At 63.7% G+C, this 224,722-nt stretch carries 215 protein-coding genes and 3 pseudogenes (1 of these 218 cut by a window edge); 108 read left to right on the forward strand and 110 right to left on the reverse strand.

Going from position 1 to position 224,722, the window contains the following annotated elements; genetic code table 11:
- Positions 1-273: 273 nt before the first annotated feature.
- The 7 genes and pseudogenes from NLY42_RS11870 to NLY42_RS11900 all read left to right on the forward strand — a co-directional run.
- Positions 274-1,386 (forward strand): ABC transporter ATP-binding protein, encoded by a 1,113-nt coding sequence (locus NLY42_RS11870; RefSeq protein ID WP_027048959.1) that lies wholly within the window; start codon positions 274-276, stop codon positions 1,384-1,386.
- A 46-nt stretch (positions 1,387-1,432) separates the two neighbouring features.
- Positions 1,433-2,866 carry an ABC transporter substrate-binding protein gene (locus NLY42_RS11875; protein WP_023728574.1) on the forward strand — a complete coding sequence of 478 codons (1,434 nt, stop codon included), beginning with the start codon at positions 1,433-1,435 and terminating at the stop codon, positions 2,864-2,866.
- 80 nt (positions 2,867-2,946) lie between these two features.
- Positions 2,947-4,008: a carbohydrate ABC transporter permease gene (locus NLY42_RS11880; RefSeq protein ID WP_023835039.1), complete on the forward strand. Its 1,062-nt coding sequence runs from the start codon at positions 2,947-2,949 to the stop codon at positions 4,006-4,008.
- A gap of 3 nt (positions 4,009-4,011) precedes the next feature.
- Positions 4,012-4,950, forward strand: coding sequence for a carbohydrate ABC transporter permease (locus NLY42_RS11885; RefSeq protein ID WP_023728572.1), 939 nt, complete (start codon positions 4,012-4,014; stop codon positions 4,948-4,950).
- A 1-nt stretch (position 4,951) separates the two neighbouring features.
- The gene (locus NLY42_RS11890) at positions 4,952-6,040 is read left to right on the forward strand and encodes an ABC transporter ATP-binding protein (RefSeq protein WP_023733630.1); all 1,089 of its coding nucleotides are present in this window, start codon (positions 4,952-4,954) and stop codon (positions 6,038-6,040) included.
- Complete coding sequence (locus tag NLY42_RS11895) at positions 6,037-6,477, forward strand: hypothetical protein (RefSeq protein ID WP_023728570.1); 441 nt, start codon at positions 6,037-6,039, stop codon at positions 6,475-6,477. Before NLY42_RS11890 ends, NLY42_RS11895 begins: the two co-directional genes overlap by 4 nt.
- 116 nt (positions 6,478-6,593) lie before the next feature.
- Positions 6,594-7,349, forward strand: a pseudogene (locus NLY42_RS11900) (ABC transporter ATP-binding protein); the annotation flags it as partial.
- Positions 7,350-7,376: 27 nt separating this feature from the next.
- Here the strand turns inward: NLY42_RS11900 and NLY42_RS11905 are convergent.
- On the reverse strand, positions 7,377-7,787 hold the full coding sequence (locus NLY42_RS11905; protein ID WP_027048960.1) for a DUF4437 domain-containing protein: 411 nt from the start codon (positions 7,785-7,787) through the stop codon (positions 7,377-7,379).
- A gap of 222 nt (positions 7,788-8,009) precedes the next feature.
- Positions 8,010-8,351 (reverse strand): annotated as a pseudogene (locus NLY42_RS11910) (GFA family protein); the annotation flags it as partial.
- A gap of 116 nt (positions 8,352-8,467) precedes the next feature.
- On the opposite strand from NLY42_RS11910, the gene NLY42_RS11915 reads away from it, so the two are divergent.
- Positions 8,468-9,763, forward strand: a complete 1,296-nt coding sequence (locus NLY42_RS11915; protein WP_023737510.1) for an amidase — start codon at positions 8,468-8,470, stop codon at positions 9,761-9,763.
- Positions 9,764-9,785: 22 nt separating this feature from the next.
- Here the strand turns inward: NLY42_RS11915 and NLY42_RS11920 are convergent, their stop codons facing one another.
- The 5 genes from NLY42_RS11920 to NLY42_RS11940 form a co-directional block, all read right to left on the reverse strand.
- Positions 9,786-10,163 (reverse strand): hypothetical protein, encoded by a 378-nt coding sequence (locus NLY42_RS11920; protein ID WP_023692018.1) that lies wholly within the window; start codon positions 10,161-10,163, stop codon positions 9,786-9,788.
- A 3-nt stretch (positions 10,164-10,166) separates the two neighbouring features.
- Entirely contained in the window at positions 10,167-11,147 is a 981-nt protein-coding gene (locus tag NLY42_RS11925) for an NAD(P)-dependent oxidoreductase (protein ID WP_023686626.1), read from the reverse strand.
- A gap of 80 nt (positions 11,148-11,227) precedes the next feature.
- The gene (locus NLY42_RS11930; RefSeq protein WP_023683008.1) at positions 11,228-11,944 is read right to left on the reverse strand and encodes a FadR/GntR family transcriptional regulator; all 717 of its coding nucleotides are present in this window, start codon (positions 11,942-11,944) and stop codon (positions 11,228-11,230) included.
- 2 nt (positions 11,945-11,946) lie between these two features.
- Entirely contained in the window at positions 11,947-13,116 is a 1,170-nt protein-coding gene (locus NLY42_RS11935; protein WP_023700157.1) for a mandelate racemase/muconate lactonizing enzyme family protein, read from the reverse strand.
- Between the two features lie 9 nt (positions 13,117-13,125).
- Positions 13,126-14,013 (reverse strand): sugar phosphate isomerase/epimerase family protein, encoded by an 888-nt coding sequence (locus NLY42_RS11940; protein ID WP_023669836.1) that lies wholly within the window; start codon positions 14,011-14,013, stop codon positions 13,126-13,128.
- Between the two features lie 399 nt (positions 14,014-14,412).
- Between NLY42_RS11940 and NLY42_RS11945 the strand changes: the two genes are divergently transcribed.
- The 3 genes from NLY42_RS11945 to NLY42_RS11955 all read left to right on the forward strand — a co-directional run bounded on the left by NLY42_RS11945 (position 14,413) and on the right by NLY42_RS11955 (position 17,651).
- The gene (locus tag NLY42_RS11945) at positions 14,413-15,468 is read left to right on the forward strand and encodes a sugar phosphate isomerase/epimerase family protein (RefSeq protein WP_023754226.1); all 1,056 of its coding nucleotides are present in this window, start codon (positions 14,413-14,415) and stop codon (positions 15,466-15,468) included.
- An 18-nt stretch (positions 15,469-15,486) separates the two neighbouring features.
- Positions 15,487-16,674, forward strand: coding sequence for a Gfo/Idh/MocA family protein (locus NLY42_RS11950; protein WP_023683012.1), 1,188 nt, complete (start codon positions 15,487-15,489; stop codon positions 16,672-16,674).
- A gap of 125 nt (positions 16,675-16,799) precedes the next feature.
- Complete coding sequence (locus NLY42_RS11955; RefSeq protein WP_023754227.1) at positions 16,800-17,651, forward strand: sugar phosphate isomerase/epimerase family protein; 852 nt, start codon at positions 16,800-16,802, stop codon at positions 17,649-17,651.
- A gap of 80 nt (positions 17,652-17,731) precedes the next feature.
- Here the strand turns inward: NLY42_RS11955 and phnE (NLY42_RS11960) are convergent, their stop codons facing one another.
- The 11 genes from phnE (NLY42_RS11960) to phnG all read right to left on the reverse strand — a co-directional run bounded on the left by phnE (NLY42_RS11960) (position 17,732) and on the right by phnG (position 27,828).
- Positions 17,732-19,099: a phosphonate ABC transporter, permease protein PhnE gene (gene phnE, locus NLY42_RS11960; protein WP_023669832.1), complete on the reverse strand. Its 1,368-nt coding sequence runs from the start codon at positions 19,097-19,099 to the stop codon at positions 17,732-17,734.
- Positions 19,100-20,056, reverse strand: a complete 957-nt coding sequence (gene phnE / locus NLY42_RS11965; RefSeq protein WP_023669831.1) for a phosphonate ABC transporter, permease protein PhnE — start codon at positions 20,054-20,056, stop codon at positions 19,100-19,102. It abuts the gene before it with no gap.
- A gap of 56 nt (positions 20,057-20,112) precedes the next feature.
- Positions 20,113-21,021 carry a phosphonate ABC transporter substrate-binding protein gene (gene phnD, locus NLY42_RS11970; protein ID WP_023669830.1) on the reverse strand — a complete coding sequence of 303 codons (909 nt, stop codon included), beginning with the start codon at positions 21,019-21,021 and terminating at the stop codon, positions 20,113-20,115.
- 147 nt (positions 21,022-21,168) lie between these two features.
- Complete coding sequence (phnC, locus tag NLY42_RS11975; RefSeq protein WP_023754228.1) at positions 21,169-22,026, reverse strand: phosphonate ABC transporter ATP-binding protein; 858 nt, start codon at positions 22,024-22,026, stop codon at positions 21,169-21,171.
- A gap of 130 nt (positions 22,027-22,156) precedes the next feature.
- Positions 22,157-22,774 carry a DapH/DapD/GlmU-related protein gene (locus tag NLY42_RS11980; protein WP_023754229.1) on the reverse strand — a complete coding sequence of 206 codons (618 nt, stop codon included), beginning with the start codon at positions 22,772-22,774 and terminating at the stop codon, positions 22,157-22,159.
- The gene (gene phnL, locus NLY42_RS11985; RefSeq protein ID WP_023754230.1) at positions 22,771-23,478 is read right to left on the reverse strand and encodes a phosphonate C-P lyase system protein PhnL; all 708 of its coding nucleotides are present in this window, start codon (positions 23,476-23,478) and stop codon (positions 22,771-22,773) included. Before phnL ends, NLY42_RS11980 begins: the two co-directional genes overlap by 4 nt.
- A 208-nt stretch (positions 23,479-23,686) precedes the next feature.
- Complete coding sequence (phnK, locus tag NLY42_RS11990) at positions 23,687-24,463, reverse strand: phosphonate C-P lyase system protein PhnK (RefSeq protein WP_023754231.1); 777 nt, start codon at positions 24,461-24,463, stop codon at positions 23,687-23,689.
- Positions 24,460-25,359: an alpha-D-ribose 1-methylphosphonate 5-phosphate C-P-lyase PhnJ gene (locus tag NLY42_RS11995; RefSeq protein WP_023726432.1), complete on the reverse strand. Its 900-nt coding sequence runs from the start codon at positions 25,357-25,359 to the stop codon at positions 24,460-24,462. Before NLY42_RS11995 ends, phnK begins: the two co-directional genes overlap by 4 nt.
- A gap of 283 nt (positions 25,360-25,642) precedes the next feature.
- Positions 25,643-26,755 carry a carbon-phosphorus lyase complex subunit gene (locus NLY42_RS12000; RefSeq protein ID WP_023669823.1) on the reverse strand — a complete coding sequence of 371 codons (1,113 nt, stop codon included), beginning with the start codon at positions 26,753-26,755 and terminating at the stop codon, positions 25,643-25,645.
- Complete coding sequence (gene phnH, locus NLY42_RS12005) at positions 26,756-27,367, reverse strand: phosphonate C-P lyase system protein PhnH (protein WP_023754232.1); 612 nt, start codon at positions 27,365-27,367, stop codon at positions 26,756-26,758.
- Positions 27,367-27,828 (reverse strand): phosphonate C-P lyase system protein PhnG, encoded by a 462-nt coding sequence (gene phnG, locus NLY42_RS12010; protein ID WP_023754233.1) that lies wholly within the window; start codon positions 27,826-27,828, stop codon positions 27,367-27,369. The genes phnH and phnG overlap by 1 nt, the downstream gene beginning before the upstream one ends.
- Before the next feature lie 118 nt (positions 27,829-27,946).
- On the opposite strand from phnG, the gene phnF reads away from it, so the two are divergent.
- On the forward strand, positions 27,947-28,696 hold the full coding sequence (phnF, locus tag NLY42_RS12015; protein ID WP_286489154.1) for a phosphonate metabolism transcriptional regulator PhnF: 750 nt from the start codon (positions 27,947-27,949) through the stop codon (positions 28,694-28,696).
- Between the two features lie 272 nt (positions 28,697-28,968).
- On the opposite strand, the gene NLY42_RS12020 is transcribed toward phnF, so the two are convergent.
- The 7 genes from NLY42_RS12020 to NLY42_RS12050 form a co-directional block, all read right to left on the reverse strand.
- A complete protein-coding gene (locus tag NLY42_RS12020; RefSeq protein ID WP_023754235.1) occupies positions 28,969-29,988 on the reverse strand; it encodes a zinc-binding alcohol dehydrogenase family protein in 1,020 nt (339 codons plus the stop codon).
- 70 nt (positions 29,989-30,058) lie between these two features.
- Positions 30,059-31,024, reverse strand: coding sequence for an ABC transporter permease (locus NLY42_RS12025; protein WP_023683015.1), 966 nt, complete (start codon positions 31,022-31,024; stop codon positions 30,059-30,061).
- A 23-nt stretch (positions 31,025-31,047) separates the two neighbouring features.
- A complete protein-coding gene (locus tag NLY42_RS12030; protein ID WP_023835034.1) occupies positions 31,048-32,571 on the reverse strand; it encodes a sugar ABC transporter ATP-binding protein in 1,524 nt (507 codons plus the stop codon).
- 147 nt (positions 32,572-32,718) lie between these two features.
- Complete coding sequence (locus tag NLY42_RS12035) at positions 32,719-33,711, reverse strand: ABC transporter substrate-binding protein (RefSeq protein WP_023728566.1); 993 nt, start codon at positions 33,709-33,711, stop codon at positions 32,719-32,721.
- A 12-nt stretch (positions 33,712-33,723) separates the two neighbouring features.
- Positions 33,724-33,939, reverse strand: a complete 216-nt coding sequence (locus NLY42_RS12040; RefSeq protein ID WP_023728565.1) for a hypothetical protein — start codon at positions 33,937-33,939, stop codon at positions 33,724-33,726.
- Positions 33,940-34,012: 73 nt separating this feature from the next.
- Entirely contained in the window at positions 34,013-35,011 is a 999-nt protein-coding gene (locus NLY42_RS12045; protein WP_286489156.1) for an aldo/keto reductase, read from the reverse strand.
- Between the two features lie 53 nt (positions 35,012-35,064).
- Positions 35,065-36,570, reverse strand: coding sequence for a UxaA family hydrolase (locus NLY42_RS12050; RefSeq protein ID WP_023754237.1), 1,506 nt, complete (start codon positions 36,568-36,570; stop codon positions 35,065-35,067).
- Between the two features lie 256 nt (positions 36,571-36,826).
- Here NLY42_RS12050 and NLY42_RS12055 point away from each other — a divergent pair, with 256 nt between their 5' ends.
- The 5 genes from NLY42_RS12055 (at position 36,827) to NLY42_RS12075 (ending at position 41,082) form a co-directional block, all read left to right on the forward strand.
- Entirely contained in the window at positions 36,827-37,726 is a 900-nt protein-coding gene (locus NLY42_RS12055; protein WP_023735133.1) for a GntR family transcriptional regulator, read from the forward strand.
- Between the two features lie 118 nt (positions 37,727-37,844).
- On the forward strand, positions 37,845-38,201 hold the full coding sequence (locus NLY42_RS12060) for a DUF2946 family protein (protein WP_023735132.1): 357 nt from the start codon (positions 37,845-37,847) through the stop codon (positions 38,199-38,201).
- Positions 38,202-38,305: 104 nt separating this feature from the next.
- Positions 38,306-38,845: a copper chaperone PCu(A)C gene (locus NLY42_RS12065; protein WP_023700139.1), complete on the forward strand. Its 540-nt coding sequence runs from the start codon at positions 38,306-38,308 to the stop codon at positions 38,843-38,845.
- Between the two features lie 39 nt (positions 38,846-38,884).
- Positions 38,885-39,403, forward strand: coding sequence for a YcnI family copper-binding membrane protein (locus tag NLY42_RS12070; protein ID WP_023700138.1), 519 nt, complete (start codon positions 38,885-38,887; stop codon positions 39,401-39,403).
- A gap of 53 nt (positions 39,404-39,456) precedes the next feature.
- Complete coding sequence (locus NLY42_RS12075) at positions 39,457-41,082, forward strand: copper resistance CopC/CopD family protein (protein ID WP_023754238.1); 1,626 nt, start codon at positions 39,457-39,459, stop codon at positions 41,080-41,082.
- A 25-nt stretch (positions 41,083-41,107) separates the two neighbouring features.
- Here NLY42_RS12075 and NLY42_RS12080 read toward each other — a convergent pair whose 3' ends face one another.
- A complete protein-coding gene (locus tag NLY42_RS12080) occupies positions 41,108-41,545 on the reverse strand; it encodes a VOC family protein (protein WP_023692002.1) in 438 nt (145 codons plus the stop codon).
- 206 nt (positions 41,546-41,751) lie between these two features.
- On the opposite strand from NLY42_RS12080, the gene gnd reads away from it, so the two are divergent.
- Positions 41,752-43,179 carry an NADP-dependent phosphogluconate dehydrogenase gene (gene gnd, locus NLY42_RS12085; RefSeq protein WP_023692001.1) on the forward strand — a complete coding sequence of 476 codons (1,428 nt, stop codon included), beginning with the start codon at positions 41,752-41,754 and terminating at the stop codon, positions 43,177-43,179.
- Between the two features lie 33 nt (positions 43,180-43,212).
- Here gnd and NLY42_RS12090 read toward each other — a convergent pair whose 3' ends face one another.
- A complete protein-coding gene (locus NLY42_RS12090) occupies positions 43,213-44,256 on the reverse strand; it encodes a LacI family transcriptional regulator (RefSeq protein WP_023683027.1) in 1,044 nt (347 codons plus the stop codon).
- Between the two features lie 392 nt (positions 44,257-44,648).
- On the opposite strand from NLY42_RS12090, the gene NLY42_RS12095 reads away from it, so the two are divergent.
- From NLY42_RS12095 to mgrA, 7 genes are all read left to right on the forward strand, one after another.
- Positions 44,649-45,887 (forward strand): ABC transporter substrate-binding protein, encoded by a 1,239-nt coding sequence (locus NLY42_RS12095; protein WP_023683028.1) that lies wholly within the window; start codon positions 44,649-44,651, stop codon positions 45,885-45,887.
- A gap of 81 nt (positions 45,888-45,968) precedes the next feature.
- Entirely contained in the window at positions 45,969-46,862 is an 894-nt protein-coding gene (locus NLY42_RS12100; RefSeq protein ID WP_023683029.1) for a carbohydrate ABC transporter permease, read from the forward strand.
- A complete protein-coding gene (locus tag NLY42_RS12105; protein ID WP_023669802.1) occupies positions 46,855-47,790 on the forward strand; it encodes a carbohydrate ABC transporter permease in 936 nt (311 codons plus the stop codon). The genes NLY42_RS12100 and NLY42_RS12105 overlap by 8 nt, the downstream gene beginning before the upstream one ends.
- Positions 47,791-47,795: 5 nt before the next feature.
- Positions 47,796-48,896, forward strand: coding sequence for an ABC transporter ATP-binding protein (locus NLY42_RS12110; protein WP_023686606.1), 1,101 nt, complete (start codon positions 47,796-47,798; stop codon positions 48,894-48,896).
- Positions 48,897-48,995: 99 nt separating this feature from the next.
- The gene (locus tag NLY42_RS12115) at positions 48,996-49,742 is read left to right on the forward strand and encodes a sugar phosphate isomerase/epimerase family protein (RefSeq protein ID WP_023669800.1); all 747 of its coding nucleotides are present in this window, start codon (positions 48,996-48,998) and stop codon (positions 49,740-49,742) included.
- A gap of 11 nt (positions 49,743-49,753) precedes the next feature.
- On the forward strand, positions 49,754-50,896 hold the full coding sequence (locus NLY42_RS12120) for a Gfo/Idh/MocA family protein (RefSeq protein ID WP_023754239.1): 1,143 nt from the start codon (positions 49,754-49,756) through the stop codon (positions 50,894-50,896).
- Between the two features lie 57 nt (positions 50,897-50,953).
- Positions 50,954-52,000: an L-glyceraldehyde 3-phosphate reductase gene (gene mgrA, locus NLY42_RS12125; RefSeq protein WP_023754240.1), complete on the forward strand. Its 1,047-nt coding sequence runs from the start codon at positions 50,954-50,956 to the stop codon at positions 51,998-52,000.
- 80 nt (positions 52,001-52,080) lie between these two features.
- Here mgrA and NLY42_RS12130 read toward each other — a convergent pair whose 3' ends face one another.
- Entirely contained in the window at positions 52,081-53,172 is a 1,092-nt protein-coding gene (locus NLY42_RS12130; protein ID WP_023754241.1) for a S1 family serine peptidase, read from the reverse strand.
- Between the two features lie 401 nt (positions 53,173-53,573).
- Here NLY42_RS12130 and NLY42_RS12135 point away from each other — a divergent pair, with 401 nt between their 5' ends.
- Both NLY42_RS12135 and NLY42_RS12140 read left to right on the forward strand, forming a co-directional pair.
- A complete protein-coding gene (locus NLY42_RS12135) occupies positions 53,574-54,653 on the forward strand; it encodes a trypsin-like serine peptidase (protein WP_023754242.1) in 1,080 nt (359 codons plus the stop codon).
- Between the two features lie 188 nt (positions 54,654-54,841).
- The gene (locus NLY42_RS12140; protein WP_245261351.1) at positions 54,842-56,644 is read left to right on the forward strand and encodes an MORN repeat-containing protein; all 1,803 of its coding nucleotides are present in this window, start codon (positions 54,842-54,844) and stop codon (positions 56,642-56,644) included.
- Positions 56,645-56,673: 29 nt separating this feature from the next.
- Here NLY42_RS12140 and amrB read toward each other — a convergent pair whose 3' ends face one another.
- The 5 genes from amrB to NLY42_RS12165 all read right to left on the reverse strand — a co-directional run bounded on the left by amrB (position 56,674) and on the right by NLY42_RS12165 (position 64,989).
- Positions 56,674-58,392 carry an AmmeMemoRadiSam system protein B gene (gene amrB, locus NLY42_RS12145; protein WP_023754244.1) on the reverse strand — a complete coding sequence of 573 codons (1,719 nt, stop codon included), beginning with the start codon at positions 58,390-58,392 and terminating at the stop codon, positions 56,674-56,676.
- Positions 58,393-58,541: 149 nt separating this feature from the next.
- Complete coding sequence (locus NLY42_RS12150) at positions 58,542-61,565, reverse strand: caspase family protein (protein ID WP_031196898.1); 3,024 nt, start codon at positions 61,563-61,565, stop codon at positions 58,542-58,544.
- A gap of 12 nt (positions 61,566-61,577) precedes the next feature.
- Positions 61,578-62,291 (reverse strand): DUF4760 domain-containing protein, encoded by a 714-nt coding sequence (locus NLY42_RS12155; protein WP_023700125.1) that lies wholly within the window; start codon positions 62,289-62,291, stop codon positions 61,578-61,580.
- Complete coding sequence (locus NLY42_RS12160; RefSeq protein ID WP_245261352.1) at positions 62,288-62,668, reverse strand: hypothetical protein; 381 nt, start codon at positions 62,666-62,668, stop codon at positions 62,288-62,290. The genes NLY42_RS12155 and NLY42_RS12160 overlap by 4 nt, the downstream gene beginning before the upstream one ends.
- Positions 62,669-62,769: 101 nt before the next feature.
- The gene (locus tag NLY42_RS12165) at positions 62,770-64,989 is read right to left on the reverse strand and encodes a caspase family protein (RefSeq protein ID WP_023704223.1); all 2,220 of its coding nucleotides are present in this window, start codon (positions 64,987-64,989) and stop codon (positions 62,770-62,772) included.
- A gap of 295 nt (positions 64,990-65,284) precedes the next feature.
- Here NLY42_RS12165 and NLY42_RS12170 point away from each other — a divergent pair, with 295 nt between their 5' ends.
- Complete coding sequence (locus NLY42_RS12170) at positions 65,285-65,689, forward strand: Fur family transcriptional regulator (RefSeq protein ID WP_023669789.1); 405 nt, start codon at positions 65,285-65,287, stop codon at positions 65,687-65,689.
- Positions 65,690-65,697: 8 nt separating this feature from the next.
- On the opposite strand, the gene NLY42_RS12175 is transcribed toward NLY42_RS12170, so the two are convergent.
- Both NLY42_RS12175 and polA read right to left on the reverse strand, forming a co-directional pair.
- Positions 65,698-66,186, reverse strand: coding sequence for a macro domain-containing protein (locus tag NLY42_RS12175; RefSeq protein WP_023754247.1), 489 nt, complete (start codon positions 66,184-66,186; stop codon positions 65,698-65,700).
- 7 nt (positions 66,187-66,193) lie between these two features.
- On the reverse strand, positions 66,194-69,121 hold the full coding sequence (polA, locus tag NLY42_RS12180; RefSeq protein ID WP_023754248.1) for a DNA polymerase I: 2,928 nt from the start codon (positions 69,119-69,121) through the stop codon (positions 66,194-66,196).
- Positions 69,122-69,565: 444 nt separating this feature from the next.
- Here polA and NLY42_RS12185 point away from each other — a divergent pair, with 444 nt between their 5' ends.
- The 7 genes from NLY42_RS12185 (at position 69,566) to NLY42_RS12215 (ending at position 75,885) form a co-directional block, all read left to right on the forward strand.
- A complete protein-coding gene (locus NLY42_RS12185) occupies positions 69,566-70,951 on the forward strand; it encodes a M20/M25/M40 family metallo-hydrolase (RefSeq protein ID WP_023754249.1) in 1,386 nt (461 codons plus the stop codon).
- 77 nt (positions 70,952-71,028) lie between these two features.
- Positions 71,029-71,649, forward strand: coding sequence for a ribonuclease D (locus tag NLY42_RS12190; RefSeq protein ID WP_031202705.1), 621 nt, complete (start codon positions 71,029-71,031; stop codon positions 71,647-71,649).
- Positions 71,650-71,729: 80 nt separating this feature from the next.
- Positions 71,730-71,936, forward strand: a complete 207-nt coding sequence (locus NLY42_RS12195) for a hypothetical protein (RefSeq protein WP_023683046.1) — start codon at positions 71,730-71,732, stop codon at positions 71,934-71,936.
- A gap of 105 nt (positions 71,937-72,041) precedes the next feature.
- The gene (locus NLY42_RS12200) at positions 72,042-72,296 is read left to right on the forward strand and encodes a GlsB/YeaQ/YmgE family stress response membrane protein (RefSeq protein WP_023704219.1); all 255 of its coding nucleotides are present in this window, start codon (positions 72,042-72,044) and stop codon (positions 72,294-72,296) included.
- A gap of 78 nt (positions 72,297-72,374) precedes the next feature.
- The gene (locus NLY42_RS12205; protein WP_023686592.1) at positions 72,375-72,521 is read left to right on the forward strand and encodes a hypothetical protein; all 147 of its coding nucleotides are present in this window, start codon (positions 72,375-72,377) and stop codon (positions 72,519-72,521) included.
- Between the two features lie 204 nt (positions 72,522-72,725).
- Positions 72,726-75,002, forward strand: a complete 2,277-nt coding sequence (locus NLY42_RS12210) for a transglycosylase domain-containing protein (protein WP_023754251.1) — start codon at positions 72,726-72,728, stop codon at positions 75,000-75,002.
- Positions 75,003-75,132: 130 nt separating this feature from the next.
- Positions 75,133-75,885 carry an SDR family NAD(P)-dependent oxidoreductase gene (locus NLY42_RS12215; protein ID WP_023669777.1) on the forward strand — a complete coding sequence of 251 codons (753 nt, stop codon included), beginning with the start codon at positions 75,133-75,135 and terminating at the stop codon, positions 75,883-75,885.
- A 15-nt stretch (positions 75,886-75,900) separates the two neighbouring features.
- On the opposite strand, the gene NLY42_RS12220 is transcribed toward NLY42_RS12215, so the two are convergent.
- Positions 75,901-76,821 (reverse strand): zinc-binding dehydrogenase, encoded by a 921-nt coding sequence (locus NLY42_RS12220; protein ID WP_023712327.1) that lies wholly within the window; start codon positions 76,819-76,821, stop codon positions 75,901-75,903.
- 111 nt (positions 76,822-76,932) lie between these two features.
- Here NLY42_RS12220 and NLY42_RS12225 point away from each other — a divergent pair, with 111 nt between their 5' ends.
- Positions 76,933-77,742, forward strand: a complete 810-nt coding sequence (locus NLY42_RS12225) for an AraC family transcriptional regulator (protein ID WP_023754252.1) — start codon at positions 76,933-76,935, stop codon at positions 77,740-77,742.
- A 21-nt stretch (positions 77,743-77,763) separates the two neighbouring features.
- Here NLY42_RS12225 and NLY42_RS12230 read toward each other — a convergent pair whose 3' ends face one another.
- Both NLY42_RS12230 and NLY42_RS12235 read right to left on the reverse strand, forming a co-directional pair.
- Positions 77,764-79,554, reverse strand: a complete 1,791-nt coding sequence (locus tag NLY42_RS12230; RefSeq protein ID WP_023754253.1) for a cation:proton antiporter domain-containing protein — start codon at positions 79,552-79,554, stop codon at positions 77,764-77,766.
- 184 nt (positions 79,555-79,738) lie between these two features.
- Positions 79,739-80,191 carry a baeRF12 domain-containing protein gene (locus NLY42_RS12235; protein WP_023686586.1) on the reverse strand — a complete coding sequence of 151 codons (453 nt, stop codon included), beginning with the start codon at positions 80,189-80,191 and terminating at the stop codon, positions 79,739-79,741.
- Positions 80,192-80,609: 418 nt separating this feature from the next.
- Here NLY42_RS12235 and cysG point away from each other — a divergent pair, with 418 nt between their 5' ends.
- From cysG to NLY42_RS12260, 5 genes are all read left to right on the forward strand, one after another.
- Positions 80,610-82,061, forward strand: a complete 1,452-nt coding sequence (gene cysG / locus NLY42_RS12240; RefSeq protein ID WP_023754254.1) for a siroheme synthase CysG — start codon at positions 80,610-80,612, stop codon at positions 82,059-82,061.
- Positions 82,058-82,351: a DUF2849 domain-containing protein gene (locus NLY42_RS12245; RefSeq protein ID WP_023754255.1), complete on the forward strand. Its 294-nt coding sequence runs from the start codon at positions 82,058-82,060 to the stop codon at positions 82,349-82,351. The genes cysG and NLY42_RS12245 overlap by 4 nt, the downstream gene beginning before the upstream one ends.
- A gap of 35 nt (positions 82,352-82,386) precedes the next feature.
- Positions 82,387-84,057, forward strand: a complete 1,671-nt coding sequence (locus tag NLY42_RS12250) for a nitrite/sulfite reductase (RefSeq protein ID WP_023726455.1) — start codon at positions 82,387-82,389, stop codon at positions 84,055-84,057.
- Positions 84,032-84,796, forward strand: a complete 765-nt coding sequence (locus NLY42_RS12255; protein ID WP_023754256.1) for a phosphoadenylyl-sulfate reductase — start codon at positions 84,032-84,034, stop codon at positions 84,794-84,796. The genes NLY42_RS12250 and NLY42_RS12255 overlap by 26 nt, the downstream gene beginning before the upstream one ends.
- Before the next feature lie 117 nt (positions 84,797-84,913).
- On the forward strand, positions 84,914-85,447 hold the full coding sequence (locus NLY42_RS12260) for a DUF934 domain-containing protein (protein WP_023754257.1): 534 nt from the start codon (positions 84,914-84,916) through the stop codon (positions 85,445-85,447).
- 319 nt (positions 85,448-85,766) lie between these two features.
- On the opposite strand, the gene NLY42_RS12265 is transcribed toward NLY42_RS12260, so the two are convergent.
- Together NLY42_RS12265 and NLY42_RS12270 are read right to left on the reverse strand one after the other, a co-directional pair.
- Positions 85,767-86,789: a fatty acid desaturase gene (locus NLY42_RS12265; RefSeq protein WP_023691976.1), complete on the reverse strand. Its 1,023-nt coding sequence runs from the start codon at positions 86,787-86,789 to the stop codon at positions 85,767-85,769.
- 84 nt (positions 86,790-86,873) lie between these two features.
- Positions 86,874-87,074 (reverse strand): hypothetical protein, encoded by a 201-nt coding sequence (locus NLY42_RS12270; protein WP_023669766.1) that lies wholly within the window; start codon positions 87,072-87,074, stop codon positions 86,874-86,876.
- Positions 87,075-87,333: 259 nt separating this feature from the next.
- On the opposite strand from NLY42_RS12270, the gene grpE reads away from it, so the two are divergent.
- Both grpE and NLY42_RS12280 read left to right on the forward strand, forming a co-directional pair.
- Positions 87,334-87,963: a nucleotide exchange factor GrpE gene (gene grpE / locus NLY42_RS12275; protein WP_023691975.1), complete on the forward strand. Its 630-nt coding sequence runs from the start codon at positions 87,334-87,336 to the stop codon at positions 87,961-87,963.
- A gap of 146 nt (positions 87,964-88,109) precedes the next feature.
- A complete protein-coding gene (locus NLY42_RS12280; protein WP_023683056.1) occupies positions 88,110-88,742 on the forward strand; it encodes a trimeric intracellular cation channel family protein in 633 nt (210 codons plus the stop codon).
- Positions 88,743-88,835: 93 nt separating this feature from the next.
- Here NLY42_RS12280 and olsB read toward each other — a convergent pair whose 3' ends face one another.
- The 6 genes from olsB to NLY42_RS12310 form a co-directional block, all read right to left on the reverse strand.
- A complete protein-coding gene (olsB, locus tag NLY42_RS12285; RefSeq protein WP_023683057.1) occupies positions 88,836-89,711 on the reverse strand; it encodes a l-ornithine N(alpha)-acyltransferase in 876 nt (291 codons plus the stop codon).
- A gap of 277 nt (positions 89,712-89,988) precedes the next feature.
- Entirely contained in the window at positions 89,989-92,277 is a 2,289-nt protein-coding gene (locus tag NLY42_RS12290; RefSeq protein ID WP_023754258.1) for a response regulator, read from the reverse strand.
- A 141-nt stretch (positions 92,278-92,418) separates the two neighbouring features.
- Positions 92,419-93,408, reverse strand: coding sequence for an acrylyl-CoA reductase (NADPH) (gene acuI / locus NLY42_RS12295; RefSeq protein WP_023754259.1), 990 nt, complete (start codon positions 93,406-93,408; stop codon positions 92,419-92,421).
- A gap of 105 nt (positions 93,409-93,513) precedes the next feature.
- Positions 93,514-94,002, reverse strand: a complete 489-nt coding sequence (lspA, locus tag NLY42_RS12300; RefSeq protein ID WP_023754260.1) for a signal peptidase II — start codon at positions 94,000-94,002, stop codon at positions 93,514-93,516.
- Positions 93,999-94,856 (reverse strand): TrmH family RNA methyltransferase, encoded by an 858-nt coding sequence (locus NLY42_RS12305; RefSeq protein WP_023754261.1) that lies wholly within the window; start codon positions 94,854-94,856, stop codon positions 93,999-94,001. The genes lspA and NLY42_RS12305 overlap by 4 nt, the downstream gene beginning before the upstream one ends.
- A 34-nt stretch (positions 94,857-94,890) precedes the next feature.
- Complete coding sequence (locus NLY42_RS12310; RefSeq protein ID WP_023754262.1) at positions 94,891-95,973, reverse strand: RsmD family RNA methyltransferase; 1,083 nt, start codon at positions 95,971-95,973, stop codon at positions 94,891-94,893.
- 127 nt (positions 95,974-96,100) lie between these two features.
- Here NLY42_RS12310 and NLY42_RS12315 point away from each other — a divergent pair, with 127 nt between their 5' ends.
- The 4 genes from NLY42_RS12315 to NLY42_RS12330 all read left to right on the forward strand — a co-directional run bounded on the left by NLY42_RS12315 (position 96,101) and on the right by NLY42_RS12330 (position 98,272).
- Positions 96,101-96,799 carry a helix-turn-helix transcriptional regulator gene (locus NLY42_RS12315; protein ID WP_023754263.1) on the forward strand — a complete coding sequence of 233 codons (699 nt, stop codon included), beginning with the start codon at positions 96,101-96,103 and terminating at the stop codon, positions 96,797-96,799.
- 91 nt (positions 96,800-96,890) lie between these two features.
- The gene (locus tag NLY42_RS12320) at positions 96,891-97,301 is read left to right on the forward strand and encodes a VOC family protein (RefSeq protein ID WP_023754264.1); all 411 of its coding nucleotides are present in this window, start codon (positions 96,891-96,893) and stop codon (positions 97,299-97,301) included.
- On the forward strand, positions 97,298-97,729 hold the full coding sequence (locus tag NLY42_RS12325; protein WP_023714121.1) for an EVE domain-containing protein: 432 nt from the start codon (positions 97,298-97,300) through the stop codon (positions 97,727-97,729). Before NLY42_RS12320 ends, NLY42_RS12325 begins: the two co-directional genes overlap by 4 nt.
- 120 nt (positions 97,730-97,849) lie before the next feature.
- A complete protein-coding gene (locus tag NLY42_RS12330) occupies positions 97,850-98,272 on the forward strand; it encodes a VOC family protein (protein ID WP_023714120.1) in 423 nt (140 codons plus the stop codon).
- Here the strand turns inward: NLY42_RS12330 and lhpI are convergent.
- From lhpI to sppA, 4 genes are all read right to left on the reverse strand, one after another.
- Entirely contained in the window at positions 98,262-99,227 is a 966-nt protein-coding gene (gene lhpI / locus NLY42_RS12335) for a bifunctional Delta(1)-pyrroline-2-carboxylate/Delta(1)-piperideine-2-carboxylate reductase (protein ID WP_023714119.1), read from the reverse strand. The genes NLY42_RS12330 and lhpI overlap by 11 nt on opposite strands.
- A gap of 31 nt (positions 99,228-99,258) precedes the next feature.
- Positions 99,259-99,603, reverse strand: a complete 345-nt coding sequence (locus NLY42_RS12340) for a lipopolysaccharide assembly protein LapA domain-containing protein (RefSeq protein ID WP_023714118.1) — start codon at positions 99,601-99,603, stop codon at positions 99,259-99,261.
- 52 nt (positions 99,604-99,655) lie between these two features.
- Positions 99,656-99,940 (reverse strand): integration host factor subunit beta, encoded by a 285-nt coding sequence (locus tag NLY42_RS12345; RefSeq protein WP_006200394.1) that lies wholly within the window; start codon positions 99,938-99,940, stop codon positions 99,656-99,658.
- Positions 99,941-100,020: 80 nt separating this feature from the next.
- Positions 100,021-100,977, reverse strand: a complete 957-nt coding sequence (gene sppA, locus NLY42_RS12350; protein ID WP_023747044.1) for a signal peptide peptidase SppA — start codon at positions 100,975-100,977, stop codon at positions 100,021-100,023.
- Between the two features lie 295 nt (positions 100,978-101,272).
- On the opposite strand from sppA, the gene lptC reads away from it, so the two are divergent.
- From lptC to ptsN, 6 genes are all read left to right on the forward strand, one after another.
- A complete protein-coding gene (lptC, locus tag NLY42_RS12355; RefSeq protein WP_023751409.1) occupies positions 101,273-101,986 on the forward strand; it encodes an LPS export ABC transporter periplasmic protein LptC in 714 nt (237 codons plus the stop codon).
- Entirely contained in the window at positions 101,973-102,557 is a 585-nt protein-coding gene (locus NLY42_RS12360; RefSeq protein WP_023683069.1) for an LptA/OstA family protein, read from the forward strand. Before lptC ends, NLY42_RS12360 begins: the two co-directional genes overlap by 14 nt.
- Entirely contained in the window at positions 102,554-103,372 is an 819-nt protein-coding gene (lptB, locus tag NLY42_RS12365) for an LPS export ABC transporter ATP-binding protein (protein ID WP_023754265.1), read from the forward strand. Before NLY42_RS12360 ends, lptB begins: the two co-directional genes overlap by 4 nt.
- A 213-nt stretch (positions 103,373-103,585) precedes the next feature.
- A complete protein-coding gene (gene rpoN, locus NLY42_RS12370; RefSeq protein WP_023683070.1) occupies positions 103,586-105,112 on the forward strand; it encodes an RNA polymerase factor sigma-54 in 1,527 nt (508 codons plus the stop codon).
- 398 nt (positions 105,113-105,510) lie between these two features.
- Complete coding sequence (hpf, locus tag NLY42_RS12375) at positions 105,511-106,095, forward strand: ribosome hibernation-promoting factor, HPF/YfiA family (protein WP_023683071.1); 585 nt, start codon at positions 105,511-105,513, stop codon at positions 106,093-106,095.
- 108 nt (positions 106,096-106,203) lie between these two features.
- Positions 106,204-106,668, forward strand: a complete 465-nt coding sequence (ptsN, locus tag NLY42_RS12380) for a PTS IIA-like nitrogen regulatory protein PtsN (protein WP_023669743.1) — start codon at positions 106,204-106,206, stop codon at positions 106,666-106,668.
- A gap of 71 nt (positions 106,669-106,739) precedes the next feature.
- Here the strand turns inward: ptsN and NLY42_RS12385 are convergent, their stop codons facing one another.
- The gene (locus NLY42_RS12385; protein ID WP_023683072.1) at positions 106,740-106,997 is read right to left on the reverse strand and encodes a BQ00720 family protein; all 258 of its coding nucleotides are present in this window, start codon (positions 106,995-106,997) and stop codon (positions 106,740-106,742) included.
- 64 nt (positions 106,998-107,061) lie between these two features.
- Positions 107,062-107,487, reverse strand: coding sequence for an Hsp20 family protein (locus tag NLY42_RS12390; RefSeq protein WP_023669741.1), 426 nt, complete (start codon positions 107,485-107,487; stop codon positions 107,062-107,064).
- Between the two features lie 144 nt (positions 107,488-107,631).
- Here NLY42_RS12390 and NLY42_RS12395 point away from each other — a divergent pair, with 144 nt between their 5' ends.
- Positions 107,632-108,573: a nucleoside hydrolase gene (locus NLY42_RS12395; RefSeq protein ID WP_023712340.1), complete on the forward strand. Its 942-nt coding sequence runs from the start codon at positions 107,632-107,634 to the stop codon at positions 108,571-108,573.
- Between the two features lie 209 nt (positions 108,574-108,782).
- Here the strand turns inward: NLY42_RS12395 and NLY42_RS12400 are convergent, their stop codons facing one another.
- The 5 genes from NLY42_RS12400 to NLY42_RS12420 form a co-directional block, all read right to left on the reverse strand.
- Positions 108,783-109,052 (reverse strand): hypothetical protein, encoded by a 270-nt coding sequence (locus NLY42_RS12400; RefSeq protein ID WP_245263515.1) that lies wholly within the window; start codon positions 109,050-109,052, stop codon positions 108,783-108,785.
- Between the two features lie 147 nt (positions 109,053-109,199).
- Positions 109,200-109,814: a LysE family translocator gene (locus tag NLY42_RS12405; RefSeq protein WP_023669737.1), complete on the reverse strand. Its 615-nt coding sequence runs from the start codon at positions 109,812-109,814 to the stop codon at positions 109,200-109,202.
- 97 nt (positions 109,815-109,911) lie between these two features.
- Positions 109,912-111,372, reverse strand: coding sequence for an amidase (locus NLY42_RS12410; protein ID WP_031244705.1), 1,461 nt, complete (start codon positions 111,370-111,372; stop codon positions 109,912-109,914).
- Complete coding sequence (locus NLY42_RS12415; protein WP_023714115.1) at positions 111,369-112,277, reverse strand: ribokinase; 909 nt, start codon at positions 112,275-112,277, stop codon at positions 111,369-111,371. Before NLY42_RS12415 ends, NLY42_RS12410 begins: the two co-directional genes overlap by 4 nt.
- A 141-nt stretch (positions 112,278-112,418) precedes the next feature.
- Positions 112,419-113,324, reverse strand: a complete 906-nt coding sequence (locus NLY42_RS12420; RefSeq protein WP_031244703.1) for a methylated-DNA--[protein]-cysteine S-methyltransferase — start codon at positions 113,322-113,324, stop codon at positions 112,419-112,421.
- 115 nt (positions 113,325-113,439) lie between these two features.
- Here NLY42_RS12420 and NLY42_RS12425 point away from each other — a divergent pair, with 115 nt between their 5' ends.
- A complete protein-coding gene (locus tag NLY42_RS12425; RefSeq protein ID WP_023754269.1) occupies positions 113,440-114,255 on the forward strand; it encodes a class I SAM-dependent methyltransferase in 816 nt (271 codons plus the stop codon).
- 10 nt (positions 114,256-114,265) lie between these two features.
- Here NLY42_RS12425 and NLY42_RS12430 read toward each other — a convergent pair whose 3' ends face one another.
- Complete coding sequence (locus tag NLY42_RS12430; RefSeq protein ID WP_023669732.1) at positions 114,266-114,760, reverse strand: DUF2244 domain-containing protein; 495 nt, start codon at positions 114,758-114,760, stop codon at positions 114,266-114,268.
- A gap of 22 nt (positions 114,761-114,782) precedes the next feature.
- Here NLY42_RS12430 and nth point away from each other — a divergent pair, with 22 nt between their 5' ends.
- Positions 114,783-115,616: an endonuclease III gene (nth, locus tag NLY42_RS12435; protein WP_023683078.1), complete on the forward strand. Its 834-nt coding sequence runs from the start codon at positions 114,783-114,785 to the stop codon at positions 115,614-115,616.
- Here the strand turns inward: nth and NLY42_RS12440 are convergent.
- The 4 genes from NLY42_RS12440 to NLY42_RS12455 form a co-directional block, all read right to left on the reverse strand.
- Positions 115,576-117,084 carry a tripartite tricarboxylate transporter permease gene (locus NLY42_RS12440; RefSeq protein ID WP_023683079.1) on the reverse strand — a complete coding sequence of 503 codons (1,509 nt, stop codon included), beginning with the start codon at positions 117,082-117,084 and terminating at the stop codon, positions 115,576-115,578. The two genes, nth and NLY42_RS12440, sit on opposite strands and share 41 nt — an antisense overlap.
- Positions 117,085-117,093: 9 nt before the next feature.
- The gene (locus NLY42_RS12445; protein WP_023735113.1) at positions 117,094-117,567 is read right to left on the reverse strand and encodes a tripartite tricarboxylate transporter TctB family protein; all 474 of its coding nucleotides are present in this window, start codon (positions 117,565-117,567) and stop codon (positions 117,094-117,096) included.
- Positions 117,568-117,665: 98 nt separating this feature from the next.
- Positions 117,666-118,643: a tripartite tricarboxylate transporter substrate-binding protein gene (locus NLY42_RS12450; protein ID WP_023683081.1), complete on the reverse strand. Its 978-nt coding sequence runs from the start codon at positions 118,641-118,643 to the stop codon at positions 117,666-117,668.
- A gap of 179 nt (positions 118,644-118,822) precedes the next feature.
- Positions 118,823-119,278, reverse strand: a complete 456-nt coding sequence (locus NLY42_RS12455; protein ID WP_023735112.1) for a DUF2214 family protein — start codon at positions 119,276-119,278, stop codon at positions 118,823-118,825.
- Between the two features lie 141 nt (positions 119,279-119,419).
- Between NLY42_RS12455 and NLY42_RS12460 the strand changes: the two genes are divergently transcribed.
- The 3 genes from NLY42_RS12460 (at position 119,420) to NLY42_RS12470 (ending at position 121,553) form a co-directional block, all read left to right on the forward strand.
- Entirely contained in the window at positions 119,420-119,650 is a 231-nt protein-coding gene (locus NLY42_RS12460; RefSeq protein ID WP_023683083.1) for a YdeI/OmpD-associated family protein, read from the forward strand.
- A gap of 142 nt (positions 119,651-119,792) precedes the next feature.
- Positions 119,793-120,332 carry a GNAT family N-acetyltransferase gene (locus NLY42_RS12465; protein ID WP_023683084.1) on the forward strand — a complete coding sequence of 180 codons (540 nt, stop codon included), beginning with the start codon at positions 119,793-119,795 and terminating at the stop codon, positions 120,330-120,332.
- A gap of 120 nt (positions 120,333-120,452) precedes the next feature.
- Entirely contained in the window at positions 120,453-121,553 is a 1,101-nt protein-coding gene (locus NLY42_RS12470) for an OmpA family protein (RefSeq protein WP_023754270.1), read from the forward strand.
- Here the strand turns inward: NLY42_RS12470 and NLY42_RS12475 are convergent.
- Positions 121,540-122,313 carry an IclR family transcriptional regulator gene (locus tag NLY42_RS12475; protein WP_023683085.1) on the reverse strand — a complete coding sequence of 258 codons (774 nt, stop codon included), beginning with the start codon at positions 122,311-122,313 and terminating at the stop codon, positions 121,540-121,542. The two genes, NLY42_RS12470 and NLY42_RS12475, sit on opposite strands and share 14 nt — an antisense overlap.
- Before the next feature lie 206 nt (positions 122,314-122,519).
- On the opposite strand from NLY42_RS12475, the gene NLY42_RS12480 reads away from it, so the two are divergent.
- The 5 genes from NLY42_RS12480 (at position 122,520) to NLY42_RS12500 (ending at position 127,744) form a co-directional block, all read left to right on the forward strand.
- A complete protein-coding gene (locus tag NLY42_RS12480) occupies positions 122,520-123,497 on the forward strand; it encodes a Bug family tripartite tricarboxylate transporter substrate binding protein (RefSeq protein WP_023726470.1) in 978 nt (325 codons plus the stop codon).
- 125 nt (positions 123,498-123,622) lie between these two features.
- Positions 123,623-124,159: a tripartite tricarboxylate transporter TctB family protein gene (locus NLY42_RS12485; RefSeq protein ID WP_023683087.1), complete on the forward strand. Its 537-nt coding sequence runs from the start codon at positions 123,623-123,625 to the stop codon at positions 124,157-124,159.
- 4 nt (positions 124,160-124,163) lie between these two features.
- Entirely contained in the window at positions 124,164-125,687 is a 1,524-nt protein-coding gene (locus NLY42_RS12490; protein WP_023686551.1) for a tripartite tricarboxylate transporter permease, read from the forward strand.
- 15 nt (positions 125,688-125,702) lie between these two features.
- Entirely contained in the window at positions 125,703-126,881 is a 1,179-nt protein-coding gene (locus tag NLY42_RS12495) for a CaiB/BaiF CoA transferase family protein (protein ID WP_031244701.1), read from the forward strand.
- A gap of 59 nt (positions 126,882-126,940) precedes the next feature.
- Positions 126,941-127,744 carry a citryl-CoA lyase gene (locus NLY42_RS12500; RefSeq protein ID WP_245260201.1) on the forward strand — a complete coding sequence of 268 codons (804 nt, stop codon included), beginning with the start codon at positions 126,941-126,943 and terminating at the stop codon, positions 127,742-127,744.
- A 6-nt stretch (positions 127,745-127,750) separates the two neighbouring features.
- Here NLY42_RS12500 and NLY42_RS12505 read toward each other — a convergent pair whose 3' ends face one another.
- A complete protein-coding gene (locus NLY42_RS12505; RefSeq protein WP_023669717.1) occupies positions 127,751-128,227 on the reverse strand; it encodes an NUDIX hydrolase in 477 nt (158 codons plus the stop codon).
- Between the two features lie 120 nt (positions 128,228-128,347).
- Positions 128,348-128,650 carry a hypothetical protein gene (locus tag NLY42_RS12510; RefSeq protein ID WP_023683090.1) on the reverse strand — a complete coding sequence of 101 codons (303 nt, stop codon included), beginning with the start codon at positions 128,648-128,650 and terminating at the stop codon, positions 128,348-128,350.
- A 218-nt stretch (positions 128,651-128,868) separates the two neighbouring features.
- Here NLY42_RS12510 and NLY42_RS12515 point away from each other — a divergent pair, with 218 nt between their 5' ends.
- On the forward strand, positions 128,869-129,459 hold the full coding sequence (locus tag NLY42_RS12515) for an invasion associated locus B family protein (protein WP_023669715.1): 591 nt from the start codon (positions 128,869-128,871) through the stop codon (positions 129,457-129,459).
- Positions 129,460-129,474: 15 nt separating this feature from the next.
- On the opposite strand, the gene NLY42_RS12520 is transcribed toward NLY42_RS12515, so the two are convergent.
- From NLY42_RS12520 to NLY42_RS12545, 6 genes are all read right to left on the reverse strand, one after another.
- Entirely contained in the window at positions 129,475-130,167 is a 693-nt protein-coding gene (locus NLY42_RS12520; protein ID WP_023699131.1) for a response regulator transcription factor, read from the reverse strand.
- On the reverse strand, positions 130,164-132,896 hold the full coding sequence (locus tag NLY42_RS12525; RefSeq protein WP_286489163.1) for a DUF4118 domain-containing protein: 2,733 nt from the start codon (positions 132,894-132,896) through the stop codon (positions 130,164-130,166). Before NLY42_RS12525 ends, NLY42_RS12520 begins: the two co-directional genes overlap by 4 nt.
- Before the next feature lie 67 nt (positions 132,897-132,963).
- Positions 132,964-133,530, reverse strand: a complete 567-nt coding sequence (kdpC, locus tag NLY42_RS12530; protein WP_023735106.1) for a potassium-transporting ATPase subunit KdpC — start codon at positions 133,528-133,530, stop codon at positions 132,964-132,966.
- A gap of 12 nt (positions 133,531-133,542) precedes the next feature.
- Positions 133,543-135,636, reverse strand: coding sequence for a potassium-transporting ATPase subunit KdpB (gene kdpB / locus NLY42_RS12535; protein ID WP_023754272.1), 2,094 nt, complete (start codon positions 135,634-135,636; stop codon positions 133,543-133,545).
- A 232-nt stretch (positions 135,637-135,868) separates the two neighbouring features.
- A complete protein-coding gene (gene kdpA, locus NLY42_RS12540; protein ID WP_023756465.1) occupies positions 135,869-137,572 on the reverse strand; it encodes a potassium-transporting ATPase subunit KdpA in 1,704 nt (567 codons plus the stop codon).
- 18 nt (positions 137,573-137,590) lie between these two features.
- Positions 137,591-137,680 carry a K(+)-transporting ATPase subunit F gene (locus tag NLY42_RS12545; RefSeq protein ID WP_023669708.1) on the reverse strand — a complete coding sequence of 30 codons (90 nt, stop codon included), beginning with the start codon at positions 137,678-137,680 and terminating at the stop codon, positions 137,591-137,593.
- 402 nt (positions 137,681-138,082) lie between these two features.
- Between NLY42_RS12545 and NLY42_RS12550 the strand changes: the two genes are divergently transcribed.
- Positions 138,083-139,873: a flavin-containing monooxygenase gene (locus tag NLY42_RS12550; RefSeq protein WP_023704186.1), complete on the forward strand. Its 1,791-nt coding sequence runs from the start codon at positions 138,083-138,085 to the stop codon at positions 139,871-139,873.
- Between the two features lie 153 nt (positions 139,874-140,026).
- Here the strand turns inward: NLY42_RS12550 and NLY42_RS12555 are convergent, their stop codons facing one another.
- A complete protein-coding gene (locus tag NLY42_RS12555) occupies positions 140,027-141,253 on the reverse strand; it encodes an amidohydrolase/deacetylase family metallohydrolase (protein WP_023754273.1) in 1,227 nt (408 codons plus the stop codon).
- A 90-nt stretch (positions 141,254-141,343) separates the two neighbouring features.
- Positions 141,344-141,724 carry a RidA family protein gene (locus NLY42_RS12560; RefSeq protein WP_023754274.1) on the reverse strand — a complete coding sequence of 127 codons (381 nt, stop codon included), beginning with the start codon at positions 141,722-141,724 and terminating at the stop codon, positions 141,344-141,346.
- 175 nt (positions 141,725-141,899) lie between these two features.
- On the opposite strand from NLY42_RS12560, the gene NLY42_RS12565 reads away from it, so the two are divergent.
- Entirely contained in the window at positions 141,900-142,385 is a 486-nt protein-coding gene (locus NLY42_RS12565) for a hypothetical protein (RefSeq protein ID WP_023698654.1), read from the forward strand.
- Positions 142,386-142,517: 132 nt separating this feature from the next.
- On the opposite strand, the gene NLY42_RS12570 is transcribed toward NLY42_RS12565, so the two are convergent.
- Positions 142,518-142,748 (reverse strand): hypothetical protein, encoded by a 231-nt coding sequence (locus tag NLY42_RS12570; RefSeq protein WP_023669703.1) that lies wholly within the window; start codon positions 142,746-142,748, stop codon positions 142,518-142,520.
- Positions 142,749-142,894: 146 nt separating this feature from the next.
- On the opposite strand from NLY42_RS12570, the gene NLY42_RS12575 reads away from it, so the two are divergent.
- From NLY42_RS12575 to NLY42_RS12585, 3 genes are all read left to right on the forward strand, one after another.
- Positions 142,895-143,536 carry a glutathione S-transferase family protein gene (locus NLY42_RS12575; protein WP_023754275.1) on the forward strand — a complete coding sequence of 214 codons (642 nt, stop codon included), beginning with the start codon at positions 142,895-142,897 and terminating at the stop codon, positions 143,534-143,536.
- A 137-nt stretch (positions 143,537-143,673) separates the two neighbouring features.
- Positions 143,674-145,176 carry a helicase HerA domain-containing protein gene (locus NLY42_RS12580; RefSeq protein WP_023691930.1) on the forward strand — a complete coding sequence of 501 codons (1,503 nt, stop codon included), beginning with the start codon at positions 143,674-143,676 and terminating at the stop codon, positions 145,174-145,176.
- Between the two features lie 128 nt (positions 145,177-145,304).
- Positions 145,305-146,270: a hypothetical protein gene (locus NLY42_RS12585; RefSeq protein ID WP_023726477.1), complete on the forward strand. Its 966-nt coding sequence runs from the start codon at positions 145,305-145,307 to the stop codon at positions 146,268-146,270.
- 70 nt (positions 146,271-146,340) lie between these two features.
- Here NLY42_RS12585 and NLY42_RS12590 read toward each other — a convergent pair whose 3' ends face one another.
- On the reverse strand, positions 146,341-146,784 hold the full coding sequence (locus tag NLY42_RS12590; RefSeq protein WP_023698649.1) for an SRPBCC family protein: 444 nt from the start codon (positions 146,782-146,784) through the stop codon (positions 146,341-146,343).
- Positions 146,785-147,199: 415 nt separating this feature from the next.
- Here NLY42_RS12590 and eglC point away from each other — a divergent pair, with 415 nt between their 5' ends.
- From eglC to NLY42_RS12605, 3 genes are read left to right on the forward strand one after another with little or no spacing between them, the layout of a single operon-like run.
- A complete protein-coding gene (gene eglC / locus NLY42_RS12595) occupies positions 147,200-148,624 on the forward strand; it encodes an endo-1,3-1,4-beta-glycanase EglC (protein WP_023698648.1) in 1,425 nt (474 codons plus the stop codon).
- Positions 148,625-150,385 carry a type I secretion system permease/ATPase gene (locus NLY42_RS12600; protein ID WP_023698647.1) on the forward strand — a complete coding sequence of 587 codons (1,761 nt, stop codon included), beginning with the start codon at positions 148,625-148,627 and terminating at the stop codon, positions 150,383-150,385. It abuts the gene before it with no gap.
- A gap of 3 nt (positions 150,386-150,388) precedes the next feature.
- Complete coding sequence (locus tag NLY42_RS12605) at positions 150,389-151,708, forward strand: HlyD family type I secretion periplasmic adaptor subunit (RefSeq protein ID WP_023756464.1); 1,320 nt, start codon at positions 150,389-150,391, stop codon at positions 151,706-151,708.
- Here the strand turns inward: NLY42_RS12605 and NLY42_RS12610 are convergent.
- The 3 genes from NLY42_RS12610 to NLY42_RS12620 all read right to left on the reverse strand — a co-directional run bounded on the left by NLY42_RS12610 (position 151,695) and on the right by NLY42_RS12620 (position 153,351).
- Positions 151,695-151,955: a type II toxin-antitoxin system RelE/ParE family toxin gene (locus NLY42_RS12610; protein ID WP_050591092.1), complete on the reverse strand. Its 261-nt coding sequence runs from the start codon at positions 151,953-151,955 to the stop codon at positions 151,695-151,697. The genes NLY42_RS12605 and NLY42_RS12610 overlap by 14 nt on opposite strands.
- Positions 151,956-152,005: 50 nt before the next feature.
- Positions 152,006-152,287, reverse strand: a complete 282-nt coding sequence (locus NLY42_RS12615) for a type II toxin-antitoxin system ParD family antitoxin (RefSeq protein WP_023669694.1) — start codon at positions 152,285-152,287, stop codon at positions 152,006-152,008.
- Positions 152,288-152,355: 68 nt separating this feature from the next.
- Entirely contained in the window at positions 152,356-153,351 is a 996-nt protein-coding gene (locus NLY42_RS12620) for a GlxA family transcriptional regulator (RefSeq protein ID WP_023754276.1), read from the reverse strand.
- Between the two features lie 277 nt (positions 153,352-153,628).
- Here NLY42_RS12620 and NLY42_RS12625 point away from each other — a divergent pair, with 277 nt between their 5' ends.
- From NLY42_RS12625 to NLY42_RS12635, 3 genes are all read left to right on the forward strand, one after another.
- Entirely contained in the window at positions 153,629-154,777 is a 1,149-nt protein-coding gene (locus NLY42_RS12625; RefSeq protein WP_023754278.1) for an amidohydrolase, read from the forward strand.
- An 89-nt stretch (positions 154,778-154,866) separates the two neighbouring features.
- A complete protein-coding gene (locus NLY42_RS12630; protein ID WP_023683111.1) occupies positions 154,867-155,226 on the forward strand; it encodes a hypothetical protein in 360 nt (119 codons plus the stop codon).
- A gap of 445 nt (positions 155,227-155,671) precedes the next feature.
- Positions 155,672-156,112, forward strand: coding sequence for a lipid-binding SYLF domain-containing protein (locus tag NLY42_RS12635; RefSeq protein WP_023754279.1), 441 nt, complete (start codon positions 155,672-155,674; stop codon positions 156,110-156,112).
- 293 nt (positions 156,113-156,405) lie between these two features.
- On the opposite strand, the gene NLY42_RS12640 is transcribed toward NLY42_RS12635, so the two are convergent.
- From NLY42_RS12640 to NLY42_RS12675, 8 genes are all read right to left on the reverse strand, one after another.
- Entirely contained in the window at positions 156,406-157,386 is a 981-nt protein-coding gene (locus tag NLY42_RS12640; protein WP_023754280.1) for an ABC transporter permease, read from the reverse strand.
- A 235-nt stretch (positions 157,387-157,621) separates the two neighbouring features.
- On the reverse strand, positions 157,622-158,593 hold the full coding sequence (locus tag NLY42_RS12645) for an ABC transporter permease (protein WP_023754281.1): 972 nt from the start codon (positions 158,591-158,593) through the stop codon (positions 157,622-157,624).
- The gene (locus tag NLY42_RS12650; RefSeq protein ID WP_023754282.1) at positions 158,590-160,140 is read right to left on the reverse strand and encodes a sugar ABC transporter ATP-binding protein; all 1,551 of its coding nucleotides are present in this window, start codon (positions 160,138-160,140) and stop codon (positions 158,590-158,592) included. Before NLY42_RS12650 ends, NLY42_RS12645 begins: the two co-directional genes overlap by 4 nt.
- A gap of 276 nt (positions 160,141-160,416) precedes the next feature.
- The gene (locus NLY42_RS12655; protein ID WP_023733564.1) at positions 160,417-161,451 is read right to left on the reverse strand and encodes an ABC transporter substrate-binding protein; all 1,035 of its coding nucleotides are present in this window, start codon (positions 161,449-161,451) and stop codon (positions 160,417-160,419) included.
- Positions 161,452-161,529: 78 nt separating this feature from the next.
- Positions 161,530-162,444: a sugar phosphate isomerase/epimerase family protein gene (locus NLY42_RS12660; RefSeq protein ID WP_023754283.1), complete on the reverse strand. Its 915-nt coding sequence runs from the start codon at positions 162,442-162,444 to the stop codon at positions 161,530-161,532.
- Positions 162,445-162,465: 21 nt separating this feature from the next.
- A complete protein-coding gene (locus NLY42_RS12665; RefSeq protein ID WP_023714098.1) occupies positions 162,466-164,001 on the reverse strand; it encodes a mannitol dehydrogenase family protein in 1,536 nt (511 codons plus the stop codon).
- The gene (locus NLY42_RS12670) at positions 163,998-164,780 is read right to left on the reverse strand and encodes an SDR family oxidoreductase (RefSeq protein WP_023691914.1); all 783 of its coding nucleotides are present in this window, start codon (positions 164,778-164,780) and stop codon (positions 163,998-164,000) included. The genes NLY42_RS12665 and NLY42_RS12670 overlap by 4 nt, the downstream gene beginning before the upstream one ends.
- A 79-nt stretch (positions 164,781-164,859) precedes the next feature.
- Positions 164,860-165,747 carry a MurR/RpiR family transcriptional regulator gene (locus tag NLY42_RS12675; protein ID WP_023756463.1) on the reverse strand — a complete coding sequence of 296 codons (888 nt, stop codon included), beginning with the start codon at positions 165,745-165,747 and terminating at the stop codon, positions 164,860-164,862.
- Between the two features lie 289 nt (positions 165,748-166,036).
- Between NLY42_RS12675 and NLY42_RS12680 the strand changes: the two genes are divergently transcribed.
- Positions 166,037-167,221 carry a Gfo/Idh/MocA family protein gene (locus NLY42_RS12680; protein WP_023754285.1) on the forward strand — a complete coding sequence of 395 codons (1,185 nt, stop codon included), beginning with the start codon at positions 166,037-166,039 and terminating at the stop codon, positions 167,219-167,221.
- A 6-nt stretch (positions 167,222-167,227) separates the two neighbouring features.
- Here the strand turns inward: NLY42_RS12680 and NLY42_RS12685 are convergent, their stop codons facing one another.
- From NLY42_RS12685 to NLY42_RS12695, 3 genes are read right to left on the reverse strand one after another with little or no spacing between them, the layout of a single operon-like run.
- Complete coding sequence (locus NLY42_RS12685) at positions 167,228-168,091, reverse strand: carbohydrate ABC transporter permease (RefSeq protein ID WP_023754286.1); 864 nt, start codon at positions 168,089-168,091, stop codon at positions 167,228-167,230.
- The gene (locus NLY42_RS12690) at positions 168,088-168,978 is read right to left on the reverse strand and encodes a carbohydrate ABC transporter permease (protein ID WP_023698623.1); all 891 of its coding nucleotides are present in this window, start codon (positions 168,976-168,978) and stop codon (positions 168,088-168,090) included. Before NLY42_RS12690 ends, NLY42_RS12685 begins: the two co-directional genes overlap by 4 nt.
- Positions 168,978-170,270, reverse strand: coding sequence for an ABC transporter substrate-binding protein (locus tag NLY42_RS12695; RefSeq protein WP_023754287.1), 1,293 nt, complete (start codon positions 170,268-170,270; stop codon positions 168,978-168,980). The genes NLY42_RS12690 and NLY42_RS12695 overlap by 1 nt, the downstream gene beginning before the upstream one ends.
- 316 nt (positions 170,271-170,586) lie before the next feature.
- Here NLY42_RS12695 and NLY42_RS12700 point away from each other — a divergent pair, with 316 nt between their 5' ends.
- The 7 genes from NLY42_RS12700 to NLY42_RS12730 are packed head-to-tail and all read left to right on the forward strand — an operon-like array spanning position 170,587 to position 176,902.
- On the forward strand, positions 170,587-171,861 hold the full coding sequence (locus NLY42_RS12700) for an extracellular solute-binding protein (protein ID WP_023754288.1): 1,275 nt from the start codon (positions 170,587-170,589) through the stop codon (positions 171,859-171,861).
- A gap of 49 nt (positions 171,862-171,910) precedes the next feature.
- Entirely contained in the window at positions 171,911-172,843 is a 933-nt protein-coding gene (locus NLY42_RS12705) for a carbohydrate ABC transporter permease (RefSeq protein WP_031201325.1), read from the forward strand.
- Positions 172,840-173,697, forward strand: coding sequence for a carbohydrate ABC transporter permease (locus NLY42_RS12710; protein ID WP_023754290.1), 858 nt, complete (start codon positions 172,840-172,842; stop codon positions 173,695-173,697). Before NLY42_RS12705 ends, NLY42_RS12710 begins: the two co-directional genes overlap by 4 nt.
- Positions 173,694-174,434 (forward strand): PIG-L deacetylase family protein, encoded by a 741-nt coding sequence (locus tag NLY42_RS12715; protein ID WP_031244697.1) that lies wholly within the window; start codon positions 173,694-173,696, stop codon positions 174,432-174,434. Before NLY42_RS12710 ends, NLY42_RS12715 begins: the two co-directional genes overlap by 4 nt.
- Positions 174,431-175,306 carry an ROK family protein gene (locus tag NLY42_RS12720; protein WP_023754292.1) on the forward strand — a complete coding sequence of 292 codons (876 nt, stop codon included), beginning with the start codon at positions 174,431-174,433 and terminating at the stop codon, positions 175,304-175,306. Before NLY42_RS12715 ends, NLY42_RS12720 begins: the two co-directional genes overlap by 4 nt.
- Positions 175,303-176,073 (forward strand): GntR family transcriptional regulator, encoded by a 771-nt coding sequence (locus NLY42_RS12725; protein WP_023754293.1) that lies wholly within the window; start codon positions 175,303-175,305, stop codon positions 176,071-176,073. The genes NLY42_RS12720 and NLY42_RS12725 overlap by 4 nt, the downstream gene beginning before the upstream one ends.
- A 37-nt stretch (positions 176,074-176,110) precedes the next feature.
- The gene (locus tag NLY42_RS12730) at positions 176,111-176,902 is read left to right on the forward strand and encodes a sugar isomerase domain-containing protein (protein ID WP_023700933.1); all 792 of its coding nucleotides are present in this window, start codon (positions 176,111-176,113) and stop codon (positions 176,900-176,902) included.
- A gap of 60 nt (positions 176,903-176,962) precedes the next feature.
- Here the strand turns inward: NLY42_RS12730 and rsgA are convergent, their stop codons facing one another.
- A complete protein-coding gene (gene rsgA, locus NLY42_RS12735; protein WP_023754294.1) occupies positions 176,963-177,988 on the reverse strand; it encodes a ribosome small subunit-dependent GTPase A in 1,026 nt (341 codons plus the stop codon).
- Between the two features lie 174 nt (positions 177,989-178,162).
- On the opposite strand from rsgA, the gene NLY42_RS12740 reads away from it, so the two are divergent.
- Entirely contained in the window at positions 178,163-178,300 is a 138-nt protein-coding gene (locus NLY42_RS12740; protein ID WP_023754295.1) for an endonuclease/exonuclease/phosphatase family protein, read from the forward strand.
- Between the two features lie 399 nt (positions 178,301-178,699).
- Here NLY42_RS12740 and NLY42_RS12745 read toward each other — a convergent pair whose 3' ends face one another.
- Positions 178,700-180,355 carry a GMC family oxidoreductase gene (locus tag NLY42_RS12745; protein ID WP_023754296.1) on the reverse strand — a complete coding sequence of 552 codons (1,656 nt, stop codon included), beginning with the start codon at positions 180,353-180,355 and terminating at the stop codon, positions 178,700-178,702.
- A gap of 305 nt (positions 180,356-180,660) precedes the next feature.
- Between NLY42_RS12745 and NLY42_RS12750 the strand changes: the two genes are divergently transcribed.
- The 4 genes from NLY42_RS12750 to NLY42_RS12765 all read left to right on the forward strand — a co-directional run bounded on the left by NLY42_RS12750 (position 180,661) and on the right by NLY42_RS12765 (position 185,355).
- Positions 180,661-181,731, forward strand: a complete 1,071-nt coding sequence (locus NLY42_RS12750) for a sugar ABC transporter substrate-binding protein (RefSeq protein ID WP_023683136.1) — start codon at positions 180,661-180,663, stop codon at positions 181,729-181,731.
- A gap of 159 nt (positions 181,732-181,890) precedes the next feature.
- Positions 181,891-182,874 carry an ABC transporter permease gene (locus NLY42_RS12755; protein ID WP_023754297.1) on the forward strand — a complete coding sequence of 328 codons (984 nt, stop codon included), beginning with the start codon at positions 181,891-181,893 and terminating at the stop codon, positions 182,872-182,874.
- Between the two features lie 5 nt (positions 182,875-182,879).
- Positions 182,880-184,382: a sugar ABC transporter ATP-binding protein gene (locus NLY42_RS12760; RefSeq protein ID WP_023754298.1), complete on the forward strand. Its 1,503-nt coding sequence runs from the start codon at positions 182,880-182,882 to the stop codon at positions 184,380-184,382.
- A gap of 4 nt (positions 184,383-184,386) precedes the next feature.
- Positions 184,387-185,355 (forward strand): ABC transporter permease, encoded by a 969-nt coding sequence (locus NLY42_RS12765; RefSeq protein ID WP_023683139.1) that lies wholly within the window; start codon positions 184,387-184,389, stop codon positions 185,353-185,355.
- Positions 185,356-185,429: 74 nt separating this feature from the next.
- On the opposite strand, the gene gloA is transcribed toward NLY42_RS12765, so the two are convergent.
- A complete protein-coding gene (gloA, locus tag NLY42_RS12770; RefSeq protein WP_019856614.1) occupies positions 185,430-185,840 on the reverse strand; it encodes a lactoylglutathione lyase in 411 nt (136 codons plus the stop codon).
- A gap of 161 nt (positions 185,841-186,001) precedes the next feature.
- Between gloA and NLY42_RS12775 the strand changes: the two genes are divergently transcribed.
- Together NLY42_RS12775 and NLY42_RS12780 are read left to right on the forward strand one after the other, a co-directional pair.
- Complete coding sequence (locus NLY42_RS12775; RefSeq protein WP_023754299.1) at positions 186,002-187,444, forward strand: FAD-binding oxidoreductase; 1,443 nt, start codon at positions 186,002-186,004, stop codon at positions 187,442-187,444.
- A 3-nt stretch (positions 187,445-187,447) separates the two neighbouring features.
- Positions 187,448-188,242: a FadR/GntR family transcriptional regulator gene (locus NLY42_RS12780; RefSeq protein WP_023754300.1), complete on the forward strand. Its 795-nt coding sequence runs from the start codon at positions 187,448-187,450 to the stop codon at positions 188,240-188,242.
- Positions 188,243-188,561: 319 nt separating this feature from the next.
- Here NLY42_RS12780 and NLY42_RS12785 read toward each other — a convergent pair whose 3' ends face one another.
- A complete protein-coding gene (locus NLY42_RS12785) occupies positions 188,562-189,446 on the reverse strand; it encodes an AraC family transcriptional regulator (protein WP_031244693.1) in 885 nt (294 codons plus the stop codon).
- Positions 189,447-189,826: 380 nt separating this feature from the next.
- On the opposite strand from NLY42_RS12785, the gene NLY42_RS12790 reads away from it, so the two are divergent.
- The gene (locus tag NLY42_RS12790; RefSeq protein ID WP_023756462.1) at positions 189,827-189,970 is read left to right on the forward strand and encodes a hypothetical protein; all 144 of its coding nucleotides are present in this window, start codon (positions 189,827-189,829) and stop codon (positions 189,968-189,970) included.
- Positions 189,971-190,199: 229 nt separating this feature from the next.
- Here the strand turns inward: NLY42_RS12790 and NLY42_RS12795 are convergent, their stop codons facing one another.
- Entirely contained in the window at positions 190,200-191,102 is a 903-nt protein-coding gene (locus tag NLY42_RS12795) for an NAD(P)-dependent oxidoreductase (protein WP_023754303.1), read from the reverse strand.
- A gap of 104 nt (positions 191,103-191,206) precedes the next feature.
- Here NLY42_RS12795 and NLY42_RS12800 point away from each other — a divergent pair, with 104 nt between their 5' ends.
- From NLY42_RS12800 to NLY42_RS12810, 3 genes and pseudogenes are all read left to right on the forward strand, one after another.
- Positions 191,207-191,947 carry a FadR/GntR family transcriptional regulator gene (locus tag NLY42_RS12800; protein ID WP_023737587.1) on the forward strand — a complete coding sequence of 247 codons (741 nt, stop codon included), beginning with the start codon at positions 191,207-191,209 and terminating at the stop codon, positions 191,945-191,947.
- A gap of 244 nt (positions 191,948-192,191) precedes the next feature.
- Positions 192,192-193,177: pseudogene (locus NLY42_RS12805) on the forward strand (aldo/keto reductase).
- Positions 193,178-193,385: 208 nt separating this feature from the next.
- Entirely contained in the window at positions 193,386-194,534 is a 1,149-nt protein-coding gene (locus NLY42_RS12810) for an extracellular catalytic domain type 1 short-chain-length polyhydroxyalkanoate depolymerase (protein ID WP_023754304.1), read from the forward strand.
- 53 nt (positions 194,535-194,587) lie between these two features.
- Here the strand turns inward: NLY42_RS12810 and NLY42_RS12815 are convergent, their stop codons facing one another.
- The 4 genes from NLY42_RS12815 to NLY42_RS12830 all read right to left on the reverse strand — a co-directional run bounded on the left by NLY42_RS12815 (position 194,588) and on the right by NLY42_RS12830 (position 197,227).
- Positions 194,588-195,208 carry a hypothetical protein gene (locus tag NLY42_RS12815; RefSeq protein WP_023754305.1) on the reverse strand — a complete coding sequence of 207 codons (621 nt, stop codon included), beginning with the start codon at positions 195,206-195,208 and terminating at the stop codon, positions 194,588-194,590.
- Positions 195,209-195,389: 181 nt separating this feature from the next.
- Complete coding sequence (locus tag NLY42_RS12820; RefSeq protein WP_023704148.1) at positions 195,390-195,995, reverse strand: general stress protein; 606 nt, start codon at positions 195,993-195,995, stop codon at positions 195,390-195,392.
- Between the two features lie 31 nt (positions 195,996-196,026).
- On the reverse strand, positions 196,027-196,779 hold the full coding sequence (locus NLY42_RS12825; protein ID WP_023733543.1) for a DUF4142 domain-containing protein: 753 nt from the start codon (positions 196,777-196,779) through the stop codon (positions 196,027-196,029).
- Between the two features lie 259 nt (positions 196,780-197,038).
- Positions 197,039-197,227, reverse strand: coding sequence for a hypothetical protein (locus NLY42_RS12830; protein ID WP_023671089.1), 189 nt, complete (start codon positions 197,225-197,227; stop codon positions 197,039-197,041).
- A 130-nt stretch (positions 197,228-197,357) separates the two neighbouring features.
- Here NLY42_RS12830 and NLY42_RS12835 point away from each other — a divergent pair, with 130 nt between their 5' ends.
- The 7 genes from NLY42_RS12835 (at position 197,358) to NLY42_RS12865 (ending at position 201,649) form a co-directional block, all read left to right on the forward strand.
- Positions 197,358-197,744, forward strand: a complete 387-nt coding sequence (locus NLY42_RS12835; protein WP_023710871.1) for a hypothetical protein — start codon at positions 197,358-197,360, stop codon at positions 197,742-197,744.
- 144 nt (positions 197,745-197,888) lie between these two features.
- Positions 197,889-198,476 carry a TetR/AcrR family transcriptional regulator gene (locus NLY42_RS12840; protein WP_023710872.1) on the forward strand — a complete coding sequence of 196 codons (588 nt, stop codon included), beginning with the start codon at positions 197,889-197,891 and terminating at the stop codon, positions 198,474-198,476.
- A gap of 104 nt (positions 198,477-198,580) precedes the next feature.
- Positions 198,581-199,156: a DUF308 domain-containing protein gene (locus NLY42_RS12845; RefSeq protein ID WP_023700951.1), complete on the forward strand. Its 576-nt coding sequence runs from the start codon at positions 198,581-198,583 to the stop codon at positions 199,154-199,156.
- Positions 199,157-199,274: 118 nt separating this feature from the next.
- On the forward strand, positions 199,275-199,484 hold the full coding sequence (locus NLY42_RS12850; RefSeq protein WP_023671091.1) for a hypothetical protein: 210 nt from the start codon (positions 199,275-199,277) through the stop codon (positions 199,482-199,484).
- A gap of 59 nt (positions 199,485-199,543) precedes the next feature.
- Positions 199,544-199,813 carry a PilZ domain-containing protein gene (locus tag NLY42_RS12855; RefSeq protein WP_023726509.1) on the forward strand — a complete coding sequence of 90 codons (270 nt, stop codon included), beginning with the start codon at positions 199,544-199,546 and terminating at the stop codon, positions 199,811-199,813.
- Positions 199,814-199,983: 170 nt separating this feature from the next.
- The gene (locus tag NLY42_RS12860) at positions 199,984-200,532 is read left to right on the forward strand and encodes a dihydrofolate reductase family protein (RefSeq protein ID WP_023754306.1); all 549 of its coding nucleotides are present in this window, start codon (positions 199,984-199,986) and stop codon (positions 200,530-200,532) included.
- Positions 200,533-201,214: 682 nt separating this feature from the next.
- Entirely contained in the window at positions 201,215-201,649 is a 435-nt protein-coding gene (locus tag NLY42_RS12865) for a hypothetical protein (RefSeq protein WP_023671095.1), read from the forward strand.
- Between the two features lie 408 nt (positions 201,650-202,057).
- On the opposite strand, the gene NLY42_RS12870 is transcribed toward NLY42_RS12865, so the two are convergent.
- From NLY42_RS12870 to NLY42_RS12900, 7 genes are all read right to left on the reverse strand, one after another.
- A complete protein-coding gene (locus NLY42_RS12870; RefSeq protein ID WP_023751367.1) occupies positions 202,058-202,870 on the reverse strand; it encodes an SDR family NAD(P)-dependent oxidoreductase in 813 nt (270 codons plus the stop codon).
- Positions 202,867-203,862, reverse strand: coding sequence for a sugar phosphate isomerase/epimerase family protein (locus NLY42_RS12875; RefSeq protein ID WP_023751366.1), 996 nt, complete (start codon positions 203,860-203,862; stop codon positions 202,867-202,869). The genes NLY42_RS12870 and NLY42_RS12875 overlap by 4 nt, the downstream gene beginning before the upstream one ends.
- A 26-nt stretch (positions 203,863-203,888) precedes the next feature.
- The gene (locus NLY42_RS12880) at positions 203,889-204,656 is read right to left on the reverse strand and encodes an SDR family NAD(P)-dependent oxidoreductase (protein WP_023756461.1); all 768 of its coding nucleotides are present in this window, start codon (positions 204,654-204,656) and stop codon (positions 203,889-203,891) included.
- A 39-nt stretch (positions 204,657-204,695) separates the two neighbouring features.
- Positions 204,696-205,802, reverse strand: a complete 1,107-nt coding sequence (locus NLY42_RS12885) for an ABC transporter ATP-binding protein (RefSeq protein WP_023754309.1) — start codon at positions 205,800-205,802, stop codon at positions 204,696-204,698.
- Positions 205,803-205,827: 25 nt separating this feature from the next.
- Positions 205,828-206,733, reverse strand: coding sequence for a carbohydrate ABC transporter permease (locus tag NLY42_RS12890; protein WP_023754310.1), 906 nt, complete (start codon positions 206,731-206,733; stop codon positions 205,828-205,830).
- The gene (locus NLY42_RS12895) at positions 206,726-207,661 is read right to left on the reverse strand and encodes a carbohydrate ABC transporter permease (protein ID WP_023671101.1); all 936 of its coding nucleotides are present in this window, start codon (positions 207,659-207,661) and stop codon (positions 206,726-206,728) included. The genes NLY42_RS12890 and NLY42_RS12895 overlap by 8 nt, the downstream gene beginning before the upstream one ends.
- Positions 207,662-207,741: 80 nt before the next feature.
- Positions 207,742-209,007 (reverse strand): ABC transporter substrate-binding protein, encoded by a 1,266-nt coding sequence (locus NLY42_RS12900; RefSeq protein ID WP_023754311.1) that lies wholly within the window; start codon positions 209,005-209,007, stop codon positions 207,742-207,744.
- A gap of 211 nt (positions 209,008-209,218) precedes the next feature.
- On the opposite strand from NLY42_RS12900, the gene NLY42_RS12905 reads away from it, so the two are divergent.
- Positions 209,219-210,358: an ROK family transcriptional regulator gene (locus NLY42_RS12905; protein WP_198022186.1), complete on the forward strand. Its 1,140-nt coding sequence runs from the start codon at positions 209,219-209,221 to the stop codon at positions 210,356-210,358.
- Between the two features lie 29 nt (positions 210,359-210,387).
- Here the strand turns inward: NLY42_RS12905 and NLY42_RS12910 are convergent, their stop codons facing one another.
- Both NLY42_RS12910 and NLY42_RS12915 read right to left on the reverse strand, forming a co-directional pair.
- Positions 210,388-211,428 (reverse strand): aminopeptidase, encoded by a 1,041-nt coding sequence (locus NLY42_RS12910; protein ID WP_031244690.1) that lies wholly within the window; start codon positions 211,426-211,428, stop codon positions 210,388-210,390.
- A 238-nt stretch (positions 211,429-211,666) separates the two neighbouring features.
- On the reverse strand, positions 211,667-211,900 hold the full coding sequence (locus NLY42_RS12915) for a hypothetical protein (RefSeq protein WP_023686482.1): 234 nt from the start codon (positions 211,898-211,900) through the stop codon (positions 211,667-211,669).
- A gap of 186 nt (positions 211,901-212,086) precedes the next feature.
- Here NLY42_RS12915 and NLY42_RS12920 point away from each other — a divergent pair, with 186 nt between their 5' ends.
- Both NLY42_RS12920 and NLY42_RS12925 read left to right on the forward strand, forming a co-directional pair.
- Positions 212,087-214,087, forward strand: a complete 2,001-nt coding sequence (locus tag NLY42_RS12920) for an AI-2E family transporter (RefSeq protein ID WP_023686481.1) — start codon at positions 212,087-212,089, stop codon at positions 214,085-214,087.
- Between the two features lie 129 nt (positions 214,088-214,216).
- Positions 214,217-214,375: a hypothetical protein gene (locus NLY42_RS12925; protein ID WP_023671107.1), complete on the forward strand. Its 159-nt coding sequence runs from the start codon at positions 214,217-214,219 to the stop codon at positions 214,373-214,375.
- A 435-nt stretch (positions 214,376-214,810) separates the two neighbouring features.
- Here the strand turns inward: NLY42_RS12925 and NLY42_RS12930 are convergent, their stop codons facing one another.
- Complete coding sequence (locus NLY42_RS12930; protein WP_023671108.1) at positions 214,811-215,179, reverse strand: response regulator; 369 nt, start codon at positions 215,177-215,179, stop codon at positions 214,811-214,813.
- 155 nt (positions 215,180-215,334) lie between these two features.
- Between NLY42_RS12930 and NLY42_RS12935 the strand changes: the two genes are divergently transcribed.
- The 3 genes from NLY42_RS12935 (at position 215,335) to NLY42_RS12945 (ending at position 222,981) form a co-directional block, all read left to right on the forward strand.
- The gene (locus NLY42_RS12935) at positions 215,335-217,128 is read left to right on the forward strand and encodes a PAS domain S-box protein (RefSeq protein WP_023683170.1); all 1,794 of its coding nucleotides are present in this window, start codon (positions 215,335-215,337) and stop codon (positions 217,126-217,128) included.
- Between the two features lie 192 nt (positions 217,129-217,320).
- Positions 217,321-217,614, forward strand: coding sequence for a hypothetical protein (locus NLY42_RS12940; protein WP_023704064.1), 294 nt, complete (start codon positions 217,321-217,323; stop codon positions 217,612-217,614).
- A 318-nt stretch (positions 217,615-217,932) separates the two neighbouring features.
- Positions 217,933-222,981 (forward strand): autotransporter outer membrane beta-barrel domain-containing protein, encoded by a 5,049-nt coding sequence (locus NLY42_RS12945; protein WP_286489167.1) that lies wholly within the window; start codon positions 217,933-217,935, stop codon positions 222,979-222,981.
- Positions 222,982-223,142: 161 nt separating this feature from the next.
- Here NLY42_RS12945 and NLY42_RS12950 read toward each other — a convergent pair whose 3' ends face one another.
- Together NLY42_RS12950 and NLY42_RS12955 are read right to left on the reverse strand one after the other, a co-directional pair.
- Positions 223,143-224,375: a MalY/PatB family protein gene (locus NLY42_RS12950; protein WP_050591116.1), complete on the reverse strand. Its 1,233-nt coding sequence runs from the start codon at positions 224,373-224,375 to the stop codon at positions 223,143-223,145.
- A 49-nt stretch (positions 224,376-224,424) separates the two neighbouring features.
- Positions 224,425-224,722, reverse strand: partial view of an amino acid ABC transporter permease gene (locus NLY42_RS12955; RefSeq protein ID WP_031244332.1) — the 3' end only. 827 nt of this gene lie beyond the right edge of the window; 298 of the gene's 1,125 nt are visible here — the last part of the coding sequence; its start codon lies beyond the right edge, outside the window; the stop codon is at positions 224,425-224,427.

The following is a 224,722-nucleotide window of genomic DNA, read 5'->3' on the forward strand; positions in this document are numbered from 1 at the left end:
CCCACTATTGATGTTAACCGGGATGGCAGTGCCGAAACAAGGCTCTCCTATATCAACGAGTAGGAAAATTCAGGGAAAACAGTCGGATACATGAAAAATCCGGTTATACAAGGTCCGGTGGTGATCCAAGAAAGAGCTTGACGGCTATCCAAAATTGGTAATACCAGATCAGGAAAGAAAAGGCGGATCGAGAATGACAGCCGCAGTCCATTTCGGCAGGACGAGGAGAATCATACGGATGGCGCGTGTTCCGTCCGCACGAGGTGGCGCATCGTGACGCAGACGTCGCCTCGCGCCAGTGACGGCAAGGGGATTGCGCTGCGCCTCGATGGGCTCAGCAAGGCCTATGGATCCGTGCGCGCCATCAACGACCTGAGCTTCGCCGTCGACGAAGGCCGCTTCTTCGTACTCTTCGGGCCGAGCTCCGTTGGCAAGACGACGACGCTGCGCACTATCGCCGGCCTCGTCAAGGCCGACTCCGGCACGCTTGAGATCGGCGGCCGCGACATGGCCCATGCGCCGATCGCCGGCCGAGGCATCTCGATGGTCTTCCAGTCTTTCGCGCTTTACCCCCACCTCACGGTCTATGACAATCTCGCCTACCCGCTGCGCGAGGAGAAAGCCGCGCGCGCCGAGATTGACAAGCGGGTGAAAGAGACCGCCGAGATCCTGAAGCTGACACACCGCCTGAAGGCCAAGCCGGCAACCCTGTCCGGCGGAGAGCAGCAGCGCGTCGCGCTCGGCCGCTCCCTGATCCGCCGGCCAAAGATTCTTCTGCTCGATGAGCCGCTCACCAATCTCGACGCCAAGCTTCGGCACGAGACGCGCGCCGAGCTGAAGCGGCTGCACCGCCAGTTCGGCATGACCGTGATCTATGCCACGCCCGACGAGATCGAGGCTCTCTCGATGGGCGAGACGATCGCCGTCATGCGCGATGGGGGCATCGTCCAGATCGGCACGCCAGACGAGCTTTACGAGCAGCCGATCGATACCTATGTCGCCAGCAAGATCGGCTCGCCGCACATGAATCTGTTCACGGCCTCGGTGCGCGCCGACACCAGATCTTTCGACACGCCGCTCGGGACTCTGGTTCCGGCGACGGCGCCAAAGACTGCCGATGCCAACGAGGCCGCGCTGATCGGCATTCGCCCGAGCGACATTCGGCTCGCCGCCAAGGGCGAAGCCGGGGTTGCCTCGAAGGTGCATCTGGTCGAACCGCTCGGCGACATAACGATCGTCTCGGTCGAGGCCGGCGGCGAGATGTTGCGCATGGTGCTGCCGGAAGCGATCGCCGCCAGCATCAGGACCGGCGATTCGGCATCGATCGCCATCGATAACAGGAAAATCCACGTCTTCCGCGCCGCGAGCGGCCAGGCAATGACCTGACTCGAAAGGCGAGAAGCAATCCGGTTAACCAAGGGAGGAAACGCGAATGACGGCGATGACCAAACTGAAAGGGCTAGCGACAGCCGCAAGCTTCGCTGCCACACTACTGGTGGGAGGCGTGACCTATGCCTCTGCCGAAGAAGTGACGTTGACGATGGCGGTGCCGGATTGGCCCCCGACCCGCATTATGAAGAAGTTCTTCGACGAGCAGTACAAGCCGAAGTCTGGCAATACTGTGAAGCTCGATGTGGACTTCATTCCGTGGCCGGATTTCTACACCCGCGTCAACGCCTCGTTGACCTCGGGCGAAAAGAAGTACAACTTCATCGTGTCGGACTCGCAGTGGCTGGGCGCCTTCGTCGAAGGCGGCTACTTCCGCAAGATCAACGATCTCATCGATGCCGACCCGGAACTCAAGGCGACGATGGAGTCGATGCATCCCGCCGTGCTCAACGCCTACTCGACCTATCCCAACAGCACGCCGAACTACTACGGCTTCCCGCAGTTCCCGGACGTGCTGGTCACCTACGGCCGCAAGGACGTGCTCTGCAACAACGACGAGCAGGCCGCCTACAAGGCGAAGTACAATGAGAAGCTGCCCTGCACCGGCGAAGAAATCGACGCCATGGACTGGAACACGTTCGAGCATGTTGGCGAATTCTTCCAGCGCAAGAAGGGCGACAAGCTCGCCGGCCAGGTGCTGGATGACGATTTCTATGGCATCGCCTATCAGGCAGGCAAAGGCTACGACTTCTCGACGAGCTCGGTCCACACGTTCGTCTGGGAGCATGGCGGCGGCATCTGGGATGAAACCAAGGCCCCGACCGGACATGCCGAAGGCGTCGTAAACTCCCCGAAGTCCATCGAGGGCATGGAGCATTTCCTCAAATTGCTGAAGTTCATGCCGCCGGTGGTCAAGACCGGCACCATGGACATCTTCGTCTCGGACCAGTTGTTCCGTGAAGGCAAGGTGGCCATGAACATCGACTGGATCGGTCTCGCCGAAGCCTCGCTCGATCCCAAGACGTCGAAGGTTGCCGACAAGCTGGTGTTCGGATTGGCGCCAGGCCTGCGCGGTGCCGACGGCAAGGTGAATCGTACGTCACAGATCGGCGGACAGCCTTTCGTTCTCACCACCTGGACGACGCCTGAGCAAATCAAGGAAGCGGTTGGCTTCGTGAAGTGGTGGCTCTCGCCTGATATCCAGCACCAGTTCGCCGCCGGCGGCGGCCAGTCCGCGATCAAGTCGGTCTACAGCGATCCGAAGTATGTGACCTATCGTCCGTGGGACCGCGCCTGGGCGAACTCGCTCGACTGGCAGAAGGACATGTGGCACGTGCCGCAGTTCTTCGAACTGCTCACCCAGCAGCAGGACCAGTACGACCTAGCCATCACTGGCAAGCAGGACGCCAAGACCACCTTGGATAACATCGCCAAGTTCCAGGAGGACCTCCTGAAGAACGATGGTCTTATCCAGTAACCTTCCGACATAGCTGCGGGGAGCGGGCAAAAGCCGCTCCCCGTCATTGCCACTTCAGGCGCTCCATATTTCGGACTCCCATGACCGCTGTTTCAAGCACGCTGCTGACACCACGCCTTACCGCGGTTGTTGCCCACAACTGGAAACTCGCCATCGCTGTCGCTGTCGTCGTGTCGGCCATATCAATGGCGGGCTTGCCTGCGGCTGTCTCCTTCTGGGTGGTGGGCGCCGCGGTGGCGTTGGTCGCGGCCGCATTTACCGTCAACGCGTATCGCCGCCACTACTTCGGCGCCTTGCTGGTCGCTCCGGCAATCGCCGTTCTGTTTGTGATGAATATCTTCCCCCTGCTGTGGTCGCTGGGCCTTTCGTTCTTCGCCTACCAGGCAAACCAGCAGACGATCCGCTTCGTCGGACTCGGGAACTACATCCGGATCCTTACCAACGATCTCGCTGCTCACGCGACTTGGGGCGCGCTGATCAACACCGCCATGTTCGTCGTGTTCACCGTCTCCGCGCAGATGATCGTCGGCTTTCTGCTGGCCATCCTGTTCGCCAAGCAATTTCCGCTGCGCAAGTATTTGTTGATCCTGGTGCTGACACCGATGATGCTTTCGGTTGTCGCCTCTGGCGTGTTCTTCACCTACTACTATGACCCGACATTCGGGATTCTCAGCTACGTCATCAATTCCATCTCCGGCAACCAGTTCATCCTGATGAGCAACAAAGTCGGTGCCGTGGCGGGAATCGTTTTCGCCGACGCATGGATGTGGTCGCCCTTCGTCATGCTCCTTGTGCTGGCGGGCCTCGTCTCGGTGCCGAAATACCTTTACGAGGCCGCTGCCATCGACCGTATTTCCAGCTGGCGGCAATTCTGGATGATCACCTTCCCCTACATCCGCGGCCTTCTGATGTTGGCCCTTCTCTTCCGCACCATCGAGGCATTCAAGCTGGCGGATCTCGTCATCCTCCTCACCAAGGGCGGCAACGACACGCTGACGATCTCCTATCACTTGATCCGCATCGCCAACGAGCAGAACAAGACGAGTGAGGGCGCGTCGATCTCCTATCTGATGCTGTTCATGGTGATCGTTCTCACCAACCTCTACCTGTACCTCGCAAACCGCCGTACGCAGGGAGCCTAACCCGTGACCGAATCGATATTGGGAAAGCTCGGCTTCCGCAGGGCCAGCGGAGTAGACGAGGCCGGCTGGGGGCGGACGCTCGCCGTGGCCGTCGTCGCCTTTATCTATTTTCTGCCGGTGCTGTTCATCATATTCACCGCCTTCAAACCGCAGGGCGACGCGCTTCTGGTGCCTCCGACGCTGTCGCCCACGTCGCTGTTCGGCTTGATTCCGGATCATTTTGTGTTCAAGCCCACGCTCGAAAATTTTGGGTCCGTCTTTTCTCGCTCGATGACGTCGGGCGGTGCCCCGGAAGCGACAGGATTCGACCGTTATTTCTTCAACTCGATCTTCATCGCCTCGGCTTCGGTGCTGCTGGCGCTGGTCATCGGCACCCTGGCGGCCTTCGGCTTCTCGCGCTATCCGCTGAAAGGCAATGACACCTACCTGTTCATCATCCTGACCACGCGCATGCTGCCGGCGATTGTGGTGATCATTCCGGTGATCCTGATGTTCCGCGTAGTGGGCCTGTCGGGCTCGTATCTCGGCATCATCATGCTCTACACCGCCTTCAACTTGGCCTTCACCATCTGGATGATGAAGAGCTTCTTCGATGAATTGTCGCCAGACGTCGAGGATGCCGCCCGCCTCGACGGATCGTCCGGAATGCGGGTGTTCTTCAAGATTTGCCTGCCCCAGGTCATTGCCGGGCTCGCCGCCACGTTCGTGTTCGGCCTGATCCTCACCTGGAACGAGTTCCTCTTCGCCCTCTTGCTCTCGGGGCCTGACACGAGGACGGTCCCGGTCGCCATGAACCAGGCCGTGTCGTCGGGTGGACGCGGCACCGACTGGACTTTGCTTGCCGCCATCGAAACCCTGTTCCTCGTCCCAGTCTTCCTGGTCACCTTCTTCTTGCAAAACCATCTGTTGCGCGGTGTTACCTTCGGCACGGTGAAGCGCTGAGATGTCAACCATCGAACTCCGCAAAGTCACCAAGCGCTTCGGCTCCTTCACCGCGGTCAAGGACGTTGACCTGTCGGTGGCCGCCGGTGAGGTCGTCTGCCTTCTCGGCCCGTCCGGCTGTGGCAAGACGACGACCTTACGCGTCATCGCCGGGCTGGAAAGCGTCACTGACGGCGAGGTCGTCGTCGCCGGCAAGGTGATGAACAAACTGCCGCCCGAAAAGCGCGACATCGCCATGGTGTTCCAGTTCTACGCGCTCTACCCGTCGGCATCGATCGCCGAGAACATCGCCTTCCCGCTCTATCATGACGGCATTTCCGGGGCTGAGCGGACTGCCCGCGTCAACCGCGTCGCCGCGATCCTTCACTTGGAGCACGTTCTCGACCGGCTGCCGAACCAGATATCCGAGGGCGAAAAGCAGCGCGCCGCCATGGCCCGCGCCATCGTCCGCGACCCCAATTGCTTCCTCTTCGACGAGCCCTTGTCGCGTCTCGATGTCGAACTGCGCCAAACCATGCGTGGCCAGATCAAGGAAGTGCTGCAGGGCCTCTCCAAAGCGACCGTGATCGTGACCCATGACCAGCTCGAAGCGCTCACCATGGCCAACCGCATCGCCATCATGAAGGACGGCCTGATCGAGCAAGTCGGCTCACCGCACGAGGTATTTGCCAAGCCCGCCAATGCTTTCGTGGCGAGCTTCATCGGCACGCCGCAGATGAATCTTCTCGAGGCCGACCTCAAGGCCTTCGCCGATGGCACGGCGGACATGACCGTTGCCGGCATTAGTCTGGCGATCCGCACGGACGCGGCGGTCGCGCGCCTGCAGCCCGGCAAGGTGACGATCGGTGTCCGCCCCCGTGCTTTCACCGTGACCGATACGGGGGACCGTGGCACCATCTCCGCCAGAGCCGAGCTCATCGAGCCCATGGGCGCCGAAACCCTTATTCATGCCCGCACGGCGGCAGGCGCCGACATCCGCGTCGTGGTGACGAGAAGCCAGTGGGTCAAGGTCGGCGAGGCGCTGAATCTACGCCCCGATCCCAGGCAAACCCATGTCTTCGATGGCGCCGGAAAGGCGGTGCGGTCATGAGCGACAGTTCTTCCGGCATGAGCCGCGCCGGCGCGTTCCGCCTCGAGCTCTTCATCATTGGCCTCGGCGTCTTGGCGCTGGTGCTGATCTTTCAACCCTTTTCCATCGGCCTGTACGCGGTCGGCAGCGGTCTCGTGGTGCTTGCCGGGCTCATCAACAACCTGCTGCCGTTGGCCCAGCCGGGCGTCAAGGTGCGCAGTGTGGTGACCGTAGCGCTGGTCGTGGCGCTGGTCTTCTGCATTGCGCTGCTGGTATCGATCACGGCGGCGCATCTCTACGGCGTCTTCTTCCTCAATCCACCGGACCCCAACACTCTCGCCGGCAAGGCGCAGCTCGCCACGCCGCCTTTCTACAAGCAGGCTTTCGTGTGGGAAATCGCCGCCGCGGCGGTGATTCTCGCGCTGATCGTCACCGCTCTCAACAAGACAGCGCGATGATCAGCAGCTGACGCTATCCGGCAGGTCGCGCTCGCGCCCGTCCGCGACGGTCGGTGTGCGTCGCCCTCTCAACTCTCACGCTGTCATCCTCCGGCTTGACCGGAGGACCCGACGCCGAGATCAAGGATCGTGTCGACCGCGCCGCCAAAACACTCAGGATCGAACATCTGCTCGACCGCAAGACCGATCGTCTGTCCGGCGGCGAGATGCAGCGCGTTTCGATCGGCCGCGCCATCGTGCGCAAGCCGCGCGTGTTCCTGATGGACGAACCGCTGTCGGCGCTCGACGCCAAACTGCGCGAGGCGCTGCGCACGGAACTGAAGAACCTGCAGATCCAGCTTGGCGCCACCTTCCTGTTCGTCACCCACGACCAGATCAAGGCGATGTCGATGGGCGACAAGGTGGGCGTGCTCAACCATGGCCGCATCATCCAGACCGGCACGCCGCACGAGATCTATAACAATCCGCGCGATACCTATGTGGCCAGCTTCGTCGGCTCGCCGCCGATGAACCTGATCGATGGCAAGCTGGTCAACGGCCGCGCGGTGATGGCGCCGCTAAATTTCGAACTGCCTTTCTCTGGGGGTGCCAAGGCGGGCGGTGCGACCGACGGTCGCCCGCTCGTCTTCGGTATTCGACCTGAGGATGTGTATCTTGAAAGCGGTGCGCCGGTCGAGGCACGCGTCCACGATGTCGAGAACCATGGCGTGGAAAAGATCCTGACTCTGCGGGTCGGCGACACGACGCTGCGCGCCACGGTGCCGGCCAGAACCGATGTCCAGATCGAGCAGCCGGTGCGCTTTGCCTGGAATCAGGACAAGGTGGTGCTGTTCGACAAGGGCAGCGGCGTGAGCTTGCGGCACGCCAGCTAGTTGCGGTCGAACGACGGCGCCGCCTGACTATTTCTGGAAGTAGGTCTCGTAAGGCGTATCGTTGATCAGCAGGATCACGCACTCCGTCTCTGAGAGGCAGGCGTCGTCGTGCATCTCGTTGGCCTTCTGGGTCCAGTAGGATCCCGGCGGCAATTCGACCTTCGTCGCTTCGCCGCCGTCCATTTGCCAATGCGCCCACAGTCCCTTGATGACCACCGCGCGATAGTCGGCGGTGTGCGCATGAACCGGCGCGCGCCAGTTGCCGGGAACTTTCAGCAAGGTGCCCGCCGGGCCTTTGGCCCGGTCACCCCACAACGGGCCAAGGCGATGCGGCTGGTCTGGCACTTCGGCGACATAGGGGATCTTGTCGGCCGGGAGATAGCTGTCCTCGAGGGCAAAGGCGCGAGCGGGAAAGACGCAAGAAACGGCGAGCGCCAGAAACGCGCTGTCTTCGGCGGCCTGGTGGTCGACAATGCCGGTGTGGCCAGCGCCTTCGCCTATTGTGGCGCTGCGACCTTGCTGGCGGCGATCGTTGTGTTCGCGCGCGGCCCTAAGCGCGTCGAATAGCCGATAGCCATCCTTGGCTGAAGCAGCGGGCCCGAGAACTATCAAGGTTTTCGGGGCGTTGCTTTTGTGGTGAGAGGCCACCGTAGGGTAGACCGCGCGGCCGTCGAAGTCGAAGACCGGCAGGCCGGTGGGATCGAAATCGGCGACGCAGTTGAGGTTGATGTAGGCGCTGCGTTCGCTGCCCTGACTGACATCCTCGGCAAAGGGATGGATGCCGCAGGTGCGGCAGAAGCGATGCGCCATTGCATGATTGCCGAATGTGTAGGTGCCGAGATCGTCGCCCCACGCCAGCACCGTCAGGCTGTCATGCGGGATGGCGGCCAACAGCGCGCCCTTGCGCGAGCAGATCGAACAATTGCACCGCACGGCGCCGGTCAGCTGCGCCTTGAATTCGAACGCAACCTTGCCGCAGTGGCAGCTGCCTTTGTACAGCATCAGTCCCTTCCTATCGCTGGCAGGTGCAAAGGCACGCTGTCCGGGCTATTCCTTCCGCTGACCTAGCGGCCCATATGCCTTAAAGACGCTCCACCTTGACGGAATCCGACATCGACATGCAATCAATCCGCGATCGTCTCGAGATCATCCTGTCACGTCTTGCCAGTTGCGCGGCAGGCGAGAAGGTGTTCACCAAACTCTATGCCGAGGCGGCGCGCGCAGCGGCCGAGGCCACCGATGCGCGCAAGAAGGCCGGCGTATCGCTCGGGCCGCTTGACGGCACCATCGTGTCGATCAAGGATCTGTTCGATGTCGCCGGCGAGCCGACCACGGCCGGGTCGCTGATGCTGAGGGACACCGCGCCCCGTCGGCACGACGCTGCGGTCGTCAGCCGTCTGCGCCAGGCCGGCGCCGTCATCATCGGCAAGACCAACATGACCGAATTCGCCTTCACCGCTATCGGCGACAACATGCACTACGGCACACCGGGCAATGCCGCCGACACCAGCCGCATTCCAGGCGGTTCGTCGTCGGGCGCCGCCGTGTCCGTTGGCGAGGGGACGAGCGACATTTCCATCGGCTCCGACACCGGCGGTTCGGTGCGCATCCCGGCATCGCTGAACGGCGTCGTCGGTTTCAAGCCGACGGCGCGGCGCGTGCCGCTGACTGGTGCCTATCCCCTTTCCGCGACGCTGGATTCGATCGGGCCGCTGGCGCTGAGTGTTGCTGCGTGTGCCCTGGCTGACGCCGCGATGACGGGCGAGCAGATGCCGCAACTGCACCTGCCGTTAGCGCTTGCCGGGCTTCGTGTCGGCATTCCGCGCGGCCTGCTTTTCGAAGACACGGAAACGGAGATTGCCGCCGCGTTCGATCGCAGCCTTGCCGGGATCGAGCAGGCAGGCGCGTGGCTCACGGACATTTCGATCGACGACCTCATTGCCGATCTGCGCCTGGCCACCAAACGCGGCTCGATCGCGGCCATGGAAGGTTCTGAAATCCATGCCGACTGGCTGGCGACGGGCGCATCGGTGCCGGTCGATCCCCATGTCAGCGGGCTGCTGTCGCGGGCGGCGGCCATACCGACGCCGGTTTATATCAGGGCAATGCGTCGTCGCGCGGCACTGTGCATAGCCATGGACGAGCGGTTGGGTTCGGTCGATGTGCTAGCTCTGCCGACCACGCCGGTGACAGCGCCGACTATCGTTTCGATGGCCGAGGATACGGCTCTGCGTGAACGCACCGAAGGTCTGCTGCTGCGCAATACCCAGGTCGCCAACCAGTTCGACCTCTGCGCGATCTCGCTGCCGATGCCCGGCATGACGCTGCCGGCCGGACTGATGCTGGTGGCGCGCAATGGCCACGACCACCATCTGCTGCGCATCGCGGCTGAAGTCGAGCGGCTGCTCCGATAGGCAGCGAGCCGTAGGTCGGCAGTCAACGTGCCGCGCAGCGCTTGCGCTCGCTTTTCTTGGAGGAGCGTTCGATTTTGGTAACGACCAGCATCGGCGGATCGTTCGGCTGGCCGCGATGCTGGATCGATCCTCGGACGACGAGTTTTCCAGCATAAAGCTTGTCGGAGAGGTCAGGTGCCGATCTGTCCAGCGGCGGCAATTCCGTAGTGTTGAGCTCCACGCCTTTAACGACATTGCCGGTGGTCAGATCCAGCGCATTGCCTGACGGGCAGGGCGCCATCATGCAGACGATCCCATTGCTGCAATAGACATAATCGCTGCTTTGTGCCGCCGCGAGCGAAGGTAAGGCCACGATCGACGACACTGCGAGAACCAGAGATGCGAAGCGAAAACCGGACATGGTTCACGCGTCCGCCGGGAACCGTCTGCGGTAATGCTCGACCACGTCGGGATTGCGCAGATTGACAGGCAGCCGGTTGGCCAGCACCAGCAAGGTCTCGCCGGCCGCGCCCACGCCCATGCGCATCATCGATTGCTCGGTAATCCCCGCCATATGCGGGGTGACGATAACATTGTCGAAACCGAAATAGGGATGGTTTGCCGGCAGCGGCTGCGTGGCAAAGACGTCGAGTGCGGCGCCGCCGATCCGGTCTTGGCGCAAGGCCTCGATCAGCGCCTCGTCATCGATCACCGGCCCGCGCGAAATGTTGATCAAAAGCGCGTCCGGCTTCATGCGGGCGATGCGTTCGCGGCTGATCAGGCCGCGCGTTTCCGGCGTCAGCGGGCAGCAGAGCACGATGATGTCGCTCTGTTCGATCAGCGCATCGATCGACAGGAAGCCGATCCTGTCGGGTGCCGGCTGCATGCTGCGGGTCGTCGCCACGACGTCGAGGCCAAAGCCGTGCGCGGCGATATGGGCGACTGCCTGACCGATGGCGCCGAAGCCGATGATGCCGATGGTCTTGCCGGCAAGCTCGCTGGCATGGCTGGCGTGGTCGCGGCCGGCATTCCAGCCCTTGGCGCGCAAGTCGCGGTCGACCGAACGGAAGCGCCGAAGCAGGGCAAGGGCCGCGAACATCACATATTCAGCGACCGAACGCGCATTGACCGCCGGCACGTTGGCGACCAGCACGCCGGCCGCGGCCGCGGCCTCCATCGGCACCATGTCGAGCCCGGCGCCGTGGCGGACCGCGGCTCTGAGTTTCGTGGCGTTTTCGAACAGCGACGGCGGCAGCGGTGCGCGAACGATGATGACGTCGGCATGCTTCGCCTCGGCGGTCAGCGTTGCCGCATCGAGCGCTGAGGCGACGACGAGTTCACCGGCGCCCGCCAGCATTGCGGAGGCACGCGGATGCAGCGTGTGCGTCGACAGGATTCTGGGCATGGGGGCTCTCGTGTTTGTCGCAAGCGAAAGCGCTGCGCGCTTTCCCGGGAAAACCGTTTCACACTTTTCCTGGAATTGCTCTAGGCTTTCTCAAATGCCAGGCTTTGCGCTTGCGCCTCGCGGCCCTCGATGATCCCCTTCCAGTAGCTTTCCGCGCCTTGCAGGTGGGCGCTCATCAGCGCCTGGGCGAGATTGCCGTCGCGACGCAGCAGCGCCTCGTAGATCTGGATATGCTCGGCATGCGAGCGCACTGAGCGCTCGGGATCGTTGAAGTAGATCGGCAGCCGCTGCTCGCCCATCAGGTAATAGACGCTGCAGATATTGTGGAAGACGCCGTTCTTGGTCGCCCGCACGATTTCGAGGTGGAATTCGCGGTCTTCCTTGGCGAGGCCTTCGCCGGCGGCGATGCACTCCTCCGAGGCTTTCAGGATCTCCCGCAGGCGTTCGAAATTCTCTTCGGTGGCACGCGAACAGGCAAGTTCGGCGGCCTTGATCTCGTGGATCTTGCGCAGTTCGACGGTCTCGTAGATCTGCACCGGATCGAGCGGCAGGCCCGCGCGGGCGAAAAGAGCCAAGGCTTCTACACTGGCCTGCCTGGTGTCGACATAGATGCCGGATTTGGCGCGGCGCTCGACGATGCGCATGGCCTCCAGAATGGCCAGCGCCTCGCGGATCTGGCCGCGGCTGACACCGAAATGCTCCGCCAGCTCGCGCTCCGAGGGCGTGCGGCCGCTCTCCTTGTCCGAATGGGCGAACAGATAGGCGGCGAGTTCGGCGAGAAGGTTCTTTTCTTTCATCGTCAACCGCGTTGCGCGTGCGCCTCCAGGAACCGCTCCGAAATGGTGAATCCCAGACCCGGCTTTTCAGGGATCGCTATCATACCGTCCCTTGCTTCGACAGTCTCTTCGATAAGATCGTGGATCATGGGGTTGGCGCCGAGCGAATATTCGACGGTAAAACTGGCAGGCGAGGCCGCACAAACATGCAGGCCGGCGAAAAAGCATGGCGCGCCGGCCCACAGATGCGGGGCAAAGCGCAGATTGAAGGCACTGGCGATGGTGCCGATCTTCATCGCCTCGCTGATACCGCCGCAAAAGGCCGGATCCGGCTGGAAGATGTCGGCGGATTTCAGCACCGCGAGATCGCGGAAAGCGTAGCGCGTCGCTTCGCTTTCGCCGGTGGCGATCGGGATCGAGCCCGAGGCGCGCACCTCGGCCATACCAGCCTTGTCGTCGGCGATAACAGGCTCCTCGAACCAGGCGAGGTCGAGATCGCTGGCCAGGCTGATGAAGCGCTTGGCCTCGGCCACCGTATAGGTGCCGTGCGCGTCGACCATCAACTCGACGTCAGGACCGAGCGCCTGCCGTGCGGCGCGGACGCGGGCGGCGGAAATGTGCGGGGCGCCGTCCATGGCGCCGACGCGCATCTTCAGCGCCCTGAAGCCGCCTTTGGCGATGTAGGATTTGAGCTGCTCGCCGATAGCCTCGGCGGCAGCCCAGCCGCCGGAGGCGTAGGCCGGCATGCGGTCGAGCTTGCGGCCGCCGATGAGCCGCCACACCGGCTGTCCCAACGACTTCCCCAGAATATCCCAGAGCGCGATATCGACGGCGCTGATTGCCGCAATGCTCATGCCGCGCCGCGCCAGCTGCGGCATGGCATGGCCGGCGCGCGCGGCACTGTCATGGCGCACGCCGTTGTAGAGCATCTCCCAGATCATGCCGATGTCGGCGGGGTCGCGGCCGATCAGCTGCGGCCCGACCTCGTGATTCAGCATGTAGACCAGCGCACCATAGCTGCCGGCGCTGCCGGCGGCGTTCTTGCCCTCGCCCCAGCCGATCAGCCCGTCGTCAGTCTCAATGCGCAGGATGGCGGCGTCGAACGTCGTCACCTGGCCAAAGTCGCTGCGATGCTGCTTCGCGGCCTCAATCGGCACGCGGACCCACCACGCCTGGACCGTTTTGATGCGCATCCCGATCGGCTACTTGATCAGCGGCAGCAGCGTTTCGGCCGTGATGCGCATCTGGTCGGTGTAGAATTTCTCCGTCAGCACGCTGGAGCCGTGATCCTGGATGAACTTCAGCTGTTCGGGAGAAATGTCGACCGGATTCCGGTCGACCATGTCGGGATAGGGCGCGGCGGGTGTGCGGTCGACGGGCGCGACGAATTCGTTGGTCAGCGCGCCGTCATAGCCGACTTCCTTCAGCGTCTGCACGATCCGTGGCCAATCGATCTGGCCAAGGCCGGCGGCAAAGCGGTTGTTGTCGGCGACGTGGAAGTCGAACAGCCGTTTGCCGACCTGACGGATCGCGTCATGGACGTTAAATTCTTCCATATGGATGTGATAGGCGTCGAGGCAGACGCCGCATTCGGGGCTGACCGCATCGGCCAGGGCCAACGCCTGCGCGCCGCGGTTGAACAGATAGGTCTCGAAGCGGTTGAGCGGCTCGACCGCGATCTTGACGCCGACCTTCTTGGCATGGGTGAAGCATTCGCGGGTGGCGTCGACCACCCACTTCCATTCCTCTTCCTCGGTGCCGTCCGGCACCACTTTGCCGACGGTCGCGGGCACCAGCGTTATGATCTCGCCATCAAGTTCGCTGACCATGGTCAGCACGTCCTTGACGTACTGCACCGAGCGTTCGCGCTGGCCCTGGTCCCTGGCGGCAAGGTTGCGTTCGCCCAGCATCAGCGTCACCGACCCCCAGCAGCGGATGCCGTATTCTTTCAGCAGCGCGCGGGTCTCCTTGGTCTTGTATTGCTCGGGCTCGCCGGAAATCTCGATCGACTCGTAGCCGAATTTCTTGATGCGCTTCAGCGTCACCTCCAACGGTTCCGCGCGCATCCAGTTGTGCGTCGAAAGATGCATGGTCTATCCTTCCCAGAATTCGTCTGTGCCAGTTCGCCTGCGACGCGCCCCACAAGGCGCGTCGCGTGTTTCCTCCCCAAGGCGCTCCAGCGTTTTTGCGCAACTGGTTCGACCAATTGGGCCCTAATGGAGGTCTACAGCAATTTTTGTCGCGCGGCAAGAACCGCCGCCATGCGATATCGACATCTGTGTACCGTATTGATTATGCTGGTATATATCGCCAAAAATGGAATGCCCTGGCAGCTTTGCGCGTGAGTCAAATGGCTTGACCCATTTTCGGTATTTGGTAATACCAGAATGCCGATACGAGAATGCACATCACGAGAGACCAAAGAGGCTGGCCCTGCTTTCATCAGACGCTATGCTTGGTCCTTGGAAAAATGAATTGGGAGGATGCCGATGCCGTCGACAATGAAGGGTCCGGGGCTGTTTCTGGCGCAGTTCGCGGGGGATACCGCGCCGTTCAATTCGCTGGCCTCGATCACCAAATGGGCGGCCGGTCTCGGTTACAAGGGCGTGCAGATCCCGACCTGGGATGCACGCCTGTTCGACCTCAAAAAGGCGGCATCTTCCAAGACCTATTGCGACGAGGTGAAAGGCATCTGCGCGGATGCCGGCGTCGAGATCACCGAACTGTCGACGCATCTTCAAGGGCAGCTGGTGGCGGTGCACCCGGCCTATGATGCCCAGTTCGACGGCTTTGCACCGCCTGCGGTGCACAACAACCCCAAGGCCAGGCAGAAATGGGCGGTCGAACAGATGGAGTTCGGCGCCAAGGCCTCGAAGAATCTTGGCCTGAAAGCCTCGGTGACGTTTTCCGGCGCCTTAGCTTTCCCGTACCTCTATCCCTGGCCACAGCGGCCGGCCGGGCTGATCGAGGAGGCCTTCGCCGAGCTCGGCACACGCTGGAAGCCGATCCTGGACGTCTATGACGAAAACGGCGTCGATGTCGGCTACGAGATCCATCCTGGCGAGGACATCTTCGACGGCGCAACCTTCGAGATGTTCCTAGATGCGGTTGGCGGTCACAAGCGCTGCAACATCAACTACGACCCGTCGCATTTCCTTTTGCAGCAGCTCGACTATCTCGAATTCATCGACATCTATCACGAGCGGATCAAGGCCTTCCATGCCAAGGATGCCGAGTTCAATCCGACGGGGCGGCAAGGCGTCTATTCCGGCTATCAGAGCTGGACCAATCGCGCCGGCCGCTTCCGCTCGCTTGGCGACGGGCAGGTCGATTTCGGCGGCATCTTCTCCAAGCTTACCCAGTATGGCTACGATTCCTGGGCGGTGCTGGAATGGGAGTGTTGCCTCAAGCATCCGGAGGACGGCGCGGCCGAAGGCGCGCCCTTCATCCAGCACCACATTATCCGGGTGACGGAAAAGGCCTTTGATGATTTCGCCGGCGGCGCCACCGACAAGAAGATGCTGCGCGCCATGATGGGTATTTGAGACAAGCAGGAGAAAGACATGGTCGGCGCATCGAAGTCGGAAGCGGGGGGCGGCCCGATCCGCTATGGTATGGTCGGCGGCGGCCAAGGCGCCTTCATCGGTGCGGTGCACCGGATCGCGGCCCGCATGGACAATGATTTCGTGCTGGTGGCCGGCGCCCTGTCGGCCAATCCCGAGCGCGCCAAGGCTTCCGCCGCCGAACTCGGTCTCGACCCGGCGCGCAGCTACGCCTCCTATGCCGAGATGGCCAAGGCCGAGGCCAAGCGCCCGGACGGCATCGAGGCGGTGGCGATCGTCACCCCCAACAATGTGCACGTGCCGGCGGCCAAGGTCTTCCTCGAGGCGGGCATCCACGTCATCTGCGACAAGCCGCTGGCGACGACTTTGGCCGAGGCCAAGAAGCTCGCGGCCGTGGTTGAAAAGACCGGCAAGGTGTTCGTGCTGACGCACAATTACACTGCCTATCCGATGATCCGGCAGGCGCGCGAGATGGTGGCCAAGGGGCAGCTTGGCGACATCCGCATCGTTCAGTCCGAGTACCCGCAGGACTGGCTGACCGAGGATCTTGCCGCCACCGGCCAGAAGCAGGCGGCGTGGCGCTCCGACCCCAAGCAGGCGGGCGCGGGCGGCGCGCTCGGCGACATCGGCACGCATGCCTACAATCTGGCGCGCTTCGTCTCGGGTCTGGAACTCGATTCCCTGTCGGCCGATCTCGACGCTTTCGTGCCGGGGCGGCTGCTCGACGACAATGTCAATGTCATGCTGCGCTTCAAGCCGGTCGGCAAGGTGCATCCGGCCAAGGGCATGATCTGGGCGAGCCAGGTGGCGCCCGGCCACGAGAACGGGCTGAAGCTGCGCATCTATGGCTCGAAGGGCGGGCTGGAATGGGTGCAGGCCGATCCGAACTATCTCTGGTACACGCCGTTCGGCCAGCCCAAGCAGCTGCTCACCCGCAACGGCGCCGGCGCGCTGCCGGTTGCGGGACGCGTCAGCCGCGTTCCGTCTGGCCATCCGGAAGGCTATCTCGAAGGCTTCGCCAACATCTACCAGGAGGCGGCGCGGGCGATCCGCGCGGCACGCAAGAAGGGCGGCAAGCCGGGCAAGGACGTGGTGTTCCCGACCATCCAGGACGGCGTCGAAGGTATGGCGTTCATCGAGGCCTGCGTGAAGTCATCGAAGAAGAACGGGGCGTGGACGAAACTTTAGGGAGCGCCGGCGCCAAGTCTCTTCTCCCTTCGGGGAGAAGGTGGCCGCGAAGCGGCCGAATGAGGGCGCATGGTGCGAGGTGCGAAAGAAACCAGCGCGCGCCGTCAAACGGGGAGGGGCTGTCGATGAAAATCGGCATGTGCATGTTTTTGTGGACGACTTCCGTGTCTAAGAAACACGAGCCGTTGCTGCGCGACATCAAGGCGACCGGCTTCGACGGCGTCGAGATACCGATCTTCTCAGGCACGCCAGAGGACTACAAGAAGCTTGGCGATCTGCTCGACCGCAGCGGGTTGGAGCGCACGGCTGTTACGGCGATGGGCGACCCGGCGATGAATCTGATTTCGCCGGATGCCGCGACCCGCAAGGCCGGCATCGGCTACATGAAATGGGCGATCGATTGCGCCCAGGCGCTCGGCGCGAGTACGCTGAGCGGGCCGCTGCATTCGACGCTCGGCGCCTTCTCCGGCAGCGGGCCGACCGCTGCCGAGAAGAAGCGCTCGATCGCCTCGCAGCGCGCCATTGGCGATCATGCCGGCAAGCGGAACGTTACCATCGGGTTGGAGGCGCTCAACCGTTTCGAGTGCTATCTGCTGAACACGATGGCCGATCTGTCCGAGCACGTCGATGCCATCGACCGGCCGCACATCAAGGCGATGTACGACACCTTCCACGCCAATATCGAGGAAGCCGACCCGATCGGCGCCTACATGAAGCACCGGCGGAATGTCGTGCACATCCACATTTCGGAGAACGATCGCGGCGTGCCGGGGCGCGGGAACATTCCGTGGAAAGAGACTTTCGCGGCCATCCGCAAGAGCGGCTATGACGACTGGCTGACGATCGAGGCGTTTGGCAGGTCGCTGAAGGATCTGGCGGCGGCGACCAAGGTGTGGCGGGATTTTTCCGAGACGCCGGAAGCGGTTTATCGCGAGGGATACAGGCATATCAGGGATGGGTGGAAGCGGGCGGCTTAGCCGCGCCGCCCAAGGAGTGCTGCGTTCCTTCACACCCCCCACTGTCCGGCAGGACAGAGGGGGGTGCTGTCCCTCGCACGTCACCCCTCCTCGGCCTGCATCCTGTTGTAATCATGGATGGTCCGGCTGAGCCGGCGCCTCAGGAAATTCGAGATGTTGTCGAACACAAACACGACGAGCAGGATCAGCAGCACCATGTAGAAGACGTTGGCCCAGTTGGAATTGGTGCGCATGGCTTCCCAGAGTTTCAGGCCGATGCCGCCAGCGCCGACGGCGCCGATGATGGTGGCGCCTCTTGTGTTGGATTCCCACTGGTAGAGCGTCTGGCTGATGAAGACCGGGATCACTTCCGGCATGACCCCATAGCGCTGCACCAGCAGGCCGTTGGCGCCGGTCGACTTGATGCCCTCGCGCGGTTTGTCGTCGATGTTTTCCAGGCTTTCCGAATAGATTTTGCCGAGCGTGCCTATTTCGGTGAAGAAGATCGCGGCGCTGCCGGCGAGCGGTCCCGGGCCGAAGGCGCGGGTGAAGAACAGCGCCCAGATCAGCATGTCGACCGATCGCATGAAATCGAAGAAGCGCTTGAGCACCTGGCCGAACAATCCGCTCGGCGTGATGTTGCGGGCGGCGAAGAAGGCGAGCGGGAAGGCGACGAGGCCGCCGAGCAACGTGCCGAGAAAGGCCATGACGATGGTCTGCAGCAGTTTCGTCCAGACGTCGCCATGCTGCCACTGCGCATTGTTCCAGATGTTGTCGCCGGCGAGCGCGAGGTTCGAGGTGCCAGGCTTAAGTTCCGGTCCGGACCAGATCAGCGAGATCACTTCACTGGCCGATTTGCCGAAGAAGGGCGAGCGCGTGTCGAAGACGAAATTTGCCCAGCCGAGGAAGCGCTTGCGGACCTTGACGCGATCGACGGTGACGCGCACTTCGCCGACAAAGCCCATCCTGGCGACGATCTCGTCGTCATGCGCGGTGATCCAGCCAGGCACCGGACCTGTAATTACCGGCTTACCGCTGGTCAGCGCCACCGGCACCATCTCGCCATTGGCGACGATCGTCGCTTTGGTCTTGTCGAAGGTGACGGACCTGGCCGCGCCATCGATCAGGACGGTGAAGGTGCCATCCGCGTTCTTGACAACCCAGTCGGGATCTGGGTTCTCGCCGAGTGCTGAAAACCGCGGGTATTTCGGCGTGATTTCAGGCTGGTCGAGGCGGAATTCAGGCTGCAGATCGTAGCTGATCCATTGCGTCAGGAAGAGCGGCAGGCGCTCCCAATGCGAGTCGCGCATCACCTGCGGCAGGTTGAAAAACCACAAGGCGTAAACGAGGTAGAGCAGGATGCCGCCGAACAGGAACAGCGGCGCGAATCGCTTGTAGGCCGGCCGCCGAAAGATTTGCGGATAGCGTTCCTCGATCGACTGGACCTGATCAGTGGTCAAAGCGGTCATTTAAGCGCTCATCAGAAAAGCTTGCTCGCCGACCAGCTTGCGGCGCAGCCAGGCGGAGAACTGGTCGACGATGAAGATCGTCGTGAACAACAGCAGCACCAACGCCACCGTCTTGGCGCCGAAGCCGCGCGAGATCGACAGCTTCAATTCCTCGCCGATGCCGCCGCCGCCGACGGCGCCGATGATGGTCGACGCCCGCACGTTGATCTCGACGCGCAGCAATGTGTAGGACATGAAGTTGGGCAGTACCTGCGGCAGGTCGGCGAAGCGCACGCGCTCGAACCAGTTGCCGCCGACCGCCCTCAGGCCTTCCTCGGCGCGCATGTCGATGTTCTCGTTGATCTCGTAGAACAGCTTGCCCAGCGCGCCGATCGAATGCAGTCCGATGGCGATGATGGCGGCAATCGGGCCGGTAGAGACGATGGCCGCGAACAGCCCGGCAATGACGATCTCGGGAAAGGCGCGCAGCAATTCCATGAAGCGCTTGACGACGAGCCGCAGCGCCGGATGCGGCGTCAGGTTGCGCGCGGCGATGAAGGAAAACGGCACGGCGAAGATGAAGCCGATGAAGGTCGAGACCAGCGCCACGTTGAGTGTGGTCAGCATCAGCTCGAAATATTCGGGGATGTAGAAGCCGCCCCAGACATAGACGCGGCCGAGCGGGAAGTTGAACTCCTGGGTGCCGGTGTCATGCGGCGAGGCGATGTCGAACAGCGCCCGCCAGACGTCGTTCCAGTCCTTCGGGATCAGCCAGCTGAGGAAGTCGAATATATGCGGCAGCCGGTCCCAGAAGTGACCGGCATTGGCCTCGTCGGCGAACCACATGCTCGACAGCGTCGCCGCCAGCAGCAGGCCGATGCCGAGGATGGTATAAAGCCGCCGCAACGATATCTGGCGCTGCCAGGCGTTGGCTACCTGCAGGGTCGCGTTGGAGCGGGCTGTTGCTGAGATGGTCATGATCGGGACATGCAAAGAGGGCGGCGTTTTTCACGTCGCCCTTTCTGATTTTGCCGTCAGCCGCCGATGGCTGCCTTACGGGCTTCGACGATGACGTTGTAGAAGTCAGGCTTGACCGGGACGTAACCGGTGAAGTCGCCGCCTTCGACGCCTTCGAAACAGGCCTTGTCCTTCTTCGGCAGGTCGGTGAAGAAGGCGGCAAGCTTGGCGGTCATGTCGTCGCCGAGCGCGGTGCGCACGACCAGTGGGCCGTTCGGGATCAGGCCCGAGCGCCAGACTTCGACGAAGTCGTTGGGGTCGACGGCGCCCTTGGCGGTGACCTTGTGGAAGGTGCCGGAGGTGTAGCCGTTCTTGAAGTCGCCGATGCCGGAGGAATCGTCAACCGCAACGTCGACCTTGCCGTCGCGAACGGCGAGGATGTTGTTTTCATGGCCGCCATTGAACTGGGTCGAGGCGAAGTAGGCGTCGTTCGAGGCGCCGGTGTCCTTCGGGATCTGGGTCAGCGGGATCAGGTAGCCCGAGGTCGAGTCCGGATCGGCGTAGCCGAGCTTCTTGCCCTTGGCCGACTTGATGTCGGTAATGCCCGAAGACTTCAGCGCCAGGCCGATGGAATAATAGCCGGTGGCGCCGTCGGTCTGCTGGGTGGTGAGGATCGGGGTGACCGCCTTCGGGTCCTTGATGTAGACGCTGGCGTAGCCGGAAGCGCCGAGTTCGGCGAAGTCGAGCGTGCCGCCGAGCAGGCCCTGGATGACGCCGTCATAGTCGGCGGCGGGGAACAGCGAGACCTTTTCGAAGCCGAATTCGGTCTTCAGGTGATCGGCCAGGCACTGATAGTTGCGCAGGCGGTCGGTTTCGTTCTCTCCGCCGAGGATGCCGACGCGGAATTCCTTGAGGTCGGCCGCATGCGCGGCGCTGGTTGCCATGGCGAGCGCCGAAACGGCGCCGAATACCATCTTCCTGAACATTTGATGTCTCTCCTGTAAGTTCCGGCCCCGCGCCGGCAGCGTTCTTGATTTTTGCAAGTGCCCTTGACGCGGGCGGTCGATCAGTGCGGCTCAGTTTTGGTCCATGATCTTTTCCGAAAACCGGTATCCACTTTTCGGGATCATGGATCAGTACCCGGGGAATGCGGGCTCGAGCGGGCTGGCGGATGCGGCGGTCTTTTGCTTGTAGGCGATGCTGGTCGAGGTGATGGCCTCGGAGATATCGACGCCGTTGCCGTCGGCGCCATAGACCAGGCGCACGGCCTCGCGGTTGAGCGCTTCCGGCGGACCGTCGAAGACGATCTTGCCGGCTGCCATGCCGATGATGCGGTTGCAATAGGTGCGGGCGGTGTCCAGCGTGTGCAGATTGGTGACGACGGTGATGCCTTCGCGCAGGTTGATGTCCTGCAGCGAGTCCATCACCACCTTGGCGTTGAGCGGGTCGAGCGAAGCGATCGGCTCATCGGCGAGCAGCACCTTGGGCTGCTGCATCATGGCGCGGGCAATGGCGACGCGCTGCTGCTGGCCGCCAGACAGCGTGCCGGCTGGCTGCAGTGCGGTGCGGGCGATGTCGAGGCGCTCGAGTGCTGCAATCGCCTCGGCGCATTCGGCGCGGGTAAACATGCCGAGCAGGTTGGAAAAGGTCGAGCGATGATTGAGACGGCCGAGCAGCACATTGGTCAGCACATCGAGGCGCGGCACCAGGTTGAACTGCTGGAAGATCATGGCGCAGTCGCGCTGCCAGCGTCGCAGCGGCGAGCCACGCAGCCGCGAGACCTCGGCACCGTCAAAAAAAATCGATCCCTGGCTGGGGTCGATGAGACGGTTGATCATGCGAAGGAGGGTGGATTTGCCGGCGCCGGAACGACCGATGATGCCGACCATCTGGCCCTGCGGGATCGACAGGTCGATGGCGCTGACGGCGGTGTTCTTGCCAAATCGGCGCGAGACGCCGCGGATTTCGAGCGTGGCAGGGGTCGATAACATCGAAGAGTTCCAGACCTGAATTGATCGTCTGGTTCTCGCCTAGCGCAGCGACATGAACCTGCCATGTCATCACGATGTCAGTTTTGTTACGCTCCACAGCCGTGCGCCAAGTGGGGGTGATCGCACCCGATCAGGCGCCGTATTTCTCGAGGAACGCTTCTGCCTCGAGTACGCGAAAATCGTCGAGCGCGGCGCGCAGCCTGGCGTGGTCCCAGTCCCACCAGGCGAGCGCCTGGTAGCGTTCGGCCGTGCGGCGATCGAAACGCTCGCGGATCGGCTTGGCTGGCACGCCGCCAACGATGGTGTAGGGCGCGACATCCTTCGACACCACAGCGCCGGCGCCTACGGCAGCACCAGCGCCGACGGTGACGCCGGGCAGGATGGTCGAGCCGTGGCCGAGCCAGGTGTCGTGGCCGATGGAGACGCGTTTGGCGCGGCGCTGGGCGAAGAATTCTGTTTCGTGCTCGGCGTCGTCCCAATAGTCGGAGGCGCGATAGGTGAAGTGATGCAGCGTCGGCCGCCAGGTCGGGTGGTTTGTGGCGTTGATGCGCACGGCGGCGGCTATGTTGGAGAACTTGCCGATGGTCGCGCACCAGACGACGCAGTCCTGCATGATGTAGGAATAGTCGCCGAGGATGCTTTCGGACACGCGGCTGCGGTCGGCGATCTCTGTCCAGCGCCCCAATGTCGAGTTCTCGACCTGCGCCGTGGCGTGGACCAACGGCGCTTCCGATAGTTTCCTGCTCATGCAGCGATTTTTCCGGCGGCGAAAGAGGTCACGTCGATGATGCGATCGGCGACGGCTTCACGCACATCCGGGTCATGGAAGATGCCGAGCAAGGCGACACCGCCGGCCTTCTTGGCGGCGATCAACGCAACCACAACGTCGCGGTTTTTCGAATCGAGCGAAGCTGTCGGCTCGTCGAGCAGCAAGACCGGATGCTCGGTGATGAAGCCGCGCGCGATATTGACGCGCTGCTGCTCACCGCCCGAGAAAGTCGCCGGCGGCAGCGCCCAGAGCTTTTCCGGCAAATTGAGCTGCCCCAGCAAGGTGCGTGCTTTTTTCCGCGCGCTCTCGCGGTCCTCGCCGCGTTCGACCAGCGGCTCGGCGACCACGTCGAGCGCGGAGACGCGCGGCACGGTGCGCAGGAACTGGCTGACATAGCCGATCGTCTGGCGGCGCACGGAAAGCACCGTGCGCGGGTTGGCGATGGCGAGATCGATCAGGCCGCCCTCATGCTGAACGATGATCTGGCCTTCATCGACGGCATAATTGCCATAGAGCATTTTCAGGATCGAGCTTTTGCCGGCGCCGGAAGGCCCGCCGAGCACGGCGCATTCACCGGCCCGGATCGAGAATGAGACGCCGGCGACAACCGGCAATCTGATGCCGTCGCGCAGATGCATGGTGAAGCTTTTGGCGACGCCGGAAACAACGAGGGGCGTCGGCATCAGAAGGTTCTCCAATCGTTGTTCGTCCGCGGGCCAACACCCCCCTCTGCCTTGCCAGGCATCTCCCCCTCAAGGGGGGAGATTGGCTGTCGCGTTCGACTTCGCCATTCTTCTGCATCGTAGAAGGGGCGGGACATAAAAGCTGCTGATCTCCCCCCTTGAGGGGGAGATGGCCGGCAGGCCAGAGGGGGGTGCCTTGGCGCCATCTTCACACCTGTAGAATCGAGGAAACAAGCAATTGCGTGTAAGGCGCGCGGGGATCGTCGAGCACGCGATCCGTCAGGCCGCTTTCGACGACACGGCCGTCTTTCATCACCATAATACGCTGCGACAGAAGCCGGGCGACGGCGAGATCGTGGGTGACGACGATGGCCGCCAGGCCGAGATCGGTGACCAACCCGCGCAGCAAATCGAGCAGGCGCGCCTGCACCGAGACGTCGAGGCCGCCGGTCGGCTCGTCCATGAACACCAGCCTCGGTCCGGTGACGAGGTTGCGGGCGATTTGCAGGCGCTGGCGCATGCCGCCGGAAAAGGCGCGCGGCTCGTCGTCGATGCGGTCCTCGTCGATCTCGACGCGCGACAGCCAGTCGACGGCAGTGGCGCGGATCTTGCCGTAATGGCGGTCACCGACCGCCATTAGCCGCTCGCCGACATTGGCGCCGGCAGACACCGTCATGCGCAAGCCGTCGGCGGGGTTCTGATGAACAAAGCCCCAGTCGGTGCGCATCAGGAAGCGGCACTCGGCCTCGCTCATACGGTAGAGTTCGCGGAACTGGCCGTCGCGCATGCGGTAGCTGGCGGTGCCAGAAGATGGTAGCAGCCGCGTCGACAGGCAGTTGAGCAGCGTCGTCTTGCCGGAGCCGGATTCGCCGACGACGGCCAGAACCTCACCCGGCCACAGGTCGAAGGTGACATTCTCGCAGCCGACGCGCGAGCCGTAGAATTTGGACAGTTCGGAGACGCGCAGCAGTGGGTCGCCGGTCATTCTGCTGGCCTCATCTTTCCTGCGGTAACATGGCTTTCAGCCGCAAGGTGGCCGCGATGTCCTTCGGCGCGCCGCTTCTCGCAATGGTCGGTGTCGGAGCAGACGAACATGTGGTCGCCATGGTCGTCGAGGATGACCTCGTCGAGATAGACATTTTCCGCCGCGCACAGCGCACAGGGCAGGTCGAAGGTCTGGACCTCGAAGGGATGATCCTCGAAGTCGAGGCTGACGACATCGGTGAAGGGCGGCACGGCATAGATGCGCTTTTCGCGCCCGGCTCCGAACAGCTGCAGGGCCGGCGAACGGTGCATTTTGGGGTTGTCGAATTTCGGCGTCGGCGAGGGGTCCATGACATAGCGGCCCTCGACCTTGACCGGATAGGCATAGGTGGTGGCGATGCGGCCGTGTTTGGCAATGTCCTCGTAGAGCTTCACATGCATCAGGCCGTATTCCTCGAGCGCATGCATTTTGCGCGTTTCGGTTTCGCGCGGCTCGAGGAAGCGCAACGGCTCGGGTATCGGCACTTGGTAGACTAGAACTTGGCCGGCGCTCAGCGGGTGTTCCGGGACGCGGTGGCGGGTCTGGATGATGGTGGCGCTGGCGGTATCGGTCGTCACCGCGACGTTGGCTACCTTCTTGAAGAAGGCGCGGATCGAGACGGCATTGGTGGTGTCGTCGGCGCCCTGGTCGATGACTTTCAGCACATCGTCCGGCCCGATAATCGAGGCGGTGACCTGCACGCCGCCAGTGCCCCAGCCATAGGGCATCGGCATTTCGCGCGAAGCGAAGGGAACCTGATAGCCAGGGATGGCGATGCCCTTGAGGATCGCCCGGCGGATCATCCTTTTGGTCTGCTCGTCGAGATAGGCGAAGTTGTAGGTGGCGATGTCGGTCATGGCGATCAAATCCACTCCCTGCTATTGCATTGACGCCCAGAAAACGGAAATAAAGGCGAAGTCGAATGACTCAGACCGGTTGGATCCAGATTGCAATTCTGCTTCTGGCGTTTGTCTGCGTGGTCGGTTTTGTACCTCGGCGCTTGTTTCTGCCTGCTTCCAGAGATGGCGCGCATGTCACAGGCGGAAACGGCAGCTACGTCGGCGGGCATAGCAGCCATTCCCATGACGGCGGCAACGGGGGCGGCAACGGGGGTGGCGGCAATGGCGGGGGCGATTAGGCTCATTCGGCCGCCTCCCGCTTCTCTTCCACCTTTGCAGGGTTCTCTCGAGCTTCGTATTCGGCGCGCATGCGGCGCACCAAATCGAGCTCGGCCTGGAAGTCGACATAGTGCGGCAGCTTCAAATGCTCCACGAAGCCGGTCGCCTGAACATTGTCGGAGTGCGAGATGACGAACTCCTCGTCCTGCGCGGCGGCGACGACATCTTCGCCGAGTTCCGTTGCGCGCAGCGCGCGGTCGCACAGCGCCATGGCCATCGCCTTGCGCTCGCTTTGGCCGAAGACCAGTCCGTAGCCGCGGGTGAATTGCGGCGGCGCCTTGGCCGAGCCCTTGAACTGGTTGACCATCTGGCATTCGGTGACGCGGACCTTGCCGAGCAGCACGGCGAAGGGCAGTTCCGGCACGTCGAGTTCCAGCTCGACCTCGCCGATACGCACCTCGCCGACAAAGGGGTGGTTGCGGGCATAGCCGCGCTGGGTGGAATAGCCGAGCGCCAGCAGAAACCCTTCATCGCCGCGTGACAGCGCCTGCAGGCGGATGTCGCGCGCCATCGGAAACTCAAGCGGCTCGCGGGTGATGTCGCCGGGGACATGGTCCTGCGGCATGTCGCCATCCGGCTCAATCAGCCCTTCGCGGGCGAGGATCGTCGAAACGCGCGGCATGGCCTGCGTTTCCGTCTCGCGCTGGAGCGGTTCGGCGACATCGGCGCCGGCGGCGAGTTCCGGGTCGAGCAGGCGGTGGGTGTAGTCGAAGGTAGGCCCAAGCAGCTGGCCGCCGGGCAAATCCTTGTAGGTCGCCGACACGCGCCGCTCGACCAGCATGGCGCCGGTGTCGATGGCGTTGGTGTAGCCGAAGCGCGGCAGTGTGGTGCGGTAGGCGCGCACCAGGAAGATCGCCTCGATCATGTCGCCGCGCGCCTGGACTATGGCGAGCGCCGCCAGTTCCCGGTCGTAGAGCGATCCTTCGCTCATCACCCGGTCGACGCCGAGCGCCAGCTGTTCCACGATCTGGTCGAGGCGCAGCGCCGGCACCGAACGGTCGCCGCGACGGCGGTCCGCAAGCAGGCTGTGGGCATTGGCGATTGCGACTTCGCCGCCTTTTACCGCGACATACATTTATGCCTCCATCGTATTGATGCGCGTCGTGCGCGGCAGGCAGGCGATACCGTCGGGCGCCGCCAGGAGGATGTCGACGCCGCGCGGAAAGCGCTGGCTGTTCTGCTTCCACTGTTCGACGAAATGACGCGGCATCTGTGCCGGCGCGATCGCGGCAGAGACTTCGATGCCAGGACCTTCGAGCAACAGCGGCGCGCCCGAGACGAGATTGCTGACCTGCAGGATCAGTGTCGTCGAGCGGTCGGGATAGTCCTGCGTGCCTTGCGAAAAGCCGTCGAGAGCAGCCATCTCGGCCGGGTTGGCGATCAAGGCGAAATGCGCATCGGCCGGCGTGTTGGCAAGTGGCGCGCCGGTGTGGAAACCGAGCCAGGATTTGACTGCCGCGGACGCCTGCAAGGCAGGGTCGAGCCAGAGCGGGGTGTCGTTGTCGCATAGCGAAAGCGCGATGGCGCCGGCGGTTGCCGACAGCGGCGCCGGCGGCCGGGCGAAGGCCGGCAGAGGCTGCACGCTGCCCGGCCGCGCCATGGCGTCCATGATTGCGCGGAAGACGGTCTGGGCGTTGAACACCGGATCGGCGAAACCGCCGTCGATCGATTGAGCTGCGATGTCCATCAGTCTTCTCCGCGCACCATGGTGAAGAAATCCACTTTCGTTGCCGCCGTCTCGGCGCGGCGCTTTTCGCGCGCTTCGCCTTGGGCGGCACGCAGCGGCGCCACCAGCGCGGTTTCGACCGTCCTGCGCTGCGCCGGCTCCTGCCAGAGCGCGTCGGCGATTGCGGCCAGCCTGGCCTTCTTCCTGTCGCGGCCAAGCATGTAGCTGTGGCCGACCTGTCCGGAAGGGAGCCGAACTGTGGCGCGGGTGACCGTCGCTTCACCGACATTGAAGGGTGCGCCGCCGCCGCCGATGCGACCACGCACGGTGACCAGACCGGTTTCCGGGCCACGCAGAAGCTCGGCCTCGGAGGTCAGGCCGGCCTCGTTCCAGAGCCGGGCGATGTCGTCGCCGTTAGCCTGCGCCAGCGTTGCCATGACGTCTTTGCGCTCGGCCTGTTCCCGCGCTTCCTGTCCTCGCATTGGGTTACTCCCTGACCAAATAAAATTTGTCTAGTGATATAGACAACTATACAAATTATACCTATTATCTAACCCGTGTCCATGACGGGTGGATGACAGGGGCTGGAGCGGGGGGGAAATGGTGGCTCAAAAGAGCGCGAGCAGCATCGAACGCCGCAGTGGCGTCTCGCTCTGGCGGCAGATCGCCGACCAGATCCTGCATTCGATTGCGTCCGGCGATTTCGCCGAGAATGCCGCGCTGCCGCCGGAGATGGCGCTGGCCGAACGCTACGGCGTCAACCGCCACACGGTGCGCAGCGCCATATCGGCCCTGGTACAGGACGGTGTGCTGCGGGCCGAGCAGGGACGCGGCACTTTCGTGTTGTCGCGCAAGCGGCTGTCCTATCCGATCGGCGCGCGCACGCGTTTTTCGACGGGCCTGCAGGGACAGACTTCGGAACGGCATATCGTGCTGCTCACGTCCGTAGTTGAATCGGCCAGCCAGCGCGTCGCCGACGGCCTCGGCCTTGCCAGGGGCACCGAGGTGATCCGGCTGGAGACGCGCGGCGAAGCCGATGGACGGCCGGTGTCCCGCGCCGCCAGCTGGTACGAAGCAAAGAGCTTCGCCGGCATCGATGCCGTGATGGCGGAGACCGGTTCGATAACCGCCTCGCTCCGGCGTTTCGGCATCGACGATTATCTCCGGCAATCGACGGTTCTGTCGGCGCGTCACGCCGACGCCGCCGACCTTGCCGATCTCGATTTGCAGCCCGGCGCCATCGTGCTGGTGGCGGTCGCCGTCAACGTCACACCGGACGGCCAGCCGATCCAGTTCGCCGAAACGCGGTTTCCGGCGGAGCGGGTGGAGCTGAAGCTGTCGGCGCTGTAGGGAGCGTCGAGACTCATGCGATATCAGACCAACTCGGTCGCGCTCACTTGTCAGCGGCTTGACGTTTGAGGACCGCCTTCCCCCACTCCGTCTCGGCTTCGCCGAGCCACCTCTCCCCCCTCCGGAGGGAGAGGAAGGGAGCCCGCCTTGCCAAGCTCGCGCCTTTCCTCTCCCCCGTCGATCGGGGGAGAGGTGTCGAGCGAAGCTCGACGGAGTGGGGGTCGACCTGCGCAGGGCATGGTCAATTCCGGCCGGGTTCACCGCCTGCCATGTTAAGAACCCACCTCGATCACCGCCTTGATCAGCCCGGATTTCTCATGCGCCCATCTTGCGAGATCGCGCGGCGTTCCGGCCAGTGTCGTGCGGTGGGTGACAAGTTTCGCCAGCGGCACCGCGCCGTTGCGGATGGAGGCGGCGACGTGGTCGAAGTCGACTTTCAGCGCATTGCGGCTGCCGACCAGCGTCATTTCGCGCTTGTGGAATTCCGGGTCGGAAAAGACGATGTCGTCCTTGACGACACTGACCAGCACGAGCGTGCCACCATGCGCGACATGTGCGAAGGCCGACTGCACCGAGGCGGTGTTGCCGGTGGCGTCGAAGACGATGTCGAACCCTTCGCCGCCGGTTGCCTCGCGCACCAGTTCGGCTGCCGCTTTTTGTGAGCCGTCGAGCGTGGCGAAGCCAAGTTCGCCTTTTGCAAAATCCAGCCGCTCCGTGCTCATGTCGAGCAGGCTGACATCGAGCCCGGCGATGCGCGCAAATAGCGCTGCGCCAAGGCCGATCGGCCCGGCACCGATGACCAGGGTGCGGGCGCCTGGTTCGGCGCGGGCACGCCGCACGGCATGCGCGCCGATGGCGAGGAATTCCACCGCCGCCGCGTCGGCCAGAGATAGGCCGTTTGACGGATAAAGATTCTGCGCCGGCACCAGGATCTGCTCGGCCATGGCGCCGTCGCGATGCACGCCAAGCACTTCGATCCTGACGCAGCAATTCGGCTTGCCGTGCCGGCAGGCGATGCATTTTCCGCAAGAGAGATAGGGATTGATGATGACGGGCTCGCCCACGGCAAGGTCGACATCTTCGCCGGTCTCGACGACGGTGCCCGACACTTCGTGGCCCATGATGCGGGGATAGGCGAGGAACGGGTGCTTGCCTTCGAAGATGTGGTAGTCGGTGCCGCAGATGCCGACATGGCTGACGGCGACCAGCGCCCAGCCGGCAAGCGGCGCTCCTGGCGCCGGCCGGTCTTCCAGGACAAGCTCGCCGGGCGAGCGGCAGACAACAGCTTTCATTCGGCAATTCCAGTGTTCAAAAAGGCGCCGGTCCGTTGTTAAGCAGGCCGGCGCAGAAGGTCAGGGAGGATTACTTGCCGCGACGGCGCAGGCCGTCGAAATAGACGATGATGATGATCAACGCGCCGGTGATGATGCGCTGCCAGAACGAGTTGACGTTGAGCAGATTGGCGCCGTTGTTGATGGTGGCCAGGATGAAGGCGCCGAGCAGCGGGCCATGCACCGAGCCGACGGCGCCGAACAGCGAAGTGCCGCCGATCACCGATGAGGCGATCGCCTGCAACTCCCAACCTTCGGCCTGGGTCGGGTTGCCGATGCCGATGCGCGCCGCCAGCAGCACGCCGACGAAGGCCGCGCATAGGCCCGACAGCGTGTAGGCCATGTAGATGGTGCGCTGGACATTGACGCCCGAGAGGCGCGAGGCCTCGGCATTGGATCCCACAGAGAAGAGATAGCGGCCCCAGCGGCTGTGGTGCAGGAAGATGTAGGCCGGGATACCGACCAGGATCACCATCCAGAACAGATTGGGGATGCCGACAAAGGAACTGCGCGAGAACGCGGTGAAGCTGTCGCTGTTGATGTTGATCGAATTGCCGTTGGTCATCAACAGGCCGATGCCGCGCAACGAGGTCAGCGTCGCCAGCGTGATGATGAAGGGCGGCAGGCCCATCTTGACGATGCCGAAGCCATGGAACAGGCCGATGGCAACGCCGACCAGCAGCGTCACCAGAATGGCGACCCAGATCGGGAAGCCGGCATTGATCATCATGGCGACAATGACGGTGGCGAAGCCGACCACGGCGCCGACCGAGAGGTCGATGCCGCCGGTGATGATGACGAAGGTCTGGCCGACCGCCATGATGGCGATCATCGAGCCCTGCCGCAAAAGATTGGCGATGTTGTTGGAGGAGGCGAAGCTCGGCGTCGCCACCGACAGCACGATCCAGAGCAGAACCAGCAACGCCAGAAGCGTCAGCCCGAACAGGACGTTGTAGTTCCGTTTCGGTTTTTCGATCGCGACGGTTTCGATGCTCATGGTTCCTCCCGTTTCTTGTTTTGTCAGCCGATCGCCTGCGTCAGCACGTCTTCGTGGCTGGCGGCGCGAAAGCCATGGCTGGCGACCAGTTTGCCGCGCCGGAACACGTGCAGCGTATCGGCGAGCTCATAAACCTCGGGCAGATAGGACGAGATCAGGATGATGCCGGCGCCCTTGGACAACAGTTCCCCGAACAGGCGGTAGATCTCGGCCTTGGTGCCGACATCGACGCCGACGGTCGGCTCGTCGAAGATGAACAGCTTGGCGCCGTGCGCCAGCCATTTGCCGATGACGATCTTCTGCTGGTTGCCGCCGGACAGGCTGGAAGCCAGCGCGCCGCGTGTCGGCGTCTTGATGCGGAGGCCGGCGATCTGGCGATCGGCTTCAGCCTTTTCCTTCGTGTTCGAAATCAGCAGGTTGTTGGAGATGCGCTTGTAGATCGGCAAGTTGAGGTTGAGGCCGACCGGCAGGTTCAGGCACAGGCCCTGGTCGCGGCGGCTTTCTGGCGCCAGCGCCATGCCGAGCTTGATCGCGTCGTGCTCGGAATTGATGTGGACCGGCTTGCCTTGCCAAAGGACCTGTCCGGCCGACTTCTTGTGGCGGCCATAGAGCGTGGTGACGAACTCGCTCCGCCCGGCGCCGATCAGGCCATAGAGCCCGACGATCTCGCCGGCGCGCACCGTCATCGAGACGTCTTCGAAACCCTTGCCCGACAGGTTTTTCGCTTCAACGATCACGGCACCGGGGGTGAAATGCTCCTTGTGGTAGACTTGCTCGATCGAGCGGTTGATCATCATCTTGACCAGCTCGGCATCATTGGTCTCGGCAATGTTACGAGTGCCGACCAGTGTGCCGTCGCGCAGCACCGAGACGCGATCGGCGAGCTCGAACACCTCTTCCATGCGATGGCTGATGTAGATGATGGTGACGCCTTCGCCCTTGAGCCTGCGGATCAGCGTGAACAGCTGGTCGGCTTCCTTGCGGGTGAGATAGGCGGTCGGCTCGTCGAAGATGAGGAATTTGGTGCCGCGCACGGTGGCGCGGGCGGCGGCGATCAGCTGCTGCTGACCGATGGTGAGGTCACCCAGCATGACATGCGCCGGCAGGTCGAAGCCGAGACCGTCGATGATCTTCTGCGCTTCCTTGACCATGGCGCGCTGCTGCAGGATGCCGAAGCGCGAATTCTCCTCGCCGAGGAACATGTTGGCGGCGACGGTGAGATGGCGACAGAGCACGACCTCCTGATGCACGGCGTTGATGCCCAGCGCCATCGCCTCGTGCGGGGTTGCCAGCGCTGCCGGTTTGCCCTCCCAGATGACATCGCCGGAGGTGCGCGGCATGACGCCGGTCAGAAGCTTGATCAGGGTGGATTTGCCGGCGCCGTTCTCGCCGACGATGGCGTGGATCTCACCTGCCTTGAAGGCAAGGTGAACGGGCTTCAGCGCATGCGTGCCGGGATAGCGCTTTTCCAGCCCGTGCAGTTCGAGGATCGTCCTGCCGGGCGCTAGCGTTGGGGCCGGGTGCAGTTCCTGCGCCGTGGGCGTCATGACAATCCTCCCAGATTGGCCTTACGGTTGGCACGTCGCGATGCAGTCAAGCCGCATCGTCGAGGTGATTCAAGCCGGTGGATATTCAAGCTTGTATCCGGTGTTTCCGGGGCGCGAGGCCCCGGAAAGGATTTTTGCCTGACGGGCTCAGAGCTTCGGGTTGAGCAGGGCGTCGATCTTGGGGTCTTTCATGTTTGCCTTGGTCACCAGGTTGGCGCCGGTGTCGACATTGGCCTCGACCTTCTCGCCCTTCGAGGCGGCGAGCGCGGTCTTGATGCCGTCATAGCCCATCCGGTACGGATCCTGGACGACGAGCGCGGAAATGACGCCGTCATTGAGGAACTTGATCAGCTTCTCGTCGCTGTCGAAGCCGACCAGCGCCAGCTTACCGCCAAGGTTGTTCTCGGCGACAGCCTGACCGACGCCCTGCGCCATGATCAGGTTGGACGCGAAGATGCCCTTGAGGTTCGGGTTGGCGGTGATCAGGTCGGTGGCGATGTTGAGACCGGTCGTTGCCTGGCCGTCGGCATATTTGTCGGCGACGAGCTTGAGCCCCGGATATTTCGCGGCCAGCTGCTCGGTGAAGCCCTGCTTGCGCTGCTCCAGCGAACCGGCGCCCGGCGCGTTGGTGATCAGGGCGACGTCGCCCTCGATCTTGCCGCCATTGGCTTCGCCGATGGCTGCTGCAAGACCGTCAGCGGCGACGCGTCCGCCCTGCACATTGTCGGTGGTCAGGAACGAGGTGAAGGCCTTGGAATCGGCGCCGGAGTCGATGCCGATGACCTTGACCTTGCTGGCTGCTTCATCGATCGGCTTGCCGAGCGCCTTGAATTCGGTCGGCGCGATGACGATGGCGGCCGGGTTGCCGGCGACGGCATTCTCGAGGATCGAAACCTGGCCGTTGACGTCGGTTTCAGCCTGGGCGCCGAGTTCGGGTACGTTGACGCCGAGATCCTTGCCGGCCTTGCGGGCACCGGCCAGGACGATCTGCCAGTAGAAGGATGTGGTGTCCTTGACGATGATCGGAATGGTCACGTCCGCCGCCGAAGCGGGCGCCGTGTGCAGCGTGCCTGCAAGCATCGAGGCGGCAGCAAGTGCCACCAGTGAACGGCGGTTGAGAATGCTGGTCACGAATTTCATTAGGAATCCTCCCTAGATCGCCCGGTGAAGGTTGCGGAAGCTCCATTTGGATAGGCGCGGCCCAAACAGACCTTTATCAATAAAAAACAGTTGCCGCTTTTTGATAGTGCATCGGTCCGGCCGACGCAAGCGGTGTTTCATATCGGCCTGCGCATGGCTGGGCTGAGAAGCCTCCCTGCCGATCCTCAGTGCCACGTCCAGACGCTCCCGATCCTCCTTGATCATCATGGAATATTAATTCCACCGTCGAGTCAATATGGAATATTCATTCCTTCTTGAGAACCGTGATTGTGGCGTTTCGTCAGCCGAGCTCCTGCACGATGGTGTGGGGAGTGTAGCGGGCGAATTCCGCTTGCGGCACCTGGACGTCGAACAGGTCGAGGTTGCGCGTCAGGTTGGCAGGCTTGGCCGTTCCGGTCAGCACGCTGGCCACGACAGGCTCCTGCAGCGGAAACTGCAATGCAGCCGCCGCCAGCGGATATCCGCCCTCATCAGCGATTTTCTCCATCGCGCCGACACGCTCAAGTATGTCCTGCGTCGCCGGCAGATAGTCGAAATGCGCACCGTGCACCGGTCCGGTCGCCAGGATGCCGGAGTTGAAGACGCCGCCGATGATCAGGGAAGTCTGTCGCTCACGGCATAACGGCAGCAACTCGGCTTCAGCAGAGCGGTCGAGCAGCGAATAGCGGCTGGCCAGCAGGATGCAGTCGAGCGGTGCTTCGCGCAATACGTCGAGGCAGATCTGCACCTCGTTGACGCCGAGCCCATAGGCGGAAATCACGCCGGACGTTTTAAGCTCTTCCAGCGCCTTCAACCCGCCGTCCACCAGCTGGCGAAAGTGCAGCTTCGTCTTCTCGACGCCATGTGTGTAGGTGCCGATGTCGTGCACAAACAGGATGTCTATCCGGTTCAGCCCGAGCCGCGCATAGGAGAACTCGACCGAGCGCATGATGCCGTCATACGAGTAGTCGTAGTCGAGCGCGAAGGGCAGCGGGTCGACATAGGAATGATCGGGAACCTGGTCTTCCGGCACCGGGCGGAACAGCCGTCCGACCTTGGTCGACAGCACATAGGAATCCCGCGGCTTGTAGCGCAGGAAATCGCCGGTCCGCCGTTCCGACAGGCCGAAGCCATAGAAGGGCGCGGTGTCGAAATAGCGCAGGCCGGCATCCCAGGCTGTCTGCAGCGTCTCCATCGCCGCTTCGCGCGGACAGGCACGGTAGAGCCCGCCGATTGCCGCCCCGCCGAAGCTTATCTCGGTGACCTCGAGCGCAGTCGTGCCGATGCGGCGTTTGTCCATCCACAGCCTCCCCTTGTGAGCCGTCTTTGCAGCCCGTTTTTTTTCGTCGGTGGTTAGAGCGTCGCGCCGAGGTGCCACGGCACGAACTCGTTGTCGCCGTAGCCGAACGCCTCGCTCTTGGTCTTGCGGCCCGATGCCGTCTCGACGATGAGTTCGAAGAGTTCCCGGCCCATGCCGGCGATGGTCTTCTCACCCGAAGCGATGACGCCGCAATTGACGTCCATGTCCTCTTCCATCTGGTGGTACATGGTCGAGTTGGTGGCGACCTTGATCGACGGCGTGGGCCGGCAGCCGAAGCAGGAGCCGCGGCCGGTGGTGAAGACGATGATGTTGGCGCCGCCCGCCACCTGACCGGTCGCCGAGACCGGGTCGTAACCGGGCGTGTCCATGAACACCAGGCCACTGCCGGTGACCTTTTCGGCATAACCGAAGACGCCGTTGAGCGGAGTCTGGCCGCCTTTGGCCACGGCGCCCAGCGACTTTTCCAGGATGGTGGTCAGACCGCCGCGCTTGTTGCCGGGCGAGGGGTTGTTGTCGATCGAGGCGCCGTGCTTGGCGACATGGTCCTCCCACCATTTGACGAAACCGTCGAGCTTCTTGGCGATCTCCGGCGTTGCCGCGCGATAGGCGAGCAGATGTTCGGCGCCATAGATCTCCGTCGTCTCCGACAGGATGCCGATGCCGCCGACGCCGGCCAGGATGTCGACCGCCGCTCCCAGCGCGGGATTGGCGGTGATGCCCGACATGCCGTCGGAACCGCCGCATTGCAGGCCGACGACGATCTCCGAGACCGGGATCGGCTCGCGCTGATACTGGCCGACTTCCTCGGCGATTTCGGCGAGCACGCCCATCGCCTTTGCGACCGATTTGCGCGAACCGCCGGCGTCCTGGATGTTGAAATGGCGTTTTCCCGCCGCCGCACCCTTCTGGCCGTAAAGGGTGAGCTGGTTGACCTCGCAGCCGAGGCCGACCATCAACGCGCCGCCGAAATTCGGATGGCGGGTGTAACCGGCGAGCGTGCGGTGCAGTACCATCATGCCGTCGCCGGTGCCGCTCATGCCGCAGCCCTGGCCATGGACGATCGGGACGAAGCCGTCGATCCCCGGATATTTCGGCAGCAGCACGCGGTTGGCCTCGTCGGCGATGGCGTGGCAGACGGTGGCCGAGCAATTGACGCTGGCGATGATGCCGATGAAGTTGCGGGTGCCGGCACGGCCATCGGCGCGACGATAGCCCATGAATGTCCGGGCGCGGTCAGCTTCGGTGGCATGCTCCGCTTCGCTCGGCGGCACCACCGGCAGACGGCCGGACTCGAAGACCAGATTGTGCGAATGGACGTGGTCGCCGGGCGCGATGTCCTGGGTGGCGCGGCCGATGGCCTGGGCATACTTGACCACCGCCTCGCCGGCGGCGATAGGCTTGGTCGCCACCTTGTGGCCGGGCTCGATCAAGGCCGTGGCGAGGGCGCCGCCGGGCAGAGGGGTGCCGATCTCGATGCGGCCATTGGCGACCGCGACATTGTCGGCGGGGGACAGAAGAATGCTGTTCGAGGCGTTCACGGGCAGTTTCCTGGGTCTGTTCCTGGGGATGCGCGGATTGACACGCGTCTGTTTACATATAATGTCTTTTATCGTGAAAAAACATTTGTGCGTCAATTGTTTTTTCAGGAGGAGACCATGCGTCCGATGGACGCTTGGCTTGTGGGGACGGCGTCTTACACGCAGAGCGTTTTGCTTTGCCGGGTGAGCGCCAGGACATATGTGATATCGCGCTTCAAGCCAGCCACAGCAAGCGCCGGCGCGCAACGGGGCAGGGATGTCGAAGAGCAACAACGTCTACAAGGACGCTTACAACAGGGGTCTGCGGCTGCTCGATGAGACGCAGAGCCTGCCGTCGGAGCCGGAGCTGGGCACTTTGCTTGGCGTCAGCCGTACCACCGTGCGCACCATTCTGGCGCGCATGGAAGAGACCGGGCTGATCGCGTGGAACAAACGCAGCAAGACAGTGCTCAGGACGCCGAAGCCGGATGATTTCTTCCCCGAGGAGGAGACAGACACACTGGCCCAGATCATCGAGCGGTCGTTTATGCGCAGGTTGCTGGCCGGCGGTGCAGAGGCCGGCATGCAGATCAACGAGCTCGAACTGGCGCGCGAGATCGGCGTCGGGACCACCAGCGTGCGCGAGTTCCTGATCCGCTTCTCCCGCTTCGGCCTGATCGAGAAGCGGCGCAACAGCCACTGGGTGCTGAAAGGATTTACCCGTGCCTTTGCGCTCGAACTCACTGAAATCCGCGAGATGTTCGAGATACGCTCGGCGGCGGCCTTTGCCGCCTTGCCCGGGGATAGTCCGGTCTGGGCGGATCTCGACCGGCTGGAAGACGAGCACCGGCTTCTGGCCAGCGAAATCGCCATCCGCTTCAACGAATTCTCGGAGCTAGACGAGCGCTTCCACCGGCTGATCCACCGGGCGTCGCACAACCGCTTCATCGTCGATTTCTACGACGTCATCGCCATGATCTTTCACTACCACTACCAGTGGAACAAGGCGCAGGAGCGCGAGCGCAACGAAGTCGCGGTGAGCGAGCATCTCGCCTACATCGCGGCGCTGAAATCGCGCGATCTCGGCAAGGTCGACGCCGCCTGCCGCAAGCATCTGAAGTCGGCACGCCACACGCTGTTGACGTCGATCCCGGAAATCGGTCGGATTGCTTCTTAACGCGCCGCGTTGCCGCAGCGATGATTTGGCGATTTTCCGGCCGCGTGACGCATGCTAGGTATCCGCCGTTGCTGCGTGAAGAGGCAGATCCTTGAACTTCGGGCGTAAGAGATGGAGCATGATGGCCGCGTTTGTCGCGACCTGTGTGCTGCTGCTCCAGTCGACGCTCGGCGTGTTTGCCTTCGGCATTGCGCCGGATGCCTCGCAACTCGACGCTTTCGGCAATGTCATCTGCAGCCATGAGGGAGCGGTCAAGCTTCCCGGCGGCGATCCGCACCAGCAGCATATGCCGGCGTGCTGCATGCTCGGCTGCAGCATGGCCTCCGTCGCCTATGCGCCGCCGGCAGGCGTCGGCCTGGCGCCGGTCAGCCAGTCCTTGGAAACAGTCGCTTTTGCCCCGCCGGCAGTCAGGTATCCCGTCGTCACGCGCGAGCGCTCTCCGGCCAATCCGCGCGCGCCGCCGCTTGCGGGCTGAAAACCGCCGCTCGCTTTGCGTAACCTGCGCAGGCGATAATCATCCAATGACAAACACGTTCGCAGCCCGACAACGGCGCGACCTCATATTCATGGAGCCTACCCATGTCCCGTTTTCGTCATGCCGGCGCGTTGCACCGCAGCACCCGTTTATTCAGCACTATCGAGCAGCGTCTCGGCAGCGCCCTGTTCGCCTTTGCACTGTTGTTCGTCGGCTCCCATTCCGTCCTTGCGCATGAATTCAAGGCCGGTGACATCGAGATCGAGCATCCCTGGTCGCGCGCCACGCCGGCCGGCGCCAAGGTTGCCGGCGGCTATTTCACCATCGTCAACAAGGGCAGCGCGCCAGACCGGCTGCTATCGATTTCCTCCGACATTTCGGGCAAGGCCGAACTGCATGAAATGGGGGTGAAGGATGGCGTCATGACCATGCGCCCGGTCAGTGGTGGCCTGGATATCCCGGCGGGCGGCAAGGTCACGCTGGGTCCCGGCGCCTATCACGTGATGTTCATGGATCTGAAGCAGCCCCCTAAAGAAGGCCAGATGTTTGCCGCTACGCTGACTTTCGAGAGGGCCGGAACCGTGACCGTCGAGTTTGCCGTGCAAGCCATAGGCAGCGCGCCACCCCTGGAAGACAACGACTGACCAATTATTACCAATCAATTTTTTCGAGAGGGACCCATCATGAACAAGCATCATTTGCCGGCCGCTGCATTCCTCGTCCTGGGGACAAGTGCCGCCTTCGCCCATATCACGCTCGAAACACAGGAGGTTGCGGTCGGTTCGACCTACAAGGCCGTGCTGCGCGTGCCGCATGGCTGCGAAGGCAAGGCGACGATTGCCGTGCGCGTGCAGATCCCGGAAGGGGTGATCGGGGTGAAGCCGATGCCCAAGCCCGGCTGGACGCTGCAGGTCAAGAAAGGCAAGTACGAGAAATCCTACCAGCTCTATGGCGAAGCGGTGACCTCGGGCGTCAAGGAAGTCGACTGGAGCGGCGGCAGCCTGCCGGATGAATTTTATGACGAGTTCGTCTTCCGCGGCACGTTGGCCGCCGATCTGCCGGCCGGGCAAAAACTCTATTTTCCGGTGGTGCAGGAATGCGATGGCGCCACCACGCGTTGGATAGAGATTCCGGCGGCTGGTCAGGATGAGGATGCGCTGGAAGATCCGGCGCCCGGCCTCAACCTGCTGCCGAAGAAATGATGCATTGGCGGCGCGCTGCTTCGAAGCGGCGCGCCACTGTTTTGGTGGATGGCATGAACGTGGCCTGTTTTCAGCGGATAGAACGGACAGCCGGCAGGTGCTTCGGCCTGCTGGCCGCGATCCTGCTGCTTGCCGTCCTTGCCACGCCAAACCAGGCCTTTGCCCATGCGGCGCTGATCAAGGCCGAGCCTGCCGACGGCGCGGTTCTGGAGCGAGCGCCGACGCAATTTTCGCTGACCTTCAGCGAGCCTGTGTCGCCGCTGGTGCTGACCTTGGTGCGGCCCGACGGTACGCCTGTCGCTTTGACCTCGTTTCGGTTGAGCGACCAAACGGTTGAGATCGACAATCCACAAAAGCTCGGGCCGGGCACCCATGTCTTGAGCTGGCGGGTGATTTCCGCTGATGGCCATCCGGTCGGCGGCTCGGTGCTGTTTTCCGTTGGCGCGCCAAGTGCGGCGCCGGCGGTGGGGGAAGCTGTCGATATAGATTTGCGGTCAGCGATCTGGACCGGCAAGGTTCTTCTCTACATCGGGCTTTTCCTCGGCATTGGCGGCGCCTTCGCGCTGACATGGCTGGCGCAAGGCCAGCGCTCAGGCCAGCGCTTCGTCATTGCCGCCATCCTGTGCGGGCTGGTCGCAGCACCCCTGTCGCTCGGGTTCCAGGGGCTGGACGCGCTGGGCGCGCCACTCGCCCGGCTGGCGCAACCGGTGGTCTGGCGGACGGCGCTTGGCACCAGCTTCGGCTGGACGGTGCTGATTTCGCTGGCGGCGCTCGGGCTTGGCCTGCTGTCGTTGGTCGGATCGCGTGCTGGCGCCAGGCCGTTGGCGCTCGCCGGGCTGGCCGGTGTGGGTGCAGCCCTTGCCGCCAGCGGCCATGCCAGTGCAGCCGAACCGCAATGGCTGACGCGGCCTATGGTGTTCCTGCATGGCGCCGGCATCGCTTTCTGGGCTGGAGCATTGCTGCCGCTCGGCCTGGCGTTGAGCAGCCAATCGGTGGAAACCGGGGCGTTCCTGCGGCGGTTTTCGCGCGCGATCATGCCCGTGGTGGTAGTGCTTGCCGCCGCCGGTGTGGTGCTCGCCATCATCCAGGTGCAGACACCGGCGGCACTGGTCAACACCGCCTATGGCCGGCTGCTGCTGATCAAGCTGGCGCTGCTGGTGTTTCTGTTCACGCTGGCGGCGGTCAATCGATGGCGGCTCACCGCCTTGGCCGAGGCCGGAGCGACGGAAGTGCGGCGACGGCTTAGCCGCTCGATCTCAGTCGAAATGCTGATCGTGCTCCTGATCTTCGGCGTTGCCGCCGGCTGGCGCTTCACGCCGCCGCCACGGGCCCTGGCAATCGCCGCGGCACAACCGACGTCGACCCATATCCACACTATGAAGGCGATGGCCGACATCGACATCACGCCCGGCCATACCGGGGAGGTCACCGCCTCCATCGTCATCATGGATGGCGATTTCGGCCCGCTCGACGCCAAGGAAGTGACGCTGGTGCTGTCCAAGCCCGATTCGGGGATCGAGCCGATCAAGCGTCCGGCGACCAAGCCAGGCGACGGCACCTGGCGCGTCGATAATCTCGTCATTCCGATTCCAGGCCGCTGGACGGCGCGGCTCGATATTCTGGTTTCGGATTTCGAAGTGGTAAAGATCGAAGCGCCGATCGATATCCGCGCCGAGTGATATTCAGCCCGCCTGCGAAGGGCGCTCAGCCGAGTTCCTGGGCTAACCCGATGAGATGCCCTTCCGGCCCGCGGATGTAGCAGAGCCGATACACGTCCTGGTAACGGACGACTTCACCGGCCAGCTGCGCGCCACGCTTGCGGAGCCTTTCAAGCGTGTCGTCGATGTCGTCCACGGTAAACATGACGCGCAGGTAGCCCAGGGCATTGACCGGGGCGTTGCGGTGATCGGCGACGACCGTCGGCGTGAGGAAGCGGGAGAGCTCGAGCCGGCTATGGCCATCCGGTGTGCGCATCATGGCAATCTCGACGTGCTGATCGCCGAGCCCGGTGACACGTCCGGCCCACTCGCCTTCGATCGTCGCCCGCCCTTCCAGTTCGAGGCCGAGCTCGCGAAAGAAGGCAATCGTCTCGTCGAGGTCATCGACGACGATTCCGACATTGTCCATCCGTTTGACTGCCATAAGTTCAACCTAACGTCATATGTTCGATCGGCAAGGCGTCGCCTGGTCACCAACTGACCCTTCCTGACTCGGTCTGACACAACGCAGACGCAACACAATTCGGCGAGGCGGTTGACGTGGCGCGAAAGGCCCGTCAATCATCTCGCCGAAAAATGGGCATCCCGAAAAACGCGGCCTCAACAAAATCCGAAAGCAGGGAAGAAACGATGGAAAAAGCCGAAATAGGCCTGATCGGCCTTGGCACAATGGGCTCCAACCTCGCGCTCAACATTGCCGAGCACGGGCACCGCATCGCCGTCTTCAACCGCACCAAGGCGCGCACCGATGCCTTCCTCGAAGGCGCCGGTTCGCTCAGGGACATGGTGGTGCCCTGCTACAGCCTGGAGGAACTGGCAGCTGCGATCAAGCCGCCGCGCCCGGTCATCATCATGGTGCTGGCCGGCAAGCCGGTCGACGAACAGATCGAAGCGCTGCGCGGCGTGTTGTCTGACAACGATATCGTCATCGATGCCGGCAACGCCAATTTCCGCGATACGATGCGGCGCTTTTCGGAACTGTCGGGCTCAGGTCTCACCTTCATAGGCATGGGCGTATCCGGCGGCGAGGAAGGCGCGCGCCATGGACCGTCGATCATGGTCGGCGGCACCGAAGACTCCTGGAAGCGCGTCGAACGCGTGCTGACCGCGATCTCGGCTAAGTTCAAGGATGAACCGTGCGCTGCCTGGCTTGGCACAGACGGCGCCGGGCATTTCGTGAAAACCATCCACAACGGCATCGAATATGCCGACATGCAGATGATCGCCGAGATCTACGGCATCCTGCGTGACGGTCTCGGCATGGGGCCGAAGGAGATCGGCAAGGTCTTCGAGGACTGGAACAAGGGCCGGCTCGATTCGTATCTGATCGAGATCACCGCCAAGGTGCTGGCCGCCGACGATGCAAAGACCGGCAAGCCGGTGGTCGACATCATCCTCGACCGTGCCGGCCAGAAGGGCACCGGCAAATGGTCTGTCATCGAGGCGCAGCAGCTCGGCATTCCGGCGACGGCCATCGAGGCGGCGGTGGCGGCCCGCGTGCTGTCGTCGATCAAGGATGAGCGGCAGGCGGCCGAAAAAGCCTATGGCAATATCGGCGTCATCAAGATCTCCGGCGACAAGGCGGCACTTCTGAAAGACCTGGAGCTGGCGCTGCTCGCCGGCAAGATCGCCGCCTATGCACAAGGTTTCGCGGTGATGAGCGCCGCCTCGAAGGAGTTCAACTGGAACTTGCCGATGCCGACCATCGCCAAGATCTGGCGTGCCGGCTGTATCATCCGCTCGCAGATGCTCGACACCATGGCGGAAGCCTTCGGCTCGGGCGGCGCGTCCACCAACCTTTTGATGGCGCCGGCTTTCACCACCATGATGCAGGAGGCGCATCCGTCGCTCCGGCGCATCGTCGCAAGAGCGTCGGAGGCCGGTTCGCCCGTGCCGGCGCTGGCGTCGGCGCTTGCCTATTTCGACAGCTACCGCCAGGGCCGCGGCACCTCGAACCTGATCCAGGCGCAGCGCGATTTCTTCGGCGCGCATGGTTTCGAGCGCATCGGCGAGCAGGGGGCTTTCCATGGCCCATGGGGCAGCGGCGCTGCCGGCTAGGGTCAGGTGAGGCGGCCTCTCAGGTCGTGCCAGTCAGCCCTGATACGCGACGACGTCGCCTGGCTTGACCACAGTCTGCAAAGAGCCAGGTGCCGCGCCGCCTATCCAGCCCAGCACGGCGCGGGCAAGCTCGGTGCCGGCGAGGCGGAAGTCTTCGTTGACGATCAGCAACTCCCGGCGGAACAGATGCAGCAGTTCCGACGATTGCTTGGACACGACATCGACGTCGCGGCCGAGTTTCAGGCCGGCATCCTCGATGCCGGCGACGATGGCCAGCGTTGCTGCGGCGGCGCTGCTGACGAAACCGTCCGGCCTGACGTCGCGGCGCATCAACTGCGCGGTCCGCGTCCTGATCTGATCGATCGACTGGTCGATCGAAACAGCGTTGAACGGCACTTCGCTGGCGTCGACCTCGCTCAGTGCGTCGGCAAAGCCATTGACCGTGTGGTCGTAATAGGTGAGCCCGACCGGCGGCGCTACCAGCGCCAGCCGGCGCCGGCCGACGCTGGCCAGATGGCGCACCGCTTCGGCGGCGAAGGCGTAATTGTCGAAGTCGTGATAGGGGTGGACAAGCCCCATATCGGTGCGGCCATGCGTGGCAAAGGGTATGCCACGCTCCAGCATGTAGCGGGCGCGCGGATCGTTGGGCTGCGTGCGTGAGATGATGACGCCATCGGCCGAGCCGGACTCGACCAGATACTTTACCGGGTCCAGCGGATCCTGCGAGCGCGAGTAGGGCGTGACGATCAGGTGATAGGGTGTGTCGGCAATGACCTCCGAGACGCCGTAGATGATGTCCGAGACAAAGCTCATGATCTCGCGCTCGGTATTGAGCACGAGGCTGATAACATTGGTCTTGCCAGTCCGCAGGCGCACGCCGGCGCGGTTCGGCCGGTAGCCGATCTGCCTGGCGACGAGTTGAACCCGCCGCCTGGTCTCGGCGCCGATCTCGGGTGCATCCTTGAGCGCGCGCGAGACGGTGGTGACGCCGAGCCCGGTCATGAAGGCAAGCGTTTTCAGCGTCGGCCGCTCATGCGCCGACGCCTCGTCGTCCTTCTCCGTCTGGTCCCTGTCCATTCGTCCCGCCCCGTCAGGCGCATAGCAGCCGCCGGACCAGCCGACAATCGCTTCGATGACGATGTGGCACGGTTCTTCGCCGTCAGGCCTCAATATACTGAAACGTTACAGATTTCCACCATCGCAGCGCGTGGGTCTCTCAAGCCATGGTTTTGGCAGGGTTTTGGCGGCCAGAAACGTTGCGCGACAATCAGGTTCGAGACGGTTTTCTTGCGCTGCAGCATGATTTTGCAGCGCAGCACCCGGTTTTGCGCGCAGTTTGCCGGTTCGCACGCAACGAATTTGTTCGCGCCTCGAAAAAACATTCGAGCGCGTTTATCTCAGGGGTTGCACGCACCGCATAATTGCCGTATCGAAAATCTGTAACGTTTCAGATTCTGGGAGGAACCGAAATGCGCTATAGACTTTTGACCGCTGCCCTTGCCGCGACGGCCGCGCTTCAGCTTGCCGGCCCGGCGGCCGCCACCGACCTGGAAGTGACCCATTGGTGGACATCGGGCGGCGAGGCGGCGGCGGTTGCGGAATTCGCGAAGGCTTTTGACGCGACCGGCAATCATTGGGTCGACGGCGCCATTGCCGGATCCGGCGGCACGGCACGGCCGATCATGATCAGCCGCATCACCGGCGGCGATCCGATGGGCGCCACCCAGTTCAATCACGGCCGGCAGGCCGAAGAACTGGTGCAGGCCGGCTTGATGCGCGACCTCACCGATGTGGCCACCAAGGGCAAGTGGACGGAAATCGTGCGGCCGAAGAGCCTGCTCGACAGCTGCACCATCGACGGCAAGATCTATTGCGTGCCGGTCAACATCCACTCCTGGCAGTGGTTGTGGCTGTCGAACGAAGCCTTCGAGAAGGCCGGCGTGCCGCTGCCGAAGGACTGGAATGAATTCGTGGCGGCAGCGCCCGCCCTGGAAAAGGCGGGCATCATCCCGCTCGCTGTCGGCGGACAGGCCTGGCAATCTTCCGGCGCCTTCGACGTGCTGCTGGCGGCGGTCGGCGGCACCGACGCGTTCCTTAAGGTCTACAAGGACAAGGATGCCAAGTTCGCCGCCGGGCCCGAGATCGCCAAGGTCTTCAAGGCCGCCGACGATGCCCGCAAGATGGCGAAGAACACCAATGTGCAGGACTGGAACCAGGCAACCAATCTCGTCATCACCGGCAAGGCCGGTGGCCAGATCATGGGTGACTGGGCGCAAGGCGAGTTCCAGGTTGCCGGCAAGGTCGCCGGCAAGGACTATGCCTGCTTGCCGGGCCTCGGTCTGAACGAAGTGATCGCCACCGGCGGCGACGCCTTCTATTTCCCGCTGCTCAAGGATGCCGACAAGTCCAAGGCGCAGGAGGTGTTGGCAGAGACGCTGCTCGACCCTAAGACTCAGGTCGCCTTCAATCTCAAGAAGGGCTCGCTGCCGGTGCGTGGCGACGTCGATCTCAATGCGGCGAACGACTGCATGAAGAAGGGTCTGGCCATCCTCGCCAAGGGCGCCGTCATCCCGTGGACGGACCAACTGCTTTCGCAGGATACCCAGAAGCAGAAGGAAGATCTCTTCGCCGAATTCTTCGCCAAGCCGGACCTGACCATCGAAGACGCGCAGAAGCGCTTCGCCGACCTCATCGCTTCGGCAGACTGACGTTGGAGGCAATACACCTCGCTCCCGGCCTTGCGAAAGCAGGGCCGGGATCGCACCGCCCTTACCCAGCCGGCTGACGAGATGAGCAAGAGCGAACGCCCCAACCCGCTGTTCCGCAACATCAATGCGAAGGTCGCCTCGATCCCGATGATCCTCACCGCGTCGGTGGTTTTCGTCGGCGGCACCGTCTGGACGGTGTTCTATTCCTTTACCAATTCGAAGCTGCTGCCACGGCTGAATTTCGCCGGGCTCGACCAGTATTACCGGCTGTGGGCGACGCCGCGCTGGCTGATCTCAATCGAGAACCTTTTGATCTACGGCGCGATCTCGCTGGTGTTCTCACTGGTCATCGGCTTCCTGCTTGCAGCGCTTCTCGACCAGAAGATCCGTTTCGAGGACACGTTCCGCACCATCTTCCTCTATCCGTTCGCGCTTTCCTTCATCGTCACCGGCCTGGTCTGGCAGTGGCTGCTCAATCCGGATTTCGGCATCCAGCATGTGGTGCGGGACCTCGGCTGGACGAGCTTCAACTTCGACCCGCTCTACAATTCCAGCATCGTCATCTACGGCATTTCGATTGCGGCGCTGTGGCAAGGCACCGGGCTCATCATGTGCTTGATGCTGGCCGGCCTGCGCGGCATCGACGAGGACATCTGGAAGGCGGCGCGGGTAGACGGGATCCCGATGTGGAAGACCTATCTGTTCATCGTCATCCCGATGATGCGGCCGGTTTTCATCACCACGCTGGTCATCATCGCGTCGGGCATCGTCAAGGTCTACGACCTCGTTGTCGCCCAGACCAGCGGCGGCCCCGGAATCGCCTCCGAAGTGCCGGCCAAATATGTCTACGACTACATGTTCTTCGCACAGAATCTTGGCCAGGGCTTTGCCGCCTCGACCATGATGCTGCTCTCGGTGGTGATCGTCGTCGTGCCGTGGGCCTACCTTGAATTCGGAGGCAGGAAGCGTGGCTGACCCGGCCGTCCCTTTGCCCGCCAGCGCGGGTGCCGCCGAGCGCGAAGCCTCGGGGCCGCGCGGGCCGAAGCCGCGGCATGTCTTCTCGCGCCGCAACATCTTCCTCTATGGCACGCTGATCGTGGTGGCAGTCTACTATCTGCTGCCGCTCTATGTGATGGTGGTCACCTCGCTTAAGGGCATGCCCGAGATACGGATGGGCAATATCTTCTCGCCGCCGCTCGAAATCACGTTCGAACCGTGGGTGAAGGCGTGGGCGACCGCCTGCACCGGCCTCAATTGCGACGGGCTTTCGCGCGGCTTCTGGAATTCGGTGCGCATCACCGTGCCGTCGGTGCTGCTGTCGATCGCGATCGCCTCGGTGAACGGCTATGCGCTCGCCAACTGGCGCTTCAAGGGCGCCGACACATTCTTCGTCATCCTGATCGTCGGCGCCTTCATCCCCTATCAGGTGATGATCTATCCGATCGTCATCATCCTGCGCGAGATCGGACTCTACGGCAGCCTCAGCGGCCTGGTGATCGTCCATTCCATCTTCGGCATGCCGATCCTCACGCTTTTGTTCCGCAACTATTTTGCCTCGATGCCGGAAGAGCTGTTCAGGGCGGCACGGGTCGACGGCGCCGGCTTCTGGGGCATCTTCCTGCGGATCATGGCGCCGATGTCGCTGCCGATCTTCGTCGTCGCCATCATCCTGCAGGTGACCGGCATCTGGAACGACTTCCTGTTCGGCGTCGTCTACACCCGCCCCGACACCTATCCGATGACGGTGCAGCTCAACAACATCGTCAATTCGGTGCAAGGCGTGAAGGAGTACAACGTCAACATGGCCGCCACCATCCTGACCGGGCTCGTGCCGCTCATCGTCTACTTCATTTCCGGCAAGCTTTTCGTGCGCGGCATCGCCGCCGGTGCGGTGAAAGGGTGATGGCGATGACGGCAGCCAACGGCACCAGCGTTTCGATCCAGGACCTGTCCCTGAATTTCGGCTCTGTATCGGTGCTGCAGACCCTCAATCTCGAGGTCGCAGAGGGCGAGTTCATCGTGCTGCTCGGTCCCTCGGGCTGCGGCAAGTCGACCTTGCTCAACTGCATCGCCGGGCTGCTCGATATTTCCGAAGGCCGCATCTTCATCAAGGGCAAGAACGTCACCTGGGAAGAGCCCAAGGATCGCGGCATCGGCATGGTGTTCCAGTCCTATGCGCTTTATCCGCAAATGACGGTGGAGAAGAACCTGTCGTTCGGCCTGCGCGTTGCCGGCGTGCCCAGGGATGAGATCGCCAAGCGCATCGCACGCGCCGCCGAGATCCTGCAGATCGAGCCGCTTTTGCAGCGCAAGCCCGCGGCCTTGTCCGGCGGCCAACGCCAGCGCGTGGCGATCGGGCGGGCGCTGGTGCGCGACGTCGATGTCTTCCTGTTCGACGAGCCACTATCCAATCTCGACGCCAAGCTGCGCTCGGAACTGCGCGTCGAAATCAAGCTTCTGCATCGCAAGCTGCAGAACACCATGATCTACGTCACCCACGACCAGATCGAGGCGATGACGCTGGCCGACCGTATCGCGGTCATGCGCGGCGGCGTCATCCAGCAGCTCGACGCGCCGCAGACGATCTACAACCGGCCGGTCAACCGTTTTGTCGCGGGCTTCCTCGGCTCGCCGGCGATGAATTTCCTCGAAGGGGAGCTGGAAGCCGGTGCTGCTCCGGCGTTCAGGACCGACGGTGTTTCGGTGCCGCTCGACCGCTATACCTTTGACGGCACGGAGCGCCCGGCCGGCGCTTGCGTGCTGGGCATCCGGCCTGAACACATCGCTTTCGGTGACGCTGCAAAGTCGATGCCGTTTTCCGCCGGCGGTTCGGTCGAGATCGTTGAGCCGATGGGTTCCGACACGCTGGTGTGGACCAAGCTTGCCGGCCGCAACTTCTCCTTCCGCGTCGAAGCGGAACGGACGCTGCGCAGCGGCGATCCGATCCAGTTCGGTTTCGATCCGGCGCGCGCCTCGCTGTTCGACGCTGCGACCGGCAATCGCCTGTGACCCTCTAGAATCATCCGCAAACCATCCTCCCAAGAACGACCGAAACGATCCCCCGAAAACATCCCCAAGCCTTAACCACCCAAGAAACGGACAGAGACGATGAACTGGTCATTCCAACTCTACAGCGCCCGCAATTTCCAGCCGTGGGACGGCATCCTGAAAATGCTCGGCAAGCTCGGCTACAAGGAAGTCGAAGGTTTCGGCGGCGTCTATGACGACCCCACGGCGTTCCGCGCCGAACTCGACAAGAACGGGCTTTCGATGCCGACCGGACATTTCTCGATCGATGCGCTGGAGAATGATTTCGACGGGGTACGCAAAACAGCCGACGCACTCGGCATCACGCTCGTCATCTGTCCCTATCTGCTGGCCGAGCAGCGGCCGGCCGACGCTGCCGGCTGGCGCGGCTTTGGCGAGCGTCTGGCCAAGGTCGGCGAGACCGCAAAAAAAGCCGGCTACGGCTTTGCCTGGCACAACCATGATTTCGAGTTCAAGACACTCGCCGACGGCTCGGTGCCGCAGGATCACATCCTGTCGGCTGCGCCCGACATCGGCTGGGAGATGGACGTCGCCTGGGTAGTCCGCGGTGGCGTTGATCCGCTGCCGTGGATCGAAAAGCACGGCAAGCGCATCAGCGCCGTCCATGTCAAGGACATGGCCAAGTCAGGCGAAGGCCTTGACGAGGACGGCTGGGCGGATGTCGGCCACGGCACCATCGACTGGGCCGGCCTGATCAAGACACTTCGGGCGAAGAGCGCGGCCAAATATTACGTCATGGAACAGGACAACCCCAACGATATCGAGCGCTTCGCCAGCCGCTCGCTCGCATCCGTCAAGGCTTACTAGGAACAATCATCATGGCAAAGAAACTGGGTATCGGCGTCATCGGCTGCGGCAACATCTCGAAAGCGTATTTCTCGCTGGCGCCGCTGTTTCGCGGCATTGAGATGCGCGCCTGCGCCGACATCAACATGGACGCGGCCAAGGCACGGGCGAAGGAGTTCAAGCTGCGCGCCGAGACCGTCGAAGAACTGCTCAAGGATGACGAGATCGACATCGTCGTCAACCTCACCATCCCGGCGGTGCACTACGGGGTGTCGAAGCAGATCCTCGATGCCGGCAAGCACGTCTATTCGGAAAAGCCGTTCGTGCTGTCGGTCAAGGAAGGCCTCGACCTCAAGAGCCGGGCCGAGAAGAAAGGGCTGCGCATCGGTTCGGCTCCGGACACTTTCCTCGGCGGCGCGCACCAGCTGGTGCGCAACCTCATCGACACCGGCGCGCTCGGCAAGATCACCAGCGGCACATGTCATGTGATGGGCCACGGCATGGAGCACTGGCACCCCAATCCCGATTTCTTCTTCCAGCCGGGCGCCGGGCCGGTGCTCGACATCGGGCCCTACTACATCACCAACCTAATCCAGCTGATCGGGCCGGTGAAGCAGGTGGCGGCCTTCGCGACAACGCCTGCCAAGGAGCGCACGATCTCGTCGAAACCGCGCGCGGGCGAGAAAATCCCGGTCAACACGCCGACAACGATCCACGGCCTGCTGGAGTTCGAGAACGGCGCCGTGATCACGCTCAACACCAGCTGGGACGTCTGGGCGCATGGTCACGCGCCGATGGAACTCTATGGTGAGACGGGCACGGTGTTCGTGCCGGATCCGAATTTCTTCGGTGGCGACGTGCGCATAACCAAGGCGGCAAAACCGGTGAAGAAACTGCCGAAATGGCAGCATCCGTTCGGCGTGCCCAACGAAATGCACGGCCAGGGCATGATGGCCAACTACCGCACCGCAGGCCTTGCCGACATGGCGCTGGCGATCGCCGAGGGCCGGCCGCATCGTTGCTCGATGGAGCTCGCGCTGCATGCCGTCGACGTCATGACCGGCCTGTTGCGGTCGGGCGAGACCGGCAAGTTCGTCGCCATGCAGACCAGCTGCGAGCGGCCGGCTGCACTCGGCGTCAAGGACGCAAAAGAACTGTTGGCGAAGCAAAAATGAGGTAGAAGGGTGTCGGCGCGCTCGCGCCGACACCCATACAATCCAGGATCTGTACCCATGCGCTGGCAGCCGGCTGAACACCGCTATGAGAAAATGCTCTACAACAGATGTGGGCGATCCGGCCTGAAACTGCCGGCGATCTCGCTCGGCCTGTGGCACAATTTCGGCAACGACACGCCGCACAAGACCAAGCAGGCGATCGCGCGCAAGGCCTTCGATCTCGGCATCACCCATTTCGATCTCGCCAACAATTACGGTCCGCCGCCGGGCTCGGCCGAGATCGCCTTCGGCGAGATATTGCGCACCGACTTCGCCAGCTATCGGGACGAGCTGATCATCTCGACCAAGGCGGGCTATGAGATGTGGGCAGGGCCTTATGGCGAATGGGGCAGCCGCAAATATGTGCTGGCGAGCCTCGACCAGAGCCTGAAGCGGATGGGGCTCGACTATGTCGACATCTTCTATTCGCACCGCTTCGATCCGGATACGCCGCTTGAGGAAACGATGGGCGCTCTCGACCATGCGGTGCGTTCCGGCAAGGCGCTCTATGCCGGCATCTCGTCCTACAATTCGCAGCGCACGCGCGAGGCCGCCGACATATTGAAGCAGCTCGGTACGCCCTGCATCATCCATCAGCCGAGCTATTCGATGCTCAACCGCTGGGTCGAAGAGGACGGACTGCTCGATACGCTGGAAGGGCTCGGTGTCGGATCGATCGTGTTCTCGCCGCTGGCGCAAGGCATGCTGACCGACAAATATCTCGGCGGCATCCCCGAGGGTAGCCGCGCCAGCCAAGGCAAGTCGCTGCGGCCCGCCTTCATCAACGAAAAGACCATCGCTAACATCCAGGCGCTGAACGCGATCGCCGGCAAGCGTGGCCAGACGCTGGCGCAGATGGCGCTAGCCTGGGTGCTGCGCAAGGGCCGGGTCACCTCGGCGCTGATCGGCGCCAGCCGGCCCGAACAGGTCGAGGACTGCGTCGGCGCGCTCAAGGTGCTCGAGTTCAGCGATGCCGAGCTCGCCGAAATCGACACTTACGCACGCGACTCCGACGTCAATCTGTGGGCGGCGTCGGCCGAGCGCAAGGGACCGCCACGGAAGTAAGCGGAACAGCCGGCACCGGACATGAATCAAAACGGCGGGAAAGATCCCGCCGTTTTGCGCTTATCAAGCTTCGGGCCCGTTCAGGGCTTCTTGGCCGTGCCGAGACCGGCCTTGGGCGCCGCCGCGGCTGCCGGAGCCGGGGTCTTCATCTTGGCTTCGATCCAACCGGTGTAGTTAGCCAGCCGCGTGTAGATGCCGTAGGCATTCTTGTGGCCGCAAGCGGCGGTGCCGTCGGACGGACCTTCGCCCCAGGAGACGACGCCGACCTGGACCGGACCGCTGGCGCCGGTCATGAACAGCGGACCGCCGCTGTCGCCGTTGCAGGCGTCGCGTTCGCCGCTGTCGGTGCCGGCGCAGATCATGTTCTTGGTCAGCGGATCCGACATATCGGCGGCGATCGCATTGGCGGCGGCATCGATGCCCTTTTCCGAATAACGCATCCGGTGGGAGAGATCGCCAAGTGCCGCCTTCAGGTCATGCGCATAGATCGACTTGATGCCGCTGTTGCAGGCAGCGCTCGGCTCGAGATCGAGATCGGCCACCATCAGCGCGGTCGGGAAGGTGCCGTCCTGCATCTTGCCCCAGCCGATGACCGTGGTCTTGCCGCTGTCTGGCGTCGGCTCATTGGTGATCTTGATGACCGGCGCGTCGGCGGGCTCCGCCAGCCGGAGCAGGCCGAGATCATTGTCCAGCGTCTGTTCGCTGTAGCCCTCGTTGACGATGACCTCGACCACCTTGTAGCGCTTGCCTTCGGTAAGATCGGTGGCGCCGGTCAGCACGGTCACCGTATCGGGCGAAATCGGCCGGCCCTTGTCGTTGAGGCAGTGCGCCGCCGTCAGCACCCATTGCGGAGCAATCAGGCTGCCGCCGCAGAATTGCGCGTTCGGCTGCGAGGCCGGGCTGGGGTCCAGCCGGGCGCTGGTCAGCAGCGCCACCTGGAACGGATAGGCCCCTTTGTCGGCTTCCTTGCCGCCATAGACGCGGTCGGCCCCGTCGGGGCTCTCGGCCTTGGCCTTGTCCCGGGATTCGGCAACGCGCTGCATCGGCGAGACCGCCGCTTCCGGCCTGGCGGCGTCGTCGGCTGCATAGAGCGCGTTGACGGCGGGGAAAGCGGCCGCGATGCCCAGCAGCGATGCAGCGGCAAGCGGCCTGAACCGATGGATAATGTTCACCTTGAAACCCTCCTGAGATGAAAAATGCCGAGCCATGCCGCCATGACGCATAACCAACAGAATCGGTAGCGGTACCTCGATCGCCTTCTGCCAGAACGAACGACATCCGCGCGGTTATAAAACCGAAATACCACTTTTGCTAATCGTGCCCATCGGGCAGAGCCCACCCAAACCCTATAGCCCCCCACGGGCTACGTGGAAGCGATTTGTCATTGCCAATGTTGAATTATTTTAGGCAGTATATCGACGCGGGTGCGTTTGGCGGAGGGCTTTAACGAGGCCGCCCGGACCGATGATCCGATACGGGCGGGTAACCAAACTAATTTTTTAACTCCACCACGATCTCGACAATATTTCTGTATTTTGCTCCACTCCTTGCTGACTTTTGGGAGAGTCTCACCATGACGAAACTGACAACCACTATCATTGCGTCCGCACTGCTATCCACCGCACTGTGGACGGTGCCTGCCTTCGCCGCCGATCCCGGCTCAGCGAATGCCGGCAATGGCGAAAGCATGCGCGATCTCGGAACGGGCGACTACCAGCCCGGCCGTGCAAAGCCGATCGCGCCGCCGAAACTGACCGAAGATGAAGCCAGCCGGGCAGCGCCGCTGACCGACGAGGGCACGGCGGTCAAATCCTATGGCATCGTCGGACGTTCCGCCGATGGCAAGGACATCAAGATCGATGCAGGCGAGACGCTGAAGGACCTTGTCATCAAGGAATTGAACGCGCCCGCCAACACACCGAACGCCGACAAGACCGGATTGACGGGCGGCGACGAAGCCGGCCGCCAGGTGTTCGGGGCCGACGATCGCGAGCAGATCAAGAACACCAAGACCTACCCGTTCACCGCGATCGGGTATATCGAAGGCAAAGCCAAGAGCGGTTACGGCAGCTGCTCGGGAACCCTGATCGGTCCGCGCACGGTGCTCACCGCCGCGCATTGCCTCTACAGCAATGAAGACAAGGCTTGGCTCGACGACGTCATCTTCGTGCCGTCGCTCAACGGCAACACCGCCGACGATGCACCGTTTGGCGCTTTCAGCTACGAGAGCGTCTATATCCTGCAGGGCTTCATCGACAATTATCAGGGTTACTACGGCTCGGTCATTCCGTGGGACCTCGGCATCATTACGCTGAAGCAGGATGTCGGCACCAATCTCGGCTGGCTGGGTTATGCCAACTATGAGAACCTCGGCGATTTCACCGCAAACATCGTTGGCTATCCCGGCGACAAGCCGATGGGAACGATGTGGAAGGCGACCTGCGAAGTGAAAGCCGAAAACGTCGGCGCGGAGTATTTCCAGTACGACTGCGACACCTATCCGGGGTCGAGCGGCAGCTCGGTCTACGCCTACGACAATGGCGCCAAGCAGCGCGTCGTCACCGGCGTGAACGTGGCCGAAAGCCCCAACGCCAACACTGCGGTGCGCCTGAACGCTGCCAACGTGGCGTGGATCAACAGCCTGTACAAATAAGGCCCGATCTTTCGCCGGCAAACAGCGGCGATAACCAGCACTACCAAACCGGCGGCGGGACGTTCCTGCCGCCGGTTTTTTTGTATCGAAACACCTCTCTTGCACTGTGTTACAGCGGTGCTTACGCTAGGCGATCCAAGGGGTTGGGTAAGATGGCGCGGGCAAGAATGATCTTCGGAGTCAAAGCGATGGCGGCTGCATCCATGCTGGCCGCACTGACATGCTTTTCCGCTATGGCCGATCAAGGCGGTGCCACACCCGATGGCGCCTGGGCCGAGCGGGTGCAAATCCTCTATAAAAGCGAAACACGTTCGGTGCTGCGCAAGAATGTACGGGTCTGGGATTCCCACCCGGAATTGGGTCTTGATTTCACCTGGGAGCCGGCAGCCGGCGTGTCGCCGGACCGCACCGTCGCAGCCGACGGCACCGTCAACGGCAAGGGCAGGCTGGTCTGGCGCGTACGCGGCTCGGCGAGCTATGACCCCAAGACGATCTATTCCAGCTATTTCGGCGAGATCAGGAATGGCCGCCCCGAAGGACAAGGCCGGCTGGAGCTGCGTTCAGGCGAGGTTCTCGACGGCCGTTGGGTCGCCGGCCAGCTCGACGGCCATGCGATCCATGTCGATGCCGACGGCAATCGCTATGAAGGGCAATTCAGGGCCGGTGTGCCGAATGGCGAGGGCAGGCTGGAGACGAAGACAGGCGAGATATTCGTCGGCTCTTTTGCCGATGGGCTGAAGGACGGCAAGGGCCGCACCCGGCTGCCCGGCGGCACCGTCTACTGGTCGCAATGGGCGATGGGCAAGGAGATCGGCGGTGCGCGCCCCGACGTGCTGGCCGATGCCAGAGTGGGCGGGTTGCTCAAGGCGCAGACCGGCGGCGGTTCCGCCGACAAGGTCGAGATCGGCATTGCCGTCGACCAGCGCATGTCGCAGCAGGCCGACATGCAGTACCAGCATCTGGTGCGCGACGAAGACATCGCGATCTATCCGGTGTCGGACCAGTACAACGATGCCTGGAACGGCACCGGAGAGATTCGTACCGGCAATGTCTATGAAGGCATGGACTGGGAGACGGCGCCGGCCTTCGCCGAAGTCGACCTCAAGACCACCGACCAGTCGAGGGTCAAGATCGACAGCCTGGAAATGAAGGTGGCCGCGAGCGAGGCCTACCGCAAGCCGATGCTGTCGATCAGCGAGCACTATGGCTGCGTCGGCTTCCGCCCCGACTTCTCGATCGTCAACAATGGCTGGGGCGACGTGAAAGACATGAAGATGTCGATCCAGTTCACCAGGACCGACGAGGAGGACAACGCGACCGGCGAGCCGAGCCGCATGTTCACGAAGGACATCGGCACTTTCGGCGATGGCGTCGACGTCTCGATCAAGGACGTGCTGACTGAAGCCGGCGTCGACACAACCACGCTCGAGACCGAGCGCTTCACCTGCCCGTCAAGGGACAGCCTGGATGTCTGCCGCGCCCAGGTGGCCAACAAGGTCAAGTTCGGCGACGTTGCCGATTACATCAGCGGCAGCGTCGAGAAAATGAGCGTGACCGGGATTGGCAAGCTCGATTATTCCTGGGCGGACGATCAGGGCGCTGTCTACCAGCAGAGCGAGCCGTTTCGCGTCATCGTCTCGCTGGTCAGCATCGAGGTCCCAGAATCGCTCGCCGAATGCGGCGATGGCGGCGGCGCGTCGCCCGAAGCGCTGCGCTACCAGAACATCGAATTTCCGATCGGCAAGACCGATTACAGCATCCCCATGCCGGTGCGCGGCAACAAGAATCTCAGCGCCTACACGGCACGGCTGAAAATGTGGTCGTCAATGTCGTCGATCCATCGCTTCAGCATCGCCGCCCATTTCGCCGATGGCAGCACACGCGAGAGCAAGCCGGCCACGTTCTTCTATTTCAGGCCGAAGCAGTCGCTGTTCGAAACCAGCACCAAGCCGGCGGTCTGCTATCTGCCGGAAGATCTGCAAGGCTGTTGAGGTCCTGTCACGTCCTTTCGGGAATCGCGTCATTTCGAGCCCATCTCGAAAAAATTGGGCAGCGGGATCAGCCGGGCAAAGATCGTGCCCTGGCTGAACACCCTGAGTTCCAGCATCGACCCGGACGATCGTTCGGCTTTCTGGTCGAACAGGAAATTGCCGAGCGAATAGATCTCCGCAACATCGCCACCGCCGAGCGGCAGGATCGCCTCGCTCGATACATGTGGATGACCGCCGACGATTGCCGTGACACCGCGCAGCCGCATCTGGTCGGCAAGCATCTCCTCGTGCGGCGACGGCTCCGTCTTGTACTCGCGGCCCCAATGGACGAAGGCAATCACCGGCCGCTCGGCATTGTCGTGCAGCAGCCGGTCGAGCAAAGCAGGCGTCAGAAGGTCGGTGTTCCTGGAGCCGTTGGTATCGATGTCGGTCAGCCCGACCAAGTCGAGATCGGCAAGCGCCAGCGTCTCGCCCTGGCCGAAATGGGCGATGCCGGCCGCATCGAGTGCGGCCAGCGTCTCGGCATAGCCTGACGGGCCGAGGTCGTAGGCGTGATTGTTGGCGAGGCTGACAGCGGCGACATGCAATTTCTTGAGCATGTCGATGGCGAGGTCTGCGGGCATGGCCAGCGTCATGTCGTCGATCGCCTCAGGGACGTTGGGCAGGATCACGCCTTCGAGATTGACGATCAGCGGCCGCGAGCGGGTCAGGGCCAGCACGCTTTCGACGATCTTCTCGGCAACACCGTCGCGGACCAGGATCTTCTTCATGGCGCGGCCGAAATTCACGTCGCCCGCGAAATAGTAGAGCTTGTCGTCGGGACGGGCAGGATTGTTGATGCCGGGGCCGAAGGCGCCGAACAGCGCCACGACATAGCTGGTGGTGCGCTCGACATAGTCGCTTGAATGCGCCTGCGAGTTCTCGTTGGCGACGACCAGCGGCGCAGCACCGAACAGTTCGCGCTGCAGCCTGGTCTGGATATAGAGCGCACCGACCGAATCGGCGTGATCCGGCTGGCGCAGCGCCGTGATGCCGTCGAGCGAACCGGCGGCGAGCATGTTCAGCGTCTGCTGGTCGAAACGCCTGGCTTCGTGCTGCGGCAGATAATGTGAGAAATCGGTGGATTCGACGATCAGCGTGTCCTTGTCGACGATCGCTTTCAGCGCCTGCGCCAGCCGGTCCCAGTCGCCGCGCTTCGCCTTGACCGACATCGCCACCGGCACGATGGTTGCCTCGGGAAAATAATGGTGCAGGAAGGGCAGCATGGCTTGAACGCCGTGCTCCTTGGCGAAGAGGCAGGAGTCCTCGACCATCTCGCTGTTCGCCTGGATAAGGCGCAGGGCTGCCGTGTCGGCCATGACCGGGCCAAGCACAGTGTCGAAGCCGCGCGTCGTGGTGGCGAAGAGTTTCTGCGTCTTATGGAAATGGTCCGGCGACAGGATGACGATGCGCTTGTAGCGGAAGCCGGACGCGGCGTGGAAACCGAGTGCGACGAGATCTGCGACGAGCAGGTGGTGGGGGACTGTGATGCCGGTGAGGCGTTGGTTGGACGGCTCGATTCTGGCGACGGCGGCGATGGCGTCGGTGAAGAGTGTGGGGTCGGAGTAGAAGGACGGGAAGTTTGTGTCGCCGGGCGGGCAGGTGATGGGGGCGGCAGACGCTTGAAGCACTGAGAGGATAAGCAAGGCGGTGGCAAAGATCAGAATGCTGGTCCGTGCCCAGGCACCCCCCGCTGTCCTGCCGGACATCTCCCCCGCAAGGGGGGAGATTGGATGTCGCCTCGACTTTCGCCAATCACCAACCTTGAAAATAGATCTCCAGCAATGAAGAGACTGATCTCCCCCCTTGCGGGGGAGATGGCCGGCAGGCCAGAGGCGGGTGCCTGGGTGCCGACCTCTCACGGCTCAGCCAGCACAATGTTCTCCACGCCGCCGACATAGTAGAACGGCTTCTGCTTGGACGCGGTCAGCCGCAGCACTTCGCGCGAGATGTAGTCGGCGAGGCCGAACAGCGTCACGCCGCCGTCGGAGGTCTTGGCCCGGCCGCGCAGGCCTTCGAGGATCGAATAGGTGAAGACGCCATGGCCGAGCTCGGGCAGTTCGGCGGCGGTGTTGTTGGCAGCGGTGGCCGAGAAGACGACGATGCGTGCGTCCTGCGCGTCTTTTTCCAGGCGCGGGTTGAAGGCGTTGGCGGCGTGGCAGGTGTCGAGCAGCATGAAGCGCATGCCCTTGGCCCGCTCAACCGATTTCTGGATGTCGCCCCAGTCGACCAGCGAGGAGCGCTTCCAGCGGTCGGCATCCTGTTTGCGGCCGTCCGTGGGGATGAAATAATAATCTTCGTCGATGTTGATGCCGTGACCGGCGACGAAAATGATGGTGGTGTCGTTCTCGCCGGGTCTGTCGAGAAAGTCGGCGAGCTGGTCGTTGATCGTGTCGGAATCCGGTTCCAGGATGGTGTCGGCGCTGGCGACCTTGAACACGTCCTTGCCGGAATCGGGCGCCTCATCCAGCGCTTCGCGGTTGACCAGAACCAGCGTCTCCATCGCCGAAAACAAGGGCGCGGATTTCTGCGAGATCACCTTGAGGAATTCGGTGGCGTCATCGACGGGATAGCGCAGATCGCAGGCGTGGCCGGCGCATGCATCGGTGAGGAAAGGATATTTGTCGACGCCGATCACGGCGACGTAGAGCTTGCCCTTGTTGGCGGGCTTTTCGGTTTTCCTGCCAAGTGCTGTGACACTGCGCTCGGTCAGATAGCCGAACTCGTTGGTGCCGGTGATGCGAATGGTATTTTCGCCATTCTCGACCGGCACTTCGACGATGGTGCTCTTGCCGCCATCGGCCGAGCGCGCCGTGACATTGCCGACATTGCGGCTGTTCGACAGGATCGAAAATCCGGCGACATCGGCGCCGGCTTCCTGCGCGCCCGAAATCTCGACGGCGACATAGCCCTCGCGGACGTTGCTCTGGTCGGCGGCAAGCTTGATGCCGAATTCCGGCGGTTTGCGCTCGAGCAGCTTTTCCAGCTGGCGGTCGACGCCGGGGCGCATTTCCTGAACCGCCTGTTCGGCGCTGCGCAGGATGATGGCCCGGCGCACCATTTCCGGGCTCCAGAGATATTTTTTCAGCTGGCCGGCGCTGATGAAACGCCCTTCGTGGTCGCGACCCTGATTGACGTGCCAGCCTATCAACTTGTCGCCGTCGGCGGAGGAATAATAGTAGCCCTGCGGCATCCAGGCGATCCATTCGGAGCCGGCGAAGAACATCGACACTATCAGTTTGTGTGTCTTCAAATTCCACAGCCGCACGGTCTGGTCGGCGCTGCCGGTGACCAACAGCCCTTCCTTCTCGGCGGCAACCATGGCGTTGATCTCGCCGGTGTGGCCGGTGAATTCACCCGATAGCTCGGCGGTCGCGGTTTTGTATTCCAACAGCGTGCCGTCGCTGCCGCCGGTGATCAGGCCAAGCCCATTGCCGATCAGCGTGTAAGCCGAATGGACGAAGCCATTGGTGGCGGCATTCTCGATGCTGTGCATCACCTTTCCGCCGCTCGCGATTTCGAGCACGGCATTCTCCAGGCCGTCCTTGCCGCCGGGGGCAGCACGGAGCGACCACTCACCCTCTGCGAGTGCCGCGCGGGCATAGGCGCCCTGTTCCGCAAACGCCACCGGGTCCTCGAAGAACCGCTCGGCCGTCGGTAGCGCCAGCACCTTGTCCAGCGTGCCCTGCAGCTCGGGACAGGACACGCGTTCAGGGCAGGGGTTGGTGTTGCCCCAAGCGATGGAGCTGCTCGCCGCATCGATCCCGATCGCCGTCACCGGTTCGCCGACCCCTTGCAGCAGCGCCTTGCGCTCGCCGGTCATGGGGTTCCAGACCTGGATGGCGTTGCGGGTGCCGCCGGCTGTCGCCACCAGCGAGCCGTCGGCATTGCCGGCGCCAGCAAAGACCGTGCCGTCATGGCCGTTATAGTCGAGCAGTTGCTCGCCGCTGTCGGTATTCCAGACCACCGAGCGATGCTTGTCGGCGCAGCGATAGCTGCATGACGCCACAAGCCGCGAACCCGTCGCGAAGCTCAGAGCGCCGATCTGGAAATCCTGCTTCGGCATGGCGCGGACGAATTTGCCCGTGCTGGCCTGCCAGAGCTGGACGTCGCCGTCCTTGCTGCCGGTGGCGAACAGCCTGCCATCCAATGACACGGCGAGTGCGGCGACGCCGACATCGCGCAGCGGTTCGGCCTCGGCGGGCAAAGCGATTTCCTCTGACTTGGCGACGTCCCAGAGCCGGATGCCATTGTCGGTGGTCGTCGCTGCCAGCCGGGTTCCCGCAGCGGCGAAGGCGAGCTTTTCCACACGCCAGGAATCGGCATCGAATTTTTCCGCCAGCGTCCAGCCCGACGCGGATTTGTCGTCCGCCCGCCAGAGGTAGACGAAACCATCGCCACCGCCGGCGGCGAGCGTGTTTCCGTCGGGTGAAAAGGCGACATCATAGATGGCATAGTCGGCGGCCTTGAGCACGGTTTTGATCCTGCCGGTGGCGAAATCGAACAGCCTGATATCGCCATAAGGGGGCTTGTCGCCGATGCCGGCGCCGAAATAACCGCCGGCGGCGATCGTCTTGCCATCCGGCGACACGGCAATCGCAAAGACCTTGCCGTCATTGCCATTGCCAAGATAGCCGCGAATGGTGCGCAGCGTCACCCCGCTCTGCCAGTCCCAGATGCGGATGGTCTTGTCGTCAGATGCGGAGACCAGTTCCTCGCCGTCCGGCGTGAAGGCAAGGTCGGTGACCCTGGCGCTGTGGCCGCCGGTGTTGAGATCGAGGTGGAAATCGAGGTCCTCGGCACCGGCGGTTGACGTTAACGCCAGAAGACCGACCAGGATTAGCCACCGGATAGCACGCAAGGGATGGGAGCTGCCCGGCACCTTGTTGCGCCGCTATTTGGAGTCGGCGGGCGGCGCCGACCCGTGACGCACATAATTCTCGATCGCCTGGGCATAACTGGCGGAACCGGCCTTGCGCTCTTTTTCGATGTAGCCGGCAAAATAGCTCCAGAACGACACCGCATAGTCGCGGAAATAGGCATCGGCGACATCGCGCGAACAGAGCTTGCCCTCAACGCAGATGGAGAGACGATTGAGGAAATAGACGATGCGATCAAAATTGTCGTTGAAATCGGCGATCGGCATGGTGCCGCCGCCGGCAGTCATCGCCTCAATGCCAATGCGTTGCCGGAAGACCCGTTCCTCGGTCGGCGACGGCGTGGCGCTGAGCAGATTGTCGTATTTGGCGTTGAGCGACGAGAGGCGCTCCTTGAGCGCGCGCTGCGCCTGCTGAAAATCCTTGCTTTCCCAAAGCTCGACCAGCGACATCGTCTGCTCGACGCGCTTCTGTTCCTGGTTTGCCAGAAACTGGAAGACCGAGAAGCCCAAGGTGAAGACGATCGCCAGGCGCACGGCGAGACCCGACCAGGCATAGATCAGCATGCGCCAGTCGCGGTCGGTGAACGGGTTGGCTTCCTTCTTGATCTCGTGACTGCTCGGCCACGGAAAGCCTTCGGTGGTTTCGGGCAAGGTCGCCGGCTTCTTGGCCGGTGCCGGCGCCGATGTGGCTGGCGATTTTTGCGTTGCAGTGCCCCCCGGCTTTTTCATCCGCAGCTGTCCAGTCGGATAATGGCGGTGGGATCGAGCACGATGCCGGGTGTCTCCAGCTTCTTTTTCAGGCAATCGAGCTGCGTGCGCGAAATCATGAACTGCACGTCCGGTTCGGCAGCCGCCTTGCTGGGTGACGGCAAGGGCTCGACCACGCCGCGCGAGGCGCAGCTGGAGAGATCGACGACAACGGCCGTGTTGCCGGTCTTGGCGATCTGGTCGTACTGGTCGAGAAAGCAGGTGGCGAGCTCGGAGTTGGTGACGATCTGCTTGGCGCACAGGCCGCAATTCTCGTCCGCCGAGGCGCTGGCAACCAGCAACAGGCTTCCGGCAAGGCCGGCCGTCGCTGCACGCCAGGAGAGCACGGGGATAGTCACTGATGTCCTCATCTGTTGCATTCAGCCGCGGCGCATAGAAGTGTCGCGAGCCGGGAATGTTCATATATCACGCCGGCAAGAGCCGGCGAAGCGATGTCAGGTCAGGCGCGGGGCACCGTCTCCATCGGGAAGATCATCACCGCGCCTTTGGGACCGCTCTTGTCGGCAAGCCGCATCACCGAGCGCGTCGCCGGCGCCATGCCGATGTCGGCCAGCATGTCGGAAAAACCAGGCGTTCCCGATGCGGCACGCGTCACGGCGCGCACGCCTTCCTGGGCAAGAAAGCTCAGATCCTCTTTCTCGCTCTGCGGCGGCGCCTCGGTCAGCACGGCAATCATGCGCTCCATGCCGAAGCTGGTGTCGGTGAAGGCGAGCAGCCCTTCCTTCAGGCCCTGATCGGCCTGCTGGTTGATCGGCGCCAGCCGCTCGGCGACGATATGGGTGATCGAATAGTCGCTGCCGATGTAGAGCACGTTGATGTCGACGAACTCGTCGGACCCGTTCTTGGCCGCAATGTGTACCTGATCGCCCGGCGAAACGCGCGGCACCGTCGAGGATTCGATCGGCTCCAGCACATCGCTGTCCTGGCGCTTGATCAGGAACTGGACGCTGACCTCGTCCGGCCGGTAGTCGGACGCCGCGGCGAGCCGCGACAGGCCGGTGGCGCGGAAGATCGTGGTCAGGTTCTTGGCTGTGTTTTCCGCAAGCTTGTCGCGGCCATCCTGATGGATGACGATGCGCGGCGGCTTGCTGCCGTCCTTCAAGCTGATGTCGCCGGACGCCGGCAGGAACCACAGCGCCGGTTCGTCGCTGGCGTTGGCGGCAGCGCCGTCCATGGATTTTTCGCGCAGCACCGCAAGCCGCAGATCGGCGCTCTTGCCGGGCTCGACCAGCGCGATGTGGAAGCCGGACTTCGGCTTCGCCACCAATTCGTCCAGAACCGAATTGACCAGCTCGGTTTCTTTATCGAGCCCTGCGGTCGGCGCCGGCTTTGCCACCAGCAGCTTGTAGTCGACTGCGAGTTCGGCAACGCGCGCATAGGCGCCGGCGGGCACCGCCGTCGGCGCAAGCGCCGGCTTGCCGTCGAATTCGACCGGTGCGAGCTGGCTTTCGAGGTTTTTTGCCAATTTCACTTCGAGATAGCCGACGGCGTCGGAGAGCTTCGACAGCGCCGAAGGCAAAATGGCGAGCTTGCTGCCGGGGGTCAGACCCTGCAGCAGCCCGGCGCCGATCGCGACATCGCCGTCCTTGACGGCAATCGGCCATTGCATGACGGCGTCGGTCTTGTCGGTGCCGAACACGCGGGCGTCCAGTTCGCCCTCGAACAGGGGCGTCGGCCTTGTGCGGCCGTCGGCCGAATATTGCTGCAGCACGGCCTGGCCGAGCTGGCGATAGGTGACGTTGGGGTTCTCGGCCAATTTCGACAGGATGGTGAAGGTGAACAGGCCGAAGCGCGGCGCGTCGGGCGTGCCCTTGGGCAGCGGCATTTCCGGCGTCGTCTCGACCGTCTGCGCGGCATAGAAGGCGACCAGCTTGCCCCTGGCGATCGGCTCTGCGCCGGTCGGCGTCAGGTTGAAGGCCGGCTTGCGGCCGCCATTCTCGTCGAAACCGCGCGATGCGCTTGCCGAGATGTCGTCATAGGCCTTCACCGCCGCTGCTCTCGCCGCGTTGTCGCCGCCGACGAGGTCGGCGAACTCGACCTTGCGCTCCAGTTCGTCATCGACTTCCGCGGCGCGCGTCGCGGTGCCCGAATGGCAGCAGTCGAACACCACCCAGACAAAGGCGCCCTTGTCGCGGATGGCGTCGAGTGCGGCGCCGACCTCGTTGTCGACCAGCGCGTTCGGCACGCCCTCTTCGCGGTTGATCCATTTGTCGATATCGGACGGCAGGAAAATCTCGTCGAGGCCGTCGGTCTCGTCACCGGCCTTGGCTTGCGGCTGCTGGGCGCCGTGGCCCGACAGATGCAGATAGACGAAATCGTCGCGTTGCACCTTGCCGGCGAGGTCGGCAAGGGCGGCCTTGATCGCCGCATGCGTCGGCGGGCCGTTGGCGCCTTCGACGTCCTTGGCGAGCAGGATCACATTCTCGGCCGAGAACTTCACCGGATCGGGCGTGTTCTTCAGGAGATAGTCGCGCACCAGGCCGGCATCGTTCTTCGGCCCGATCAGCCAGTTCTTCTGCGGCAGGTTCGGATAGTCGGTGCAGGCAACCAGCAGCGCGTGATAGGTGCGCGAGGCGGCGAGAGCGCGGAACGAAACCGTACCGGCAGCCACAAGCGCCGACGTGCCGACGAGCAGCGTCCGTCGTGTCAGTTTGATCATAATTGCTTCCCCAAGCCCGATCGAATTTGCAAGTGCGGCACCTTTCGTCGCGAATTTTGTCAGTATTTTGAATGTGGTCGGTGCCGTCAATCGGCGGTGGTGGTCATGGTGTCGATGGCGATAACGGAAACAGTGGCAAAAAGCCTGCTTCATCGCTATCTCAAGAGAATTGAGACCGTCGCATGGCAGAAATGATTTGCGAGCGGCGCTGGATCAAACAGATGGAACGTGATGTCGTCCGAGAACCGCTCCACACTTTTCGGCATCATGCTCTAAACGATCGGAAAACGGGATCATGGCGGCAAGGGATGTGCTGACGAAGAATCAGCTGAGCGTGCTCGAAAAGCTCGAGGCCGCCAGCGGACCGCTCAGCGCCTATACGCTTCTCGACCAGCTGCGCGAGCGCGGTTTCCGCGCGCCGCTACAGGTTTACCGGGCGCTCGACAGCCTGGTGAAGTCAGGCTTCGTGCACCGGTTGGAAAGCCTCAACTCCTTCGTCGCCTGCGCCGAACCGCACGACCATACGCATTCGATGACAGCCTTCGCTATCTGCGACACATGCGGGCAGGTGATGGAGATGTCCGACCATGACGTCGACCATCGGCTGGACGAATGGGTGCGCTCGACCGGGTTTGCTGCGAAGAAGGCGGTGATCGAGTTTCGAGGGACGTGTGCCAAGTGCCTGGCTGAGGCGGCTTAGCTTGCTTCCTACTTGAGCCGAGGCGGTGCGCTATTCTCGAATTCGTTCAAGAATGTCTCATAGACGACGTACCGCGTAGGCCCAGGTGTTAGCTGCTCCATAAGCAGGGGTTTCACCTCGTCGAGCCAAGATAATTTGCCAAGGCCAGACCCGATTTTTGGCAAGGCGATGGATTCTACCCGGTTTTTGTCGGCCCTTTTCACAAGCCCGCGAACTGCTTTCCGTAAATAGGGAAGCGTGGCGTGATACATATCTGGCTGGGTTGCCAGATAAATGAAGCCCGGCCGATTGCCGTCTGGCTCCAATGTCCAGATATGACCGCCAATAAACCTGCCGGTCCGAGCATATTTCTTGAACGCAGCCTGCACATTCGGCCACTTTTTCGAAATCTTCAGCGCAAGTCCGGTGCCAAGGCCCTCTTGATTGCCCTCTGCCACGCCTTGAGCGATATAGCTTTCCTTGGCGGCCAGCAGGTCTCCCGTGACAAAGACAATCATCGCACCTTCAATGCGCCTCGTCCCAGTTGTTCGCCGCCCGCGCATCGACATGCAGCGGCACCGACATCGAGATGGCCGGCATCGGCGCGTTCTCCATCACCCTGCGCACCACGGGGATCGTCGCCTCGACTTCCGCTTCAACCGTCTCGAAGATCAATTCGTCATGCACCTGCAAGAGCATGCGGGCGGACAGGCCGGCCTTTTCCAGCGCCTCGTCCATATGCACCATGGCGCGGCGGATGATATCGGCAGCGGTGCCTTGCAGCCTGGCGTTGATCGAGGCGCGCTCGTTGAAGGCACGGATCGACGGGTTTGACGACCGGATCTCAGGATAGTGGATGCGGCGGCCGAAGATGGTTTCGACGAAGCCATGTTCGCGCGCATAGGCCTTTGTTGCCTCGATATAGTCGCGGATGCCGGGGAAACGCTCGAAATACTTCTTGATGTAGGCGCCGGCCTCCTCGCGCGGGATCGACAGCTGGTTGGCGAGCCCAAAGGCCGAGATGCCGTAGATGATGCCGAAATTGATCGCCTTGGCGCGGCGGCGCACTTCGGACGGCATGCCTTCGACCGGCACGTTGAACATTTCCGAGGCGGTGATGGCGTGGATGTCGGCGCCATCGGCGAAGGCCTGCTTCAACTGCGGGATCTCGGCGACGTGGGCAAGCACGCGCAGTTCGATCTGGCTGTAGTCGGCCGAGACCAGTTTCTGGCCCTTGTCGGCGATGAAGGCCGTCCTGATCTTGCGTCCCTCCGCGGTGCGCACCGGGATGTTCTGCAGATTGGGATCGGAGGAGGACAGCCGGCCCGTCGTCGTTGCGGCCAGCGCATAAGATGTGTGCACGCGCCTGGTGTCGGGATGGATGAAACCGGGCAGCGCGTCGGTGTAGGTCGATTTCAGCTTGGTCAGCTGACGCCAGTCGACGATCTTGCGCGGCAGTTCGTGGCCTTCGGCGGCGAGGTCTTCCAGAAGCTGCGCGGAGGTCGACCATTGCCCGGTCTTGGTCTTGGAGCCGCCGGGCAGGCCCATGCGGCCGAACAGGATGTCGCCGAGTTGCTTTGGCGACCCGATGTTGATGCGCTCGCCGACAAGGCCGTAGATTTCCTCTTCCAGCCGTGCCGCGCCTTGCGCCAGCTCGCCGGAGAGCCGCGACAGAATCTGGCGGTCGACCGAGATGCCGCGCTGCTCCATACGCGCCAGAACCGGCACCAGCGGACGCTCCAGCCGCTCATAGACCGAGACCAGGCCCTTGGCGGCCAGCCGCGGCTTCAGCACCTGCCATAGCCGCAGCGCTACGTCGGCATGGCCGGCGGCGTAGGCGGTCGCCCGGTCGATGTCGACCTGCTCGAACCCGACCGAGCTTCTGCCGGAACCGGCGAGATCCTTGAGCGGCGTCGTGGCATGGCCGAGCCATTTGTCGGCAAGCGAGGACAAAGTGTGGTGGCCGGTGCCGGCGTCGAGCACATAGGAAATCAACATCGTGTCGTCGAAGGGTGCGATATCGATGCCGTGGCGGCTCATGACGACGATGTCGTATTTGGCGTCCTGGGCGATCTTGAGCACCGATTTGTCTTCCAGCAGCGGCTTCAGCAGCGCCAGCGCCTCGCGGACCGGAATCTGGTTCTCCAGCGTGCCGCCGCCGAGCAGGTCGCCGGCGCCGCTCTTGTGGGCGAGCGGCACATAGGCGGCGCGGCCGGGGCCGATCGCCAGGGAGAAACCGATGAGGTCGGCCAGCATCGGATCGGAAGACGTGGTTTCGGTGTCGAAGGCGACGATCCCGGTCTCCTTGGCTTGGGCCAGCCAGGTCTTGAGCGTCGCCGTGTCGCGGATGGCGACATAGGCGGCGGGATCGATTTTGGCCGCAGCGGCCGTTTCCAGGCGAAGTGCGGCAAGCAGCGAAGGGGCGTCGCCGGCCCTGGCGGTTTCGGTTTTGGCTTCATCCTGTGTTGCCGCAGGCGCCGCTATGCCGGAACCGACATCGGGGCCGTGCGCGGTGTCGGCGCGCTCGACGGTGACGGCGACAGCCTGCACATCGCCGGCTTCGGTGCTGGTCGCTTCAGCAACGCGCCGGGTCAGCGAGGTGAATTCCATGGTTTTGAGAAAGCCGATCAGCTTCGGCCCATCCGGCGCATGCAGCACGAAATCGTCGAGCCCGTCGGTCACCGGCACGTCGTTCTCCAGCGTCACCAGCTGGCGCGATATGCGCGCCTTGTCGGCATTGGCGATGATGGATTCGCGCCTCTTGTCCTGCTTGATCTCGCTGGCCCGGGCGAGCAGCCCGTCAAGGTCGCCGAACTGTTCCAGAAGCTGCGCCGCCGTTTTCGGCCCGATGCCGGGTACGCCCGGCACATTGTCGACGGAGTCGCCGGTCAGCGCCTGCAGGTCTATCATCTTTTCCGGCGGCACGCCCCATTTCTCGATGACTTCGGGGATGCCGATCTGGCGGTCCTTCATCGGGTCGTACATGCCGACCGTGGGTCCGACCAGCTGCATCAGATCCTTGTCAGAGGAGATGATAGTGGTGTCGCCGCCGGCCTCGCACGCCAGCCTGGCATAAGTGGCGATGAGGTCGTCGGCCTCGTAGCCTTCGATCTCGATGCAAGGCAGGTTGAAGGCCACGGTTGCCTGGCGGATCAGACCGAATTGCGGGATCAGGTCTTCGGGCGGTGCGTTGCGGTTGGCCTTGTATTCCGGGTAAAGATCATTGCGGAAGGTTTTCGACGAATAATCGAAAATGACCGCTAAATGCGTCGGCACGATGCCTACATCGGTGTTGCGGGCGTCCTGCATCAGCTTCCACAACATGTTGCAGAAGCCGGAGACCGCGCCGACCGGCAGCCCATCGGATTTGCGGGTCAGCGGCGGCAGCGCATGATAGGCGCGAAAGATGTAGCCGGAGCCGTCGATAAGGAAGAGATGGTCGCCTTTTTTCATGCCGGCAGGGATAGCGCGGCAGGACGGCGCGGTCCATGGCAAAGGCGGGCTTCCAACAGGTGTTGCGGCGACATGCTGACAGAGCCTGCCTGCCGATAGGTCCTGCTGCTGTTTGCCTCGGCGCTCACGGCTATGTTACAAAAGTGTAATTTTTGTGCCCTTGAAACGCCACGATCCGAGACACAAATAAAGGTCATCGGCAGTTTTCGCCGAGTCCGGAGCAAGGCCCGTCCCCCGCCTATCCCGGACAATTGCGGCAGCCTATCCCCCCTCTCCGGGCTGCCGCATCGTTTCGAGTAAAAGACCGCCGTGGTTCCCCTCCACCACGGCGGTTCTTTTTTGCCTTCTGACAAGTGTTTACGGTCCGTGGTCCAACGATCGCGGGCTTTTCGTTTTGATGCGCTGCCTTTACGGTCCCGGCACCGAAAAGAAAGGCCCGCAGTAATGTCCACCATTTCCTCCGTCCTCGACCGTCTCGACAAAAATCTCGACCAGAGCCTGGAGCGCCTGTTCGGCCTGCTCCGCATCAAGTCGATCTCCACCAATTCAGACTATGCCGCCGACTGCCGCAAGGCCGCCGAATGGCTGGTGGCGGACCTCAAGCTGATCGGCTTCGACGCTTCGGTGCGCGACACGCCGGGACACCCGATGGTGGTTGCGCACCATGAAGGCCCCGCCGGTTCGCCGCATGTGCTGTTTTACGGCCATTACGACGTGCAGCCGGTCGATCCGATCGAGCTTTGGGAGAACGACCCGTTTGCGCCGGCGGTCAATGAGATCGAGCCCGGTCACAAGGTAATCACCGGCCGTGGCTCGGCCGACGACAAGGGGCAGCTGATGACCTTCGTCGAGGCCTGCCGCGCCTGGAAGCAGGTGCATGGCAATCTGCCCTGCCGCATCACCATCCTGTTCGAGGGCGAGGAGGAGTCCGGTTCGCCGTCGCTCAAGCCGTTCCTCGAGGCCAATGCCGAGGAACTCAAGGCCGATTTCGCTCTGGTCTGCGACACCGGCATGTGGGACCGCGAAACGCCGTCGATCTGCGTTTCGCTGCGCGGAATGGTCGGCGAGGAGGTCACGGTCAAGGCTGCCGATCGCGACCTGCATTCGGGCCTCTATGGCGGCGCCGCCGCCAACCCGATCCGCATCCTGGCGAAAATCCTCGCCGACATCCATGACGAGAACGGCCACATCACCATTCCCGGCTTCTATGACGGGGTCGAGGAAACGCCGTCGCAGATCCTGAAATCATGGGAAACTCTGGGCGAGACCGCCGAAACCTTCCTCGGACCGATCGGCCTCTCGATCCCGTCGGGCGAAAAAGGCCGCTCGGTGATGGAACTGACCTGGGCGCGGCCGACGGCCGAGTTCAACGGCATCATCGGCGGCTATACCGGCAAGGGGTTCAAGACGGTGATCGCGGCGGAAGCGTCGTCCAAAATCTCCTTCCGCCTCGTCCACAAGCAGGACCCCGAGAAGATCCGCGCCGCTTTCCGGAAATTCGTCAAGGCGCGCATTCCCGGGGACTGTTCGGTCGAATTCCACCCGCATGGCGGCGGGCCGGCAATTCAGCTTTCCTACGACTCGCCATTCCTGGCCAAGGCCAAGACTGCGCTGTCGGATGAATGGCCGAAGCCAGCGGTGACGACGGGCAGCGGCGGCTCGATACCGGTGGTCGGCGACTTCCAGACCTATCTCGGCATGGAATCGCTGCTGGTCGGGTTCGGCCTCGACGACGACCGCATCCACTCGCCCAACGAGAAATACGAGCTGACCTCCTTCCACAAGGGCCAGCGCTCCTGGGCGCGCATTCTCGATGCGCTGACGCGCTGAGGAGGCTGGGAAGTTTTCTTGTTGATTTTTCAGCGGATCGCGGCGAGGACGAGTTACGCCGCGATCCGGAGAAAACCATGCCCGACATCCGCTTCCACAAGAACGATCTGCCCGACCTCGCCCACTACAATGTCGACGCGGTGGCCATCGATACCGAGACGCTGGGGTTGAACCCGCACCGCGACCGGCTGTGCGTGGTGCAGATCTCGCCCGGCGATGGCTCGGCCGACGTGATCCAGATCGCGCCCGGCCAGAAGAAAGCGCCGAACCTCGTCAGCCTGCTCCGCAACCGCGGCATATCGAAACTGTTCCACTACGGCCGTTTCGACCTCGCCGTGCTCTACAACGCCTTCGGCGTCATGCCGGAGCCGGTGTTCTGCACCAAGATCGCCTCGCGGCTGACCCGCACTTATACCGACCGGCACGGCTTGAAGGACATCTGCTTCGAACTGCTTGGCGTCGGCCTGTCGAAGGCGCAGCAATCGTCGGACTGGGCGGCCGAGACCCTGTCGCCCGAACAGATCGAATATGCCGCTTCCGACGTTCTCTATCTGCACCGTCTGCGCGAGGTGCTGGCTGGACGCCTGGCGCGGGACGGGCGCACCAAGGAAGCCGACGCCTGCTTCCGCTTCCTGCCGACGCGTGCCAAGCTCGATTTGATGGGTTGGGACGAAGAGGATATTTTTGCCCACAGCTGATGGCCTTCGGATAACGCTTCCGGCAGCCTTGCAACCAGACACGCGTCGTGGCGTTCTGTCGACTCAATGAGGGGGATGACGTGGCAGACCGCAAACCGATAGCGACCGCCCCGACGGATGGATCCAAGGTCACTGTTCTGTGGAAGGACGGCGCCGGCGTCGTCAGCGAATCCGTCGGGCAATATCGCGACGGCGCCTGGTGGGTCTACACCGACAGCGATACCCAGAAAAAGGTCGACCCGACCAGCTGGCGGCCAGTCTCCAGCGACGATGACGACGATCAATGAGCGCCGCTGGCGGGTGCAACTGCTTTCGCATAGCCTGAAGTCGTTGATATCGAGGCCGATTCGGAGCCTTCCGCTCCGTAGCCTCTCTTCCTGGAGGAACGCGTCATGGGCATCGAAAGCCTTCTCATCTTCATCATAATCGGCGCCATTGCCGGCTGGCTCGCCGGCCTCATCGTCTCGGGCTTCGGCTTCGGCCTCATCGGCAACATCATCGTCGGCATTATCGGCGCCCTGATCGCCGGCTGGCTATTTCCAAGGCTCGGCTTCGCTATCGGCGGCGGCATTCTGGCTGCCATCATCAACGCCACGATCGGCGCCGTCATCCTGCTGGTGCTGGTCAAGGTTCTGAAGCGAGCTTGACGCTCTAAGTTTTCATTCAACGCAATTCCTCAGGAGAAAGCCTGTGCTTTCCTGGAATTGCTGCCAAAGGAGCGCGCCGTGAAACAGAACACTCTCTATCTCCTTGTCGGCGCGCTCGTTGTCGTGGTCATCGCGCTCGGTGCATATGTCTATCACGAACAGACCAAGCCCAAGGGCGTCGAACTGAAGATCGACGACAAGGGCATTTCGATCCAGCAGAATTGAAATATTCGGGGTAGCCAGGGCCTCTGCCTTTTGCGGCAGACAGGCCGCGAGGATGCGGCTTTCGGACCCAGTTGGCGGCAGCGGATTTTAGAAATTCTTAAGGAATTTCAGAAGGGTGCATAAACCCTGCTTTAACGCGCCCTTAAACCGCCGCATCTACCCTCCAACCCGAGCGCCATTGACACCGGGAAGACAGCGCAACGCATGGCGAACCGCAGAGACAGTCGCATCGAACCCAGCTTCGAGGGATCGCCAAAGGCGAAATCCGCGGCCGGTTTTTCGGTGAACGAGGAGGATCGGGTCGTGCCGGCCAATCGCAAATCATCTTCGGCGCGCAAAACCTCCAAGGCAAAATCATCGTCACGCGGCAAGCGCGGCAAACCCCGGCGCGGGCTGTTCGGCGTGATGGCGCGGATGTTCTACTGGTGCTTCGTGCTCTGCATCTGGGGCGGCATCGCGGTGGCCGGCATCATCGTCTACTACGGCGCCAAGATGCCGGCGGCGACCACCTGGTCGATCCCCGACCGTGCCCCCAACATCAAGATCGTCTCGGTCGACGGGCAACTGCTTGCCAACCGCGGCATGAGCGGCGGCGAGGCGGTCGGCCTGCACGAAATGTCGCCTTATATTCCCGAAGCCGTCATCGCCATCGAGGATCGGCGCTTTTATTCGCATTTCGGCATCGACCCGATCGGCCTGTCGCGCGCCATGGTGACCAATGTTCTGGGCCGGCGTTTCTCGCAGGGCGGCTCGACGCTGACCCAGCAACTGGCCAAGAACCTGTTCCTGAAGCCCGACCGCACGCTGGAGCGCAAGGTGCAGGAAGTGCTGCTGGCGCTGTGGCTGGAGCACAAGCATACCAAGGACCAGATCCTCGAAATGTACCTCAACCGGGTCTATTTCGGCTCCGGCGCCTATGGCGTCGAGGCGGCCTCGCGCCGCTATTTCGGCAAGAGCGCGCGCGATGTCACTCTGTCGGAGGCGGCCCTTCTCGCCGGCCTCTTGAAGGCGCCGTCGCGACTGTCGCCGGCGCGGGATCCGAAGGCGGCGGAGGAGCGCTCGCAACTGGTGCTGGCCGCCATGCGCGACGAAGGCAAGATCAGCGCCAAGGAACTGGCCTCGGCGATGAGCGCGCCGGCAACGCGCGCGCCATCCTATTGGACCGGCTCGGAAAACTATGTCGCCGACACCATCATGGAAGAATTGCCCGATTTGATTGGTGACGTGCGCAGCGACATCGTCGTCGACACCACCGTCGACCTCAACCTGCAGAAGCTCGCCGAACAGTCGATCCGCCGGCTGATCGACGAGAGCGGCAAGAAGCTCAATGTCAGCCAAGGCGCGCTGGTCTCGATCGACAATTCCGGCGCCGTGCGCGCCATGGTCGGCGGCTACGACTATTCGACCAGCCAGTTCGACCGCGCCTCCGAAGCACGCCGCCAGCCGGGCTCGGCGTTCAAGCCGTTCGTCTATATGGCCGCGCTGGAAGCCGGCCGCACGCCCGACAGCGTGCGCAACGACGCACCGATCAAGATCGGCAAGTGGACACCGGACAATTACGGCGGCAAGTATTTCGGCAAGGTGACGTTGGCGACCGCTTTGGCGAAGTCGCTGAATTCCGTCGCCGCACAGCTGACCATGGAAGTCGGGCCCGACGCCGTGGTCGAGGCGGCGCACCGTATGGGCATTCAGTCCGATCTGATCGCCAACACCTCGATCGCGCTCGGCACTTCGGAGGTGACGCCGCTGGAGCTGACATCGGCCTATGTGCCGTTCGCCAATGGCGGCTACAAGCCCGACATCCATTTCATCCGCCGCATCACCACGACCGAAGGCAAGGTGCTCTATGACGACAATGGCGGCAGCGCGCCGCGCGTCGTCAAGCAGAACATTGTCGGCATGATGAACTCGATGATGACCGGCACGGTCGAGATCGGCACGGCGAAGAAGGCGGCCTTCGCCTGGCCGTCTGCCGGCAAGACCGGAACCAGCCAGAATTCGCGCGACGCCTGGTTCGTCGGTTACACCGCAAACCTCACCACCGGCGTATGGTTCGGCAATGATGACGGCACGCCGATGAAGAAGGTCACCGGTGGCGCGCTGCCGGCACAGGCCTGGCACGAATTCATGGTGGCGGCGCATGAAGGCGTGCCGGTCAGGCCGCTGCCCGGGACCTGGAAATCGACGCCGCCCGACACCATCGTGCCCGACGATATTCCGTCAGTCGATAACAATCAGGCGGCGCCGTTGCCTGCCGTGGCCGTCAGCCGTTCGGAGCCTGCTGCCGCGCCGGCACCTGCTGCTGTACCCGCACAAGCACCGGTCCGCCGTCCGGCCGAAACGGTCGATGCCGACGGCTTCGACATGCCGGGCGACGGCGGCACCACGGCCTCGATCAAGCACCCGGTACCGCCGGGCAGCGTCGGCGGCCCGGCCAAGAAGCGGAAAACCTCAATCCTGGATATTCTCGGCGGCGGCTGAGCGGCTCGTCATTCTGGCTTCAAACCAATGGCGAGCTGGCAATCCGTTCCTCATATGAGAGCTGAGTTGACAATTCGGCCTCTCGCCACCTCCGCCGCATTCGGCTACATCTCCGGCCGGAGTGACAGACATGGCTGAGACCGACACCAGAAAAACCATCGTGCTGACCGGAGCCAGCCGCGGCATCGGCCATGCCACGGTCAAGCGCTTTTCGCGTGAGGGCTGGCGGGTCATCACCTGTTCGCGCCAGGCTTTTGCCGAGGATTGCCCGTGGCCGGCCGGCCCAGAGGACCACATCAAGGTCGATCTCGCCGACCAGGAGGATGTCGGCATCGCCGTCTCGGAGATCCGTCACCGGCTGGAAGCGCATGGCGGGCAATTGCACGCGCTGGTCAACAATGCCGGCATTTCGCCGAAGCTCAAGGACGGCAACAGCCGCATGGATTCGATCGACACGCCGATGCATGTCTGGCGCGATGTGTTCCAGGTGAATTTCTTCGCGCCGATCATGCTCGCGCGGGGCCTCTTCAAGGAGCTTGCTGCAGCGAAAGGTTCGATCGTCAACGTCACCTCGATCGCCGGCACGCGCGTGCATCCTTTCGCCGGCACCGCCTATGCGACCTCGAAGGCGGCGCTCGGCTCGCTGACGCGCGAGATGGCGCATGATTTCGGCCCGCACGGCATCCGCGTCAATGCGATTGCGCCGGGCGAGATCGACACCGCGATCCTGTCGCCTGGCACCGACAAGATCGTCGAGACGATCCCACTCAGGCGCCTTGGCGCCACCTCGGAAGTCGCCGACATCATCTTCTTCCTCTGCTCGCAGCAGGCGTCCTATGTGACGGGCTCGGAAATCCACATCAATGGCGGCCAGCACGTCTGAGCACTGACAGACTGCTCATTCGGCGATGGTGAGAACAGCCTTGCCGCTGAAGCTGCGCTGTCGCAGGGCGTCCAGAGCCTGGGCGATGTCTGTCCACGGCACGGTCATGGACACACGGGTTTCCAGCCGGCCAGCCGCGACCAGAGCGAGCAGCGAGGCGATGTCCGCGCCAATGGCTGGACCGGATGTGTAGTAGGCGAAAGTCTGAAGCCTCGCTCCCTCATGGCCCGGAACGAACTGTCTGAAGCCAACCGGCGTGAGTTCGCCGCTGCTCGAACCGAACATGACGATGGTGCCGCCGGGGGCGACGCGGTCGATGGCATGGGCGAGGCTTTGGCCGCCGACCGACTCGGTGATCAGAGAGAATGGCCCTTCGGCCAGTTCGATCGACTCGACGACCTCGTGAGCACCAAGACCGCGGAGATCCTCGGCGTGCCGGGCGGCGGCGATTGCAATCACCGCGGCGCCTTGCTCGCGGGCGATCTGGATCTGGAAACGGCCGACCGCGCCGCTGGCGCCGGTGATCAACACCTGCTGTCCCGCGAGGTCGCCGCCATGGCGCAAGACCCTGAGAGCCGTCGTGCCCGCGACCGGAAGCGTGGCGGCGGACCCGAAGCTGACCTCGTCCGGGATGACGGCGAGGCGGTCGGTCGGAACGGCGACCTGTTCGGCCCAGCCGGCCTCGTCGACCAAAGCCACAACCCGGGCGCCGACGGCAGGCCCGGAGCCATCGGCTGCCGCCCGCTTGATTACTCCAACCACGTCCTGGCCAGGTATCCAGCCTTCCGGGCGTATGGTGAGCAGGCGCAATTCACCGCGGTTCAAGGAGGTTGCGTGGACGCAGACAAGCGCTTCGTTGGGGAGGGGCCGAGGGTCCTCGACCTCGGCGAGACTGATCCGGGTGATGCTCTCGGGAGAGATGACAAGCGCGCGCATGGGAAGCCTTCCTGCCGGTTTGTGACATGCCAGCCACGAACCAGAGTCTATCGACTCCCCGCATCAAAGAATTTAGCTATCACGGCGAATAGTCGCTAAAAGCCATCAATCATGAGGCAGCCGCTCCGCTACCCCTGGGTCAATTTCGATGTCGATGATGTGCAGGCACCTGCGATTGCCGTGCGCGTCGATGTCACCGAAACCAAAGCGGAAGTCGCCGCCCATTGGCACCGCAAGGGCCAGCTCGTCTTCGCGCTCGGCGGTGGCGTCACTTGCCGCGTCCCGAGCGGCCTGTGGATGGTGCCGCCGCATTGCGGTGTGTGGATTCCTGGCAGTATGGAACACAGCAACATCGCGACCGCCAATGCGCGGATCTTCTTCGTCTATATCGAGCCGGGAGCCGCCGATCTGCCGGACCGGTGCTGCACGCTGTCGATCTCGCCATTGTTGCGCGAACTGATCATCGAGCTGGCCGATCGCGTGGAGGAAGATGAGGCGAGGGACGGGCTCTTGACCACGATCCTGCTTTCGGAACTGCCGCGCATGCCTGTCCAGCAGCTGCATCTGCCGATCTCCGCCGAGCCGCGCTTGCGGCGGATCGCCGAAGCGTTGGCGCAGAACCCTGCCGATCGCAGCACGCTTGCCGAGTGGGCCAACCGTGTTGCGCTCTCAGAAAGCAGCCTCGCCCGTCTCATCGTGAAGCAGACCGGCCTGAGCTTCGGCCGCTGGCGCCAGCAATTGCACCTGATCGTCGCCATAAGGGAGCTGGCCTCGGGTGCCAGCGTGCAGCAGGTTTCAGGCGATCTTGGCTATGGCTCCGTCACCGCCTTCATCACCATGTTCAAGAAGGCGCTTGGCAAGCCGCCGGCAAAGTATCTCGCCAGCGTCGCGCACAATGGCGGCTCCGCCTTCGTTGGATGATCGATGCGCCTGTGGCAAGCCTCAGGCCGGGGAGGGCTCAATGGCTTCGGGGCGCGGCATCGGCTTTTGCTCCAGCACTTCTTGCACGATGCCGCGGGCGATCTCGCGTTCGCCCATGATGACGGTGTCGGCGCCGAGCCCCATCAGGTGCTCGACCTCGGCATCGGAATGGGCCCGCGCTATGACGTTGATGCCGGGATTGGCGGCGCGTGCCCTGAGCACGATCTGCCCGGCCTCGAACGCGTTGGGGATGGCAAGGATCAAGCGTTTGGCCCCCTGCGGATTGGCGGCGGCAAACACGCCCCCATTGGCCGCATTGCCGGAGACGATTTCGACGCCGTCGTCTCTGAGCCTCGCCAGCGTCTTGTCGGCGTCCTCGATGACCAGGAAGGGCAGCGATGCCTGTTTCAGCGCCGCGCCGACCAGGCTGCCGACGCGGCCGTAGCCGATCAGGATGGTGTGGCCCGAAAGCGTTGTGCGTGGCGGTGGGCCATTCTCTTTTGCCGCGGCGGCCACCGAGGCCACTTGTCCGGGCTGCGTCGCCGGGCCGACCGGCTTGGCCTCTTCCGGTGGTGCTGCCTTGGCGGCGCGCGCGTCCAGCCATGGCTTCATCCAGTCGAGGGCGAGGAACATCAGCGGATTGACCAGGATCGACAGGATGGCGCCTGCCAGGATCAGGTCGCGTCCCTGTTCGGGCAACAGCTTCAGCCCGACGCCGAGCTCCGCCAGGATGAAGGAGAATTCGCCGATCTGCGCGAGGCTGGCCGAGATCATCAAGGCGGTTCCCAGCGGATAGCGGAAGGCGATGACGATAACGAAGGCGGCCAGCGACTTGCCGATGACGATGATGGCCAGCGTCGCCAGGATCGGCCAGCCATTGCTCATCAGGCTGAACGGATCGAACAGCATGCCGACCGAGACGAAGAACAGCACCGAGAAGGCGTCGCGCAGCGGCAGTGATTCCTCCGCCGCGCGGTGGCTGAGCTCGGATTCGCTCATGATCATGCCGGCGAAGAAGGCACCGAGCGCCAGCGAGACGCCGAACAGTTTGGCGGCGCCGAAGGCGACGCCGAGCGCGATCGCCAGCACCGCCAGCCGGAACAGTTCGCGCGAGCCGGTATGGGCGACGTAATGCAGGATCCACGGAATGACGCGGCGGCCAACCACCAGCATGACGATGACGAAGGCGACGACCTTGGCCAGCGTGAGGCCGACGACGCCCCAGATGCCGAAGCTGGCCGGCAGCGACAAAAGGCTCGCATGGTCATCGACCTGCGGCTGGCCGCCGAGCACGCCGGCCAACGCCGGCAAAAGCACCAGCGCCAGCACCATGGCGAGGTCCTCGACGATCAGCCAGCCGACGGCGATGCGGCCGCGCTCGGTCTCGATCAGCCGTCGCTCCTGCAACGCGCGCAACAGCACCACTGTGGACGCGACGGAAAGCGCCAGGCCGAAGACGAGGCCTGCGCCCATCGACCAGCCGAGCATCCAGGCAAGGCCGGCGCCCAGCGCGGTGGCAAAGCCGATCTGGACGATGGCGCCGGGTACGGCGATGGCGCGGACGGAGAGAAGATCCTTCAGCGAGAAATGCAGGCCGACGCCGAACATGAGCAGGATGACGCCGATTTCGGCCAGCTCATTGGCAAGACCGGCATCGGCGACGAAACCCGGCGTGTTCGGTCCAACCAGCACGCCGGCGACGAGATAGCCGACCAGCGGCGGGATGCGAAAACGGTTGGCGAGCGCCCCGAAGATGAATGCCAGCCCCAGACCGGCGACGATGGTGGCGATAAGGGGCGTGTCATGCGGCATTGTCTATGGAGCGCCTTTCGGGAAATGTCGGGTGTGCGCCGCCCGCAGCCGCCGCCTTTGCAATATGGTGGAGGGGGTGCGGGCGACGCAACCCGCGAGACGTAAATTGGTGGCCAGAGGCGCCGAAAAACGAAAGGCGCGCGCAGCGAAAACGCTGCGCGCGCGAATGATCTATGAGATAGCGTCAGGCTGCCTGCTGCAGCATGGCCTCGATGTCGATCAGCGGGCGGTTGGTCAGTGTCTTTGGGATCTCCGCCTGCACCTTGTCGGTGACTTCCTTGTGCAATTTCTTGCGCATGGTGCCGAGCACCAGCGGTGGCGCGACCAGCACGATGTCGTCGAAGATGCCGTGATGGGCGAGCTTGTAGAGCCGGTCCGCGATCTCTTCGGCAAAGCGTTCCTTGCCCTGCCGGTGCCAGTCGGTTTCCTCAACCGCGCTGCGATGCACGGAGGGGCCGTCATTGTAGCGGCCGGGACTGTCGCTGCCTTGTTCGCGCGTTGCCGGATTGTCCTGGTTCATCTCTTGGAAGAGCTGCAGGTGCGGATAGAGATTGTCGCCCTCGTTCTTCAGGAACAGCGCTTTCTCGCCATCGGCCACCATGACCAGAAGGCCATGTTTCAGGTTGATCTTGCTCATTTGCGGGCTCCTGTTTGAAGGTTCAAATCCAGCCGACGATTGTCTGTTGCGGCAGGGGCAGAACGCGTGGCGAAGCGGGAACGTTCCACTTCGTTCGCCGAGATCGCACGCAGCCATATCGAGCCCGATCTATCGTCCATCGGAGCAATGTCCAAGGTGACGGCTTTAATCTACTAAATTGGTAGAATTTAGAAAAAACAATTTTGCAGCTTGGCCGCCTGCCGGATAAAAGAGCCGCAGAACAAGGCCTGCGGCAGCAGCTTGAATCCGCCTGATATGCGGATGTGGAATATTTTTCTCTTGGCCCTTTGGCTTGCGGAAAAGCGATTGCCTCCCGCAAGGGGATGCGCGAGTGGGTTCCTTCAGCTTTTTCGCGTCCGCGCCTAAAACTGCCGAATTGTTCCGGAATCTGTTCGTCATGCCGCACGCCAATCCCAAGCTCACCGCGTTCCCGGTCTTCATGCGGGTCGAAGGCGAAGCCGTGGCCATCGTCGGCGGCGGCGTCGAAGCGTTGGCCAAGGCGCGGCTACTTGATCAGTCGAGTGCTGTGCTTCGCATCATTGCCGATGTTGCCGACGCCGAATTGCTGAGCTTCATCGCCACGACCGGCGCCATCCGTATCGACGCCCCCTACGACGCCGCGCATCTCGAAGGCGCGGTCCTGGTGTTTGCCGCCAGCGGCGACGAGACGCTCGACCGCCGCGTCGCCGACGATGCGCGCCGCCTTGGCATTCCGGTCAATGCCGTCGACCGGCCGGAGCTGTGCGATTTCTTCACCCCGGCGCTGGTCAACCGCGCTCCGGTCGCCATCGCCATCGGCACGGAAGGCGCCGGTCCGGTGCTGGCGCAGATGCTGCGCAGCCGCATCGACCGCATGCTGTCGCCGTCGCTCGGGCCGCTGGCAGCGCTTGCCGCCTCTTTCCGGGGTGCCGCCGAAAAGCTGCTGCCGAAAGGCAACGCCCGCCGCCAGTTCTGGAGCAGTTTTTTCCAGGGTGCACCGGCGCGCGCCGTCGAAGCCGGCGAGCTTTCGCAGGCGCATGACGCCGCCGCCGATCTGTTGCTGTCGAAGGCTCCGGCTTCGGGCCATATCGCCCTGGTCGGCGCCGGGCCAGGTGCTGAGGATCTTCTGACGCTGCGCGCGCATCGGCTTTTGATGGAAGCCGACGTCATCGTCTATGACGCGTTGGTGCCGGAGGCGATCGTCGCCATGGGCCGCCGCGACGCCGAGCGGCTGCCGGTCGGAAAACGCAAGGGATGCCACACCAAGAGCCAGGCCGAGATCAATGCGCTGCTGGCCGATCTCGGCAGGCAGGGCAAGCGCGTCGTGCGGCTGAAGTCGGGCGACCCGCTGGTGTTCGGCCGCGCCGGCGAGGAGATGGCCGCACTGCGCGATGCCGGCATCGCCTATGATGTCGTCCCCGGCGTCACCGCCGCCTTTGCCGCCGCCGCCGACTTCGAGCTGCCGCTGACGCTGCGCGGCGTCTCCTCGTCGATGGTGTTCACCACCGGCCATGATCTGAAGGGCAATTCGCTGCCGGATTGGGCCAAGCTCGCCATTTCCGGCGCCACCGTCGCCGTCTATATGGGCCGCTCGGTCGCCGCCGAAGTCGCCGGGCGGCTGATCGAGGCCGGCCTGTCGCCGGACACGGCGGTTGCCGTGGTCGAGAATGCCAGCTTGCAGAACCGCCGCCGTTTCCACGGCACGCTGGCCGATTTGCCGTCGCTGGAAGCGCGCGCCGATCTGGCCGGTCCGGTGATGACCATCATCGGCGACGCGGTTGCCGGCGCCAACTTTGAACGTTCCGAGCCGCTCGCGGCACATAACTATGAGGGCGCCGCCACCGCGGCCGGCGCAGAGGTCGAGCCATGAAGATACTGACCGCAAACCGCCTCTCCGACGGCATCGCCGTCTGGTACGCCGACGGCGGCTGGGCCGAGACGGTCGACCATGTTGACCTTGCCCATGACCAAGCGGCAGAGGACAGGCTGGAAGCAATCGGCGCCAAGGCCAACGCCAACAATCAGGTTGTCGACGTCAATCTGATCGACGCTGAAGTCGTCAATGGCATCGTCGTGCCGGTGCGGCTGCGCGAAAAGATCCGCGCCGCCGGCCCGACCATCCGGGAAGATCTGGGCAAGCAGGCTGCGCGGGCAGCGTAACAAAATACGGGCGGACGCGCCCTGAAAGACGAAACATGTACCGCTACGATGAGTTCGACCACGATTTTGTCCAGGCCCGCGTCGCCGAGTTCAGCGACCAGGTCGAACGCCGGCTGTCCGGCGAGATCACCGAGGATCAGTTCCGGCCGCTGCGGCTGATGAACGGCGTCTACCTGCAGCTGCACGCCTACATGCTGCGCATCGCGGTGCCCTATGGCACGCTGAACAGCGCCCAGTTGCGCATGCTCGGCCACATCGCGCGCAAATACGACAAGGGCTACGGCCATTTCACCACGCGCCAGAACATCCAGTTCAACTGGCCGGCGCTGTCCGACATTCCGGCGATCCTGGCCGATCTCGCCAGCGTCGAGATGCATGCCATCCAGACCAGCGGCAATTGCATCCGCAACGTCACCGCCGATCATTTTGCCGGCGCCGCCGCCGACGAGGTCGCTGATCCGCGCCCCTATGCCGAGATCCTGCGGCAATGGTCGTCTGTGCATCCGGAATTCTCGTTCCTGCCGCGCAAGTTCAAGATCGCGGTGACCGGGGCCGAGCGCGACCGCGCCGCCATCCAGACGCATGATATCGGTCTGCATCTGAAGAAGGACGCCGCCGGCGAGCTCGGCTTTGCCGTCTATGTCGGTGGCGGCCAGGGCCGCACGCCGATGGTGGCGCGCAAGATCCGCGACTTCCTGCCGGAAGCCGACCTGCTGTCCTACTGCACCGCGATCCTGCGCGTGTACAACCTCTATGGCCGCCGCGACAACAAGTACAAGGCGCGCATCAAGATCCTCGTCCACGAGACCGGCGTCGAGGAAATCACCCGCCAGGTCGAGGCCGAATGGCAGGAGCTGAAGGACGCCGAGCTGAAGCTGCCGGAAGCCGACATCCGTGCCATCGACGCCTATTTCGCGCCGCCGGCACTGACCGCCCGGCCGGAAGGCGACGCGGCGATCAAGCTGGCGCGGCTCGATTCCAAAAGCTTCTCGGATTGGCTCGACCAGAATGTCGTGACGCATCGCCATCCCGACTATGCCGCGGTGACGATCTCACTGAAAGGCATTGGCGAGGTGCCGGGCGATGCCACCGACAGCCAGATGGAAGCGGTTGCCGACATCGCCGAGAAATACGCGTTCGACGAACTGCGCGTCAGCCATGAGCAGAACCTGATCCTGCCGCATGTGGCGCGCGCCGATTTGAAAGCGGTCTACGACGCTTTGGTCGACATTGGCCTCGCGACGGCCAATTCCAACCTGATCAGCGACATCATCGCGTGCCCTGGCCTCGATTATTGCGCGCTGGCGACAGCGCGCTCGATCCCGATCGCGCAGGAGATTTCGCTTCGCTTCGCCTCGCTGGAGCGGCAGCGCGAGATCGGCGAATTGAAGCTGAAGATTTCCGGCTGCATCAATGCCTGCGGACATCACCATGTCGGCCATATCGGTATCCTCGGCGTCGAGAAGAAAGGCTCCGAACTCTACCAGGTGACGCTTGGCGGATCGGCCGACGAGAACACCTCGGTTGGCGAAATCATCGGCCGCGGCTTCTCTTCGGAAGAGATCACCGACGCCATCGAGCAGATCGTCGACACCTATCTCGGCCTTCGGCTCGGTCCCAGTGAACGTTTTATCGACGCCTACCGCCGTGTCGGTCCCGCGCCGTTCAAGGAGGCGCTCTATGCTGGCGAAACCAAGGCCGCTTGACCGCATCCTCGACGTCGACGACAGCATCGCCGCCAAAGCGGCGGGCTTCGACGCGCTGTTTGGACATCTGAGCCCGCTCGACATCATCGAACGCGCGGCGAGCGAATTGTTTCATGACGAGATCGCCGCCGTGTCGTCCTTCGGCGCGGATTCCGCCGTCCTGCTGCATATGATCGCCAAGGTCGACCGCACGCTGCCGGTCATCTTCCTGGACACCGGCAAGCATTTCGAAGAGACGCTGGGCTATCGCGATGCGCTGGTCGCCGATTTCGGGCTGACCAACATCAGGGTGATCAAGCCCGAAGACGCAGCGCTCGAACGGGTCGATCCGACCGGCAATCTGCACCAGAGCAACACCGATGCCTGCTGCGACGTGCGCAAGGTCGAGCCGCTGGCGCGCGGCGTCGCCCCCTTCCGGGCCTGGCTGACCGGCCGCAAGCGCTTCCAGGCGGCGACGCGAGCCGCGCTGCCGGTGTTCGAGGCGGTCGGCCCGCGCGTACGCATCAATCCGCTGGCGCACTGGACGACATCCGACCAGGCTGACTACATGCGCGCGCATGCGCTGCGCGAAAATCCGCTGGTTGCGTACGGCTATCTGTCGATCGGCTGCTTCCCATGCACGCAGCCGGTGCAGCCGGGCGAGGATGCGCGAAGCGGACGCTGGGCCGGTCATGCCAAGACCGAGTGCGGCATCCATCTGTCGGGACTGGAAGTGTCGCTGACCGACGCATCCCTTTAAGCTATGGTGATATTCAGGTGAGGCTGGCCTGCAACGGCGGCTTCCGCTCGGAGGCCGCCGGTTTGGTGTGGACCGGCTTTCGCGGACTTTCGATTTTTAGGGCTTTAGGAATTTTCTATGACTGAACAGACCACAGCGGAGACCCGCCTCTGGACCCGGACGGGTTTTCGCGAAGACGAGTGGACACATGCCGAAAGTGCGGATGCACTGGCGGGCAATGGCCGCTTCATCCTGCCGTTGCAGGCATTTCTCGGCCTCGATGCCGAAGTGCGGCGCTCGGCCAAGGAGCGGCTTGGCGTCGCGCTGCAGCCCGGCGACCAGCTGGAAAAGATTGTGGATCTGCTCGACCAGCTGTCGCTGGTGGCGCTGGCCTTCCCGGCCTTCAGCGACGGCCGCTCGTTTTCCAAGGGCGAATTGCTGCGCAGCCGCTACCATTTCGAGGGCGCGGTCCGCGCCACTGGCCAGGTGCTCGTCGACCAGCTGCCGCATATGCTGCGCCTCGGCTTCGACGAGTTCGAAATCTCCAACCCGGTTCTGCTGAAGCGCCTCGAAGAAGGCCGCACAGGCGGGCTGGGCCTTTACTATCAGCCGACCGAAGCGTCGGAGCCGAAGGGGCCGAAATACTCCTGGCGGCGCGTTCGCAACATCTGACGCAGCGGTAATTTCGCCTGTCTTTACAAAGACTGTGATCGGGCCTTCTCCTGGCTGTCCGGACGGAAATATCCGCCGGGCGCGAGGGAGGAATCGGCGCTCATCGGCGGCAACACCAATGCACCGTCCATCATGATCGCCGAAAAGGCGCCTGACATGATCAGGGCTGCAAGGTCTGGATGCGCGAGGAGCGCAAGGCTGCCTGAGCCGGTTTTTGGAAGATGCCGCCGCGCCTTCGGTGCGGCGGTTTTTTTCTTTGTCTTACGGCATTCCCAAGCGAAAGCCCGGAAAACCGCCTCACACTTTGCTGGAATTGCTTTTAGGCCAAGGCCCGCGCTTCGCGAAACGAGATCAGCTTGCGGCGGTTCTCGTCCCACAACGCCAGCTTGACGCAGCGCAGGCTGTCGAGAAGCGTGACGCGGCCGATGCCGCGCAGTTCGGGATAGTCGCGCAGCACTTCCTGCAGCCGGTAGCCCGGCACCTTGGCCGAGAGATGGTGCACGTGATGGACGCCGATATTGCCGGTGAACCAGTTCAGCACCGGCGGCAAATCATAATAGGACGAGCCGTGCAGGGCGGCACGCTGGAATTCCCACTCTTCGTCCTTCGCCCATTCCGTCTCCTCGAACTGGTGCTGGACGTAGAACAGCCAGATTCCGGCCGATCCGGCCAGGATCACGATCGGCAAATGGACGATCAGGAAAGCGCCGGGGCCGACCAGCCAGATAAGCAGCGCTGCCGCGACCGCGATGCCGAGATTGGTGGTCATCGACGACACCCAGGGCGTCAGGCCGCCGCGCATCATGCCGACCGGCAGCCTCTGCTCGAAGATGAACAGCCAGATCGGGCCAAGGCCGAACATCACCAGGGGATGGCGGTAGAGACGATAGGCAAGGCGTCCCCGCCAAGACAGCTGCCGGTATTCAGCAACCGTCAACGTCCTGATATCGCCCATGCCGCGCTCGTCAAGATTGCCGGCGCTGGCGTGATGGGTGGCGTGCGCGCGCCGCCAGCAATCGTAAGGGGTCAGCGTCAGCACGCCGAGCGCGCGGCCGATCCAGTCGTCGGCAGTGCGGTTGGCGAAGAAGGAGCCGTGGCCGCAATCGTGCTGGATCATGAAGATCCGCACCAGAAAACCGGCGGCGGGAAGGATCAGGATCAAGCCCCACCAGTGGCCATAGGAATAGGCTGCCGAAGACAGCGCCCACAGCGTAACGAAAGGAATAAGGGTGATGGCGAGTTCAAGAGTGCTGCGTCGCCGGTCGGGCTTCTTGTAGCGCGCCAGGATCTTCAACCAGGCGCGCTTGCTGTTGGCGGCCGTCTCGGGGGAAATCATGTTCATCAGGAAGCATAGGCGGGGCGTCCCGCTGCCGCAAGGAAAAGCTCACGCAAAATTACTGCGCGTAATTGTCGCGCGATAGCATCGCTATTGACGGCGTTGGCCGCCGGCCATGCTGGCTTCTATGCCGTCCAGCCGGTCGAGCAGATCCCGGAAACGGGCGGGAATGTCGGCCTCGGTGCGGAAGGCCGGCAAGGTGCGCAAGAAGCGCGTCGTCGCCTCGGTGCCGAACTGGCGCCTGATGTCGGCGGCGAGCTCTTCGCTTCTGTTGCCAGTATTGCGGTCCATTGTCTCAAATCCTGTGTCGGTTTCAAAACTCCTCCAAGCTTTGAATGGTTCCCCATAGCGGGGTATTGGCAAGCAAAGGCTGCCGTTACGGTAAAGTTTGAATTAATTTTGAACGTCTTTGCGTCCCGCACCAAGTCCGACGGGCAGCCCGCAACATTGCCTGCTGTTGGGCGTCCTCCTGGGCTTGCCCCTTGATTTTTGGCCGCCAAACCTCGATATCGGGCGCAAATCCAAACCATTCGAATGACGGGAAATGGCGATGAGCGACCAGACAAAAGACGAACGCGCGCCCGAGGATATCGAAACGGCCGAGGCCGAGCGCACGCAAGGCGGCATCGACGGCGACTATGAAGCGCTGGTGCGGCTGCTGAAGGAAAACGAGGAGCTGAAGGACCGCGCGCTGCGGGTCGCGGCCGAGATGGAGAATCTGCGCCGCCGCACCGCCCGCGACGTGCATGATGCGCGCGCCTATGCGGTGGCCAATTTCGCCCGCGACATGCTGTCGGTATCGGACAATCTGCGCCGCGCACTCGATGCTATCCCCGCCGAGGCGAAAGCGGCCGGAGATGCCGGCTTCAAGGCGCTGATCGACGGCGTCGAGATCACCGAGCGCGCCATGCTGTCGACGCTGGAACGGCATGGGGTGAAGAAGCTCGAACCGGAAGGTGAGAAGTTCGACCCGAATTTCCACCAGGCGATGTTCGAAGTGCCCAATCCCGATGTGCCGGCCAACACCGTCGTCCAGGTCGTGCAGCCGGGCTATTCGATCGGCGAGCGCGTGCTGCGGCCGGCCATGGTCGGGGTCGCCAAGGGCGGCCCCAAGATCGCGGCCACCGAAGCGCCGGTCGAGCCGGGGCCGGTGAACGAGCAGGCCGAGAAGGATGCGTGAGTAGGAATAGGCAGTAGGGGATAGGGAATAGGGAATAGGGAATAGGGAATAGGGAATAGGGAATAGGGAATAGGCAGGCGTATCAATCGCGCGGCTTCGTGTTATTCATTCTTTCCCTAATTCCCAATCCCTACTACCTCATGTCCCTGACACCCATCGACCTCCTCGACTATGCTGGCGTCGCCGTCTTTGCCGCGACCGGGGCGTTGGCGGCTTCGCGCAAGCAGCTCGACATCATCGGCTTCCTGTTTCTGGCCAGCGTCACCGGCATTGGCGGCGGCACGCTTCGCGACGTCATCCTCAACCTGCCCGTCTTTTGGGTCGCCAACTCCGGCTATGTGCTGGTTTGCGCGGCGGTTGCGGTGCTGGTCTTCTTCATCGCCCACCGCGTCGAATCCCGCTGGAAATGGCTGCTCTGGCTCGACGCCATCGGATTGGCGGCCTTTTCCGTAATGGGCGCGGCCAAGGGGCTGGCCATCACCGGCTCGCCGGTCGTCTCCGTTGTTATGGGCGTGTTGACCGCCACATTTGGCGGCATCCTGCGCGATCTGCTGGCCGGCGAGCCATCGGTGCTGCTCAGGCCCGAAATCTACGTCACCGCCGCACTCGCGGGCGCCGGCCTCTACACACTTGGCGATCTTGCCGGCCTGCCGCCGCTCGCCTCGGATATCGCCGGCTTCGTCGCGGCTTTCCTGGTGCGCGGCGGCGCGCTGAAATTCGGCTGGACCTTTCCGTCCTACAAGAGCCGCCCGGGACGGCGACCGGAGGATATTCCGTAGGGAGAGGGATTAGGGAATAGGGAATAGGGAATAGTCGGTAGTCAGCAATTCGCGGCAGCCTTCACTACTGCCTACTGCCTACTGCCTACTGCCTCACGCCGCAAAGCGCTGCGCTTCCCCGCCATAATAGTTGACGTAGCGGGCGCCGATTTCCTTGACCGGCATCACCACGAACACATCGACGGTGGAGAACTCACGGTCGATGACGCAGCCGTCGCCGATGCGGGCGCCGACGCGCAGATAGCCCTTGACCAACGGCGGCATGGCCGCAATCGCCGCCTTGGCGTTGACCGCCTCGATCGGCATAAGGTCCATCGAGCAATAGCGCCCGGAGACCGCCCGCACATCCCAGGCGGAGTTGGTCCGGCAGTGATGGGCAAGGTAGGTGAGCGCCTCGGCATGCGCAGCCGGCACCGTGCCAGGGAACGAGGCACAACCGGTCATCACGCCGATCTCATAGTGGTTGATGTAGGCCCAGATGCCTTGCCACAGCGCCTCGATGGTGCGCTTCGAGCGGTATTCCGGCAGCACGCAGGAGCGGCCGAGCTCAAGGAAGCGCTGGCCAGGATGGCGGGCGATCAGCTTGGTCAGTTCGAACTCGCCTTCGGAATAGAAGCCGCCGGCGGTCGCGGCAATCTCTTGCCGCAGCAGGCGGTAAGTGCCGACGATGCGGCGATGCTCGGGGCCGGAGATCGAAGTGTCCAGCACGAGGAGATGGTCGCACAGCGGGTCGAAGCGGTCGGCGTCGCGCCGGTCCTGCGCCTGGAACAGGTCCTTCCTGGCGCCAAGCTCGTCATAAAACACCCGGTAGCGCACTTCCTGGGCGGCGGCGATTTCGGCCTCATTGCGGGCAAGCCGCACTTCGAGATTGCCGATACGGCCCAGCGGTGCGCCTGTTGCGACGGCATCGGCGTTCCGCGCGGCGAGCAAAGCGCCGCCTGCGCTGGGCCGAGTGTCACATTCCGGCATAACTGTATGCACGAGTGATTCTCCTTCGAGCCATCCCTCTTGGCACGGGGATACGGTGTAGGTGCAACAGGATTGTGACAGTACCGTGATACGGCGCGACGGGCAATACTTCGTCGGCTGGCGAAAACCCTCATTCGGCTACCTACGTGACGCGAGGATTGCGCCAGCGTCGCCTTGAAGCGCGTCGCGCTGGGGACGATTCACGCGACGCGCTTCAAGTCTTTGTTTTGTGCATGTCGTCTTCTCAAAACCGGGGCCACTTTTGAGCGACATGAATTCAGGCGGCCACCTGGCCCTCGACGGCATGGACCAGCGCGTCGGGATCGAGCGGCTTGGTGACAAAGCCGCTGGCGCCATGGGCGAGCACGGTGTGGCGGGTCTTTTCCTGGCTGTCGGCCGAAAGCACCATGATCGGAACCGGCGGCACAGCCATTTCCTCCTCGTGGCGGCGGATGGCGGCGATCGCGTCCAGCCCGTCCATGACCGGCATGTGCAAATCCATCAGCACCACATCGAAGCGATTTTTCAGCCCGGCTTCGGTCACCGCCTCGACCGCGGCCTTGCCATTGCCGACCACTTTCACGCGATGTCCCGCCTTCAAAAGCGTGGCGCGGGCAAGCATGGCGTTGATGTCGTTGTCTTCGGCGATCAGCACCGACAAACCTTGCTGGCGCCCGCCATGGGCACGAAGCGAGGACGCGCCGGTCTTTTCCGGCTTGGGCGGCGGCAAGGCAGGGGCATGACTGGTCAGCAGCACGCGCAGCAGGGTTTCGCCGCGGACCGGCCTCGCCAAGAAGGTGGCGTAGCCGCTGGTGCGGAATTCGCCAAGCATGCCGCGGTCGGTCGGCGCGATCAGCGTGATCGCCTCGCAATCGGCAAAGCCACTCTGGCGCAGGCGCTTGAGCAGTCTGCCGTCGCCGTCCTCCAGGGCCGCGTCGATCAATAGCACATCGCAATGTTCGGCGAAGGGCGTCGCCTGGGAAGCGGTTGCGGCGACGTCGACGGCGCCGCCATGGGCGCGGATGGTGCGGGCGATGGCGTCCGCCTCGACGGCGTTCTTCGACACGATCACGGCGCGCCGGCCGGCCAGGATGTTCTGCCGGTTCTGCGGTGCTTCGGTTGCTCCTGCGGCCGGGATCTCGAAGACGAATTCCGATCCCTCGCCAAGCCGGCTCGACACCGAAATGGCACCGCCCATGGCGGTCACCAGCCGCCTTGAGATAGCAAGACCGAGGCCGGCGCCGCCATGGGTGCGGGTCGAGGTGCCGTCGGACTGTTCGAATTCCTCGAAGATGCGCTCCATGTCGTCTTCGCGCAGGCCAGGGCCGGTGTCGGCGACGGTGAAGCAGATGCGGTCGCTGGTCTCGGTGCGGGCCCGTGCAACCGAAACCAGCACGCCGCCGGTGTCGGTGAACTTGATCGCATTGCCGATCAGGTTGAGCAGCACCTGCCTGACTCTTCCCGGATCGGCCATGATCATCTGTGGCACGTCGGGCTTGACATGACAGCCGAGGCCGATGTTCTTGGCGAAGGCTTTGGCCGCCATCAGTTCGATGATGTTGTCGGCGATTTCGCGCAGCGATGTCGGCTGCGGCTCCGGGTCGAAACGGCCGGCCTCTATCTTGGAATAGTCGAGCAAATCCTCGATGAGCGCCAAAAGGGCGCTGGCCGAGGTCGAGACAGCGCCGACATAGGTGCGCTGCTCGGGCGACAGATTGGTGTCAGCCAGAAGCTTGGCCATGCCCATGATGCCGTTCATCGGCGTGCGGATCTCATGGCTGACGGTGGCGAGGAAGCGCGACTTGGCCTGGCTGGCATATTCGGCGCGCTCACGCGCGGTGATCAACGAGGATTCGGCGCGCTTGCGGGCGGTGATGTCACGGGCAATCGCCCGGTGCGAGACGGCGCCGCTATCCTTGTCGCGCACCGACAGTTCGATCCACGAGAACCAGCGCGGTCCGTTCGGCGTGCGGATGGAGACGTCGGTGGAACTCAGGCATTCGTGATCCGAAAAGGCGGCGTCGGGAACGATACCGACATCGATGCCGAGGTCGGCCAGAGTCCTGCCGGCAAGGTCGCGCTGATCGGTTCCGACGAGGCCGGCGAAAACCATGTTGGCATAGACGATGTGGCCGTCGCGGTCGCGGTGGACGACGAGATCGCCGAGCGCATCGATCAGCCCGCGAAAACGCTCCTCGCTCTCCTGCATCTCCCACATGCGGTCGGCCAGCGTCTCGATCTCGGCGCGGCTGCGGGCCGCGGTTTCGTCGAGCAAGGCCGCCGCGCGACGTACGGTGCGCCGGCTGCGCAGGTGCATGGCGACGCCGGCAACGCCTGTCGCCAGCAGACCGAACGTGATGAAGATCGGCGCGCCGGTGAGGTGAGACAGGCCCGCCAGCACGACGCTGGCGACGACCGTCAGGAACGGCAGGCCCTCGGGCGTGGCGCGCGGCAAATCCGGCGCAAGAGGCGGCGGCGCAACACGCTGCCGCTTCGCCGTCGCCGGGCTCGGCCCGTCGACACTTTCGGCACGGCTCTTCTCTTTCCTGGCGGACTCCGCGATCATTCGGAACTCCTTGCCAGATAGAGATTATGGAAAAGCGCGGCGGATCGTTCGAATTTTAGCGGTCATGCATTTTTGGCGGTTTTCCGCATCGCCTGATCTTTTCCGAAACCTGATTCCCTTCGGGATCATGCTTCGGGAGCCTCACATATCGACAACCACGCGGCCCCTGATCTTGCCCTCGACGATGTCATGGGCGGCGGTGATGATGCCGTCGAAGCCGATGGTCGTCGACAGGCCGGCGAGCTTCTTGAGATCAAGATCGCTGCCGATGCGGCGCCAGGCTTCCAGCCGCACAGCCTTTGGCGCCATCACTGAATCGATGCCGAGCAGCGAGACGCCGCGCAGGATGAACGGGGCGACGCTCGACGGCAGATCCATGCCACCCGCCAGGCCGCAGGCGGCGACCGCGCCGCCATAGGCAGTCATCGACAGCACATTGGCCAGCGTGTGGCTGCCGACGGCATCGATGCCGCCGGCCCAGCGCTCCTTGGCCAGCGGCTTGGCCGGCTGGGAGAGTTCCTCACGCGAAATCACTTCGGCGGCACCGAGGTCGATCAGATAGGGGCTCTCGGCGTTGCGGCCGGTCGAGGCGATGACGTGATAGCCAAGGCTGGACAGGATCGAGACCGCGACCGACCCAACGCCGCCGGCCGCACCCGTCACCACCACCGGGCCGCGATCCGGCAGGATGCCGTGCCGCTCCAGCGCCATGACGCACAGCATGGCCGTATAGCCGGCGGTGCCGACCGCCATCGCATCGTGCGCGCTGATGCCGTCGGGCAACGGCACCAGCCAGTCGCCGTTGACGCGCGCGCGCCCGGCATAGGCGCCGAAATGCGTCTCGCCGACGCCCCAGCCATTGAGGATGACCTTGTCGCCCTTGCGCCAGTCGGCATGCGATGAGGAGAGGACGGTTCCGGCGAAATCGATGCCCGGCACCAGCGGCCAGCGGCGGATCACTGGCGCTTTCCCAGTGATGGCCAGCCCGTCCTTGTAGTTGACCGTCGTCGCCTCGACGGCGACGGTGACGTCGCCTTCCATCAGATCGGCTTCGCCGAAATCGACGACCTCCACCGACTGTTTCTTTTCGGCGTCGCGCGAAACGAGGATGGCTTTGAAGGTTTCAGGCATCTCTTCTCCTCGGCTTCGCAAAGGCTGGCGGTCGGCATTGGCTGGCTCTGGCCGAACTGTGCGGCGACCGTCCGGCGAGGTCAATTGGTCAAAAGAGTCGGGCCGTCAAGCTTCTGGGCCTTGCGGCTTGGCCTCGCGCCGCCAGCCTATGAACTCGTCGAAGACGACCAGCGCCGCGCCGACCGAAATGAAGGCATCGGCGAGGTTGAAGACGGCGAAGGACCATACCGGCGTGTGGAACAATATATAGTCGATGACGTGGCCGTAGACGGCGCGGTCGATCAGATTGCCGATCGCGCCACCGATGATCAGGGCAAAGCCGATGCGGGCCAGCACATGGCCGGATGGCGTACGCGTTGCCAGATAAAGCACGAAGGCGACGACGACGACCGCGATGACGACCAGGCCGGTGTCGCCGAAAGACGAGAACATCGAAAAGGCGATGCCGGTATTGTAGGTGCGAAACAGCGCCAGGAACGGCATCAGGTCGAGCTTTTCCTGAAAGGCGAGGCCGGTCTCGATCAGATGCTTTATCCACTGGTCGAGCGCGATTGCCACCACCACCAGCAGCGCATAGGGAGACCATGATTTCACGATGTGGCGTCCTCGGGGGCAAGTTTCAGCGCGCCGCGCCGGATCTCGAACAGCATGATTCCGGTGGCGACCGCCAAATTGAGTGAATCGGCGCGGCCGGCCTGCGGAATCCGCAGCAGCCGGTCGCAGCTTTCGGACAGATTGTCGGGCAGGCCCTGCTGCTCATTGCCCATCATCAAGAGCACCGGTCCTCGGGAGAAATCGACCGAGCGGTAGTCGACCGCGCCCTTCAGATGGGTGCCGACGACCAGGCCCGAGAAGCTGTTTCGCCAAGCCAGAAATGCTTCCGGCGTCGCTTTGGTCACCGGCACGGCGAAGATCGAGCCCATGGTGGCGCGCACGGTCTCGACAGAAAAAGGATCGGTAGTCTCGCCTACCAGGATGACGCCCTTGGCGCCGACGGCATCGACGGTGCGGATGACGGTGCCGAGATTGCCGGGATCGCGCACCCGGTCGAGCGCCACCCAGACGTCGCCGTCGTGAGCGCGGATGTCTCTTAGCGGCAGCAGTTTTTGCCGGAAGACGCCGACAACCATTTGCGGATTGTCACGGCGGGTGATGGCGACCAGCACTTTTTCGGACACTTCGAGCACGGTGCCGCCGGCGGCAACCGTGCGCGCCGCCACCTTTTCGACCGCCGCATTGCCGCGTCCGGCCTTGGCGAAAACCAGCGTCCTGATCGACCAGCCGAGGTCGAGGGCGTCGATGACCAGCTTCAGCCCTTCGGCCATGAAGGCGTTCTGCTGGTCGCGGAATTTCTTCTGGGCGAGCGCCTTGATGTCCTTGATCAGCGGATTGGCAAGGCTGGTGACTTCCTTGACCTGCCCGGGCGCGCCGGCGTGCCGCTCATTCATTCGGGACTCCCGGGCATTCAGGTCTCCGGGGCATTCAGGCCACCCAGCGCGAAAACAGCGATGTCGACAGCGCCCGCCCGGCGGACTGCTCGCGGATGATCAGTTCGCCTGATTCAACCGTGCCGCCCATGCCGGCAAAGGTGTCGCGCATCAAGGCATGGATGGCGAAGAAGGAGGCGCGGATGGAATAGGCGGTCAGCACTATGGCGACCGGTTTCGGCGTCAGGATCGCGCGGCAAAGGTCGGTCAGGCCGGGCAGGTCCTCGAACAACTGCCAGACCTCGCCCTTGGGTCCGCGGCCATAGGCAGGCGGGTCGAACAGGATGATGTCGTAGCGGCTGCCGCGGCGCTCTTCGCGCTCGGCGAATTTCACTGCATCGTCGACGATCCAGCGGATCGGCTTGCTGCCGAGACCGGCCATTTCCTGGTTTTCGCGCGCCCAGCCGACCGCCTTCTTGGAGGCATCGACATGGGTGACCTCGGCGCCGGCGCGGGCGGCCACCAGAGACGCGAGCCCGGTATAGCCGAACAGGTTCAGCACCTTGATCGGGCGCTTGGCCGCCGCGATCAGGCTGGCCATATGGTCCCAGTGCGAAGCCTGCTCGGGGAAGACGCCGACATGGCGAAACGAGGTGAAGCGGCCGAGATAGTCGATGCCGTCATGCTTCATCGGCCAGGTCTCGCCCAGCGGTACCTTCGGGAACCGCCAGCGGCCGATGCCTTCCTCGTCGGTGTCGCCGGTGAAGATGGCGTCGGCTCGGTCCCAGTCCCTGGCGGGCAAGGCCTTTTGCCAGATCGCCTGTCCCTCGGGCCGCACGATGCGGTAGGGGCCGTATTGTTCGAGCTTCTCGCCGGCACCGCTGTCGAGCAGTGCATAATCCGGATTGGGCGCCACTTCGAGGATCACCGGCAGGCGCTCAGTGGGCAGGATGCCTTCGCGACGCGCCAGGATACGGGGGGCGGGCTTCGGATCAGACCGGTCGTCCGGTTTTGTTTCGTGGCGTTGCTGTCTGGCTTCGGGTCGGATTGGTACGGTCTCCGGCTGCGGCCGCGCATGTTCGGTCCTGCCTTTTGCGGGCGGACGGTTGTCGCGGCGTTTGTCGCGAAAAGACTTCAAGCAGGAGCGTCTCCGGAGGCGGCAGGCCGCTTTTGGCATAGGGTCACCGGCTGCGCAAACAAAATGGTCCAGCGTGCGAATGTCTGAGGTGGTGGACCTCGCTGAGGAAACAGGCAAATCTCGAATCATGTCCCGTTCCGAACGCCTGCTCGACCTGATCCAGATCCTGCGCCGGCATCGCCGGCCGGTGAGCGGTCGCACGCTTGCCGGCGAGATGGACGTTTCGATCCGAACGCTCTACCGCGACATTGCCACGCTGCAGGGGCAAGGCGCGCCGATCGAGGGCGAGGCTGGGCTGGGCTATGTGCTGAAACCCGGCTTCATGCTGCCGCCACTGATGTTCATCGACGAGGAGATCGAGGCCATCGTTCTGGGATCGCGTTGGGTTGCCAGACAACCGGACAAGCGGCTGTCGGCCGCCGCCACCGACGCGCTGGCCAAGATCGCCGCTGTGCTGCCGGATGATCTGCGCGAGGACCTCGATGCGACCGCGCTTTTGGTCGGGCCGCACGGCGATGCTGTCGAAAGCATCGACCTTGGCCTGGTGCGCCAGGGGATCCGCAACGAGAGAAAACTCGGCTTTCTTTACCGCGATGCCGGCGGCGCCGCCTCCGAGCGCTTGATCTGGCCATTCGCGCTCGGCTTTTTCGACAAGGTGCGGGTGGTGGTGGCCTGGTGCGAGACGCGGCAGGATTTCAGACATTTTCGCGCCGACCGGATGTCGGGGCTCAACACCACGGATATCCGCTATCCACGTCGTCGGCAGGCGCTGCTGAAGGAATGGCGCGCGACGCTGGACGCACCGAAGCGCCAGCCCGGCGCTTAATGCTCCTTTCTACGCCCTCGCAAGCCGCTGCTGCCAGAATCTGACAGTGGGGTCACCTATGCTCCTCCAATCGAAACCCTGGAGAGCAGACATGAACACCCCCAATTTCGTCATCCTTTATGTCGACAGCCCGGAGCGGAGCGGCGCCTTCTACGGTGCGCTGCTGGGACGCCAGCCGGTGGAGACGTCGCCGACCTTCGTGCTGTTCGTGCTCGACAATGGCTTCAAGCTCGGCCTGTGGTCGCGCCACACGGTGGAGCCGGCGGCCGCAGCCGCGGGCGGCGGTGCGGAGCTCGTCGTCGCGTTGGACCGGCCTGATGCGGTGGACGCCGCTTACACGGACTGGGCAGGACGCGGCTTGACCATTCTGCAGACGCCGACCGACATGGACTTCGGCCGCACCTTCGTTGCGCTCGATCCCGACGAGCACCGGCTGCGCGTCTACTGGCTGAACGACGGAGAACAGGCCAATGGGGAACAGGCCAATGGAGAACAGAAATGAGTGCCCACTGGATCGCGGTCGCTTCCGCCGAACATGTCCGGCGCGGCCGCGAGGCCGGCTTCATGCAGGTCAACCACGGCAAGGCGGCACCTTTGCGCCGCATCAAGCCCGGCGACGGCATCATCTACTACTCGCCGACCACAATTCTGCGCGAGAAGGACGGCCTGCAGGCTTTCACGGCAATCGGCACCGTGCGCGAAGGCGAGCCTTACCAGGGCGACATGGGCGGTGGCTTCACGCCGTTCCGCAGGGATGTCGAATGGGCCAAGGCCGAGGAGGCGCCGATCAAGCCGCTGCTCGAGCAGCTCGACTTCACCGCGGGCAAATCGAACTGGGGTTATCAACTGCGCTTTGGCCTGTTCGAAATTACGGCGCATGATTTCGCGCTGATCGCCGAGGCGATGGGCGCTGCCATGAAGGCAGGCTGAAGCATCCAGCCGCCGGATCGGCAAGGCACCGTGACAAGGCTGCTGACACCAAGTTGTCAGCAGCCTTGTGCGACAAGCGATTGTCTTCAGATAGCGTCGCGCTTGCCCCAGGAGAATAAGATGGACTTCGTCTCGATCCGCATCATTACCGATCAGATCAAGCCCTTGGTGGCATTCTACGACACGATCACCGGGCTTACCGCAACCTGGTTCACAGACGATTTCGCCGAACTGGCAACGCCGTCCTGCACACTGGCGATCGGCAGCACCCGCACGCTGGCCCTGTTCGGAACTGATGTGGCGCAGCCGGCCGCCAATCGCTCAGCGATCATCGAGTTTCGCGTCGCCGATGTTGATGCTGAGTACAGCAGGCTGGCGAAAATTATCGGCGATTTCGTACAGACGCCGACGACGATGCCATGGGGTAACCGGTCGCTGCTGCTGCGCGATCCCGATGGCAATCTGGTGAACTTCTTCACCCCGGTCAGCGCGGAAGCGATCAGGAAGTTCGATCGCAGAACCGGCGCAGACGCTACTGCTTGAGCGCGTTGTAGACGGCAATGCCGGCGGCAAGGTCCTCAAGCGCGGCGCCGACCGACTTGAACAGCGTGACCTCAGTGGGGCTCTGCCGGCCCTGTTTTTCCCCGCGCGCCAGCTCATGCAAATCGGCGACGATGGCTTCCGGCTTCAGCACGCCGGAGGCGAGCGGCTGGACGATGTCGCCGGCTTCCTTGGTGGCGCCGGCGCGGGTGTCGACATAGACGCGGGCGCGCGCGATCGCGTCGTCGTCGCTCTCGCGCATGGTCGGCGTGAAGCCGCCGACCAGATCGACATGCGCGCCCGGCTTGAGCAGCGCACCCTTGACCAGCGGCGTCGTCGTGATCGTCGCCGATGAGACGATGTCGGCCTCGGCGAGTTCGGCGTCCAGATCGCTTGCGGCCTCGGCGTTGAAACCGTCCGCGCGCAAATCAGCCGCGACCTTTTCGGCATTGGCGGGCGTGCGGTTCCAGATGCGGATGGTCTTGATCGGCCGCACCGCGGAGTGCGCCTTGGCGAGGAACGGCGACAGCGCGCCGGCGCCGACCACCAGAAGCCGCGATGCGTCCTCGCAGGCGAGATAGGAGGCCGCCACCGCCGAGGCGCAAGCGGTGCGCCACTGTGTCAGCCGTTGGCCGTCGATCAGCGCTTCGGGCTCGCCGGTGGCGCCGTTGAGCAGGAGGTAGAGCCCCATTACCGCCGGTTTGCCGATGGCGTTGTTGTCGGGCGATACGGTGACGATCTTGACGCCGATATGACCCCCGACCGACGTGCCGGCCGCATGGAAGTCGGTCCACGCCGGCATCAAAAGCAGCGTGGATGTGGCACCGTCGGGCCGCTCGACCCCGTGATGATGGCGGACGGGTTGCACAGCACCCTCGCGGAAGGCCGCGCGCAATGTCTCGACCAGCCCGGGAAAGGTCAGCGCCTGGTCGACAGCGTCGGCCGAAATGGTCAGCATGCAAAACTCCGCGAAGATAAAAGCGCCGGCTTCAGGCCGTTGGCTTCGGCAGCGCCGGCCCGGCGGCCGGGCCCTGCTGCACGGCTGGTATACGGCTGACCGCCTGACGCAGATTCTCGGCCTCGACCCCGCGCTGGCGTGCCAGCTTGCGGTAGCGGCCCTGCTTGACCCATGTCGCCAGGCTGCCGACGACCATGCCGATGGCGAGCGCCACGAACAGGAAGATGAACAGCGGCAAGGTCAGCGTCAGTTTCGGATTGCCGGGGTTGAACGGGTCGAGCGTGAAGGCGACCAGCTCGCGGTTGGCGACGGCCAGCGCAATCAGGATGACGGCGAGCGGCACGAAGACCACGATAAGTATGAAGCGGTTCAACATAGAAATTCCCTGGAGAAGGCAGGCCTTGATAAGGTCGGCGCGTGGTCCGCGCCTACTTGCCGCCATTCAGCCTTTCACGCAATTCCTTTCCGGTCTTGAAGAACGGCACCCACTTCTCCTCGACCTCGACGGATTCGCCGGTGCGCGGGTTGCGGCCGGTGCGGGCAGGGCGATTCTTCACCGAAAAAGCGCCGAAGCCGCGCAACTCGACCCGATTGCCTTCCGCTAGGGCATCGGTGATCTCGTCGAAGATCGCTCCCACGATGTTTTCGACGTCGCGCAGGAAAAGATGCGGGTTGCGCGTGGCAATGATCTGCACAAGCTCGGATTTGATCATCAGAAAGGTCCCCGTGAAAGCGCTGCGGTCAAATTATCAGGATGATTTTATTTGCTTTTTTACTCGCCCCAACCGGCAGATCAAGGGTGCCAGACGGAAACGAGACCGTCAAGAAACAAGCGATCCGCGCCAATTTCGTGAAGCACGTCGCCGCCGGCCTCCGACATGCCGAGCGCGCTGCCGACGCTGCGCGCTATTGCTTTCGAGAACAGGAAGCCGCCACGCCGCTCGGTGTCCTTCCATTCCACCACCTTGAGCTTGGCGTCGACACCCTTGGTCGCCAGCCAGTCGATCGCCACGCTCTCGCCGCCGACAGCGTCGATCAGACCGTTGGCAAGGCCCTGGCGGCCGGTGAAGATCGAGCCGTCGGCAAGGGCCAGTGCCTGATCGCGGGTCATTTTGCGGCGCTCGGCGACGATGCCGACGAACCAGTCATAGCTGTCGAGGATGAGCTTGCGGACCATGGCTCGCTCGTCTTCATTGGTCGGCTTGAAGGGCGAGGGCGATGCCTTCAGCGGCGAGGATTTCACTTCCTCGAGCTTGATGCCGACCTTGTCCATCAGACCGCTGACATCGGGATACTGGATGAGCACACCGATCGAGCCGACGATCGACGTCTTGCGGGCAACGATATGGTCGCTGGCACTGGCGATCATGTAGCCGGCCGATGCGGCCAGCGTGCCGACCTCGGCCACCACCGGCTTGTCGGCGGCAAGCTTGCGCACCTCCTCGTAGATCGATTCGCCGCCGACCGTGGTGCCGCCGGGCGAATCGATCGCCAGGATGACGCCCTTGACCTGCGAGGATGTGCGGATGGTTTCCAGCCGCTTGATCAGTTCCTCGTCCTCGGTGATGGTGCCTTCGATCCTGACCTTGGCGATGTGGTCGACGGAAGAACCGCCGAGGTCGCCCCCATAGAACCAGCTTGCAAGCGCAATCACCCCAAGGGCCACGATGGCAATGGCGGCACCGCGCCAGAAGGTCAGCTTGCGCCGCAAGCGGCGGCGGTCGATCAGGTCGTCGGCTCTCAGTGCCATGGTCTGCCTCACAGTCGGTGGGAAGCGATGCTTTTAAAGCAAGCGTCCGCGCCCGGCTACCTCTTCCTCAAGAGCCTGCGACGAAGCGACCTTCACGACGGAGGCATTTCAGGAAAAAATGACGCGGCGCGTTCGTTTCTGCTATGAAGTGACGAAATTGTGTCGCCTGAGTTCCGTCTGTAAAACAGCGGCCGTCACATTTTTGCGGCTTTCCTCCGCTTGTGCTTGCTTGCGGGGGCCGGCAACCCACCTATAGCAGGTGTTTTGGCGGACAAGGGTTTATTAGAAGTCAGTCATGCTTGCGCGATCGAACGAACCGACCAATGCCGATGCGGCCTTGGCGCCCACGGCGCCAGCGGGCACGCGCGGCGACGCCTTCGACCGCGCCCAGCGCCACTCGCGCCGCGTGCGCGTGCTTAAGTTTGCCGTGCCGGTGCTTGCCGCCGGGATCGCGGTTGCGTTTCCGGTCTATTCCTATCTGGCGGCGCCGATCAACATTTCGATACAGGCAGACGGCACCGCTTTCGCGGATGGCAAGCTGGTGATGGCCAATCCGAAGCTCAACGGCTTCACCAAGGACAAGCTGCCCTATTCGCTGACGGCCTTGCGCGCCATCCAGGATGTCGGCAAGCAGGACATCATCGAACTCGAAGGCATCCATGCCAAATTGCCGCTGACGGCCGACAATGTGGCGACCGTCGACGCCAAGCGCGGGATCTACAACAGAAACGCCAACACGATGGACATGACCAGCGACGTTACCGTCACCACCACCGACGGCGTCGCTGCCATCTTCAAATCGGTCTTCCTCGATATGGGCAAAGGCTCTATGAAGACAGGTGATGCGGTCGATGTCAGCCGTAACGGCTCGCGGATCACCGCGGGTTCAATGTCGGTCGAAGACAATGGCAAGGTCATCGTTTTCGAGAAAAAGGTAAGCGTTCACATCGATCCGGCCACTATGAAGGCGGCAGAGGCAAAGAGCGGAGAAACGAATGCGTCCCAGTAATTCGGCACGGCTTGTCGCCGCAGCTTCGGCCTTGCTGTTGCTGGGTATGGCGCCGTCCTGGGCTCAGTCCAGCGCCAGCAGCCAGTCCGGGCTCAAACTGTCGGGCGACCAGCCGATCCAGATCGAGAGCGACAAACTTGAGGTCCGCCAGGCCGACAGCATGGCGCTGTTCAGCGGCAACGTCACCGTCACGCAAGGGCCAACGCTGCTCAAGGCCGGCAGCATGGAGGTCTACTACGTCAAGGACCCCAACGCCGCCAAAGGTGCTGCCGCCGGCGCTTCGGCGATGACCGGTTCGGCCAATATCGACCATCTGGTGGTCAAGAACAAAGTCTACATCAAGTCGAATGACCAGATCGCCACCGGCGACAACGCCACGTTCGACATGAAGACGCAGGTGCTTGTTCTGTCGGGCAAGGAGGTCGTCTTGTCCCAAGGACCCAACGTCCTCAAGGGCTGCAAGCTCACCGTGCAGATGAAAAGCGGCCTTGCTCAGGTCGATGGCTGCGGCGGGCGCGTCATCATGTCGATGACGCCGCCACCGAAATCCGAGGCCCCGAAGCCCGAATGACTGGCGTGTCTTCGCTGCTGACCCGCCTTCCGGGACGGGCGGCCAGTAAACTTGCAGCACCGGCCACAGTCACCGTTGATTCCTCGAAGTTCAAGGGCACCCTGATCGCCAAGGGTCTGACCAAGAGCTACAAGGGCCGCAAGGTGGTCAGCGGTGTCACCATCGGCGTGCGCGCCGGCGAGGCTGTCGGGCTGCTCGGGCCGAACGGCGCCGGCAAGACCACCTGTTTCTACATGGTCACCGGCTTGGTGCCGGTCGATGAGGGCACGATCGAGATCGACGGTTTCGACGTCACCTCGATGCCGATGTACCGCCGCGCCCGCCTCGGCATCGGCTATTTGCCGCAGGAAGCCTCGATCTTCCGCGGCCTGAATGTCGAGCAGAACATCCGCGCCGTGCTCGAAGTGGTTGAGAAGGACCGCAAGGTGCGCGAGCGCAATCTCGACGAACTGCTCGAGGAATTTCACATCAGCCATCTGCGCAAGTCGCCGTCCATGTCGCTGTCGGGTGGCGAGCGGCGGCGTCTTGAGATCGCCCGCGCTTTGGCGACGCGCCCGGCCTACATGCTGCTCGACGAGCCGTTCGCCGGCATCGACCCGATTGCCGTCGCCGACATCCAGCAGCTGGTTCGTCATCTAACGGCGCGCGGCATCGGCGTGCTGATTACCGACCACAATGTGCGCGAAACGCTCGGCCTCATCGACCGCGCCTACATCATCCATGCCGGCCAGGTGCTGACTCATGGCCGTGCCGACGAGGTGGTGGCGAACTCCGATGTGCGCCGGCTCTACCTCGGCGAAGGTTTCACGCTCTGAGCGTGAAATTTGTTTCCTGACGTGATTTTTGCCGCCCCGCCGGGCTTTTTTCTCCGATTTTGCGTGAGATAATGCTTCGGTAGGGCCTTTTGCCATCGTTCGCCTTGACAAGCAAAAGCCGGGCCAGTTTCTATGGAAGGTCGGAAAAATTCATTTTCCGGCAGCTTCTGATGTGTAGGCTTCCGGGTGCAGAAGGGCGTTTGAAACCGAACCATGGCGTTGGCGGCGAAACTACAGCTACGACAATCCCAGTCGCTGGTGATGACGCCGCAGCTGATGCAGTCGATCAGGCTGTTGCAGCTCACCCATGTCGAGCTCGACCACTTCATCGACGACGAGATCGAGCGCAATCCGCTGCTGGAGCGCGCCGAGCCCCAGGATGACGCCGCAAGCGACCAGGTGCAGAAGGGCGATGCCGCTCCTGAGCCTGCCGCCGATGGCGACTGGTTCGAAAACGAGACGGCGTGGAGCGCCGAAGCGATCTCCGACAAGCTCGACAGCTCGCTGGAAAATCTGTTCCCCGACGATCCCGGCACCAGCGAGCGGCTCGGCCCGGACCTGACGGCGCAGTGGAAGTCGGCCACCGGCAATAGTTCGTCCGGTTCTTCCGAAGGCTTCGATGTCGGCGACATGGCAGCCGCGGCGATCACGCTGCGCCAGCATGTTGGCGAGCAGATCGCGCTTGCCTTTGCCGATCCGGCCGCAAGGCTGATCGCAGCCGAACTGGCCGACGGCCTGGACGAGGCCGGCTATCTGCGCGCCGATCCCGCCGAGATCGCCAAACGGCTCGGCGCCGATCAGGCGATGGTGGCCAATGTGCTGGCAGCCTGCCACACATTCGAGCCGGTCGGCCTGTTTGCGCGCGACCTTGCCGAATGCCTGTCGCTGCAGCTTGCCATGCGCGATCGTCTCGATCCGGCGATGAAGACGCTGATCGGCAACCTAGAACTCCTGGCGCGGCGCGATTTCCAGACGCTGAAGCGGCTTTGCGGGGTCGACGAGGAGGATCTCCTCGACATGCTGGCTGAAATCCGCGCGCTCGACCCGCGCCCGGGCATGGCGTTTTCGGGCGGCGCCAGCGACGCCATCGTCGCCGATGTCGAAGTCCGCGCCGCCAATGACGGTAGCTGGACGGTCGAGCTCAATGCCGAGACGCTGCCGCGCGTGCTTGTCGATCACATCTATTTCGCCCAGGTCTCGCCGCATGCGAAGAATCAGGCGGAGAAGGATTTCCTGGCCGAATGCCTGCAGAATGCCAACTGGCTGACGCGCAGTCTCGACCAGCGGGCAAAGACGATCCTGAAAGTGGCGTCGGAAATCGTGCGCCAGCAGGACGCTTTTCTCGTCCATGGCGTGCGCCAGCTCAGGCCGCTCAACCTGCGCACGGTGGCCGATGCCATCGGCATGCATGAATCGACCGTCAGCCGGGTGACGGCCAACAAATACATGCTGACGCCGCGTGGCGTGTTCGAGCTGCGTTATTTCTTCACGGCTTCGATCGCGGCGTCGGGCGGCGGTGATGCGCATTCCTCGGAAGCGGTGCGCGACCGCATCAAGCAGCTGATCGACGAGGAAAAGCCCGCCGATGTGCTGTCCGATGACGCAATCGTCGACATGTTGAAGGAAAGCGGCGTCGATATTGCCCGGCGCACGGTGGCCAAGTACCGGGAGGGTATGAATATTCCCTCGTCGGTGCAGCGGCGGCGTGAAAAGCGCGCTCTGGCGAGCGCGGGGCGCTAGCTCTGCTTGCCCGACAAGGGCTTTTGCTATGGCTGGATTCCACAACTTTCCGACCTTAAAGCGCATCGCGCTGAAACGGATTCATACGACGCGCTTTAAGTCTTTGTTTTGATGCATGTCGTTGTCCCAGAACCGCAGCGCACTTCTGGGCGACATGCATTAATTGACAAGCTGCAATGAAGTGTCTAGAAGCCCGCCCGCATGAGACGGGCTCGCGGCCCGCATGCGGATGGTCCGTCACGACGAAGGCCACGGGACGGCCAAGAAGGCGGATTGTGATCAACCGGAAAGTTCGGATCTAAAATCGGCGCGAGTTGACGCCGCAAAGCTTGTGCGCACGGATCACGAGTATAAACTCTGGCCAGTTTGAAGCCTGAGCAAGGAAGGTCAGTTTTCAGATGAAATTGCGCATATCGGGTAAACACATGGATATCGGCGATGCGTTGCGTACGCGCATTACCGATCGTGTCGGCGAGGCGATTGGAAAATATTTCGATCGCGGTTTTTCAGGGCACGTCACGGTCATCAAATCGGGGTCGCGTTATTCGGCCGATTGCATGATCAGGCTGGATTCCGGCGCTTCGCTGCAGGCAACCGGCGATTCCCAGGATCCGACACTTGCCTTCGAGGCGGCCGCGGACCGCCTCGAAACCAGGCTGCGGCGCTACAAACGCCGTCTGAAATCGCACAATTCAGGCACTGGAAATGGTGAAATCACCGACATCGCCTATACGGTGATGGCGCCGCTGACCGATGACGATGAGGACATTCCGGAGGACTACGCCCCGGCCATCGTCGCCGAATCAACCATGACGCTGCAGACCATGTCGGTGGCGTCGGCGGTTATCGAACTCGACACCAAGGACAGCCCGGTTTTCGTCTTCCGCAACGCCGGAAACGACCACCTCAACATCGTCTATCGGCGGCCGGACGGAAATATCGGCTGGATCGACCCGTCGACGACCAAAGTCGCACAGGCGTGACGACAACGACAATGGTCGCACAGGTGACGACAATGGTCGCACAGGGATAATAGCCAGCCGCGCGAGGGGCGAGGACTGGCGACGGCAGGCGAATAAGGGATTTCAAATATGGATCTGAGCGATCTTCTCAACGTTCCGGCGATCTTGCCGGCGTTGAAGGCGAACTCCAAAAAGCAGCTTCTGCAGTTGCTGTCCGAGAGAGCGGCGGCGATTTCCGGCATTCCGGAGCGCGAAGTGTTCGACACCATCCTGCAGCGCGAACGGCTGGGCTCCACCGGCGTCGGCAACGGCATCGCCATTCCGCACGGCAAGCTCGCCGGGGTGAAGCGCATCGCCGGCGTCTTTGCCCGTCTGGAGACGCCGGTCGATTTCGAGGCCTTGGATGACCAGCCGGTCGATCTGGTGTTTTTGCTGCTGGCCCCGGAAGGCGCCGGCGCCGATCACCTCAAGGCACTGTCGCGCATCGCCAGGGTTTTGCGCGACGCCGACACGGTGGCCAAGATCAGAGGCACGCGCGACGCGGTCGCCATCCACGCACTGCTTTCGGACACGCAGGCCTCGCACGCCGCCTGAAGTTCTTCGGATTTAAGTCTTCCAGGGGCCGCCGAAGGCGGCCCTCTCCATTTCAACCGCCAGCAGTCGCCTTAGTGAATGGCGACAGTGGTCAGGTCGTTTTCCATGGCGCCGGCCAAAGCCCGGTCTTTCGCATCCGAAAGCAGGATCGGCTGGCCGTTGGCGGCAAACAGGGCCCACAGGACCATACCAGGCGCTATTTCGCCGAGGTTGGGGAAGCGCCCGAGCAGCTCGTCGCTCGAGACCTTGCGGAGATAAGCGACCGAGCCTTCGCCGAGATGGGCGAATTCGCCGCTGGTCATGGTGATGGTTTCGTCAGTTCTGGTCATTTCAAGCCTCCTTGGCGCGAGGACGCCGCTCAAGGCCATCCCGCATGAGAGCCATCGGTAAAGATCAGTCTTTCACCGATATATTTATTTTCCGTACCAGCCGTTCGGTATCCGGCCGATCGAGATCGATCGACAAAAGGCCGTTCTTCAGTTCCGCTGCGATCACCCGCATGCCGTCGGCCAGCACGAAACAGCGCTGGAACTGGCGCGCGGCGATGCCGCGGTGGAGGAATTCGCGCTCGGTGTCGTCGGTTTGACGGCCGCGCACGACCAGCTGGTTTTCCTCCGTGGTGACATCGAGATCGCTTTCGGCGAAACCCGCGACAGCCAGCGTAATGCGCAGCCTTTCGGCCTTGCCGTCGGCACCGCTGAGGCGCTCGATGTTGTAGGGAGGATAGCTGTCACCGGATTTCGCCAGTCGTTCCAGGGTCTTTTCCATGGCATCGAAACCAAGGAGAAGCGGGCTGGAGAAGGGCGTCATTCGGCTCATGTTACACTGTCCTCTTTGGAGCGACATAAACTGGAAAAACCCGGATGGCATTTTTCCCGATGGTCTTGATATGGTCCGCGCCGCGGCCAAGTTCAAGCCGCCGAACACCCCCGCCAAAAAGACTCCCCCGCATAAGGAAATGAAATGCCCCAGACCCGCAAGATCATCATCGACACGGATCCCGGCCAGGACGATGCCGTCGCCATATTGCTGGCGCTCGGCAGCGCCGAGCTGGAGATCGTCGGCATCTCTGCTGTTGCCGGCAACGTGCCGCTGAAATTGACCGAAAAGAACGCCAGGAAAATCTGCGAACTGGCGGGACGGCCCGACATCAAGGTCTATGCAGGCGCCATCCGCCCGTTGGCGCGCGAACTGGTCACCGCCGAGGAAGTGCATGGCAAGACCGGCCTCAACGGCCCGCAACTGCCAGATCCGAAGATGAAGCTGCAGGGCCAGTATGCGGTCGACTTCATCGTCGAGACGCTGATGAAGGAAGAGGCCGGCACGATCACCCTGTGCGCGCTCGGCCCGCTCACCAATGCCGCGCTGGCGCTGATCCGTGAGCCGAAGATCGCGCCGCGCATCAAGGAAATCGTACTGATGGGCGGCGGTTTCTTCGAAGGCGGCAATGTCACGCCGACCGCAGAATTCAACATCTATGTCGATCCGCAAGCCGCCGACCTGGTGTTCAAATCCGGCATTCCGATCGTCATGATGCCGCTCGACGTCACCCACAAGGCGCTGACCACGGCCAAGCGCACGCAGGCCATCCGCCAGCTCGGCACCAGGGTCGGCACCGCGACGGCCGAGATGCTGGAGTTCTTCGAGCGCTTCGACGAGGAGAAATACGGCACCGATGGCGGCCCGCTGCACGACCCCTGCGTCATCGCCTATCTGTTGAAGCCGGAGCTGTTCAAGGGCCGCAACTGCAACGTCACCGTGGAAACCACCTCCGAACTCACTATGGGCATGACCGTGATCGACTGGTGGGGCGTGACCAAGCGGCCGAAGAACGCCATGGTGATGCGCGACATCGACCATGACGCCTTTTTCGCGCTGCTGGTGGAGCGGTTGGCTCGGCTTTAGCTCTGTCTTTCCTTTCTCCCCATTGTGGGTTCCGAAGGGACGGGGCGAGACAAGTGGCTCGCCCCCGGGCGGTGTCGCCGAAGGCGACGGATGTGGGGTGTTCCAGGGAACGCCCACGTCTCACTCCGCTGGAACACCCCTCATCCGTCTCGGCGCTATCGCGCCGATCCACCTTCTCCCACAGGGGAGAAGGAAGGCGCCGCCGCCGTTCACTTTGCAAATCGATAGAAGACCATTCCATTCTCGCGCGTGACGCGCTCCAATCTTGCCGGCGCGCCGATCAGATGCGGGAGGTCGTCTTCGACAAGAATGGACGAACCGGTTTCGAGTGCAACCAGATAAAGCGTGCGGCCGTTGTCTGAATGGGTACTTTTGACCGTTGCGTCGATTGGCTCGACCGACCGGGGGCTCGCATCATTCGTCCATTTGTAGAGAGCCGAAGGAACCATCACCGCAAACAGGACGACGATCAGGATCACGCCGGGCGCGTCCCTTTTTATGCCAGCGTAAGTCCATGACATCGACGTGAATCCCCCACGCCGATTCATGTGGTGGCGTAAAGGCAGACTTTCAATCAGCCTTTCTATTCCGGCTCATACTGCATCGGGGATACCCGTTGGCGGTCGTCACTTCGCCTTGGAAAACGCCAGCCACAGGCCGCCGCCGACCAGAAAGCTGCCGCTGATCCTGGACATCAGCTTGATGCGGCTGGCCGAGAGCAGGCGGCCGGCGCGGCTGGCGGCGAGCGCGTAGGTCGAGTCCGAGACGGCGGCAAAGATCATCGCGGTAAGGCCCATGACGACGATCTGCAGGGTGTAATTGCCCTGCGGGGCGATGAATTGCGGGAAGAAGGCGCCGAAGAACACCAGGGTCTTGGGGTTGCTCAGCGCCACGAGCAGGCCCTGCAGGAAGAAGCCGCCGCGCGGCTTTCTCGCGGTGCCGTCGGCATTCAGCGCGCCCTTGGAACGGAACATCTGCACCCCCATCCAGATCAGATAGGCGGCGCCGATCAGGCGTACCCATTCGAACCAGTGGCCCATGCCCGATATCAGCGTGTTGAGGCCGATGCCGACGATGGCGATCATCACGGCGAGCCCAGCCTGCGTGCCGGCGACATTGGCAAGGCCGGCGCGGTAGCCATGGCGGATGCTGTTGGCGATGATCAGCGTGACAGTCGGACCGGGCACCAGGATGATGACGATGCAGGCAAGGACATAGGCAGCGTAGAGTTCCAGCGACATGGGGATTTCCTCGAGGATGCGCTTAGGCGGCTGGCTGCAATCAATGCATGGCGGCGGGGCTGGTGCAAGCCGGTCGCAGACCGTGCCGCCCCTCGCGTCAGGACGCCCCAGCCTGCCAAGGCAAGGTCGCCTCATAGGCCGCTCCGGCCCTGAGCACGGCGAGGTCGCCGCGCGGCCGGCCGATCAGCTGCATGCCCAAGGGGCGGCCTTTGTCGTCGAAGCCGACGGGCACGTTGAGCGCCGGACAGCCGCCGAGCGTGGCGAAGGCCGAAACCTGCATCCAGCGATGGTAGCTGTCCATCGTCCGTCCGGCGACCTCACTTGGCCAATGCGTGCCGACTTTGAAAGGAAAGACCTGCGCCGTCGGCAGCGCGATGAGATCGAAGTGCTCGAACAGCGACAGCAGCGTCCGGTGCCAGGAGGTGCGGATGACCGAGGCCGCGCGGATCTGCGGCGCCGTCAGCCGCATGGCGTTCTCCACCTCCCAGACGGCTTCCGGCTTCAGCAGGGCGCGCTTGTGCGGGTCGTCATAATGGACTTTCAGCGCCGAGCCGCTGCTCGCCTGCCGCAGCGTCACGAAGGCTTGCCACAGTGCCTCGAAATCGAAATCCGGCAGCAAGGGCTCGGTCAGGAAGGATGCCTCCGCGAAGCGGCCGAGTGCGGCCTCGCACAGATCGAGGATGCCAGGCTCTACCGGCAGGTGACCGCCGAGATCACCGAGCCAGCCGACGCGGCCGCCGCTTGCCGGCGTTGCCAGCCCTTCGAGGAATGAACCAGGCTTTTCCCAGGACAAGGGCGCATGCGGATGGTAGCCCGCCTGCACGTCGAGCAGCAGCGCCATGTCGCTGATGCTGCGGCCCATCGGCCCGTCTATGCCCATCTGAGCATGAAAGACTTCCAGGTCCGGCCCTCCGGGGACAAGGCCCTGCGACGGGCGGAAGCCATAGACATTGTTCCACGCCGCCGGATTGCGCAGCGAGCCGCCGAAATCGCTGCCGTCGGCGACCGGAACCATGTCGAGTGCAAGGGCGACCGCAGCGCCGCCGCTCGACCCGCCTGCGGTGAGCGCCGGATCGAAGGCGTTCAGCGTCGGGCCGAACACGTTGTTGTAGGTGTTGGATCCCAGCCCGAATTCGGGAACATTGGTCTTGCCGATGATGATGGCGCCGGCCTTGCGGATGCGCTCGACGAAGAAATCATCCTCCTGCGGCACGAAATCGGCGAAGATCGGCGAGCCGAAACTGGTCCTCAAGCCGCGCGTCATGGCGAGGTCTTTTATCGCCATCGGCAGGCCGAACAGCGAGCCGGCCGGCCCGCCTTGCGCTAGATGCGCGTCCGCCGCGTCGGCTTCGCGCAGGATGTCGGAGCGCTCGCGCAACGAGACGATGGCGTTGACCAGCGGGTTTACCGCGTCGATGCGGTCGAGGAATGCGGCGACCAACTCGCGCACGGACAGGCGGCGCAGCCGGATCGCCTCGGCCAGGTCGACAGCGGACATCCGGCAGATGTCGCCGGCGGGGGGCACGGCGTGCTTCGTTGCGGGGCGCAGGGCTGTCATCCGGCGTTGTTGCGCAGGGCGGTGTCGACATCCGCCGCCAGCGGGATGGCCGGCTGGGCGCCGGGCTTCAGGCAGGCGAGCGAGCCGGCGGCTGCGGCGCGAGTGAGAGCCTGCTCCAGCGGCAGGTTGGACGCCAGCCCGGCAGCGAGATAACCGCAAAAAGTATCGCCGGCCCCGACCGTGTCGACCGGCGTGATTTTCAGCGCCGGCACGGTCAGGAAATCCTCCGGGGTCGCCGCCAGCACGCCGTCGCCGCCGAGCGTGACGACGATGGTGCGGCCGGTTTTGCCGGCGAAGTCGCGCATGCGCGCCGGGCGGTCGCGGCCTTTCAGCGACAGCGCCTCGCCGTAAAGGTCGAATTCGGTTTCGTTGGCGACGGCGTAGTCGGCCTTGCCGAGCAACGCTGCCGCCTCGCTACGGAACGGCGCGGTGTTGAGCACGGTGACCGCGGCGGCGGCGCGTGCGGCGTCGAGCGCTGCATCGACAGTCTGTAACGGGATCTCGTGCTGCAGCAGGACGACGTCGCCCTTCGCAAGGAAAGCCTTGGCGAGATCGCCGGGCAGCACCGAATCATTGGCGCCCGGCACCACGGCGATGACATTCTCGCCATCGGCGCCGACGAGGATCAGCGCCGTGCCGGTGGAGGCGAAGCTCTGGCCGACGCCGGAGAGATCGACCTTGCCGGCCACGAGCAAAGCGAGGGCTTCGGTTGCGAAATTGTCCTTGCCGACGGCGCCGACCATGCGCACCTTGGCGCCGGCGCGCGCCGCAGCCAGCGCCTGGTTGGCGCCCTTGCCGCCGGGCGCGGTGGTGAAGCCGGAGCCGCGGACCGTCTCGCCCGGCGAAGGCAGGCGGTCGACATTGGCGATAAGGTCGAGGTTGATCGAGCCGACAACGATGATCAAGAAAGCCTCCTGCGGAATGCGCGGGAAGCTAACCTGTAAGCCGGCGGCTTGCCAGAGCGTGCGGATGTTTTGCGCCGGGAGCTCGCAAAAAGAAAAACACCGGCGAAGGGATTTCGCCGGTGTTGTTTGATGCGGGCAGCTTCAGGACGCGGTCTGGCCCGCTTCCCAACCGAGGATAGCGCGTTTGCGGGTCAGGCCCCAGTGGTAGCCGGTGAGTGCGCCGGACTTGCCCAGCGCCCGATGGCAAGGGACGACGAAGGACAATGGGTTGGCGCCGACCGCCGCCCCCACCGCCCGGCTGGCGTTTGGCGCGCCGATCCTGGAGGCGATCGAAGAATAAGTGCAGGCCTTGCCCATCGGGATCCTGAGCAGCGCGTCCCAGACGCGCAGCTGGAAGTCGGAGCCGATCATCACCACGCGCAGCGGCTGGTCGGCGCGCCACAATGTCGGATCGAAGATGCGCGCCGCATAGGGCTGGGTGGCGCTCATGTCCTCGACATAGGTGGCGTTCGGCCAGCGGCCCGACATGTCGGCGAAAGCCGCCCGCTCGCCGCCCGGATCGTTGAAGGCGAGCCCCGCAAGGCCACGGTCGGTGACCATGATCAGGGCGATGCCGAAGGGCGAGATGTGGTAGCCGTAGCGGATGGTCAGGCCGGCGCCGCGCGTCTTGTAGTCGCCCGGCGACATCGCCTCGTGGGTGACGAACAAATCGTGCAGCCGGCCGGGGCCGGACATGCCGAGTTCGAACGATGTTTCGAGGAGCGGCATGCCGGAATCGAGCAGTTTGCGGGCATGGTCGAGGGTGACCGCCTGCAGGAAGGCTTTTGGCGACAGGCCGGCCCAGCGGGTGAACAGTTTTTGCAGGCCCGTGGGTGTCTCGCCGACATCGGCTGCCAGGGCTTCCAGCGAGGGCTGGTCGCGATAGTCGAGGCTGATCTTCTCGATGGCGCGGCGTACGACCTCGTAGTCGCTGCCCTTGGGGGTGATGTCGTGCTGCAGGATCGCTGTCGGTTTCATCTGCGTATTCATGGTCATCTGGGCGTTCATGGCAATATCTCCTTGACCGCGAATATCGGTCTTTCCGCCCCTTGCAACCACCCGAAACTTGCCTTGTTGCCGCCTGTTCCCAGATAAATACTGGATTGCGCCCCGGGAGATGCCAATGGCCGGCGAAAGGGTGAATCTGAGCGGAGCAAGGGAGACCTTGCTGATGACGCTTTATGGCAAGGCACTGGAAAGCCGGCTGCCGCATTCGCTGCTCGGGGATCGCTTCGCCGACGAGGCCGTGCGCAAGATCGACTATGATTTCTCGCGCCTCAAGGTCGACACCAATCTCGGCATCGGCCTGGCGATCCGGGCCAAGACGTATGATGTCCGCGTTCAGGACTTCATCGCCAGAAATCCCGGCGCCATCGTGGTGCATCTCGGCTGCGGGCTCGATACGCGCATTTTCCGTGTCGATCCACCCGAAGGCGTGGAGTGGTTCGATGTCGATTTTCCGGATGTCATCGCGCTCCGGCGCAAGCTTTACCCGTCCCGGGACCATTACCACCTCGTCGGCTCTTCGGTAACCGACCCGGACTGGCTGGCAGAAGTGCCGCGCAATCGTCCGGCCGTCGTGGTGATGGAGGGGTTGACGCCTTATCTCCCGGTAGAGGAGGGGCCACGGCTGCTGTCACGCCTTGTCGCGCATCTTGCCGGCGGCGAGCTGATGTTCCACGCCTACAGCCACTTCGGCCTGAAGATGCTGCGCCTCAATCCGACCATCAGGGCGACGGGCGCCGAGGTTCACTGGGCGATCGACGACCTACAGGAACTGGAGCGTGCCGTTCCGAAGCTGCGCTTTGTCGACGATATCTCGGCCTACAGCGCGGAACGCACAGCGCACATGAGCTGGTCCGCAAAACTGTTCATCGGGCTCTGGAGACACATTCCCGCATTGCGCAAGGTCGGCAGGATTTTACGCTACCGGTTCTGACGCGCCGACTCTAACGCGTCCTGGCTTTTGTCAGAGCACGTGAAAATGCAGTGGCAAAACTCTCGCGGGAGTCAGGGTCCAGGAATGACCCGATCGGCACATTCTGTCCTTGTGCTTCCACCGTCATCCTGGTGATGCCGATCTCGGCATGGCGAGCGACGGAAAAGCGCGCCCAGAACGGGTTGAAGCGATGCGCTTCCGACTTTCCCGAGGGCGCCGTCTTGCGGATGTCGAGGCTGGTGCGCGACACCGACACTTCCTCGCGGGCACGGGCGGCACGATAGTTGGCGCGGAAGGCGATGTAGACGGCGATGACGTCGAGGCCGAAGAAGCCGAACACCGGCCAGGCGCCGCGCGACAGGAAAAACGCCCCGGTCACCACCCAGCCGAACAGCAGCGCGCCCATCAGCACGGCAAAGCCGGTGCGGCCCAGCGAGCGGTGCGGTGTCAGCAGCGCCTGGAAGAATGGCTCGTCGGCCTGAAACGAGGCGTTTGTGTCGCTCATCCCAGGATATTATAGGAGGGAAATGGCCAGCCCCAAGTCCAAAAATCTTTCCCTATCCAAAAGTGAACTGCCGCCCGGGCGGCGCGACGGCTCGAATGCCAAGCCGCGACCGCGGCCGGCGCGGCTCCGTTCGCTCTACAGCGCCGCCGAGGTGCATGAGATCTTCCGGCGGTTTTCGGTGCAGCGGCCCGAGCCGAAGGGCGAGCTCGAGCACGTCAACGCCTTCACGCTGCTGGTGGCCGTGGTGCTGTCGGCGCAGGCGACCGATGCCGGCGTCAACAAGGCGACGCGGGCGTTGTTCAAGGTCGCCGACACACCTGAAAAGATGCTGGCGCTGGGCGGAGCCAGGGTTGGCGAGTACATCCGCACCATCGGACTCTGGCGCAACAAGGCCAAGAATGTCGTGGCGCTCTCGGAGGCGCTGATACGCGATTACGGCGGCGAGGTGCCCAGCGAGCGCGATGAGTTGGTCAAGCTGCCGGGGGTCGGGCGCAAGACCGCCAATGTCGTGCTCAACATGGCGTTCGGCCAGCACACGATGGCGGTCGACACCCATATTTTCCGCATCGGCAACCGCCTCGGCCTGGCGCCAGGCAAGACGCCCGAACAGGTCGAGCAAGGGCTGCTGCGGATCATCCCGGACGAGTATATGCGCCATGCGCATCACTGGCTGATCCTGCATGGCCGCTATGTCTGCAAGGCGCGCAAGCCCGATTGCCCGGCCTGCGTCATCGCCGATCTCTGCAAGGCCGAGGTGAAGACGACAGACGTGCCGGCGCCGCTCGTGGAAATCGCGGCGCCCGGCGTCCCGACAACTAGCTTTCCTCCACGAACACCTCTTCGCGCTTCTTCTTGACCGACGGCAGGAAGACGACGACGAGCACGGCCAGTGCGACGAGCAGCAGGCCGGCGCTGATCGGCCGCGTCACGAAGGTCGAGGGGTCGCCGCGCGACAGGATCATGGCGCGGCGCAGGTTTTCCTCGAGCAGCGGGCCGAGCACGAAGCCGAGCAGCAGGGGTGCGGGTTCGCAGCGCAGCTTGGTCAGGATGTAGCCGAGCAGGCCGAAGAATGCGACCGCGTAGAGATCGAAGGCGTTGGTGTTGACGCTGTAAACGCCGATCGAGCAGAACGCCATGATGATCGGGAAGAGCACATAATAGGGGATCGTCAGCAGCTTCACCCACAGCCCGATCAGCGGCAGGTTCAGCACGATCAGCATCAGATTGCCGATCCACATCGAGGCGATGATGCCCCAGAACAGCGCCGGCTGCTCGATCGCGACATTGGGGCCGGGCACGATGCCCTGGATTATCATGGCGCCGATCATCAGCGCCATGACCGGATTGGCCGGAATGCCCAGCGTCAGCATCGGAATGAAGGAGGTCTGGGCGCCGGCATTGTTGGCCGATTCCGGTCCGGCGACGCCGGCGATGGCGCCCTTGCCGAACTCCTCCGGGTGTTTCGACACGCGCTTTTCGACCGTGTAGGAGGCAAAGGCGGCAAGCACCGCGCCGCCGCCGGGCAGGATGCCGAGCGCCGAACCGATGATCGTGCCGCGCACGATGGGTGCTGCCATCGCCTTGAAGTCGTCGCGGGTCGGCATCAGGCCGGAGACTTTTTTGATCATCACCGAGCGCTCGTGCTCGTTTTCGAGATTGCGCAGGATCTCGGCGACGCCGAAGACGCCGACCGCCACCGCCACGAAGTTCAGCCCGTCGGCATATTCGCGGATGCCGAGCGTGAAGCGCGGCGTGCCGGTGTAGATGTCGGTGCCGACAATGCCGAGCAGCAGGCCGAGCACGACCATCGCCAGCGCCTTGACGATCGAGCCATGGGCGAGCGCGATGGACGAGACGAGGCCGACGATCATCAGCGAAAAATATTCGGCCGCGCCGAATTGCAGGGCTATTGCCGTCAGCGGCGGGGCAAAGACGGCGACCAGGAAGGTCGACACCGTGCCGGCGAAGAACGAGCCGATCGCGGCAATCGCCAGAGCCGCCCCGGCGCGACCGTTCCTGGCCATCTGGTAGCCGTCGATGGCGGTCACGGCCGAGGAGGATTCGCCGGGCATGTTGATGAGAATGGCGGTGGTCGAACCGCCATACTGGGCGCCGTAGTAGATGCCGGCCAGCATGATGAGGGACGAGACCGGGTCGCCGATCTGGAAGGTGATCGGCAGCAGCATGGCGATGGTTGCGGTGGCGCCGATGCCGGGCAGGACGCCGATCAGCGTGCCGAGCAGAACGCCGATGAGGCAAAAACCCAGATTGGCCGGCGTGGTGGCCGTCGAAAAGCCGAGTTCGAGGTTCCTGAGGAGGTCCATCTCAGCGCCTCACAATGCCAGCCATTGGGGCAACCAGGGGCCGAAGCGCTGGAATGGCAGCCCGAGCGCGTAGCTGAAGACCAGCACCGAAAACAGCGTCAGGCCGGCCGACAGCAGAAGTGCCGTCAGCGGCTTCATGCGGGCGCCGGCAAAAGAGGCGATCAGCGCCGTCAGGAAGATCGACGGGACGAAGCCGAGGCCGCGCACGGTCATGCCGAAAAAGATCGGCGCCGGCAGGATGAAGAGCATGCCGCGCCAGGCAATGGGGCCGATCGGCTCGCCCTCGACGCGCACCGCCTGGACGAGGATGATGGCGCCGAGCACGATCAGCACGATCGCCAGCACCAGCGGGAAATAGCCCGGTCCCATGCGGAAGGCGGTGCCGATTTCGAGGCCGAGCGATTGTATCGCGAAAAAGGCGCCGAAAAAGATGAACAGCGCGGCGCACAGGCCGTTTGCCCTGTCGATGGCGAAAGGTTTCATGGCGGTCCTCCCCTGACCCTTGCAACGGGCTTGCCGTTGCAAATGTGAAAACGGACGTCGAAGCGAAAACGGGGCGCCGGCAGCGCCCCGTTCAAGCCTCAGTCGGCGTATTGGCCGGCGGCTTCGATGATCGGCTTCCAGCGCATGATCTCGCCTTCCAGCTTGGCCTTCAGCGCTGCCGGCGTCGCGTCGGCCTCGGACGACGGCTTGGTGCCGAGTTCGGCGAAGCGGGCGATGACGTTGGGGTCCTTCAGCGCGACCTGGAGCGATTTCGACAGTCGGCCGGTGATCTCGGCCGGCGTGCCCTTCGGCGCATAGAGGCCGTGCCAGATGCCGACCTGCACCGCGGGCAGGCCGGCTTCGATGGTCGTCGGCACGTCCTTCAGCACGTCGAGGCGCTCCGGCGTGGTGACGGCATAGGCCTTGATCGTGCCGCCCTGGATCTGCTTGGTGGTGTTGGTGGTCTGGTCGCACATAATGTCGACCTGGCCGCCGAGAAGGTCGGTCATGGCCGGACCGGTGCCCTTGTAGGGCACGGTGACCAGCGGCGTGCCGATGGCGCTCATGAACAGCATGCCGCACAGATGCGAGGCAGCGCCGATGCCGGCATTGGCGACGGTGATGGTGTCCTTGTTGGTCTTGGCGTATTCGACCAGCCCTTTCAGGTCGGCCGGCTCCAGGTCCTTGCGGGCGACGATGGCCATCGGCACCTCGGTGACGAGGCCGACATACTCGAAGGCGTTCAGCGTGTCGTAGGCGAGTTTTCTGTAGAGGGTCGCGCTGGTCGCCATGCCGATGTGATGGAGGAGCAGCGTGTAGCCATCCGGGTCGGCGTTGGCGACGCGGCCGGCGCCCAGCGTGCCGCCGGCGCCGCCGACATTTTCGACGATGATCTGCTGGCCGAGATCCTTCGACATGGCTTCGGCGACGAGCCGCGTAACCGTGTCGGTCGGACCGCCGGCCGCAAACGGCACGACGACGGTGATGGTGCGCTCGGGATAGGTCTGTGCGCTGGCGGTGAACGAATAAAGCGTGACGGCCGCGGCGGCGGCCAGGGCGGCTACAATTTTCCTCATCGTAATTCTCCTCCCAGGATATCAATCTCCGATCGCTGTGCAGGTCAGGCAGCGAGGGTGCAACAAAGGCAAGCTAACAGATTGTCGCCTGACGCAAACTGCAAAATACAGTCGTGCGCAACCATGGCGATCAGTGGGGAGTATGCCCGGAGGAGATGGGGTTTCGTGTTGGCGTTGCTTCAATAACCGTAGCCGCGCGCCATCGCCGCCGCGAAGATCGGGATCAGCAGGAAGATGAAGGCTTCCGCGCGCACATAGGTCTTCACCGAGGCGAGTTCCGCAACCGGCACCTGAAAGCCGGGATTTGCACTGGCTTGCCGGTTCCAGGAGATGAAGCGGATGGTCGGGATGATCGACAGCAGGCCAACGATGCCGAATGCCGCCATCTTGGCCCAGAACACCCAGTTGTAGACGTAGAATTCCCAGCCCTTCAGGCCGTAGATGACGCGGCAGATGCCGATGATGATGATCAGCATGGCGATGATGCCATAATGGCGGTCGATGCCGGCAAGCCGCTTGAGCGTGGCGGCGGAGAGGTCGCCGCGGATCAGGACAAATTCGGCGCCGATGATGCCGGCCAGCGACAACACCAGCAGATGATGGAAAATGGCAAGCACGAGATCGGTGGTGTCCATGGCGTTCTCCTCCCATTGGCGGTATCGAGACCGGCCCTTGCCGGACCGGTTGCGAAAGGTAGCATCGTTCGGCAGAATTCCCAGAGGCGGACCTGGGTTGGACCATCGGCGTCGCCATCCTGACAGCTGGGGTTTTCTGAAATGACCGGACTGAAGCGCGCCCTGAACCCGATGCCGGACGACATCCGCATCGCCCTGACCGAAAAAGGACTGACAGCGGCCTACGAGGCGCGGCCGGACTACCAGAAGAACGACTATCTCGGCTGGGTCGCCCGCGCCAAACGCAGCGACACCAGGCAGAAGCGGCTCGACCAGATGCTGGACGAATTGCGGCGCGGTGGGCTCTACATGAAGATGGTCTGGCACGGCTGAAAGTAAGCCGACGCTGTTCGCTTCGACCGCCTGGTCGCGCCAGGCCGTTCGGAAGCTTCCCTGGCTGAATGATGATCCGGCTTGGCCCTTGTCCGGGCGCGCTGGTTTGCTAAGCGCTGACCGTCAACGGAGGCAGAGTTTCATGGGCAGTCCAAAAACAGCCGGCGTCCCGGTTCTCGAAACGGAACGGACCATCATGCGGGCGCACCGGATCGAAGATTTCGACGACTATGCCGTCATGTGGGCCGACCCCGTCACCACCCGTTTCATCGGCGGCAAGCCGCGGACGCGGGAGGAAAGCTGGATGCGGTTCCTGCGGCATGCCGGCCTGTGGTCGCTGCTCGGCTACGGCTTCTGGGCGGTCGAGGACAAGGCCAGCGGTCGCTTCATCGGCGAGGCCGGATTCCACGATCTGAAGCGGGACATCGAGCCGTCGCTCGAGGGCATTCCGGAAGCCGGCTGGGCGCTGGCGCCGCAAGCGCATGGCAAGGGTCTTGCCAGCGAAGTCGTCAGAAGGGCCCTGGCCTGGGGCGACGACACCTTTGCCGGCGCGAGAACCGTCTGCATCATCGATCCGGAAAACACCGGTTCGTTGAACGTTGCGGCAAAGTGCGGCTACACCAAGGTCCTGGAAACCACCTATCACGACGGGCTGACGATCCTGCTCGAACGGCGGGTGTGAAGCGCTTCATCGACGCAATTTCCACGTTCTGCCAGGGTTGGCTATTCTAATCTAGCTACGCAATTCCTGTGGGAAAACCGCTCACACTTTTCCTGGAATTGCTCTTTGGGGGAGCCGACCATGCGTGCGATCAATGCGATATTTCTGAAGCTTTTCTGGGCGGGGCTGCTGCTGCTGGCGGCCGTGCAACTGGCGGGCGCCGATGCGACGGTGCCGACCGCCGACATCGAGGGCGGTGCCGACAATCATCTGGCCAAGCGCTACGAGGGGTCGTTCATCGTCTCCTACGAAAAATTCGCCTATACCGATTTTACAGTGCCGCTGTCGCCGCTGAAGCCGAGCGCCGATCCGGAGGCCCGTGACACGATGAACAACCGTGTGTTCGCGCCGGACAAGAAGGCTGAGGTCGAAGGCGCGCTGACCCGCATCGCCTATGTGCTGCCGGCCGAGCGCTCCCCGCTCGAAGTGCTGCGCAACTACCAGGATGTGATCGCGGCCGCCGGCGGCGAAGTCCTGTTCGAATGCAAGAAGGAAGAGTGCGGCGGCGCCGCCGACCGGTCGTCGAGCGGTGGCGGCGGCGACATGAGCCTGATGATGTATTTCTTCCATGAAAGCGACGTCAAGGACGCGGCCTTTTCCAATGGCGCCTGTGCGGTAACCACCGGTATCAACGACCAGCGCTTCTTCGCTGCCAAGGTGCCGCAGGATGGCGGCGACGCCTATGTCACGGTTCAGGCCTATTCGCTGATCGACGACCTCTACTGCAAGGAACTCAACGGCCGCACCATCGCCGTCGTTCAGGTGCTGGAGCCCAAGGCGCGCGACAAGAAGATGGTGGTGGTCGAAGCGGCCAAGATGGCGGAATCGCTGTCGGCCACCGGCTCCATCTCGCTCTACGGCATCTTCTTCGACACCGACAAGGCCGACATCAAGCCGGAATCGGAACCGACGCTGAAGGAGATCTCGACGCTTCTGACCAACGAGCCCGGCATGGCGGTGATCGTCGTCGGTCATACCGACAACCAGGGCGCCTTCGACTACAATATCGATCTGTCGTCGCGGCGGGCGCAGTCGGTAAAGGCGGCGCTGGTCTCGAAATACGGCATCGATGGCGGCCGGCTGACCGCCGCCGGCGCCGGCATGATGGCGCCTGTCGCCAGCAATGATGACGAAACCGGCCGCGCCAAGAACCGCCGCGTGGTGCTGGTCAAGGCGAACTGAGGCCGATCACGGTTTCAGCGCCGGCTAGGCGCGCTGCCTGCTCCAGCATCGAGGCATCCTCGCCGAAGGCGCGGGTGGCGCGAGCGGCGGCCTCCAGCAGGTCCGGTGTCATGCGGCGCAGGAACGCCGTATCGACGCGTGTCGACGGGCCGGCGAGCGTCAAGGCGCCGAGCAGAACGCGGCCCGGTCCGAACACCGGCACCGAGACGCCCGCCGTCTCAGGGTCGCGGTCGCCGATCGACAGATAGTGGCAGGCCTTGCGGATGGTCTCGTATGGTTCGCCCGGCTGGCCTGAAAACGCTGCCAGCACGCGGCCGCCCGAGCCGGTGAGCAACGGCAGCAGGTCGCCTTCCCGGATCGTGTAGCGGATAGGATGCTTGGATTCGACGCGGTAGAGACAGGTGCGGGCGTCGCCCGAGCGGACATAGAACGCCACGCTTTCCCAACTGCGTTCGGCAAGATCACGCATGATCGGCAGCAGGATGTCGACCGCCACGACCGAGCGCTGGTAAAGCGCGCCAAGCCGAAAGGTGGCGGGTCCGATGCGGTAGCGGCCATCGTCGAGCCGCTCTAGCAACTGCCCGCGCAGCAATGAGTTCGCCAGCCTCAAAATGGTGCTTTTGTAGAGCCCGGTGCGCGCCGCGATCTCGGCCAGGCTGAGCGAGCGGTCGGCGGTCGCGAACGCGTCGAGAATGGCGATCGCGCGGTCGAGCGCGGCAACACCATCGGCCGGCAACGGCTGGGATCGCGCTTCGGTCATCTCACGAACAGTTTCATTCCAGTTTACCTGCTCGGACAAAGGCCGGCCGAAGCGATTGTGCCGCACATCCATGGTTCTGTCTAGTAGAACAGCGTTCCTGTTGACAGAACGTACCGAAATCGGCATGAATTTTTGCCGAGCGGGTCTGTTTTCAGGCTACGTTTCTGGCAGGCACCGGAGGAGGTGTCGTGATTTGGAGGAATCCCATGCTGAACAGACGCAGATTTTTGATGAGCACCGCGGCCGCAGGCGCTGCCGGATTCGTTGCAACGCATTTGACGCCCGCCCTCGGTCAGGATGCACCGCAGATCCAGATCTTCGTGCCGGCCGCGCCCGGCGGCGGCTGGGACCAGACGGGGCGCACCATCGACCAGGTGCTGCGCAGTGAAAAACTGATCTCCGGCTCGCAGATCACCAATGTCGGCGGCGCCGGCGGTACTGTCGGCCTGCCGCAGTTCATCAGCCAGTGGAAGGGCAAGGGCAATTCGCTGATGGTGGCCGGCATGGTCATGGTCGGCGCCATCATCGCCAACAAATCGGCCAACAACCTCTCCGAAGTGACGCCCATCGCTCGCCTCACCGGCGAGTTCGAGGCGCTGGTGGTGCCGGCGGATTCGCCGTTCAAGACGGCCGGCGATTTCGTCGCCGCTCTCAAAGCGGATCCGACCAAGGTTCCGGTGGCCGGCGGCTCGGCCGGTGGCTCCGACCACATCCTGTTCGGGCTGATCGCCAAGACGGTCGGCGTTCCGGCAACCAACCTCTCCTATGTGCCTTTCGCCGGCGGCGGCGAGGCGCTGTCGGCGCTGCTCGGCAACCAGGTGGCGGCCGGCATTTCCGGCTTCGGCGAGTTCTCCGAGCAGGTCAAGGCGGGCGCGCTTCGGCTGTTGGCGATCTCCGCCGACAAGCGCCAGGACGGCATCGACGCACCGACGATGAAGGAAGCCGGCATCGACGTCGAACTGTTCAACTGGCGCGGCGTATTCGCACCGCCAGGCGTCTCCGACGCCGACAAGGCGGCGATGGTCACGATGATCGAGACCATGGCCAAGAGCGATGCCTGGGCAGCCGAATGCAAGAACCGCAACTGGACCCCCATCCTTCTGACCGGCGACGATTATGCGAAATTCCTCGTCGACGACACCGCCCGCATCACCGCGATCCTCAAGGATCTCGGCCTCGCCTGATGTCTTCAGGGGCGGCCACGGCCGCCCCTTCCGACATTAGCCTGCGAGATGGACATATCATGCGCTGGGAGTGAAACTGCGGATGCGGCCGGCGGGAGGATGCCGGCCATCTCGGGAGGACATCGATGAGCACCAGCGACCAGCAGCCGGCGCCCCCGCGCCTTGCCATGCCCGAATTGTTGATCGGCATCGGGCTTCTCGCCTGTGCCGCGGCCGTGGCGTGGCAGACCCTGGCGATCCCGGTTTCGCCGCTCTATTCCAAGGTCGGGCCGACCGTCTTCCCCTACATCACCATGACAGGCATGATCGTGCTTTCGCTGCTGCTCATCGTCGCCGCGCTGCGCGGCGGCTGGCAGCCGCAGGAGGAAAAGGAAACGCCGACCGACTGGAAGGCCATGGGCATCGTCGTTGCCGGCCTGGTCGCCAATCTGGTGCTGATCCAGCCGCTCGGCTTCACCGCCGCCTCGGTCATCATGTTCGTGCTCGTCTGTTATGGCTTCGGCAGCAAGCACACGCTGCGCGATGCGCTGACCGGCCTGATCCTGGCGCTTGCCGCCTATTTCGGCTTTGCCAGGGCGCTCGGCGTCAACATTGGCGCCGGCTTCATCGAAAACCAGCTGAACACGGTGATCGACGCGATCATCGCCACTGCGAGGGGCTGACGCCATGGAGACGCTCGGCCATCTCGCCCACGGATTTTCCGTCGCTTTCTCGCCGATGAACCTGCTGTGGTGCCTGGTCGGCACCACGCTCGGCACGGCCATCGGCGTGCTGCCCGGCCTCGGGCCGGCGCTGACCATCGCGCTGCTGCTGCCGATCACCTACCAGGTGGCGCCGGAGGCGTCCTTCATCCTGTTTGCTGGCATCTATTACGGCGCCATGTATGGCGGCTCGACGACCTCGATCCTGCTCAACACGCCGGGCGAAAGCGCCACCATCGTCACCGCGCTGGAAGGCAACAGGATGGCCCGCTCGGGTCGCGGCGGCGCGGCACTGGCGACCTCGGCGATCGGCTCCTTCGTCGCCGGCACCATCGGCACGATGGGCGTCGCCTTCCTGGCCCCGGTGGTGGTGAAGTTCGCGCTCGCCTTCGGGCCGGCCGAATATTTCTCGCTGATGGTGCTTGCCTTCATCACGGTGTCGGCGGTGCTCGGCTCGTCCTCCGTGCGCGGCCTCACCAGCCTGTTCATCGGTTTCGTCATCGGCATGATTGGCGTCGACCTGCAGACGGGACAGCCGCGCTTCACCTTCGGCATGAACGAACTGCTCGATGGCGTCGATGTCATCATTGCCGCGGTCGGCCTGTTTGCCGTCGGCGAGACGCTCTACATGGCCTCGCGCCGCTATGCCGGCAAGGACGAGATCGTGCCGCTCAAGGGCTCGCTCTACATGACCGCGGCCGAATGGGGGCGCTCGTGGAAGCCATGGCTGCGCGGCGCTTTCATCGGCTTCCCGATCGGCGCCATGCCTGCCGGAGGCGCCGAGATCCCGACCTTCCTGTCCTACGCCATCGAAAAGAAGCTGTCGAAGCACAAGGAGGAGTTCGGCACGGTCGGCGCCATCGAGGGCGTTGCCGGACCGGAAGCCGCCAACAATGCGTCTGCCGCCGGCGTGCTGGTGCCGATGCTCACCCTTGGCCTGCCGACCTCGGCGACCGCCGCAATCATGCTGTCGGCCTTCCAGAGCTACGGCATCAATCCGGGACCGCTGCTGTTGACGACGCAGGCCGATCTGGTCTGGGGCCTGATCGCCAGCCTGTTCATCGCCAACGTCATCCTGGTCGTTCTCAACCTGCCGCTGATCGGGCTGTGGGTACGGCTGTTGAAAATCCCGGCGCCGCAGCTCTATGCTGGCATCCTGGTGTTCGCCACCGTCGGCACCTACGGCATCTCGCAATCGCCGATCGACCTCGTCATCCTCTATCTCCTGGGGGCCGCCGGCTTCCTGATGCGGCGCTTCGATTTCCCGACCGCGCCGGTCATCATCGGCATGATCCTGGGGCCGCTTGCCGAAACGCAGTTCCGCCGGGCGATGACGATCTCGAACGGCGACTGGTCGGTGTTCTACACCCACAAGCTGTCGCTGGTGCTGCTGATCCTTGCCTTCATCGGGCTCGCCGGTCCGCATATCTGGGCCTTCATCGAGCATCGGCGCCGGCGCGGACCCGAGCATGTGCCGGGCGATGCCTGAGCGACCTGGAGCATCATGACCGATCTGCTTGCCGGCATCCGCATTCTCGACCTGACCAATGTGCTGGCGGGCCCTTATTGTGCCTACCAGCTGGCGCTGCTCGGCGCCGATGTCATCAAGGTCGAGACGCCGCAAGGCGGCGATCTGGCGCGCCAGCTCGGCGCCTCGCCGGCGCTCAACGAGGCGGGGATGGGCGCGTCGTTCCTGGCGCAGAATGCCGGCAAGCGATCGGTGGTGCTGGATCTCAAAAGCGAAGCCGACCGCGAACGCTTCCTCGATCTCGTCGCCTCGGCCGACGCGCTGGTCGAGAATTTTCGACCGGGCGTGATGGGGCGGCTGGGTCTCGGCTATGAGGTGCTGAAAGCGGTCCGCCCCGGTCTCGTCTATTGCGCCATATCCGGTTTCGGCCAGAGCGGGCCGATGCGCGACAATCCGGCCTACGACCAGATCATCCAGGGGCTGTCCGGTATCATGAGCATCACCGGCACGCCGGAGACAGCACCCTTGCGGGTCGGCTATCCCGTCGCCGACACGCTGGGCGGGCTGGTCGGGGCCTTCGCCATCGCCGCGGCGCTGGTCAAGCAGAAGACCTCGGGCGAGGGCGCGTTTCTCGATGTCTCGATGCTGGAATGCACGCTGTCGGCGCTGGGCTGGCCGGTGTCCAACTATCTGACCGCCGGTGTCGAGCCGCAGCCGATGGGCAATGAGAACATGACGGCTGCGCCCTCCGGCGCGTTTCGCACCGGCGACGGCCTGCTCAACATCGCCGCCAACAAGCAGGAGCAGTTCGTCACGCTTTGCCGGCTGATCGGCCAGCCGGAACTGGCCGACGATCCGCGCTTTGCCGAGCGCGAGACGCGCAAGCAGAACCGCGCCTCCTTGAAAGGGCTGATCGAGACAGCGCTTGCGAGCGCCTCGGCGGCTGCCTGGGAAGAAAAGTTCAACCGCGCCGGCGTTCCGGCGGGCCGGGTGCTGACGATCCCGCAGGTGCTTGGCGAGCGCCAGGTGGTCGAGCGCGACATGACCGCGCGTTTCCAGGGTCTGCCCGGCATGGCGCAGCCGCTGACCGTGGTGCGCGGCGGCTTCATGGTCGATGGCGCGGCACCCTTGCCGGTCCTGCCGCCGCCTGTGCTGGGCGAGCATATGGACGAGGTATTTTCCACCCTGCCGCCGCGCGCCAGGAGAAGCGCGTGAGCGAGAGAAAAACCGGCCGCGAACGCGGCGAGGAATGGTGGCAGACCGGCATCATCGAGATGAGCCCCGGCATCATCCGGCTGCGCGGCTATGAAATCCAGGAGCTGATCGGCCGCGTCAGCTTTCCGGCCACGATCTGGCTGATGCTGCGCGGCGAATTGCCGAGCGAGGAGCAGGCGGCGCTGCTCGGCATTGCGCTGGGGGCGGCCGTCGACCACGGGCCGCAGGCGCCGTCGATCGCCATTGCCCGCATGGCCATCACCTGCGGCGTCGGCATCAACAGCGCCATGGCGTCCGCCGTCAACGTGCTGGGTGACGTGCATGGCGGCGCCGGCGAACAGGCGCTGTCCTTCTATGGCGACATTGCCGTGGCACTTGACCAGGGTGTTGCGCTGGACCAAGCCGTAGCCGCACGGCTCGACCGTTTCTTCGCCGAGGAGAAAGGCTATGTGCCGGGATTTGGCCATCGCTTCCACCCGGTCGATCCGCGCGCGCCGCGCCTGATCGCAGTGACGCGCGAGTTTGCCGCGCGCGGCGTCGTCAGCGGACGCTTTGCCGACATCGCCGAGGCCGTCGAATCAGAGGTGGCACGGCGCAAGGGGAAGAAAATACCGCTCAACATCGACGGCGCCACCGCCGTCATCTATGGCGAGCTCGGCTTTCCGCCGCCGTTGACGCGCGGCCTGTTCGTGCTCTCGCGCTCGGTCGGCATCCTGGCGCATGCATGGGAACAGTCGCAGCAAAGCGAGCGCAACAAAGGGCCGCTGCCGCGCGAATGGCTGTGGGCCTATACGGGCACGCCGCTGCGGCCATTTCCCGCTGAGGGGGATGAGGGTCCCGCTGAAGGGGACGAGGGCAAGTGAGGTTGGTCAGGCCGGGTCCGGCACTGCCGGCTGAGGCGGCGCCAGGTTGGCCATCAGCGTCGAGAGATCCGGCTCATCGATGAGCAACGCCGCGTCCTGCGGCTTGAGCCATGCCCGCTGGCGGCTCTTGGCCTCCTGCCAGTTGGCCAGTTCCTCGGACACCTCCAACAGATAGACGACGACGTCGACGCGCACAAAATTGTGCTCCAGCCGTTTCCAGTAGGAATAGCTGCCGGCAGGCGCCTTGCGGGTCTTGCCGAGCACGCCGGCTTCTTCGCGCGCCTCGATGGTGGCGGCCTTGCGCCCGCTCTTTCCTTTCATCGGCCAGCCCTTGGGCACGATAAAGCGCTTCGTCGCTCGCGACGTCACCAGCATCACTTCGAAATTGCCTGAAACGTCCAGACGAAAGGGAATGGCGGCGACCTGGCGAATGCGTTCGCCTCGCCTTGCCTTGCGTACCGCCTTTTTCTTCGTCGTCGCCATGTGCTGAAAATCCGGTCGGCGGGCGCACCGCCGCACGCCGCCTGCAAACCCTGATATGCCCGCGAGGCAATGAGCATTTTTAGTAAATAAGTCGACTAAGTAAATCGCAAGCGACCGATATCAACGGCAAACACGCACAATCTGGTTGTTGACGATCTGAATCGGACAAGCTTGCCGGACGACGGGCACTTCGGGGCGCGGCTGCGGCACGATCCGACGGTCCTGCTCGCGATATTGCTGCTGCTGTTGCTGGAACTGCTGCCGCTGCAGGCTGTTGCGCAATTGCTGCAGCTGGTTCTGCTGGATCAGCCGGTTGGCGCTGGGATTGACGGACTGAGCCGCAGCAGATTGCATGATGCCGGCGAGCGTTGCCGCCGCCAGCATTGCCGACATGAGAACTGTCGATAGGCGAAGCGTCGACATCAGTTCATTCCCGTACAGATATAACCTCCTCTCTATATAGGGCGTTCGTCTCGATCTGCCATGGGCCGGTCTGCCATGGGCCGATCTGCCACGGGTTGGCGAAATCCCTGAGGAAGCGGCCCGGCCGCACTTGACAGAAAAGATCGATTGACCGCTCTATCGGGCGCGGATCTCGGCCTCAATCGCGGCTGACTCGAGGCACAATCGGGAGCATATTGATGAAAAGCAGGCAAGTATATTTCGCGGCGCTACTGGGCAGCATCTGTATTCTTGGCCCGGTGGCAGTCGCGGCGCAAACCAAGACCGACAAGGCGGCGCCTGCCGCCGCAGCGCCCGCCCCTGCTGCCGGCCCGACATTGCCTGGCGGCGCCTCGGCGCTGTCCGAGACACATGGCGACTGGACGGTCAATTGCCAGGTAACCGGCACGGCCAAGGTTTGCAGCCTGTCGCATCAGCAGTTCAACAAGCAGTCCAACCAGCGCCTGCTGGCCATCGAGCTGTCGAGCAAGAGCGGCGAGGATGCCGCCGGAACGCTGGCGCTGCCGTTCGGCCTGGCGCTCGCCAAAGGCGTCAGCCTGACCATCGACGACCAGAAGCTGGAAGGCAGCCTGCCGTTCAACACCTGCCAGGCCGTCGGCTGCCTGGTGCCGGTGGCGTTCGATGCCAGCGTCACGCCGCTGCTCAAGGCAGCCACCACGCTGAAGATCGACGCCTTCGCGGCCGACACCGGTCAAGCGGTGAGTTTCACCATCCCGCTCAACGGATTCGGCGGCGCACTGGCACGGACCGCGGAACTCTCGGCGGACTGAGCAGCGAGCGCGCGGCTACTCAACCTCGCGCAGCCGGTACCCCACGCCGGTCTCGGTGGTGATGTAGCGCGGCTGGTCGGGTGATTTTTCGATCTTCTGCCGGAGCTGGCGGACATAGACCCTGAGATACTGCACGTCGGTCGAATCGCCCCACACCTGCTTCAGAAGGAAATGGTGGGTCAGCACCTTGCCGGCATGCTGCACCATAATGCGCAATATGTCGTACTCCTTGGGGGAGAGCTTTATCTCCTTGCCTTCGACCTTGACGATGCGCTTGACCAGGTCGACGCTGAGATCGCCGGTGTGGAACACCGGCTTTTCGCCCTGCTGGTGGAATTTGTGGCGCAGCGCGACGCGGATGCGGGCGACCAGCTCGTTCATGCCGAACGGCTTGGTGATGTAGTCGTCAGCGCCGAGTTCGAGCGCCGCGACGATGCCGGCTTCGTCGGTGCGGCTGGACAGGATGACCACGGGCACGTCGAGGCCGTCGCCGCGCCATTTGCGCAGGAGGTCGAGGCCGCCCATGCCGGGCAGGCCGAGATCGAGCAGGATCAGATCCGGCTTTTGTGCATCGACGAGTTCGATCGCAGCGTTGGCGTTGGGCGCTTCGCTGACCGCATAACCCTGGCTGCCGAGGCCGACGCGCAGCAGTTTGCGGATCGGCGGCTCGTCATCGACGACCAGTATGCTGACGTTGGAATTTGTCATGCCGGATCACCAGATGCTTGCTCGTCCACACCTGATACGTCCGTATCGGACGATTGTACCAACCTCGGCATGCGGATTGTGAAGACTGCGCCCGGGCGATCGCTGCGGTTCGCCGCCATGATCGTGCCGCCCATCGCCTCGATGAAGCCCCGGCAGATTGACAGGCCGAGCCCGGTGCCGGCCTGGACCTGATCGCGCTTGCGCACCCGGTAGAAGCTGTCGAAGACGCGCTCCAGGTCGGCGGACGGAATGCCCGGTCCCTCATCCATGATCTGCAGCGCGACGGAGCCATTGTCGGCCCAGCCCTGCAGCCGGATTGTCGATCCCTGTGGCGCGTATTTCGCGGCATTGTCGAGCAGATTGAACAGCATTTGTTCGAACAGCACGGGATCAAGCTTCAGCATCGGCAGGTCGGCCGGAATATCAACCTCGGTCTTGTGCCCGGCAGTGATCTTGCGCGCCCGCTGCAAGGCCGAGCCGACGACATCGCCGACATAGTGGAGAGCAAAATTCGGCTCCATGGCGCCGGATTCAATCTTGGTCATGTCGAGCAGATTGGCAATGAAGCGGTTCAGCCGTTCGGACTCGTCGAGCACGGTGGTCAGCAGCTCGGCCCGATCGTTCTCGGGCAGTGCCGGCGCAAATTCCCTGAGCGTGCCGGCCGCGCCCATGATGGCCGCCAGCGGCGTCTTCAGATCATGCGAGATCGACGTCAGCAGTGCCGAGCGCAAGCGGTCGGCCTCGGCCGCCAGCCTGGCGCGATCGACATCGGCGACCAGCTGGATGCGCTCGATGGCAACCGCCGCCTGGTCGGCCAGCGCGTCGAGCAGGCGCTGTTGCTCGGGCGTCAACAGCGGCCCCTGCTTGTCATTGTCGAGGCCGACGACGCCGATGGCGGTACGGCCGGTCCGCAAGGGCAGGTAGAGCCGTTTTGCCCCGGGCAGGGTATCGGCGCCACGGCCGGCAGCCCGGTTGTGTTCCCAAGCCCAGCGTGCAGCCGCGATGTCGGCCTCGGCCAGCGTGTCGTCGGGGGGATAACCGGCCTTGACGGTGATCGTGCCTTCTTCCGGCAAAAGCAGCACCACGCGCAGCTTCAGCATCGAGGCGATCTGGAACGCGGTGGCCCACAAAACGTCGTCGAGCGTGCCCGCGCCGGCGAGTTTCTTGGAAAAGAGGTAGATGTCCTCGGTCGCCCGGGCGCGTGAACGGGCGGCGGCTGCCTGACGCTGCACACGCGCCGTCAGATTGCTGGCGATGACGGCAACGACGAGGAAGACGGCGAAGGCAACGATGCTCTCCGGATCGCGGATCGTCATCGTGTAGCGCGGCTCGAGAAAGAAGAAGTTGAAGGCAATGGCGCTGAGGAAACAGGCGTACAGCGCCGGCCACAGGCCAAAGGTCACTGCCGATGTCAGCACCGCCAGCAGCAGCACGCTGGCAAGGTTGCGAACGTCGAGGAACTGATCGAGGACGGCGCTGACGGCAAGCGCGCCGGCGACATAGACGGTCGAGAAAAGATAAGGCCAGATTTGAAATGGCGTCTGCTCGGCCGCCGCCTTGACCCTCGACGTGGCCTCGTTGTCGCGCTCCGTTCCTGAAATGACATGGACGCTGATATCGCCGGCATTGCGGATCAGATCGTAGGTGAGCGAACCCTCGATCAGTTCGCGCCAGCGCGAGCGGGTCGGCCTGCCGACGACGATATGGGTGAAATTGTTCACTGTGGCGTGGCGGACGATGTCCTGGGCGACGTTCTGGCCCGGAATGGTCGTCACCTCGGCGCCGAGCTGCTCGGCCAGGCGCAAGAGCGTGGCCAGCCGGTCCTTGTCTTCCTCCGACATGGCGGCCGAACGCGGCGTGTCGACATGCAGCGCCGTCCACGGTGCGCGCAGCCGGTCGGCCAGCCGGCGCGCATAGCGGACACGAGACGCTCCGCCCGGACGCGCATCGACGCAGACGAGCACCCTTTCGCCCGCCGCCCAAGGGCCGGGAATCGCGTGCGACTGCATGTGGTTGAGCAACTGCTCGTCGACGCGCTGGGCGGTGCGGCGCAGCGCCAATTCCCGAAGCGCGGTCAGATTGCCCGGCGAGAAATAGTTTTCGACTGCGCGCTGGGCAGTGTTGGGGAAATAGACCTTGCCCTCTTTCAGCCGCTTGATCAGGTCGTCGGGCGTGAGGTCGATGATCTCGATGTCATCGGCCTGGTCGATGATGGAGTCCGGGACCGTTTCGCGCACCCTGACCCGGGTGATCTGCGCCACCACGTCATTCAGGCTCTCGACATGCTGGATGTTGAGCGTGGTGTAGACATCGATGCCGCGCGTCAGGATTTCCTGGACGTCGAGATAGCGCTTGGGGTGGCGGCTGCCGGGCGCATTGGTGTGGGCGAGTTCGTCGACGAGCACCAGCGCCGGCCGGCGGGCGAGAATGGCATCGATGTCCATCTCGTCCAGCACGCGGCCTCTGTAGTCGACCTTCTGGCGCGGGATCACCTCGTAGCCTTCGACCAGCGCCAGTGTTTCCTTGCGGCCGTGGGTCTCCACGACGCCGACCACTACGTCGACGCCGTCAGCCAGCCTGGCGCGGCCGGCCATCAGCATTTCATAGGTCTTGCCGACGCCGGGGGCAGCGCCGAGAAATATCCGCAGACGGCCGCGCTCTTCCCGTTCCGCATGCTCGAGCAGCGCGTCCGGAGAGGGTCTGGTATCGTTGCTTCTGGCGTCCGGCATCAGGCTCGATCATGAACGGCGCCGAGGATCGTGTCGATCCCCGGCCCCTGGCTTCAGAGATTGTCTCTCACTGCTTGGTATCGTCCAGTGCCAGGTTGAGCGCCAGCACATTGACGACCGGCTCGCCGAGGAAGCCGAGTTCGCGGCCTTCGACATGGCTGTCGACAAGCGCCTTGACCTTGGCTTCGTCGAAGCCCCTGGCCTTAGCCACCCGAGCGACCTGGAAATAGGCGGCGTCCGGGCTGATGGCGGGATCGAGGCCGCTGCCGGACGTCGTCACCAGATCCATCGGCACCGGCCGGTTCGGGTTCTCCGCCTTCAGCTTTGCAACATCGCCCTTGATGCGGTCGATCAGCTTGGGGTTGGTTGGACCGAGATTGGAGCCGCTGGACGCTGCGGCGTTGTATCCGTCGCCGGCAGCCGAGGGGCGGCCATGGAAATACTTGTCGTCGGCAAAGCCCTGGCCGATCAGTTCGGAGCCGATGACCGTGCCGTTTTTCTCGATCAAGCTGCCATTGGCCTGGTGCGGAAACAGCGCCTGGGCGATGCCGGTCATGCCCAGGGGATAGATCAGGCCGGTCAAAACGGTGAAAAAGACGATCATGATAACAGCGGGTCTTATCTGAGTGAGCATGGACGTATTTCCTTAAGCGAGGCCGAGGCCGGTGACGATCATGTCGATCGCCTTGATGCCGACGAAGGGAACGATGATGCCGCCGAGGCCGTAGACCAGCAGGTTGCGGCTGAGCAGCGCGCCGGCGCCGATGGCGCGGTATTTGACGCCTTTCAGCGACAGCGGGATCAGAGCGATGATGATCAGCGCGTTGAAGATGATGGCCGACAGGATGGCGCTCTGCGGCGTCGCCAGATGCATGATGTTGAGCGCTTGCAGGGGGCCGATTGTATGTCCCGGCGCAACGTAGAAGACGGCAAACATGGCCGGGATGATGGCGAAGTATTTGGCGACGTCGTTGGCGATCGAGAAGGTCGTCAGCGAGCCGCGCGTCATCAGCAGCGCCTTGCCGATCTCGACGATCTCGATCAGCTTGGTCGGGTCACTATCGAGGTCGATCATGTTGCCGGCCTCGCGGGCGGCAACCGTGCCGGTGTTCATGGCGACGCCGACATCGGCCTGCGCCAAGGCCGGCGCGTCGTTGGTGCCGTCACCGCACATGGCGACCAGCTTGCCCTTGGCCTGTTCGTCGCGGATCAGCTTCAGCTTGTCCTCGGGCGTGGCCTGGGCGAGGAAATCGTCGACGCCGGCTTCGGCTGCGATCGCCGCCGCAGTCATCGGATTGTCGCCGGTGATCATCACGGTGCGGATGCCCATTTTGCGCAGTTCGGCAAAGCGCTCGCGGATACCACCCTTGACGATGTCCTTGAGGTGGACGACGCCGAGCAGGCGGCCGTCACGCTCGACGGCCAGCGGCGTGCCGCCCGACTTGGCGATCTCGTCGGCGATCGCCTGGAGATCCTTGACGGTGTCGCTGCCAGGGCGCGTGCCGTGAGTGGCCGATGTCGACTGGCTGACATAGGTGAGAACCGAATCGACGGCGCCCTTGCGCACCGACGAGCCATCGATGTCGACGCCGCTCATCCGGGTCTGCGCGGTGAAGGGCACGAAGCTGGCATGCAAGGTTGCCATGTCACGGGCGCGGATGGCGTATTTCTCCTTGGCCAGCACGACGATCGAGCGTCCCTCAGGCGTCTCGTCGGCGAGCGAGGCGAGCTGCGCGGCATCGGCCAGTTCCTGTTCGGTGACGCCCTTGACCGGGCGGAATTCGGTGGCCTGGCGGTTGCCGAGCGTGATGGTGCCGGTCTTGTCGAGCAAAAGCGTATCGACGTCGCCCGCCGCTTCGACGGCACGGCCGGACATGGCCAGCACGTTGAAGCGCACCAGGCGGTCCATGCCGGCAATGCCGATGGCCGACAGCAGGGCGCCGATGGTGGTCGGGATCAAGGTGACGAACAGCGCGACCAGCACCGTCACCGGGATATAGCCGCCGGAATAGGAGGCAAAGCTCGGGATCGTGGCGGTGGCCAGCACGAAGATCAGCGTCATGCCGACGAGCAGGATGTTGAGCGCGATCTCGTTGGGCGTCTTCTGGCGCGAGGCACCCTCGACCAGCGAGATCATGCGGTCGAGGAAGGTGTGGCCGGAGGCGGCTGATATGCGCACGCGAATCCAGTCGGACAGAACCTGCGTGCCGCCGGTGACCGCGGAACGGTCGCCGCCGGATTCGCGAATGACGGGTGCGGACTCGCCGGTGATTGCCGCCTCGTTGACCGAGGCCACGCCTTCGACCACTTCACCGTCGGACGGGATAATGTCGCCGGCTTCGACCAGCACGATGTCGCCAACCTTCAGGCTGGTGCCGGGCACCAGCTTGAACCTGGAGCGGTCTTCGCCGGCAAGCAGCTTGGCCTGGGTTTCGGTGCGCGCCTTGCGCAGCGAATCGGCCTGCGCCTTGCCGCGGCCTTCGGCGACGGCCTCGGCGAAGTTGGCGAACAGCACGGTGAACCACAGCCAGATGATGATCTGCAGCGTAAAGCCGAAATCGCCGCCGCCGGTGGCGAGATCCTTGACGAACAGGACCGTGGTAAGAAGCGAGACGATGGCGACGACGAACATCACCGGGTTCCTGACCAGCGTGCGGGGGTCGAGTTTCCTGAAGGCGCCGCCGATGGCCGGCCACAGGATGCGGGCATCCATGATGCTCGCGGATTTGGACTGGCTCATTTGGTGGCTCCAGTATCTGAACTGTTGGCCGGCACCGACCGATCGGATGCCGAAAAGAGGGGCGGCGGACCATAGGCCAGCAGCCAGATCACGATCATGACTGCCGCGAGGCCAAGGAAGGTAGATACGCTGGGGAAGGGAGGGGGCGTTTCCTCCCCCTCATTGCCGGCTCGTGGGCCGGCTCGCGGCCGGGCCTTCATGCGTTTTGGGTAGAACCAGGACATGACAAGCCTCAGAATGTCTGGCCGTTGATGGCAGCCAGGTGCTCGACGATCGGTCCGATCGCCAGTGCCGGGAAGAAGGTCAGGCCGACGACGATCAGGATGACGCCGACGAGCAGGCCGACGAACAGCGGGCCGTCGGTCGGGAAGGTGCCGGCGGAAGCCGGAACCGTCTTCTTCGTCGCTAGCGAGCCGGCAATGGCAAGCGCTGGAATGATGACGAAGAAGCGACCCACCCACATGGAGATGCCGAGCGTGATGTTGTACCAGGGCGTGTTGCCGGAAAGGCCGCCAAAGGCCGAGCCGTTGTTGGCCGCCGCCGAAGTGTAGGCATAAAGAACCTCGGAGAAGCCATGCGGACCGCCATTGGCCATCGAGGCGACGGCGCTTGGCAGCACGACCGCTATTGCCGTGAAGACCAGCATGACCAGCGGCAGAGCTAGGATGGCGAGCATTGCCATCTTGACCTCCTTGGCCTCGATCTTCTTGCCGAGATATTCGGGCGTGCGGCCAACCATCAGGCCGGCGACGAACACGGTGATGACGATGAACATGACGATGCCGTAGAAGCCGGCGCCGACGCCGCCGACGATGACTTCGCCGAGCTGCATGTTGAGCATCGGGACCAGGCCGCCAAGTGCTGTGAACGAGTCATGCATGGCGTTCACCGCACCGCAGCTCGCAGCCGTGGTGATGACGGCGAATAGTGCCGAAGCGGCAATGCCGAAGCGGCTCTCCTTGCCTTCCATGTTGGCGCCGTCGACGCCCAGCGCATGGACCAGCGGATTGCCCGCGGCTTCCGCCCAGTAGCAGATAACGACGCCAGCGATGAACAGCACACCCATCGTGGCCAGGATCGCCCAGCCCTGGCGCTGGTTGCCGACCATGCGGCCGAAGACGTTGGTGAGTGCGGCACCCAGCGCGAAGATCGTCACCATCTGGATCATGTTGGAGATGGCGTCGGGGTTTTCGAAAGGATGCGCGGCGTTGGCGTTGAAGAAGCCGCCGCCATTGGTGCCGAGCATCTTGATGGCGACCTGCGAGGCGACCGGCCCAAGGGCGAGCGTCTGCTTGGCGCCCTCCAGCGTGGTGGCGTCGACATAAGGCCCGAGCGTCTGCGGCATGCCGAGCCAGACATAGACAAGGGTGAGCACGATGCTGAGCGGCAGCAGGATGTAGAGCGTGCAGCGGGTCATATCGACCCAGAAATTGCCGATCGATTTGGCCGAGGCGCGGGCGAAGCCGCGGATCAGCGCCACCGCAATGGAAATGCCGACGGCGGCGGACATGAAGTTCTGAACAGTCAGGCCGGCCATCTGCACGAGGTAGGACAACGTGCTTTCGCCGCCGTAATTCTGCCAGTTGGTGTTGGTGACGAAGCTGACGGCAGTGTTGAAGGCGAGATTGGGTTCGACCGATGCCATCCCGGCCGGATTGTAAGGCAGGACGCCCTGCAGGCGTTGCAGAAAGTACAGCACCAGGAAACCGGCAAGGCTGAAGAAGATGATTCCTGCCGCGTAGGTCGTCCAGTGCTGCTCCTCGAGTTCGCTGGTTCCCGAAATGCGGTAGAGGCCGCGCTCAACGGGCCCGAGTATGGGCGAGAGAAAGGTGCGATCGCCATTGAAGACGCGGTACATGTAGCCGCCGAGCGGCTTCACCAGCAAAACGACGATCCCGCAATAAACCAGGATCTGTATCCATCCGTTGAGTGTCATGGGTTTCCGTGCCTTGCTTCAGAAGCGTTCTGGGCGAACGAGGGCGTATGTCAGGTAGACGAGCAGGAACAAGGTCACGCCGCCACCGAGGATGTAATCGACAAGCATGGTGCGATCCTTCCGCTTAAAGAGCGTCGCAAGCTTTGATGTAGGCGAGGGAAAGACCGAAGAACAAAACCTCGATCCCGATGACGACGATGTCCATTTGTGTTGGTCCTTGCTTCTGCTTGTATTTGGCGCCAGCGACTGGCGAGCCAGAAATTCCATGAGAACGGCCCGCCGTAACTCTGGGGTCACGGCGTCCGCAGCGTTTTGCTCGAGATGGAATATGGACCCGATCGCCATAAAGGTTCGAGACGGGGCCGGGAGGAAAGATATAAAATTCCTATAAAGATTTCCGGGAGATGGCTCCGTTCCGGGCCGCTAGAAACCGACGCCATGATATCGCGACCCCTCTTGCGGCGGCTCCGTCTTTCGAAACAATGGGAACGCAAAACGAGGGAAAAACAGATGCTCGACATGGCACCATCGAAACAGGCGGCGACATGGCTTTGCGCGCTTGCACGGGCGCTGGAAGCTGATGACGCCGAGGCGGCCGCCAACCTGTTCGTCGAGGATTGCTACTGGCGCGATCTGCTGGCTTTCACCTGGAACATCACCACGATGGAAGGCCGCGATGAGATCCGCGACATGCTGCAAGCGACGCTGGCGGAAACGAAGCCCTCACACTGGACGCTGTCCGGCGAGGCGACCTCGGATGAGGGCACCGTCGAGGCCTGGTTCACGTTCGAAACGGCGGTCGCGCGGGGCGAAGGGATTGTGCGCCTTACGGACGGCCGCTGCCGGACCTTGTTCACGGCGGTGCGTGAGCTCAAGGGGTTCGAGGAACAAAAGGGACCGGCGCGGCCGCTTGGTATCCGTCACAAGGCCGATCCGAAGCGCGAAACCTGGGCGGAGGCGCGGGCGCGCGAGACGCGCGACCTCGGCGCCACCGAGCAGCCCTATTGCCTGGTGATCGGCGGCGGGCAGGGCGGCATCATGCTCGGCGCGCGGCTGAGGCAGCTCGGTGTGCCCACCATCATCATCGAGAAAAATGCGCGCCCCGGCGATTCCTGGCGCAACCGTTATCGCTCGCTCGTGCTCCACGATCCGGTCTGGTACGACCATCTGCCCTACATTCCGTTCCCGGAGAACTGGCCGGTGTTCACGCCCAAGGACAAGATGGGCGACTGGCTGGAGATGTACACCAGGGTGATGGAGCTCAACTACTGGGTCGCCACCAAATGCCTCAGCGCCAGCTATGACGAGGCCGAGAAGGTGTGGACTGTGGTGGTCGACCGCGTCGGCCGGCAGATCACGCTGAAGCCGAAGCACATTGTCTTTGCCACCGGCGCCTATGGCCCGCCACGCCAGATCGCGCTGCCCGGCGCCGAGACCTTCAAGGGCGAACTCCTGCATTCCAGCCAGTATGCAAGCGGCGAGAAATTCCGCGGCAGACGTGTCGCTGTCATCGGCGCGGCAAGCTCGGGGCACGATGTCAGCGTCGACCTCTGGGAGAGCGGCGCAGACGTCACCATGATCCAGCGGTCGCCGACGACAGTGGTGAAATCCGACACTCTGATGGAAGTCGGCTTCGAGATCTTCTCGGAAAAGGCTTTGGCGCGCGGCATCAGCACCGACAAGGCCGACCTGATCGTCGCGTCCACGCCGTTCGCGCTTGTACCCAAGGGCCAGCGGGATCTTTACGAGGTGATCAAGGCACGCGACGCAGACTTCTACGACCAGCTACGCGCCGCCGGCTTCGCCATCGATTTCGGGGAGGACGAGACCGGGCTGTTGATGAAGGCCTACCGCACCGGCTCCGGCTACTACATCGATGTCGGCGCCTGCGAACTGATCATCAATGGCGAGATCAAAGTGAAGAGCGGCGTCGGCATCAGTTCATTGACGCCGACCGGCATCCTGTTCGACGACCGCAGCGAGCTGGCCGTCGATGCGATCGTCGCCTGTACCGGCTACCAGTCGATGAACGAGACCGTGGCGGCCATCGTCTCGCGCGAGGTCGCCGACAAGGTCGGGCCATGCTGGGGCCTCGGCTCCGGCGTCAAGGGCGATCCCGGTCCTTGGCAAGGCGAGCTGCGCAACATGTGGAAGCCGACGGCGCAGGACGCGCTGTGGTTCCACGGCGGCAATCTGGCGCTGTCGCGGTTTTACTCGAAATATGTGGCGCTGCAGATCAAGGCGCGGATGGAAGGGATTGCGACGCCGGTGTTTGGGGCGGTGAGTAACGCAGGGCGCTAGCGATCTCCTCCCCCCTCGAGGGGGAGATGTCGCCGAAGGCGACAGAGGGGTCGCCGCGCGTGGAGCGCTGACCTCCAGCTGCCGCGAGGAGCTTGCGTCCGGTCGAACCGACCCCCTCTGGCCTGCCGGCCATCTCCCCCTCAAGGAGGGAGATTATCCATGCCCGAAATGCCGTGCCGCGACCTCGACATGCGTATGTGCCGCATGCGGCTCGAAGCGCTCGGTCTCGTTGTGGTCGGGCGCCTCGTTCGGCCACCAGACACCGCCGATAACAATGCCTTCTGAGACCAGCCGCTGATCCGCGATCAGCGCCGCACCGACCGCATCGACGAAGGTAAAGCGCCCGGGGCGCAGTCTCAGCACCGCGACATCGCCGACACCGCCAACTTTCAGCGTCCCAAGCTCCGGCCTGGCGATCGCCTCGGCTGGCCTTTGCGTGGCGGCGCACAGCACCTCGACCAGCGGCATGCCCAGCGCCATCAGCTTCGACATGCAGACCAGTATGTCGAAGGCCGGACCGTCGACGCAATAGAGATGCACGTCGCTGGAGATGACGTCGGGCGCGAGGCCCTCGGCCAGCATCGCTTTCGCCACGGCGAAGTCGAACGAGCCCATGCCGTGGCCAATGTCGAAGATGACACCGCGTTCGCGGGCCAGCCGCATGTCCGGCCGGATCGCGCCGGAGGCGAACACCGGCGCATTGGGGAATGGCCGAAAACAATGGGTGAGGATGTCGCCGCGGCGCAGCCGCGGCAGCACTTCGGAGCGGCCGGGCGGCGGCTCGTCAATATGCGCCATCAGCGGCAGGCCGGCCTGGTCGGCGGCTTCCAGCGCGAGGTCCACCGGGGCGATGCCGCTGGTGCCGCCGGCATGCTTGCCGGAGCGCACTTTTACGCCGACGACGACATCGGCGTGCTCGCGCACCGCGGCCACCGTCTCGCGTGGCTCGCAGAGCCTGAGATCGCTGCATTCGCCGACGGAGACCGTCTGCGAAAAGCCGAATATGCCGGCAAAGGAGATGTTGACATAGGCCAGGATGCGCACCTTCGAGCGCTCGATGACATGGCGGCGAAAGCCCAGAATATTGCCGGCGCCGGCGCTGCCGGCGTCGATGAAGGTGGTGGTGCCGCTCTTGGCCGCCAGCCGGTCGGCATCGACGCCAAGCGAGGTGCCGCCCCAATAGACATGGCTATGCAAATCGATGAGGCCGGGCGTGACGATGCAATCCCTGGCGTCGACGACCTGCGTAGCATGCTCGGCGTCGATCGCGGCTTCGATGGCCGCAACGCGGCCATCGGCGATGGCGACATCGCGCACCGCGTCCAGGCCGGAGGCCGGATCGATCAGGCGGCCGCCCTTGATCAGGAGATCGAACTGCATCGGCGGCTGCCTCTCTCTTTGCTTTGGGGCATGATCTCTGGACAAAACGGTTTCCGTTTGTCCGAGAAAACCGGTTTCCACTTTTCGGGATCATGCCCCGACTGGTGAAACCGGCCGGTAGGCGACGGCTTCGACCTCGATCTTGATGTCGATCATCAGCCGCGATTCGACCGTGGTGCGGGCCGGCGAATTTTTCGGGAAGTGCTTGGCGTAGACGGCATTGAAGGCGCCGAAGTCGCGCGCGTCCTCGAGCCAGACCGTGGTCTTGACGACATCGTCCATGGTGCAACCGGCCAGCGCGAGTGCCGCCTTCACATTCTGCAGCACTTGCTCGGTCTGCTCGGTGATGCCGCCCTTGACCACGATGCGGTCGCTGTCGACCGGCACCTGACCTGAGATGTAGACGAAATCCCCGGCGCGCACGGCCGGCGACAGCGGCACGTGGGATTTTCCAAAACACTCTTTAGGCAAAGGAAACTCCTGTTCAGAATGGCGGGCCGCGTCCCGTTTTCGCCGACCGCTCTACGCCTGTCCCGGTAATCCTCATAGGGGGCTTTTTGGAAAGCAGCATTTTTCCAAACGCGTGTTGCTTTATCGCAGGCTCGCCAGCATCTTGCGCGTCGCATTTTCCCGACAGGAGATTTCAATGACCTTCGACAAGAACCCGTTTCCAGAGGGCGATGCCGATCGCCACGCGCTCTGGGAAATGCTGGTGCGGCGCGACATCGACGCCTTTATCGGTCAGGACTGGTCGATGGTCGAGGATAATTTCCTCGCCGACAGCTTCTTCGGCATGCATGCGCATTTCCTCAGCGATGCCGACGCCTGGCGTCTGCAATTCCCGAGCCTTGCCGTCTATCGCGACGAATGGCTGCGCCAGGCCAAGGAGACGGCGGCGACCGAATTCGCCGAGCCGCTGCGCGAGGCGCTGTTTCGCGTCACCAACATGCGCGACATCGACGTCGATGGCGACCGCGCCGTGCTGCACAAGAAGTTCAACGGCTCGGTGGCCAAGGCCGATGGCAGCGTCGACAAGCTGAAATGGCAGACGCTGTATTTTTGCAGGAAGGTGGCGGGCCACTGGAAGATCGGCGGCTTCGTCGGCTACATGCCACATCCCTTGGGGATCTGAGTCTTGCCGCTTATGCTACTGCCGGCCTTCGCGCACGAAGACGTGCGCCTCCCGGGCTGCAGTTGTAAAAGCTCGCCAACCGAACTCACTCGAGCTCAAGCGAGTTGAACGGGACAGGTTCGTCCAACAGGGCTAGCGGGAGCGGTGGTCGAACACGACCGCCATGGTCTTACCAATTGCCGCCATGACGACGAGTTCGACGAGATCGTCGTCGCTGTCGACACAGGTTGGATCCATGCGGCGGATGGCGTCGAGCGCCGCTCTAGTCGAGACGGTATCGCCGGCGCGGAATCTGGAAAGCGCAGAGGAAACAAGGTTCTGGGTTGTCACGTCGATGACAGGTACGCTCGGCACTACGTTCATGGCTTCCTCCTGCCAAGAACCCTCTCCCGAAGGAAATAATACGCCGAACGACGGCGTGTGCCAGCGGAATCGTGGTCCGACCAGATTGCCGGGAGGGCACGTTTGCGTGTTTGATAGGGTCGAGCCCACAGCGTCCAGGACCGGATATGAAACTGTACTTCAGCCGCAATCCCAATCCGCGCCTTGCGGTAGCAACGGCACGTCATCTGCAGGCCAAGGTCGAGTGTGAGTTCGCGGCACCCATGGCGCCCGGGCAGGCTGAGCGGTTTCGTCAGCTCAATCCCAATCTTACCCTGCCGATATTGGCATGGACGGGCGGCAGCCTGTGGGAAGCCGACGCCATAGCCTGCCTTCTGTCGCGCGAAGCGGGTTCGGATTTCTGGCGCGGCGGCGGCGACCAACCCGACATGATCCGCTGGCTGAGCTGGGGCAAGGAAAATTTCGTCCGGGCCTGCGACACCGTGCATTTCGAGCGCGGAACCAAGCAGCGCTACGGGATTGGGCCCGTCGACCAGGGCAAGGTCGAGGAGGGGCTGGCGGAGTTCCGCATCGCGGCAGCGATTCTCGAGGCGGAGCTCGCCAAGCGGCCATGGCTTGTGGGCAAGTCGCTTTCCTATGCCGATTTCCGCATGGCCACGTTTTTGCCGTTCAACGATGCAGCCGGCCTGCCGCTGGCGGACTATCCCTCTGTTCTGGGTTGGTATCGCCGGCTCGAAGCCATCGATGCCTGGCGCGATCCCTTCGACGGGCTGGAAGCGCCGCTTCTGCCGCCGGTCAACTCCGCTTGATGTGCCTTCCCTTTGGGCAGATGGGCTGATGTGTGGCGCTTTGGCAGCATAGGTGTGGAACAGCGGGCGAGTTGCCATGGCGCGCTCGACGGCTCGCGGCCGGGTTGATAAGCCCTGTCCGCAAGGAGAGTCGTGACATGACCGTAGCCATCGAGATGGGACAGACGACGGCGGGTGCGCCGGCGGCGCTCGACCTTGAGGAGCTGCTGGCGACCCGGCTTCTGGTGCAAGGCAATTCCGGCTCCGGCAAATCGCACCTTTTGCGCCGGCTCCTGGAGCAGAGCGCGCCCTGGGTGCAGCAGACCATCATCGACCCGGAAGGCGATTTCGTCTCGCTGGGCGACCATTACGGCCATCTGGTCATCGATGCCGAGGAGCATACGGAGCGTGGCCTGCAGGCAGCCGGCGAGCGGGCGCGCATCCATCGCGTCTCCACCGTGCTCAATCTCGAAGGGCTCGATGCCGAGAACCAGATGCGCCGCGCCGCTGCCTTTCTCGGCGGGTTGTTCGAGGTTGCCCGCGAGCATTGGTATCCGATGCTGGTGGTGGTCGACGAAGCGCAGCTGTTCGCGCCCGCCGTGGCAGGCGAAGTGTCCGACGAGGCGCGAAAGCTCTCGCTCGGCGCTATGACCAATTTGATGTGCCGCGGCCGCAAGCGCGGCCTTGCCGGCATCATCGCCACGCAGCGGCTGGCAAAGCTCGCCAAGAATGTCGCGGCGGAGGCGTCCAATTTCCTCATGGGCCGTACCTTCCTCGATATCGACATGGCGCGCGCCGCCGACCTTCTGGGCATGGAACGGCGTCAGGCCGAGGCGTTTCGAGACCTGGAGCGCGGGCACTTCATGGCGTTGGGCCCAGCGCTGTCGCGCCGTCCGCTGGGCGTGCGCATCGGCCAGACCGAGACCAGCCCGCGCAACGGTACGCCGCGGCTGATGGCAATGCCGGAAACAGCGCTCGAGGACGCACGGGCCATCATCCTGGCAGCGCCGCCGCCCGAGACGATGCGCGCGCCGCGCCGGATGGCGTCGCCGGAGCTGCTCGACCAGCTGATGGCGGCCAAATCGGCGGCGATGGAGATCCGCCCGGAACCTGCGGAACCGGCGGTAAGCGCCGAGGATATGGCCGAGCGGCGAGAGCGGGTGGACCGTGTCCTGCGCGCCATCCTGGCGCAGCCCGATGCGGGTTTCCGCGTCATCGGCGTGCTTTATCAGGAGTTCGTCGTCCGCTGCCGCATCGAAGGCCTCGCTTCGGTGGTGCCGGACCTCTCAGAATTCCGTCGCATGCTGACGCGTGCCCGCGCCGGGCTCGGCGCCGACATGGCAGGCGATGACGCCTGGCAGGACGTTTCCGTGCGCGCCTCGCTGCTGCCCGAGGACATGCAGGGCGTGTTCATGATGATCGCCCGCGCCGCCAAGGAGGGTTGGCCGTGCCCGAGCGACGCGGCGATCGCGCGCGCCTACGGCTCGCATTCGCTGCGGCGCGCCCGGCGGCTGCTCACCTATATCGAGGAGCAGGGCCTCATCGTCTGCCAGCTCGACGGCACCGGCCGCCGCACGGTGACGCTGGTCGAGCTCGCCTGGGCGACGGCGCCGGGCGACCCCAATGCCGCGGAGGCGGAACAGGGCAGCCTGGCGCTGTGAAAGGCGAACAGGCAGCTACCTGACTTGCTTGCGCGGTTCTGAACAAGATGTGTTTCGCCGATCGGCGCGCGACGATTTATGATGGGTTTCCGAGAATCGCAGAACGGTTCGGGCGGGAGGGTTGTCCGGTGCGGTTGAAATCTCTGGCTGTCTTTGTCTTTGGCCTCCTCGCCGTCGCCGGCATCGCCTTGACGATGTCTGCCCGGTCTTTTGCCGCGTCCTCCGATATACCGGCCTGGCTGCAGGCCCATGTCGGCAATGACGACGGCGAGATTTCGCAAGTGGTGCTGGAGCGGGCGCGCGCGCTTTACCTGAAGAAGGTCGCGCAAGGCGCGGTCCACAATGGCTGCTATTTCGCCATGGATGCGACGCGCCCCGGCGATCTCGGCAATGGCGTGCTAGGGCGGCGCTACTACGTCATTTGCGAGGCCAAGCAGTCGTTCAGGGCGATCTCGTCGGGCCATGGCGGCGGCCGCAATTTGAAAGGCGTGGTCGATTTCTCCAACGGCAAACGCTGCGCGAAAAACTTCGGCAATGCCCTGGACTCGTCCTTGACGACCGGTGGCGCCTATATGACCGGCGAGGCAAAGACCTCATTCAAGGGTTTTTACCGCATCGGCGCAAAAAAGGACCAGGCGCTGCTGCGCACCTTCATCCAGTTCGACGGTGAGGGGGAGACGGCGAATGCCAGGCAGCGGGTGATCGGTGGCCACGCGGCGCGGCTGTTGCGCGGCATGTGCCTGCGCAAGAACCCGAACAGCTCCTATGCCGACCATGACGGCTTCGTGCCATACGGCAAGCTGGTGGATTATGCCGGCGGCCGCAGCAATGGCTGCACCAGCTGGTCGCCGTCCGACGCCGACCAGATCATTTCGATGGTGAAGGGCAATCCGACGACGCTCTATATATACCCGGAATCGCGCGACATCACCGCCGTTGGTAAATCGGGCGCCTATTGGAATGCGTCCTGCCTGAAGGAGATCGGCAAGCCGAAATTCTGGCCGCGAAAGAGCCTTGAGCCGATCATCGCGCAATACGCCAAGGACAACCCGCCACCGCCGCCACAACCGTTGCCGATCTGCACCGGGCCGTGAGGGATGAGTCCTCGGCTCGGCATTGTCGGCGGCGCGGACTGGCTGGGCGGCGCCGCCGATCCGATGGGCTCTACTGATTGATCTCGGGTTCGACGAGCTTTGCCAGATTGCGCAGCGACTCCTGCCAGCCGAGATAGCAGGCTTCGGCCGGAATAACGTCCGGGATGCCGGCCTGCGTGATGTCGAGTTCCGTGCCGACCGACACTTTCTTCAGGAGCACGGTCACTTCGATCTGGCCGGGCAAATTGGGGTCGTCGAACCTGTCGGTGTAGCGCAGGCGCTCGCCGGAAACGAGTTCGAGATATTCGCCGCCGAAGGAATGGCTGCCGCCCGTCGTGAAGTTTCGGAACGACATCTTGAAGGCGCCACCGACTTTCGCGTCGAAGCTGTGTACCGTGCAAGTGAAGCCGTTCGGCGGAAGCCATTTCGCCAGCGCGTCGGCTTCTGTGAATGCGCGGTAGACCTTCTCCGGGCTGGTCGTCAGAACGCGGTGCAAACGTACGGTGCTTGGCATCTCTTCGGTATCCTTTGTGGTTTCGTTGTTCGATGCCCCAAGGACGGGTGAACCTCACCCGGTCCGACATAGCCTGTCAAATTTTCTTGAGCCCTTTGCCGGCTGCCATCTGCCCGCGACTTCGAGTCGCCGCCTCAGGCAGGCGGTCGTGTCGCGTCAAATTGCATGCTCATTGACAGGTTGCCTAACCTTTCGGCGCGGATCTGACAATTTATTAAAATTGTAAGTCTCTCCTACAAAGTTGTATTAGGATCAGCTTAACGCCTTCGGCATTATTTATTAAATGATGGGCGACGATCTTCTTCGTGTACTATAGGATGATTCCCTGGAACGATGGATCAATTTAAAAGTTGATCCGAAATGGTTGCTCGAAGGTTGTCGAACGATCAAGACAGCACGCACAAGGAGTGTCGGAATGACCACAGTCCTCAACGCCAAAGGCATTCCACTTCCCTATACCGGCGCTTCCACCCATTGGTTCTCGGCGACTGGAGGCGCGTCTTACCGCTACGGCACCTCGGGCAACGATTCCTTCTGGGGCGACACCAACGTCAAGGTCACCATGTATGGCGGCGCGGGCGACGACTATTACCATCTCTATTCGACGATCAACAAAGCGGTCGAAAACTACGGCGCGGGCGTCGACACGATCGATACCTGGATGAGCTACAAGCTGCCCGCCAATTTCGAGAACCTCGTCGTCACCGGCGACGGCCACTATGCCTTCGGCAATGCTCAGGACAACATCATAACGGGCGGCGCTGGCAGCCAGACGCTGGACGGCGGCAAGGGCAATGACGTGCTGATCGGCGGCGCCGGCGCCGACACCTTCATCATCACCAAGGGCAATGGCAGCGACCTTATCTCCGATTTCGGCGCGACCGACACGGTGCGCCTCAACGGCTATGCCTTCACCTCGTTCGAGGCCGTCCACGCCAATATGGTCCAGGTGGGATCGAACGTGCAGCTGAACCTCGGCTCGAGCGAGGTGCTGGTGTTCCACAACACCACGATCGACAAGTTTCAGCCCGGCCAGTTCGAGCTGCCGATCGACAAGACCGGCATGACGCTGTCCTTCAACGACGATTTCAACACGCTGAGCCTGTGGAACGGCCAGAGCGGCATCTGGGATTCCAATTTCTGGTGGGGGGCGCAGAACGGCAGCTCGCAGCCCCAGAACGGCGAGCTGCAATGGTATATCGACGCCAATTATGCGCCGACCAGCTCGGTCCATCCGTTCAGCGTCGCAAGCGGCGTGCTCACCATAACCGCGGCGCATGCGCCCGACGACATCAAGCCGCTGATCAACAATTACGAATACACTTCCGGCATACTGACGACGCACGACACCTTCTCGCAGACCTATGGCTATTTCGAAATGCGGGCCGATCTCCCGGAAAATGCCGGCGCGTGGCCGGCCTTCTGGCTTCTGCCCGAAGACGGTTCATGGCCCCCGGAACTCGACGTGATCGAAATGTATGGGCAGAACCCGAATGCGCTTCTCATGACCGCGCACACAAATGAGACGGGAACCCACACCACGGTCGGGTCGACGGTGAATGTCTCCAACACCGACGGCTATCACACCTATGGCCTGTTGTGGACGCCGGACAAGCTGGTCTGGACCTATGATGGCGTCCAGGTCGCGGAAGCGGCGACGCCGTCCGATATGAACAAGCCCATGTATATGCTGGTCGACCTTGCGGTCGGCGGTCAAGCCGGCGCGCCGCCCGACCATCTGGCGACGCCCGCGCAAATGAAGATCGACTATATCCACGCCTATACGCTGAACGATTTGCAGCAGAGCCATCTGAGCACGACAGCCGAGCACGCGGTCTAGATGTCACGGGACCGCGCGCCACTCAGGGATGCGGCCATCGGCCTGCGCCCGGTTTTCCTGCCCGGCATCGCCGATATCGGCATCTTTTCGTTGCTGATCAACATCCTGCTCCTGGTGATCCCGCTCTATCTGCTGCAGGTCTATGACCGGGTGTTGCCGTCCTCCAGCGTCGAGACGCTGCTTTATCTCTCGGCCATGGCGGTCCTCGCGCTCGCCTTCCTCGGCCTGCTGGACGCGGTCCGCGCCATCTACGCGCAACGTGTTGCGGCCACCGTCGACCTGAAACTGGGCGCGCGGACATTCGCCGCCTCGCTTGGCGCCAGACATGCCGGCAGCGGGCTGTCGCCGCTGAACGACCTTGCCACGACTTGCGCCTTCATCAGGTCGCGCGGCGTGGCGGTGTTGTTCGACCTGCCGTTTGCGCCCGTCTTCCTGGCCTTGCTCTATTTCATCCATCCCGTCCTGTTCTGGCTGACGCTCGCCGGCGCCGTGCTGCTGTTTCTCTTGGTCGTGGCCAACCAGCTTGCCATCGGCAGGAACGATGCCATGTCGGCGGAACGCTCGGCGGTGGCCAGCCAGGCGGAACAGGCCTTCGCCCGCAACACCGACACGCTGCGCGCCATGGGCATGGTGCAAAATGCCGCCGCGGTCTGGGGACAACACGTTGCTGAGGCGCTGACCCTGCATGACCGTTCCGGAAGCGCCAATGCGATCTTCAGCGCGACGTCGCGGGCGCTGCGCATGATGCTGCAACTGGCGATCCTCGGCGCCGGCGCGTGGCTGGTGCTACAAGGGCAGATGACCGCCGGCATGATCTTCGCTTCGTCGCTGGTGTCGTCGCGCGCGCTGCAGCCGCTCGACCAGCTGATCGGATCCTGGCGGCAGATCGTCGACGCCAAGCGATGCTGGAAGCGGCTGGACACCGCCCTTGCGGCGCAACCAGCGCAGGGGCGCAAGCTCGCACTGCCCGATCCATTGGGCGCGATTTCGGTGCAGGATCTGTTCTTCATCGCGCCGACTGCGGCTTTCGGCACGGAGCCCATCCTCAAGCGGTTGAATTTTGCCATCGGCGCCGGCGAAGCGGTGGCGATCGTCGGCCCGAGCGGGGCCGGCAAATCGACGCTGGCGAAATTGCTTGTGGGCGCGCTGCAGCCGACCGGCGGCGCGGTCAGGGTCGACGGCGCCGACCTGAGGAGCTGGGACGAAACCCAGCTTGGCAGGCATATCGGCTATCTCGCGCAGGAGGTGGAGCTTTTCCCGGGATCGATCGCGCAAAATGTCGCCCGCTTCGAACCCGACGCCGATGACGCCGCGATCGTCGAAGCGGCCAGGCGCGCCGAGGCGCATGAGCTGATTCTCACGCTGCGCGACGGCTATCAGACCATGATAGGCCCGTCGCATACCGTGCTGTCGGGCGGCGAGCGCCAGCGGATAGGGCTGGCGCGCGCCTTCTACGGCAAGCCACGCATGCTGGTGCTGGACGAGCCCAACGCCCATCTCGACGGCAGTGGGGAGGCGGCGCTCGAAGGGATGCTTTCGGCCGCGCGAAGTGTAAGCGTCACGACCGTCGTCATCACGCATCGCCCTTCGATCGCCGCGGCCTGCGACCGCGTCATGGTCCTGCGCAACGGCATGGTCGAAGCTTTCGGCCCTGCGAGCGAGGTGCTGAGGCAACCGGCGGCCGGCAAGGCCGGGAGCGCGGTGGTGACAGGCTCGTTCGTGCCGACCGTGCGCCCGCACAGCGTCCGCTTCGGGTCATAGACGATGATGCAGCAGAGCCTCGCCTTCGAAGGTCGACCGCGCACCGACTTCCGCCGCATGGCCGTCGTCGGCTACGTGGCCATAGCGCTCTTCGTCGGCTGCTTCGGCTATTGGGCGGCGAACGCGCCGCTCTCCGGCGCGGTGATCACCTCCGGCACGATCTCGGCGACGGGCGGCAACATCCTCATCCAGCACCCCGAGGGCGGCATCATCGAGCAGTTGCTGGTGCATGAAGGCGACCGCGTGCAACAAGGCGAACCGCTGGTCCTGCTCGACCGCAGGGCGGCCGAGACCGACCTCAACCGGCTGACCAGACAGACGATCGCGCTCAGGGCAAGTGCCGCGCGACTTGAGGCCGAGCGCGACGGATCGGACAGGCTGGCGCCGATCGCCGAAGCAGCACCCGCGCCGTTCCAGCGCGATTTCGACAATCTGGTGCACGAACAGCAGAAGGAGTTCGAGGCCAGGCTCGCCCGGTTCCGCTCCGAGCAGTCGATCCTGGCGCAGCGCGTCGCCATGCATCGTGAGTCGGCGCTGGGACTGGAGGCGCAGAAACTCGCCATCCAGCAACAGGCCGAGATCGTGAAGAAGGAACTCGGCATCAAGACCGGCCTGCTCGACAAGGGTCTCACCAACCGCAGCGAATATTCGCAGCTTCTACGCAGCGAGGCCGATCTGGTCGGCCAGGCCGGCGCGCTGGAGGCGGATATCGCAGCGACCAAGACGCAGATCGTCGAAGCCCAGGCGCAGGTCGAGCGCGCGACCACGCAGCGCGTCGAGGACGCGCTGACCAAGCTCGACGAGGTTCGCACCAGCCTGGCCGACATCGGCGAACAGATCACCGCAGCCGAGGCGGTGCTGGGGCGCACGACGATCAAGGCGCCGGCAGCCGGCATCGTGGTATCCTCGATCTACAACTCCAAAGGCAGCGTGATTGCGCCGGGGCAGAAGATCATGGAGATCCTGCCGACCGCGTCGGGCCTCATCGTCGACGCGAAGCTGCGGCCGAAAGACGTGGACCTGGTTCGCGTCGGCCAGCCGGCGAAGCTCAGGCTGTCCGCCCTGAACGCGCGCCTCACCCCTGAGGTCCCGGCTACGGTGACGCAAATTTCCGCCGACCGGCTGATCGATGAAACCACGCATGAGGCGTATTTCCGCGCCAGGCTGAAGATCACCGACACGCTGCCGCAGGGCGTGAAAGCCGAGCAGCTTTACCCAGGAACGCCGGTCGAGGCGTTTATCAGCACCGGCGACCGAACCTTCCTCGAATATCTGGCGCGGCCGATGCTGGACTCGTTCGCGCGGGCGTTCAGGGAGCGATAGGCGCCAACTCGTCCTCCCAGTTGACGCCGCCGTAGAACACCCTGAGAATCACCACCTGGTCGCCTTCTACGGTGAAGGCCACAGTCAGGCGGCGCTCGAAGCCAACGATGCGAAGCCCCGGCCGCACATCATCCCTTAGGGTTCCGCGTTCCGAGGCATAGTCGAGACCCAGGCAAAATCGCTCGATCCGCTCGATGTAGCGAAGGGCGGTGAGGTTGCCGGATGCGTGAGCGACCGTCTCGTATATCCATCACAGGTCCGTCTGGGCTTCCGGCAAAAGGACAACATGCCGGCGCTTCACACGTTCCCCTTGAGGCGAGCTGCGTGATGTGCGCGGATGCTGTCAAAAGACTTGTCGGCCGGGATGGCCTGGGAGGGGTCTGCCTTCCACCTATCATAGGTCGGCGCGACCTCCTCACGCAGCCAGCGCTCCACGGCGGCGTCGCGTTCCTGCAATGCGCGAAGACCGGCGCGGATCACTTCACTGCTGGTCGCGTATGTGCCGGACCGAACGAGCTGGTCGATGAAAGCAGCCTGCTCGGCCGGCAGGCTGAAGGTGCGTTTTTCGGTGGCGGACATGGATCCCTCCTATCAGGTTGGTATGATATTATCATACCAACGGCGAGATCGCACGCCCCAATATAGGCTTAGGGACCCCTCCCCTTGCCGTCGGCAAAGACACCGGACATTCGGTTCGGATGCCTGAGAAGGGTCGGCGTGACGCCGGTCTGCTGGCCGAAGACGCGGCTGAAATGGCCGGCATTGGGAAAGCCGCAGCGGTAGGCGATGTCGCCGATTGCCAAGTCGCTCCCCTCCAGCAGCGACTTCGCCTGATGCACGCGCAGCGCAAGATAGGCGGCCATCGGGCCGATGCCGAGCTCGGCGCCGAACAGCCGCTCAAGCTGGCGCCGGGATAAATGCAACCGGCCCGCGATCTCGGCGACCGACAGCGTCTCCTGGAGATTGCTTTCCATCAGAAGCAGCGCCCGTTTCACCGCTCGGCTCGACGCGGCCGGAAAGAGATCGCCGACGGGCTGCACATCCAGGCTCGAGCGGATGCGGTCGAGCACGAGGATCTTGGCGGCTTTTTCCGCCGCCTTGCGGCCGATGAACTGCGACACGAAATGGCCGGCAAGGTCGGCCGCACCCGTGCCGCCGGCGCAGGTCGAGCGGCCCCTATCGACGGAAAACAGGCTGTCGGCATGGGCGTTCACGTCAGGGAATTGGCTGCGGAAATCCTTGATATGGAACCAGCTGACGGCGGCACTGTAGCCATCGAGCAGGCCGTAGCGCGCGAGCACGAAGCTGCCGGTGCAGAGTGCCGTCAGCGGCACGCACTTTTCGGCCGCCCGCAACAGGAAGGCCTCCTTTTCGGAGCTGAGGCTGCGGTTGGTGTCGAGCAGACCGCCGACCACGACGACATTGTCGAACTCCTGCGGATTGCCGATCGCCTTGGTCGGCAGCAACTCGACACCGCAACTCGCGCGGATCGGCAGGCCACGCTCGCCGACGATCTCCCAGTCGAACTCGATCCGGCGGCTGCGGTCGCCTTCATCGCCGGCGAGCCGCAGCGTGTCGATGAACAGCGACAGCGGCGACAGCGTGAAGTCGCGAACCAAGAGAAACGCAAACCGCCTGGCCATTGTTGCTCCGAAACGTTCCTTCGGGTGGATGGAAGCAAAGATGTCGCACAGGCGAGCACGCGGCGCTTTTCAGGAGAAGCCACCGGATGTCGGAGATGAGATCGACGGCCTCAGTGCGGAGCTGGAAATTCTCTGGGTTGTGTGGTGGTCATGGGATGTCGTCATCTACGCTCACACAAGACAGGCAGATGGACTAGTGGAATTGATCAGTATGGCACGGCGTGAGAAAAACCCTATCGTGTTTGTGTAACCTGCAGCACCAAAGCGGAGCCCAACCATGACCCTCACCAATCGCGATATCATCGAGCTGACGGCATGGCGCCGCAAGCTGCACCAGCGGCCTGAAATCTCCAACGAGGAAGAACAGACCGCCAAGGAAGTCGTCAGCTTCCTCGCCGATACAGGGCCGGACAAGGTACTGACCGGCCTCGGCGGTCATGGCGTGGCGGCGGTCTATGACAGCGGCCAGGCGGGACCGACAGTGCTGTTCCGCTCGGAGATCGATGCGCTGCCGATCGAGGAGCTTTCGGGCGTCGAGCATGCCTCGCAGGTGCCGGGAAAATCGCATATGTGCGGCCATGACGGCCACACCGCGATCCTGGCCGCACTCGGCCGCCAGCTCGGGCGTGAACGGCCGGCGCGCGGCCGCGTCGTCTTGATGTTCCAGCCGGCGGAAGAGACCGGCAATGGCGCGGCCGGCGTCGTCGCCGATGCGCGCTTTGACGAGATCGCGCCGGACTTCGCCTTCTCGCTGCACAATCTGCCGGGCGTGCCGTTCGGCGAGGTTCGGCTCAAGCCCGGCGTGGTCAACTGCGCCTCGCGCGGCATACGCATCGTGCTGGACGGCAAAACCGCGCATTCGTCCATGCCCGAAACCGGCGTGTCGCCGATGCCGGCGATCAGCCAACTGATGCCAGCGCTTCCGGCACTGGGGCGCGGCACCTTTGCCGACGATGATTTCAGCATGGTCACCGTCACCCATGCGACGATGGGCGAGGCCGTGTTCGGCATCGCGCCTGCTCACGCCGAGGTGTGGGCGACGCTGCGTACAAGGCGCGACGAGCGCATGGCGGAACTGGTCGCGGCGGCGGAAGCGTTGGCCACCAGGATCGCGGCCGAGCATCACCTTTCCGTGCGCTGCGACTATCACGAGATCTTCGTCGCCAGCGTCAACGCTCCAGACGCGGTGGAACATCTCAACCGCGCGCTGGACGAAGAGGGCGTCGCGCGCAGCGAGGAAGCCTTGCCGATGCGCGCTTCGGAAGATTTTGGCATCTTCGGCCACAAGGCGAGCTCAGCCATGTTCTTTCTCGGCGCCGGCGAGCGCCATCCTTCGCTGCACAACCCCGATTATGATTTTCCCGACGATCTGATCCCGATCGGTTCGAAGATCTTCATGCGCACGGCGCGCAACCTGCTGGGGTGAGCGGCCCCTGCAAAATCCGCATCCTGAAGCTGCCTTTTTCCCGCTGGAATCGTCTTGTAGTCGCGTCCTACATTAGGAGGGGCTTGCGGATGAGAATTGCAATGGTCGTCGCGTTGACTGCGACAGTGGCAGGGTGCGTATCGTCTCCGGTCCAGTATGGAGCCTCGCTCTCGACCCAAGACCCGAAATGGGCGACGCCGGAATGCCAGCAGGCCCGCACCGATGCCATGAATTATGACGCGCGCGAGAAGGAGCATCCGGGATGGGCCGCCGGCGTCGTGCTGGGGCCCTACAGCATGGGTCTCGTGGCGGCGATCAAGGAGCATGAGCAGCAGCAGCGAAGGCTGTTGGCGCGCGAGGTGCATTTGCAGTGCTCAAGCCTGCCGCTGCCGAAGGATTTGGACTTCGATCCGCAAATCTACGCACCAAAGCCGGGGAAATATCCGTAGGGCTGGATTGGTTTGCACAGGGACAATAGCGGAGGCTTGCGCCCTACGAATACCCCCACCCTCAATCCCTCCCAACAAGGGGGAGGGAGACTAGGTTGGCGCTGATTTCCGCAAAACCGTCTAAGTCGACTTAAAAAAGGGCTGGGCGTGCGGCAGCGTTCCCTCCGCCTTGTGAGGGTCCGAAGGACGGGCGAAACCCTGGCTCGCCCCGGCAAGTTAGAGTGGTGGTCCTCTTCGTACAAGCTCATATGCGATAGCCCTTGCCCCGAGGCATTGGCATTGCCAGCTCTGTATGAAGCGCTCCTCCGCTCTCCCCACCAGCTTTGCGCCTTGACCCACCGAGGGCTCTCCCTGGAACCAAATCCAAGCCTAAACTGTTCAAGTTGGTTACGACGCCGACGAGCCCTGCCGGTTGGGTGAGCGGCGCACTTGAGGAGCTCCCACCATGACCATCTCGTCCAGCTTTCGTTCGCTTGCGGTTGCGGCCATCGCCACTGTTGCCGTCAGCGCTGCCAGCGCCGCGCATGCCGATAGCGGCACGATCCGCTTTGCCGTCTACAAGGCGGCCTTCTTCGTCGGCGGCTCGGGCGGCGAGGGCACGCTTACCTTCCATGGCCGCACCTATCCGATCTCGATCGGCGGCGTCTCGGGCGGCCTCGCCTTTGGCGTTTCCAAGACGTATTTCCGGGGCACCGTGCGGCACATCCGCAGGGTCCGCGATGCGACCGGGGTTTATGGCGCGGCCGGCGGTGGCGGCGCGCTCGGCAAGGGCGCGCAGGTGATCGTCATGACCAACGACAAGGGCGCCCAGCTCGAGCTTACGGGCCGGCAGGTGGGGCTGCAGGTGAATGCGGATCTGAGCGGGATGGCGATTTCGTTGAAGTAAGGGGCGCTCCCTCGCGTTCTCGGTGGGGTAAGCTCGTCTGGGGCGATGATAATCGCCTATGGCTGCGCCAGCCCCCTCATCCGGCCGCTTCGCGGCCACCTTCTCCCCGCTGGGGAGAAGAGGCTGGCGTTGACGCTGGCGCCCTCCTCTCCCCTCGGGGAGAGGTCGGATTGCCCCGAATTGCCCTTCGCAATTCGGTTGGCAATCCGGGTGAGGGGGAACTTGCTCCCGTGCGCTTGGCCTGAACCTTGGATGGGAAAGCTTCGCCCAATGCAGCGTCGGGCGCCAGCCCCCTACCGCTCCTCCACAATCCGCAAATACGCCGCCGTCACGAACAGCACGATCAGCCCGAACAAGATCCGCCGTGCCCCCTCCGGCATCTGCAGGATGGTCAGCAGTGTTGTCAGCACGGTCAGGATCAGGGCGCCGATGATGGTGCCGGTGTAGCCGCCGCGGCCGCCGAAGATGGAGGTGCCGCCGATGACGGCGGCGGCGACCGAGGGCAGCACCAGCGGTTCGGCGAGCGACAGCGAGGGGGCCTTGATCAAGCCGACATAGAGCAGGCCGGTGATGCCGGCGAGCGCGCTGGAGGTGACGTAGAGCGCGGTGATGACCTGCCAGTATTGCACGCCCGACAGGCGGGTCGCGCGCTCATTGTCGCCGACGGCGTAGAGCAGGCGGCCGAAGCCGGTCCGGGCGAGCGTGAAGACGATGAGGGCGGCGAGCGGCACGAACAAAAGCAGCGCGTTGGGGAAGCCCCATGTCACGCCGGTGCCGAGCCAAGCCAAGAAGTCGGGGATTTTTGCGCCCGACGCGATCACCGTGCGCTGGTAGACCTGCAGGCAGCCGGTGCCGATCAGGCTGGTGCCCAGCGTCATGATCAGCGGGTGGACGCGGAAGACACCGACGCCGATGCCGTTGACGAGGCCGATCAGCACCGCCGGCATCATCGCCAAAAGGAACGCCACCGCCGGGTCCTGGTTGACCACTTGCGTCGCCATGATGAAGGCGCTCATCGTTGCCACCGTGCCGACCGACAGGTCGATGCCGCCGGTCAGCATGGTCATGGTCTGGCATCCCGCGAGGATCGCCAGCGGGATGGCGAATTTGATGGTGTTGGCGATCCAGCGCTCGTTGACGATGCCGGGGCGCAGGATCTGCAGGATTATAACCAGGATGGCGAGCAGGACGATCAGCGGGATGAGCGGGCGATCGGCCATGAAGCGCTTTATGCGGCGGCCGATGGGGACCGGGGTGATGGCGGTGGTGCTCATGGGGTGCGCCCAATGTTCTGCGAGGACAGTGCTCTACGGCGCCCCCCTCTGGCCTGCCGGCCATCTCCCCCACTTGTGGGGAGATTGGCAGCTCCAGCGCCTCGCTCCTTTTTGCAACGTTGAAGGCTGGCGAAAGCGGCGATGACAGCTGATCTCCCCCCTCGTGGGGGAGATGTCCGGCAGGACAGAGGGGGGCGCGAAGGAACGCCGACGTCTCTCTGCGACAGCACACCCATCATTGCCGCCCCCGCATGGTGATAAACGCCCCGAACATCACCACCGCCACCATGATCAGCCCTTCAATAATCGCGGTGACATTCGGGTCGATGGCGAGCAGCGTCAGGTCGGTGCGCACCAGCCTCAACACGAAGACGGCGACGATGGGGCCGAGCAGGCCGCCCTTGCCGCCGCCGAGCGCGACGCCGCCCAGCACCACGGCGGCGACGCTGGCGAGCAGATAGGGGCCGGGGATGGGGGCGCCGATGCCGGTGCTCATGGTCAGCGCCAGGCCGCCAAAGGCGGCGAACAGGCCGGACAGCGCATAGGCGATGATGCGGGTGCGCTTGACCGGCACGCCGGAGCGGAACGCCGCCAGTTCGCTGGAGCCGATGGCGTAGATGGAGAGGCCGAGGCGCGAGCGCCTCAGTGGTATCCAGATGACGCAGAGGCACACGATCAGCACCAGCAGCGCCTTGGGCAGCCAGGCGTCTATGGCGTCGGGCAGGCCGGGGATCGGTACGGTGCCAGAGATCAGCGCCTTCAGCCATTCGGCGATGCCGCCGCCTGGCGCTTCGAGTACCAGCAGGGCTGCACCCTGCAGCACGAACAGCATGGCGAGGGTGACGACAATGTCGGGCACGCGGGTGACGACGATGAGCAGGCCGTTGAGCGCGCCGAGCACGAAACCCATGGCGAGCACGAAGGGCACCACGAATAGCGCGTATTCCTCGCTCGCGCCATTCATCATCGACGCCGCGGTGACGCTGGTCAGCGCCATCATGGCGGCGACCGACAGATCGATGCCGCCGGCGATGACGACCACCGTCTGCGCGGCGACTGCGAAGGCATAGGGCAGAACGGCGCGGGCGAGCGAGCCGAAATCATTGCTGCCATAGGCCGGCTGGATGATCCTGGTGGCGATGAACAGGACCATGAGCAGGGCGAAGAGGCCGACAACCCAACCCTGGCGGCGCAGGAAATGGCTCATGGCGTTGGCTCCGTCGAAGCCGAAGCGTCGGCCGTGGGATCGGCCAATATGCCGATGTCGGCCTTGGCGCCGCGCGGCAGGCCGTAGGCGGCGCGCATCAGCGCCGGCTCGTCGGCCTCCTCGACCGGAAAAATGTCGACCAGGCGGCCGCCGAAGATGACAATGACGCGGTCGCAGACGCGCTGCACCTCTTCCAGTTCCGAGGTGTAGAACAGCACCGACTTGCCGTTGCCGGCGAGTTCGCGCAGCAGCTTGTAGATCTCCTGCTTGGTGCCGACATCGATGCCGCGCGTCGGGTCGAAGCACAGGATGGTGCGGGCATCCGCCGCGATCCAGCGGGCGATGGTCACCTTCTGCTGGTTGCCGCCGGACAGGCGCTGCACCTCGCCCTGGGCGCGGGTGTCGATCTGCAGCCGCTCGATGGCGCTGAGCACGGTCGCGCGCTCGCGGCGCATGTTGATCGGCCCCCAGTTGCGCAGCGCGGCACTGAAGGGCAGGGCGATGTTTTCACGGACCGAGCGCTGCATGGCGAGCGCCTCGGAGCGGTCGCCCGGCACATAGGCAATGCCGGCGCGGATGGCGTCGATCGGGTGGGCGAATTTCACTGGCTGGCCATCGACTTCGATCGTGCCGCCGGAGGGCCGGATCGAGCCGGCAAGGGCGGCGAACAATTCGTCCTGGCCCTGGCCTTCGAGCGCCACGACGCCGGCGACTTCGCCGTCGGCGAGATCGAAGGAGACGTCGCTGAGCTTGGCGCCGACGCGGAGATTGCGCACGGAGATGCGCGGCCGGGCAGCTGCGGGCGCGGCCTTCTCGGCGGCGCTGCGGGCGGCGACATGAGTTTTCACGATACGGGTGCCGAGCATCAGCTCGACGATCTTTTCCTCGACTCCGGGTACGATGTCGACGACACCGACGGTCTCGCCGTCGCGCAGCACGGTGGCGCGGTCGCACAGTGCGGAGATTTCGACGAAGCGGTGCGAGATGAAGATCACGGCGCGACCGGCATCGCCCTGGCGGCGCACCACTTCCAGCACTTTTTCGGCGAGGTTGGCGGGCAGGGCCGCCGTCATCTCGTCGAGCAGCAGCACGTCCGGCTCGACGGCGAGCGCCCGCGCCAGGTCGAGCACGCGCAGCACGGCCAGCGGAATGTCGCGCGCGGGGTCGCGCAGATCGAGGTCGGTGATGCCGAGCTCGCGCACCCAGGCGCGGAACGGCTCGACCGGCGTGCCGGTGAGCCTGAGATTGGAGAGAACGTCGAGATCGGGGATTAGCGACGGCTCCTGGTAGACCGGCAGCAGCCCGGCGCGGCGCGCGGCGGCGGGCGAGCGAATGTCGCGCGCCTCGCCACGGATCAGGATGCGGCCGGAGTTCGCCGGAATGGCGCCGGTCAGGATCTTCACCAGCGTCGACTTGCCGGCGCCGTTGGCGCCCATCAGCGCGTGGACCTCGCCCGGCAGCACGGAGAGCGACGCGTTGCGAAGCGCTGCAACCGCGCCGTAGTTCTTGGCGACGCCGGTGGCGTCGAGGAGGGGGCTGGTGGTCAAATGGTTTGTTGTCAAAATTGATGGTTCCAGAAACTAATGTCGGCGCTCTACGGCGCCCCCTCTGTCCTGCCGGACATCTCCCCCACAAGGGGGAGATTGGCAGTTCCGGCGCCGCCCCTCGTCTTGCGACGTAGAAAATTAGCGAAAGCCGAGATGACAGCCAATCTCCCCACCTGTGGGGGAGATGTCCGGCAGGACAGAGGGGGCGCGGTAGAGCGCTAGTCTGTGTGACGAGGACGGCCGTTCGCCGTCCTCGCCAGTTCATTCAAACCAGGCTTACTCCCCCGGCCCCTTGCAGGCCACGATCTGGTCCTTCGTGTAGGTCGTCCACTCCGGGATCGAGATCGAGACCGGCCATTCCGGGCTGAGCGACGGGTCGGCGGCTGCCTTCAGCTTGGCCTTGCCTTCGTCGGTGGCGTTGTCCCACAGCTGCGGGTCGACCAGCACGGTCTGCTGCGCCGGCTTCTTGCCGTCGAGGATCTGCAGCGCCAGCGTCACGCCCGCGCCGCCGATCGAGCCGGGGTTGGTGACGGCTGCACCGACGAGACCTTTCACCGAGCTCAGCTGGCCGACGAAGCCGGCATTGTCGGCGCCGACCACCGGCACCAGCGCCGCCTGCGATTCGACCAGCGCGTCGACGATGACGTTGTCGATGCCCGACGTCCACACGCCGTTGAACGGCGTGCCGGTGGCCAGGAACGACAGCATCTGCTGCTTGGCCTGATCCTGCTGCCAGCCGGTGAAGACTTCCTGCGCCACCTTCACGCCGGGGTTTTCGGCCAGCGCCTTCTTGAAGCCTTTGTCGCGATCGCTATCGGCCGAGGCGCCGGCGGCGCCGCGCATGTAGAACACTTCGCCCTTGCCGCCCATCTGCTGGAACAGCCATTTGGCGCCGAGATAGGCATACTGTTCCTGGTTGTTGGAGATGATGTAGGCCGACGGTTCGGTCACCGCCTGGTCGACGGCAACGACGACGATGCCGGCCTTGGTGGCTTCTTCCAGGCCCGCCTTGATGCCGGCGGGATCAGCGGGGTTGACGACGATGGCGTCGACCTTGGCGCTGATCAGATTGCGGATGTCTTCGAGCTGGCCGGCGGCATCGGTGTTGCGGTGGGCGATGTTGAGCTTCGTCACTTCGCCCGAAGCCAGCGCCTGCGCCTTCATGGCGCAGACCATTTCCTCGCGCCAGCCATTGCCCTGCACGGTGTTGGAAATGCCGATCGTATATTTGGCTTCGGCCGACGACACGCCCATCGATGCCAGCAAGGCAGCGCCCGCAAGCAACGGGACCATGGTCAGTATTTTCTTCATGTCAGTACTCCTCCACATTGTTGTTTTTCGTCTCAGGGCCAGACCCTTCGGCAGGATCGGACCAAGTCATTCACCTCGTCATTTGACGAAGGGGCGCAGCACGTCGCGGGCGAGCAGGAAGCCCCGCTTCACCGCATCGTCGTTGCCTTCAAACCGCCTGTCCTCATGTTCGATGATGACCGAGCCGTCATAGCCGGCGCGGTAGAGGCCGGAGAAGAAGCCTCTCCAGTCGACATCGCCCAATCCCGGCATGCGCGGCACCTGCCAGCCTATCCCGGCGGAAAGAATCCCGCGCTCATACAAACCATCATGATCGATCATCAAATCCTTGGCGTGGACATGCAGCATGTAGGGGCCGAACTCCCGGATGAAGCGGCCCTGGTCGATCATCTGCCAGACCAGATGCGAGGGGTCGAAATTCATGCCGACCTCGCCGCTCCAGGCCTCGAGGATGCGCCGCCAGATGTAGGGCGAATAGGCGATGTTGTGCCCGCCCGGCCATTCGTCATAACTGAAGATCATCGGGCAGTTCTCGAAGGTGAGTTTTACCCCGTGATCGCGCGCATAGGCGACGGTCTCGGGCCAGACTTTCAGCGCGTCCTGCCAGTTGACGTCGACGGTCTTCGAGGCATCGCCACCGCAGAAGGTGTTGACCACCGGCACGCCCATATTGGCGGCCAGCACGATGACCTTCTTCAGATGGCCGATGACGGCCTCGCGATGGGCGGGGTCCGGATGCAGTGGGTTGGGATAGTAGCCGAGGCCGGAGACCGTCAGCTTCTTCTCCGTCAGCGAAGCGACGATCTCCTTGGCCTGCGCGGGCGAGGTGGAAGCGGCATCGATATGGCTGGTGCCGGCATAGCGTCGCGTCGCGCCGGATGTCTTCGGCCAGCAGGCGATTTCCAGCGCCTCGAAGCCGGCCGAGTGCGCCCAGTCGGCGACCTCGCCAAGCGGCGTCTCCGCAAACGGTGCTGTAAGCACTCCAAGTTTCATTCTGCCTCCCTAGACCGACGACTATAATGCCGATTGTTTGGATCGCTTCAACCTCGCGACCTCATCTTGTTCGAGACTGTGCCGGACAGCCGCCATCGGATCGTCCGACAGCAGGTCGCCCAGCGCCGATATCACGGCCGCGCGGAACGTATCGTCGGCGGCAAGGCCGGGGCCGAATATCCCGTCGATGGCAAGGATGGCGGACACCAGCGCGCTGGCATCGTGACCGGTCGCGTCGGCGATTGCGGCGACCTTGCCGGCATAGGGGTCCGACACCGGCCAGCGTCTGCCGAAACGTCCCGAGGCCTGGATCAGATAGGCCATCCAGCCGGCGACCGGCACCGACAGCAGCCCGATGCTTTGGCCCTGGCTCAGCCGGTCGCGGATCGGGTTGAGCAGGCGCTGGACGATCTTCTGCGAACCGTCGGTCGCGACCTGGTGGTTGCGGTGGCGGATCGCGGTGTTCTTCAGCCGGGCAAGGCTCTGCTCGACATAGGCGAGCGGCAGGACGCCGGATACCGGCATCAGCGTCGGCACAGTCTCCTCGACCAGCATGCGCCTGATGAAGTCCGACAGCAGCGGGTTGGCTATGGCATCCGATGTGTGCTCGAGCCCGGCCAGCACGCCGAGCGTAGCCAGTGTCGTCTGGGCGCCGTTCAGCACCCGCATCTTGAGATGCTCGAACGGCGTGACGTCGTCGACGAAGGTGGCGCCGACCAGATCCCAGCGCGGCATGCGGCCGGCGAATTTTTCCTCGATCACCCACTGCCGGAACGGCTCACCGACAGCGACGGCGGCATCGTGGTAGCCGAACCATTGTTCGACACTATCGAGGTCATCCTGCGTCACCGCCGGCGCAATGCGGTCGACCATGGCCGAGGGGAATGCGACGTTGGCCGCGATCCAATCGGCCAGCCCATTGCCGCGCGGTTCGGCAAAGCTGCGCACGACGTTGCCGAGGATGACGCCATTGGCCGGAATGTTGTCGCAGGACAGCAGCGTCAGCGGCCGCCCATGCGTGGCCCGGCGCTGCTCCAGCGCCCGCACCAACAGGCCGGGCACGCTGCGCGGCGTCTCGGGGTTGGCGAGGTCATGGACGATATCAGGGTGGCCGAGGTCGAGTTCGCCGCTGGACGGGATGTGGCAATAGCCTTTTTCGGTCACCGTCATCGTCACCAGCTCGATATCGGGTGAGATCAGCACGCCGAGCGCCGGTGCCGCACTCTCCTGGCTGTCGACCACCCGGACGATGCTGCCGATGACGCGCGCCTCGATGTGGCTGTTCTCGCGGATCAGCCTTGTGTAGAGCCCGCCCTGCCGTCCCAGCGTGTCGGCAAGGCTGGGCGGACGGATGTTGATGCCGACGATGCCCCAGCGGTCGAAGCGCAGCGAGATGAGATCGTCGGTGTATTCGGCCTGATGGCAGCGATGGAAAGCGCCGACGCCGAGATGCGCCATGCCGGGCGCCAGGAGCATACGGTCATAGGACGGTGTCTGGACCGAGGCCGGCAAGCGGTCGAGCAGCGCCGGCCCAAGCGTTTCGGTGGAGGCGCTCACCGGTTCGCCCCGATCACCGCCTGCTCCTGGTCGATGACCGCGCCGGTCATCGGGCCGGCGGCGTCGGACAGCAGGAAGACGGCGAGGCTGGCGATGTCGTCCGGCGTCAGCAACCGGCCGAAAGGCTGCGCGGCATTGGCCTTCTCAAGCCAGCCAGGGCCGTTGCCCAAAGTCTCCGCCTGCATGATGCGTTCGGCCGGCGTGTCCGTCCAACCGACATTGATGCCGTTGACGCGGATGCGGTCGAAACGGTGGGCGTTGGCGGCGTTCCTGGTCAGCGTCGCCAGCGCGCCCTTGGTGGCGGAATAGACGGCAAGCTCCGGCGAGCCGCAATGGGCATTGATCGACAGGATGTTGAGAATGGCGCCACCTTGGCCGCGCTGCTTCATGTCGGCAATCGCCGCCTGCATCAGGAAGAACGGCGCGCGCGCATTGACGGCAAACAGCGCCGCCCAATCGTCGAGGCTGGCGTCGAGGAAAGAGGCGCGATCGGTCAGGCCGGCGGCGTTGACCAGCGCATCGATGCGGCCGAAGCGCTCGATGCAGGCCTGCGCCAGAAGGGTGGGGGCGTCAGCATCGGCAAGGTCGGCGGCGACGAAGATGGTCGGCGTGCCCAATTGCGAAAGCTCGGCCGCCACGGCCTCGCCACGCGCCCTCTCGCGCCCGGTGACCAGCAGCCCGGCGGCACCGGAACGCGCCAGCGTCTCGGCAATGGCGCGGCCAATGCCTTGCGTCGACCCGGTGACCAGAGCCACCTTGCCGTCAAGCCGGATCTCCATTCCTCCTCCCGGGAATAAAGTTTCTATTTTTTTAAATATGGAACGGCAATTCTGGATAGTCAATTGTGCCAGCGGCGGCTCATTCGCCGCGCCGCGCCGCCACCCCATGGACCAGCGCCATGCCGACAGCGAGTGACGCCGCCAGCGAGCGGAAGCCGGCAAAGTCGGATTCCACCACTTCCAGCCAAGCGTCCGAGAGCCGAACCAGCGGGCTGAAAGTGCTGTCGGTGACGGTGACGATGCGGGCCTTGCGCTCATGCGCCACCGCGACGAGATCGGGCGTGATCGAATTGTAGGGGCTGAAGGAGACCGCAAGCACGGCGTCCCGTGCGCCGATGCAGCCGATCTGGTCGAGTGCGGAGGAGCCGACATTGTCGACCAGCACGTTGCGCACGCCTTGCTGCGACAGTGTCAGGGAGAGATAGGCGGTGACGGGAAAGGCGCGCTTGGAGCCGATGACATAGATCAGCTCGGCGGCCGCCAGCAGCGTTACCATCTTGTCGAAACTCGCGACGTCGAAGCCGGCTTCGATGCGGCCAAGCGAGGCCTGCGATGCCCCGACCATGCCGTGCAGGAAATGCAGATTGGGCTCCGTCTCGGTGCGCGGCTCGCCGCGCCCTTCCGGCCACAATCCCTTGATGTGCTCCTTGAACAGGCCCTGGAAATCGGAAAAGCCGGAATAGCCGAAGATCTGCGCAAAGCGTACCAGCGTCGAGGGCTGCACGCCGGCCTGTGCCGCCACCTGCGCGATGGTGCCGAGCGCGACATCGCTCGGATGCTGCCACAGGAAGATCGCCACCTGGCGCAGCCGCTTGGGGAAATGCACCGTGCCCGACGACAGCACGGCGCGCAGCTCCTCGTAGGTCTGCGGCTGGATGTAGCCGAGCGCCGCCAGAGAGCGCCCGCGCTTGCGCGTCGCCGCCTCGTCGGTGCTCGATCGCGCGGATGCCTTGCTTGCCCCACTCATGATTTCAGGCTAGCGCGGTACGATCGTTTTACAATATGAAAATTGGAAATCGCGTTCGAAAGGGGTGCGGTTTCCCAACGTCGTCACCCTAGGGCGAAGCAGGAGCGAAGCTCCGTCGCGGAGACCCTAGGATCCATGCCGTGACGATGGTCGAGGAATGCAGCGGACGAGAAGGTTCTGCACCGTAGCATCGCTCTGATGTCACGGCATGGATCCTGGGGTCTGCGCTGCGTCGCTGCGCTCCTTGCTACGCCCCAGGATGACGAAGCCACAGGTGGAGGAGTTTGAAATGGTCTACGCAACATCGGACGGATCGGCGGGCAAGCGGCTCAGGGTCGGCATGGTCGGCGGCGGGCGCAATGCCTTTATCGGCGCCGTGCATCGGCTCGCCATGCGCCTGGACGACCAGATCGTACTGGTCGCCGGCGCGCTGTCGTCGGACCCGGAGAACGCCGCCGCCTCGGCCGCCGAGATCGGCATCGCGCCCGAGCGCAGCTACGCCGACTATCGCGAGATGGCGCAGGCCGAAGCCGCGCGGCCGTATGGTATCGAGGCGGTTGTCATCGTCACGCCCAACCATCTGCACGCGCCGATTGCCACGGCCTTTCTCGAGGCCGGCATCGACGTGATCTGCGACAAGCCGCTGTCGACGACGCTGGCCGACGCTGAGGCGCTGGTGGCGCTGGCGAAGGCGAAGAAGCGCCGCTTTGTCGTCACCCTCAACAACACCGGCTACGCCATGGTCCGCCAGGCGCGCGAGATGGTGGCGGCGGGTGCGCTTGGGCGGATCGTTTCCGTGCACGGCGCCTACATCCAGGACTGGCTGACCAAACCGATCGACGCCGACGGCCAGAAGCAGGCGGAGTGGCGCACCGATCCGGCGCGCGCCGGGCAGTCGGCGGTGCTGGCCGATATCGGCGTGCACGCCTTCAATTTGGCGAGCTATATCTCCGGCTGCGAGGCCGAGGCGGTGTCGGCGGATCTGTTCACCGCCGTGCCGGGACGTCGGCTCGACGACAATGCACATGTGCTGCTGCGCTGGACCGGCGGCGCGCGCGGCACGATCCTGGCCAGCCAGACCTCGCCCGGCCACTACAATGATCTCTCCGTGCGCATCTATGGCGACAAAGCCGGGCTCGAATGGTCGGGCGGGCGGCCGGAGGAACTGCGCTTCTCCATCCATGGCGAGGAAACCCGCACTTTGGTGCGCGGCGGCCATGGCTCGACGGCGGAAAGCCAACGCGTGTCGCGCATGCCGGCGGCGCATCCGGAAGGCTATATCGAGGCCTTCGCCAATTTCTACCGCGACGCCGCCGATATCATTCGCGCGCACCGTTCGGGCGGGACGGTTGATCCGGCGCGCGCGGCACAGGTGCCCGATGTCGTCGATGGCGCGCGCGGGGTGAAGTTTGTGGCGGCGGCGGTGGAGTCGAATGCTGCGGGTGGGGCTTGGACGGCGGCAAGGTTCGGGTGAGGCGAGCTATCCCTTGATCGCCGAGCCGACGATGGAATCGACGAAGAAGCGCTGCAGGAAGACGAACAGGATGAGCGGCGGCAGCACGGCCAGCGTCGCGCCGGCCATCACCAGGCCGGTGTTGACCGCACCTCTGTTGTAGCTGAGCAGGCGGCTCAGGCTGATGACGATCGGATAGGCGTCGGCATTGCCCTGCAGCACGGTCAGCGGCCACAGATAGCTGTTCCAGTGGTAGACGAAGGCGAAGAGGGCCAGAGCCGCGATTGCGGGGGCGATGCTGGGCGCGACGATCTTGTAGAGGATCAAGAACTCCGAGGCGCCGTCCATGCGCGCGGCGTCGATGAGCTCGTCGGGAACGCCGGAGATGAACTGGCGCATCAGGAAGATGCCGAAAGCATTGGCGAGATTGGGCACGATGATGCCGGCGAGGCTGGCGTTGAGGCCGATCGAGCCGACCAGGCGATAGAGCGGGATCAGCGTCACGATCGGCGGCAGGAACATGGTGGCGATCAGCACAGAAAACAGCAGCGACTTGGCGGGGAATTGGTATTTGGCGAAGGCGTAGCCGGCCATCATGCTGGTCAGCAGAATGCCGGCGGTGGTGATCGAGGCGATGACCAGGGAATTCCACATCGAGCGGCCGACATTGACCACGCCCGACACCTTCTCATAGGCGTCGAAGCTCGGCGTAAGGGGGATCCACACCGGCGGCACCTGCATGCTCTCGGCCGGCGTCTTGAGGCTCGACAGCACCATCCATACCAGCGGGAAGGCCGAGGCGACGGCGACCAGCAGCATCAGCGTCGCCAGCAGCGCCTTGCGGCCCGACGGGCGCCGGCGCGACAGCCGGCTCGACGATCCCGCGCTCATTCGTCGTTCTTCCGGTTGGCGAAGGCAAACAGCGCGCAGACGACGACAATCAGCGAAAGCATCAGCATCACCGCCATGGCCGAACCCAGTCCACCCTGCGCACGCTCGATGCCGACGCGGCGGATGTGGTAGGTCAGCACATTGGTCGAGCCGACCGGCCCGCCCTGCGTGATCAGGGCAACCGGCTCGAACACCTGCACGGCGTTAATGATGGCGATGACGGCGCTGAACAGAAGCGTGCGCCGTATCAGCGGCAGGGTGATGAAGCGGAACTGCTCGAAACGGTTGGCGCCGTCGAGCTTTGCTGCTTCATACAGGCTGCCGGGGATTTGCGTCAGTCCGGCGATCGCCAGCACGGTGAAATAGCCGACCTGCTGCCAGACATTGAGGAAGACGATCGAGATCAGCGCCGAGCGCGGCGACGACAGGAAAGGCTGCGGGCCGATGCCGATAAGGCCGAGCATCTGGTTGAGAGGGCCTTCGCTCGGCGAATAGAGTTTCGACCACACCAGCGCGACAGCGATCATCGGCACCATGTAGGTGGCAAACAGCACCGTGCGCAGCGCCGTGCCGCCGGCGACGTCGCGCTGGTAAACCATCAGGCCGAAGGCCACCGACAGAGGCAGGATGAGGACGACGGAGAGCGCGGTGTAGACGGCTGTGTTGGCGAGCGCGGCCTTGAAATCGCGGCCGACCGAGGAGACCCCAAAAATCTCGCGGAAATTGTCGACGCCGACGAAGCCGGCGCTGGAAAACGGTGTCTGCGTCGACCAGTCCTGGAACGACAGCCAGACGGTGAGCAGCATTGGCAACAGGACGAAGATGCCGATCAGCGTCACGGCGGGCGCCAGCATGATGCCCGCCGAGGCACGGTACCTCTGAATCATTATTTGGCGGCGCGCTCCAGGATCGAAATGGCGTCGGCCTGCGCCGTCGCCTGCGCATCCTTGGCCGAGACCTGGCCATACTGCAACGCCTCGAGCGTCTGCTGCAGCGATTCCGAGAATTCCTGGCCGCCCGGCACCACCGGGAACGGCTTGGCGTCGGTGAGCACGCTGACATAGCCGGAGAGGAATTCCGAGCCGAGCTTGTCCTTGTGCGCCTCGATGTCGGAGAGGCGTGAGGGCAGGATGCCCATCGACATGAGGATATCCGACATCGCGGAAGCGCCGTTCTTGCCGGACTTTGGATTGTTCAGCCAGGCGAGGAAGTCCCACGCCGCCTTCTGCTCGGCGGCACCTGCATTGGCGTTGACCACGGTCATCCAGGAGTAGGAGATCGAATGCGGCTTGTCGCCGCTCGGGCCGACGGGAATCGGCGCCGTTGCAATGTCGGCGAATCTGTCGCCCATGCCGGCCTTCAGTGCGCTCTCCCACCAATTGGCCATGATGATCATGCCGGTCTTGCCGGAGACGAAATTGTCGAGGAAGGGGCCGGTGGTGTTGGCGTCGGCGGTCGCCATCGAAGGCACGCTGGCGCCCGACTTGATCAGGTCTTCATAGAGCTGGAAAGTCTCCGCGGCCTGCGGGTTGTCGAGCACCGGCTTGCCGTTCTTGACCAGGTCGCCGCCATTGGAGACCAGCAGCGAGGCGAAGGGGTGGACGACGCCGGCGGCCCATGAATTGATCATGCCGAAGCCTTGCTGTCCCGCATCCTTGTTGGTCAGCTTCTTGGCCGCATCCTTGAATTCGGCCCAGGTCTTGGGTGGCGCCGCGATGCCGGCCTGCTTGAACAGCGCCTTGTTGTAGTTCAGCGCATAGACGTCGATTTCGTTGGGGATGCCATAAAGCGTGCCGCCGACAGAGGCGGCGCTGGTGATGCCCGCCGGCCAGGCGGCCATGACCTCGCTGGCCACCGCATCGGGAGCGGGCGCGACCAGCTTGTCGCGCGCCAGTTCCGGCAACCAGAGATCGTAGATGCCGCCGATGGTTGGGCCGTCCGCGCCGCCGCCTTGCGAGCGCAGCGTGGTCAGGAGGTCGCCGAAGGGGACGGCGCGCACGGTGACGCTGACATCCGGATTGGTCTTGGCATAATCCTTGGCCGCCGCTTCCAGCAGCGCCACCGTCTCCGGCGACCAGTGGGTGAGATAGGAGATGTTGACCGATTGCGCCCAGGCCGTGGCGGGCAGGATGGCGAGGCCTGCGGCCAGTGCCAGTTTCGACGTCCAGGCAAACGACATTCCTCATCCTCCCTATCGGTTCACATGAGGTTATGACAAGTCAGCGCGGCGACGCAAGGGCTTGCTGGCGAAAAAGTCTCACATGGTACGGTCACAGATCTCTTTGCGGCGCTGGAATGTGGATATTTATCGTTAGCAAACAAACGGATGCAGGTACTGCAATGTCGTGAGGGGGCCAACGCCGCCATTCCTGAGGCGCAGCAGACCTCTTGCGAATACCGCTATGTCGTTATAATGACTTTTGCCGAACCAATGACTTCTCACGGCACGGGAACGCCGCGGGACGCCAAGGACAGAGAACAATGGGAGACTGGCAATGAGCATGCTTTCACTTGACCGGCGCGCAGCACTTGGCCTGATCGGCGGCCTTGCCGCCGCCTGCGCCGGCGTCTTCGCCTCATTGCCGGCGCGAGCCGCCGACAGCACGGTGACGCTGTGGAGCTGGCGCACCGAGGACGAGGCAGCGATGCGCCGCATCTTCGATGCCTTCGAGGCGAAGAACCCAGGCATCAAGGTCGCCATCCAGTTCACGCCCGATGCCGATTACCAGAACCGGCTGAGCACGGCGCTGCGGGGCGGCCGCGGGCCCGACATCGCGCAGCTCAAGGCCTATGGCGAATTGCAGCCCTTCGTCGAGGCCGGCTATCTCGACGCGCTGGACGACAGCGTGCCGGAGCTGAAGAACATGGAGGACGCGGCGCTTGGCGGCGCGCGCGGCCGCAGCGACGGCAAGCTCTATGGCGTGCCCTACTCGGTGCCGATGATGGGCGTCTTCTACAACCAGGATATTTTCACCGCCCAGGGCATCGAGATCCCCAAGACCTACAAGGATTTCACCGCTGTCTGCGAGAAGCTGAAGGCGGCCGGCATCACGCCGATCGCCACCGGCGGCGCCAACGGCTCGGCCTGGGAGCTGGAGATCGCCGTCGGCGTGGTCGGCCCGACCGTCTATGGTCCTGATTTCTACGACGAGATGATGAGCGGCAAGGCGACCTTCGAGGATCCGCGCTATGTGGCGGCGCTGAAGCGCTTCGCCGAGCTGAAGCCGTATTTCCCCGACGGCTTCGCCGGCATCGACTACACCACCGCCACGCAGCAGTTCATCGGCGGCAAGGCGGCGATGTTCCTCGGCGGTTCGTTCGAGAACGGCAGCTTCAAGGCGCAGAACCCGAAGCTGAAATTCTCGATCTTCCCGTTCCCCGCCGACGATGCCGGTGCAAAACTCTACACCTCGGCCTTCTCCGACGGCTCCTATGGCCTGGTCTCTGAGAGCCAAAACAAGGAGGCCGCGACCAAGGTGCTGGGCTTCATGGCTTCGGCAGAGTTCGCGCAGATGTTCGCCGACGAGCTCGGCTGGCCGCCGGCCCGCACGGATGTGACGGTGAAGGATCCAGTGCTGGCCGCGATGATGGAGATGGCGAAGAATTCGACGCCCTATCTGACGCTGGTCGGCTTCCGCTGGCAGTCGCCGACGGCGTCTTCGGTGCTGCAGTCGGAGATCATCGACATGGTCGAAGGCAACATCGCGCCGGAGAAGCTGGCGGCCGACATGCAGGCCGCAGTCGCCACCTGGTTCAAGCCGAAGCAGTAGGCGCGGCCGGTCGCAAAAGCGGCCGGCCTCTCACGGACCAGAAAAGCGCATGAGCACCCTTCGCCGCACCAGCAGCCTTCGCCGCACGCAGCAGCGCATGGCCGTGCTGTTCATCCTGCCGGCGCTGGCGGTCTATGCGCTGTTCGTCCTCTATCCCCTGGGGATGTCGCTGTGGGGCAGCTTCTTCGTCTGGAAGGGGCTGCGCATGGTCGAGTTCGCCGGCCTGTCGAATTTCTCAAGGCTGTTCGCTTTCCCGAGCGGCGCGCGGATCTACGGCGCGCTGTGGCACAACACCGCCTGGTTCTTCGGCATCATGGTCTTCCAAAATGGCCTCGGCCTGTTGTTTGCCTGGCTGCTGTTCCTGCGCGACAAGGGTGCGGCCTTCTTCCAGTCGGTGTTCTTCTTTCCGGCGGTGCTGAGCCCGGTCATCGTCGGCGCGCTGTGGCGGTTGCTTTTGGCACCGGGCGGCGTCGTCGAATGGGCGCTGAACGGGCTTGGCCTGCACCAGGGCAGCCTGACCGTGCTCGGCAACAGCCACACCGCGCTCGCCATGCTGATCGCCGTCGATGCCTGGAACTGGATGGGCCTGCCGGTGCTGATCTACACGGCAGGTCTGCGGCAGATTTCCGGCCAGATTTTCGAGGCGGCAAAACTTGACGGCGCCGGCAATGCGCGCATGCTGTTCTCGATCGCGCTGCCGCTGCTGATGCCGGCGCTGGGCACGCTGACGACTTTGTCGTTCATCAACACCTTCAACCAGTTCGACATCGTCTATGTCATGCAGGGCGTGCAGGGCAATCCGAGCTATTCGACCGACACGCTGGTGACGTACTTCTACCGGCTGGGCTTCGGCGCGGAAGGTGCTGTCGGCATCACCGATATCGGTCTGGCTTTGGCGCTCGGCACCGTGCTGTTCTTGATCCTCAGCATCGGCACGCTCATGATGCTGCGCTTCTTCGACCGCCGCACGGTGCAGCCATGAGCGCGCTGGCGATTTCGCAAAGGCCGGCCATCTCTCGGCAACTGGCGCGGCTGCCCGGCTGGACGGTGCTGATTGTATGGACGGCGGCTGTGCTGTTGCCGCTCTACATCCTTGTCGTCTCCTGTTTCAAGACCACGGCCGAGATCTACGACAACAGGCTCGGCCTGCCGCAAAGCTTTGCCTTCGACAATTTCATCAACGCCTGGACGCGCGCCGATCTCGGCCAGAATTTCATCAACAGCCTGATCGTCACGGGCGGCGCCGTCATACTCACCATCGTCGTCTCGGCGATGGCCGCCTATCCGCTCAGCCGCTACAAGCTTGGCTGGAATGCCATCATGCTCGGCCTGTTCCTGTCCGGCATCATGCTGCCGATCCGGCTCGCCTCGGTCGAACTGTTCACGCTGATGCGCAATCTCGGCCTGCTGGATTCGCTGACCGGGCTGATCCTGGTCTATTCGGCGATCCGCATTCCCTTCGCCGTCTTCATCTTCGCCAATTTCATGCGCGTCTTGCCCTCCGAGTTGGACGAGGCGGCGCGCATGGACGGCGCCGGCGAGGTGCGCATCCTGTTCCAGATCATCCTGCCGATGGTCAAGCCGGCGGTGTCGATCGTGGCAATCTTCACCGCGATCGCGGTGTGGAACGATTTCTTCTTCCCGCTGATCTTCATCTTCGACGACCGCTACAAGACGGTGCCGCTGGCGATCAGCGTCTTCGTCGGCCAGTTCCGCACCGACTGGGGTCTGGTGTTCGCCTCGCTGGCGATATCCATGGCGCCCATCCTGATCATGTATTGTCTGCTGGCGCGCCAGATTCGCGAAGGCGTCGGTACCGGAGGGGGCACGAAATGATCGAAGACAGGATTTATGCGGCGAAATCGATCCTGGTGGTCGGCGCGCACGCCTTCGATGCCGAGGTGATGGCCGGGCCGCTGGCGGCCGCTGCCGTCAAGCGCGGCGCCACGGTGACCTTCCTGCATCTGACCATGGGTGAGCAGGGCCATCCATACCTGGTTCCCGCGCATTATTGCGTGCAGAAGGAAGAGGAAGCGGGCAGCGCGGCGGAGCGGCTCGGCGTCGCCATGCGTAGCTTTGGCCTGCGCGACGGCTTCCTGCCCACAGACGATCAGACGGCGCTCGAAGTGGGCGACATCATTCGCGAGCTGAAACCCGAGATCGTCATCACCCATTGGCACGGCAGCTGGCACAAGGACCATCGCGCCGCCGCGCATTTGACGAAGACCGGTATCTTCTTCGCCGGACTGCCGACCGTTGCCAGCGACCATCCGGCGCACACGCCGCAACTGCTGCTGTTCGGCGAGAACTGGGAGGACGATGACGGCTTCCGGCCCGAGCATCTCGTCGATGTCAGCGACGGGTTCGAGGCCTGGCGCGACGCGGTCATGGAGTATGAGCTGGCGCGCGGCCTGAGCAGCTTCCCCTATGTCGACTATTACAGTTCGCTCTACCGGCTGCGCGGCTGCCTGCGTGGCACGCGCCATGCGCAAGCCTTCACGACGGCGTCGCATTCGTGGAATGCCGGCAGCGGCCTGTTCTCGCTCCCCTTCGGCAAAGGGTCCGGTCGATGACGCGGGTACTCGCCATCGATCTCGGCGGCACCAATCTGCGCGCCGCCATCTCCACCGGCGACATCGGCGCGCTGGAGACGCTGGGCAGCGAGCCGGCGCCGGCCACGCTGGATGCGTTCATTGTGCGTATCAACGCGCTGTGCGCGGAGGCCGGGTCGGTCGAAGCGTTTGGCATCGCGGTGCCGGGACTGGTCGAGGGCCCGGTCTGCCGCTGGATTCCGAACCTGGCTTTCCTCGACGGCGTCGACATCCAGACGCTGTTTCCCAAACTGCGCGTAGCGCTCGGCAATGACGCACAGATCGCGCTGCTGGCCGAGGCCGTCGAAGGCAGTGCGAAGAACATGTCGGATGCGATCCTGCTCGCCATCGGCACCGGCATCGGTTCGGCGGTGCTGGCCAATGGCCGTATCGTTGCCGGCGCGCATGGCGGCGCCTGCTCGTTCGGCTGGGCCTGCGCCGACGTCAGGGATCATGGCGAGGAGCGCAGCGGCTGGCTGGAGCGTGTCGCTTCCGGTCGCGCGCTCGATGGCCTTGCCGGCCAGATCGGGCTCGCCGACGGCCGCCAGTTGATCGCGGCTGCCCAGGCCGGCGAACTCGCCGCACTCACCTTGCTGGAACTGCCGGCGCGCCAGCTCGGCACCGCGCTTGCCGGCGCCGTCGCGCTGCTCGATCCGCAGGCGGTGCTGATTTCGGGTGGTTTGGCGGAGGCGCTGGATGTGATCCGGCCGCCGCTGCTTGCGGCGCTGCGGCGTCAACTGCCGCCGCATCTGCGCGGCATCGAAATCAAGCCTGGAAAGTTTGGTCCCCGCGCCGGTCTTGTCGGCGCGGCGCTGGCCGGCGCTGTGGGGCAAGGGTGGAGGCAGGTGCGATGAGCGAAGCGAGCTTTCAGCAACCGGACCGCAGGCGGCCGGAGCCGCTCTGGTATCAGGTCGAGGAGGCGATCCGTGCCATCGTCAAGGGCGGCGAATGGGCAACGGGCGACCAGATCCCGGCGGAGGACAGGCTGTGCGCCTTGTTTGGCGTCAGCCGCATCACACTGCGCCACGCGCTGCGCAATCTCGAGGAGGCAGGGTTGCTCAGGCGCGAACATGGCCGCGGCACGTTCGTGCGCTCGACCACGCTGGTCGCCGGCACGCGTGAGCTGACCAGCTTTACCCAGGAGATGGGCCATATGGGCGTGGTCGCGGGCTCGCGTCTGCTCGACTGCAGCCTGACCACCGCCAACGCGGCGGCTGCCGGCGCGCTGGAGATCGAAGAGGGCGATCCGGTGGTGCGCATTCGCAGGCTGCGGCTCGGCAACAACGAGCCGATCGGCATCCAGACGGCGCAGCTGTCGGCGGTGCGCGTGCCGGGCTTCCTCGATGCCGGCCTGCTGCAGGGCTCGCTCTACGAGGCGCTGGAGCGCCATTACGGGATCGTGCCGGTGGCCGCGCGGGAGAACTACCGGGTCGGCGCGGTCGGCGCGGCGGACGCCGAACTGCTCGACCTCGCCGTCGGCAGCCCGGCCTTCGTCGTCGAACGCATCACCACCGACGAGCGCGGCCCGTTCGAATTCACCGTCTCGATCATGCGCGGCGACCGCTACGAAATCCGCTCGACGCTGCGCGCCGGACGCGTGCCGCTGAACCCGAGAAGCTGATCCATTCCAGACCGACACAGCAAACAGGAGTATCCACGTGTCCGATCTCTACATCCACCGTCTCGCCGCCCTCATCGACCAGGCTGCGAAAGCCAATGAAGAGGCCTTTGGCCAGGCCGCCAGCCGCTTTGCCGACTCGCTCGAGGGCGGCGGGCTGGTGCATCTCTATGGCTCCGGCCATTCGGTGCTGCCGGTGCAGGAAGTGTTTCCGCGCTATGGCAGCTATGTCGGATTCAACCCCCTGACCGACCCGCGCGTGATGTGGCACAATGTGCTCGGCGCCGGCGGCGTGCGCGAGCTTTTGTGGCTGGAGCGAACTGAAAAATACGCCGAAAAATTCCTCGACCACCAGCCGCTCAACAAGGGCGATTCGATCATCATCTTCGGCCATAGCGGCCGCAACTCGTCGGGCATCGACACCGCGCTCTACGCCAGGAAGCGCGGCATCTTCGTCGTCGCTGTCACCAGCAAGAACAATCTGGACAAACCGGCGACGCACTCGTCCGGCAAGCGGCTGGCGGATGCCGCCGACCTCGTCATCGACACCTGTTCGCCGATCGAGGACGCCATCGTGCCGGTCGAGGGCTGGAGCCGGCCGGTGTCGGGCTCATCGACGGTGCTTGCCATGATCCTGGCGCATGAGCTGATCGCGCGCACGGCCGAGCAGCTCGCCAAGCGCGGCATCGAACTGCCGGTCTTCGCCTCGCCGACGATTGCCGGCGTCACGCTGCACGACACCGACGTCATCTACGGCGTCTACCGCGAGCGCATGCTGGAGGCGCAGCAGAAGCACCTGCCGACCTTCCAGGCAACGATGCGCGGAGAGTGAAAAAAGGGAGGCCCGGCACATGCCGGGCCTCCGACGTCTCGTTCCGCAATTCCTATCCTCTCAACGCCGCTTCGGGCGCCCGGCAGGCGATTTGTTGCCGCGCGGGCCGCTCTGAACCGGCGTGTTGCCCTGGTTTTCCTCCGACAGCTTGCGCCAGCGGGCAAGGCGCTCAGGGTCGAGCGTACCCGCCTTCAACGCAGCCTGCACCGCGCAGCCCGGTTCGTGGACATGGGTGCAGTCGCGGAACTTGCACAGCGGTGCGAGCTCGGTGATTTCGGCAAACAGCGTGTCGATGCCGGATGCGACGTCGCTGACATGCAGCGTGCGCATGCCCGGCGTGTCGATTACCCAGCCGCCACCGGCGATGGGGTGCAGCGACCGCGCCGTGGTGGTGTGGCGACCCTTGGCATCGTGCTCGCGAATGCCCGCAGTCTGTTGCGGCGATTGCTGCGCCGCTCCGGCCAGCGTGTTGACCAGCGTCGATTTGCCGACGCCGGAGGAGCCGACCAGCGCCACCGTCTGCCCTGCGCCACACCAGGGAGCAAGCGCCGCTGCGGCATCGGCGACGCGCGGGTTCAGCGTCACTACGGGCAAACCACGCTGAAGGGCGGTAGCCTGGCTTTGGTATCTCTCGGCATCGTCAGCGGTGTCGGCCTTGGTCAGCAGGATCACCGGCGTCGTTCCGGCCTCGTTGGCCAGCGCGAGATAGCGCTCGAGCCGGGCGATGTTGAAATCGGCATTGCAGGACGTCACGATGAACAGCGTGTCGACATTGGCCGCGGCCAGCTGCGGGATCCTGCCGCCCTGGGTACGGCGCTCCAGCACCGTCTTGCGGGTCAGCCGGCGGAGCAGCAGATGTGTATGCTGCTCGACCAGCACCCAGTCGCCGACGGCGTAGTCGCCGGTGTTGGCATTGGCCGGCAGCGTCAGATCCACTGGCCCTGCCCGGGACAGGCCGGCCAGGCGGTCGCGGTGCACCGAGGCGATGCGCGTCGGCACGAGGTCTGCCTCATCGGCTTCAAGCTGGTCGCCGAAGAAATCCGTCCAGCCCAGGCTTGCGAGGGAGGCCGTCACGGCTTTGACCAGGGGGACGGCGTCACAGACATCGGAGAGTATCCTTTGGCAAAATGGGCGCGGACCCTCGGGGCGGTTGTTCAAGCCGTGTATGGGCGGCATGGCGGCATTTGGCAAGCCGAACCGCGCCGATGGCCGAGCCGTTTCGCGCACCACGTTGGAACGCATCGCGGCGGTGGTTCGCTGATGCGCTTACGCGTCGTTACTCTCAATGTCTGCAACACGGAAGGCGAACCGGAGCGCCTGGCGGCCATCAACCGGGAGCTGAAGCGGCTCGACCCCGATCTGTCGCTCTCCAGGACGTCGTCCAGACAGCCGATGTGAAATCCCTCGATACGCTGCCGATGGTCTTGATTTGCATGCCACGCATCAGGCCTCGTCGTCGACCTCGAAGTTGGCAGGGACGGCTGAGGATGGCAGGTCGAGAAGCCTGCCAAAAGGGGGAGGGGGATGGCCGGTACCGCAGGGGGCGGGGGGTTGGGATGGGGTTGCCTGAAGCACCGGCCAAAGCGGGACAAGTCCCACGCCCACAAGCTAGCAGAGCTTGGATCGGTTCATATGGTGTGATCGCGGAACTGGCGCAAAAGCGCTTTCGCATCGCCACGCAGGCGTCGGCAACGAGCCCGCAACCGGGGGTTTCCGGTCGGTTGGTGGGTTGCGCAAGCGCCGGTTGAAGGCGCTGCGGGAGGCTGTCGTTTTTAGTGGGGTTCGAGTGCTATGCGCTCAGCGACAGGTGCTCAAGGCAGGGCAATCGCATGGCGCCACCACATGCGATTGTCCTGCTAACGCCACCGGCAGCATCCGCCCCGCAATCAGATCCGCCGCCTTCTCGGCGATCATGACCACTGCCGCATTGGTGTTGGACGACACGATGCTCGGCATGACCGAGCTGTCGCAGACACGCAGGCCTTGCAGACCGCGCACGCGCAGCTCGGGATCGACGACGCTGCCGGCATCGCCGCCCATCCGGCAGGTGCCGACTGGGTGATAGGCGCTGCGGCCATGTTCTCGGGCGAAGGCTTCGAGTGCTGAGCGCCCCTGCATCGCCTTGCCGGGCAGATGCTCGCGGCTGATGTATCTGGCGAAGGCTGGCTGCGACAGGATTTCGCGGCTGATCTCGATGCCGTCGATGGCGCGTTCGAGATCATAGCGCTCGGCGAACGGGTTGGGGTCGATGATGGGCGCATCGCGCAGGTCCGCGGACTTGAGCGTGACGCTGCCGCGCGAACGCGGGCGCACATGGTAGGAGTTCAGCGTGCAGCCATTGCCGCCGGGAACCGAGCCGATGCCTTCCTCAACGCCGGCGCCGGGCAGGAAATGGAACTGGATGTCCGGCGTCTTCTCCGCGCGGTCGCCCCACCAGAAGCCGCCGGCCTCGACGATGTTGGAGGCCACCGGTCCTTTGCCGAACAGCGCATATTCGAGACCGGCAACCGCCTGCCAGCGTTTCTTCTTGTAACGGTCGATGCCATGCGGGCCGTTGAGTTCGGCGACGACGTCGACGTCCATGTGATCGTGCAAATTCTGGCCGACGTTTTTGGAATCGTGGATCACCTTGATGCCGTGCTCGCCGAGATGCGCGGCCGGGCCGATGCCGGACAGCATCAGCAATTTCGGCGAGCCGATGGCGCCGGCGGTGACGATGACTTCGCGCTCGGCGCGGAGCAGTTCGGTGCGGCCGTTGACGATGATCTCGACACCGATGGCGCGGCCGTTCTCGACCACGATGCGGCTGACGGAGGCGTCGGTGCGTAGCGTCAGATTCTTGCGGCCGAGCGCCGGCTTCAGATAGGCGACCGCCGTGCTCGAGCGTTTCCCCCGACGCGTCGTCGTCTGGTAGAAGCCGGCGCCCGCCTGCTCACCGGCGTTGAAGTCGGCGCGGAAAGGAAGGCCCGCCTGCTGCGCCGCCTTGACGAAGATGCGGGTCAGCGGATGCGGCGCACCGCTGGAGACGCCGAGCGGGCCGTCAATGCCGTGCTGCGCATCGGCAAACGTGTCGTTGCCCTCGGAGCGGACGAAGTAGGGCAGCACGTCGGCATAGCTCCATCCGGCACAGCCAGCGTCGGTCGCCCAGCCATCGTAGTCCTGCGGGCAACCACGGGTGAACACCTGGGCGTTGATCGAGGAGCCGCCGCCGAGCACACGCGCCTGCGGATAGACCATGGTGCGGCCGTCGATCTCCTTGCCGGGCGCGGTGTCATAGCCCCAGATCAGCGGCCCCGACGTCATCTTGAAGAAGCCGACCGGCAGATGGATGTAGCGATCGGTGTCGGGCGGACCGGCCTCGAGCAGCATGACGGACACGTCCGGGTCCTCGCTCAGCCGGGCGGCCAGAATGCAGCCAGCCGAACCGCCGCCGACAATGATGTAATCCGTCATTTCCACTCCCGGGTTCTCTTTGTTGGAACATGATCTCCGGACAAAACGGTTTCTCGATTTGTCCGAGAAAACCGGTTCCCCCTTCTAGGGATCATGCTCCGGCGGGCGATGAAAATCACCGCCCCTTCCTCTTGCGCGCGACGATCTCAAGTCGCTTGTGCCACGTCAAGAGAAAGGGTATGGTTATCGTGTTGAAGGGTTGTCGTACAAGTGGAGGAGCTTGACGATCCTCACCAGGAGGTCCCGGCCGCGCTCCCTGCGCAAGATGCCGGGCGGAACAGAATTCAATCGGGAGGTTTCGAGGTATGAACGACACGAAGAATTTTGCGGTCAACCGGCGCACGCTGATGATGGGCGCCACCGCCGGCGTGGCGGCACTCGCCATGCCGAGCGTGCTGCGCGCGCAAGACAAGCCGACACTGGTGACGTCGATCCGCTCGCTGTCCAACCCCTATCACGCGGTGTGGAAGACCGGCGCCGAAGCGTATGCCAAATGGGCCGGGCTGGAGCACGTCACGCTGGTTTCGGAAGGCAACAGCGAGAAGGGCATTGCCGACATCAAGGCGATGCTGGCCAAGACCGGCGGCAACATGGTGCTGAATTCCGATCCCAACGACACGCCCGATGCGCGCCCGATCGTCGAGGCCTGCGCCAAGGCCGGCGCCTATGTGGTGACGCAGTGGAACAAGCCTGGGGATCTGCACCCGAAGGATTTCAACCCGAACTATGTCTCGCATATCGAGTTCGACGGCATCGACAGCGGCAAGACCATCGCCGAGATCCTGTTCAAGACCATTGGCGGCAAGGGCGGCATCGTAGCGCTCGGCGGCCTGATCTCGACCACGGCGGCGATCGAGCGCAAGAAGGGCCTCGACGCAGCCCTTGCCGCCAACCCGGACATCAAGCTGCTCGACTTCCAGGTCGCCAACTGGAAGTCGACCGAAGCCTTCGACCTGATGGGCAATCTGCTCACCCGCTTCGGCGACGACATCAAGGGCATCTGGGCGGCCAATGACGATATGGGCTCGGGCGCTCTGGAAGCGCTGCGTGCCGAAAATCTCGCCGGCAAGGTGCCGATCGTCGGGGTCGACGGCATCAAGACGGCGGTCGATGCGGTGCGCACCGGCGAGTTCGCCTGCACCGTCACTTCGGATCCGTTCTGGCAGGGCGGCATGGGTCTGGCCATCGGCTACAACGCCAAGATCGGCAAGTTCGACCCGACCAAGGAGCCCCCGGAGCACCGTGAGTTCTACGGCAAGGCGGTGCTGATCTCGCACGACAATGTCGAGGAATATTACAAGACCAATGTCGATGCGAAGCCCGAGATCGACTGGAACGATCTGTGGGGCCGGGTCACCGGAGCAATCCGCACCTGATCCATCGGAGTGGGCTGCAACTCCCTGGCGGCCCGCTTCCTCCCGCAGCCGTCGCGATCCCCTTGTCGCGACGGCTGTCACCAGCAGACGGGAAGCGGTTTCTTGACAATCCATACAGAACCCCTGAAGTCCGTTTCGGACATAGAGCGGACGACGCCCATGGCATCGTTCCCCGGCCGCATCGCCACATTCCTGGGCGGCAGGCGCTGGCGCAGCCTGGCGCCGCTGGCGGTGCTGATTGTACTCTGCGTACTCATCGCCATTGCCAACCCCAATTTCATCGAGCTGCGCAATCTGGTGCGGCTTGCGAATTCCGCCGCCGTGCCGCTGACGCTGGCGATGGGGCTGACCTTCATCATCCTGATGGGCAGCATCGACCTCGCAGTCGAAGGCACGCTTTCGGTGGCGGCAATGGTGCTTGTGCTGCTCGCCGCCAATGACGGCAACGGCAACGACTATGGCTGGTGGGCGGTGCTCGCTGCCATCGCCGCCGGCACCGCCATGGGCTTCGTCAGCGGTCTCATCCAGACCATGCTGCGCATCCCGTCCTTCATGGGCACGCTCGGCATGTGGTTCATCGGCCTCGGCCTGTCGGTCTATATGCTGGGCGGCACGGCCATCAAGCTGAACGACGCCTCGATCCGCGACCTGGCCTTGCACCGTTTCCTCGGCCTGCCGGTGGCGGTCTGGGTCGCGTTCGGCGCCTTCCTGCTCGCCACTGTCATCCAGTATCACACCAAGCTCGGCCGCCACATATTGGCGATCGGCGGTGATGAGGATGTCGCCAAGCTCTCCGGCGTCAATGTCGTGCGCGTGCGCATCACCGCTTTTGCGCTGGCCGGGTTCTTCTTCGGCATTGCCGGCGTGCTGGCCGCGGCACAGCTCGGCCAGTCGCACGCCGTCATCGGCGACGGCAGGCTGTTTGCAGCGGTCACCGCAGTGGTCGTCGGCGGCACCGCTTTGACCGGCGGCGAGGGCGGCGTCGTCAACACGCTGATCGGTGTGCTGATCGTCACCGTGCTTGCCAATGGCATGATCCTGCTCGGCATCTCGCCCTACATCCAGCAGACGGTGCAGGGTCTGATGATCATCGCCGCGGTGGCGCTGTCGCTCGACCGTGTCCGCCTGAAAATCGTCAAGTGAACGCCATGCTGCAGGCGTCCAGCATCATCAAGAATTTCCCCGGCGTGCAGGCGCTGCGCGACGTCTCCATTGAGGTGCGGCCCAATGAAGTTGTCGGGCTGATCGGCGAGAACGGCGCCGGCAAGTCGACGCTGATGCGGGTGCTGGCCGGCGGCTACCGGCCGGATAGCGGCTCGCTGACGCTGGATGGCGAACAGCTGCGCATGCGCAACGCCCGTGATGCGGCCAGGCATGGCATCGGCATGGTGTTCCAGGAGCAGTCGCTGGTGCTGAACCTGACGGTTGCCGAAAACATCTATCTCGGCGAAGAGGACCGCTTCACCCGCTTCGGCCTCGTCAATTGGCGCGCCATGAACGCGGCGGCGCGGCGGCAACTGGCCAAGATCGGCATCGACATCGACGTCACCGCGCGCACCTCCGAACTCACCTTCGCCGCACGCCAGATGGTCGAGCTCGCCAAGGCGCTGACCTTGGAGGAAGTGGTCGAGCGGCAGTTGCTGATCCTGCTCGACGAGCCGACCTCGGTGCTCAACGCCGCTGATATCGAGGTGCTGTTCGCGCGGGTGCGCTCGCTTAAATCCCGCGCCAGTTTTGTGTTCGTCTCGCACCGCCTCGACGAGGTGCTCAACATCTCCGACCGTGTCTACACGATGAAGGACGGCGCGGTCGTCGCCGAGCACCGCGCAGCTGAAGTCACCGCGCCGGAGCTGCACGAGATCATGGTCGGGCGCGGCCTGCAGGCCGAATATTACCGCGAGGCTCGCCAGCTGGCGCCGCGCGATATCGTGATGGTCGAGGCCAAGGGGCTTGGCGCCAACGGTTACTATCACGGCGTCGATCTCTCGATCCGGGCCGGCGAGATTGTCGGCATTGCCGGCGTTGTCGGCTCCGGCCGCGAGGAGGTGACGCGCACCGTTGGCGGCTTCGTCCAGCATGATGCCGGCGAGATGAAAATCGCCGGCGATGCCGTGCGCTTCTCCTCGCCGGAACCGGCGGTGCGCAAGGGCATCGGCTATGTCCCGCGCGAGCGCCGGCTCGAAGGGCTGGTGATGTTCCTGTCGATCGCGGAGAACATTTCGCTGGCCGATCTCTCCAGCGTCATGCGCCATGGCGCCATCGACTATGGCAAGGAGCGCCGGCTTGCCGCCGACTGGATCAAGCGGCTGCGCATCAAGGCGCCCGGTCCCGATGCCGCCTGCCGCAAGCTCAGCGGCGGCAACCAGCAGAAGGTGGTGCTGGCGCGCTGGATGACGGCGGGCTCGCGCATCCTGGTGCTCGACCATCCCACACGCGGGCTCGATGTCGGCGCCAAGGAAGAGGTCTACGAATTGGTGCGCGATCTCTCCGCGCAAGGCGTGGCGATTCTTTTGATTTCCGACACGCTGGAGGAAACGATCGGCCTGTCGCACCAGGTGCTGGTGATGCGCGACGGTGCAATCACCGCGCGCTTCGATGCCAGTCCGGGCAACAAGCCGAACCAGGTCGATCTTCTCAGGGCAATGGTGTGAGCCGATGAATGAAGCGTTCTCCATCAGGCGGGTTTTCGAAGGCAAGTGGACGCAAGGCGCCATTCCGCTGGTGCTGCTTGTCGGCCTGCTTTTGATCATCGAGATCGCCGCGCCCGGCTTCCTGACCGGCGAGACCGTGGCGCTTTTGTTTGCCAACACTGCCGTGCTGTTCATCCTGGCGACCGGCGTCACCTTCGCCATCCTGCTTGGCGGCATTGATTTGTCGATCCAGGCGGTGGCATCGCTGGCCAGCGTCATCCTGGCGCAATTGCTGCCTTCGCTCGGCCTTGCCGCCTTTCCGGTGGCGATCCTGTCGGGGCTCGCCTTCGGCGTGTTGAGCGGCGTCGTTCACGTCAAGTTACGCGTGCCGTCCTTCGTCGCGACGCTCGCCACCGGCGGCGTGGTCACCGGCCTGGCGCTCTGGGTCTCCAATGGCCGCGCCATCACCATCGAGGAGGCTGGTCGCGAAAACACCGCCTGGATCAACGCCACTGTCGCCGGCATTCCCGTGGTGGTGCTGATTTCGACGGTGATCGGCATCGCCGCCTTTCTGGCGCTGCGCTACACACGCTTCGGCCGCCAGGCGATTGCGGTCGGCGCCGGCGAGCCGGCGGCGTGGGCGGCGGGCATCAATGTCGACCGCACCAAGATCATCGCCTTTGCCGCGTCGGGTATGCTCGCGGCCATCGCCGGCGTCGTGCTGGCAGCCAGGCTGTCGAGCGGCTCGCCGGTGCTGGCCAACCAGCTGCTGCTGCCGGCCATCGCCGCCGTCATTGTCGGCGGCACGGCGATCACCGGCGGGCTCGGCGGCGTTGCCCGCACGGCGGTCGGCGCGCTGATCATCTCGATCGTGCGCATCGGCATGACCTTTGTCGGCGTCAATATCTTCCTGGAAAACATGGTGTTCGGCGCGGTGCTGATCGCTGCCGTCGCCATTACCATCGACCGCAGCAAGATCGCGGTCATCAAGTGATCCCGCCTCCCAGGCAAGCGCGGACAGGACGGGACCGCATCGGCGCGAGGCCGATGCGGTCCGGCCCGATCGGATCACATCGTGTCGAGGCCGATCAGCTCGATCTTGTAGCCGTCGGGGTCTTCGACGAAAGCGATGTGGGTGGTGCCGTGCTGCATCGGGCCGGGCTTGCGCGGGATCTTGGCGCCGCGCTTTTCCAGTTCGGCGCAGACGGCGTAGATGTCGTTGACGCCGAGCGCCAGATGGCCGAAGCCGGTGCCGATCTCGTAGGGTTCCTCGCGGCCCCAGTTCAGCGTCAGCTCGACGACGGCTTCCTTGTCCTCGGGGCCATAGCCGACAAAGGCGTTGGTGAACTTGCCGCCGGGGTAGTCGTCGCGGCGAAGCAGGGTCATGCCGAGCACCTCGGTGTAGAAGGCGATCGACTTGTCGAGGTCGAGCACCCTGATCATGGTGTGCATATAGCGAAAGCCCGGGGCGTCGCTCATTGGGGAAGTCCTCCGAATTCTGTGATTTGCGAGTCTGATCATCCACATCGAACGCTTGGCGGCAAGATGGCCTCGCTTGATGTTCTCAATCAGGGTTGTATGATAACACGACAACGCCGGTATTTGTCCAGCCGTTTTGCCGAGGGGCCCAGAGCCAATCCATGAATGCCGTGCCGCCACCCTCCGCATCGCAGATCGCAGCCCTGGCCGGCCTGCTGCCGAATGGCGGGCTGCTGACCGAGGAAGTGGATCTGGCGCGCTACAGCCGAGATTGGTCGGGAGATCATTTCGGCCGGCCGCTGGCCGTGGCGCGGCCCTCTTCGGTGGAGGAAATGTCGGCGCTGATGCGGTTCTGCCATGCCGAGCGCATTCCGGTGGTGCCGCAAGGCGGCCTGACCGGGCTCGTCGGCGCCGCAGTGGCGGCGGATGGCGGCGAGATCGTCATCTCGCTGGAGCGCATGAACAAGATTCGCTCGATCAGCCCGATCGACTTCGCCATGGTGGTCGAGGCCGGCTGCATCCTCGAGGATGCCAAGCGCGAGGCTGAAGCGAGCGACTGCCTGCTGCCGATCACCTTCGGCGCGCAGGGCAGCTGCCGCATCGGCGGCAATGTCGCCACCAATGCCGGCGGCTTCAACGTGCTGCGCTACGGCATGACGCGGGACCTGGTGCTTGGCCTCGAAGTGGTGCTGGCCGACGGCCGCATCTGGAACGGGCTGAAAGTGCTGCGCAAGGACAATCGCGGCTATGATCTGAAGCAGATCTTCATCGGCTCGGAGGGCACGCTGGGCATCGTCACCGCGGCGGCGCTGAAACTATTCCCCAAGCCGACGCAGATCGAAACCGCGCTGGTTGGCCTGCGCTCCGTCGAGGATGCGATGGCGCTCTATGCCCGCGCCCGGCGCGATTGTAGCGACCTGCTCACCGCCTTCGAACTGATCCTGCGCGTCGGCATCCAGATCACCATGCGCGAGGGCAAGGATTTTCCCGATCCGCTCAGCCAGCCTTACCCGGCCTATGTGCTGATCGAGGTGTCCTCCGGCGGGCTGATCGACCTCTCCAATATGCTGCTGGGGTTTCTCGGCAGCGTCGAGGACATCGTCGAGGACGGCGTCATCGCTTCGACCAGGGCTCAAGGTGAGCGGTTGTGGCTCTACCGCGAGATCATGGTCGAGCGGCAGGGCAGGGGCGGCCGCTATTTGCGCACCGATGTCTCGGTGCCGATCTCGCGGCTTGCCGATTTCGTCACCGATGCGCTGGCCGCCTTGGAGAAGGCGCGGCCTGATGCGCTGGCCGTCACCTACGGCCATGTCGGCGACGGCAACATCCACCTCAACGTCGTGCCGCCGGAAGGCATGGGCATCGAGGCGATGGAACATCTGTTCGAGCAGGCGGAAGCCGAGATCTTCACCGTCGTCGATCGCTATGGCGGCTCGATCAGCGCCGAGCACGGCATCGGCCGGGTCAAGCAGAAGGCGTTCCTCGAACGCATCGATCCGGTGACGCTCGACCTCGCCGCCGGCATCAAGGACACATTCGACCCGCGCCATATCTTGAGCAACGGCCGCATTCTGGCGCCGGCCGCCGCCGTCGACTATAGGTGAGCGATGACGCTGAAACTCGACAAGGTCAATCGCGGCCCACACCTCTCCACTCTGGTGGCCAGTTCCATCTCGCGCGAGATCGCGCAAGGGCGCCTGAAGCCGGGTGACCAACTGCCGGCCGAACAGGCGCTGGCGACCACATTCGGCGTCAGCCGCAACGTCGTGCGCGAGGCGATCGCGCGGCTGCGCTCGGAAGGCCGCATCTGGTCGCAGCAGGGGCGCGGCGCCTTCGTGGTCGAGAGCAACAACCCGACGGTGCTGACCATCGACCATGAGACGCTGCAGCGCGCCGACTCGTTTCGCAATTTGTTCGAACTGCGTGGCATCCTCGAAGTGCAGGCGGCGGCCCTTGCCGCAAAACGGCGCAGCGACGCCGATCTCAAAGCCATGGGCGATGCGCTGTCCGGCATGCGCGCCGCCCCCTATGGCAGCGTCGCCTGGCTGCGCAGCGACCTCGAATTCCACCGCACCGTCGCCGAGGCGACGCGCAATTCCTACATGGGCCAATTCCTGGTCTTCGTGTCCGAGCGGGTGCGCGAAAGCATTCTCGCCGCCGGCAACCAGCAAAAGTCGGACGACATGGCCCGCATCACGCTCGGCGAACATGAGCGCATCCTGAGAGCGATCCGTGCCGGCGACGCCGAAGGGGCGCAAGCCGCGATGCGCGACCATCTGGCGGGCGCGGCGCTGCGGGTGGGGTTGCATGAGGGGGAAGCTGCGGAGGCAGTGCCGGGGCCCGAGACAGCGTCTCCGGTGCGGCATTCGAGATTGCGGAAGGCTGTGCGCGGGCAGGCTTAGGGATAGCTTGCCTTGTCCGCGCGCTGGGCCAATCGCCTATGGCAGCGCTGACCCCACTCCTTCTCGGCTTCGCCGAGCCACCTTGCCGGGGCGAGCCACGGGTCTCGCCCGTCCTTCGGACCCCCCATTTCATGGGGATGAGGAAATGCCAATCTCCGAGATCGCAGCCCTTCAAAAGCTTGGGTTTCCTCTCCCCCACGAATGTGGGGGTAGAGGTGGCTCGGCGAAGCCGAGACGGAGTGGGGGAGCGCCATATCAGATTTCACTCGGTCGTCGGCTCAACCAGCTCAGGGCCGGAGATAGGCCGCCACCCACCGCGCTATTTCAGCGGCAAAAACAGCTCAAGCACCACCTCGCGCACCGGTCCGTTCGACGAAAAGTGTCGCTGGCAATAGATCGGAAAGTCGCGCGCCTCCTCGCCGCTGGCCGGAAGCCATTCGCGGTAGAGGTAGAGCGCTGCGGGCTCGAGATTGTTGGTGTTGCCGGGATAGCGCAGCACCGCGCAGCGTCCGCCGGGGATCACGCCGGCCTTCATCTGCGCGTCCTCGATCGGCCCGCCTTCTACCGGCAGGTCGGTTCCGGCACAAATGTCCATGCTGTAATCGGCCGGGTTCGCCGGCTCCCTTTCGGAACGGAAGATGTTGAAGGTCGGGCTTGTCTCGGGCGACAGGCCGGCGACCTTGCGCCAGGCGATGAAGCGCTGGATGGTGTCCTGGAGCGTCGCCCGGTCGCCGCGATGCTCCATGATCGCCACCGGCGTCGGCGGCACATCGCGGGTCATGACGTCGGCGGGTTCGAAGATTATCTGCATGAGCGTGGTCCTTGCTTTGTCGAGCGGCCCGAAGGCCATGAGCCACGCCCCCCAGTCGGGGGACTTCCGGAACGACGAAGGCGATTGTCCGAACCGTTGCCGAAAGGCGCGGGCGAAGGCATCCGGTGCGTCGTAACCGGCATCCATCGCTATGTCGGTGACGCTTTGGGCGTCGCTCTCGGCAAGCCTGTAAGAAGCGCGCTTCAGGCGGGCGAGCTGGACATAGCGATGCACGGACAGCCCGAGGGTTGATGTGAACTGCCGGTGGAAATGGAATTTCGAGAACGCCGCGACGCCGCTTAGCGCCTCCAGGCCCAGATCGTCGTCCAGATGCTGGTCTATGTGGTCCAGCACCCTCTGCATCCGGGCTTGGTAGTTTTCAAGTGGCGTCATCAAACGTCTCGTCCTGCGTGGCGACACCAGATAGGCGGTTCCGGACATGTCGCGCTCGACCGATCTTGCGGTTTGACATGGAGGGATCGGTGCTGGGCGCGGGCAATTCATGACTGTGGAAGGTTTCTCCGCAAGGAGGTTTCGGGATAGCGGTTTCGGCCCGCGCCCTCCAATCGCGCCCATAGCACATGTCAGCGCTGGCCTCCTCTCCGTCTCGGTTTCGCCGAGCCACCTCTCCCCACTATGAGGGCGAGGAATCGCTATCGCAGAGGTCGCGGCCTGGAAAAAATTCGGTAATAGGTAGCAGCTACACCTGAGATTCCCGCGCTGCGCTGGGCATGTTACGGGCATTGTGCTACGGTTCGAATGTCGGAGGCAGCATGACCCAGTTGATACTTACGGGAACGATCGGCGGGCTTCTTGGCACCGGGCTGGCTCTAATCGGTGTTCGGCAGGTGAGGATTCTCGACTGTGTGGTCGCGTTCGGCATGTTGCTTCTGGGGCTGACGTGGTTTGTGGGCTAGCGCAATGCGCTTGTTAGCTCGACGGCTTCTCACGCAGTTGCACCGGTCCTGTCCCGTTCCGTTGGATGAACTCAGCCTTCTTGTCACAATCGCTTTCAACAGCGGTTCGTGGACCTCACGAAGCGCGGTAGTGCTCACTCGGGTACGCTAGGAACGGACCGACGATGCTCTTGTGCATCACCTCCGCTGCCGCCAGAAAGCGCCCATTTGGGGAGCGCCGTACGAGGTTTTACCCCGCCGGCTCCACCAGCGACACCCCGTTCAACCCCGCCACAATATCCGACAGCGCCGGCACGAACTTCTCGCCATGACCTGTCGTGACGGCAGTGGCAAAGCCGTTGCGCACCGCGGCGCCGATCGGGTTGGCGATGCCGGCGGCCTGGGCGAAGGAGGCGAGGTAGGTCATGTCCTTCAGCGCATTGGCGATGGCGAAGCGTTGGGCGTTTTCGTTGCGGTTGAGGACGAAGTCGAAGAAGGCCTGGTAGAAGCCGCAATCCATGCGGCTGCCGGAGATGACACTGTTGAAGACCTGCGGCGTCAGCCCGGCCTTGGCGCCGAGGCTCAGCGCTTCCGAATAGATCGCGGAATAGCCCATCGAAACGAAATTGTTAAGCAGCTTCATGGTGTGGCCGCTGCCGGTCGGGCCGGTGTGGACGACACGCGCGGCGAAGGCTTCGAGCACCGGCCGCGCTCGGGCGACGATCTCGGCCGTACCGCCGACCATGACGTCGAGCTTGCCCTCGGTGGCTTCCTTGGGCGTGCGCGCCAGCGGCGCGTCGATCAGCGTCATGCCCTGCTCCGCGAGGTCGGCGGCAAGCGCTGTCGTCGATGACGGGTTGGAGGTCGAGCAGTCGATGATCAGCAGCGGCGTCTTGGCCGAGGCCAGTCCGTCCGGGCCCTTGACCAGTGCCTCGACCTCGCGCGAGCCGGTGACGCACAGGATGACGATGTCGCAGGCAGCGGCGAGGTCGCGCGGGCTGGCCGCTTCAGTGGCACCGGCCGCAATCAGCCGGTCGGCTGCGGTGCGGCTGCGGTGGACATGCACCGTCAGCGGCCAGCCTTTGCGCAGCAGATTGTCGGCCATGCCGGCGCCCATGCTGCCCAGGCCGATGAAGCCGATGCGTTCTTTCATGCAATCCTCCCATGGCTCGTGCCAGCGGGCCGAACTTTCGTCACCTTGCGGCGGGCACCCGTCGATGCAATTCTTTGAACAAGAATCGAACCGGAGTCGCGCTGATGGCGGAGCCCATGACTTTCGACGCCATACCGCAGGCGCCCAACCTGCGGACGGGTCTGGTCAACACGCTGATCGCGCAGATCGAATCCGGTGACCTTGCGCCGGGGCAGCGGCTGCCGACCGAGCAGGAGATTGTTGCTGCCACAGGCGTCAGCCGCACCGTGGTGCGCGAGGCGCTGGCGGCGCTGCGTGCGCGCGGGCTGATCACCACGCGCCAGGGGCTCGGCGCCTTCGTCGCCAAGGATCCGCCGCCGAAGACGTTTTCCGTGCTGCCCGACGATCTCGAATCGATCGACGAGGTGCTGCGCGTGCTCGAACTGCGCATGGGCATCGAGGTGGAAGCGACCGGCCTTGCGGCCCAACGGCGCAGCGAGGCGGCGCTTCAACAGATGAGCGCGCGGCTCGACGCGCTGGACGCGGCGGTGCGCGCCGGCGGCTCCGGCTCGGAAGAGGATTTTGGTTTCCACCGCGCCATTCTGGCGGCGACGCAGAACCCGAATTTCACCCGGTTGTTCGACACGTTCGGCAGCGCCATGGTACCGCGCCATTGGACGCGGCTCGACCGCATGACCGAGGATGAGCGGGAAAAATATCTCGACCGCATGCAGCGCGAGCATCGCGCCATTCTCGGGGCCATCGAAGCCAGGGACGTCAACGCCGCGCGCCGCGCCATGCGCAGCCATCTGACCAAAAGCTATGCCCGCTTCGAGGATCTGCGCGACAAGGCTGTTCACGATTAGGGAGCCAACCACTGTTGACGGACTGCTCATCCGGCGACCCCGCCGAGATAAAGTTGGCGCATCAGCGACATGTTCCTCCCGACTCGAAATCGTTGCCTTCTTACCAGGTTGTCATACAACCCTGTAATCTGGTAAATCCAACGAAGAGGGATGTCAATCGCGTTGCCATGCGATATGAGGCTCCCCGAAAAAGCGGAATCATGCAGCCGGCATTGCCGGCGAAGCCGCAGTCAGGAACAGCGAGATGCAGTCACGGAAATTTGGTCGTACCGGCAGATCAGTCAGCGAGATCGGCTTCGGCGCGTGGGCGATCGGCGCCGCCTGGGGCGAGGTCAATGATGACGATGCGGTCGCAGCCTGCATGCCGCGCTCGATGCCGGCGTCAGCTTCCTCGACACCGCCGACGTCTATGGCGACGGCCGTTCGGAAAAGCTGATCGCGCGGGTGATGAAGGAACGCGGCGGCGCGCGCCCGTTCATCGCCACCAAGGCCGGACGGCGGCTGCCGAAGCAGACGGTCGAGGGCTACAGCGTCGAGAACCTTACCGGCTGGATCGACCGCAGCCTGAAATACCTCGAGACCGACACGCTCGACCTGCTGCAGCTGCATTGCCCGCCGACCGATCTCTATTACCACCCGGAAGTGTTCGAGCGTCTCGACAAGCTCACCGAGCAGGGCAAGATCCGCAATTACGGGGTCAGCGTCGAGCGCGTCGAAGAGGCGCTGAAGGCGATGCAATATCCCGGCGTCGTCAGCGTGCAGATCATCTTCAACGCCTTCCGCCAGCGCCCGACCGAGCTGTTCTTCGACCAGGCGAAAAAGAACGATGTCGCCGTCATCGCCCGCGTGCCGCTGGCCAGCGGCCTGCTGTCCGGCAAGTTCAGGGCGGACACCAAGTTCGAGACCACCGACCATCGCCTGTTCAACAGGAATGGCGAAGCCTTCGATGTCGGCGAGACGTTTTCGGGCGTGCCCTATGAGGTCGGGCTGGCGGCGGTCGAGAAGGTGCGGCCGCTGGTGTCAGGCGACACCACCATGGCGAAATTCGCTCTGCGCTGGATCCTGATGTTCGACGCTGTGACGGTTGTCATTCCCGGCGCCCGCAATCCGGCGCAGGCGGTTTCCAATGCGGAAGCGGCGGAGCTTGCGCCGTTTTCCTCCGAGTTGATGGCCAAGGTGAAGGCGGTCTATGATGAGAACATCAAGCCCTACGTGCATCAGCGCTGGTAACCAGCGCCTGCCGGCCTCGACCGGCTGACTGACAAGAGGTCGGCCGGGCGCAAATTGCGCTCATCGTTACAAGCTGTGCAGCGGATCCTGTGATCCACCGGGTCATTTAATCGGTCGCGCCGCTTGTTATTGTGCAGTGCAGCAACGATATTGCTGCGTGTGCGTTGTGTGCACGAGTCTGCCCATTCCGGCGCGCAAGGATAGCGATTTGCGAGACATATCCGATACGATCGCCCGGCTGAGCGCGATGCGCGGCCGGCCAGCCGGTGCAGGGCTGAGCAAGGACGACCACCTGTCCGAGATGACAGGGTTCGGGTCCAATCCCGGCGCCTTGCGCGCGCGGTTTTATCTCCCTGAAAACCTGCCGAAGCAGGCGGCGCTGGTCGTGGTGCTGCATGGCTGTACCCAGACTGCAGCCGCGTACGATCATGGTTCCGGCTGGACCGAGCTCGCCGACGAGCAGGGTTTTGTCGTGCTTTTCCCCGAGCAGCAGCGCGCCAACAACGCCAATCTTTGCTTCAACTGGTTCGTGCCGGGCGATGTAAGCCGCGACAGCGGCGAGGCACTGTCCATCCGCCAGATGATCGAGGCGGCGGTGGTCACCCACGGTCTCGACCGCAAGCGGATATTCGTCACCGGTCTTTCCGCCGGCGGCGCCATGGCGGCGGTGATGCTGGCGACCTACCCGGACGTGTTTGCCGGTGGCGCGATCATTGCCGGGCTTGCCTATGGCAGCGCCTCGACCATCCCCGAAGCCTTCGACCGCATGCGTGGCCATGGCGGACCGTCCAGAAGCGACCTGCAGCGTCTGTTGCGGGAAGCTTCGCCGCACAAGGGGCCGTGGCCGAGGATTTCGGTCTGGCAGGGCTCGGCCGATACGACCGTGGTGCCTTCCAATGCCGACGCGGTGCTGGCGCAATGGCAGGGCGTGCACGGCCTCGCTCAAGCGCCGACACGCACGGAAAAGGTCGACGGTCAGGGCCGAAAAGTCTGGTGCGATGGCAAAGGCCGCGACGTGGTCGAGGCATACAGCATTGCCGGCATGGGCCATGGCACGCCATTGCAGGCGAGCGGCGACAATGCTCTCGGCAAAGCAGGGCCGTTCATGCTGGATGTCGGGATTTCCTCGACGCGCCACATCGCCCGTTTCTGGGGGCTGACGAAGCCAGACGTACGACGCGCGGCGAAAGCCGAGGCCGCTTCAGGCACTGCATTGCAGCCTTTCTCGCCGAAGGAAAAACCGCGAGCTGTCCGTGTCGATCCGGCCCCGGAGCCTGTCAATCCGCCAAGCGGTCCGGCGGGCGGGATTACCAAGGTCATCGAGGACGCGCTCAGGGCAGCGGGATTGATGCGCTGAGGCTGAGGCTCGCCCCGCACACGCCCAAAATACAAGGGCAAGCGCCAGCATCATTATCGCAGCAGGCCTTCGTCCTCGAACGCATCCCAGCCCTTCAATCCGGGCGCCGGGCCGTCCGTGTTCCGGGCCTTCCTCGCAGTGCGAGCCCGGCCGGTGCCCTTTCCCGCGCGCGTCAGCGCGGCCTTGCCCGCACCGCGCCGCCTGTTCTCGGCGACCGCCTGGACATCCTGCTCGCTCCAGACGGTTGCCAGATCGCGGTCCAGGACGTCCTCGATGTGGCGCGGGTCGAAAACGTGGAAGGTGACAGACTTTGATCGCCCACGCATCTTGACGGTGCGTGTGCCGGTGCTTTGCAGCCGACCGTCCTTGAGCCATTTGTGGCGCTCGCGCGAAGAGATCGTAAGGATATCCTCGACCTCGCGTGGAAGCACAGGCAGCGCTTCCACTCCCTCCAGTGTTTTGGAGATATTGGCAGAGGCGGCCTTGAACGCTTCCGCTTCGGATCTCGACATTCGCAATGCGATGCGGCCCGTCTCGGCCTTGACGTGCTTCCTGACTGCCCATGGCAGTCGGGCTCTGACTTCACGTTCGATCCCCTTGGAGCGCACGGCGGACCCGAGTGTCGCTGACGGCGACAACGGCCATTCGGCAATCAGTTGCGGGGACGGGCACATGTTTTCCTGGGCTGGTTTCGTTGGTTCGATGCTAACACGGCAAGAGCCGGTCAAGCCAAGGCAACAGCGAAAAGGGGCAGGTCCGAATAGAACCCGCCCCTTATGGCCGAATCTGAACGTCGCTTGCAGTGCGCCGACAGCACCTTCGGCCCCGCCGCCGTACGGCGACGGGGCTCGATGATCAGAGTGGGCTGGCGTTGCGCGTTCTGTCGCGCTCGGCCTCGATGTCGGTGTAGGGGTCGGCATTGGCATCGAAGCCGGTCCAGCCACCGGCTTCATAGGCGCGTCGGCGGTCTTGCAGATCGACCGAGTTGGACTCGCCAAGAATACGCTCGGCCTCGTCGGCGAGTTCGTCACTGACCCTGGCGGTCACCATCGTGCCACCGCGGCGAACGCCCTCCGCATAGACATGCGCATCCCTTTCGGGGACGCCTGACTCGGTCAGCGCCCCGACGATGCCGCCGGCAGCGCCCCCGACGACCGCGCCGCCAACGGCGCCGACCGCGGTGGCGGCCAGCCATCCTGCGGCCACGACCGGACCGACGCCCGGAATGGCCATGATGCCGAGCCCTGTCAGAAGCCCGCCGGCGCCGCCAATGACGGCTCCGAGACCGGCGCCGCCGGCTGCATCCTCGGCGGCGTTGGAGGTGTCGCCATCGTCGTACCAGTCGTCCGAATTGTTGGCGACGATGCTGATGTCGGCCTGCGGCACGCCGATTGCCTCCAGTTCGCCGACGGCATCGGAGGCATCATCGTAGTTGTCGAAAAGTCCGGTTACGGTTTTCATGGTCTTGATCTCCTCGATCTGGTTCAGAGGTTCAGTTGGCGCCGGCAACGACGTTGCCCTGATAATCGAGCGCCACGGTCGTGGTCTTGCCATCCTTGGTGGCCTGACCGCGCCAGATGCCCTGGTCGTCTTTGGTCAGCTTGGACACGCCGGAGAAGCCGGCATCCTGAATGCGGCTCTTCGCCTGATCCTCGGTGAAGCTGTTGGCACCCGGGACCGGGGCGGCCGAATTGGTGGTGTCGGTCGTGCTCACGGCCGGGGTGGTGGAGCTGGTGGTCGACGATGCATTGTCGGCGGAAGCGATCTTCTCGACCATTTCCTGATGCATTTTGAGCGTCGGCAAGGTCTCGGAGGCGAAGGTCTTCAGCTGCGCGTTGTCGCCGTCCTTGGCGTAGCTCTCGAACAGCGTGACCGCCTCCGAATGCGCATCGCGCTGCATCTGGACATAGGGCTTGTCGACGGCATCGTTGGCATTCTGCAGAGCCTCCAGATCGGCCTTGTGCTTGGCGTCCAGCTCCGTCGGCACTTTCAGCTTCTGTTCGCCGGCGATGGTCGCAAGCTTGGCGTTGGCGGCGCCGTGATCGTCGATCATCTTCTTGGCGAAATCCTTGACGCCTTGATCCTGGGCCTTGCCTTCTGCGATCTTGCTGGAGTCCACTTCGAACAGGCCGCCGATGGCAGCCTTGTCGACAAAGTCCTGAGCACTGTCGGCGGCGAAGGCGGGCAGGGCGAAGACCATGGCTGTGGCGGTGGCCAGCGAAGCTAGAAGAACACGTGTTTTCATGGACAGAAATCCTCGTTGGGGCACACATCGTGCTGTGAGCCTAACCAGTGCGGCCAAGCTTTGTTCCGCCGCCCAAGCGTTATAACCGGGAGGGTCGATGCCGCGATGATGGCCCCTCATCCTCGGCTTTTTGCGCCTTTGCCATGCCGACGCTGAGGACGGCGACCCGCTCGATGGGCGCCTTGCAAGTCGATCAAAAAGGGAAACGAGGCCCTTCGCCGCCGGCAAGTGAACACCGCCCGCGGTGAACTATCGAGGTTCAGCGATCGTTGCGTTCGAGGCGGCGCGCAACCTCTGTCTGGGCGACCTGCAGCAGCGTGTCTATTTCGAACATCGCCGCCGCATGGCCGCCGTCGCGAATGACACGGCGGGCGCGGTGGAGCAGATCGGAGACCGTCCGCAGCGTTTCAGCATGGCTCGATCGATTCGACAAATGCGTGCCCTCCATCAGCCACAACCGTTGGATCGGGAGAGTGTTCCCAAAGTTGGCGGCCGGCCGGGTGAATGACTGTGAGCGCAGGCGGCGGAACCATCCTTGTCCGTTGGCCGTTCCCCCTGCCTCAACGAGAGGAACAGCCATGGCCGAGAACGACACCCCGAAGGACACCCCGAAGGATACCGCGAAGGAAACCCCGAAGGACACCCCGAAGATTTCCGCCCGAGAGGCCCAGGAGGCCCTGGAGAAGCAGGTCGCATCGCTGAGGCGCGAGATCAGCAAGATCAACCGGACGCTTGCCGAGCGTGCAGAAGATGCCGTCGGCGAAGCCGGCGGCTGGTACGGCAGCGCGACCGAGCGCGCGGCACGGGCAACGCAGCAGCTGAGATCGCAGGCGCAGACGGTGTCCGAAGCCGTCCAGCAAAATCCCGGCACCATCAGCAGCGCTTTCGTGCTTGGCGGCATTGCCGGGTTATTGATCGGCATGCTGCTCGGGCAAAGCCAGGAACGCGACCGAAGCTGGTTCTAGTGGCGTATCTTATGACTATTGCGCCCGCCGGCTTTGCTGGCGGGCTTTGTATTTATGGACGCCAGATCAGTATCGCTTGAGTGAAAAACTCCCGCTCGGAAATTCGGTGTTGACAGCTGTCCTACTAGTAGGTAGGTAAACGCCATGAGCAACCTTGTGGCGACCTCCGATCAGATTCTGGCGTCCGCGCGAAACTTCATCGTGGCCGGCGGCTACAACGGATTCAGTTATGCCGATATCGCCGGCGAGGTGGGGATCCGCAAGGCGAGCATCCACCATCATTTCCCCAGCAAGGTCGACCTTGTCCGCACGCTTGTGGCGCGCCATCGCGAGCGTACCGAGGCCGGCATGGCAGATCTGGAAAGTAAACTCTCGGACCCGCTTGCACTGCTTCAAACCTATGCCGACTACTGGGCAAAATGCATTGAAGATGCGAGCGTCCCGTTTTGCGTCTGCGCGCTGCTTGCCAGCGAACTCCCTGCGCTCCCGGCTGAAATTGCCGTCGAAGTGCGGGCTTACTTCAGGTTTCTGTCGTCCTGGTTGACCAGGGTCATGGAGCACGGCGCCGAGCAGGGGATTCTCGGATTTGCAGGCTCGGCGGAGCTGGAGGCCGAGACCTTCATGGCGACCGTTCATGGCGCCATGCTGTCCGCGCGCGCCTATGGCAACCCCGCCATGTTCGGCACCATTCTGACGCCAACCGTGCAGCGTCTGTCTCGGAAGGTTCACTAACAGGAATTTGCGCGACAGGGGCGGCGAGCCCCTTCACCGAATTCCCTCGACGCGTCCATCATGCCTACCTTCTAGTAGGTAAACACAAAAAGGGAAATCCGAAAATGCTTGCCAAGACGAATGAAGCCAACCAATCCTCATGGCTCAAGAGCTACTATTTCATACGCTTTGCCGTGGCGGCCGCCTGGGTGCTGCTGGCCTTTACCGTCGCCAGCACAATGCCGTCCCTGGCAGCCATCATGCTGGTCGCCTATCCCGCCTGGGATGCGCTGGCCAATTTCGTCGACGCCCAGCGCAGCGGTGGGCTAAGCCGCAACAAAACGCAGCTGCTGAACTTCGTCATCAGCATCATCACCACGGCGGCGGTCGCCATTGCTCTGGGCAAAAGCATGAATGCGGTGCTCGCGGTGTTCGGCGTCTGGGCGGTCCTGTCGGGCCTCTTTCAGCTGGCAACCGCGGTCCGGCGCTGGAAGTCCGGCGCGCAGTGGGCAATGGTGCTGAGCGGCGCCCAGTCGGCGCTCGCCGGCATCTTTTTCGTGAAGATGGCGGGCAGCGATGCGACGGTCGGGATCACCGATGTCGCGCCCTATGCCGCGTTCGGCGCCTTCTACTTCCTGGTCTCGGCAGTCTGGCTGACGGTCAGCGACGCGCGGCGCAAGGCGGCTGAGGCCGCCGGCTGAGGGCGTCGCGTTTCGAAAACGGGATTTGTGGTCGCCGCCGCCTGCGCGGCGCCCTCGACAGGTGAGTTGAGTTTCCCTGCCGCGGTCGTATGTTGTTGACCGTAGTGGAGGATCACAAATGCCCATTCGACGCAAAGCCACCGAGGCCGGCGTTTTGCAGCCATCCGAACTCGAGCTGTTGGGCCGTGTATTCGAGCAGCTTAAGCGCGACGGTCAGTCGCCCGAAGCACGCGACGCCATCGCATCCCGGATTATCGCGAACTATATGGCCGGCGTGGTCGACGAAGCCGAGCTCGTCAGTCTTTCGAGGCAACCGCTGGGCCGGTAGCGCGCTTTCCATTCCGGGTTCAGAAGAGTTTCAGGTCGTCAAATCAGAGGGATAAGGCAATGCCGGCTGACCCACCGATAGAGCGACGGTCGCATATCCGTGATCTTGTTCTGAAGGAAGCGACAATCCGCGTTGGCGACGCCAGTATCAATTGTCTGGTTTGTAACCAGCACGCCCACGGTGCGGAGCTGCGGGTGAAGGCCGATATCGCAATCCCCGACCGTTTCGTGCTTCACGTGCCGGTCGATCATACCAGCTATCGCGCCGTGGTGCGGTGGAGACGGAACGAGCGACTTGGGGTGCAGCTTGATTCGGGAAGGCAGGCGTAGAGGGCGATAGCCGGGACGGATGCAGGGTTGATGGGACAAGGCAGGGCTCGTTTGCGGCACGAACGCTTCTTTCTATGCTACTTGCGATTTGCAATCAGTTGCTATAGCGTCTGACTGCTTGCAAATTACAAGCGGTTAATCCGTGAACCGACTATGTGAAGGCGCTGCTTATGGCCAAACTTATCTTGGGAATGAACGTCTCCATCGATGGCTATGTCGATGACCTTGCCGGAAATCTGGTCATGGGCGCACCAAGCCAGAAGCACTTCGAGTACTGGATCGAGACGATTCGCAACCATACCGGCGCTGTGTATGGCCGCCGGATGTACGAGGTCATGCGCTATTGGGACGATGATCACGCGGAATGGGACGCTCCGCTTCGCCAGTTCGCGACACTCTGGCGCAAGCTGCCCAAATGGGTCGTTTCGCGCACACTTTCACGGGTAGGCCCAAACGCCACCCTCATCTCCGGCGATATTGAAGCGCAGATTCGCGAGATCGCGGCCCGCACGGAGGGTACCCTGAGCGTTTCCGGTCCGGAACTGGCCGGCCTTATGACCAGGCTGGGGCTGATCGAGGAGTATCACCTGCACGTGAGGCCGTTCGTGCTCGGCAAAGGCAAGCCTTTCTTCCACGAGGCAAGGCCTGCGCTGCAACTGGTGTCGAGCACATTGATCGATGACGATACGGTTCATATGATCTATGTGCCGCGAGGCTGAACGATAAGGCGCTTCAGCGCCAACATGCGAACCTGGAGAGGGCCTGGTCCCGGCCTTCGCGCCGAGGTCTCACATGTCAGCTTGCGTGCTGGGTACCCAAGCAGCAGAGGGTCTGCTGTCGGCCCAAAATCTGCCGGTCAGCAATGCGCCCTATGCCGGTCAAAGAGGCCTTGCCGCCGTTCCTCCATAAGCAGACATTGCAGACCTACAAGGACATCGCTTTTACGCCCGAAGCGCCGCTTGGGTTGGTCCTTCAGTGACCTGGCGGCCCAAGGGCGTCGTCCTCCACCGCCCGACCTCGTCCGCAACTCATCGTTGCCGCCAGCGGCTCTGCTCCCGGCCTTCCCGATGACCGAGCGGGTAGTGAAACATCATGGTCAAGCCTGAAAAGCAAGGTCCAACCTAGCCGCCTTTCCGGGCCTGCGTCATCATCGTCCAGCAGTTCAGGATCCTGCGTGCGCCAGCCGGGTCCGTCGGGTCGGCCGGCCGCACAGTTTTTTTCATCCCGCTGGAACATTGGCGAAGGAATGCAGTTGGTGTCGCTGCAGATGCCGCCGCGTGGTGCCTGTGGGCGATTGGTGGCAACACCTGATCGGCCGCCGCTCCTTTACGAGGCGGCTTAGCGTGTGAGCCAATCCTGCAGCAAAGGCCTAGGGATTGGAACGGCCAACAGGAGGCAGTCATGAAGCACCAGACACTCGATCAACTCCAGTCAGTCGCGGACATCAGTCCACTATCGCCGGCTCTGCTGGCTACAAGGACGCAACGGATAGAGCGGTGGGCGGAACTGCTCTATCGAAATCCGACGCGCTCCCTTGTGGCTCTCACCGGGACTGAGCATCTGCATCCCTCTGTCCGCGGAGAAGCGCGCGCGGTCGGATCGGCGATCAGTGTCGCCTTTGACGATCCACTGCTGCGTGCATCGGGCATGCAATCGGATACCTACGGGGAAGCCAGACGCTTCTTCGAACTCTCCGATTGGCAGTTGCATGAGATCGTCTGCAGTTGCCACACCGGCGCCACCATGCAGGCTGGCTGGGCCGCCGGACGTGTCCGCAGGGTCCTCAATGGGAGCAAGATATTGGCTTGGCTGAGAAAAGGATTCATGCCGCACTGAGACACAGCGCTTGCGCCTGAAGAAGCATGCAGGCTCCAGCAGAGATTGCGTCGGCTCCGCGAAGGCATGGCTGACCTCAATGGAGTAGGGCGGCCGAGTTGCTTGCGACTTCAGAAATGACGTTCACCATTGCTTAGTGGACCTCGTCAGGGTGATCGGCAATTTCGTGAATAGCGAGTACCAGCGCCAGTTTCGACCAACCGGTCGGCAGCGCCCGCGTGACCAAGCGGGGTTACTTATCCTCGGTGGGTCACATGTGCGCTTCGTCAGCGGTATAGCCTGCCAATCCCTCCACAGCCGTTTTGACGCTGCGAAAAGCTCGAGGCGTGAGGGGGCAATTTGACCCAGGAATCCCGACAACGGACCTTCCGCTTTCGGCCCCGAAATTGAAATTCGAGGCCCGCCCCATCACCCCGGAAAGATCGTAAACCCGCCATCGACGCGGAGCACCTGCCCATTGATAAACCGCGCCCGCGGGCCAGCCAGAAACGCCACCGCCTCGGCGATCTCTTCGGGCTCGGCATAGCGGTTCAGCGATTTCCTGCTCGAGTCCATGCGCTCGGGATCGACCACGCGGGTCGCCTGGAAACGTGCCGTCTTCGTGGCGCCTGGGCTGACCGCATTGATGCGCACGCCGTCGTCGATCAGTTCCTTGGCGAGACAGCGCGTGTAATGCACGACCGCGGCCTTCAAGGTGGAGTAAACGACCTCGGGCGAGCAGCCGAGATGTGCCGCCGCGGAGGCGATGTTGATGACGGAGCCGCCGCCGCGCTGCTTCATCGGCGGCACGAAGGCCTGGCAGACCAGCATCGTGCCGATCAGATTGTTCTCGGTGAGCACGCGGATGTCGTCCAGTTCGATGTCGAGGGCGTTGTTCGGGTTCGGCTTGCCGCCCTTGGCGCCGATGTCGCCGCCAGCGCAATTGACCAGCACATGGACGTCGCCGAGATCGGCCTCGATCCTGCGCTTCATCTCGGCCACCGCCTTCTGGTCGCCAATGTTGCCGGTCACCGACGTGACCTTCGTCCCATGCCGCTTCAGGCGCTCGACCACTTCGCCGAGATTGGCGAACTCGCCGTATTTGGCCGGCGCCGTTTCGTCCATGTCGTGGATCGCGACATTGGCGCCGAGTTCCGCCAGGCGCTCGGCCATCACGCGGCCGAGGCCGCGGCCGGAGCCGGTTACGAAGGCGGTCAATCCATCGAGTTCACGTGCCGTCATCGGATATTCTCCATCAAACCAAATTTGCGCATGTTGGCGGCGCTGCGCCGGATCATGTCGAGCTCATAGGAAACCAGTGAGACGTCGGCTTCGCGCTCCCAAGGCGTGCGGTAGTCGGCATCGTCGGGCAGCCGGTTGCGCTGCGCGGCCGCCAGGCAGGCGGCAAATTCGCGTGCCGTCTTCGGGGGATAGCCGCGCCACCAGTCGTCGCTGAGATAGCGGACATGCCGCGCCTCCAATGCGCCCGGTTCGAGGACGGCGGTCAGGCGATCATGGTGCTGGGCAAGAATTGCAAACAGCTCGGCGAACGGCACAGCACCGTCACCGATAGCGCAGCGGATCAGCCGGTAACCTTCGGTCGTGAACTGCACGCGGTAATCCTTGAGGTGGACATGGCGGACATAGGGGGCGATCACCTTCGTAAAATCGAGCGGCGCTTCGCCGACCGGGAACGTGTTGCCGGTGTCGAAGGTCACGCCCACACTGTCACCACCGAGGGCGCAGAAATCGACGAGTTCCCGGCTGGTAAAGTCCTGGTGGTTTTCGATCGCAAGGACATACCCTTCGGTATTCGCGCGGGGACCCCATTCCACCAATCGCCCCCGAATGATGCCGACGTACTCGCTCCATTTTGCGCCGGCGGCGTTGCGGTCGCCGCAGAGAACCGGCGTCAGCGCCGTCCGGATGATTTTGGCCTTGAGCAGGCGCGCGGCCCGAAACGCATCGTCGAGCGGTTCGCCCACCAGCAGGCCGCCGCTGACGACCGGCGTGATGCCAAGGCCGGCGAGCCGTTCGCGCAGCGCGATCACCGCGTCGTCGGAAAGCTCGCTCAGCCATGGCACCCAGATCTCCAGCACGCGCGCGCCGAGATCGGTCGCGAGCGCGATGAAACCTTCGAGCCCCGCAGGTCTAGGATTGGCGCGTGGCGTGCCGCGGCCCTGGAGGCCGAGATGATAGGTCAGGCCGTAGGGGTTCAGGCCGACCTCGAGCATGAAGCGATCCTTTGAGTCAGGTGTGGTCATCTCAGGCCGGCATCCACGGTGATCGACTGCTTGGTGATCATGCGGCTGTCGTCGGCGGCGAGGAACAGCACCGTGCGCGCGATCTCCTCGCCGAGCAGAACCTTGCGGATCACCTGGCGCTGCACGACCTGGTCGACCGAACCTTGGGTCTTGTACCAAAGCTCCCGCTGCCGGTTGGTGATGACGGCGCCCGGCTCGATGGCGTTGACGCGGATGTTGTCGGGGCCAAACGCCCGCGCCAGCGCGAAGGTCAGCCCGACCACCGCAGCCTTGGCCGCCGCATAGGGCGCCATCTCTGAGGCGCCGAAACGCCAGGCGATCGAGGAAAAATTGACGATCGAACCAAAGCCCACTTCCTTCATGTGCGGATGCACGGCCTGGGCGGCAAAGAAGTGGTGCCTGAGGTTCACATCCTGGGCATGGTCCCATGTCGCCTGGGTCACGTCGGCGACCGGCTGGCGATTGTCATCGGCGGCGTTGTTGACCAGCACTGCGACAGGCCCGAGGCGGTCGCGCACCGTGCCGATCGCGGACTGGAGGGCGGGGATATCGGTCACATCGCAGCGCAGGAACAGGGGCGCGTGCGCTGCCGCGGCGGCGAGTTCCCGCGCGAGCGCCTCGCCGGCCTCCTGCTGCAGATCAAGAAACGCCACTCGTGCGCCATTGGCGGCGAAGGCGCGGACCGTGTCGGCGCCGATGCCCGACGCACCGCCGGTGATCAGCACGACACGCTCGGACAGGCTCGGATAGGTGGCGAAGGACAAGGCGGAACTCTTTTCAGATCAAGCTTCGGTCAGATCGGGTCAGATCAGGCGTTGGGTCGTCGGGTCGAACAGGCACGCCCGCGCCATGTCGATGCCGAGCGTCACCATCTCGCCCACAAGCGGCGTGCCGTCGGGGTCGAAACGGCCGGTGATCTCCTTGCCGCCCAGGCCCAGGACGGCCATGGTCTCCGCGCCTGTCGGCTCGACCAGTTCGACCACGGCATCGATTTGCGCGATGCCCGGCTTGCGGCGCGCAAGATCCGGATCGAAGCGGTAGATGTGCTCCGGCCGGATGCCGAGAATGATTTGTCGCGGCGTGTCGGATGGGAGCGCCTGGGCGATCGGCAGGCTGGCCGTCTTGCCACCGGCGGCCTGCAACACAACAGTGGCGCGACCGCCTTCCTGGCTCAGTTCCGCGGCCAAAAAATTCATCGCCGGCGAGCCCATGAAGCCGGCGACGAACATGTTGGCCGGACGGTTGTAGATCGTGGCCGGATCGTCGAATTGCTGGACCTCGCCCTGGTGCATCACGGCGATGCGCGACGCCAGCGTCATCGCCTCGACCTGGTCGTGGGTGACGTAAACCGTTGTCTTGCCGACGCGGTGATGCAGCTTCTTGATTTCGGTGCGCATGTCGACGCGCAGCTTGGCATCGAGATTGGAGAGCGGCTCGTCGAACAGGAACAGTTTGGGATCGCGAACCAGCGCCCGGCCCATGGCGACGCGCTGGCGCTGGCCGCCCGAGAGCTGTCCGGGCTTGCGGCCAAGCAGCGGTTCGATCTGAAGGAAAGCGGCAACCCGTTTTACAGCCTCGTCCTGCTGCGGCTTCGGCACGCGGCGGCTTTCCATGCCGAAGGTGATGTTCTCGCGCACCGTCATCGTCGGGTAAAGCGCGTAGGACTGGAACACCATGGCGATGTCGCGGTCCTTCGGCGGCACCGAATTGACCAGCCTTCCGTCGATGCGGATCTCGCCGGAGGTAACAGATTCGAGCCCGGCGATCATCGCCAGCAGAGTGGACTTGCCGCAGCCGGACGGTCCGACCAGCGCGATGAACTCGCCGTTCCGCGCTTCGAGATCGATGCCCTTCAGCACCTCGACCGCGCCGAAGTTCTTGCGCAGCGATCGGATGATCAATGTCGACATGCAATGCCCTTCACTTGCTCGCGCCTCATTTGATGGCACCTTGCGTCAGGCCGCGCACAAAATACTTGCCGCCGAAGAGATAGATCAGCAGCGGCGGCAGCGCGCCGATCAGCACGGCGGCGCTCATGACATCGTAGGCGCGCACATTGGTGCCGCTTGCCGTCAGCGCGACGAGCGCTGCCGTGATCGGCTGTTGCTGCCCGGAGGTGAAGACGACGCCGAACAGATATTCGTTCCAGATGCCGGTGAACTGCCAGATCACCGTGACGATCAGGATCGGTGAGGAGAGCGGCAGAATGATCTTGCGGAAGATGCGCCAGAAGCCGGCGCCGTCGATGCGCGCCGCCTTGATCAGGTCGTCGGGGATGCTGACGTAGTAGTTGCGGCAAAACAAAGTGGTGAACGAAATGCCCTGGATAACGTGGATGAGGACGAGCCCGTTGACCGAATTGCTGAGGCCGAGATTGCCGAGGATGAACGCCCACGGCATCAACGAAATCTGGCCCGGAATGAAGACGCCGAGCAGCATGCAGGTGAACAAAGCTTCCGAACCTCTGAAGCGCCATTTCGACAGGATGTAACCGTTCATCGCGCCGACCGCCGTCGAGATGATCGTGGCCGGGATCGTCATCTTCAGGGAGTTGTAGAAGTTGCGCTGCATGCCCTCGCAGGTGCCGCCGATGCAATAGGTGCTCCAGGCCTGGCCCCAGGCATCGAGGCGGAAGCTGCGCGGCAGCGAGATCAACCCGTTGCGCGCGATCTCCTGCTGGTCGCGGAATGAATTCAGCACCACCACCAGCAACGGGACCAGGTAGATCGCCGCGAAGACGACCAGCAGCCCATAGATGGCGAAGCGGGTGAGAAAATGCCGGCGCGACGCGACTGCGGCAGCGCGACGGTCGAGCGACTGGTCCAGGGAGACGTCAGCCATGGCCGGCTTCCTTGCGCCGGCGCCAGACCACCCAGAATGAATAGGGCACCAGCACCACGGCAACAGCGGCAAGCATCATGATGGCGGCGGCCGCACCTTCGCCGATCTGGCCGCGTTGGAACATCAGGTCATAGACGTAGATGGCGGGGAAGGTGGTCGAGATCCCCGGGCCGCCTTTGGTCAGGGCCGCCACGAGGTCGAAGGTCTTGATGGCGAACTGGATCTGGATGACGGCGACCGCCAGGAAGATCGGCGCAATGGTTGGCAGAAGCACCTTGCGATAGATGCGGAACGTCGATGCGCCGTCGATCTGCGCGGCCTTGACGAGGTCCTGATCCACCGAGCGCAGGCCGGCCAGGAACAGCGCCATGGCAAAGCCCGAGGCCTGCCAGACACCGGTGATGATCACCGCGTAGATCGCATAGTGCCGGTCGCTGGCGAGTGCGAAACTGAAGCTCGCCCAGCCGAAACCGCGCACCATGGCCTGGATGCCGTCGGTCGGATTGTAGAGCCAGCTCCAGACCGTGCCGGTGACGATGAAGGAGACGGCCAGCGGATAGAGGAAGATCGTGCGCCAGGCCGCTTCGCCGCGCACGCGCTGGTCGATCAGGATCGCCAGCAGCAGTCCCACCGCCATCGAGCCGACGATGTAGAAAGCGCTGAAGAAAAACAGGTTGTTGTAGGCGATGTTCCAGCGCCGGTTCGCCCACAGCGACGCGTAGTTCTCGAGGCCGACGAAGCCGTAGGTCGGCAGCAGCGAGGAGTTGGACAGCGAGATATAGAGCGTCCAGCCGGTGAACACGAAGACGTAGACGAAGCTCGCCACGAGAGAGGGGCCGAGCACCAGCAAGGGCATCGCGGAGCCCAGCCGCTCGCGCCAGGGGCGGGCGGGCGTCGGAACCGACAGGATCAGGTCGTGATTTGACATTCAGAGTACAGCATTGGCAGAGCACGGGACTGAAAGGGAGGACGGCCGGGCGGATAGGCATCGCGCCCGGCCATTCCCGTCTATTTCTGTGCTTCCGCCGCGTCGGCCATCGCATTGGCGCCATCCTCGGGCGACATGTCCGGCGTCGCCACGAACTCGGTAATGGAGTCCATGATCGCGCCGCGCATCTTCTGCGGGATGGTCATGTTGTGCGCCATCGAGCGGACCAGCGTGCCGTCCTTGATCGAAGCCTGCAGATCCTTCTGCGAGAGCTGCTGGCACGGATTGAAGCCCTTCGACAGATCGATATCCAGGCGTGCGGGGATCGAGCCCTTGGCCTGGTTGAAGACCGTCTGGAAGTCGGGCGACAGGATCAGGCTGGCCAGCAGCTTCTGGCCGTCGATGTAATCCTGGTCCTTCTGCTTGAAGAACACGACCGAGTCCGAGTTGAGGATGAAGCCGGGTTTGCCCCAATCGGTCGGCGCCTGGGCGCAGACATAGTCGGTGCCTTCCTTGAAGCCGGCGGCGGTCAAAAGGCCGATCGTCCAGTCGCCCATGATGTGGAACGCCGCGTCGCCCTTGCCGACCAGCGCCGACATTGAATCCCAGTCGCGGCCGACCATGCCCGGATCCATGTACTTGCTCGTCATCAGGCGCATCTGCGTGAAGGCCTTGACCATCCCCGGGCTGCGCATGGACTCGACATCGCCTTCGACGAAGGCCTTGCGGTAGAGATCGATGTCCTGGCCGTAGAGCACGACCTCGAACACCGTCGAATCCGTCCAGTCGGCGGTCGAATGCGAGATGCAGATCTTGCCTGTGGCGACGATCTTGTCGCAGGCCGCATTGAACTCGGCCCAGGTCTTCGGCATTTCCGCCACGCCGGCGGCCTGCATGACCTTGGGCGAGGCCCAGAGCCAGTTGATGCGGTGGATGTTCATGGGCGCGGCGACCCATTTGCCGGTCGGCTTCATCACTGGAAGCAATTCCGGCGCCACCACTTTCTCCCACCCTTCCGAGGCCGCCAACTCGTCGAGATCGGCGGTCATGCCGGTCTCGTTCCATTCGGCGATCTCAGGGCCCTTGAGCTGCACGGCAGGCGGGGCATTGCCGGCGATCACGTCGGCGCGCAGCTTGGCCAGCGTATTGGCGGTGTGGCCGGCGATCGAGGTCTGTTCCCATTTGCCGCCCTTGGCAGTGAACATCTCGCCGAGCTTGGCGATCGCCTGGGCGTCCGATCCGGTCGCCCACTGGTGCAAAAGGTTCGTCTTGGGTTCGGCGAAGGCTGCCCCGGCGAAAAATGTGCACGCAGCAGCGGCCGCAAGCGCGGTCATGACGGACTTCATCGTTTCACTCCCATATCGTGTTGCACGGTTCGTCTCGACCGCTTATGGCCGCGGTTTGAAGCCGCCGCCGGCGAGATGCGTCAATCTCGAGTTCTTTCCAAGATGACATATTGGAGCTATCAGTCAACGATGTTTATGTTGAGCCATGACAAAACCTTCGCTTAGAACCTGGCTGATCGACAGACCCTCCGCGTCGCCGGAGAGCATGATCGTGCGCTGCCTGAGTGAGCGCGGTGCGCTCTCAGCCTTGCAGATCGCACGCGCCACCGGTCTGGCGCGCTCGACGGTGTCAACCGCGCTTAACGGCTTGAAAAAGTCTGGAATGGTGATCGAAGCCCCGACCAGCCGCGACGGCATCCGAGGCATCGGCAGGCCAGCCGCGGCGGTGACGCTCAATCCGACAGCGGGCACCTGCGTCGGCATTCACCTGGCTCTTCAGCAGATACGGCTCATCGTCGCCGATGTCTCGCATTCCGTCATTGCCGAACAAAATATTCCAATGGCGCTGGACTACCAGCCGCAACAGGCGGCCCAGGCGGTCAAATCGGCGATTGCCCAATCTTACAGGGAAAACGGTCTGCCGGTGGCGGGGCTCCTGGGGGTTGGTGTCTCCGTCTCCGGCCCTGTCAGCCGCGATGGAGTGGTGCTGCGCGCAAGCATGGTTCCAACATGGGCCGGCGTCAACATACGAGATGTGTTCGGACCCGTTCTGGAACAGCCGATCTTCGCCGACAACGAGAGCAACTGCGCGGCCATTGCCGAGCTGATGTGGGGTGCGGCCGTCGGCCAGGACGATTTCGTGCTGTTCAAGATCGATCTGGGTGTCGGCGGCGCCATTGTCCAGCATGGCCGGCTGGTGACGGGCGTCGCCGGCGGCGCCGGCGAATTCGGGCACATCAGCATCGATCCCGGCGGCGACCTTTGCCGCTGCGGCAATCGCGGCTGCCTGGAGCTCTACGCGAGTTTTACCCGGCCGCTGGAACAGATTTCGCGTGTCGTTGGGCGGCAAGTCACCATGGACGATGTCATCGCCATGGCCGAGCAGGGCGACGTCAGGGCGTTGCGGATGATCGAGGATACCGCCGAGATCGCCGGCCGGGGTCTCGGCCTCATCGGCTCGGTGCTCAATCCGCCGCTTATCATCATCGGCGGCCACATGGCTTTGGCAGGGGACATTCTGTTGACGCCGCTGATCGCGTCCTATGAACGCCATACGCTGATCAAGTCCCGCGATATCGCTCCCGCCCTGCGCACGCGCATCATCGTTGGCAGGCACACCGAGAACGATGCCTTGCTGGGCGCGGTCGGCCTCGTTTTGAGACACCAAACGAAGGAACTGTCTCCGGGGTGATCGTCAGGACCAGCCTGTGCTTGTTCAAGTCAATTGCATGTGCCCGCAGCCTTGAGCGCTTCGGCGCGGGACGATTTGGGCAAATCCGCGATCCGCCGGACAGAAGCGTAAAACCTCGGATAGTCGCCGGAACACAGGTCGAACAAGCGAAGAAAGGCCGGAACCTGTTCACCGTAGACAGAAGTTGCGGCGAGCTTGGCGTTGTTGATCGGGGCAGAGAACCAGGCGTCGTATCCCCGGTATCCCGCCCAGTGCCTGTCGCGCATCCGCCGGTAGCGCGCCCGCAACCGGTCGATGGTTGCTGCCTTGGCGGCCGCCATCTTTTCCGGGGTGCGGGGACTACCATAGACCTGCCTTAGCTCGTCGCGCGTCTTCGCCACCAGTCCGAGAAAATCGGCGCTGCGTTTGCGGTCGGCTTCGTATCGGCGCAATCCGGCCCGGTCGCCGGCGGCGCGGAGCCATTCCCTGACGCCGCTGGTTTCAACGGCAACGGCGAATGCCTCGTTGAATGCGGAATCGCCATCCACATAGAGGCGCTGATGCGCCAGTTCATGAAAAACAAGGCTTGCGAGATAGGTGTCGTCCTGACGCAGCATGGTGCTCAGCAGCGGGTCACTGGACCAGCCAAGCGTGGAATAGGCGGTGACGCCCGAGACATAGACGTCCAGCCCCTGTCTTTGAAGTTCGACTGCGTTCTCAGTCGCGGATTTCCGGGAGAAGTAACCCCGGTATGGAACGCAGCCGAAAACCGGAAAGCACCATGTTCGTGGCGCCAGCGAGAATTGCGGCGCGGCAAAAACGGCCCAGGTCACGGCGTCGCGATGGATGTCGACATAACTGCGATAGCTGTTGTTTTCGGGCAGTGCCAGTTCATCCGTCGCAAACCGTCTTATGGCGCTGGCCGACGTCAATTTGGCGCGCAATGCTTCAGGCGTCGAAGGATCACGGATGAGTTTTGCAATATTTTTGCGGGCGGCCATGATCTGCGCGTGACCCTGCAACGACTGCGCGTAGTAGGAAATGCTCGTGCAGCCGGTCGCCCCGGACGCCATGACGACCGCGGCAAGCATCCGAAGAACGCGCTTCACTGTTTGCCCACCCTGGCCCATCTCCCCATGCAGCAAACGTCCTGGTCACCCTCAAACAGGAGGCACCGGTTTCCGTCAAGAGCTGCAGGGGCAGGGGGTGACACCGACCTGGGCAGGGCAAGGCGGCCATTCGCCTAGGATTGACGAAAGCCCACCGCAGGGCGGAGCGGGCGAGATACGGACCGTCCGTCGAGACGCGGTTCCCCCAAGCTGCCGCGCGCTACTGGTCCGAAAACTTCACGCTCACGCCGCGCTGGCGAAAATAAGCCTGCATCAACTTACGGCCCGAGCGGTTGTTCTGGGCCAATTTGGCCGGATCGAACACCGCCTGTTTTGCGCCCTCTCGTGTCAGCGCAGCCTTGAGCGTCGCGATATGGGCGTCGATGTCGGCATTGTCCGCCCGCAGCGAGGCATAGATACTTTCGGTCGCTTCGGCCACAGTCGGTTCGCTCACAGATGTCGTCCTTTGGTTGGTTGGGCGGCGGCTTTACCACAGATTTGCGGCTCCGACGATATCGACTGAACCGTCAGAGCACAGCGCCTAGGGCGCAAAACCGCAAAACGTATGTATTCGGCCCTGCTAAACATTGCCCGGCAGGCGAATGGGTCTAACTATCGGCTAGGAAACGGGGGGAATCAGGTGGCTGCCAATCGTCGAAACGACATCTCATCGTCCGAGCGGGGGCTAGGACGGATTCTTGCGGCAGGCAATGCCCATCCGCGCACAGCTCTGCCTACCGTGGCAACCATCGTCACGACGGTAGCTGCGCTGTATTTCGGTCGTGAGGTGTTCCTTCCCATTGCCATCGCGCTGCTTTTGACCTTTGCGCTGGTGCCGATGGTCTCCGCACTGAAGCGTGTCGGCTTGCCTCGGCTGCCCGCAGTGCTTCTGAGCGTGATTGGCGCATTCGCGGCCCTGGGCCTGTTCAGCTTCATTGTTGCGACCCAGGTAAGCGAGCTTGCTCAGAACATTTCCGTCTACCAGACAAACATTCTGACCAAGGTACGTTCCCTCAAGGAGACGGGCGTTGGTGGCGGCATAATTGCCAGGCTGAGCGGGGTGATCGAGCGTGTCGGTCAGGAGATCGACAAGCAGGATGTGGCGCCGCCTGCGGCCGACAAGCCCCGGCGCGAGCCTGTTCCCGTCGAGATCGTCGCCCGCGAGAGACCTCTGGAGGTATTGCAGAACATCATCGGACCGTTGATCAGCCCGCTGGCATCAGCTGGCCTGATCATCATCGTCGTCATCTTCATGTTGCTTGAGCGCGAGGATCTGCGCGACCGGTTTATCCGCCTCGTCGGCTATGGCGACCTCCATCGCACAACGCAGGCATTGCAGGATGCCGGCAAACGGGTTGGCCGCTATCTGATCATGCAATTGGTGGTCAATATCGTCTACGCGATACCAATCGCAATTGGCCTTTGGGTGCTCGGCATTCCCAACGCGCTGCTGTGGGGGTTGCTGGCACTGGCGCTGCGCTTCGTTCCCTATATCGGCCCTGTTATCGGCATGCTGCTGCCCTTGTTTCTGGCCTTGGCGGTTGCGCCCGGCTGGTCGCTGGTGCTGTGGACCGCCGCACTGTTTGTCGTCATGGAATTGGTAACCGGCAACGTCATCGAACCGTGGCTCTATGGCTCGCGCACGGGACTTTCTCCTTTGGCAATCATCGTTGCGGCAATTTTCTGGACATGGTTGTGGGGGCCGCTCGGCCTGGTCCTTTCGACGCCGCTGACAGTTTGCCTCGTCGTCCTCGGGCGACATGTTCCGCAGTTCGAATTTCTCGACGTCCTGTTTGGCAACGAGCCCGTCCTTGAATCTCACGCCCGGCTCTATCAACGGCTCCTGGCCGGCGATCCCGACGAGGCCACTGACCATGCCGAGGAGATCCTCGAGGAGAAGTACCTGATCGATTTCTACGACACTGTCGCCATTCCTGCTCTCCTGTTGGGCGAGCAGGACCGCATGCGTGGCGTGATGGGCGATCAACAGCGAAGGCAGGTGGCGGCGAGCGCCCAAATTCTTGTGGCAAATCTTGCCGACGATGCACAGGAAGAGGCAAGCGAGGAAGATGCGCCGGCAACCACCGCGGAAGGGAGCGCGAGCAGGGAAACAGATGGCGTCGAAGAGGAAGAGATCGAGCTGCCCGACGGCAAGGACATGTCGGTGCTTTGTGCCGGCGGTCGCGGCGAACTCGACGATGCCGCTGCCGCCATGCTCGCTCAGGTGCTGGAGGTGCAAGGTGCTACGGTGGCGAAGGCCAGTTTTGTCGATATGGAGCCGGCAGGTATTCGTCGTCTCGAACTAGAGGCGATCGACACCGTCGTGGTCGGTTTCCTGAACCGGGATTCGCTCAAGCATGCCCGCTTTCTGGTCCGGAGACTGAAGCGCGCCAAGGCAGGTTTGAGAATTGGGATTGTGTTCTGGTCAGACGCGGAGCAGGGCGATGTCGGGCAAGAAAGGCAAGCTTTGGCCGCCGACATCAGCGCCGATTTCGTAGCGCACGGCATGGTCAACGCTGTGCTTGGCGCACTTTCTCCAGCGCCGGCCGTTCCCCTCAAAGTCGTTTCGAAACGCCGCGATCGACGCCGTCCGGCCCCTCGAAAACGGATCCCGGCCCAGGCAACGGCCGCAACAGCCTAGCCGCACCGCCATGTCTCAGATTGCCGCGCCGGCGCTGGAATGCCTGGTGCGACGGCAAGATCGTCCCCACTCGCAAACCATGGAACAATCTCGCGGCCTTGCGGTTCCTAACATCGAAGGAGAACCCCCATGCTTAGATTCCTTATCCGCCTCGGCGCGATCTACGCGGCGTTCCAGATCGGCCGAGAGTTCGGCCGCAAGGAGACCGAAATCATGCTCCTGCCGCCGCCCGTTGACTACGAGCGGCAACCGACGTCAAGAAACGAAACCGATTTCGGAGAGGCATAGGACCGGTCAATCTGTCTGGTCGATCTGGCCCATGCTGGCGCCGTCCCTGCGCGGGGCGCTTTATCGTACGAACGGACCCGGCCACTTGGCTGTTGCCAGGATCGTTTCTGGCAACGCAATAATTGAGCCGCTATCTCTGTCGCTCAAACGCGGCACAGCGAGGTTGACCGTGCGTCGAAGAATGAGTCTCAGATCCTGGCGTTGAGCCGATGGAGAAGGCATGATCAGCACGGGCAAGGACGAGCACAACCCTAAGAAAGTGGAAGGGAATGAAGCACTGGTGCTGTCAACTGCCAAAGAGACCGGCATCACCGAGGATCAAGCGCGCGACCTTGTTCGCCTGATCGGCACCGGCCGCAATTCGCTGCTCCGTGAGGCACGGCAGCTGCTCCGGCAGCGCCTGGCTAGTTTAGACCGAAGGTGCTCAGAGCACGGCTATCCCGTCGCCTTCTGCTGCCCGGCGGTCATCGCTTTGAGAGCCCGGACCACCTCTGCAGGTCCGGCGGGTTTCATCACTCTTACGCCGGACGAGAACGCTTCGGGGGTTTCCTCGAGCCCCAGGCCGGAATAGACGATGAAAGGAACCGCCCGCCCTGCCAAGGTTTTTGCCGCGTCAACAGCCTCGCCGTCCGACAGCCTTACGTCCAGGATCGCTGCGGCGGGGGTATGGTCCGCAAGAAAACGTTTCGCCTGGGAACATGTCGCCGCCAATGCCACGGCAAAGCCCGCCTCCGAAAGAGTGGACTCCATATCCAGTGCTATCAAGGCTTCGTCGTCGACGACAAGGACCAAGGGTTTGCCCATGCGCGGATGATCGCACGTTTGTAGATGGAAGACGAGTCGAGGCTACGACCCTTTTAGGGTCCGGTTCCCGTACGCAGCGGGTCGAGACCGCGAGCAATGGGAACCAACTGATCCAAGCCGCATTATATTTGGTTGGACTGGACAAGGTGTTTGGGATGCATGAAGCAACACAGGCGAATGTTGTCGCCTTCGAAAACCCGGGGGTGTCCAGCAATGACGGTCTGGATTTCGATTACAAGGATTTCTTCGAAAACGGCGCCGTTGCCCTCCATCTGGTGAACGCAGACGGCGTAATCGTGCATGCCAACCAGGCTGAGCTCGACCTTCTCGGCTATCCCGCAGAGGACTACCTCGGTTGCCACATCGCCGAGTTCTATCCCGACCGGGACGTCATAGAGGACATTTTGGGTCGCCTTGCCAATGGCGAGAAGATCGTAAGATATCCGGCGCGATTGAGGGCCAGCGATGGATCGATCAAGCACGTCGAAGTCACCTCAAGCGGACATTTCCGGGACGGCAAGCTGATCAACACCCGGTGCTTCACGGTCGATGTAACCGACTTGGTGCACACCCGCTCGGAGCTCAGGCAGCATGACAGTACCTATCACCAGATACTCGACGGCCTACCCGTCGCCATCTACACGACCGATCAGGATGGGACGATCACCTACTACAACCGCGCCGCGGCCGATCTGGCAGGCAGGGAGCCTGAGGTCGGCAAGGATAAATGGTGTGTGACGTTCAAGCTGTTCAGTGCCGACGGCAAGGAATTGCCGCACGATGAATGCCCGATGGCCATCGCGCTCAAGGAGAACAGGCCGGTCCGCAATCAGCAAGCTGTTGCGCAGCGTCCCGATGGATCGTTTTTTCCGTTCCTGCCCTACCCGACACCGCTGCGGGACGAGCACGGCGCTCTGATTGGCGCCGTCAACATGCTGCTGGACCTGACGGACCGCCAGCGTGCCGAAGAAACCAGGCAGCACCTGTCAGCGATCGTGGAATCCTCATTTGACGCTATCGTCAGCAAGGATCTCAACACCATCATAAAAAGCTGGAACCACGGCGCCGAACGGCTTTTCGGCTATACCGCCGACGAAGCGATTGGCCGGTCGGTGACCATGCTGATCCCCGAAGACCATCAGGACGAGGAACCCCGCATCCTCCAACGCATTCGCCGCGGCGAGCGCGTCGAACCATTCGAAACGACCCGCCTGCGCAAGGATGGCAGCCTGGTTCCGGTTTCGCTGACGATATCGCCCGTGCGTAACGCAACCGGGCAGATCACCGGCGCATCGAAGATAGCGCGAGACATCACGTCGGCGAAGGAGAATGAATACCGCATCCGCATGCTGATGCGCGAGGTCAACCACCGGGTGAAAAACCAGTATTCGGTCATCCTGTCGATGATCCGGGAGACCAACAAGCGATCGGAGACGCCAAAACACTTTGAAACCCAGGTGCGCGAGCGCATCATGGCGTTGTCGCGATCTCACGACCTGCTTGTTTCGGCGGATTGGAAGGGTGCCACGATCAGCGACCTCTTGGCGGCCCAGGTCGAGCCTTTCCCGCGGGGGGATGTGATCGAAATGTCGGGCCCATCATTGGTGCTCAGTCCCAACGCAGTTCAGTATCTCGGGATTGCCTTCCACGAACTGGCGACCAACTCGGCCAAATACGGCGTGCTCTCAGGGGACAAGGGCCGGATTTCGGTCACATGGGGCATCACCGGTTCCGGTGCTTCGAGGCTCTTTCACCTCACCTGGGCCGAATCCGATGGTCCGCAGGTCCAGACTGTCGGACAAGGTGGCTTTGGAACCGTTGTGCTGAAGCGGGTTGCGCCCGCAGCGGTCAGTGGGCAGGGAATTCTCGAACACGGTCCGCATGGCATAACATGGAGCCTGGAAGCGCCTTTGGTTTCCGTGGCAGCTTCTGCCGACCATGAAGCTTAGAAGCAGGAAGCAGCCCTGCAACGAGCATTCGTCAATTGGAAGCCCTTGATGCGGCCTTTGCCGAGCGAAAACCCCGTTTCCGCTAAAGATCGCCAGAGCCATTGCTAAAGTCGGCAGAGCAAATCACCGGCAGAGGGCGCATTTCGTTGCACGGAACGGGACAGGACCGGCGTAGCCAGAGGCGAGGTAACTATGGACATCGACGAGTTCCGTGCGACCCTTCAGGGTGTAGAGCCCCCGGCGAATCTTGGGATGGCGCTCCACGCTCTATGGTGGGATAGACAGGGCGATTGGGAGCGGGCGCATGAGTGTGTGCAGGCCAACGAATCTGATCCGGCCTCTGTATGGGTTCATGCCTATCTGCACCGCAAAGAAGGCGACCTTTCTAATGCAGCCTACTGGTACCGCCGCGCCGGGCAGCCTGTGGCAACTGGCAAGCTAGACGCAGAGTGGGAGTCGATTACAGAATCACTTCTTGCAGGATAGTGAGGGTCGCCCAAGGGGCAGCCTAGCGCCTCATCGCCCCGTAGAGGCGAAACTCACCTCCGCCCGATGGGATCGGCTGGGCCCAGGAGGTCCGAACGTTTCCGCATAAATTCATGCAGCGAGATTGTTCTCGCGATTCCGTAAGGTCTCTGTTTAATAAGCTATATCTAATATTGACTATTTTCTGTCGCTCAAAAGTCGCAGACTTCATTTTACTGATCACCGTTAGCTTCTTGGTAGCTCTCACGACTATAAACTTCTTGCGGGCGAATAGCTTTCATGCTGCCTTCGCGCACTCAGGAATCAGGGAGCTTAGGCATGGCGGAGCGGATTGCGCGTGATGGGTTTTGGGTTTTGCATCTCGCGCGCTTGCCGCAAGTCGTGTCGCTTCGCTCCGGCACTTCCGCCTTGACGATCCTAACTGTTGCCCTTGCGCTGAGCGCCGCGCCGGCTCGGGCCGATGGCGGCAATGGTAGCAGCGCAGGCGCTGGACAAGGTGGCGTTGACGGCGCGCTCGCGAGTGCCACGGGTCAGAATGCCGCCAATGGCGCGACCGCTGGTGGCGGTGGTGGCGGCATTGACCTCACGACGGGTGACGGGGCGCCAGGAGGATCGGGAGCGGTAAGTGGGACAGCCAACAACCCAAATGGCGTTGCCGGTGCCACTGGTGCTACGGGTCTGGTCATCTCGACAGACGGGACCATTGCAACCAGCATCAGCGGCGGGGCCGGCGCTTTGGGCTCCCCTGGCACGAATGGCGTCGTCAGGAGCGGCGGCGGTGGCGGTGGCGGTGTGGGCGTCAGTGCCACGGCCGACGTTACAGTCACTGGCACAGGATCGGTGAGTGGTGGCACTGGCGGCCGAGGTGGGACCAATGGCAACAGCGGCAGCGGTGGTGGCGGCGTCGGCATATTCTCGTCCGCAAACGTGTTTGTAGAGGCGGGCGGCAGCGTTACCGGCGGCACGAGTCTTTCCACAATTGGGGTCCAAGCAGGTGGTGGCGGCGGCGCAGCTGCCATCGTCCTGATGGGCGGCGGGACAATCCAGAACAGCGGGAATCTGCTCGGGGGTGCCGGTGGAAGAACAGTTCTCGGCGGCGGTGGGGACGGTGGCGCCGCTGTTCTGCTGCTTTCAGGTGGAACCGTCATCAACAAGCTAGGTGCGACGATCGTTGGCGGCAGTGGCGGTCAGGGCTCCTTGGCAGGCGGCGATGGCGCCGCAGGGATCAAGGGCGCCAACATCGCGGTCATCAATGCGGGTACGATCAGCGGCGGTGCCGTCGGCACCGGTGGCGGAACGCCGGCAGCCGGCAAAGCCATCCAGTTCACCGGCGGCGTCAATTCGCTGGAGATTCAGGCCGGCTCCACCATCATAGGCAATGTGGTCGCTTTCAGCGCCGCGGATACATTCAAGCTGGGTGGCGATATCAGCGCCAGTTTCGGTGTGTCGCAGATCGGCGCTGGCGCCAAATATGACGGGTTTGGGTTCTACGAGAAAACCGGAAACAGCACCTGGACCCTAACGGGGACGACAACTGCCGTCACGCCTTGGACCTTGTCCGGCGGGACCCTGCAAATTTCGAGTGACAACAATCTGGGCGCCCTCTCGGGCGGCTTGACCTTCGACGGCGGCACGTTGCGCACGACCACCAGCTTCGCCACCAATCGCAATGTCCTGATCAATTCGACCGGCGGGTTCGACACGGTGGCAGGCACGCAGTTGGACGTGTCAGGCCAGGTGACCGGCACCGGCACACTGGTCAAGAGCGGCGCCGGCACGCTCAACGTCAGCAATTTGTCCAACAGCTATACGGGTGGCAACATCGTCAATGCAGGAACGCTTGCCGGCAACACCGTGGCGATCCGTGGCGACATCCTGGACAACGGCGCTGTCTCGTTTCTCGACCTCGGCCCCCACACCTTCGGCGGAAATATCTCCGGCTCGGGCAGCGTCGACATCGAAGGCTTCGGCACGCTGACGCTGACCGGTGCCAACACCCACAGCGGCGGCACCAAGGTCGGGACCGGCAAAAGCATCTCGGTCGCGTCGGACCAGAATCTGGGTGCCGCTACGGGCCTGCTGACACTCGACGGCGGCGAACTCGGCACGACAGCAAGCTTCGCCATGAGCCGCGATGTCAAGCTCACTTCCGCCTATGGCTACTTCCGCGCGGCGGCGGGTACGACGCTGACCGCGAATGGCGAGCTGAGCGGCGTGGGCGGCGTCTACAAGGAGGGCGCCGGCACCCTGGTGCTCAACGGCGACAGCACCTATTCCGGCCGCACCACGGTCGACGGGGGCAAGCTCGTCGTCGAAGGTTCGCTTGGGAATACCGAAACGACGGTCAACAGCGGCGGCACGCTGGGCGGCTCCGGCTCGATAGGCGGCGCGGTGATCGTCGCCGATGGCGGCGTGCTGGCCCCCGGCTCCAGTCCGGGTACGCTTACGGTCGGATCGCTCAGCCTGAGCTCCGGTTCTATGCTCGACTACGAGCTCGGCCAGGCAGGAATTGTCGGCGGCGGTGTCAACGACCTGATCGAGGTGACCGGAGCGCTGACGCTGGACGGCAGCCTCAACATCACCGATGTAGGCGGCTTTGGCCCTGGCGTCTACCGGCTCATCAATTATGGCGGCGCCCTCACCGACAATGGTCTCGAACTCGGCAATCTGCCGGCCGGCGTCACGGCGGCCGATTTGACGGTGCAGACTTCTGTCGCCAACCAGGTCAATCTTATCAGCAGTGTCGGTAACGACCTGTTGTTCTGGGACGGTGACGCGGCCGGGAATGCCAACAACGATCTGGTCGACGGCGGCAACGGCACGTGGACGGCGACAAGCCTGAACTGGACGACGAGCACCGGCCTGGTAACTGGCGCGATGAAGCCGCAGCCCGGCTTCGCCATCTTCCAGACGCTCGGCGGCACCGTCATCGCCGACGGCAGCGCCGGCGCGCTTGCGATTACGGGCATGCAATTCGCCGCCGATGGCTACCGCATCGAAGGCGACGCCATCACGCTTGATGGCGCTGGCGGCGAGAGCATCATTCGGGTCGGCGACGGCACGGTGGCCGGAGCAGGTTACACCGCCACCATCGCCTCCGTGCTAACCGGGACCAGCAGCCTGACCAAGACCGATGCGGGCACGCTGGTGCTGTCCGGCGCCAACACCTACACGGGCGGCACCACCGTCCTGGGCGGCGTGCTATCTGTTTCAGCCGACAACAATCTCGGCGTTGCCGCTGGCGGCCTGACGCTCTCCGGCGGGACGCTGCGCAACACAGCGGCGTTCAGCTCGGCGCGCGACGTCACGCTTTCGTCGGCCGGCGGCACCTTCGACACTGTGGCCGACCTGACCTTGTCCGGTGAGATCTCTGGCGCTGGCAGCCTTGCCAAGACCGGCGCCGGCACGCTGACGCTTACGGGAACGAACAGCTATGGCGGCAACACGTTGGTCAGCGCTGGCACGCTGGTCGGCGATGCAACCTCGATTCGTGGCGACATCGGCAATTCCGGCACTGTCGTGTTCGACCAGGCGGCGGACGCCAGCTTCGCCGGCGATATCTCCGGCACCGGCGCAATGATGAAGGATGGCGCCGGCGTGCTGACGCTGTCAGGCACGTCGCTGCTGGACTGGACCGTCAATCAAGGCGGCCTCGTCTCGGCAGCCGAGCGCTTCGGTGGCGATGTCGCGATCGGCGCCGGCGCCTCCTTCACATTCGACCAAGTCGCCTCCGCCAGCTATGCCGGCGTGCTCTCGGGCGCCGGTACGTTCATCAAGGACGGCCAAGGCACGCTGCTGCTTGCGTTGGACAACTCAGGCTTTACCGGCGCCACTACGGTCAGCGGCGGCACGCTTGCCGCGGGCGCTGCGAACGCGTTCAGTTCCTCCTCGCAGTTTTCCGTCGCCTCGGGCGCCACGCTCGATCTTGCCGGCACGTCCCAGACGATTGCGGGGCTGAGCAACGCCGGAACGGTGCGCATCGCGGGTGGCGTCCCAGGCGACACACTTACCGTAAGCGGCGACTATGTCGGCAATAGCGGCGCCGTCGTTCTCAACGCTGCGCTCGGTGGTGACGGTTCGCCGACAGACATGCTGGTGATCGCCGGCAACACGTCAGGGACGGGTACCCTTCAGGTCGTCAATTTCGGCGGGTCGGGCGCCCAAACGGTCGGAGGCATCAAGATCGTCGACGTCGGCGGCGTCTCAAACGGCAGCTTCTCGCTCGACGGCAATTATACCTTCGAAGACGATGCAGCGGTCGTCGGGGGCGCCTACGCATACAGGCTCTACAAGAACGGCGTCAGCACACCGGCCGATGGCGATTGGTATCTGCGCTCGGCCCTGGTCAACGGCGATCCCGATCCGCAGCCGCTCTATTCGCCCGGCGTGCCTCTGTACGAGGCCTATGAAGGGGTGCTGCAGGCCTTCAATGAACTGGGCACCATGCAGCAACGCATTGGCAATCGGTCGTGGGGCGAGGGTGCTACGCCGCAAGGTGCGGACCTGCCAGGCCAGGGCTCGGTCGACGGCAAGGCGATATGGGCGCGCATCGAAGCTGCCCATGCCGAGATCAAGCCTGAGACGTCGACCTCCGGCACGAACTATGACGTGACCACCTGGAAGCTGCAGGCCGGCGTCGATGGCCTGCTGCACGAAAGCGACGCCGGTACCCTGATCGGAGGGATTACGGCCCACTACGGAACCGCGTCGTCGGACGTCTCCTCGATCTTCGGGGCAGGGTCGATCGCTGCCACCGGCTACGGCGTCGGCAGCACGCTCACCTGGTTCGGCAGCGGTGGCTTCTACGTCGACGCGCAGGCCGAGGCGACATGGTATGACAGTGACATCCGGTCGGCCACGCTGGGCACCACGCTTGCGGACGGCAACAACGGTTTCGGCTACGGGCTGAGCATCGAGACCGGACAGAAGATCGCCCTCAACGGCAACTGGTCGCTGACGCCGCAGGCCCAGCTTGCCTATTCCTCGGTCGACTTCGACGCGTTCACCGACCCGTTTGGCGCCGTCGTGTCGCCCGGCAGCAGCAACAGCTTCGTTGGCCGCCTCGGCCTCTCCGCGGACTATGAAGACCAGTGGGTGGACGATGCGGGGCAAGTCAGCCGCACCCACATCTACGGGCTCGGCAACCTTTACTACGACTTCCTCGACGGAAATGATGTCGATGTGTCTGGCACGAAACTGGTCAGCGAAAATCAGGCGCTGTGGGGCGGTGTCGGCCTCGGTGGCTCGCTGAGCTGGGCGGACGGTCGCTACGCCGTCTTCGGAGAAGGGACAGCGCGGACAAGCCTCAAGGATTTTGGCGATAGCCACGCCCTGGGAGCCAAGCTCGGGTTCGCTGTGAAATGGTAGCGGCGATCAAGCTGGACATGTCGACTTTGGCTTGAGCGTCGTATCCGGCACGGCTATGGAATCCGGACTTGCGGGCCACCCGGCTCGTCGCCCTCGGACGTTTCCTTACCGGCTGCCGGCATCAAGTACCAGGCTCGCAACCGAAGCACCCTGGCGGTCGATCACAGGGATGCCAGCGCGCTGGACATGCGCTCCAGTCCTTGGCGCAACAGAGCACGCGGGCAGCCGACATTCAGGCGGATGAAGCCTTCGCCGCCAGGCCCGTAGACGCGGCCATCGTAGAGATTAACCTTGGCCCAATCGACAAAGAATTTCTGAATTCCACCCACTCGGCGATCGAGCGCGCACGCATCCAACCACACCAGAAACGATGCGTCGGGCCGCATGGGCGTGATGCCTGGAAGGTGTTCACCGGCGAACTCGCAAACCAGATCGATGTTGCCGGCGATGTAGCGCGTGAGTTGGTCGAGCCACGGCGCGCCGCTGCTGTAAGCAACCTCCAGGGCCAGGCGGCCGAAAAAGTTCGCATTCACCATGAATGACGCCTGCATTGCGGCAAGAAGCGCCCTGCGGCGCTTTTTGCTGGCTACCGAAATGGTTGCCGAAGGAACCCCGGCAAGATTGAAAGTCTTCGTTGGAGCGGTGCAGATGAACGATTTCTCCGCAGCATCTTCCGAGATGGAGGAGAAGACGATGTGGGGGCGATCCGACAACCTTATGTCGCAGTGAATGTCGTCGGATATGACCAGGATGCCATGGCGCTCGCAGATGTCGTTGAGCGCCGCCAATTCTTCGCGGGTCCAGGCCATTCCGGCAGGGTTGTGAGGATTGCACAGCAGGAATGCCTTGGCACCGCCGGCCGCCAGTTTCTGGAAATCCTCCAGATCGAGTTCATATCTGTTGTTCTGCAGCCTCAGCCGGTTCGTAAGCAGAACCCGCCCGTTTCCCTGAACCACTTCGAAATAGGGCGAGTACACGGGCGACTGCACAATGACGCCGTCACCGGGCTTGGTGAAGGTTCGCAGTATCGCAGCCACGGACGGCATGATCGCCGGCGCGGGAAGCAAGGTCTCCAGTTTCGGCGACCAGTTGTGCCGGTGCGCGAACCACGATTGCACGATCTCATAGTGGCGCGGATCGCGGCGTGTGTAGCCGTAAATGCCATGCTCCGCGGCCTCGCGCAGTCGCGCGATGACGGTTTCCGGAGCGCGGAAGTCCATATCCGCCGTCCACAGCGACAGCAGGTCCTGGCCCTCGACCTGGGGAGAGAACTCGTCCCACTGGTTGGCCCATTTGACGGATCCGAACTGCTGACGGTCGTGGATCTGGTCGAAATCTATTCCCGCGATATGTCGTTGCCCAAGCGCCGATGCGGGCGTGTCTGCACAAGCCATTTGATAGTCACCTTGCCGCGGGCATTGCTTGTGGCATAATCATCGCCTCCTAGGATTTGTGGCCACGCGCCAATTGGCGCTCCATAGATTGCGAGTAACGCGACATGCCGAAGCAAAAGCTCCAGTAGACTAACCCCGCAAAGAGGTAGCCGGTTGATGAGATCGTCGGGCCTGCCCAGTTCGGATCGACGCGCGCCGTTTCGACGGCCTTCAGGAAATCCGCGATGCCGACGATGGCGACCAGAGTCGTGTCTTTGAACAGACCGATGAAGGTCGAGACGATGCTCGGTATGACGATCGTCAACGCCTGAGGGAGGACGATCAGGCGCATCATGTCGAAGTAGCCG

Source organism: Mesorhizobium sp. C372A, from assembly GCF_030323245.1.
Taxonomy (GTDB): Bacteria; Pseudomonadota; Alphaproteobacteria; order Rhizobiales; family Rhizobiaceae; genus Mesorhizobium.

What these genes read in the sequence shown, in the direction of transcription:
- NLY42_RS11875 (WP_023728574.1), top strand. Translation starts at nt 1,433, where the DNA reads ATGACGGCGATGACCAAACTGAAAGGGCTAGCGACAGCCGCAAGCTTC.
- NLY42_RS11880 (WP_023835039.1), top strand. Translation starts at nt 2,947, where the DNA reads ATGACCGCTGTTTCAAGCACGCTGCTGACACCACGCCTTACCGCGGTT.
- NLY42_RS11890 (WP_023733630.1), top strand. Translation starts at nt 4,952, where the DNA reads ATGTCAACCATCGAACTCCGCAAAGTCACCAAGCGCTTCGGCTCCTTC.
- NLY42_RS11895 (WP_023728570.1), top strand. Translation starts at nt 6,037, where the DNA reads ATGAGCGACAGTTCTTCCGGCATGAGCCGCGCCGGCGCGTTCCGCCTC.
- NLY42_RS11915 (WP_023737510.1), top strand. Translation starts at nt 8,468, where the DNA reads ATGCAATCAATCCGCGATCGTCTCGAGATCATCCTGTCACGTCTTGCC.
- NLY42_RS11920 (WP_023692018.1), bottom strand. Translation starts at nt 10,163, where the DNA reads ATGTCCGGTTTTCGCTTCGCATCTCTGGTTCTCGCAGTGTCGTCGATC.
- NLY42_RS11925 (WP_023686626.1), bottom strand. Translation starts at nt 11,147, where the DNA reads ATGCCCAGAATCCTGTCGACGCACACGCTGCATCCGCGTGCCTCCGCA.
- NLY42_RS11930 (WP_023683008.1), bottom strand. Translation starts at nt 11,944, where the DNA reads ATGAAAGAAAAGAACCTTCTCGCCGAACTCGCCGCCTATCTGTTCGCC.
- NLY42_RS11935 (WP_023700157.1), bottom strand. Translation starts at nt 13,116, where the DNA reads ATGCGCATCAAAACGGTCCAGGCGTGGTGGGTCCGCGTGCCGATTGAG.
- NLY42_RS11940 (WP_023669836.1), bottom strand. Translation starts at nt 14,013, where the DNA reads ATGCATCTTTCGACGCACAACTGGATGCGCGCGGAACCGTTGGAGGTG.
- NLY42_RS11945 (WP_023754226.1), top strand. Translation starts at nt 14,413, where the DNA reads ATGCCGTCGACAATGAAGGGTCCGGGGCTGTTTCTGGCGCAGTTCGCG.
- NLY42_RS11950 (WP_023683012.1), top strand. Translation starts at nt 15,487, where the DNA reads ATGGTCGGCGCATCGAAGTCGGAAGCGGGGGGCGGCCCGATCCGCTAT.
- NLY42_RS11955 (WP_023754227.1), top strand. Translation starts at nt 16,800, where the DNA reads ATGAAAATCGGCATGTGCATGTTTTTGTGGACGACTTCCGTGTCTAAG.
- phnE (WP_023669832.1), bottom strand. Translation starts at nt 19,099, where the DNA reads ATGACCGCTTTGACCACTGATCAGGTCCAGTCGATCGAGGAACGCTAT.
- phnE (WP_023669831.1), bottom strand. Translation starts at nt 20,056, where the DNA reads ATGACCATCTCAGCAACAGCCCGCTCCAACGCGACCCTGCAGGTAGCC.
- phnD (WP_023669830.1), bottom strand. Translation starts at nt 21,021, where the DNA reads ATGTTCAGGAAGATGGTATTCGGCGCCGTTTCGGCGCTCGCCATGGCA.
- phnC (WP_023754228.1), bottom strand. Translation starts at nt 22,026, where the DNA reads ATGTTATCGACCCCTGCCACGCTCGAAATCCGCGGCGTCTCGCGCCGA.
- NLY42_RS11980 (WP_023754229.1), bottom strand. Translation starts at nt 22,774, where the DNA reads ATGAGCAGGAAACTATCGGAAGCGCCGTTGGTCCACGCCACGGCGCAG.
- phnL (WP_023754230.1), bottom strand. Translation starts at nt 23,478, where the DNA reads ATGCCGACGCCCCTCGTTGTTTCCGGCGTCGCCAAAAGCTTCACCATG.
- phnK (WP_023754231.1), bottom strand. Translation starts at nt 24,463, where the DNA reads ATGACCGGCGACCCACTGCTGCGCGTCTCCGAACTGTCCAAATTCTAC.
- NLY42_RS11995 (WP_023726432.1), bottom strand. Translation starts at nt 25,359, where the DNA reads ATGACCGACATCGCCACCTACAACTTCGCCTATCTCGACGAGCAGACC.
- NLY42_RS12000 (WP_023669823.1), bottom strand. Translation starts at nt 26,755, where the DNA reads ATGTATGTCGCGGTAAAAGGCGGCGAAGTCGCAATCGCCAATGCCCAC.
- phnH (WP_023754232.1), bottom strand. Translation starts at nt 27,367, where the DNA reads ATGGACATCGCAGCTCAATCGATCGACGGCGGTTTCGCCGATCCGGTG.
- phnG (WP_023754233.1), bottom strand. Translation starts at nt 27,828, where the DNA reads ATGCGAGGACAGGAAGCGCGGGAACAGGCCGAGCGCAAAGACGTCATG.
- phnF (WP_286489154.1), top strand. Translation starts at nt 27,947, where the DNA reads ATGGTGGCTCAAAAGAGCGCGAGCAGCATCGAACGCCGCAGTGGCGTC.
- NLY42_RS12020 (WP_023754235.1), bottom strand. Translation starts at nt 29,988, where the DNA reads ATGAAAGCTGTTGTCTGCCGCTCGCCCGGCGAGCTTGTCCTGGAAGAC.
- NLY42_RS12025 (WP_023683015.1), bottom strand. Translation starts at nt 31,024, where the DNA reads ATGAGCATCGAAACCGTCGCGATCGAAAAACCGAAACGGAACTACAAC.
- NLY42_RS12030 (WP_023835034.1), bottom strand. Translation starts at nt 32,571, where the DNA reads ATGACGCCCACGGCGCAGGAACTGCACCCGGCCCCAACGCTAGCGCCC.
- NLY42_RS12035 (WP_023728566.1), bottom strand. Translation starts at nt 33,711, where the DNA reads ATGAAATTCGTGACCAGCATTCTCAACCGCCGTTCACTGGTGGCACTT.
- NLY42_RS12040 (WP_023728565.1), bottom strand. Translation starts at nt 33,939, where the DNA reads ATGATGATCAAGGAGGATCGGGAGCGTCTGGACGTGGCACTGAGGATC.
- NLY42_RS12045 (WP_286489156.1), bottom strand. Translation starts at nt 35,011, where the DNA reads ATGGACAAACGCCGCATCGGCACGACTGCGCTCGAGGTCACCGAGATA.
- NLY42_RS12055 (WP_023735133.1), top strand. Translation starts at nt 36,827, where the DNA reads ATGTCGAAGAGCAACAACGTCTACAAGGACGCTTACAACAGGGGTCTG.
- NLY42_RS12060 (WP_023735132.1), top strand. Translation starts at nt 37,845, where the DNA reads ATGATGGCCGCGTTTGTCGCGACCTGTGTGCTGCTGCTCCAGTCGACG.
- NLY42_RS12065 (WP_023700139.1), top strand. Translation starts at nt 38,306, where the DNA reads ATGTCCCGTTTTCGTCATGCCGGCGCGTTGCACCGCAGCACCCGTTTA.
- NLY42_RS12070 (WP_023700138.1), top strand. Translation starts at nt 38,885, where the DNA reads ATGAACAAGCATCATTTGCCGGCCGCTGCATTCCTCGTCCTGGGGACA.
- NLY42_RS12075 (WP_023754238.1), top strand. Translation starts at nt 39,457, where the DNA reads ATGAACGTGGCCTGTTTTCAGCGGATAGAACGGACAGCCGGCAGGTGC.
- NLY42_RS12080 (WP_023692002.1), bottom strand. Translation starts at nt 41,545, where the DNA reads ATGGCAGTCAAACGGATGGACAATGTCGGAATCGTCGTCGATGACCTC.
- gnd (WP_023692001.1), top strand. Translation starts at nt 41,752, where the DNA reads ATGGAAAAAGCCGAAATAGGCCTGATCGGCCTTGGCACAATGGGCTCC.
- NLY42_RS12090 (WP_023683027.1), bottom strand. Translation starts at nt 44,256, where the DNA reads ATGGACAGGGACCAGACGGAGAAGGACGACGAGGCGTCGGCGCATGAG.
- NLY42_RS12095 (WP_023683028.1), top strand. Translation starts at nt 44,649, where the DNA reads ATGCGCTATAGACTTTTGACCGCTGCCCTTGCCGCGACGGCCGCGCTT.
- NLY42_RS12100 (WP_023683029.1), top strand. Translation starts at nt 45,969, where the DNA reads ATGAGCAAGAGCGAACGCCCCAACCCGCTGTTCCGCAACATCAATGCG.
- NLY42_RS12110 (WP_023686606.1), top strand. Translation starts at nt 47,796, where the DNA reads ATGACGGCAGCCAACGGCACCAGCGTTTCGATCCAGGACCTGTCCCTG.
- NLY42_RS12115 (WP_023669800.1), top strand. Translation starts at nt 48,996, where the DNA reads ATGAACTGGTCATTCCAACTCTACAGCGCCCGCAATTTCCAGCCGTGG.
- NLY42_RS12120 (WP_023754239.1), top strand. Translation starts at nt 49,754, where the DNA reads ATGGCAAAGAAACTGGGTATCGGCGTCATCGGCTGCGGCAACATCTCG.
- mgrA (WP_023754240.1), top strand. Translation starts at nt 50,954, where the DNA reads ATGCGCTGGCAGCCGGCTGAACACCGCTATGAGAAAATGCTCTACAAC.
- NLY42_RS12135 (WP_023754242.1), top strand. Translation starts at nt 53,574, where the DNA reads ATGACGAAACTGACAACCACTATCATTGCGTCCGCACTGCTATCCACC.
- NLY42_RS12140 (WP_245261351.1), top strand. Translation starts at nt 54,842, where the DNA reads ATGGCGGCTGCATCCATGCTGGCCGCACTGACATGCTTTTCCGCTATG.
- amrB (WP_023754244.1), bottom strand. Translation starts at nt 58,392, where the DNA reads ATGTCCGGCAGGACAGCGGGGGGTGCCTGGGCACGGACCAGCATTCTG.
- NLY42_RS12155 (WP_023700125.1), bottom strand. Translation starts at nt 62,291, where the DNA reads ATGAAAAAGCCGGGGGGCACTGCAACGCAAAAATCGCCAGCCACATCG.
- NLY42_RS12165 (WP_023704223.1), bottom strand. Translation starts at nt 64,989, where the DNA reads ATGATCAAACTGACACGACGGACGCTGCTCGTCGGCACGTCGGCGCTT.
- NLY42_RS12170 (WP_023669789.1), top strand. Translation starts at nt 65,285, where the DNA reads ATGGCGGCAAGGGATGTGCTGACGAAGAATCAGCTGAGCGTGCTCGAA.
- NLY42_RS12175 (WP_023754247.1), bottom strand. Translation starts at nt 66,186, where the DNA reads ATGATTGTCTTTGTCACGGGAGACCTGCTGGCCGCCAAGGAAAGCTAT.
- polA (WP_023754248.1), bottom strand. Translation starts at nt 69,121, where the DNA reads ATGAAAAAAGGCGACCATCTCTTCCTTATCGACGGCTCCGGCTACATC.
- NLY42_RS12185 (WP_023754249.1), top strand. Translation starts at nt 69,566, where the DNA reads ATGTCCACCATTTCCTCCGTCCTCGACCGTCTCGACAAAAATCTCGAC.
- NLY42_RS12190 (WP_031202705.1), top strand. Translation starts at nt 71,029, where the DNA reads ATGCCCGACATCCGCTTCCACAAGAACGATCTGCCCGACCTCGCCCAC.
- NLY42_RS12200 (WP_023704219.1), top strand. Translation starts at nt 72,042, where the DNA reads ATGGGCATCGAAAGCCTTCTCATCTTCATCATAATCGGCGCCATTGCC.
- NLY42_RS12210 (WP_023754251.1), top strand. Translation starts at nt 72,726, where the DNA reads ATGGCGAACCGCAGAGACAGTCGCATCGAACCCAGCTTCGAGGGATCG.
- NLY42_RS12215 (WP_023669777.1), top strand. Translation starts at nt 75,133, where the DNA reads ATGGCTGAGACCGACACCAGAAAAACCATCGTGCTGACCGGAGCCAGC.
- NLY42_RS12220 (WP_023712327.1), bottom strand. Translation starts at nt 76,821, where the DNA reads ATGCGCGCGCTTGTCATCTCTCCCGAGAGCATCACCCGGATCAGTCTC.
- NLY42_RS12225 (WP_023754252.1), top strand. Translation starts at nt 76,933, where the DNA reads ATGAGGCAGCCGCTCCGCTACCCCTGGGTCAATTTCGATGTCGATGAT.
- NLY42_RS12230 (WP_023754253.1), bottom strand. Translation starts at nt 79,554, where the DNA reads ATGCCGCATGACACGCCCCTTATCGCCACCATCGTCGCCGGTCTGGGG.
- NLY42_RS12235 (WP_023686586.1), bottom strand. Translation starts at nt 80,191, where the DNA reads ATGAGCAAGATCAACCTGAAACATGGCCTTCTGGTCATGGTGGCCGAT.
- cysG (WP_023754254.1), top strand. Translation starts at nt 80,610, where the DNA reads ATGCCGCACGCCAATCCCAAGCTCACCGCGTTCCCGGTCTTCATGCGG.
- NLY42_RS12245 (WP_023754255.1), top strand. Translation starts at nt 82,058, where the DNA reads ATGAAGATACTGACCGCAAACCGCCTCTCCGACGGCATCGCCGTCTGG.
- NLY42_RS12250 (WP_023726455.1), top strand. Translation starts at nt 82,387, where the DNA reads ATGTACCGCTACGATGAGTTCGACCACGATTTTGTCCAGGCCCGCGTC.
- NLY42_RS12255 (WP_023754256.1), top strand. Translation starts at nt 84,032, where the DNA reads ATGCTGGCGAAACCAAGGCCGCTTGACCGCATCCTCGACGTCGACGAC.
- NLY42_RS12260 (WP_023754257.1), top strand. Translation starts at nt 84,914, where the DNA reads ATGACTGAACAGACCACAGCGGAGACCCGCCTCTGGACCCGGACGGGT.
- NLY42_RS12265 (WP_023691976.1), bottom strand. Translation starts at nt 86,789, where the DNA reads ATGAACATGATTTCCCCCGAGACGGCCGCCAACAGCAAGCGCGCCTGG.
- NLY42_RS12270 (WP_023669766.1), bottom strand. Translation starts at nt 87,074, where the DNA reads ATGGACCGCAATACTGGCAACAGAAGCGAAGAGCTCGCCGCCGACATC.
- grpE (WP_023691975.1), top strand. Translation starts at nt 87,334, where the DNA reads ATGAGCGACCAGACAAAAGACGAACGCGCGCCCGAGGATATCGAAACG.
- olsB (WP_023683057.1), bottom strand. Translation starts at nt 89,711, where the DNA reads ATGCCGGAATGTGACACTCGGCCCAGCGCAGGCGGCGCTTTGCTCGCC.
- NLY42_RS12290 (WP_023754258.1), bottom strand. Translation starts at nt 92,277, where the DNA reads ATGATCGCGGAGTCCGCCAGGAAAGAGAAGAGCCGTGCCGAAAGTGTC.
- acuI (WP_023754259.1), bottom strand. Translation starts at nt 93,408, where the DNA reads ATGCCTGAAACCTTCAAAGCCATCCTCGTTTCGCGCGACGCCGAAAAG.
- NLY42_RS12305 (WP_023754261.1), bottom strand. Translation starts at nt 94,856, where the DNA reads ATGAATGAGCGGCACGCCGGCGCGCCCGGGCAGGTCAAGGAAGTCACC.
- NLY42_RS12315 (WP_023754263.1), top strand. Translation starts at nt 96,101, where the DNA reads ATGTCCCGTTCCGAACGCCTGCTCGACCTGATCCAGATCCTGCGCCGG.
- NLY42_RS12320 (WP_023754264.1), top strand. Translation starts at nt 96,891, where the DNA reads ATGAACACCCCCAATTTCGTCATCCTTTATGTCGACAGCCCGGAGCGG.
- NLY42_RS12325 (WP_023714121.1), top strand. Translation starts at nt 97,298, where the DNA reads ATGAGTGCCCACTGGATCGCGGTCGCTTCCGCCGAACATGTCCGGCGC.
- NLY42_RS12330 (WP_023714120.1), top strand. Translation starts at nt 97,850, where the DNA reads ATGGACTTCGTCTCGATCCGCATCATTACCGATCAGATCAAGCCCTTG.
- lhpI (WP_023714119.1), bottom strand. Translation starts at nt 99,227, where the DNA reads ATGCTGACCATTTCGGCCGACGCTGTCGACCAGGCGCTGACCTTTCCC.
- NLY42_RS12340 (WP_023714118.1), bottom strand. Translation starts at nt 99,603, where the DNA reads ATGTTGAACCGCTTCATACTTATCGTGGTCTTCGTGCCGCTCGCCGTC.
- NLY42_RS12345 (WP_006200394.1), bottom strand. Translation starts at nt 99,940, where the DNA reads ATGATCAAATCCGAGCTTGTGCAGATCATTGCCACGCGCAACCCGCAT.
- sppA (WP_023747044.1), bottom strand. Translation starts at nt 100,977, where the DNA reads ATGGCACTGAGAGCCGACGACCTGATCGACCGCCGCCGCTTGCGGCGC.
- lptC (WP_023751409.1), top strand. Translation starts at nt 101,273, where the DNA reads ATGCTTGCGCGATCGAACGAACCGACCAATGCCGATGCGGCCTTGGCG.
- NLY42_RS12360 (WP_023683069.1), top strand. Translation starts at nt 101,973, where the DNA reads ATGCGTCCCAGTAATTCGGCACGGCTTGTCGCCGCAGCTTCGGCCTTG.
- lptB (WP_023754265.1), top strand. Translation starts at nt 102,554, where the DNA reads ATGACTGGCGTGTCTTCGCTGCTGACCCGCCTTCCGGGACGGGCGGCC.
- rpoN (WP_023683070.1), top strand. Translation starts at nt 103,586, where the DNA reads ATGGCGTTGGCGGCGAAACTACAGCTACGACAATCCCAGTCGCTGGTG.
- hpf (WP_023683071.1), top strand. Translation starts at nt 105,511, where the DNA reads ATGAAATTGCGCATATCGGGTAAACACATGGATATCGGCGATGCGTTG.
- ptsN (WP_023669743.1), top strand. Translation starts at nt 106,204, where the DNA reads ATGGATCTGAGCGATCTTCTCAACGTTCCGGCGATCTTGCCGGCGTTG.
- NLY42_RS12385 (WP_023683072.1), bottom strand. Translation starts at nt 106,997, where the DNA reads ATGACCAGAACTGACGAAACCATCACCATGACCAGCGGCGAATTCGCC.
- NLY42_RS12390 (WP_023669741.1), bottom strand. Translation starts at nt 107,487, where the DNA reads ATGAGCCGAATGACGCCCTTCTCCAGCCCGCTTCTCCTTGGTTTCGAT.
- NLY42_RS12395 (WP_023712340.1), top strand. Translation starts at nt 107,632, where the DNA reads ATGCCCCAGACCCGCAAGATCATCATCGACACGGATCCCGGCCAGGAC.
- NLY42_RS12405 (WP_023669737.1), bottom strand. Translation starts at nt 109,814, where the DNA reads ATGTCGCTGGAACTCTACGCTGCCTATGTCCTTGCCTGCATCGTCATC.
- NLY42_RS12410 (WP_031244705.1), bottom strand. Translation starts at nt 111,372, where the DNA reads ATGACAGCCCTGCGCCCCGCAACGAAGCACGCCGTGCCCCCCGCCGGC.
- NLY42_RS12420 (WP_031244703.1), bottom strand. Translation starts at nt 113,324, where the DNA reads ATGAACGCCCAGATGACCATGAATACGCAGATGAAACCGACAGCGATC.
- NLY42_RS12425 (WP_023754269.1), top strand. Translation starts at nt 113,440, where the DNA reads ATGGCCGGCGAAAGGGTGAATCTGAGCGGAGCAAGGGAGACCTTGCTG.
- NLY42_RS12430 (WP_023669732.1), bottom strand. Translation starts at nt 114,760, where the DNA reads ATGAGCGACACAAACGCCTCGTTTCAGGCCGACGAGCCATTCTTCCAG.
- nth (WP_023683078.1), top strand. Translation starts at nt 114,783, where the DNA reads ATGGCCAGCCCCAAGTCCAAAAATCTTTCCCTATCCAAAAGTGAACTG.
- NLY42_RS12440 (WP_023683079.1), bottom strand. Translation starts at nt 117,084, where the DNA reads ATGGACCTCCTCAGGAACCTCGAACTCGGCTTTTCGACGGCCACCACG.
- NLY42_RS12445 (WP_023735113.1), bottom strand. Translation starts at nt 117,567, where the DNA reads ATGAAACCTTTCGCCATCGACAGGGCAAACGGCCTGTGCGCCGCGCTG.
- NLY42_RS12450 (WP_023683081.1), bottom strand. Translation starts at nt 118,643, where the DNA reads ATGAGGAAAATTGTAGCCGCCCTGGCCGCCGCCGCGGCCGTCACGCTT.
- NLY42_RS12455 (WP_023735112.1), bottom strand. Translation starts at nt 119,278, where the DNA reads ATGGACACCACCGATCTCGTGCTTGCCATTTTCCATCATCTGCTGGTG.
- NLY42_RS12460 (WP_023683083.1), top strand. Translation starts at nt 119,420, where the DNA reads ATGACCGGACTGAAGCGCGCCCTGAACCCGATGCCGGACGACATCCGC.
- NLY42_RS12465 (WP_023683084.1), top strand. Translation starts at nt 119,793, where the DNA reads ATGGGCAGTCCAAAAACAGCCGGCGTCCCGGTTCTCGAAACGGAACGG.
- NLY42_RS12470 (WP_023754270.1), top strand. Translation starts at nt 120,453, where the DNA reads ATGCGTGCGATCAATGCGATATTTCTGAAGCTTTTCTGGGCGGGGCTG.
- NLY42_RS12475 (WP_023683085.1), bottom strand. Translation starts at nt 122,313, where the DNA reads ATGACCGAAGCGCGATCCCAGCCGTTGCCGGCCGATGGTGTTGCCGCG.
- NLY42_RS12480 (WP_023726470.1), top strand. Translation starts at nt 122,520, where the DNA reads ATGCTGAACAGACGCAGATTTTTGATGAGCACCGCGGCCGCAGGCGCT.
- NLY42_RS12485 (WP_023683087.1), top strand. Translation starts at nt 123,623, where the DNA reads ATGAGCACCAGCGACCAGCAGCCGGCGCCCCCGCGCCTTGCCATGCCC.
- NLY42_RS12490 (WP_023686551.1), top strand. Translation starts at nt 124,164, where the DNA reads ATGGAGACGCTCGGCCATCTCGCCCACGGATTTTCCGTCGCTTTCTCG.
- NLY42_RS12495 (WP_031244701.1), top strand. Translation starts at nt 125,703, where the DNA reads ATGACCGATCTGCTTGCCGGCATCCGCATTCTCGACCTGACCAATGTG.
- NLY42_RS12500 (WP_245260201.1), top strand. Translation starts at nt 126,941, where the DNA reads ATGAGCCCCGGCATCATCCGGCTGCGCGGCTATGAAATCCAGGAGCTG.
- NLY42_RS12505 (WP_023669717.1), bottom strand. Translation starts at nt 128,227, where the DNA reads ATGGCGACGACGAAGAAAAAGGCGGTACGCAAGGCAAGGCGAGGCGAA.
- NLY42_RS12510 (WP_023683090.1), bottom strand. Translation starts at nt 128,650, where the DNA reads ATGTCGACGCTTCGCCTATCGACAGTTCTCATGTCGGCAATGCTGGCG.
- NLY42_RS12515 (WP_023669715.1), top strand. Translation starts at nt 128,869, where the DNA reads ATGAAAAGCAGGCAAGTATATTTCGCGGCGCTACTGGGCAGCATCTGT.
- NLY42_RS12520 (WP_023699131.1), bottom strand. Translation starts at nt 130,167, where the DNA reads ATGACAAATTCCAACGTCAGCATACTGGTCGTCGATGACGAGCCGCCG.
- NLY42_RS12525 (WP_286489163.1), bottom strand. Translation starts at nt 132,896, where the DNA reads ATGCCGGACGCCAGAAGCAACGATACCAGACCCTCTCCGGACGCGCTG.
- kdpC (WP_023735106.1), bottom strand. Translation starts at nt 133,530, where the DNA reads ATGCTCACTCAGATAAGACCCGCTGTTATCATGATCGTCTTTTTCACC.
- kdpB (WP_023754272.1), bottom strand. Translation starts at nt 135,636, where the DNA reads ATGAGCCAGTCCAAATCCGCGAGCATCATGGATGCCCGCATCCTGTGG.
- kdpA (WP_023756465.1), bottom strand. Translation starts at nt 137,572, where the DNA reads ATGACACTCAACGGATGGATACAGATCCTGGTTTATTGCGGGATCGTC.
- NLY42_RS12545 (WP_023669708.1), bottom strand. Translation starts at nt 137,680, where the DNA reads ATGCTTGTCGATTACATCCTCGGTGGCGGCGTGACCTTGTTCCTGCTC.
- NLY42_RS12550 (WP_023704186.1), top strand. Translation starts at nt 138,083, where the DNA reads ATGCTCGACATGGCACCATCGAAACAGGCGGCGACATGGCTTTGCGCG.
- NLY42_RS12555 (WP_023754273.1), bottom strand. Translation starts at nt 141,253, where the DNA reads ATGCAGTTCGATCTCCTGATCAAGGGCGGCCGCCTGATCGATCCGGCC.
- NLY42_RS12565 (WP_023698654.1), top strand. Translation starts at nt 141,900, where the DNA reads ATGACCTTCGACAAGAACCCGTTTCCAGAGGGCGATGCCGATCGCCAC.
- NLY42_RS12570 (WP_023669703.1), bottom strand. Translation starts at nt 142,748, where the DNA reads ATGAACGTAGTGCCGAGCGTACCTGTCATCGACGTGACAACCCAGAAC.
- NLY42_RS12575 (WP_023754275.1), top strand. Translation starts at nt 142,895, where the DNA reads ATGAAACTGTACTTCAGCCGCAATCCCAATCCGCGCCTTGCGGTAGCA.
- NLY42_RS12580 (WP_023691930.1), top strand. Translation starts at nt 143,674, where the DNA reads ATGACCGTAGCCATCGAGATGGGACAGACGACGGCGGGTGCGCCGGCG.
- NLY42_RS12590 (WP_023698649.1), bottom strand. Translation starts at nt 146,784, where the DNA reads ATGCCAAGCACCGTACGTTTGCACCGCGTTCTGACGACCAGCCCGGAG.
- eglC (WP_023698648.1), top strand. Translation starts at nt 147,200, where the DNA reads ATGACCACAGTCCTCAACGCCAAAGGCATTCCACTTCCCTATACCGGC.
- NLY42_RS12600 (WP_023698647.1), top strand. Translation starts at nt 148,625, where the DNA reads ATGTCACGGGACCGCGCGCCACTCAGGGATGCGGCCATCGGCCTGCGC.
- NLY42_RS12605 (WP_023756464.1), top strand. Translation starts at nt 150,389, where the DNA reads ATGATGCAGCAGAGCCTCGCCTTCGAAGGTCGACCGCGCACCGACTTC.
- NLY42_RS12615 (WP_023669694.1), bottom strand. Translation starts at nt 152,287, where the DNA reads ATGTCCGCCACCGAAAAACGCACCTTCAGCCTGCCGGCCGAGCAGGCT.
- NLY42_RS12620 (WP_023754276.1), bottom strand. Translation starts at nt 153,351, where the DNA reads ATGGCCAGGCGGTTTGCGTTTCTCTTGGTTCGCGACTTCACGCTGTCG.
- NLY42_RS12625 (WP_023754278.1), top strand. Translation starts at nt 153,629, where the DNA reads ATGACCCTCACCAATCGCGATATCATCGAGCTGACGGCATGGCGCCGC.
- NLY42_RS12630 (WP_023683111.1), top strand. Translation starts at nt 154,867, where the DNA reads ATGAGAATTGCAATGGTCGTCGCGTTGACTGCGACAGTGGCAGGGTGC.
- NLY42_RS12635 (WP_023754279.1), top strand. Translation starts at nt 155,672, where the DNA reads ATGACCATCTCGTCCAGCTTTCGTTCGCTTGCGGTTGCGGCCATCGCC.
- NLY42_RS12640 (WP_023754280.1), bottom strand. Translation starts at nt 157,386, where the DNA reads ATGAGCACCACCGCCATCACCCCGGTCCCCATCGGCCGCCGCATAAAG.
- NLY42_RS12645 (WP_023754281.1), bottom strand. Translation starts at nt 158,593, where the DNA reads ATGAGCCATTTCCTGCGCCGCCAGGGTTGGGTTGTCGGCCTCTTCGCC.
- NLY42_RS12655 (WP_023733564.1), bottom strand. Translation starts at nt 161,451, where the DNA reads ATGAAGAAAATACTGACCATGGTCCCGTTGCTTGCGGGCGCTGCCTTG.
- NLY42_RS12660 (WP_023754283.1), bottom strand. Translation starts at nt 162,444, where the DNA reads ATGAAACTTGGAGTGCTTACAGCACCGTTTGCGGAGACGCCGCTTGGC.
- NLY42_RS12670 (WP_023691914.1), bottom strand. Translation starts at nt 164,780, where the DNA reads ATGGAGATCCGGCTTGACGGCAAGGTGGCTCTGGTCACCGGGTCGACG.
- NLY42_RS12675 (WP_023756463.1), bottom strand. Translation starts at nt 165,747, where the DNA reads ATGAGTGGGGCAAGCAAGGCATCCGCGCGATCGAGCACCGACGAGGCG.
- NLY42_RS12680 (WP_023754285.1), top strand. Translation starts at nt 166,037, where the DNA reads ATGGTCTACGCAACATCGGACGGATCGGCGGGCAAGCGGCTCAGGGTC.
- NLY42_RS12685 (WP_023754286.1), bottom strand. Translation starts at nt 168,091, where the DNA reads ATGAGCGCGGGATCGTCGAGCCGGCTGTCGCGCCGGCGCCCGTCGGGC.
- NLY42_RS12690 (WP_023698623.1), bottom strand. Translation starts at nt 168,978, where the DNA reads ATGATTCAGAGGTACCGTGCCTCGGCGGGCATCATGCTGGCGCCCGCC.
- NLY42_RS12695 (WP_023754287.1), bottom strand. Translation starts at nt 170,270, where the DNA reads ATGTCGTTTGCCTGGACGTCGAAACTGGCACTGGCCGCAGGCCTCGCC.
- NLY42_RS12700 (WP_023754288.1), top strand. Translation starts at nt 170,587, where the DNA reads ATGAGCATGCTTTCACTTGACCGGCGCGCAGCACTTGGCCTGATCGGC.
- NLY42_RS12705 (WP_031201325.1), top strand. Translation starts at nt 171,911, where the DNA reads ATGAGCACCCTTCGCCGCACCAGCAGCCTTCGCCGCACGCAGCAGCGC.
- NLY42_RS12710 (WP_023754290.1), top strand. Translation starts at nt 172,840, where the DNA reads ATGAGCGCGCTGGCGATTTCGCAAAGGCCGGCCATCTCTCGGCAACTG.
- NLY42_RS12715 (WP_031244697.1), top strand. Translation starts at nt 173,694, where the DNA reads ATGATCGAAGACAGGATTTATGCGGCGAAATCGATCCTGGTGGTCGGC.
- NLY42_RS12720 (WP_023754292.1), top strand. Translation starts at nt 174,431, where the DNA reads ATGACGCGGGTACTCGCCATCGATCTCGGCGGCACCAATCTGCGCGCC.
- NLY42_RS12725 (WP_023754293.1), top strand. Translation starts at nt 175,303, where the DNA reads ATGAGCGAAGCGAGCTTTCAGCAACCGGACCGCAGGCGGCCGGAGCCG.
- NLY42_RS12740 (WP_023754295.1), top strand. Translation starts at nt 178,163, where the DNA reads ATGCGCTTACGCGTCGTTACTCTCAATGTCTGCAACACGGAAGGCGAA.
- NLY42_RS12745 (WP_023754296.1), bottom strand. Translation starts at nt 180,355, where the DNA reads ATGACGGATTACATCATTGTCGGCGGCGGTTCGGCTGGCTGCATTCTG.
- NLY42_RS12750 (WP_023683136.1), top strand. Translation starts at nt 180,661, where the DNA reads ATGAACGACACGAAGAATTTTGCGGTCAACCGGCGCACGCTGATGATG.
- NLY42_RS12755 (WP_023754297.1), top strand. Translation starts at nt 181,891, where the DNA reads ATGGCATCGTTCCCCGGCCGCATCGCCACATTCCTGGGCGGCAGGCGC.
- NLY42_RS12760 (WP_023754298.1), top strand. Translation starts at nt 182,880, where the DNA reads ATGCTGCAGGCGTCCAGCATCATCAAGAATTTCCCCGGCGTGCAGGCG.
- NLY42_RS12765 (WP_023683139.1), top strand. Translation starts at nt 184,387, where the DNA reads ATGAATGAAGCGTTCTCCATCAGGCGGGTTTTCGAAGGCAAGTGGACG.
- gloA (WP_019856614.1), bottom strand. Translation starts at nt 185,840, where the DNA reads ATGAGCGACGCCCCGGGCTTTCGCTATATGCACACCATGATCAGGGTG.
- NLY42_RS12775 (WP_023754299.1), top strand. Translation starts at nt 186,002, where the DNA reads ATGAATGCCGTGCCGCCACCCTCCGCATCGCAGATCGCAGCCCTGGCC.
- NLY42_RS12780 (WP_023754300.1), top strand. Translation starts at nt 187,448, where the DNA reads ATGACGCTGAAACTCGACAAGGTCAATCGCGGCCCACACCTCTCCACT.
- NLY42_RS12785 (WP_031244693.1), bottom strand. Translation starts at nt 189,446, where the DNA reads ATGACGCCACTTGAAAACTACCAAGCCCGGATGCAGAGGGTGCTGGAC.
- NLY42_RS12790 (WP_023756462.1), top strand. Translation starts at nt 189,827, where the DNA reads ATGACCCAGTTGATACTTACGGGAACGATCGGCGGGCTTCTTGGCACC.
- NLY42_RS12795 (WP_023754303.1), bottom strand. Translation starts at nt 191,102, where the DNA reads ATGAAAGAACGCATCGGCTTCATCGGCCTGGGCAGCATGGGCGCCGGC.
- NLY42_RS12800 (WP_023737587.1), top strand. Translation starts at nt 191,207, where the DNA reads ATGGCGGAGCCCATGACTTTCGACGCCATACCGCAGGCGCCCAACCTG.
- NLY42_RS12815 (WP_023754305.1), bottom strand. Translation starts at nt 195,208, where the DNA reads ATGTGCCCGTCCCCGCAACTGATTGCCGAATGGCCGTTGTCGCCGTCA.
- NLY42_RS12820 (WP_023704148.1), bottom strand. Translation starts at nt 195,995, where the DNA reads ATGAAAACCGTAACCGGACTTTTCGACAACTACGATGATGCCTCCGAT.
- NLY42_RS12825 (WP_023733543.1), bottom strand. Translation starts at nt 196,779, where the DNA reads ATGAAAACACGTGTTCTTCTAGCTTCGCTGGCCACCGCCACAGCCATG.
- NLY42_RS12830 (WP_023671089.1), bottom strand. Translation starts at nt 197,227, where the DNA reads ATGGAGGGCACGCATTTGTCGAATCGATCGAGCCATGCTGAAACGCTG.
- NLY42_RS12835 (WP_023710871.1), top strand. Translation starts at nt 197,358, where the DNA reads ATGGCCGAGAACGACACCCCGAAGGACACCCCGAAGGATACCGCGAAG.
- NLY42_RS12840 (WP_023710872.1), top strand. Translation starts at nt 197,889, where the DNA reads ATGAGCAACCTTGTGGCGACCTCCGATCAGATTCTGGCGTCCGCGCGA.
- NLY42_RS12845 (WP_023700951.1), top strand. Translation starts at nt 198,581, where the DNA reads ATGCTTGCCAAGACGAATGAAGCCAACCAATCCTCATGGCTCAAGAGC.
- NLY42_RS12850 (WP_023671091.1), top strand. Translation starts at nt 199,275, where the DNA reads ATGCCCATTCGACGCAAAGCCACCGAGGCCGGCGTTTTGCAGCCATCC.
- NLY42_RS12855 (WP_023726509.1), top strand. Translation starts at nt 199,544, where the DNA reads ATGCCGGCTGACCCACCGATAGAGCGACGGTCGCATATCCGTGATCTT.
- NLY42_RS12860 (WP_023754306.1), top strand. Translation starts at nt 199,984, where the DNA reads ATGGCCAAACTTATCTTGGGAATGAACGTCTCCATCGATGGCTATGTC.
- NLY42_RS12865 (WP_023671095.1), top strand. Translation starts at nt 201,215, where the DNA reads ATGAAGCACCAGACACTCGATCAACTCCAGTCAGTCGCGGACATCAGT.
- NLY42_RS12870 (WP_023751367.1), bottom strand. Translation starts at nt 202,870, where the DNA reads ATGACGGCACGTGAACTCGATGGATTGACCGCCTTCGTAACCGGCTCC.
- NLY42_RS12875 (WP_023751366.1), bottom strand. Translation starts at nt 203,862, where the DNA reads ATGCTCGAGGTCGGCCTGAACCCCTACGGCCTGACCTATCATCTCGGC.
- NLY42_RS12885 (WP_023754309.1), bottom strand. Translation starts at nt 205,802, where the DNA reads ATGTCGACATTGATCATCCGATCGCTGCGCAAGAACTTCGGCGCGGTC.
- NLY42_RS12890 (WP_023754310.1), bottom strand. Translation starts at nt 206,733, where the DNA reads ATGGCTGACGTCTCCCTGGACCAGTCGCTCGACCGTCGCGCTGCCGCA.
- NLY42_RS12895 (WP_023671101.1), bottom strand. Translation starts at nt 207,661, where the DNA reads ATGTCAAATCACGACCTGATCCTGTCGGTTCCGACGCCCGCCCGCCCC.
- NLY42_RS12900 (WP_023754311.1), bottom strand. Translation starts at nt 209,007, where the DNA reads ATGAAGTCCGTCATGACCGCGCTTGCGGCCGCTGCTGCGTGCACATTT.
- NLY42_RS12910 (WP_031244690.1), bottom strand. Translation starts at nt 211,428, where the DNA reads ATGCTTGCCGCGGTCGTCATGGCGTCCGGGGCGACCGGCTGCACGAGC.
- NLY42_RS12925 (WP_023671107.1), top strand. Translation starts at nt 214,217, where the DNA reads ATGCTTAGATTCCTTATCCGCCTCGGCGCGATCTACGCGGCGTTCCAG.
- NLY42_RS12930 (WP_023671108.1), bottom strand. Translation starts at nt 215,179, where the DNA reads ATGGGCAAACCCTTGGTCCTTGTCGTCGACGACGAAGCCTTGATAGCA.
- NLY42_RS12935 (WP_023683170.1), top strand. Translation starts at nt 215,335, where the DNA reads ATGCATGAAGCAACACAGGCGAATGTTGTCGCCTTCGAAAACCCGGGG.
- NLY42_RS12940 (WP_023704064.1), top strand. Translation starts at nt 217,321, where the DNA reads ATGGACATCGACGAGTTCCGTGCGACCCTTCAGGGTGTAGAGCCCCCG.
- NLY42_RS12945 (WP_286489167.1), top strand. Translation starts at nt 217,933, where the DNA reads ATGGCGGAGCGGATTGCGCGTGATGGGTTTTGGGTTTTGCATCTCGCG.
- NLY42_RS12950 (WP_050591116.1), bottom strand. Translation starts at nt 224,375, where the DNA reads ATGGCTTGTGCAGACACGCCCGCATCGGCGCTTGGGCAACGACATATC.